The organism is Micromonospora sp. PRAS1 (assembly GCF_059553435.1).
The window spans coordinates 56,864-229,423 of record NZ_JCANNB010000006.1; the positions used below are offsets into that span (position 1 = coordinate 56,864).

General features: G+C 71.5%; 142 protein-coding genes, 2 tRNA genes and 5 pseudogenes (1 of these 149 running past the window's edge). 92 read left to right on the plus strand and 57 right to left on the minus strand.

The window, feature by feature from the left end:
* Positions 1-247, minus strand: the start of a protein-coding gene (locus AC507J_RS07930; protein WP_496288416.1) for a hypothetical protein. The gene continues 722 nt to the left of window position 1, outside the view; the window shows 247 of its 969 coding nt (coding positions 1-247); its start codon is at positions 245-247; the stop codon falls past the left edge of the window.
* A 287-nt stretch (positions 248-534) separates the two neighbouring features.
* Between AC507J_RS07930 and AC507J_RS07935 the strand changes: the two genes are divergently transcribed.
* Together AC507J_RS07935 and AC507J_RS07940 are read left to right on the plus strand one after the other, a co-directional pair.
* Positions 535-1,800 (plus strand): aspartate kinase, encoded by a 1,266-nt coding sequence (locus tag AC507J_RS07935; protein WP_496288417.1) that lies wholly within the window; start codon positions 535-537, stop codon positions 1,798-1,800.
* Positions 1,801-1,805: 5 nt separating this feature from the next.
* Positions 1,806-2,861, plus strand: coding sequence for an aspartate-semialdehyde dehydrogenase (locus tag AC507J_RS07940; RefSeq protein ID WP_496288418.1), 1,056 nt, complete (start codon positions 1,806-1,808; stop codon positions 2,859-2,861).
* Here the strand turns inward: AC507J_RS07940 and AC507J_RS07945 are convergent.
* Positions 2,858-4,276, minus strand: a complete 1,419-nt coding sequence (locus AC507J_RS07945; protein WP_496288419.1) for a sensor domain-containing diguanylate cyclase — start codon at positions 4,274-4,276, stop codon at positions 2,858-2,860. The genes AC507J_RS07940 and AC507J_RS07945 overlap by 4 nt on opposite strands.
* 170 nt (positions 4,277-4,446) lie before the next feature.
* Between AC507J_RS07945 and AC507J_RS07950 the strand changes: the two genes are divergently transcribed.
* The 3 genes from AC507J_RS07950 to AC507J_RS07960 all read left to right on the plus strand — a co-directional run bounded on the left by AC507J_RS07950 (position 4,447) and on the right by AC507J_RS07960 (position 6,300).
* Positions 4,447-5,226, plus strand: coding sequence for a phosphodiesterase (locus AC507J_RS07950; protein ID WP_496288420.1), 780 nt, complete (start codon positions 4,447-4,449; stop codon positions 5,224-5,226).
* 271 nt (positions 5,227-5,497) lie between these two features.
* Positions 5,498-5,953 (plus strand): lamin tail domain-containing protein, encoded by a 456-nt coding sequence (locus AC507J_RS07955; protein ID WP_496288421.1) that lies wholly within the window; start codon positions 5,498-5,500, stop codon positions 5,951-5,953.
* A 116-nt stretch (positions 5,954-6,069) separates the two neighbouring features.
* Complete coding sequence (locus AC507J_RS07960; protein ID WP_496288422.1) at positions 6,070-6,300, plus strand: hypothetical protein; 231 nt, start codon at positions 6,070-6,072, stop codon at positions 6,298-6,300.
* Positions 6,301-6,309: 9 nt separating this feature from the next.
* Here the strand turns inward: AC507J_RS07960 and AC507J_RS07965 are convergent, their stop codons facing one another.
* From AC507J_RS07965 to AC507J_RS07980, 4 genes are all read right to left on the minus strand, one after another.
* Positions 6,310-6,642 carry a hypothetical protein gene (locus AC507J_RS07965; protein ID WP_496288423.1) on the minus strand — a complete coding sequence of 111 codons (333 nt, stop codon included), beginning with the start codon at positions 6,640-6,642 and terminating at the stop codon, positions 6,310-6,312.
* A gap of 212 nt (positions 6,643-6,854) precedes the next feature.
* Positions 6,855-7,280 (minus strand): hypothetical protein, encoded by a 426-nt coding sequence (locus AC507J_RS07970; protein ID WP_496288424.1) that lies wholly within the window; start codon positions 7,278-7,280, stop codon positions 6,855-6,857.
* 254 nt (positions 7,281-7,534) lie between these two features.
* A tRNA-Pro gene (locus AC507J_RS07975) sits at positions 7,535-7,611 on the minus strand.
* Positions 7,612-7,683: 72 nt separating this feature from the next.
* Complete coding sequence (locus AC507J_RS07980; RefSeq protein WP_496288425.1) at positions 7,684-8,577, minus strand: metallophosphoesterase; 894 nt, start codon at positions 8,575-8,577, stop codon at positions 7,684-7,686.
* Positions 8,578-8,602: 25 nt separating this feature from the next.
* Between AC507J_RS07980 and AC507J_RS07985 the strand changes: the two genes are divergently transcribed.
* On the plus strand, positions 8,603-9,058 hold the full coding sequence (locus AC507J_RS07985) for a GatB/YqeY domain-containing protein (RefSeq protein ID WP_496288426.1): 456 nt from the start codon (positions 8,603-8,605) through the stop codon (positions 9,056-9,058).
* An 86-nt stretch (positions 9,059-9,144) separates the two neighbouring features.
* Here the strand turns inward: AC507J_RS07985 and AC507J_RS07990 are convergent, their stop codons facing one another.
* On the minus strand, positions 9,145-11,595 hold the full coding sequence (locus tag AC507J_RS07990; RefSeq protein WP_496288427.1) for a penicillin-binding protein: 2,451 nt from the start codon (positions 11,593-11,595) through the stop codon (positions 9,145-9,147).
* Positions 11,596-12,000: 405 nt separating this feature from the next.
* Here AC507J_RS07990 and AC507J_RS07995 point away from each other — a divergent pair, with 405 nt between their 5' ends.
* Positions 12,001-12,324 carry a WhiB family transcriptional regulator gene (locus AC507J_RS07995; protein WP_496288428.1) on the plus strand — a complete coding sequence of 108 codons (324 nt, stop codon included), beginning with the start codon at positions 12,001-12,003 and terminating at the stop codon, positions 12,322-12,324.
* A gap of 11 nt (positions 12,325-12,335) precedes the next feature.
* Here the strand turns inward: AC507J_RS07995 and bagB are convergent, their stop codons facing one another.
* The 3 genes from bagB to AC507J_RS08010 are packed head-to-tail and all read right to left on the minus strand — an operon-like array spanning position 12,336 to position 15,120.
* A complete protein-coding gene (bagB, locus tag AC507J_RS08000; protein WP_496288429.1) occupies positions 12,336-13,487 on the minus strand; it encodes an ATPase BagB in 1,152 nt (383 codons plus the stop codon).
* Positions 13,488-13,540: 53 nt separating this feature from the next.
* Positions 13,541-14,518: an ATPase BagA gene (gene bagA, locus AC507J_RS08005; RefSeq protein ID WP_496288430.1), complete on the minus strand. Its 978-nt coding sequence runs from the start codon at positions 14,516-14,518 to the stop codon at positions 13,541-13,543.
* Positions 14,519-14,544: 26 nt separating this feature from the next.
* Positions 14,545-15,120, minus strand: coding sequence for an Rv0361 family membrane protein (locus AC507J_RS08010; RefSeq protein ID WP_496288431.1), 576 nt, complete (start codon positions 15,118-15,120; stop codon positions 14,545-14,547).
* A 325-nt stretch (positions 15,121-15,445) separates the two neighbouring features.
* Between AC507J_RS08010 and AC507J_RS08015 the strand changes: the two genes are divergently transcribed.
* From AC507J_RS08015 to AC507J_RS08050, 8 genes and pseudogenes are all read left to right on the plus strand, one after another.
* Complete coding sequence (locus AC507J_RS08015; protein ID WP_496288432.1) at positions 15,446-15,904, plus strand: hypothetical protein; 459 nt, start codon at positions 15,446-15,448, stop codon at positions 15,902-15,904.
* Between the two features lie 36 nt (positions 15,905-15,940).
* Entirely contained in the window at positions 15,941-16,096 is a 156-nt protein-coding gene (gene sp36 / locus AC507J_RS08020) for a Sp36 family protein (protein ID WP_091080361.1), read from the plus strand.
* 34 nt (positions 16,097-16,130) lie between these two features.
* Complete coding sequence (locus AC507J_RS08025) at positions 16,131-16,592, plus strand: RidA family protein (protein WP_496288433.1); 462 nt, start codon at positions 16,131-16,133, stop codon at positions 16,590-16,592.
* Positions 16,593-16,704: 112 nt separating this feature from the next.
* Positions 16,705-17,127 (plus strand): annotated as a pseudogene (locus AC507J_RS08030) (MBL fold metallo-hydrolase); the annotation flags it as partial.
* Between the two features lie 96 nt (positions 17,128-17,223).
* Positions 17,224-17,601: pseudogene (locus AC507J_RS08035) on the plus strand (MBL fold metallo-hydrolase); the annotation flags it as partial.
* Complete coding sequence (locus tag AC507J_RS08040) at positions 17,598-21,194, plus strand: adenylate/guanylate cyclase domain-containing protein (protein WP_496288434.1); 3,597 nt, start codon at positions 17,598-17,600, stop codon at positions 21,192-21,194. The pseudogene AC507J_RS08035 and the gene AC507J_RS08040, both read left to right, overlap by 4 nt.
* 149 nt (positions 21,195-21,343) lie before the next feature.
* Positions 21,344-21,859 (plus strand): hypothetical protein, encoded by a 516-nt coding sequence (locus AC507J_RS08045; RefSeq protein WP_496288435.1) that lies wholly within the window; start codon positions 21,344-21,346, stop codon positions 21,857-21,859.
* A 31-nt stretch (positions 21,860-21,890) separates the two neighbouring features.
* Positions 21,891-23,354: a serine/threonine-protein kinase gene (locus tag AC507J_RS08050; protein WP_496288436.1), complete on the plus strand. Its 1,464-nt coding sequence runs from the start codon at positions 21,891-21,893 to the stop codon at positions 23,352-23,354.
* A 27-nt stretch (positions 23,355-23,381) separates the two neighbouring features.
* Here the strand turns inward: AC507J_RS08050 and AC507J_RS08055 are convergent, their stop codons facing one another.
* The gene (locus tag AC507J_RS08055; RefSeq protein ID WP_496288437.1) at positions 23,382-23,714 is read right to left on the minus strand and encodes a hypothetical protein; all 333 of its coding nucleotides are present in this window, start codon (positions 23,712-23,714) and stop codon (positions 23,382-23,384) included.
* A gap of 221 nt (positions 23,715-23,935) precedes the next feature.
* Between AC507J_RS08055 and AC507J_RS08060 the strand changes: the two genes are divergently transcribed.
* On the plus strand, positions 23,936-25,726 hold the full coding sequence (locus tag AC507J_RS08060) for an alpha/beta hydrolase (protein WP_496288438.1): 1,791 nt from the start codon (positions 23,936-23,938) through the stop codon (positions 25,724-25,726).
* Positions 25,727-25,803: 77 nt separating this feature from the next.
* On the opposite strand, the gene AC507J_RS08065 is transcribed toward AC507J_RS08060, so the two are convergent.
* The 8 genes from AC507J_RS08065 to AC507J_RS08100 form a co-directional block, all read right to left on the minus strand.
* On the minus strand, positions 25,804-26,967 hold the full coding sequence (locus AC507J_RS08065) for an acyl-CoA dehydrogenase family protein (protein ID WP_496288439.1): 1,164 nt from the start codon (positions 26,965-26,967) through the stop codon (positions 25,804-25,806).
* Complete coding sequence (locus AC507J_RS08070) at positions 26,964-28,946, minus strand: acetyl/propionyl/methylcrotonyl-CoA carboxylase subunit alpha (RefSeq protein ID WP_496288440.1); 1,983 nt, start codon at positions 28,944-28,946, stop codon at positions 26,964-26,966. Before AC507J_RS08070 ends, AC507J_RS08065 begins: the two co-directional genes overlap by 4 nt.
* A 7-nt stretch (positions 28,947-28,953) precedes the next feature.
* A complete protein-coding gene (locus AC507J_RS08075) occupies positions 28,954-30,555 on the minus strand; it encodes an acyl-CoA carboxylase subunit beta (RefSeq protein WP_496288441.1) in 1,602 nt (533 codons plus the stop codon).
* Positions 30,552-32,261: an acyclic terpene utilization AtuA family protein gene (locus tag AC507J_RS08080; RefSeq protein ID WP_496288442.1), complete on the minus strand. Its 1,710-nt coding sequence runs from the start codon at positions 32,259-32,261 to the stop codon at positions 30,552-30,554. The genes AC507J_RS08075 and AC507J_RS08080 overlap by 4 nt, the downstream gene beginning before the upstream one ends.
* A complete protein-coding gene (locus AC507J_RS08085) occupies positions 32,258-33,052 on the minus strand; it encodes a TIGR03084 family metal-binding protein (RefSeq protein WP_496288443.1) in 795 nt (264 codons plus the stop codon). The genes AC507J_RS08080 and AC507J_RS08085 overlap by 4 nt, the downstream gene beginning before the upstream one ends.
* Positions 33,053-33,084: 32 nt before the next feature.
* A complete protein-coding gene (locus AC507J_RS08090; protein ID WP_496288444.1) occupies positions 33,085-33,720 on the minus strand; it encodes a TetR/AcrR family transcriptional regulator in 636 nt (211 codons plus the stop codon).
* A 111-nt stretch (positions 33,721-33,831) separates the two neighbouring features.
* Positions 33,832-34,575 carry a metallophosphoesterase family protein gene (locus AC507J_RS08095; RefSeq protein WP_496288445.1) on the minus strand — a complete coding sequence of 248 codons (744 nt, stop codon included), beginning with the start codon at positions 34,573-34,575 and terminating at the stop codon, positions 33,832-33,834.
* Between the two features lie 157 nt (positions 34,576-34,732).
* Positions 34,733-35,410 (minus strand): Crp/Fnr family transcriptional regulator, encoded by a 678-nt coding sequence (locus AC507J_RS08100; protein WP_013736306.1) that lies wholly within the window; start codon positions 35,408-35,410, stop codon positions 34,733-34,735.
* A gap of 292 nt (positions 35,411-35,702) precedes the next feature.
* Between AC507J_RS08100 and AC507J_RS08105 the strand changes: the two genes are divergently transcribed.
* The 6 genes from AC507J_RS08105 (at position 35,703) to AC507J_RS08130 (ending at position 41,078) form a co-directional block, all read left to right on the plus strand.
* On the plus strand, positions 35,703-36,359 hold the full coding sequence (locus AC507J_RS08105) for an adenosylcobinamide amidohydrolase (protein ID WP_496288446.1): 657 nt from the start codon (positions 35,703-35,705) through the stop codon (positions 36,357-36,359).
* A 58-nt stretch (positions 36,360-36,417) separates the two neighbouring features.
* Positions 36,418-37,566 carry a CapA family protein gene (locus AC507J_RS08110; RefSeq protein ID WP_496288447.1) on the plus strand — a complete coding sequence of 383 codons (1,149 nt, stop codon included), beginning with the start codon at positions 36,418-36,420 and terminating at the stop codon, positions 37,564-37,566.
* Between the two features lie 148 nt (positions 37,567-37,714).
* Complete coding sequence (gene nth, locus AC507J_RS08115) at positions 37,715-38,494, plus strand: endonuclease III (RefSeq protein ID WP_496288448.1); 780 nt, start codon at positions 37,715-37,717, stop codon at positions 38,492-38,494.
* Positions 38,491-39,105: a TlpA family protein disulfide reductase gene (locus AC507J_RS08120; RefSeq protein ID WP_496288449.1), complete on the plus strand. Its 615-nt coding sequence runs from the start codon at positions 38,491-38,493 to the stop codon at positions 39,103-39,105. The genes nth and AC507J_RS08120 overlap by 4 nt, the downstream gene beginning before the upstream one ends.
* A gap of 11 nt (positions 39,106-39,116) precedes the next feature.
* Positions 39,117-39,836, plus strand: coding sequence for an NUDIX hydrolase (locus tag AC507J_RS08125; RefSeq protein ID WP_496288543.1), 720 nt, complete (start codon positions 39,117-39,119; stop codon positions 39,834-39,836).
* Between the two features lie 63 nt (positions 39,837-39,899).
* Positions 39,900-41,078, plus strand: coding sequence for a MarP family serine protease (locus AC507J_RS08130; RefSeq protein WP_496288450.1), 1,179 nt, complete (start codon positions 39,900-39,902; stop codon positions 41,076-41,078).
* 21 nt (positions 41,079-41,099) lie between these two features.
* Here AC507J_RS08130 and AC507J_RS08135 read toward each other — a convergent pair whose 3' ends face one another.
* The 3 genes from AC507J_RS08135 to eccCa all read right to left on the minus strand — a co-directional run bounded on the left by AC507J_RS08135 (position 41,100) and on the right by eccCa (position 47,326).
* Positions 41,100-41,828 carry a phosphatase PAP2 family protein gene (locus AC507J_RS08135; protein WP_496288544.1) on the minus strand — a complete coding sequence of 243 codons (729 nt, stop codon included), beginning with the start codon at positions 41,826-41,828 and terminating at the stop codon, positions 41,100-41,102.
* A gap of 148 nt (positions 41,829-41,976) precedes the next feature.
* Complete coding sequence (mycP, locus tag AC507J_RS08140; protein WP_496288451.1) at positions 41,977-43,302, minus strand: type VII secretion-associated serine protease mycosin; 1,326 nt, start codon at positions 43,300-43,302, stop codon at positions 41,977-41,979.
* 73 nt (positions 43,303-43,375) lie between these two features.
* Complete coding sequence (gene eccCa, locus AC507J_RS08145) at positions 43,376-47,326, minus strand: type VII secretion protein EccCa (RefSeq protein WP_496288452.1); 3,951 nt, start codon at positions 47,324-47,326, stop codon at positions 43,376-43,378.
* Between the two features lie 100 nt (positions 47,327-47,426).
* Between eccCa and eccD the strand changes: the two genes are divergently transcribed.
* Complete coding sequence (gene eccD / locus AC507J_RS08150) at positions 47,427-48,827, plus strand: type VII secretion integral membrane protein EccD (RefSeq protein ID WP_496288453.1); 1,401 nt, start codon at positions 47,427-47,429, stop codon at positions 48,825-48,827.
* 29 nt (positions 48,828-48,856) lie between these two features.
* Here the strand turns inward: eccD and AC507J_RS08155 are convergent, their stop codons facing one another.
* A complete protein-coding gene (locus AC507J_RS08155; protein WP_496288454.1) occupies positions 48,857-49,363 on the minus strand; it encodes an inorganic diphosphatase in 507 nt (168 codons plus the stop codon).
* 155 nt (positions 49,364-49,518) lie between these two features.
* On the opposite strand from AC507J_RS08155, the gene dacB reads away from it, so the two are divergent.
* The 3 genes from dacB (at position 49,519) to tilS (ending at position 53,538) form a co-directional block, all read left to right on the plus strand.
* Positions 49,519-51,255, plus strand: coding sequence for a D-alanyl-D-alanine carboxypeptidase/D-alanyl-D-alanine endopeptidase (dacB, locus tag AC507J_RS08160; RefSeq protein ID WP_496288455.1), 1,737 nt, complete (start codon positions 49,519-49,521; stop codon positions 51,253-51,255).
* Positions 51,256-51,406: 151 nt separating this feature from the next.
* Positions 51,407-52,474: a zinc-dependent metalloprotease gene (locus tag AC507J_RS08165; RefSeq protein ID WP_496288456.1), complete on the plus strand. Its 1,068-nt coding sequence runs from the start codon at positions 51,407-51,409 to the stop codon at positions 52,472-52,474.
* Between the two features lie 8 nt (positions 52,475-52,482).
* Positions 52,483-53,538 (plus strand): tRNA lysidine(34) synthetase TilS, encoded by a 1,056-nt coding sequence (tilS, locus tag AC507J_RS08170; protein WP_496288457.1) that lies wholly within the window; start codon positions 52,483-52,485, stop codon positions 53,536-53,538.
* Here the strand turns inward: tilS and AC507J_RS08175 are convergent.
* Entirely contained in the window at positions 53,499-54,461 is a 963-nt protein-coding gene (locus tag AC507J_RS08175) for a GlxA family transcriptional regulator (protein WP_496288458.1), read from the minus strand. The two genes, tilS and AC507J_RS08175, sit on opposite strands and share 40 nt — an antisense overlap.
* A gap of 139 nt (positions 54,462-54,600) precedes the next feature.
* Between AC507J_RS08175 and AC507J_RS08180 the strand changes: the two genes are divergently transcribed.
* The 4 genes from AC507J_RS08180 (at position 54,601) to folE (ending at position 58,465) form a co-directional block, all read left to right on the plus strand.
* On the plus strand, positions 54,601-54,750 hold the full coding sequence (locus tag AC507J_RS08180) for a hypothetical protein (protein WP_496288553.1): 150 nt from the start codon (positions 54,601-54,603) through the stop codon (positions 54,748-54,750).
* A gap of 99 nt (positions 54,751-54,849) precedes the next feature.
* The gene (gene hpt / locus AC507J_RS08185; RefSeq protein WP_341717964.1) at positions 54,850-55,425 is read left to right on the plus strand and encodes a hypoxanthine phosphoribosyltransferase; all 576 of its coding nucleotides are present in this window, start codon (positions 54,850-54,852) and stop codon (positions 55,423-55,425) included.
* Between the two features lie 323 nt (positions 55,426-55,748).
* Positions 55,749-57,764 carry an ATP-dependent zinc metalloprotease FtsH gene (gene ftsH, locus AC507J_RS08190; protein WP_496288459.1) on the plus strand — a complete coding sequence of 672 codons (2,016 nt, stop codon included), beginning with the start codon at positions 55,749-55,751 and terminating at the stop codon, positions 57,762-57,764.
* Between the two features lie 83 nt (positions 57,765-57,847).
* Complete coding sequence (gene folE, locus AC507J_RS08195; RefSeq protein ID WP_496288545.1) at positions 57,848-58,465, plus strand: GTP cyclohydrolase I FolE; 618 nt, start codon at positions 57,848-57,850, stop codon at positions 58,463-58,465.
* Positions 58,466-58,493: 28 nt separating this feature from the next.
* On the opposite strand, the gene AC507J_RS08200 is transcribed toward folE, so the two are convergent.
* Together AC507J_RS08200 and AC507J_RS08205 are read right to left on the minus strand one after the other, a co-directional pair.
* A complete protein-coding gene (locus tag AC507J_RS08200) occupies positions 58,494-59,216 on the minus strand; it encodes a hypothetical protein (RefSeq protein ID WP_496288460.1) in 723 nt (240 codons plus the stop codon).
* Positions 59,213-61,774, minus strand: a complete 2,562-nt coding sequence (locus tag AC507J_RS08205) for an FtsK/SpoIIIE domain-containing protein (RefSeq protein WP_496288461.1) — start codon at positions 61,772-61,774, stop codon at positions 59,213-59,215. The genes AC507J_RS08200 and AC507J_RS08205 overlap by 4 nt, the downstream gene beginning before the upstream one ends.
* A 198-nt stretch (positions 61,775-61,972) precedes the next feature.
* Between AC507J_RS08205 and AC507J_RS08210 the strand changes: the two genes are divergently transcribed.
* The gene (locus AC507J_RS08210; protein ID WP_496288546.1) at positions 61,973-62,539 is read left to right on the plus strand and encodes a hypothetical protein; all 567 of its coding nucleotides are present in this window, start codon (positions 61,973-61,975) and stop codon (positions 62,537-62,539) included.
* 3 nt (positions 62,540-62,542) lie between these two features.
* Here AC507J_RS08210 and AC507J_RS08215 read toward each other — a convergent pair whose 3' ends face one another.
* The 7 genes from AC507J_RS08215 to AC507J_RS08245 form a co-directional block, all read right to left on the minus strand.
* Positions 62,543-63,139, minus strand: a complete 597-nt coding sequence (locus AC507J_RS08215; protein WP_496288547.1) for a hypothetical protein — start codon at positions 63,137-63,139, stop codon at positions 62,543-62,545.
* Positions 63,140-63,152: 13 nt separating this feature from the next.
* Entirely contained in the window at positions 63,153-64,325 is a 1,173-nt protein-coding gene (locus AC507J_RS08220; RefSeq protein ID WP_496288462.1) for a M23 family metallopeptidase, read from the minus strand.
* Positions 64,322-64,879: a hypothetical protein gene (locus tag AC507J_RS08225; RefSeq protein ID WP_496288463.1), complete on the minus strand. Its 558-nt coding sequence runs from the start codon at positions 64,877-64,879 to the stop codon at positions 64,322-64,324. Before AC507J_RS08225 ends, AC507J_RS08220 begins: the two co-directional genes overlap by 4 nt.
* Complete coding sequence (locus AC507J_RS08230; RefSeq protein WP_496288464.1) at positions 64,876-66,813, minus strand: MFS transporter; 1,938 nt, start codon at positions 66,811-66,813, stop codon at positions 64,876-64,878. Before AC507J_RS08230 ends, AC507J_RS08225 begins: the two co-directional genes overlap by 4 nt.
* Before the next feature lies 1 nt (position 66,814).
* The gene (locus AC507J_RS08235) at positions 66,815-70,072 is read right to left on the minus strand and encodes an ATP-binding protein (protein WP_496288465.1); all 3,258 of its coding nucleotides are present in this window, start codon (positions 70,070-70,072) and stop codon (positions 66,815-66,817) included.
* A gap of 97 nt (positions 70,073-70,169) precedes the next feature.
* Entirely contained in the window at positions 70,170-70,532 is a 363-nt protein-coding gene (locus tag AC507J_RS08240; protein ID WP_131301716.1) for a hypothetical protein, read from the minus strand.
* 14 nt (positions 70,533-70,546) lie between these two features.
* The gene (locus AC507J_RS08245) at positions 70,547-70,864 is read right to left on the minus strand and encodes a hypothetical protein (RefSeq protein ID WP_111241848.1); all 318 of its coding nucleotides are present in this window, start codon (positions 70,862-70,864) and stop codon (positions 70,547-70,549) included.
* 343 nt (positions 70,865-71,207) lie between these two features.
* Between AC507J_RS08245 and folP the strand changes: the two genes are divergently transcribed.
* The 7 genes from folP (at position 71,208) to AC507J_RS08280 (ending at position 76,033) form a co-directional block, all read left to right on the plus strand.
* Positions 71,208-72,209, plus strand: a complete 1,002-nt coding sequence (folP, locus tag AC507J_RS08250; protein WP_496288466.1) for a dihydropteroate synthase — start codon at positions 71,208-71,210, stop codon at positions 72,207-72,209.
* The gene (gene folB, locus AC507J_RS08255) at positions 72,206-72,571 is read left to right on the plus strand and encodes a dihydroneopterin aldolase (protein ID WP_496288467.1); all 366 of its coding nucleotides are present in this window, start codon (positions 72,206-72,208) and stop codon (positions 72,569-72,571) included. Before folP ends, folB begins: the two co-directional genes overlap by 4 nt.
* A complete protein-coding gene (folK, locus tag AC507J_RS08260; RefSeq protein ID WP_496288468.1) occupies positions 72,568-73,095 on the plus strand; it encodes a 2-amino-4-hydroxy-6-hydroxymethyldihydropteridine diphosphokinase in 528 nt (175 codons plus the stop codon). Before folB ends, folK begins: the two co-directional genes overlap by 4 nt.
* A 29-nt stretch (positions 73,096-73,124) precedes the next feature.
* Positions 73,125-73,610: a DUF3180 domain-containing protein gene (locus AC507J_RS08265; RefSeq protein WP_496288548.1), complete on the plus strand. Its 486-nt coding sequence runs from the start codon at positions 73,125-73,127 to the stop codon at positions 73,608-73,610.
* 213 nt (positions 73,611-73,823) lie between these two features.
* Positions 73,824-75,044 carry an ABC transporter permease gene (locus AC507J_RS08270; RefSeq protein ID WP_496288469.1) on the plus strand — a complete coding sequence of 407 codons (1,221 nt, stop codon included), beginning with the start codon at positions 73,824-73,826 and terminating at the stop codon, positions 75,042-75,044.
* Between the two features lie 92 nt (positions 75,045-75,136).
* On the plus strand, positions 75,137-75,442 hold the full coding sequence (locus AC507J_RS08275; protein WP_341717950.1) for a hypothetical protein: 306 nt from the start codon (positions 75,137-75,139) through the stop codon (positions 75,440-75,442).
* A 99-nt stretch (positions 75,443-75,541) separates the two neighbouring features.
* On the plus strand, positions 75,542-76,033 hold the full coding sequence (locus tag AC507J_RS08280) for a hypothetical protein (protein ID WP_496288470.1): 492 nt from the start codon (positions 75,542-75,544) through the stop codon (positions 76,031-76,033).
* A 142-nt stretch (positions 76,034-76,175) separates the two neighbouring features.
* Here AC507J_RS08280 and AC507J_RS08285 read toward each other — a convergent pair whose 3' ends face one another.
* Positions 76,176-77,171 carry an ABC transporter ATP-binding protein gene (locus tag AC507J_RS08285; protein WP_496288471.1) on the minus strand — a complete coding sequence of 332 codons (996 nt, stop codon included), beginning with the start codon at positions 77,169-77,171 and terminating at the stop codon, positions 76,176-76,178.
* A gap of 2 nt (positions 77,172-77,173) precedes the next feature.
* On the opposite strand from AC507J_RS08285, the gene AC507J_RS08290 reads away from it, so the two are divergent.
* From AC507J_RS08290 to AC507J_RS08305, 4 genes are all read left to right on the plus strand, one after another.
* A complete protein-coding gene (locus AC507J_RS08290) occupies positions 77,174-77,860 on the plus strand; it encodes an ABC transporter permease (protein WP_496288472.1) in 687 nt (228 codons plus the stop codon).
* 91 nt (positions 77,861-77,951) lie between these two features.
* Positions 77,952-78,674: an ABC transporter permease gene (locus AC507J_RS08295; protein ID WP_496288473.1), complete on the plus strand. Its 723-nt coding sequence runs from the start codon at positions 77,952-77,954 to the stop codon at positions 78,672-78,674.
* A gap of 190 nt (positions 78,675-78,864) precedes the next feature.
* On the plus strand, positions 78,865-79,866 hold the full coding sequence (locus AC507J_RS08300; protein WP_496288474.1) for a glycine betaine ABC transporter substrate-binding protein: 1,002 nt from the start codon (positions 78,865-78,867) through the stop codon (positions 79,864-79,866).
* A 156-nt stretch (positions 79,867-80,022) separates the two neighbouring features.
* The gene (locus AC507J_RS08305) at positions 80,023-81,984 is read left to right on the plus strand and encodes a hypothetical protein (RefSeq protein ID WP_496288475.1); all 1,962 of its coding nucleotides are present in this window, start codon (positions 80,023-80,025) and stop codon (positions 81,982-81,984) included.
* Between the two features lie 40 nt (positions 81,985-82,024).
* Here the strand turns inward: AC507J_RS08305 and AC507J_RS08310 are convergent, their stop codons facing one another.
* Both AC507J_RS08310 and AC507J_RS08315 read right to left on the minus strand, forming a co-directional pair.
* On the minus strand, positions 82,025-83,206 hold the full coding sequence (locus AC507J_RS08310; RefSeq protein WP_496288476.1) for an NADH-quinone oxidoreductase subunit D: 1,182 nt from the start codon (positions 83,204-83,206) through the stop codon (positions 82,025-82,027).
* 88 nt (positions 83,207-83,294) lie between these two features.
* A complete protein-coding gene (locus tag AC507J_RS08315; protein ID WP_496288477.1) occupies positions 83,295-84,353 on the minus strand; it encodes an SAM-dependent methyltransferase in 1,059 nt (352 codons plus the stop codon).
* Between the two features lie 110 nt (positions 84,354-84,463).
* Between AC507J_RS08315 and AC507J_RS08320 the strand changes: the two genes are divergently transcribed.
* The 7 genes from AC507J_RS08320 to AC507J_RS08350 all read left to right on the plus strand — a co-directional run bounded on the left by AC507J_RS08320 (position 84,464) and on the right by AC507J_RS08350 (position 91,299).
* Positions 84,464-85,426, plus strand: a complete 963-nt coding sequence (locus AC507J_RS08320) for a Rossmann-like and DUF2520 domain-containing protein (RefSeq protein WP_496288478.1) — start codon at positions 84,464-84,466, stop codon at positions 85,424-85,426.
* On the plus strand, positions 85,423-86,310 hold the full coding sequence (panC, locus tag AC507J_RS08325) for a pantoate--beta-alanine ligase (protein WP_496288479.1): 888 nt from the start codon (positions 85,423-85,425) through the stop codon (positions 86,308-86,310). Before AC507J_RS08320 ends, panC begins: the two co-directional genes overlap by 4 nt.
* A 34-nt stretch (positions 86,311-86,344) precedes the next feature.
* Positions 86,345-86,764 (plus strand): aspartate 1-decarboxylase, encoded by a 420-nt coding sequence (gene panD / locus AC507J_RS08330; RefSeq protein WP_496288480.1) that lies wholly within the window; start codon positions 86,345-86,347, stop codon positions 86,762-86,764.
* Positions 86,765-86,922: 158 nt separating this feature from the next.
* Positions 86,923-87,828: a septum formation family protein gene (locus AC507J_RS08335; RefSeq protein ID WP_496288481.1), complete on the plus strand. Its 906-nt coding sequence runs from the start codon at positions 86,923-86,925 to the stop codon at positions 87,826-87,828.
* An 86-nt stretch (positions 87,829-87,914) separates the two neighbouring features.
* Positions 87,915-89,609 (plus strand): L-aspartate oxidase, encoded by a 1,695-nt coding sequence (locus AC507J_RS08340; protein ID WP_496288482.1) that lies wholly within the window; start codon positions 87,915-87,917, stop codon positions 89,607-89,609.
* Complete coding sequence (gene nadC, locus AC507J_RS08345) at positions 89,606-90,523, plus strand: carboxylating nicotinate-nucleotide diphosphorylase (protein WP_496288483.1); 918 nt, start codon at positions 89,606-89,608, stop codon at positions 90,521-90,523. The genes AC507J_RS08340 and nadC overlap by 4 nt, the downstream gene beginning before the upstream one ends.
* A gap of 17 nt (positions 90,524-90,540) precedes the next feature.
* Complete coding sequence (locus AC507J_RS08350) at positions 90,541-91,299, plus strand: type III pantothenate kinase (RefSeq protein ID WP_309222398.1); 759 nt, start codon at positions 90,541-90,543, stop codon at positions 91,297-91,299.
* Positions 91,300-91,434: 135 nt separating this feature from the next.
* On the opposite strand, the gene AC507J_RS08355 is transcribed toward AC507J_RS08350, so the two are convergent.
* Complete coding sequence (locus AC507J_RS08355) at positions 91,435-92,220, minus strand: class I SAM-dependent methyltransferase (RefSeq protein WP_496288484.1); 786 nt, start codon at positions 92,218-92,220, stop codon at positions 91,435-91,437.
* A 91-nt stretch (positions 92,221-92,311) separates the two neighbouring features.
* Here AC507J_RS08355 and lysS point away from each other — a divergent pair, with 91 nt between their 5' ends.
* From lysS to AC507J_RS08370, 3 genes are all read left to right on the plus strand, one after another.
* A complete protein-coding gene (gene lysS / locus AC507J_RS08360) occupies positions 92,312-93,820 on the plus strand; it encodes a lysine--tRNA ligase (RefSeq protein ID WP_496288485.1) in 1,509 nt (502 codons plus the stop codon).
* Positions 93,821-93,934: 114 nt separating this feature from the next.
* Positions 93,935-94,285, plus strand: coding sequence for a histone-like nucleoid-structuring protein Lsr2 (locus tag AC507J_RS08365; RefSeq protein WP_496288486.1), 351 nt, complete (start codon positions 93,935-93,937; stop codon positions 94,283-94,285).
* A 476-nt stretch (positions 94,286-94,761) separates the two neighbouring features.
* Positions 94,762-97,305, plus strand: a complete 2,544-nt coding sequence (locus tag AC507J_RS08370) for an ATP-dependent Clp protease ATP-binding subunit (protein WP_496288549.1) — start codon at positions 94,762-94,764, stop codon at positions 97,303-97,305.
* 101 nt (positions 97,306-97,406) lie between these two features.
* Here the strand turns inward: AC507J_RS08370 and AC507J_RS08375 are convergent, their stop codons facing one another.
* Positions 97,407-98,309 (minus strand): HhH-GPD family protein, encoded by a 903-nt coding sequence (locus tag AC507J_RS08375; RefSeq protein ID WP_496288487.1) that lies wholly within the window; start codon positions 98,307-98,309, stop codon positions 97,407-97,409.
* Between the two features lie 96 nt (positions 98,310-98,405).
* Here AC507J_RS08375 and AC507J_RS08380 point away from each other — a divergent pair, with 96 nt between their 5' ends.
* The 3 genes from AC507J_RS08380 to AC507J_RS08390 all read left to right on the plus strand — a co-directional run bounded on the left by AC507J_RS08380 (position 98,406) and on the right by AC507J_RS08390 (position 100,454).
* Positions 98,406-98,918, plus strand: a complete 513-nt coding sequence (locus AC507J_RS08380; protein WP_496288488.1) for a glycine cleavage system transcriptional repressor — start codon at positions 98,406-98,408, stop codon at positions 98,916-98,918.
* 23 nt (positions 98,919-98,941) lie between these two features.
* Complete coding sequence (locus tag AC507J_RS08385) at positions 98,942-99,508, plus strand: peptide deformylase (RefSeq protein WP_496288550.1); 567 nt, start codon at positions 98,942-98,944, stop codon at positions 99,506-99,508.
* Between the two features lie 157 nt (positions 99,509-99,665).
* Positions 99,666-100,454 (plus strand): hypothetical protein, encoded by a 789-nt coding sequence (locus AC507J_RS08390; protein WP_496288489.1) that lies wholly within the window; start codon positions 99,666-99,668, stop codon positions 100,452-100,454.
* Positions 100,455-100,464: 10 nt separating this feature from the next.
* On the opposite strand, the gene disA is transcribed toward AC507J_RS08390, so the two are convergent.
* From disA to AC507J_RS08410, 4 genes are all read right to left on the minus strand, one after another.
* A complete protein-coding gene (disA, locus tag AC507J_RS08395) occupies positions 100,465-101,643 on the minus strand; it encodes a DNA integrity scanning diadenylate cyclase DisA (protein ID WP_496288490.1) in 1,179 nt (392 codons plus the stop codon).
* Positions 101,644-101,760: 117 nt separating this feature from the next.
* A complete protein-coding gene (radA, locus tag AC507J_RS08400) occupies positions 101,761-103,212 on the minus strand; it encodes a DNA repair protein RadA (protein ID WP_496288491.1) in 1,452 nt (483 codons plus the stop codon).
* 92 nt (positions 103,213-103,304) lie between these two features.
* Positions 103,305-104,024: a hypothetical protein gene (locus tag AC507J_RS08405; protein WP_496288492.1), complete on the minus strand. Its 720-nt coding sequence runs from the start codon at positions 104,022-104,024 to the stop codon at positions 103,305-103,307.
* A gap of 139 nt (positions 104,025-104,163) precedes the next feature.
* Positions 104,164-105,051 carry a UbiA family prenyltransferase gene (locus AC507J_RS08410; protein ID WP_496288493.1) on the minus strand — a complete coding sequence of 296 codons (888 nt, stop codon included), beginning with the start codon at positions 105,049-105,051 and terminating at the stop codon, positions 104,164-104,166.
* Here AC507J_RS08410 and AC507J_RS08415 point away from each other — a divergent pair.
* Genes AC507J_RS08415 through AC507J_RS08430 form a run of 4 tightly spaced genes read left to right on the plus strand, consistent with a single transcriptional unit; the run spans position 105,050 to position 108,756 of the window.
* On the plus strand, positions 105,050-105,787 hold the full coding sequence (locus AC507J_RS08415) for a methyltransferase domain-containing protein (RefSeq protein ID WP_496288494.1): 738 nt from the start codon (positions 105,050-105,052) through the stop codon (positions 105,785-105,787). The two genes, AC507J_RS08410 and AC507J_RS08415, sit on opposite strands and share 2 nt — an antisense overlap.
* 43 nt (positions 105,788-105,830) lie before the next feature.
* The gene (locus tag AC507J_RS08420) at positions 105,831-107,021 is read left to right on the plus strand and encodes an acyl-CoA dehydrogenase family protein (RefSeq protein WP_496288495.1); all 1,191 of its coding nucleotides are present in this window, start codon (positions 105,831-105,833) and stop codon (positions 107,019-107,021) included.
* Positions 107,022-107,055: 34 nt separating this feature from the next.
* A complete protein-coding gene (locus tag AC507J_RS08425; RefSeq protein WP_496288496.1) occupies positions 107,056-108,105 on the plus strand; it encodes a type III polyketide synthase in 1,050 nt (349 codons plus the stop codon).
* Between the two features lie 27 nt (positions 108,106-108,132).
* On the plus strand, positions 108,133-108,756 hold the full coding sequence (locus AC507J_RS08430; protein ID WP_496288497.1) for a hypothetical protein: 624 nt from the start codon (positions 108,133-108,135) through the stop codon (positions 108,754-108,756).
* Positions 108,757-108,762: 6 nt separating this feature from the next.
* Here the strand turns inward: AC507J_RS08430 and AC507J_RS08435 are convergent, their stop codons facing one another.
* Positions 108,763-109,437, minus strand: a complete 675-nt coding sequence (locus tag AC507J_RS08435; RefSeq protein ID WP_496288498.1) for a hypothetical protein — start codon at positions 109,435-109,437, stop codon at positions 108,763-108,765.
* Between the two features lie 338 nt (positions 109,438-109,775).
* Here AC507J_RS08435 and AC507J_RS08440 point away from each other — a divergent pair, with 338 nt between their 5' ends.
* The 4 genes and pseudogenes from AC507J_RS08440 to AC507J_RS08455 form a co-directional block, all read left to right on the plus strand.
* Positions 109,776-110,261, plus strand: coding sequence for a CarD family transcriptional regulator (locus AC507J_RS08440; protein ID WP_007073334.1), 486 nt, complete (start codon positions 109,776-109,778; stop codon positions 110,259-110,261).
* A 56-nt stretch (positions 110,262-110,317) separates the two neighbouring features.
* On the plus strand, positions 110,318-111,013 hold the full coding sequence (gene ispD, locus AC507J_RS08445) for a 2-C-methyl-D-erythritol 4-phosphate cytidylyltransferase (protein ID WP_496288499.1): 696 nt from the start codon (positions 110,318-110,320) through the stop codon (positions 111,011-111,013).
* A gap of 16 nt (positions 111,014-111,029) precedes the next feature.
* Positions 111,030-111,512 (plus strand): 2-C-methyl-D-erythritol 2,4-cyclodiphosphate synthase, encoded by a 483-nt coding sequence (gene ispF / locus AC507J_RS08450; RefSeq protein ID WP_496288500.1) that lies wholly within the window; start codon positions 111,030-111,032, stop codon positions 111,510-111,512.
* 9 nt (positions 111,513-111,521) lie between these two features.
* Positions 111,522-112,154 (plus strand): annotated as a pseudogene (locus AC507J_RS08455) (tetratricopeptide repeat protein); the annotation flags it as partial.
* A gap of 1,000 nt (positions 112,155-113,154) precedes the next feature.
* On the opposite strand, the gene AC507J_RS08460 reads toward AC507J_RS08455, so the two are convergent.
* Positions 113,155-114,318, minus strand: coding sequence for a homogentisate 1,2-dioxygenase (locus AC507J_RS08460; RefSeq protein WP_496288501.1), 1,164 nt, complete (start codon positions 114,316-114,318; stop codon positions 113,155-113,157).
* An 84-nt stretch (positions 114,319-114,402) separates the two neighbouring features.
* Here AC507J_RS08460 and AC507J_RS08465 point away from each other — a divergent pair, with 84 nt between their 5' ends.
* The 5 genes from AC507J_RS08465 (at position 114,403) to AC507J_RS08485 (ending at position 118,801) form a co-directional block, all read left to right on the plus strand.
* Positions 114,403-115,293: a hypothetical protein gene (locus tag AC507J_RS08465; RefSeq protein ID WP_496288502.1), complete on the plus strand. Its 891-nt coding sequence runs from the start codon at positions 114,403-114,405 to the stop codon at positions 115,291-115,293.
* The gene (gene fahA, locus AC507J_RS08470; protein ID WP_496288503.1) at positions 115,290-116,486 is read left to right on the plus strand and encodes a fumarylacetoacetase; all 1,197 of its coding nucleotides are present in this window, start codon (positions 115,290-115,292) and stop codon (positions 116,484-116,486) included. The genes AC507J_RS08465 and fahA overlap by 4 nt, the downstream gene beginning before the upstream one ends.
* 175 nt (positions 116,487-116,661) lie before the next feature.
* Positions 116,662-116,871 carry a DUF397 domain-containing protein gene (locus AC507J_RS08475; RefSeq protein ID WP_496288504.1) on the plus strand — a complete coding sequence of 70 codons (210 nt, stop codon included), beginning with the start codon at positions 116,662-116,664 and terminating at the stop codon, positions 116,869-116,871.
* 89 nt (positions 116,872-116,960) lie between these two features.
* Positions 116,961-117,425: an SRPBCC family protein gene (locus AC507J_RS08480; protein ID WP_496288505.1), complete on the plus strand. Its 465-nt coding sequence runs from the start codon at positions 116,961-116,963 to the stop codon at positions 117,423-117,425.
* A gap of 125 nt (positions 117,426-117,550) precedes the next feature.
* The gene (locus AC507J_RS08485) at positions 117,551-118,801 is read left to right on the plus strand and encodes an outer membrane protein assembly factor BamB family protein (RefSeq protein WP_496288506.1); all 1,251 of its coding nucleotides are present in this window, start codon (positions 117,551-117,553) and stop codon (positions 118,799-118,801) included.
* 31 nt (positions 118,802-118,832) lie between these two features.
* On the opposite strand, the gene hisC is transcribed toward AC507J_RS08485, so the two are convergent.
* From hisC to hppD, 3 genes are all read right to left on the minus strand, one after another.
* Entirely contained in the window at positions 118,833-119,936 is a 1,104-nt protein-coding gene (gene hisC, locus AC507J_RS08490) for a histidinol-phosphate transaminase (RefSeq protein WP_496288507.1), read from the minus strand.
* Positions 119,933-120,841: an RDD family protein gene (locus AC507J_RS08495; protein WP_496288508.1), complete on the minus strand. Its 909-nt coding sequence runs from the start codon at positions 120,839-120,841 to the stop codon at positions 119,933-119,935. The genes hisC and AC507J_RS08495 overlap by 4 nt, the downstream gene beginning before the upstream one ends.
* A 201-nt stretch (positions 120,842-121,042) precedes the next feature.
* Positions 121,043-122,248, minus strand: a complete 1,206-nt coding sequence (gene hppD, locus AC507J_RS08500; protein WP_496288509.1) for a 4-hydroxyphenylpyruvate dioxygenase — start codon at positions 122,246-122,248, stop codon at positions 121,043-121,045.
* A 137-nt stretch (positions 122,249-122,385) separates the two neighbouring features.
* Between hppD and AC507J_RS08505 the strand changes: the two genes are divergently transcribed.
* Complete coding sequence (locus AC507J_RS08505) at positions 122,386-122,889, plus strand: Lrp/AsnC family transcriptional regulator (RefSeq protein WP_496288510.1); 504 nt, start codon at positions 122,386-122,388, stop codon at positions 122,887-122,889.
* 98 nt (positions 122,890-122,987) lie between these two features.
* On the opposite strand, the gene AC507J_RS08510 is transcribed toward AC507J_RS08505, so the two are convergent.
* Complete coding sequence (locus AC507J_RS08510; protein WP_496288511.1) at positions 122,988-123,977, minus strand: ArsR/SmtB family transcription factor; 990 nt, start codon at positions 123,975-123,977, stop codon at positions 122,988-122,990.
* A gap of 66 nt (positions 123,978-124,043) precedes the next feature.
* Here AC507J_RS08510 and AC507J_RS08515 point away from each other — a divergent pair, with 66 nt between their 5' ends.
* From AC507J_RS08515 to AC507J_RS08530, 4 genes are all read left to right on the plus strand, one after another.
* Complete coding sequence (locus tag AC507J_RS08515; protein ID WP_496288512.1) at positions 124,044-125,309, plus strand: MFS transporter; 1,266 nt, start codon at positions 124,044-124,046, stop codon at positions 125,307-125,309.
* Between the two features lie 69 nt (positions 125,310-125,378).
* Positions 125,379-126,827, plus strand: coding sequence for an outer membrane protein assembly factor BamB family protein (locus tag AC507J_RS08520; protein WP_496288513.1), 1,449 nt, complete (start codon positions 125,379-125,381; stop codon positions 126,825-126,827).
* 77 nt (positions 126,828-126,904) lie between these two features.
* Entirely contained in the window at positions 126,905-128,575 is a 1,671-nt protein-coding gene (locus tag AC507J_RS08525) for a fumarate hydratase (protein WP_496288514.1), read from the plus strand.
* Between the two features lie 471 nt (positions 128,576-129,046).
* Positions 129,047-129,715, plus strand: a complete 669-nt coding sequence (locus tag AC507J_RS08530) for an Abi family protein (protein ID WP_496288515.1) — start codon at positions 129,047-129,049, stop codon at positions 129,713-129,715.
* A 181-nt stretch (positions 129,716-129,896) separates the two neighbouring features.
* On the opposite strand, the gene AC507J_RS08535 is transcribed toward AC507J_RS08530, so the two are convergent.
* On the minus strand, positions 129,897-130,079 hold the full coding sequence (locus AC507J_RS08535) for a hypothetical protein (protein ID WP_496288516.1): 183 nt from the start codon (positions 130,077-130,079) through the stop codon (positions 129,897-129,899).
* A 132-nt stretch (positions 130,080-130,211) separates the two neighbouring features.
* On the opposite strand from AC507J_RS08535, the gene AC507J_RS08540 reads away from it, so the two are divergent.
* The 6 genes and pseudogenes from AC507J_RS08540 (at position 130,212) to AC507J_RS08565 (ending at position 139,242) form a co-directional block, all read left to right on the plus strand.
* Complete coding sequence (locus AC507J_RS08540) at positions 130,212-130,454, plus strand: hypothetical protein (RefSeq protein WP_496288517.1); 243 nt, start codon at positions 130,212-130,214, stop codon at positions 130,452-130,454.
* A 365-nt stretch (positions 130,455-130,819) separates the two neighbouring features.
* Positions 130,820-133,804 (plus strand): AfsR/SARP family transcriptional regulator, encoded by a 2,985-nt coding sequence (locus AC507J_RS08545; RefSeq protein ID WP_496288518.1) that lies wholly within the window; start codon positions 130,820-130,822, stop codon positions 133,802-133,804.
* Between the two features lie 5 nt (positions 133,805-133,809).
* On the plus strand, positions 133,810-136,788 hold the full coding sequence (locus AC507J_RS08550; protein ID WP_496288519.1) for an AfsR/SARP family transcriptional regulator: 2,979 nt from the start codon (positions 133,810-133,812) through the stop codon (positions 136,786-136,788).
* 45 nt (positions 136,789-136,833) lie between these two features.
* Positions 136,834-138,243, plus strand: a complete 1,410-nt coding sequence (locus AC507J_RS08555) for a class II fumarate hydratase (protein ID WP_496288520.1) — start codon at positions 136,834-136,836, stop codon at positions 138,241-138,243.
* A 312-nt stretch (positions 138,244-138,555) separates the two neighbouring features.
* Positions 138,556-139,060, plus strand: a pseudogene (locus tag AC507J_RS08560) (DUF5753 domain-containing protein); the annotation flags it as partial.
* The gene (locus AC507J_RS08565) at positions 139,051-139,242 is read left to right on the plus strand and encodes a DUF397 domain-containing protein (protein ID WP_496288521.1); all 192 of its coding nucleotides are present in this window, start codon (positions 139,051-139,053) and stop codon (positions 139,240-139,242) included. The pseudogene AC507J_RS08560 and the gene AC507J_RS08565, both read left to right, overlap by 10 nt.
* Before the next feature lie 140 nt (positions 139,243-139,382).
* Here AC507J_RS08565 and AC507J_RS08570 read toward each other — a convergent pair whose 3' ends face one another.
* Positions 139,383-139,931, minus strand: a complete 549-nt coding sequence (locus tag AC507J_RS08570; RefSeq protein WP_496288522.1) for a CGNR zinc finger domain-containing protein — start codon at positions 139,929-139,931, stop codon at positions 139,383-139,385.
* A gap of 85 nt (positions 139,932-140,016) precedes the next feature.
* On the opposite strand from AC507J_RS08570, the gene AC507J_RS08575 reads away from it, so the two are divergent.
* Both AC507J_RS08575 and AC507J_RS08580 read left to right on the plus strand, forming a co-directional pair.
* Positions 140,017-140,976, plus strand: coding sequence for an EamA family transporter (locus AC507J_RS08575; RefSeq protein ID WP_496288523.1), 960 nt, complete (start codon positions 140,017-140,019; stop codon positions 140,974-140,976).
* A 137-nt stretch (positions 140,977-141,113) separates the two neighbouring features.
* Positions 141,114-142,805 (plus strand): S8 family serine peptidase, encoded by a 1,692-nt coding sequence (locus AC507J_RS08580; protein WP_496288524.1) that lies wholly within the window; start codon positions 141,114-141,116, stop codon positions 142,803-142,805.
* A 142-nt stretch (positions 142,806-142,947) separates the two neighbouring features.
* On the opposite strand, the gene AC507J_RS08585 is transcribed toward AC507J_RS08580, so the two are convergent.
* Positions 142,948-143,850, minus strand: a complete 903-nt coding sequence (locus AC507J_RS08585; protein ID WP_496288525.1) for a hypothetical protein — start codon at positions 143,848-143,850, stop codon at positions 142,948-142,950.
* A 221-nt stretch (positions 143,851-144,071) separates the two neighbouring features.
* Entirely contained in the window at positions 144,072-144,725 is a 654-nt protein-coding gene (locus AC507J_RS08590) for an IclR family transcriptional regulator (protein WP_496288551.1), read from the minus strand.
* A 177-nt stretch (positions 144,726-144,902) separates the two neighbouring features.
* On the opposite strand from AC507J_RS08590, the gene cysS reads away from it, so the two are divergent.
* Positions 144,903-146,318, plus strand: coding sequence for a cysteine--tRNA ligase (gene cysS, locus AC507J_RS08595; protein WP_496288526.1), 1,416 nt, complete (start codon positions 144,903-144,905; stop codon positions 146,316-146,318).
* Positions 146,318-147,442 carry a 23S rRNA (guanosine(2251)-2'-O)-methyltransferase RlmB gene (rlmB, locus tag AC507J_RS08600; RefSeq protein ID WP_496288527.1) on the plus strand — a complete coding sequence of 375 codons (1,125 nt, stop codon included), beginning with the start codon at positions 146,318-146,320 and terminating at the stop codon, positions 147,440-147,442. Before cysS ends, rlmB begins: the two co-directional genes overlap by 1 nt.
* Before the next feature lie 100 nt (positions 147,443-147,542).
* Here the strand turns inward: rlmB and AC507J_RS08605 are convergent, their stop codons facing one another.
* Positions 147,543-148,634 (minus strand): ABC transporter ATP-binding protein, encoded by a 1,092-nt coding sequence (locus tag AC507J_RS08605; RefSeq protein ID WP_496288528.1) that lies wholly within the window; start codon positions 148,632-148,634, stop codon positions 147,543-147,545.
* 323 nt (positions 148,635-148,957) lie between these two features.
* Between AC507J_RS08605 and AC507J_RS08610 the strand changes: the two genes are divergently transcribed.
* Positions 148,958-149,034: transfer RNA gene (locus tag AC507J_RS08610), tRNA-Thr, on the plus strand.
* Positions 149,035-149,169: 135 nt separating this feature from the next.
* Positions 149,170-149,928, plus strand: a complete 759-nt coding sequence (locus AC507J_RS08615) for an enoyl-CoA hydratase/isomerase family protein (RefSeq protein ID WP_496288529.1) — start codon at positions 149,170-149,172, stop codon at positions 149,926-149,928.
* Between the two features lie 63 nt (positions 149,929-149,991).
* Here AC507J_RS08615 and AC507J_RS08620 read toward each other — a convergent pair whose 3' ends face one another.
* The gene (locus AC507J_RS08620; RefSeq protein ID WP_496288530.1) at positions 149,992-150,555 is read right to left on the minus strand and encodes a peroxiredoxin-like family protein; all 564 of its coding nucleotides are present in this window, start codon (positions 150,553-150,555) and stop codon (positions 149,992-149,994) included.
* A 59-nt stretch (positions 150,556-150,614) separates the two neighbouring features.
* Here AC507J_RS08620 and AC507J_RS08625 point away from each other — a divergent pair, with 59 nt between their 5' ends.
* Entirely contained in the window at positions 150,615-151,238 is a 624-nt protein-coding gene (locus AC507J_RS08625; RefSeq protein ID WP_496288531.1) for a TetR/AcrR family transcriptional regulator, read from the plus strand.
* A 182-nt stretch (positions 151,239-151,420) separates the two neighbouring features.
* On the opposite strand, the gene AC507J_RS08630 is transcribed toward AC507J_RS08625, so the two are convergent.
* Positions 151,421-152,947, minus strand: a complete 1,527-nt coding sequence (locus AC507J_RS08630) for an FAD-dependent oxidoreductase (protein WP_496288532.1) — start codon at positions 152,945-152,947, stop codon at positions 151,421-151,423.
* Positions 152,948-153,060: 113 nt separating this feature from the next.
* Between AC507J_RS08630 and AC507J_RS08635 the strand changes: the two genes are divergently transcribed.
* The gene (locus AC507J_RS08635; RefSeq protein WP_496288533.1) at positions 153,061-155,862 is read left to right on the plus strand and encodes an FtsX-like permease family protein; all 2,802 of its coding nucleotides are present in this window, start codon (positions 153,061-153,063) and stop codon (positions 155,860-155,862) included.
* Between the two features lie 52 nt (positions 155,863-155,914).
* Here AC507J_RS08635 and AC507J_RS08640 read toward each other — a convergent pair whose 3' ends face one another.
* On the minus strand, positions 155,915-156,400 hold the full coding sequence (locus AC507J_RS08640; protein WP_496288534.1) for an MSMEG_6728 family protein: 486 nt from the start codon (positions 156,398-156,400) through the stop codon (positions 155,915-155,917).
* A 99-nt stretch (positions 156,401-156,499) separates the two neighbouring features.
* Between AC507J_RS08640 and AC507J_RS08645 the strand changes: the two genes are divergently transcribed.
* The 4 genes from AC507J_RS08645 (at position 156,500) to AC507J_RS08660 (ending at position 169,666) form a co-directional block, all read left to right on the plus strand.
* On the plus strand, positions 156,500-158,269 hold the full coding sequence (locus AC507J_RS08645) for a potassium channel family protein (RefSeq protein ID WP_496288535.1): 1,770 nt from the start codon (positions 156,500-156,502) through the stop codon (positions 158,267-158,269).
* 284 nt (positions 158,270-158,553) lie between these two features.
* Positions 158,554-162,123 (plus strand): LamG domain-containing protein, encoded by a 3,570-nt coding sequence (locus AC507J_RS08650; RefSeq protein ID WP_496288536.1) that lies wholly within the window; start codon positions 158,554-158,556, stop codon positions 162,121-162,123.
* A 120-nt stretch (positions 162,124-162,243) separates the two neighbouring features.
* Positions 162,244-169,212: a polymorphic toxin-type HINT domain-containing protein gene (locus AC507J_RS08655; protein ID WP_496288552.1), complete on the plus strand. Its 6,969-nt coding sequence runs from the start codon at positions 162,244-162,246 to the stop codon at positions 169,210-169,212.
* A 7-nt stretch (positions 169,213-169,219) separates the two neighbouring features.
* On the plus strand, positions 169,220-169,666 hold the full coding sequence (locus AC507J_RS08660) for a hypothetical protein (protein WP_496288537.1): 447 nt from the start codon (positions 169,220-169,222) through the stop codon (positions 169,664-169,666).
* A 439-nt stretch (positions 169,667-170,105) separates the two neighbouring features.
* Here the strand turns inward: AC507J_RS08660 and AC507J_RS08665 are convergent.
* Positions 170,106-170,408: pseudogene (locus AC507J_RS08665) on the minus strand (GntR family transcriptional regulator); the annotation flags it as partial.
* On the opposite strand from AC507J_RS08665, the gene AC507J_RS08670 reads away from it, so the two are divergent.
* Complete coding sequence (locus AC507J_RS08670; RefSeq protein WP_496288538.1) at positions 170,377-171,540, plus strand: helix-turn-helix domain-containing protein; 1,164 nt, start codon at positions 170,377-170,379, stop codon at positions 171,538-171,540. The pseudogene AC507J_RS08665 and the gene AC507J_RS08670 sit on opposite strands and share 32 nt — an antisense overlap.
* Positions 171,541-172,560 lie beyond the last annotated feature (1,020 nt).

The window sequence follows — 172,560 nt, forward strand, 5'->3', positions numbered from 1 at the left end:
GGGCCGCGTCCATCCCCACCGGCCGGGGCGCGGTGCTCGGGGGCGGCGGCGGTTCGGCGGGCGGATCGGCGGAGCAGCCGGCGAAGAACACGGGCAGCGCCAGCACGAACGGAGCGGGCAGGGCACGCGCGAGCCGGGTGGGCAGCGCACGGGCCTGCGCGGCACGGGCGCGCGGGGTGGGTAGGGCGCGCGCCGGCACGGGGGTGAGCGGGACGGGCCGGTGCCGGGCGGGACGGTGGTCGTACACCCGGCCATTCTCGGCGTTGTGGACCGCTTGAGGACACCTCTCGCCGAACGCCGACGTTTCCGGCGTGTCGCGGGCCACCTCCTGCGGTCGCGCGGGCCGGATCGTGGGATCACCTGACCCGGCGGTCAGACCGGCCCGATACCCTGAGGGCGTCCGACCCGCGCCGCCGGCCCCGGTGTCGGCGGCGTCGACACGCTCAGCGTGAGTGTCGGTGGCGTCGACACGCTCAGCCTGAGTGCCGGCGGCGTCGGCACGCTCACAGGGCAACCGGGAGGGAGTGCGCCGTCGTGGCACTCGTGGTGCAGAAGTACGGCGGATCCTCCGTCGCCAACGCGGAGCGGATCAAGCGGGTGGCCGAACGGATCGTCGCGGCCCGCAAGGCCGGCGACGACGTGGTCGTCGTGGTCTCCGCGATGGGCGACACCACCGATGAGCTGCTCGACCTGGCCAACCAGGTGAGTCCGCTGCCCCCCGGCCGGGAACTGGACATGCTGCTCACCGCCGGGGAGCGGATCTCCATGGCACTGCTCGCCATGGCGATTCACAACCTGGGCTACGAGGCCCGGTCCTTCACCGGTTCGCAGGCGGGTGTGATCACCACCTCGGTGCACGGCCGGGCGCGGATCCTCGACGTCACCCCGGGACGGCTCAAGGGGGCGCTGGACGAGGGCGCCGTGGTCATCGTGGCCGGGTTCCAGGGTGTCTCGCAGGACACCAAGGACGTCACCACGCTGGGCCGGGGTGGATCGGACACCACCGCCGTGGCGTTGGCCGCCGCGCTCCGGGCTGACGTGTGCGAGATCTACACCGACGTGGACGGCGTCTTCACCGCGGACCCGCGCATCGTGCCCAACGCCCGGCACATCAAGCAGATCACCTACGAGGAGATGCTGGAGCTGGCCGCCTGCGGTGCGAAGGTGCTGCACCTGCGCAGCGTGGAGTACGCCCGCCGGGCGGGGCTGCCGATCCACGTCCGTTCGTCATACTCGACAAACACCGGCACCATGGTCACCGGATCGATGGAGGAGCTTCCTGTGGAGCAGGCACTGATCACCGGAGTGGCTCACGACCGCAGCGAGGCCAAGATCACGATTGTCGGGGTGCCCGACGAGCCGGGCGCTGCGGCCAGCATCTTCGACACCGTCGCCGGTGCCGAGATCAACATCGACATGATCGTGCAGAACGTCTCCACCGAGGGCACCGGCCGCACGGACATCTCCTTCACCCTGCCGAAGGCCGACGGCCCCACCGCGATGAGCGCGCTCAGCAAGATCCAGGAATCGGTCAACTTCAAGGGCCTGCTCTACGACGACCACGTCGGCAAGGTCTCGCTCATCGGTGCCGGGATGCGGTCGCACCCGGGGGTGGCCGCTGGTTTCTTCGCGGCGCTGGGCCAGGCCGGCGTGAACATCGAAATGATCTCCACCTCGGAGATCCGGGTCTCCGTGGTCTGCCGGGACTCCGACCTCGACGCGGCGGTCCGCGCCATCCACGAGGCGTTCGACCTCGGCGGTGACACCGAAGTCGTGGTGTACGCGGGGACGGGGCGGTAGCGTCCGTGGCCAGGCTGCCCACCCTGGCCGTGGTCGGGGCGACGGGCGCCGTCGGGGCGGTGATGTGTGCGCTGCTCACCGGGCGTCGCAACGTCTGGGGCGAGATCCGCCTGCTGGCCTCGGAGCGGTCGGTCGGGCGAAAGGTGCGGTGCCGGGGCGAGGAGTTGACCGTCCAGGCGCTCTCCGAGGAGGCGCTCGACGGGGTGGACGTCGCGATGTTCGACGTACCGGACGAGGTCGCCCTGCGCTGGGCGCCGATAGCGGTACGCCGGGGCGCGATCGTGGTGGACAACTCCGGCGCCTTCCGGATGGACCGGGACGTACCGCTTGTGGTGCCGGAGATCAATCCCGAGCAGGTGGGTGACCGGCCACGCGGCATCGTCGCCAGCGCGAACTGCACCACCCTTGCGATGATCATTGCGGTCGCGCCGCTGCACTACGAGTACGGGCTGCGTGAGCTGGTGCTCGCCTCGTACCAGGCGGTTTCCGGAGCGGGCCAGGCCGGCGCGGACACCCTGCACAACCAGCTGACCAAGGTGGCCGGCGACCGGACGCTCGGTTCGCGTACCGGCGACGTGCGGCAGGCGGTCGGTGACGAACTCGGCCCGTTCCCCGCCCCGCTGGCGCTCAACGTGGTGCCGTGGGCCGGCTCGCTTACCGACGATGGCTGGTCGTCCGAGGAGATGAAGCTGCGCGACGAGTCGCGCAAGATCCTTGGGATGCCCGACCTCAAGGTCTCCGCCACCTGCGTACGGGTGCCGGTGTTGACCGGCCACTCGGTCGCGGTGCACGCCGTCTTCGCCACCGAGATCGACGTCGACGGGGCCCGCGCGGTGCTCCGCAACGCTCCCGGGGTGATCGTGGTGGACGATCCGGCGGCCGGAGAGTTCCCGATGCCCATCGACGCGGTCGGTACCGATCCGTCCTGGGTCGGCCGGATCCGCCGCGCCCTCGACGACCCTCGCGCGCTGGACTTCTTCGTCACCGGCGACAACCTCCGCAAGGGCGCAGCCCTCAACATCGCCCAGATCGCCGAACTCCTCGCCAAGGACCTCAGTTAGGCGGCGGAGAGGTGGACGCCGTCGCGACCCTGGCGTTTGACCGCGTAGAGAGCCTGGTCGGCGCGGCGTAGGGTCAGCTCGGGCGACTCGCCGGGGCGGGGGAGGGCGACGCCGACGCTTATCGTACGGCCGATCCGGCGGGCCGCCGCAGTGAGCCGCTCGGCGACCCGGACGGCCTCCTCGGGCCGGCTCACCTCGATCACCGCGACGAACTCGTCACCACCGATCCGGTACAACTCGTCCCCCTGGCGCAGCGCACCCTCCAGGGCCCGGGCCAGACCGACAAGCACCCGGTCACCCGCCTGGTGGCCGTACGTGTCGTTGACGCTCTTGAAGCCGTCCACGTCGATCGCCAGCAGCGCGGTGCGTCCGGGGGTGGCGTGCGCGATCCGCTGCCCGAACGGGCCGGTGTGCCGCAACCCGGTGAGCGGGTCGGAGCTGGCCTGTTCGCGTAGCCGGTCCAGGGTGCGCAGCCGGTCCAGGCAACTCCACGCCTGACCGGCGAGCAACTCCATCAGGTTGACCGTGGCCGGATCCGGCCGCCGCAGCCGTTCGTCGGCGACCAGCAGCACCGCGCCACCGTCGGCCGGCCCGACCGGGACCGCCACAAGCGTGCGTACGCCGGCCCGGACCAGGGGCTCGTGTTCGACGGTGGGCGGGTGACCGGCCTCCCCGACCGTGTAGCCGGCACCGTACCGATGGACCCGCTCGACGATCCGGCGCAGCGCGGTCGGCCCCGCCTCGGTCAACTCGGCGCGGATCCGGGCCTCCAACTCGCCGGGCGCCACCGGCGGGGCGGCGAGCCGGGGACCGCTGCGACCGCAGAGCACCAGGACGGCCGCAGCGAGGGTCGACACGTCCCGGGCCGCCCGGATCGCGGCGGAGAGCAGCTCCCGTTCGGTGCTGGCGGCGGTCATCGCCGTGGCGTGCCGCAGCAGCTTCTCGCTGCGGCTCTCCGCCGGGCCGCCGAGGGCCATGATCCGGGCGCCGAGCCGAGCGGCGACCCGTTCGGCCGTGGTCCGCCACCACGCGAGGTCGGCGGGGGCGATCCATTGCAGATCGAGTACGCCGACCGGCCGGCCCGCCGGGTCCAGCACCGGTACGCACACCTCGGCGATGACGTCGGGGCGTACCGGGATGTGGTCGGGGTCGGCGCTGACGTCCGGGACGACGGCCGACCTGCCGCCGCTGTGCACCCGGCCGACGATCCCGGCGTCCGGTGCCACGGTGGCGAAGACCTGCCAGGACCCGGTGGCGGCGACGCAGCGGAGCCGATCGTTTACATGCAGCAGGACGGCGATGGTGGCGGGCGTGAACTGGGCGAGGGCGTCGACCGCCGTCTGGCACGCCTCGGCGACGGTCGACGCCAGGGGCAGGCGGGCCGTGACGTCACGGATGACTCGCTGATGATCCACTCGCACGTCGTTCCAGGTCGGAGGTGGTCCCGGCCGATGCCGGGTCGCCGATCAAGCGTACTCAGCGGCAGGGGCGGCGACCTTCGTACACATGTGCTATCCACAGGTTGTGGATGCCGCCCGGCCGGCTACCGGTCTAGCGTGGAGATCCCTGGTCGACTGGAGGCCCGATGCTCATCGCCCACCTCAGCGATCCGCACCTGATCACCGGCCTGCTCGGGGCCGAGCCGGCCGCCGGGCTGCACCGCGCGCTCGGCCGGGTGCTCGCGCTCAACCCCCGGCCGGACTGCGTGGTGATCACCGGTGATCTGGCCGACCACGGTCGACCCGACGAGTACGCAGTGCTGCGGGAACTGCTCGGCCGGTTCCCGCTGCCGGTGCACCTGACCACAGGCAACCATGACGATCGGGAGTCACTGCTGGACGCCTTCGGCGGCACGCCGTGGCTGGGTGGCGGCTTCTCGGCGTACTACCAGGTCGACCATGCCGGGGCGACCGTGATGGTGCTCGACTCGCTGGTGCCCGGCACGAACGGCGGGCGGCTCGGCGACGAACAACTCGACTGGCTCGATGGGGCACTCACCGCCCGACCCGAGGTGCCGGCCATCGTCTGCCTGCACCACCCGCCGATCGAGGTCGGCATCCCGGCCGCCGACGTGATCCGGCTCGCCGACGGTGACGCGCTCGCCGAGGTGATCCGCCGGCACCCCCACGTGGTACGCGTGGCCGCCGGGCACCTGCACCGACCGGTGACCGCCGCCTTCGCCGGCACGGTGCTCACCGTCGCGCCGAGCACCCTGCGGCAGGCCACATTGACCATGAGCGGCGACGAGCGGATCGGTTGGGTCACCGAGCCCACCGCGCTGCTGCTGCACCGGGTGACCGGCGACGGATGTGTCACGCACACCGTGCAGGTCAGCCATGCCGCTGGCCCGACCTGCGGCTTCTGACCCGAACCACTCGTCCACAATGGGCACCGGAACGCGTGGCCGAGGCGGACCTTCGGTCAGTCGCTGCCGGACCGGGGTCGGGCCGAGGCATCCGGATTGGTCGCTGGCTCGGGGCCGGCCGGCCGCTGTTGGCCGGCCGCCCGGCCGTAATCGGTGACATGGCGCCCAGGCGTGTTCACGTACCCGCAGCATGCCGTTAACCTCGCTCCGTCACGCGTCGGCGTGACCGAGACGCGCCGAAATCACGGCGCCTTCAGTGGGGGTAACACGCATGACGAGAAGGCTCATCGGGATCGTGGCTGCGCTCACCATGGCGGTGGGCGGTTCGCTGGCGGTGGCCGCTCCGGCGCAGGCCGCCACCCCGGCCATCGAGATCACGAAGGTCTACTACGACTCGCCGGGTCGGGACGACTGGTCGAAGGCCAGCCTCAACGCCGAGTACGTGAAGCTGACCAACCGGCGGGCACGCACCATCAACCTGAAGAACTGGACGCTGCGCGACAAGGCCAACCACGTCTACACGTTCACCGGGAACTTCAAGCTCGCCAAGGGCAAGAGCGTGGTGATCCGTACCGGCAAGGGCACCAACACCGCCCGCACCCGCTACTGGGGCTCGGGCAACTACATCTGGAACAACACCGGGGACACCGCCTACCTGCGCAACGCCAGCGGCAAGCTGATCGACAAGTGCTCCTGGAAGAAGGGCAAGGGCTACACCACCTGCTGACGGTGCAAGGAGGTGTAGGAGCTGTAAGGAAGGGGCCCTTGTTAACGGATTTTGCATAGGAAGGGCCCCCTCTTAACGAGGGGGCCCGCCTTTCGCGCCCGGCCTAGGCTGGCGCCATGCGACGACCCCGGCTCAGGACAGTACTGATCGGCCTCGGGGTACTCGTCTGGCTCGTGGCCGGCATCGGCCTCTGGTCCGGCTGGCCGGACAAGACGGTGTCAGCAATCATGATCGGTGCCGGCTTCCTGCTGTACGGCCCCGGCATCGTCAGCGCGTGGCGCGAGCGGCGGTCGAAGCCGCCGGAGCCGGCGGAACGGGTGCTGCGGCACTATCCCAGCTGGTGGTGACCCGTCGGTTCAGCCCTCGATCGGCGGGCGGTCGCTGTTGAGGTGGAACGCGCGCTCCTCGGCCTCCTGCCGGGCCGCGATGAAGTCGCGCTGCCAGTCCTGAGCGCCGTCCGGGATGCGCGCGACCACGTGCTCATTGTGAATCCGGCCGTCCGCGTCGGTCAGAGCGACCGCGACGACTGTGTGCCCGCGCCCCGGAATGGCGTAGTGGCGTACCGCCCAGCGGGCGGACGACTCAAGAGTGTGGCGGCGGCGTCGGGCTCCGGCCGTCACCACCATGGCGACCAGCAGGACGGCGGCCAGCACGACGACGAAGACGGCCAGAACCGCGATGATCCGCACTCGCCCCAGGCTACCGGGCATCGGGCCAGCCTGCACCGTGCGGAGACGTCGAAGGGCAGCCCAGAACGCACTGTCACACCTCATCGGGGTGGCCGGATCCGAACCGACGACCACTTCGTCCCGAACTGGCGGCAGGCCGGCCCGGTCGGGTGTCATGCGAGGTCATCCGGCCTGGTGGCGCTCGTTCCGGTCGGTTGCTGTACTCCACCGCTTTACTTCTTCCAGCGCCGGAAGCGCACCCGCGCCGAGGACCGCAACACCTGCCCGAGCTGCACCGCCGCACCCGCCACCAACACCGGTTCACCGGCAGCGGCAGCCATCGCCCGATCGGCAGCCAGCCAGGCCAGATCGGTCTCGCCCAGCTTCACCAACAACGCCGCCGTCAACCGGTACGCCTCCACCACTGCGGCCCGGCCCGCCGCCGGGTCCCGGGCGCAGCCGCGCTGCAGGCCGCCCAGCAGGCTCGGCAGCAGCTCGACCACCTGCGGATAGCGAGCATGCTGAAGGACAGTCCAGGCGTACGCGACGTGCCGGGCCATTCGGTCGGCCGGCAGCACCGGCGCTGGCCGGTCACGCCCGATGTCGTACGCCGACAAGGCTGCCCGGATCCGCGTTACGTCCTCGTCCCGCTGGCTCACGCTTCCTCGTGACAGCCCAGGTGCAGTAGTCCGCAGCCTGCAAGGCGAAGTCGCTCGCAAGCGGCCCGACCCGTGAGGTCGTCCACGACAAGTGGATCAAGCTGCATCAGCGGGCCACGGGCGGGCCGGGTTGCCACCCGGCCGGGTGCCGACCCTGGGTGGCGCTAAAGCGCCTGGGGGAGAGCCTGCGGTAACGGCCGGTGCTGTACTAAGCACTAGAGGGCACACCCGTCGATAGGGTGTGCCCTCTTACCTGGTCGGGGTGGCCGGATTCGAACCGACGACCTCTTCGTCCCGAACGAAGCGCGCTACCAAGCTGCGCCACACCCCGAGGCGTGCCGACAAATAGTAGCCCACCCGTCCGGAGGGTCAAACTCGGTACCCCCGGCAAAGCCGATCAAGGTCAGCGCGGGATCAGGGTGAGCAGGCTGGCCTCGGGCGGGCAGGCGAAGCGGACCGGGGCGGTCGGGTGGGTGCCGAGGCCGGCGGAGACGTGCAGCCAGGAGTCCGAGCCGGGCCAGCGGTGCAGGCCCTTCGCCATCGATCTGGGCAGGCCGCAGTTGGTCACCAGCGCCCCGAACCCCGGTACGCAGACCTGGCCGCCGTGGGTGTGGCCGGCGAGCAGCAGCCCGAAGCCGTCGGCGGCCATCTCGTCGAGCAGCGCCGGCTCGGGCGAGTGGGTCAGGGCGATGGAGAGGTCCGCCGTGGTGTCGACCGGGCCGGCCACCGAGGGGTAGTCGTCCCGTTCGATGTGCGGGTCGTCGACCCCGACCATGTCGATCGCCCGGCCGCCCGCCTTCACCTGGCTGCGTCGGTTGTTCAGGTCCGTCCAGCCGGCCCCGGTGAGCACTTCACGCAGGTCTTCGTAGGGCAGCTCGACGCCCTCGTGGTACTCCCGGTCGGGCAGGAAGTAGGTGAACGGATTCTTCCAGACCGGGCCGGTGTAGTCGTTCGAGCCGAAGACGAAGGCGCCCGGGTAGTCGAGCAGGGGTTGCAGCGCGCGGAGCACGCCCGGCACCGCCCCCGGGTGGGCCATGTTGTCCCCGGTCACCACGACCAGGTCGGGGTCGAGGGCGGCCAGCGACGCCACCCACTGCTGCTTGCGTACCTGGTTGGGGGTCATGTGCAGGTCGGAGATGTGCAGCACGCGCAGCGGCTCGGTGCCGGTCGGCAGCACCGGGACATCGAAGCGGCGGAGGGTGAACATGTTGCGCTCGACGAGTGACGCGTACGCCAGCGCGGCGGCGCCCGTCGCGACGGTCGCGGTCGCGAGCCGGAATAGTGTGCGCTTTCCCATGCCGATCAGGGTAGTTTGACCGACCATGAGCACGCTGAAGGACCGTCTCACCGCCGACATGCGCGCCGCCCTGAAGGCCCGCGACGAGCTGACCACCTCCACGCTGCGGATGGCGCTGGCCGCCGTGGGGAACGCGGAGGTGTCCGGCAAGGCCAAGCGGGCGCTCAGCGACGACGAGGTGTTGGCCGTGCTGACCAAGGAGGCCAAGAAGCGCCGGGAGGCGGCGACCGCCTTCGCCGACGCGGGCCGCGCCGAGCAGGCCGCCAAGGAGACCGCCGAGGGTGAGGTGCTGGAGCGCTACCTGCCGAAGCAGCTCTCCGACGCCGAGCTGACCGAGCTGGTGGCGGGGGCACTCGCCGCGGGCGGGTTCACCGGCAAGGCGCAGATGGGCCCGGCGATGAAGGCGGCCCAGGCCGCGGTGGCCGGCCGGGCCGAGGGGGGCCGGGTCGCCACGGAGGTACGCAGACAGCTCGGCCTGTGACGTGAACCGTCAGTTCTGAGAGGTCGACAACGAACGGGCGGGCACCCACCGAGGGTGCCCGCCCGTTCGCGGAGTTGCTTGTCGGCTCAGTCGTTCCGGTCGTTTCCGGGTCGACCGGGCGCGTTGGGTGGGCCGTTCCCTGGCCCGCCGTTTCCGTTGCCGCCGTTGTTGCCGCCTCCGCCGCCGGAGCTGACCTGGATGGTCACGATGCCACCCTTGATGGTGCGACCGCTCGGGCTGGTGCCGGCGGCGGTGCCGGCCGGGCACTCCGAGGCGATCTGACTGCCGGAGACGATCGGTTGGAAGCCGGCACCGGAGAGGCGCTGCTTGGCCTGTTCGACGCTTATGCATCGGACGCCTGGGATGCTGCGCTGGTCACCCTCGGAGATCTTCTTGCCGGGCGGGTCGAAGTTCTCCCCCTTCTTGCCCTTCATGGCGTCGCGCAGCGTCTCGAAGACCGGCGGGTTGATGCCGTCCGCAGGCTTGTGCTTCATCTTGACGTTGGTCTGCGGCCAGTCCGGGTCGGCCATGATGCCGGCCACCGCGTACTGCTTGGTCATCGCGACCAGGGAGGCGGTCTTCTCGCCGTCGGTGGTGCCGGACTTGCCGGCGATCGGCTTGCCCACGATGCCGCGCCCCTCGGCGGCCGTACGGCTGCTGCCGCAACTGCCGCCGGAGGGGTTGTCGCCGACCGGGCAGCGGGCCGCGTCGACGGCCGCCCGGGCCACGTCCGTGCTGAATCGCTTCTCGCAGCGCGGGTTGGCCACGTCCAGCTTGTTGCCGTCCAGGTCGCGGATCTCCTGCACCGGGATCGGCTCGCAGTACTTGCCGTCCGCAGCCAGGGTGGCGTAGGAGTTGGCCAGCTCCAGCGGGGTGGTCTGCGACACGCCCAGGGTGAACGCGCCCCACTGGTGCGCGGACGCCTTGTCGTTGGCGATGTTGGCGTCCTCGCTCTCCCGGAACTGGATGCCCAGGCGCTTGGCCACGTCGACCACGTTCTCCGCGCCGACCTGCTGCTGAAGCGGTACGAAGTACGTGTTGGTCGAGGACGAGAAGGCGCTGCGCATGTCCTTCACGCCGCCCGGCTTCTTGTCCGAGTTGGTCGGGCAGTAGAAGTGCGTGCCCGGGCAGGCGGCGTCGCTGCTGGGGCTGATGATGTATTCGGACTTGAACTGCTGCGGCGCGTTGATGTTGTAGCTGAGCGGAATGCCCTTCTCCAACGCGGCCACGATGGTGTAGATCTTGAACACCGAGCCGGCCTGGTAGCCGGTGATCCCGTCACCGCCGGTGAGTAGGGGATTCACCGTGTTCGGGTAGTTGCCGAGCCGGCCCCGGTCCCGCTGCTTCGGATCGCTGTGCGGCTTGTTCTTCGGGTTCTCCGGGTTGTCGAGCTTGAAGTTGCGGTTGACCGACAGCGCGCGCACCCGACCGGTGCCGGGTTCCACCACCGCGACCATCACGGCTTCCTTGGAGTTGACCGACTTGGCCTTGCGGACCGCCTTGTCAGCGCCCTCCTGTGCCTGCTTGTCCAGCGTGGTGACGATCGTGTAGCCGCCGCTCTTGAGTCGCCGCTCCCGGTCGTAGGAGGTCGAGCCGAACGTCTCCTGCGACATCCACCAGCGGTAGAAGTAGTCGCAGAAGAAGCCCCAGGAGTTCTTGTTGGTGGCCACGCAGCCGTTCGGCGTCCGCTTGTCCCGGACCTTCAGCTTCACGGCCTTGGCCGCCTCGGCCTCCTCATTGCTGATCGCGCCGATCTTGGCCATGTTGTCGATGACGTAGTCACGTCGGGCGACCGCCTGCGGGTAGCCGCTCTCGGTGGTCGGGTCGAACGAGCTGGGCGCCTTGACCAGGCCGGCCAGCATGGCGGCCTCGTCGATCGTCAGGTCCTTGGGCTTCTTGTTGAAGTAGACCTGGCTGGCGGCGTAGACGCCGTACGCGCCGTTGCCGAAGGCGGCGAGGTTGAGGTAGGCCTCCAGGATCTCGTCCTTGGACATCTCCTTGTCCACCTGGAGCGCGTACCGCATCTCGCGCAGTTTCCGGGCGCTGGTGTCCTCGGTCGCGGCGATCACGTCGGCCGGGTGGGTGGCCGAGTACGCGATGCTCATCCGGACGAACTGCATGGTCAGCGTCGAGGCGCCCTGCCGGTCGTTGGTCGCCGAGCTGTTGTTGACGAAGGCCCGGGCGACACCGTTGAGGTCGACCCCGTTGTGCTCGTAGAACTGGTGGTCCTCGGCGGCGATGATGGCCTTCTGCATGTGCGGCGAGATGTCCGCGAGCTTGACCTCACGCCGGTTCTCGTCGTACATCGTGGCCAGTGGTGTCTTGGCGTCCTTCGCCAGCAGATAACTGATCTGGGGAGCGCGGGCCATCGTCAGTTCCTTCGGCAACGCGCCGAAGGTATCCGCTCCGGCCTTCGCGGCCAGGCCCGACATCGCCACTGCGGGGAAGGCCGCAGCGGCGACCACCACGCCAGCCAACAGCCCACAGATGAGTAGCGATGCGGCGTTGGTCAGGACGTTGTGGTCACGTTTCCGCATCCAGGTCACCTCGTCAGGGTACGCGAACAGATAACGAGGGGCGCTGCGGCGTCTTTTCCCCATTTCCTGCGCGCGCCGTCCTCGTTGTGCTAGACGCGTGGCACCGGTGTCCGGTTGCGTGAATCCGGGCCGAGTTTCCTCCCCGGGAGGCCCGGCCCGCAGCGTTTTCTCGGACTCCGGTGGGGTAAGCGGCGGTCCCAGGCCCGAGAGGTCGGGAGTGTCCGAAATGATGGATTTAGCCGACAACGTTGCGTAATCGGGCGACTACAGAGCATGATGGAGGCGGCGACAGCGCCACATGTCGTCCGTGCTGCCTTGGGGTAAGGCGCGCGCGGACGTCGGGGGGAGAAACAGCCGGCTGGCCCGCGACGGCGTCGGTAGTGCAGCAAGGGGGGACGTGTACAGATGGGCATGATCACTGACTGGCCGTCACTGGCGGCGTGTCAGAACGGGGACCCGGACGCGTTGTTCGTACAGGGCGCCGAACAGAACGTGGCGAAACGGATCTGCCGGAGCTGCCCAGTTCGATACGAGTGCCTGGCCGACGCGCTGGACAACCGAATCGAGTTCGGCGTGTGGGGTGGCATGACCGAACGTGAACGACGGGCGCTGCTCCGTCGTCACCCGCAGGTCACCAGCTGGCGCAAGATGTTCGAGGCGGCGATGAAGAAGAACGCCAAGGAAAAGTCCGGTAAGGACCGGATCCTGGCCGCCACCACCAGCTCGTGACGCCGGTGCACTCAGGAGCGGCTGATCGCCGCGCCGATCGTCCGTAGCCCGTCGACGTCGTGCACGTCGGCGGGCTGCGCCGTCACCGAGACCGTCGGCACCTGCGGGAACGTCTCGGTGAACCGCGCCGCCACCTGCCGCTCGCGTACCGCCTGCTCGGCCAGGGTGGCGTGGGCCCGCAGCACCTCGACGGTGCCCTCGTGACCACCGGCCGTGGCCAGCCGGTCGGCAGCGGCCCGGCTCTCCGCCGCGCCCAACTCGGGCACCGCCGGGCGGTGCACCCGGTTGAGCACCAGACCGGCGAGCGGCATCCGCTCCTCGCGCAATCGGCCGGCGAAGTAGGCGGCCTCCCGGACCGCGTCCGGCTCCGGCGCCGCGACCAGCAGGAACGCCGTCTCGCGCGCCTGAAGGATGCGGTACGTCTGCTCCGCGCGCTGCCGGAACCCGCCGAACATCGAGTCGAGCGCGGCCACGAAGCCGGACAGGTCGGTGAGCAGTTGGGTGCCGATCACCTTCTGCACGACCCGGGAGAACATCCCGAAGGAGGCGGTGACCAGGCTGAACATGCTGCGTCCACCGGTCCTCGCCGGGGCGAGCAACATGCGCAGCATCCGGCCGTCGAGGAAGCGCGACAGTCGGGCCGGCGCGTCGAGGAAGTCCAGCGCGGAGCGCGACGGTGGAGTGTCCACCACGATGAGGTCCCACTCGCCCCGGGCGTGCAACTGGCCGAGCTTCTCCATGGCCATGTATTCCTGCGTGCCGGAGAAGGTGGAACTCATCGCCTGGTAGAAGGGGTTCGCGAAGATCTCCGCCGCCTTCGCCGGGTCGGTGTGCGCGAGCACCACGTCGTCGAAGGTGCGCTTCATGTCGAGCATCATGGCGTGCAACTCGCCGCCGCTGGACTCGACGTCGATGCCCTTGACCTGCCGGGGGGTGTTGTCCAGCTCGGTCAAGCCGAGTGACTGGGCCAACCGCCGGGCCGGGTCGATGGTGAGTACCACCGTGCGGCGACCGTGCTGCTCCGCCGCGCGCAGCGCGAGCGCGGCGGCGGTGGTCGTCTTGCCCACCCCACCGGCCCCGCAGCAGACCACGATCCGGACGCCCGGATCGGCCAGGATCTGGTCGACGTCCAGCGGCGGCGCGGCGTTGTCGGAAGGCACCAATCGAGCGTATCGGGCCGGCCGGGACCGCGTGTCAGGCTGCGGCCAGGTGTGAGTCAATCGCCGCCGACGAGGGCCCTGGCGAGGACGTCCAGGCCGGCACGGTCCACCCCGTCGGGCAGCAACGGCAGCTCGACCAGGGGCACGCCCAGCTCCACCAGGTCGGCCCGGAGCGAATCCTCCAGCTCCCGGCGGATCGCCTGGTCGCGTGCCTCGTCGTGCAGCCCGGAGACGATCCGCTTGTCGACCGGGAGGCCGGCGGCGCGTAGCCCACGCGCCAGCTCCGCCTCGGTGACCGGACGCCCCGACGGCAGCGGCGGCCGGCTGCCGTTGATGATCACTCGTCCCATTCCGAAGCCCAACGAGGTCAGCTCGGAGATCGCGTCGATGGTCTCCTGCACCGGCATCTCCTCGAGCAGGGTCACCACGTGCACCGCGGTCATCGGCGAGCGCAGCAGGGCCGAGACGCCCTCGCTCTGGGTCTTGATCGGGCCGACCTTGGCCAGCCGGGCGGTCTCGGCGGTCACATTCAGGAACCGGCCGATGCGACCGGTGGGTGGGGCGTCCAACACCACCGCGTCGTAGACCCGCCGCTGGTCCGCCGTGCGGGTGGTGGCCTCCTTGACCTTGCCGGTGAGCAGCACGTCGCGCAGGCCCGGCGCGATGGTGGTGGCGAAGTCGATCGCACCGAGCTTCCGCAACGCCCGACCGGCCGCCCCGAGCTTGTAGAACATGTCCAGGTATTCCAGCAGCGCCTCCTCGGCGTCCACGGCCAGCGCCCACACCTCACCCCCGGCGGGTGCGTCGGCCAGGTGCCGTTCGGCGTACGGCAGCGGCTCGGTGCCGAAGAGCTGGGCGATGCCCTGACGCCCTTCCACCTCGACCAGCAGTGTGCGCCGCCCACCCGCGGCCAGTCCCAGGGCCAGGGCCGCCGCCACGCTGGTCTTGCCCGTGCCGCCCTTGCCGGTCACCACGTGCAGGCGGGCGGGCCAATCGGTGCCGGCCCGATCGGCCGGGCGCTGCGCTGCTCCCACCCGTCGAGCGTATCCATCCGACGGGTTCAGGAGACCTCGCAGACCCACCAGCCGGAGCGGCGGATCACTGTGAAGCGCAGATCCTGGTCAGCGATCTTCTCGTCGGCGGTGGTCACCGTCACCGTGGTGGTCACCGTGGCCCGGTCACCCGTCTCGTTGTCCACGGTCGGGGTGTCCCAGCGGAACCGGGGGTTCTGGTGGGTCGACACGTACGTCTCGATCTCGGTGATCTTGGTCCGGATCTGGGCCTGGTCGCGGGCGGCGCTGCAGACCATCCTGGCGGCCTTGGCCGAGTCCCGCTCCTGATACACGGCGGTGAGGAAGTCGTCGACCGCCACCGACGGATCCGGCGCGCCCTCGCCGGACTCGGCGTTGCGCAGGGTCAGGAAGGCGGCCACACCGCCACCGGCGCAGAGCAGCAGCACCACCGCCAGGGTGAGGGAGGCCGTCAGGGGGCCGCGCCGCCGGGGCGGGCCCGGGTTCGACTGGTACGGGGGATAACCGGGCGTGGACGGGCCCTGGTCGCCCGGGCCGATGGACGCACCGGGTTGAGCCGGAGGGATGGTGGGGCCGGTCGGGCCGCCGGCGGGTGGCTGGGTCATTGCGTCCCCCGGGGTACGGCGTCACCCCGCGATGGCGGTGAGCGTGGGATCGGGTCGGCCGGGCCGGGCGCCCGTCCAGACCGGAAGGGTAGCGGTCCGGCGGCCCGGTGCCGAGAGGTCGGTGTCTCGCGGGCGGGCGACGCGATCGGATTCCCGCTGCTCGGGTGTCGCAAATGCGACCGAAGGCCGCCGGGCGTGCGCGTCGGTGTTGATGGATCGATACGCCGGTCCTACCGTCGCTCCGGCACGCCCCGACACAGCCGCGAGCAGCGGGTCTGCACCGTCGGGCGGCGCCGTGACCAGGTACGACGCCCGGAGGCAGTGCATGCGCGACACGAACAACACCCCCCGAACGCAGTTTCCGCCGGGGTCCGGAGGGGGCGGCTGGACGGCCGGTGAACGCTCCTCCGGTCGGCCGCCCGTCAACGAGCGTTGGTACCGGCGGCCGGTGCCGCCGGTCGCCTCGGCAGAGCCGACCGCCGGCCGGGACGACGAGAACCCGGGGTACGTCATCCACCTGCCGATCCGGGTGACCGACCTGGCTGCGGCCACCGCCCTGGCCGGCCGGGTGGCCACCTCGCTCAACTTCCTGCCCGAGCTGGACGCCGGTGAGACCGAGGTGTCGACCGCCGACGACCAGAACAACAGGCACCGGGTCTTCTGCGATCTGCTGCTGCCCGACCGCACCCGGTGCCCCCAGCCGTACGACCACCGGGGCCCCTGCGGGGAGCTGTCGACCGCGCCGGAGCAGCGTCCGGCGCCTCGACCGGGCGGCGGACCGTAGGCTGTGCCCGAAGTGTCCATGCCACGAGGGAGCCCGATGCAGAAGTGGGAATACGCCACCGTTCCGCTGCTGGTCCACGCGACCAAGCAGATCCTCGACAACTGGGGTGAGGACGGCTGGGAACTCGTCTCCGTCGTACCGGGGCCGAACCCGGAACAGCTCGTCGCCTACCTGAAGCGGCCGAAGTCATGAGCGAGCGAGCCGGAGTGCTGGACGGAGTGCCGGCATGAGCAACGGCCCGCACGCCAAGTTGGCGGAACTCGGGTTGGAGCTGCCGGAGGTGGTGCCGCCGGTGGCGAGCTACGTGCCGGCGGTGCAGTCCGGACAGCACGTGTACGTCTCGGGGCAGCTGCCGATGGCCGAGGGCAAGCTGCTCGCCACCGGCAAGGTCGGTGCCGGCGTCTCCGCCGAGCAGGCCAAGCAGCTCGCCCAGCGGTGCGCCCTCAACGCGCTCGCCGCGGTCGACTCGCTTGTCGGCCTGGAGAACGTCGTCAAGATCGTGAAGCTGACCGGATTCGTTGCCAGCGCGCCCGGCTTCATCGGCCAGCCCGCCATCATCAACGGTGCCTCCGATCTCTTCGGTGCCGTCTTCGGTGAAGCGGGCCGCCACGCTCGCAGCGCCGTCGGCGTCGCCGAACTCCCCCTCGACGCCCCCGTCGAGATCGAGGTCATCGTCGAGGTCTCCTGACCCTCCGCGATCTTGCAGTTTCCGTCCGGACGAACGCCCCTAACCAGGGCGAATCGGGGACCGGAACTGCAAGATCGCGGGACCCGGTCCGTGGGGTCGTACGATCGCAGCCATGGGAGGGCATGTGACGGGGGCGGTGACCGCCCTCGCCAGCGAACTGCCGGAGTGGGTGACGTTGCTGCGGGCGCCCAACCCCGGGCCGATGACGCTGGAGGGCACGAACACCTGGCTGCTGCGGGCCGCGCCCGGCGAGCCGGCCGTGGTGGTCGATCCGGGGCCGGCGGACGAGACGCACTTGGCGGCGATCGCCGCACAGGGGCCGGTCGGCCTGGTGTTGATCACGCACGGGCACCCGGACCACACCGAATCCTCAGCGCGCCTGAGTGAGCTGCTCGGTGGGGTACCCGTCCGGGCCGCCGACCCCGCACACAGCATCGGCGGCCCGCCGCTTGCCGATGCCGGGATCGACGGGCACGGTCTGCGGATCCGGGTCGTGCCGACCCCCGGGCACACGGCCGACTCGGTCTGCTTCCTCGTGGCGCCCGCCGACGTGGCGCCTGCCGACGTGGCGCCTGCCGACGTGGCGCCTGCCGACGTGGCGCCTGCCGACGTGGCGCCTGCCGACCGGTGGGTGGTGCTGACCGGCGACACCATCCTGGGCCGCGGCACCACCGTGGTCGCCCACCCGGACGGCCACCTCGGCGACTACCTGGCCAGCCTGGAGCTGCTCTCGGCGTACCGGGGGATTCCGGCCCTGCCGGGGCACGGCCCGGCGCTTGCCGACTGCGGTGCCGCCGCCGACTTCTACCTCGCCCACCGCCGCGCCCGGCTCGACCAGGTCCGGGCGGCACTCGACGCCGGTGCGCGGACCGCCACCGAGGTGGTCGCGACGGTCTACGCCGACGTGGACCGCTCGCTGTGGTGGGCGGCGGAATGGTCCGTGCGCGCCCAGCTGGAATACCTGGGCCGGGAATCCGGTGCTGACGACGCGGGGTTGGACCGGCCGTGACCTGCCCGGTGTGCGGAACCGTAGCGGTACCCGGCGCCCGGTTCTGCCACAACTGCGGCGCCGCGCTGCCCGCCGCCGCGACCCTGCCCGCCGCCGAGCGGCGGGTGGTCACCGTGCTCTTCGGCGACCTCTCCGATTTCACCTCCTGGTCGGAGGATCTCGACCCGGAGCGGGTCGGCGCGGTCACCGACCGGGTGCTGGCGGCCCTCGCCGGTGCGGTCAAGACCTTCGGCGGGCACGTCGACAAGCTGACCGGTGACGGGATCATGGCGGTCTTCGGCGCGCCGGTGGCGCACGAGGACGACGCCGAGCGCGCGGTGCGGGCGGCGCTGTCCATGCAGCGGGCCGTCCGTCGGGTACTCGACGACGAGCGCGGCGGTGGCGCGCCGCTCGGCCTGCGGGTCGGGTTGAACACCGGGGACGTGATCGCCGGCATCCAGGCCGCCATCGAGTACACGGTCATCGGCGACACCGTGAACACGGCCGCCCGGCTGGCCGACGCCGCGGCCGTCGGCGCGGTCTACGCCGGGGCCCGAACCGCCGCGGCCACCCGGCATGTGGCGAGCTGGCGAGCGCTGCGCCCGCTGCGGCTCAAGGGCAAGCGCGAGCCGGTCGAGGCGTACGAACTGCTGGGCCTGCTGGACGCGCCGGGCACCCGGTCGGGTCTCGGTGACGAGGCGCCCTTCGTCGGCCGGGAGACCGAGATCGGCCGGATCGCCGGTCGGCTGGCCGAGGTGATCGACCGGAACGAACCCCGGGTGCTGCTGATGACCGCCGAGGCGGGCATCGGCAAGTCCCGGTTCGCCGCCGAGGTGGAGCGACTCGCCGCCGGTTACGACGTGGGCGCGGGCCGGTACGCGGCGCACACCGGCGCCCGGGTGCTCTCGGTACGCTGCGCCGCGTTCGGCGAGCGCCGCCGGCTGGCTCCCCTCGCCGACCTGGTACGCGCCGCCACGGGCCTGCCCAACGACGCGGCCACCGCGGTTACCCGCCCGGCCGTCGAGGAACGGCTGCGCCGGCTCGGGCAGCGGCTCAGCCGGGTGCGCGGCGAGCCCGCCCCGATCGCCGTCGACCAGTTGCTGGCCCTGCTCGGGTACGCCGAGCTGCCCGCCGGCAGCCCCACCGACCAGGGCGAGTGGAGCAGCGCCCAGCCGGCCACCGACGTGGACGCCGTGCCGAACGCGGTGGCCGACCTGCTCAGCGCGCTCGCCGAGGAGGCGCCGCTGGTGATTGTGGTGGACGATCTGCACGACGCCACCGCCGAGACCATCCGGGCCCTGGAGGTGACGCTCTCCCGGCTCAGCGGGCCGGTGCTGGTGCTGCTGCTCGGCCGGCCGGAGCTGGTCCGGACCGCAGGCACCCTGACCCGGGTCGCGGACGCCGAGGTGCAGCCGTTGCCGCCGCTGCGGGGTGCCGACGCGGCTCGGCTGCTGACCAGCTATCTGGGCGGCGGGCGGCTACCCCAGGCCGACACCGACCGGCTGCTGGCGACCGCCCAGGGCAACCCGTTCTACCTGGCCGAGCTGGTCACCCTGCTGATGGAGCGCGGCGCGCTTACCGCCGGGGTGGGCAACGGCTGGCGGCTGGCACCCGGCTCGCTGGGCAGCCGGCTGCTCTCCCGGGACCTCGCGGCGGTGCTCGCCGCCCGGATCGACGCCCTGCCCGCCGAGGCGCGTGCGGTGCTGCGGGACGCGGCGGTGGTCGGTGACTCGGTGCCCGACGGCGCGCTGGAGGCGCTGCGGGAGCAGCGCGCCGGGCGGGATGGCCGGCCGGCTGCGGTGGCCGCGGTCGAGCTGGACCGGGCGGTCGAGGAACTCCTGCAACGCCGCATGCTGCACCGCACCCGCTCCGGGTACGCGTTCGCGACGCCACTGATGCGCGAGGCCGTGTACGCCGGGATCAGCAAGGCGGAGCTGGCCGAACGGCACGCCGCGCTGGCCCGCTGGGCGGCACGGGAGGACTCCGGCATCCCGGTGACCGGGGCGGGTGGTGTCCCGACCGGATCGGGCGGGTTCACCGAGGCGACTCGGGACGACTTCGTCGCCGAACACGCCGAACGGGCCAGCGCGCTGGCCGATGCGGTCACGCTGCGCCCGGACGCACCGGCCCGGGCGGTGGCGCCGCTGGGCGTGGCCGCGCTCGGCCGGGCGACCCGGCGAGCGCTACAGGCGGGCGAGCCGGCGCTCGCCGTCGAGCACGCCGAACGCGCCGCCGAGTTGGCCGGCGTCGACGGCGTACCGGCCGCGGACCGGGTGCTGCACGCCAGGGCGCTGCTCCAGGTGGGTCGGGCCGCCGACGCGCTCGCCTACGCCGAGAAGATCGCCGCGAACGCCGGTGACCAGGCGGACATCCGGGCCAGCGCGCTACTGCTGGCCGGGCAGGCCCAGCAGGCGATGGGCGACCTGCGGCGGGCGGAAGCCTCCTGGCGGGAGGCGTTGCAGGTGGCCACCGACGCCGACCTGCCCACACTGCGGGCCTCGGCGATGCGCCGGCTGGGCATGGCTGACTTCCTCGCCGGGCGGCTCGGGCAGGCGAGCAGTCGGCTGGCCGCCGCGTACCAGGTCAGCCTGGCGGTGCAGGACCGCCGGGGGCAGGCGTGGTCGTTGCAGAACCTGGCCTGGGTGACCACCACCCGGGGCGACTTCGCCGGTACGGACGCGGTGCTCGGCCGGGCGGCCCGGCTCTTCGCCGAGTTGAAGGACCCCTACGGGCGGGCCTGGCTGCGGGGCACCACCGCGTTCGCCCGGCTGCTCGCCGGTCGGCTGCGGGAGGCGCGCCGGTTGGCCCGGATCTTCCTGCCCTTCGGCGAGCGGGTCGGTGAGGCCTGGGCGGTGGGCACCCTGCGTGCGGTCGAGGCGTACGCCAACGCCGAGTTGGGTGAGCTGGCCGACGCCGACCGGGAGGCACGCCGGGCGTATCGCGAGTTCGCCGCCGGCTCGGACGACTGGGGGCAGGGCTTCGCGCTTGTGGTCCGGGGAGTGGTGGCCCGTGGGCTGGGCGAGCCGGAGCACGCCGCCGACCTGCTCACCGACGCCCTGTCGTACGCCCGCCGGACCGCCCATCCGCTGCTCACCGGGATGGCCGGCACGCTGCGCGGGTTCGTGGCGCTGGACATGGGCGACGTCGAGGCCGCCGAGCGGGACGCCCGGACGGTGCTGACCAGTGTGGAGCCGCACAATCCGCAGGCACCGGCGCAGGTGGCGCCCCGGGTGCTCCTGGCCACGGCCCGGCTGGCGGTCGGCGACTCCGGTACCGCGGTCGGCCTGCTCGCTCCGGTCGCCACCGCTGCGGCGACCACCCCCTCGTTGCTCTTCTCCCGCCGGCAGTCGATGGCGCGCTACGCCTCGGCCCTGCTCGCGCACGGGCAGCTTGAGCAGGCGCTGGACTGGGCCCGCCGGGCGGTGCACCTGCCGGCCGAGGACGTCCGCAGTCAGGTGATCGCGGCCAGCGTGCTCGCCGAGGCACTGGCCGCCGGTGGCCGGTCGGCAGAGGCGACGGCCTGCGCGAACGAGGCCGTGCGCCTGGCGTACGGCACCGAGCAGCGCAGCGAGCGGGCCGCCGCCGAGGCGTTGCGGATCCGTCTGCTGAGCTGATCCGTGCCACCGCTGGCCGAGCCCGGCGGCGGCCCGGCAGCGTAGGACTGTCGGTTTCGGTGATGTGCCCTGTCGGAGATGGCCGCTAGCGTGCACATTGCACGCGGCGGTCACTTTCGATTGTCGTGCCGTCAAGGGGGAGGGCTCAGATGAGGCTGCCGCGTTCGGTCGCCGGTTGGACGATCGCGGTGTTCGGCGGGTTGGCGCTGCTGATGGGCGCGGTAGGGCTGCTCTGGCCCGAAGCGTTGCTCGGGATGCTCGGTTTCGAGATCCCGGAGACCCGCGCGCCGGGCGACTACACCGGCACCTTTGTCACGGCGTCCTCGATGGCCTCGTTCAACATGGGCGTCTACTACCTGCTCGCCACCGCCACCGAGTGGCGGGCCTTCTACCGCTTCACAGTGGTCTTCCGGCTTGTCACGTTCACCGTCTTCAGCCTCGCGGTGTTGGCCGACGTGGCACCCGGCCGGTTCTTCGGCGTGGCGCTCTGGGAGGGCCTTGGCGCGCTGGCCACCGCGGCCGCGCTCTGGTGGGACGCCCGCCGCGCGGGGCCGGCCGGTGCTGTCGCGGCGGGTGGGACCGATGCGGGGAACACGCCGGTGTCGGACGGCCGGCGCGGGACCGGGACGCCGGGTGTGGGGCCGGCCGCCGATGCGGTTCGCTGAGCAGCCCGCCCGGTTGGGTATTTTCGATACCGTGACCGACACTCCGCCCGGCGCTCTGCCGACGCCCATTGTGCCCGGTCTGACTGATTTGCAGGTCTTTGCCCGTGGGGGGTACGCGACCGTCTACTCGGCCATCCAGATCTCGGTGGGCCGGGAGGTGGCGGTCAAGGTGGAGAACCGCACCCTGGCCAGCGAGCGGGATCAGGCGCGGTTCCTGCGCGAGGCGCGTGCCGCCGGCCGGATGTCCTCCCACCCGCACGTGGTCGACCTCTTCGACGTCGGAGTCACAATCGATCAGCACCCCTATTTGATCATGGAGTTGTGCGACGGCTCGTACGCCGAACGGATGCGGAACTCTCCGCTGGACGCCGTCGAGGCGCGCGATCTCGGGGTGAAGATCGCGGATGCGATCGCCCACTCGCACGGCGCCGGGGTGCTGCACCGCGACGTGAAGCCGGCCAACATCCTCTACTCGCACTTCAACTCGGCGGTGCTTGCCGACTTCGGGCTGGCCGTGGTCGCCGAGATGCGGGACGCCTCGGTTGCCCTGGAGGTACTCACTCCGGCGTACGCGCCACCCGAGATGTTCAGCCACAGCCCGCCCTCGCCCGCCGTCGACGTCTACGCGCTCTGCGCCACGCTCTACGCGGTCATGCACGGGCGCCCGCCGCGCTGGCAGGCCGAACGCAATCCCAGCCTGGTCACCGTGCTCGAAATGTTCCATCAGCCGATACCCAGCCTGCCCGGCATTCCGGATGAGCTGATCGACGTACTCCGCGCCGGCATGGCCAACGATCCGGGGGAGCGGCCCTCCGCCGAGGAACTGCGCGACCTGCTCGCCGGCCTGTCGTTGGAGGAGCCGGCGAACGGTCCGGTCATCCCCGCCGGCAGCAGCACCCTGGCTGGTCGGTCCGGCGCCGCCCAGGTGCCCGCCCGGGGTGGATCCGACGGCTCGACCGATCGCCGCCGCCGGCGGCGCTGGTTCCTCGGCGCGGCCGGGGTGGTCGCGCTGGCCGCCTCGGCGGGCGTCGGCGCCTGGGCCGCCGGAGGCCCCCCGTCGCCGCAGTCCACCCTGCCGGTTCGCCCGCCGGCAAGTAACGCGTTGCGTCCGGGCTGCGCCAGCCTGCCCGAGGCGCTGCCCTCAGGTGCCGGGTGCGCGACGGAGCTGGAGTGCTTCGGGCCGGTGCAGGTGCGCGGCCAGCGGGCCGAGGCCAGCCGGGTGTCGTGCGACTCGCGGCACACCTGGGAGAGCTACGCGCAGGGCAAGCTGCCGGCCGGGCTCTTCGGCGCCGACCACGACGAGATCGTCGCCGATCCGGCCGTGCGGCAGATCTGCAACGAGGAGACCTTCCGGCTGGTCAGCGGGGTCGAACCGGCATCCGGGTGGAACCTCGAGGTGCTGCCGCCCGCAAACGGGAAGGTCGACCCCACCTTCCGTTGCCTGGCCGGACGAGGTCTGGACGGCCTCGCCTCGCCCACTCTCACCGGCGGCTGACCGGTGCCGACCGCGTCAGCGGCGTGGTCATCCCCCGCGGTCGTCGCGGTAGCGCTCCCGTAGCGCGCGCACCGTCTCGCGGTCGCCGAGTGTCTCCAATGTGTCCGCGTCGATGCCGGGCGGCTCGGCGCTTGCGGATCCGGCCGCCTGATCCGGGTCCGGTGGGATTTCGGCGTCCCGCTGCCGGGCGGCGGCCGCCGCCACTGCGGCGACCGTGCCGCACAGGACGCAGAGCAGGGCCATGGCGACTCCCAGGAGATCCTGCCGGCGTCCGGCGACCAGCGACGCCAGCAGCCAGATCGCCGCCACCAACGCGACGACCGCCACCACGCGTGCGTTGAGCCCGGGAAACCGTCTCACTCGTCCAGAATGTCGGCGATCGCCGATCTGTCAACCGCGGTCGCCAGCTACCGCCGTAACAGGTGACGACATCGAGCCAGAGAGTGACGAGGTGATTACGCGTCCGGGCGAAGTGCCGGGAAAGCCGGATTTGTGGTGCCGGATTCATTGCCGCATGTCCCTAGAGTGTCAATGGTCGGGCTCGACTCGACGTGTCCCGTAACCCAGCGGAAGGCGTTCACATGCCACCACCAATCCGGACAGTGGCCGCAGCCGGGCTCGCCGGCGTACTCCTCGTCGGGGCGGCGGTCGCCCCCGCCGTCGCGGCACCGACAAGGAGCGCCGGCACGAGCGCCACGGACCGCACCAGCGCCGTCGAGCGGCTGCGCGTCGACCGCGTGCCAACGCCCGAGCTGGACTGGTACCGGTGCTACGACTACGCCGAGTGCGCCACCGTCGACCTGCCGCTCGACTACGACCGGCCGCACGGGGCGACGACCGAGGTCGCCGTGCTGCGGGTCAAGGCGCGCGACCAGAAGCGCCGGATCGGCAGCCTCTTCATCAACCCGGGTGGCCCGGGCGGATCGGGCACCAGCGTCGCCCTCGCCGCGCCCCTCTTCCTCGGTGACGAGGTGCTCGACCGGTTCGACGTGATCGGGGTCGATCCGCGCGGCGTCGCGGCCAGCGAACAGGTCAGGTGCTTCAAGTCGGTGAAGGAGCAGACCCGTGCGTTGGCGGGGATGAGCGTCCGCTTCCCATACGGCAAGGACGAGGAGAAGGCGTACGTCGCCTCGGCGATCACGGTCGGCCAGGCCTGCTCGACCACCGGACGGCCGCTCACCGGCGCGATGTCGACCGCCGAGGTCGCCCGCGACATGGACGTGCTGCGCCGGGCGGTCGGCGACAAGAAGCTGAGCTACCTCGGCTTCAGCTACGGCAGCGTCCTCGGGCAGTACTACGCCAACATGTTCCCCGACCGGGTGCGCGCGGTGGCTATCGACGGGGTGCTGGACGCGACGGCGTGGTTCGGCGGCGGCAGGTCCGCCAACGTCGACCAGGAGACGCGGATGCGCAGCGCGAAGGGCGCGTACCAGGCGCTGCACGAGATCCTGCGGCGGTGTGAGCGCGTCGACGTCGAACGCTGTCCGCTGGCCTCCGGCGACCCGGCCGCCAAGTTCGAGTTGGCGACGAAGCGGCTGAAGGCCGAACCGCTGGTGGTCGACGACCCGGACCTGGGTCGGTTCACCGTCACCTACGCCGACTTCATCGCGTTCGTTCTCGACGGGCTGTACGGCCCGTACGGCTACTACGACGTCACGTCCCTCACCGCCGAGGTGCTGGAGCTGACCGACCCGTCGGCGACGAAGGTGGCCCGCGAACGGGCCCGGGCCGGGCTGGCCCAGCGGTTCGCCCAGGCCCACGGCTACGACTTCCCGTACGACAACACCGTCGACATCATCCTCGGCGTGGACTGCACCGACGCCAACCATCCGAAGAACGTCGGATCGTGGGCGGCGCGGGCAGCCCGGGCCGACCAGCGTGACCCGTACTTCGGCCGGGCTTGGACATGGCTCAGCGCGGCCTGCGCGCGGGACAGCTGGACGGTGCGCGACGAGGACCGCTACACCGGCCCGTTCAACCGGCGGACCGCCAGCCCGGTGCTGGTGGTCGGCAACTACTGGGACCCGGCGACCAGCTACCACGGGGCGGTCTCCACCTCGAAGCTGCTGCCGAACAGCCGGCTGCTGCGCAGCGACAGTTGGGGACACACCGCGTACGGGACGTCGGCCTGCGTGACCGGGGCGGTCGACGCGTACCTGATCCGGCTGGCGCTGCCGAAGAAGAACACGGTCTGCAAGGGCGACATCCAGCCCTTCGAGGGCCTGCCGGAGGAGCCGGAGACGGCGACCCGGCGGGCGGAGACCTCGAAGAGCGAGCTGGCCGCCCAGGGCGCGCCGCGCCGCGGTGAGCCCAAGCAGCTGCCACCGGTGGTCGCGCCGCTGCCGGCCGGTGGAGCCCTGACGGCCCGCTGAGGTTCGGCGGAACAAACACCGGGGTACGGCGGGCGATCGGGTCGCCCGCCGTACCCCGGCCCCTGTCGAAAAGGCAGCTAGTACGACTTTTCCTGGCCGAGTACGTGTTGGGCGACGAAGTTGAGGATCATCTCGCGGCTGACCGGGGCGATCCGGCCGGCGCGTACCGCGCCGAGTAGCGTCGCCACGCCGTACTCGGTGGTCATGCCGGCGCCGCCGAGCGCCTGGACGGCCGTGTCCACCGCCAGTGCCGCCGCTTCACCGGCGGCGTACTTGGCCATGTTGCCGGCGACCCCGGCCTCCAGATCGCGGCCGGCGTCGTAGAGCGCGGCGGCCTTCTGAATCATCAGCCGGGCCAGTTCGACCTGTACGGAGGCGTGCGCGAGGGGGTGCGACACGCCCTGATGCGAGCCGATCGTGCGGCCACCCCACACCTTCCGGGTCGCCGTGTACTCGCTGGCCCGCTCGATGGCGTACCGGCCGGTGCCGGCACCCATCGCGGCCACCGTGATCCGCTCCGGATTCAGCCCGGCGAAGAGCGCCGGCAGGCCGGCGTCCAGCGACTCACCGACCAGCGCGTCGGCGGGCAGGCGTACGTCGTCGAGGTAGAGCAGGAACTGGTGCTCCGGGGAGACGATCTCCATGTCCAGCTTGGACCGGGTCAGCCCGGCGGCGTCGGTCGGCACGATGAAGAGGGTCGGCTTGAGTTTGCCGCTCGACGCGTCCTCGGTGCGGGCCACCACGAGCACGTGCTGAGCCTCGTCCACGCCGGAGATGTAGCACTTGCGGCCGGAGAGCAGCCAGTCGTCGCCGTCCCGGCGGGCCACCGTGCCAAGCCGGTGGAAGTTGGACCCGGCCTCCGGCTCGGTGATCGCGAAGACGATCTTCTGGGAGCCGTCGGCCAGGCCCGGCAGGTGGCGCTTGCGCTGTTCCTCGGTGCCGTGCCGGTTGATGACGGTGGCCGCGATGGCGGGGGAGACCACGAGCAGCAGCAGCGGGCAGCCGGCCGCAGCCAGCTCCTCGCAGACGAGGGCCAGCTCGGTGATGCCGCCGCCACCTCCGCCGTACTCGGCGGGGATGTTGACGCCCAGGTAGCCGAGCCGGCCGGCCTCGTGCCACAGCTCGGTGGTGTGCTCGCCGGCCCTCGCCTTCTCGACGAAGTAGCGGTGGCCGTACCGCCGGCCCAGCGCCCGCACGGCCTCGCGCAGTTGGTCCTGCTCCGGGGTCAGGTCGAAGTTCATGCCGGTACCTCCTGGGAAGGGTTGACCACGGCCAGCACCGCACCCGTGTCGACCTGCCCACCGGGGGGTACGGGCAGCTCGGTGACCACACCGTCGGTGGGTGCGAGCACGGGGTGTTCGAGCTTCATCGCTTCCACGGTCAGCAGCAGATCACCGGCGGCGACCCGCTGGCCGACCTCGACGTGCACCCGGGTCACCGCGCCGGGCAGCGGGGCGAGCAGCGACCCGGCGGCCAGCTCCGCGGTGGGCAGCGGAAGCCGGGGCAGCTCGGTCAGCTCCGCCGCCCCGTCCGGGCCGTCCACGAAGACCGCCGACCCGCTCCGGTGTACGCGGAACGCCCGCCGGACCCCGTCGATGTCGAGCACGACCCGCGCCGGGGTGGCCTCGACCAGCGTGACCTCCGGGGGCGGCTCGGCACCCGGCGAGATGGACCACTCGGCGAGCCGGCCGGCGCGGTCCAGCCGGTAGCGGACCTCGATCTCCGCGCCGTCGCCGCTCGCGAAGCGGGTGACCTGCGGAAACGCCGGCACGTTGCGCCAGCCGGAGGGCAGCCCGGCCAGCACCGGTGCGGCGGCCCGGCGGGCGGCGGCGCAGCCCAGCGCCGCCGCCAGCGCGACGAGCGGGACCTGCCCGGCCGGCAGCAGCGGGGCGAAGAGGTCGGGGTGCCGGTCCAGGAAGCCGGTGTCCACCTCCCCGGCGGCGAACTCGGGGCTGCGCAGGATCCGGACCAGCAGGTCACGATTGGTGGTCACCCCGTGCAGCTCGGCCCGGGCCAGCGCACCCGCAAGCGCCCGGGCGGCCGACGCGCGGGTGGGTGCCCAGGCGATCAGCTTCGCGAGCATCGAGTCGTAGTGGACGCCCACCACCGACCCGGCGACCACCCCGGAGTCGAGCCGCAGGCCCCTGGTCGGGGCGAACTCACCTGCCACGCCGGGGAACGCGAACCGGTGCAGGGTGCCGGTGGCCGGGCGGTACCCCTGGGCCGGGTCCTCGGCGCAGAGGCGTACCTCGATCGCGTGGCCCTCGGCCGGCGGGGTCGCCGCCAGCGGCAAGGGCTCGCCCTCGGCGACGAGCAGTTGCAGCCCGACCAGGTCCAGGCCGGTGGTCGCCTCGGTGACCGGATGCTCGACCTGGAGTCGGGTGTTCATCTCCAGGAAGTAGAGATCGCCCTCCGGGGCGAGCAGGAACTCCACAGTGCCCGCGCCGACATAGTCGACCGCCCGGCCGGCGGCCACCGCCGCCTCGTGCAACCGCTGCCGCACCTGCCCCGGCAGGATGCCGGGCGCCTCCTCGACGATCTTCTGGTGCCGGCGCTGGATCGAGCAGTCCCGGGCACCGAGGGCGAGCACCGTACCGTGGGTGTCGCCGAGGATCTGCACCTCGACGTGGCGGCCCCGCTCGACGTACCGCTCGATGAAGATCGTGCCGTCGCCGAACGCCGACGCCGCCTCGCGGCGCGCGCCGGCCACGGCCTCGGCGAGTTCGCTGGCGTCGCGGACCACGCGCATGCCCCGCCCGCCACCACCGGCGGCGGCCTTGACCAGCGCCGGGAAATCGGTGACCTGGTCGGCGTCGGTCCAGGTCGGCAGCATCGGCACGCCGGCCTCGGCGAGCAGCGCCTTGGCCGCCAGCTTGTCGCCCATCGCGGCGATCACCTTCGCCGGTGGCCCGACCCAGGTCAGCCCGGCGTCGGTGACCGCCGTGGCGAACTCGGCGCTCTCGGCGAGGAAGCCGTAGCCGGGGTGCACGGCGTCCGCGCCGGCCCGCCGCGCCGCGGCCAGGAGCAGATCGATCCGGAGGTACGTCTCGGCGGGCGTGTTCCCGGGCAGCCGGACCGCATGGTCGGCCTCGGCGACGAAGGGCGCACCGGCGTCCGCGTCGGAGTACACGGCGACCGTCTGCACGCCCAGCGCCCGGCAGGAGGCGAAGACCCGGCGGGCGATCTCTCCCCGGTTGGCCACCAGAAGTCTTGTGATCATGAGGGCCTCACATCCGGAAGACGCCGAAGCCGTCGGCGCCGCGCACCGGGGCGTTGTGCACGGCTGACAGGCAGAGGCCGAGGACGGTACGGGTGTCCCGGGGGTCGATCACCCCGTCGTCGTAGAGGCGTCCGGAGAGGAAGAGCGCGCCGGACTGGGACTCGATCTGCTGCTCGACCATCATCCGCATGGCGGTGTCGGAATCCTCGTCGAACTCCTGGCCCCGGGCGGCGGCGGCCTGCCGGGCCACGATCGAGAGCACCCCGGCCAGCTGCGCCGGACCCATCACCGCCGACTTGGCGTTCGGCCAGGTGAAGAGGAACCGTGGCTCGTACGCCCGCCCGCACATGCCATAGTTGCCCGCGCCGTACGAGGCACCGAGGTTGACCGTCAGGTGCGGCACCTTCGAGTTCGACACCGCATTGATCATCAGGGCGCCGTGCTTGATGATTCCGCGCTGCTCGTAGGAGGTGCCGACCATGTAGCCGGTGGTGTTCTGGAGGAAGACCAGCGGGGTGTCGGCGGCGTTGGCGAGCTGGATGAACTGGGCCGCCTTCTGCGCCTCCTCGCTGAACAGCACGCCCCGGGCGTTGGCGAGCACGCCGACCGGGTAGCCGTGCAGCTCGCCCCAGCCGGTGACCAGCGCGCCGCCGTAGGCCGGTTTGAACTCGTCGAACTCGCTGCCGTCGAGCATTCGGGCGAGCACCTCACGCGGGTCGAACGGCACCCTGAGGTCGCCGCTGACGATGCCGAGCAACTCCTCCGGGTCGTACCTCGGTGGCCTAGCAAGCGCCGTGCGGGGCGGCGGGCCGTGCTTGCGCCAGTTCAGCCGGCGCACGCACTGCCGGGCCAGCCGGATGCCGTCGCGCTCGTCGGCGGCGAGGAAATCGGCGAGGCCACTTGTGGTGGCGTGCATGGCCGCGCCGCCGAGCGACTCGTCGTCGGCGTCCTCGCCGGTGGCCATCTTCACCAGCGGCGGCCCGGCCAGGTAGACCTGCGAACGTTCCCGGATCATGATGGTGAAGTCCGACATGCCGGGCACGTAGGCGCCACCGGCGGTGGCGTTGCCGAAAACCACGCTGACCGTGGGGATCTTCTCGGCCGAGAGCCGGGTCAGGTCGCGGAACACCCGGCCACCCGGGATGAATATCTCCGCCTGGGTGGGCAGGTCCGCGCCGGCCGACTCGACCAGGTTCACCATCGGCAGCCGGTTGGCCAGGGCGATCTCGCCGGCCCGCCGGGTCTTCGCCAGCGACCACGGGTTCACCGCGCCGCCGCGTACCGTCGGATCGTTGGCGACGACCAGGCACTCGACGCCCTCGACCACGCCGATCCCGGTCACCACGCTGGCCCCGACCGGAAAGTCCGTGCCGTACGCGGCCACCGGCGACAGCTCCAGGAACGGGCTGTCCGGGTCGAGCAGCAGCTCGATGCGTTCCCGGGGGAGCAGCTTGCCGCGCTTGTGGTGACGGGCCACGTACTTCTCCCCGCCGCCCGCGCGGGCCCGGTCGAGCGCGGCCGCCAACTCCGCGAGGCGTTCCAGCAGCGCCTCCCGGTTCGCCAGGTACTCCGGCGAGGCGGTGTCCACCTTGCTCCCCAGTGCGCTCACCGCTGCACACCCTCCTCCGCTGGCAGGTCGACCATCCGGGCGCGGAGCAGCTCGCCGAGGGCCTTGGCCTGCGGATCGAATCGGGTGGAGGCGGCCACCCCCGGTCCGAGCAGCCCTTCGATCACGAAGTTGACCGCCCGCAGGTTCGGCAACTCGTAGCGCCGCACGGTCAGCGGGGCGGTCTCCGGCAACAGCTCGGTCAGCCGATCCACGGTGAGCCACTCGCGCAGCCACGGCCAGGCCGCGTCGGTACGCGCCCAGACGCCGAGGTTCGCGTCGCCACCCTTGTCGCCCGACCGGGCCCCCACCACCTCGCCCAGCACCCCCCGCCGACTTGCGGGAAAGGAAGGGACCCTTGTTAACGCCGGGTGTAGTAAAGGGGCCCCCTCCAAACACCTCACCGGTGGTGGGGCGATCGGCACGCGGGAGCCGTCCGGCAGAACCGCGACGTGCGCGACGTCGCCCTGCGGCACGGTGTCGGCGGTGAAGACGCCGTACGGCGTCGCATCGCCGGGCGGCGTGGTGAGCGTGCAGCCCGGATAGGAGGCCAACGCCAGCTCCACCGCCGCCGCCGAGAACGCCCGCCCGGCCCGCGCCCGGTCGCCGTCGCGCAGGTGTACGTGCAGCAGCGCGCTTGCCGTCTCGGTGTCGGCGGCGTCCGGATGGTCGGTACGCGCCAGCGTGAACTCCAGCCCGTCCGGGCCGACCGACTCGGTCAGCTGCGCCCGGACCAGCGCGGCCTTGGCCGGGATGTCCAGCCCGCAGAGCACGAACGTCATCGAGTTGCGGAAACCGCCGAGGTTGTTGATGCCGACCTTCAGCGTCTCCGGTGGGGGCGTACCCCGGACGCCCGAGACCCGGACCCGGTCCGGCCCCTCCTGGGCGAGTGTCACCGTGTCCAACCGGGTCACCACGTCCGGCCCGAGGTACGCCGGCCCGCCCACCTCGTACAGCAGCTGGGCGGTGACCGTCTCGACGGTGACCGCGCCGCCGGTGCCCGGGTGCTTGGTGAGCACCGACGAGCCGTCCGGGTACAGCTCGGCGATCGGGAAACCGGGCCGGTGCCCGCCGTCGGGCAGCTCGGTGAAGAAGCTGAAGTTGCCGCCGGTCACCTGCGCGCCGCACTCGATCAGGTGTCCGGCGACGGTCGCCCCGGCCAGCGCGTCCAGGTCGTCACGTCCCCAGCCGAAGTGGGCGACGGCCGGGCCGACGACAAGCGAGGCGTCGGTGACCCGGCCGGTCACCACGACGTCGGCCCCGGCGTCGAGGCAGGCGGCGATGCCGAACGCGCCGAGGTACGCGTTGGCGGTGAGCGCGTCCGGCCTGGCGAGGGCGTCACCCTCGACGTACCCGACCCGCACGTCGAGCCCGAGCCGGTCGGCGAGTGACCGGACGGCGGCGGCCAGGCCGGCGGGGTTGAGGCCACCGGCGTTGGTGACGATCCGTACCCCCCGGTCCAGCGCGGCGCCGAGGGTGCCCTCCAGTTGCCGGAGGAAGGTCTTCGCGTACCCGAGGTCGGGATCGCGCATCCGGTCCCGGCCCAGGATGAGCATGGTCAGCTCGGCCAGGTAGTCGCCGGTCAACACGTCCAGCTCGCCGCCGTCGAGCATCTCCTGCCAGGCGGAGAAGCGGTCGCCGTAGAAGCCGGAGGCGTTGCCCACCCGCAGCCGTCTGCTGGTGTCGGCTCTCCGGCTCGGCCCGGTCATGCCGGTACCCCGCGTTCCGGGGCTCGGCCGTCGCCGGGCGGGCCGGCGAATGCCTGCGCCACATCCAGCCACTCGTCGGCGACCGGCCCGGTGGCGACCAGGGCCAGGTCGGCGCGGTGCCGGCGTTGCGTCACCAGCAGGCAGAAGTCGAGCGCCGGGCCGCTGACCAGGTCGGCCGCGTCCGGCGGGCCGAAGGCCCAGGTCCCGTCGCCGGTCGGTGCGGACAGCTCGACCCGGACCGGTGTCGTCGGCATCGGGCGGCCGTGGGCGGCGAAGCCGTGCCCGAGCGTACGGAAACCCAGGTACGCGATGTGTCGCAGCCGGGCCGTGGCCTGCCGGGTCACGCCGAGCGTGTCGGCCACGTCCCCGCCGTGCGCCCAGGTCTCCATGATCCGTGCGGTCACCATTGAGGCCGGTGACATCCGGGTGCCGTACCAGGGCAGCTTCTCCCCGGCCGGGGTGGCGGCGAGGGCCGCCGCGAGCGCCGACCGGCCGGTGCGCCAGCGGTCCAGCAACTCGGCCGGCGGGGCGAGGAACTCCTCCGCGCCCGCGTCGACCAGGCGGGACGGGTCCGGTGCGGAGGTGACCGTGGCGTAGAACGCCTCGGCGTCGGTCGCGGCGAGGTGAGCCACGTGGTCGGTCCAGGCCAGGTGGGCGATCTGATGGGCGATCGTCCACCCCGCCGCCGGGGTGGGCCGGCGCCACTCCTCCGCCGGCAGCGCCGCGACCAGCGCGTCGAGTTGGTCGGACTCGGCGTGCAGATCTGTGAGCAGGGCGGGCAGGTCGACCATGATTGCCTCCAGGCGGGTGGAGCGGTCAGGGCTCAGTGCCGATCGCTCCGGTCCGGCTCGTCGGCGGGTGTACGCAGGGCAGCGAGCTGGTGTTTCCAGGTGTGCAGCAGGGCGGCCCGGCGGGCCGAGTCGTCGCTTAGCAGGTTGGCCACGCCGAGCCCACGGAGCAGGTCGAGGGTTGCCTGCACCGCCTCGCGTACGCCGGGTCGCCGCTCGTCCACGCCGAGCAGGTCGATGGTCAGCCGGTACATCTCGCGGCCGATCCGGGCTTCGAGGGGCAGCAGGGCGGTGCGTAGCTCGGCGTCGGTGCGGGCGGCCACCCAGAGTTCGAGAGCGGCGACGAAGAGCGGCCCGGTGAAGGCGGCGGCGAGCAGGTCCACCACCCGGTCCAGTCGGTCGGGGCCGGTCGGCAGGGCCTCGGCCTCGACGCGCAGCTCCGCTGCCCGGCGCTCGGTGAGGTGCGCGACGGCGGCGGTGACCAGGGCGTTCTTGGTGGGGTAGTGGTGCAGTTGGGCACCCCGGGACACGCCGGCCCGGGTCGCCACGACCGTGGTGGTGGTGCCGGACCAGCCGTGCTCGACCAGGCACTCCACTGTCGCCTCCAGCAGCCGGGCCTGGGTGGCGCGGCTGCGTTCCTGTTGCGGGACGCGGGTCGATGCGGTCGGCACGGGCCCAGCCTGCCGCCCGCAAAACAAACAGTCAAGCCTGACTTTTTCTGACACCTCGGGGGCCCGGCGCGGCGAACCCAGGGCGGTGGGGTCGCCGGCCGGGGCGCGGGGTCAGCGACCGTCGCGGGGGCCGAAAGCGACAAGGGCGTCCACATCGCTGTTGCGGGACCGCAGGTACTCGTCGGCGAAGGCGGCGGCATCCGGGTAACCCGACGCGGCAGCCACCCGGGCACAGGCCGCGTCGATGTCGTACGCCGTCCGGCGCAGTTGGACGCCGGGGCCGAGCAGCGCCCACCAGGCACCCGCGCCGCCGTACGGCATGCCGACGCTGCCCGGGTTCACCACCAGCCGGCGATCGACCAGCCGGGTGAACGGCATGTGGGTGTGCCCGCAGACCACGGTGCCCACCTCGGCCGGTAGGCCGGCGAAGACCTCGGCCCAGCGGTCCAGCCGCGAGTCGACCAGCACGACCTCCTCGTCGTCCCGGGGCGTCGCGTGGCAGAACAGCACCTCGCCGAGACCGGCCACGGACAGCGTCACCGTACGCGGCAGCGCGGCCAGCCGCTCGACCTGGTCGGGCCGCAGCTGCCCGGCTGCCCAGTTCGACACGTCGATCGGGGACGGGCGGCCGGCCCGGGCCTCGACCAGCTCACGGTCGGCGTTGCCCCGGACCCAACGGGCCCGGTCACCGAGCGAGGCGAGCAGGTCCAGCACCTCGACCGGTTGCGGTCCGGCGGCGAGATCGCCGGTGAGCACGATCAGGTCGGCGGCGGCCACGTCCGGCTCGGCCAGAACGGCCTCCAGCGCCGGCAGCACGCCGTGAATGTCGGAGAGTACGGCGACGCGTTCGAGCATCACCCCAGCGTCCCGGCCGCCGGAGCACCGATCCAGCGTTTCTGCGCCAGGCAGACGGGCGGCACCCGCCCGAGGCGTGGCCACCGCCGCCGCGCTGCCGTCACCCGCACGCTCGACCGTGGTCCGGTCGTTGTGCGGGTGCGGGTGCGGGTGCGGGTCAGACCCGCGCGCGGCGGGCCAGGCGCTCCGGGTCGAGGATGATGATGCTCTTGCCGTCCAGCCGGAGCCAGCCGCGCGAGGCGAAGTCCGCGAGGGCCTTGTTGACCGTCTCGCGGGAGGCACCGACCAGCTGGGCGATCTCCTCCTGGGTCAGGTCGTGCGTCACCCGCAGCACGCCGCCGTCCCGGGTGCCGAAGCGGCCAGCCATCTGGAGCAGGTTCTTCGCGACCCGGCCGGGAACGTCGGTGAAGATCAGGTCGGCCAGCGCGTCGTTGGTCCGGCGCAGCCGGCGGGCGAGCACCCGCAACAGCTGCTCGGCGATCTCGGGCCGGTTGTTCAGCCACGGCCGCAGGGCCTGCTTGCGCAGTCGGGCCAGGCGGCTGTCGGTGACCGCGGTGGCGGTCGCCGTACGGGGGCCCGGGTCGAAGAGCGACAGCTCGCCGACCATGTCGGAAGGACCCATCACCGCAATCAGGTTCTGCCGGCCGTCCGCCGCTCGGCGGCCTACCTTGATCTTGCCGGACAGCAGGATGTAGAGGCTGTCGCCGGGCTCGCCTTCGTTGAATACGACCTCGCCCTTGCGGACCTCGATCGTCTCCATCTCCTTGGCGAGCGCCTCGGCTGCCTCCGGGTCGACTCCCTGGAAGATCCCGCTGCGGGCCAGTACCTCGTCCATCGCGCACCTCCGGTTACGCGTGCCGTCCGTCGGCGGGGTCTGCCGTCCGCTGATCCGTCGCGCGCCGACCAGTCTAGGCGCACGTGAGCAGGAATCGGAGGTGCACCCCGGGAATCTTGATCGTTGGACGTAACGTGTCCGTCGAGATCAACCGGTAACATCCCGCGCCGTCCCGATCCGCCCCGTCCGCCCTGGTAGGGGCATCCCCCGGGCCCTCGGGTCGGACACCGCCCCCGGTCGCCGGGGCGAGGGCAGCGCCGCCCGTCCTCGTCGGCGGCCATAGGGTGACCCCGTGCTGAGCGACCCCCTGTTGACCGAGCGCCACGAGGACGGGCGGGACATTCCGGTGCTCGTCTGGCGTGCCGGGCGTGCGCTGCGGGCGGTCAGTACGGCGCCGCTGGGCGGTGGGCTGGGCGTACGCCGCTGGGTGCTGAACGCGACAGTGCCGATGTCGTACGACCGGGACGACCCCGCCGAGCACCTGGCCGGCATGGCCCGCCGGCTCGGCCTCGACGGGCCCGGGGTGGGCCTGCTGACCGGGGTGGACGTCGGCGAGTTGGTGGCGCGGGCGGACGGCGGCGTGCGGGTCTGGGCCACCGTCGGGTTGGGCATCCCGGTGCCTGCGGCGGCCCCGGCCCAGGCGGTGCCGCAGCGGGTCGGCACGGTAAACATCGTGGCGTACGTCCCGGCCCGGTTGGGCGACGCGGCGCTTGTCAACGCCGTGGCGACGGCCACCGAGGCCAAGGCCCAGGCGATCGCGGAACTGGGTCTGCCCGGCACCGGCACCCCGACCGACGCGGTCACCGTGCTCTGCCCGCCGGACGGGCCGGTCTGCGACTACGGCGGTCCGCGCTCCACCTGGGGAGCGCCGCTCGCCCGGGCGGTGCACGCCGCGGTGCTCGCGGTCGGGACCGACACCGTCCCATGGTCGGATCGGCTGCCGGGCTGAACCTCCCCACCCGATCGGCCCTCGTGGCGGCGTTATCCGCCCGGTAGGGTCGCCCACGATGTACGCTGCCGTCCCTTCCCCGCCTAGATCCCGCCGGCCCGCCGTGGCCGCAGCTGGCGCGCTGCTCGTCGCGCTCCTGCTGGTCGGCTGCGCCGACACCGCCGAGCAGCCGATCTGGCAGCCCGGTGCGGGTGGGGGTGGCACCGCCGGACCGGTCGAGTCGAGCGCACCGGCACCCAAGCCGATCTCGCTCTCCGCCACCGGCGACATCGTGATGGCCATGGCGCCCAACCGGATGCCGCCGAACGACGGCAGGGGTTTCTTCGACTCGGTCAAGAAGGCGCTCGCCGCCGACCTGGTGATGGGCAACCTCGAAGAGCCGTTGACGGTGGACACCGGCACCGGCAAGTGCGGTGCCAACTCGACCCGCTGCTTCCAGTTCCGGGCCCCGCCGGAGTACGCCAAGCATCTGGCCGACGCCGGGTTCGACCTGCTCAACCAGGCGAACAACCACGGCAACGACTTCGGGCCGAAGGGGTACGAGAACACCCAGAAGGCCCTGGAGGAGCACGGTCTGGAGCACACCGGGGCGCCTGACCAGATCACCGTGGTCGACGTCAAGGGCGTCCAGGTGGCGGTCGCGGGCTTCTCCTCGTACGCCTGGTCGAACAGCCTGATCGACATCCCGGCCGCGAAGAAGGTGATCGCCAAGGCCGCCACCATGGCCGACATCGTGGTGGTGCAGGTGCACATGGGCGCCGAGGGGGCGGAGATGACCCGGGTCCGGCCGGGCACCGAGATGTTCCTCGGCGAGAACCGGGGCGACCCGATCAAGTTCTCCCGGGCGATGATCGACTCCGGGGCCGACCTGGTGGTCGGCCACGGCCCGCACGTGCTGCGCGGCATGGAGTTCTACAAGGGCCGACTGATCGCGTACAGCCTTGGCAACTTCGCCGGTGGCGGCAACTCGCTGAGCAACACCGGCCGGCTCGGCTGGGGCGGGGTGCTCAAGGTCAAACTCAACCCGGACGGCAGTTGGGCGAGCGGCTCCTTCGCCTCCACCTACATGAACGACGCCCGCAAGCCGACCATCGATCCCGACGACCGCGGCCTCGGGCTGCTCCGGGAGTTGACCAAGCTCGACTTTCCGGAGTCCGGCGCGCAGTTCGACGACTCCGGAAAGATCAGCCCGCCGGACGCCGACTGACGCCGACCGGGCCGACTGACGCGGGCCGGTCGCCGGGCCGACTGACGCCGACCGGGTCGCCGGGCCGGCGGAAGCGGACCGGGCCGACTGACGCCGACCGGCCGGCGGGCCGGCGGAAGAGTCGGGGCGACGACGTAGGCTGGCCGTCGTGACCAGAAGTGCCACCGAGACCGACCTCGGGCGGACCCGGCGGGCGCGGCGGATCGGCCGCGTGCTCGCCGAGACCCACCCCGACGCACACTGTGAGCTGAACCACTCCGGCCCGCTGGAGCTGGCCGTCGCCACCATCCTCTCGGCGCAGTGCACGGACAAGAAGGTCAACGAGGTCACGCCCAAGCTCTTCGCCCGCTATCCGACGGCGGCCGACTACGCGGGCGCGGACCGGGCCGAGCTGGAGGAGCTGATCCGGCCCACCGGCTTCTACCGCAACAAGACCAGCTCGCTGATCCAGCTCGGTCAGGCGCTCGTCGAGCGGTACGACGGTCGGGTGCCCGGCCGGCTGGTCGACCTGGTGACGCTGCCCGGGATCGGCCGCAAGACCGCCAACGTCATCCTCGGCAACGCCTTCGACGTGCCCGGCATCACCGTCGACACCCACTTCCAGCGGCTGGTGCAGCGCTGGCGGCTGACCACCGAGACGGATCCGGTCAAGATCGAGCACGCGATCGGGGCGATGTTCCCCAGACGCGACTGGACCATGCTGTCGCACCGGATCATCTTCCACGGCCGCCGGGTCTGCCATGCCCGCAAGCCCGCCTGCGGCGCGTGCACCCTGGCGAAGCTCTGCCCGTCGTACGGCACCGGGCCGATCGAGCCAGCCGCCGCGGCGAAGCTGCTCAAGGGCCCCCGCGCCCGCGACCTCGCATCCGCCGCCGGGGTGGACCCCGAACTCGTACCCGGACAGGCGGTCCGGGCGGAGGCACCATGATCCGCCGCCTCGCCCTGCTCTCCGTGTCGCTGGTACTGCTGGTCACCACCGGCTGCACCGCCGAGCCCGAGCCCGGTCCGCCCAGCCCGCAGGACGCGGCAGCCAGCCGGCCGTCGCCGTTCGAGGAGTGCACCGCCCTCACCGAAGGGCCGACCGCCACCGGTGCGTCCGGCGCTGCCGCTGGCGGTGACCTGCTGCCCGAGTTGACCCTCCCGTGCTTCACCGGCGGTGCTCCGATCGCCCTGCGGGAGGTAGCCGGTCCCGCTGTGATCAACATCTGGGCCTCCTGGTGTCCGCCCTGCCGCGAGGAACTGCCCGCCTTCCAGCGGCTCAGTCAGCGCAGCGAGGGGCAACTGCAGGTCATCGGAGTGAACACCCGGGACAGCCGCGAGGCCGCGCAGGCCATCGGCGAGGACTTCGGCGTACGGTTCCCGACGCTGTTCGACCAGGGGGAGGCGTTGCAGCGGGCGCTGCGTCGCAACGGGTTCCCGCTCACCATGTTCGTGGACGCGGACCGGCGGATCCGGCACATCGACACCTCGGGCGCGCTCGACGACGCCCGGCTCGCCGAACTCGTCCGGCAGCACCTCGGCATCACGGTGCCGGCGTGAGCGGTGCCGGCATGAGCCACGGCCGGGCGGCGAACGGCGGGCAGCGGCAGCCGCCGGCCTGGATGGTGCCGCTGCTGACCCGGCTCGGCACCGCGCGTCGCGAGGACTTCACTCAACTGCGCACCCCCGACCAGGGCGGCCGGGAGAGCGCCGTGCTGGTGCTGCTCGGTGAGCAGGCCGACACCGGCCCGGACGTACTGGTGCTCCAGCGTGCCGCGACGCTGCGCAACCACGCGGGCCAGCCGGCCTTCCCCGGCGGGGCCGCCGACCCGGAGGACGCCGACGCCGCCGCGACCGCGCTGCGCGAGGCGAACGAGGAGGTCGGCCTCGACCCGGCCAGCGTCACCCTGCTTACCGAGCTGCCGAGGCTGTGGATCCCGGTAAGCGACTTCGTGGTGACCCCCGTGATGGCGTGGTGGCACGCGCCACATCCGGTGCATCCCCGCCAACTGGCCGAGGTGGCGCACGTGGCTCGGCTACCGATCGCCGAACTGGTCGACCCGGAGAACCGGATGCAGGTACGACACCCAAGTGGCTGGGTCGGTCCCGCGTTCTCCGTACGCGGAATGCTGGTCTGGGGCTTCACCGCCGGAGTGCTGGCAGCGTTGCTGGACATGGGCGGCTGGAGCCGACCGTGGCCGCACGCACGAGTGCTCGACCTGCCGCCGGTCGCGGCGTCGCCGGCCCCGTCGGCCGGCACCGACGAGGTCGACGAGAGCGCGATCCGCTGATCCGACGGTCACCTTCCGCAAGCGGTCGTCATCCCGCGAGCAACCGGCCCGTACGCTTATCCCGTGTCGGCCGTGGATCTCGTTCTGCTGTTACTCATGCTCGTCTTCGCGATCAGCGGATACCGGCAGGGGTTCGTCATCGGGGTGCTCTCGTTCTCCGGGTTCTTCCTGGGCGCCCTGATCGGCCTCCAAATCGGGCCGATGTTCGCTCAGCAGTTCGTGGAGAGCGGCACCCGGGTGCTGATCTCACTGGTCGCCATCTTCGGCCTGGCCGTGGTCGGTCAGGCGCTCGCCGGTTGGCTCGGTTCCCACCTGCGCCGCACCATCGCCAGCGACGTGGGCCGGCGGATCGACGACGTCGGCGGCGCATTCGTCTCGCTCTTCGCGGTGCTCCTGGTCGCCTGGCTGGTCGCGGTACCGCTCGGCTCCTCGTCGTTGCCCTGGCTCGCCGCGTCGGTGAAGAACAGCGCGCTGCTGCGGACGGTGGACGCCGTCATGCCCGACCAGGCCCAGCAGCTGTCCCGAGCGCTGCGCAACACCGTCGACACAAACGGCTTCCCGGACGTCTTCGACGGTCTGCGACGTACCCAGGCCCGGCAGGTCGAGCCGCCCGACCCGGCCCTCGCCGGCTCCGAGGTGGTGGCCAACGGCAGGCAGTCGGTGGTGAAGGTGCTCGGCTCCGCGCCGAGCTGCTCCCGGCGGATCGAGGGCTCCGGCTTCGTGTACGCCGACGATCGGGTGATGACCAACGCGCACGTGGTCGCCGGCACCCGGTCGGTGGCGGTGGAACTGCGTGGCGACCGCTACGACGGTGAGGTCGTCGTCTACGACCCGGACCGGGACCTGGCCGTGCTCTACGTTCCCGGGCTACCCGGTCCGTCGATGCGGTTCGCCGCCGGCAACGCGGGCAGCGGCGCGGACGCCATCGTGCTCGGCTTCCCGCTCGACGGCCCGTACAACGCGCAGTCGGCCCGGATCCGGGACGTCGACCGGATCCCCGGCCCGAACATCTACTCGTCGGGGAACGTCACCCGGGAGATCTATACGATCCGGGCGTTGGTGCGTAGCGGCAACTCGGGCGGGCCGTTGGTCTCCTCAAACGGCCTGGTGCTCGGGGTGATCTTCGCGGCGGCGGCCGAAGACCCGAACACCGGCTTCGCGGTGACCGCCGCCGAGGCCCGTCCGGTGGCGTTGGAAGGGGCGCAGCGAACCCGCGGCGTGGGCACCGGCGACTGCACCTGACGCCGCACCGCGCGTCGGACCTCAGCCCTGCGGGGCGGGCGTCGGACCTGAGCCCTGCGGGGCGGGCACCGGACCTGAGCCCTGCGGGGCGGGTCCGCGACGCTCCCGTCCCGTCCGGGGCTGCCGGAAGAAGAGGGCGACAGCGGTGGCGACCACCGCCGTCCCGAGCAGCCAACCGGCAAGTACGTCACTGGTCCAGTGGACGCCGAGAGCGATCCGGCTGAACCCGGTGACCAGGGCGATCAGCAGTGCGCCCCCGAACACCGCCACCCGGGTCACCGGCCGGAGCGCAGCGAGTCGCCCGCCGGTCGGGGACAGGAACACCACCAGGAGCACGCCGGCGGCGAGCGCCGCGTTCAACGCGTGACCCGAAGGAAAGGCGAGCCCGGGTGCCTCCGCCACCGGGTCGGGCAGCGCCGGTCGTGAGCGGCCGACGAGCAGTTTGAGCAGCGGCCCGAGCAGACCACCGACGACCATCGTCGCGGTGACCCAGCCGGCGAGCCGCCGGGTGCCCCGGACGGCCAGCACGATCACCAGGATCAGGGCCGCGATCCGCAACGGCATCGGCGCGAAGGCGTCGGTCCAGAAATTCATCGCCCGGGTCCAGACCGGATGGTCGTGGGCGAAGTCGTTCAACCGCTCGGCCACCGCCACGTCCAGCCGGCGCAGTGGCGGCCAGTCGCCCAGTACCAGCGCGGCGAGCAGCGTGAACAGCGCGAGCGGCAGCAGCCCGACGGCGGGACGGGCCAACCAGGGCCCCCAGCGCCCCGACGATGGCGTCGCCCCGCCCCGGCGATCATGCCCGGCAGGGGCACGCTCAGTGCTCTTCACGCCGATCGTCGTACCCCAGGATTGGGCATCCGGCACCCGGGATCACCGAATTCGTCCGGCCGGCGCGTCAGCGGTGGGACTGCCGGAACCGGCGGACCATCAGCGCGGCACCGGTGAGCAGCGCAACGAAGATCGCCGAGCCGATCCAGAGCCGCTCCGTGCCGGCGTCGTCCGGCGTCCCGGCGGCCCGCGCCCGCCAGCGGGTCTCCTGATGCGGCCCGCTCAGGCCGAGCTGTTCGGCATCCGGGTCGTTCACCTGCGACAGGCTGGGCGCGGGACCGAATCCGCTCACCCCCGGCGAGTCGTTGTCGTCGAGCGGATTGTGGTGGACCAGCGGTACGTCGGCGGTGAGCGCCGCGATCGGGTCGACCAGGCCGTAGCCGAACCGGTCGTCCCGGCCGGTGGGACCGATGTCCTTGGCGGTGGCCAGCAGCCGGTTGACCACGTCCCCGGCGGACATCTGCGGATACCGGGACCGGATCAGGGCCGCGGTCGCGGCGACCAGCGGCGCGGCGAAGCTGGTGCCCTGCACCCGCCAGTAGCCGGACGGGGGGCGGGCGCCGACGAGACCGCTGGCCGGAGCGGTGAGGATGGTGGCCCGACCGGTGATCGCGCCGCTCCACAGGTTGTTGCTGTTGCGTTCCAGGCCGGAGACCGCGATCACGCCCGGCTCCCGGGCCGGGTACCAGACCTTCGCGTCCGGCGAGGTGGCGAGGTTGCCGGTGCAGGCGACCACCACCACGTCCCGGGCGAAGGCGTAGTCGATGGCAGCGGCCAGGGCGGGACTGTCACCACTGCCGCCGAGGGACAGGTTGATCACGCGCGCCCCGTTGTCGACCGCCCACCGTACGCCCTTGGCCACGATCAGGGCGTCGTCGTAGCGGTTCTCCTCGTCGAGGACCCGTACCGGCAGGATCCGGGCGTCCGGCGCCAGCCCGACCACGCCCTGCCGATCGTCGTTGCGCCCGGCGATCAGGCCGGCCACCGTGGTGCCGTGGCCGACGGGATCCGGCTCGGCCGCACCGCCCGGGGAGACCAGGTCGAGCCCGGGCAGCACCCGGCCGGCCAGGTCAGGATGGCGGCCGTCCACCCCGGAGTCGATGACGGCGACCGTCACGCCGCGTCCGGTCGACGTCCGCCAGGCGATCTCCGCGCCGAGTTTGTCGAGTTGCCACTGTTCGTCGCGGATCTGGTCGGCGCGTTCGGTGACGTCGCCGGGCGCGTACGCCACCGGCACGCCGGACGCGGGGAAGGTGACCGGCACGGCGGTGGCGGGTACGACCGCGACAGCGGCCGACAGCCCGGTGGCCGTCACCGCGAGCAGCACCCGGTGGGCGAACCGTCGGGGCCCGGACGGGCCGCCGTGCCGCATCCTGGTCACATTCTCAGCCATTCGTCGCAGGACACATGACGATCGGAGATTACCGGTTCCGTCCCGGTTTCAGGGACGTTCCGTGGACTCCGCGTCACTGTGGCGGCAGGTGGGCCAGCTGGACCAGGCGTACGCCCTCGCGTCGGGTGAGGAGTCGCCCGCGTCCGGGCGGCAGTGGACCGGGCCGCACCGCGCCGAGCAGCGCACCCTCCTCCGGGCTGCCCGACATCACCAGGCCCGAGGTGGACAGTTCGCGTAACCGCTGCACGACCGGCTCGTACTGGGCCCGACCGGCACCGCCGGCACGGCGCACCAGCACCAGGTGCAACCCGATGTCGCGGGCCTGCGGCAGATGCTCCTCCAGCGCCCGCAGCGGGTTGGCCGGCCCGCTGGCGACCAGGTCGTAGTCGTCGACCAGGACGAACAGCTCCGGCCCGGACCACCACGACCGGTCGCGCAACTGCGCCGGGCTGACCTCCTGGCCCGGGATCCGGCCCTGCATGTAGCCAGCGGCCGACTCGACCAGTTCGGCGGTGTGCGCGGCGGCGGTGCCGTAGCCGATCAGGTGCGGCGTCTCGATGGCACCGAGCAGGCTGCGCCGGTAGTCCACCAGGATCACCCGAGCCTGCTCCGGGGTGAACCGGGTGATGATCGAGGTGGCCAGGGCGCGCAGGAACGACGACTTGCCGCACTCGGCGTCGCCGTAGACCACGAAGTGCGGCTCGGTGGCGAAGTCGAGAACGACCGGGCGCAGGTCCGCCTCGGCGATACCGACCGGAATCCGCAGCCCGGTGGTGGCGTCGAGGTCGAGATCGGCGTACGGCAGCACGGCTGGAAGCCGCCGTACCCGTGGGGCGACCGGCCCGGACCATGCCTCGCTGGCCCGCCGTACCAGTCCGGCCGGGTCCGCCCCGGTGGTGCGCGGCAGCGCGGTGAGGAAGTGCAGGCTCTCGGCGGTTATGCCGCGCCCCGGCCGCTGCTCCGGTACGTCGACCGCGGCCCGTCGGGCGACCAGCGAGTCGGACGGGTCACCGAGGCGCAGTTCCAGCCGGGAACCGAAGAGGTCCCGGATGGCCGGGCGGAAGTCCAGCCAGCGCACCGCGCTCGCCACCACGTGCAGCCCGTACGACAGGCCACGGGTGGCGAGGTCGGTGATCAGCGGTTCGAGATCGTCGTACTCCCCGCGCAGGGTGGCCCACCCGTCGACGACGAGGAACACGTCACCGAACAGGTCGTCGCCGGGCTCACCGGCACGGGCCTGAGCGGCCCGACGACGACGCCAGGCGGCGATCGACTCCACTCCGGCCTCGGCGAAGGTGCGTTCCCGTTCGGCAAGCAGAGTGGCCATCTCACCCACGGTGCGCCGTACACCGGTGGGATCGGACCGTCCGGTGACCCCGCCGACCTGGGGCAGGTCGCGCAGCGCGGCCAGCCCGCCGCCGCCGAAGTCGAGACAGTAGACCTGCACCTCGGTCGGGGTGTGGGTGAGCGCCAGCGCGCAGATCAGCGTGCGGAGCGCGGTGGACTTGCCGCTCTGCGTGCCGCCGACGACCGCGACGTGGCCCGCCGCGCCGTCCAGCGCCAGCCAGAGCACGTCGCGGCGCTGCTCGTACGGCTTGTCGACGATGGCCACCGGCACCTGCAACGCCCCGTGCAATTCGGGGTTTCCGAAGGTCAGCCCGCGGGCCGGGGCCACCACGAGCGGCCCGACCAACTCGTCAAGCGTGGGTGCGCCGTCCAGCGGGGGCAGCCACACCTGGTGGGCCGGTGGCCCCTGCCCGGCGAGCCGGCCGACCATCAGGTCCAGCAGGTTCTGCTGGCCGGTTTCCTCGTCCTGCTCGGCCACGGGCGCGGGTGGTGGTTTCGGGACGGGCGTGAAATGGGTGGAGAAGGTGAGCAGCCGCGGTCGGCCGGGGCCGGCCGCGCCGGCCCCCGCGCCGCGCCGACGCACCGGGCCGGAGACGTAGGCGGTCTTGAACCGCAGCAGCGGCTCGGTGCCGAAGCGCAGGTAGCCGTGCCCCGGCGAGCGGGGCAACTGGTGGGCGTCCGGCACCCCGAGCACCGTCCGGGACTCCAGCGCGGAGAAGGTCCGCAACCCGATCCGGTACGACAGGTGGGTGTCCAGCCCGCGCAGCCGGCCCTCCTCCAACCGCTGCGAGGCCAGCAGCAGGTGTACGCCGAGCGACCGGCCCAACCGGCCGATCTGCACGAACAGGTCGATGAAGTCGGGCTTGGCCGACAGCAGCTCCGAGAACTCGTCGCAGATCAGCAGCAGTGACGGCAGCGGCGCCAGCGGGCTGCCCGCCGCCCGGGCCCGCTCGTAGTCGCGCAGGCTGGCGAAGTTGCCGGCCCGACGCAGCAGTTCCTGCCGGCGGACCAGCTCGCCGTTGATCGCGTCGACCATGCGGTCGACCAGGGGCAGCGCGTCGGCCAGGTTGGTGATCACCGCGGCGGTGTGCGGCAGCCGGTCGAAGGAGGCGAACGTCGCCCCGCCCTTGAAGTCGATCAGCACGAAGTTGAGCTGCTCCGAGGCGTGGCTGGCGGCCAGCCCGAGCACGAGCGTACGCAGCAGCTCGGACTTGCCGGAGCCGGTGGCGCCGATCAGCAGGCCGTGTGGGCCCATGCCGTCCTGGGCCGACTCCTTGAGATCCAGCTCGACCGCGCCGCCGTCCACACCGACGCCGATGGGTACCCGCAGTCGCTCGCGTGCCGACCGGGGGACCCAGCCCTGCTCGGCGGTGAAGTTCTCCGGGTCGCCGATGCCGAGCAGTTCCGGCAGGCCCGGCTCGGTGCCGGGGGCCGCGTCCGCGCTGCGGGTGGCGGCGGCCAGGCGCAACGGTGCCAGCCGCCGGGCCACCGCCTCGGCCTCGGTGACCTCAAGCGTGTCGGCGGTGCCCACCTCTGCGGGGCCCTCCGCCGAGTGTGAACGCAGCCGGCCGCCGCGCAGCTCCAGCAGGAGCGCGAAGCGGTCGAGCAGCCGGGGTGGCGGGGTGCCCAGATCGATCAGGGTGACCGCGTCGATGCCGCCGTCCCCGGCCAGTTCGGTGGCGCCGGTCAGGTCGCCGCCGTCCAGGACGATCACCAGGTGCGGCCCGTCGGTGGCGGGCCCGGCCGGGCTGAACCGCGACCGGCTGGCGAGCACCTCGTCGAGCAGGCGTTCCAGCTCCACCGCCGAACTGGTCACCAGCCGCACCGGGCCGAGCGCGTCGACGCGGGTCGGATGCTGGGCGTGCGGCAGCCACTTGACCCACTCCCAGGCGCTGCGCCGTTCCGGCCCGGCGCAGACGGCGACGAGCAGCTCGTCCGGGGCGTGGAAGACCGCGAGCTGGGTGAGCATCGCGCGGACCAGCGCCTGGGCGTCCGGCGAACCGGTCGGAGCGCTCGACGTGCCGCGGACGAAGATCCGCGCGAAGCTGCGCAGCGAGACGGCCACCGGCAGGTCGGGCACCACGGAGTACGCGTCGAGGAAGCGGCGCAGCGCGCCGGCCGTCATCGGTTCCAGCTCCTCCAGCGGGCGGGTGACCGGCGGGACCAGCGGGGTGGCCAGGGTCTGCGGTCCGACCGCGACCCGGACCACCGCGAAGTCCGGGTCGGCCGGACGCCGCTCCCAGACCCGGTGGCTGTCCACCGTCGACCAGAGCAGCGCCGGATCCGGATGCCGGTAGAAGAGGCCGGCCCGCTGCCGGGTCGCGGTCTGCCGGACCTGGCGGCGCAGCGTCGTGAGGTGCCGCAGGTACTCCCGGCGGGCCGCCATCATCTCGGATTTCTTCGGGCTGCCCGAGGCGCTGCCCCAGCTGGTCACCAGCATGGCCAGTGAGGAGAGGCCGAACATGCCCCCGACGACGTATGAGTAGGCGCCGCCGCCCCGGCCGAACATCATCGCCATCGCGACCGTGCCGCCGAGCATCGGCAGCACCATAAGCATCTGGTGCCAGCGTCCGCCGGTGCCGGTTGGGATCTCGGGCGGCGCCTCGACCGGCAGTTCACCTGCGGGAATCTGCGGTGCGGGACGCCGCGGTGGCCGCCGGATGACGACAGTGGACACTCGACCTCCTGACCGCGCTCGGTAACCCGAACCTGGCTCATCGTAGGTAAAGTCCTCTCGTCCGCGCAGCCGTCACCCCGCTCGATATGGAGATCGATCGATGAAAATCGGGCTGGCCCGGGTCACGGTCAATGCCCCGCAGCGGCGGGTGGACGTGGCCCTGCCGGAGCAGGTTCCGCTCGTCGAACTGCTGCCCGAGGTGCTGCGCCACGTCGGCGTCGGGCTCGCCGACGATGGTGAACGGCACGGCGGCTGGGTGCTGCGGCGCTCCGACGGCAGCGTGCTGGTGACCGCGCAGACCCTGCTGGCCCAGGGCGTCCGCGACGGCGAGGTGCTGCACCTGGTGCCGGCCCGCGCCGAATGGCCCGAACTGGAGTACGACGACGTGGTGGAGGCGATCGTCGACGGCGCGCGCCGGCGTGGCGGCGCCTGGTCGCCTGACGCCACCCGGGCCGCTGCGCTGGGCGGTGCCGCCGTCCCGCTCGCCGTCGGCCTGCTCGCCCTGCTCGTGCCGGGGCCGGGCCTGGCGGCCGGCTGGCTGGCCGCGACCGGCGCGGCGGTGCTGCTGGTGCTGGCCGGCACGGTGCTGTCCCGGGCCCAGGGCGACGGCCCGGCCGGGGCGACGGTCGGCGGTTACGCCCTGCCGTACGCGGCCACGGCCGGTGCGCTCGCCGTCAGCTCGGGTGACCCGGTCGGACCGCTCGCCCCACTGCGCTGGATCGGCGCCGCCGAGCTGCTGGCCGGTTCAGCGGCGCTGCTGCTGATCTCGGTAGTCGGGTTGCTCGGGGTGGCGACCCGACTACGGATCTTCGTGGCCGGGGCGGCGGTGGGTGCGGTCGGCGTCCCGGCCGCGCTCGGCGCCCTGCTGCTCGGTTCGGCCGGCACGGCGGCCGTGCTGCTCTGCGTGCTGCCCTTCGCGATCGGGGCGATCCCGCTGCTGGCCATCCGGCTGGGCAAGGTGCCACTGCCGCCGATCACCCTGCCCACCGGCGCACCGGACGACCCGGATCGGGCCCGCGACCTGCCGGACCGGGGACGGGTGTACGCGGCGGTGGCCCGCACCGAGGAGATGCTGACCGGGATGCTCATCGCACACGGGGTGCTGGCCGTGATCGCGGCGGTGGTGCTGACGGTCACCGGTGGCACCGCCAGCCGGCTGCTCGTCGCGGTCTCCGCCGCGGTGCTGCTGCTGCGGGCCCGGCTCTTCGCGGCGGTACGGCACCGGGTGCCCCTGGTCCTCGCCGGCTCGGTCGGGTACGCGGTCCTCGGCGCGGTACTCGCCGCGCGGAGCGGCCCGACCGGTCAGCTCGTCCTGACCGTCGGCGGGCTGCTGGTCGCCCTGGTGGTGGTGGCCAGCGGCAGCACGTACGCCCGCCGGCCGGTCTCCCCGTACCTGGGCCGGCTCGCCGACCTAACCGACACCGCCCTTGTGGTTTCCGTGGTGCCGATCGCCTGTGCGGTGCTCGGCCTCTACGAACGGGCCCAGGGTCTGCTCGGTTGAGCGGCCCTCGGGCCCGTCGAGACGTCAGGTCAGTGGCTGGATCCGTCGCGCTCCGCGGCCTCCCGGGCCCGCCGGTACGACGCCTGGATCTCGGCCTCGGCCTCGGTACGCCCGACCCAGGTCGCGCCCTCGACCGACTTGCCCGGCTCCAGGTCCTTGTACACCTCGAAGAAGTGCTGGATCTCCAGCCGATCGAACTCGCCGAGGTGGTGGATGTCGCGCAGGTGCTCCTGCCGAGGGTCCTCGTACGGCACGCAGAGGACCTTGTCGTCGCCGCCCTTCTCGTCCGTCATCCGGAACATGCCGATGGTGCGGCACCGGATCAGGCAACCCGGGAAGGTCGGCTCGGGTACCAGTACCAGGGCGTCCAGCGGGTCGCCGTCCTCACCCAGCGTGCCCTCGATGAAGCCGTAGTCCGCCGGGTACTGGGTGGAGGTGAAGAGCGTGCGGTCCAGCCGGATCCGGCCGGTCACGTGGTCCACCTCGTACTTGTTGCGGTGACCCTTCGGGATCTCAACCGTGACGTCGAAATCCATCTGCACGCTCCCTCGTTCGCCCACGCTGGCTTGATGCCGAACCGGCGGCCGAGCCCCCGGGCAGGCGAATGCTCACCCACCGACACCGGCCGCCGCATAGTCTTCGGACCGAAGTAGTGTCACCCAGGCCGGTTCCAGACGGGGAGGAGGGGGTCGTGGGGAGGGAAGACTCACACTACCGTCCCGGCGGTGCCGGCGAGGGCGGCACCGGCCAGCCACCCGCGAAGCCGGCGACCGGACGGGTGCCGGTACCGGATGCGCAGGCCCTCCGGCCGCAATCCCCGGTCCCGCCCGCCCCGCCACCTGCCGGCCGGCCCGCCTTTCCCGCCGCGGGCGCGACGCATCCGATGGGGCCAGCCGCACCTACCGGCGCTGCGGGGGAGACCTCGGCTACCGGCACGGCCCCGGCCTCCGGGCCGAAACCGCCCGCCGATCCGGTCGCGCCGCCCTCCCGGTCCGCGGCGCGTCGGCGGCTGCCGCTGGTGCTTGCCGCCGTGCTGGTGCTCGTCCTGGTCACGGTCGGGCTGGTGGTGGTGCGTCCCGGGCCGGTAGGGCGCTGGCTGGGCGACGGCGCCGCCGGGACCGCGGCCACCGAGCCGCCCGACCCCTCACCGGTCGCGGTGCTGGCCACCGCCGACATCGGTGCACCGATGCCCACTTCAGCGGGGCTGCGAGCCGTGCTCGAACCACTTGTCGACGACGCCGCCCTCGGCGATCGGGTGAACCTGGCGGTGGCCGACGCGCTGACCGGGCAGTCGCTCTTCGACCAGGGCGGTGGCGAGGGCACCGTGCCGGCCTCGGTGACCAAGTTGCTTACCGCGGTGACCGCGCTGACCGCCCGTGGTCCCGGCTACCGGATCCCGACCCGGGCGGTGGCCGGCCCGGAACCGGGCGAGGTGGTGATCGTCGGCGCCGGCGACCCGACCCTGGCCGCCGACGCCAAGGGCTTCTACCCGGGGGCCGCCAGCCTGGCAGAGCTCGCCGAGCAGGTGCGCACGGCGTTGGGCGGCACGGCGCCGACCCGGGTGCTCGTCGACTCGTCGCTCTACCCGGGCCCGGTGCACGGGCCGGGCTGGGACGACGACATTCCCACCGGTGGCTACGGTGCCGCGATCACCGCGTTGATGGTCGACGGCGCGCGCAAGGACCCCAAGGCCGGCCAGGGTTGGGCCGAGCGGGTCCCCCAGCCGGAACTCGCCGCTGGCCGGGCCTTCGCCCGCCTGCTCGGCGTACCGGAGGAGACCGTGCGGCAGGGCAGCGCTCCGGCGGCACCGACCGAGACGACCGGTACGCCGGCCGGGAGCGTCGAGCCCGGCGCGGAACTGGGCGTGGTGCAGTCCCCACCCCTGATCCGGCTGGTCGACATCATGATCAGCGAGAGCGACAACGTTGTCGCCGAGGCACTGGCCCGGCAGGTCGCGCTGGCCCGGGAGCGGCCCGCCTCGTTCGCCGGTGCCGCCGAGGCCATGACCGACGTGCTCGCTGAACTGGGCCTGCCGACCGACGGCACCAGGCTCGCCGACGGTAGCGGCCTGTCCCGCACGAACCTGGTCAGTCCGACGCTGCTGACCGAGTTGCTGGCGCTCGCGGCCAGCCCGGACCGGCCCGAACTCGGCGGTGTCTTCAGCGGGCTTCCGGTCGGCGGCTGGTCCGGCACGCTGCGCGACCGCTACGGCTCGACACCGGGCACGGCCGCCGGCGCCGGGGTGGTCCGCGCCAAGACGGGCACGTTGACCAGGGTGCACGCCATCGCCGGGGTGGTCACCACGGCCGAAGGTCGGCTGCTCACCTTTGCCGTGCTCACCGATCAGGTTCCGCCGGACGGGATGGAGCCCGCCCGGGCGGCGCTCGACCGGATCGCGGCGGCCCTCGCCAGCTGCGGCTGCCACTGAACGGCGGCTGCGGCTGCCACTGAACGGTGGCCCTCGCCAGCTGCGGCTGCCACTGAGCGAGGCGGGGAAACCCTCCTTCCGGGCCCGCCGACCTCTCCGGGCCGGCCGGCGAGCCCGGATGGGGTGTCGCCGCGCGGGTACCGTGGGTCGCATGGCGCAGTTCGTGGACTGGGATCTGGCCGTCGCGACCGCGGGGGCTCTGGGTAAGTCGGGCCCCCGGGTGTCGTACCCGGAGGCCACCGAGGTGGTCGCGGACCTGCGCCGGCTGACCGACGAGGCAGCCGGGCACGTGGCCGAGTACACCGGGTTGACCGCACAGGTGACGCACCCGCCGGTGCGGGTGGTCGACCGGCGGGACTGGGCGGCGACAAACATCGCCGGCCTGCGTGAGGTGATCACGCCGCTGGTCGGCCGGCTCACCAGCGAGAAGCAGCCCGGCGCGTTGGCCGAGGCGGTCGGCTCCCGGGTCACCGGGGTGCAGGCGGGCACCGTGCTGGCGTACCTGTCGGGACGGGTACTCGGCCAGTACGAGGTCTTCTCCACCGACCCGGGGCAGTTGCTGCTCGTCGCGCCGAACATCGTCGAGGTGGAGCGCAAGCTGGGCGCCGATCCGCGCGACTTCCGGCTCTGGGTCTGCCTGCACGAGGTGACCCACCGGACGCAGTTCACCGCCGTGCCGTGGATGCGGGCGTACTTCCTCGGTGAGGTGCAGGCGTTCGTGGACGCCGGGCAGGGCAGCGAACATCTGCTGGATCGGCTGCGCCGGGGCGTGGGCACCCTCGCCGACGTGGTCCGCAACCCGCAGAGCCGGTCCAGCGTCCTGGACATCGTGCAGACGCCCGGTCAGCGGGCGGTGCTCGACCGGCTGACCGCGCTGATGACCCTGCTGGAGGGGCACGCCGAGTTCGTGATGGACGGCGTCGGCCCGCAGGTGATCCCGAGCGTGGAGCGGATCCGGGCCGGGTTCAACCGGCGTCGGGAGGCCGGCAACCCGGTGGAGAAGGCGGTCCGCCGGCTGATCGGCATCGACGTGAAGATGCGGCAGTACGCGGAGGGCCGCAAGTTCGTGCACGCGGTGGTCGACCGGGTCGGTATGGCCGGTTTCAACCGGGTCTTCGAATCGCCGTTGACCCTGCCCCGGCTCTCCGAACTGAGTGAGCCGGACGCCTGGGTGGCGCGGGTGCACGGACCGGTCGGCCCGGTGCCGGCCGGCGGCTGAGTACGGCGATGGCCCAGCTAGCCCCGCCGGTCGCCGCGATCCGGCTCGCGGTCCGTCGGGCGTTGGCCGAGCTGCCGGCGTACGGGCCGGTGCTGGTGGCCTGCTCCGGCGGGGCCGACTCGCTCGCCCTGGCCGCGGCCACCGCGTTCGTGGCACCCCGGGCGGGCCGGGGCGCCGGCCTGGTCACCGTCGACCACGGGCTCCAGACCGGGTCCGCCAAGCGGGCCGAGGCGGTGGCGCGGTGGGCGGAACAGGCCGGTCTCGCGCCGGTGGAGGTGATCCGGGTCGACGTCACCGGTCGGCCGGGCGGCCCCGAGGCGGCGGCCCGCGAGGCCCGCTACCAGGCGCTGGTCGAGGTGGCCGGTCGGCACAATGCGGCGGCGCTGCTCACCGGGCACACCCGGGACGACCAGGCCGAGACCGTGCTGCTCGCGTTGGCCCGAGGTGCCGGCCCGCGCGGGCTGGCCGGCATGCCGGCCAGCCGGGAGTTGGACGGGGTGCCGCTGCTCCGACCGCTGCTGGAGATCGACCGCGCGCAGACCCGGGCGGCGTGCCGGGCGCTCGGCCTGACGCCCTGGGAGGACCCGCACAACCACGACCCCGCGTACGCCCGGTCCCGGGTCCGGTCCGATGTGCTGCCCGCGCTGGTCCGGGCGCTCGGGCCGGGGGTGCTTGACAACCTCGCCCGCACCGCCCGGCTGGTCGCGGCGGACAACCTCGTCCTGGACGATCTGGCCACGGCGGCGTTGACCGAGGCCCGGCATCCCGAGGGTGGCCTGGCGGTCAAGGTCCTCGCCGACCTGGCTCCCGCGGTCCGCGCCCGGGTGCTGCGGGCCTGGGCCCACGAGTTGGGCGCACCGCCGGCCGCGCTCTCCCATCGGCACGTCAACGCGCTCGACACGCTGGTCACCGCCTGGCGCGGCCAGGGGGCGGCGTACCTACCCGGCGGGTTGCGGGTGCTCCGCAGCGCCGGCCGGCTGCTGGCGGCGGCGCCGGATCAACCGGTCGGTACGCGGTCGCCGGATCAACCGGTCGGTACGCGGTCGCGGAACGTACGCCGGTAGGCGTGCGGCGTGGCGCCGACCCGGCGGGTGAAGTGGTGGCGTAGGGCTGCGGCATCGCCGAAACCCGAGCGGTCGGCCACCGCTTCCACGGTCAACCCGGTCTCCTCGAGCAGCCGGCGGGCGAGCAGCACCCGCTGGTTGGTCAACCAGTCGTGCGGGGTGGTGCCGGTCTCCGCGCGGAAGCGGCGGGCGAACGTGCGGGGTGCCATGCCGGCCCGGTGGGCCAGCTCGTCGACCGTGATCGGCTGCTCCAGCCGTCCCATCAACCACTCCAGGACCGGCTCCAGGGTGGGTGCCTCCGGCATCTTGGCCATCGGCGCCTCGACGTACTGGGCCTGCCCGCCGTCGCGGTGCGGCGGCACCACCATCCGCCGGGCCAGCCGGATGGCGGTGGCCGAGCCGTGCTCCTGGCGGACCAGGTACAGGCAGGCGTCGATGCCGGCGGCGGTGCCGGCGCTGGTGAGCAGCCGGCCGTCCTGGACGTAGAGCGAGTTGCAGCGGACCTTGGCCGCCGGGTGTCGGCGTTGCAACTCGTCGACGTGCCGCCAGTGGGTGGTGCACTCCCGGCCGTCCAGCAGACCCGCCTCGCCCAGCAGGTACGCGCCGGAGCAGACGCTGAACAGGTGGGCCCCCCGGTCGGCGGCGCGGCGCAACGCGTCACGCACCTCGGGCGGCGCGGTGCTGGCCTGGTCATGCGCGGGAACGGCGACCAGATCCGCCTCGTCGAGCGGGCCGAGGTCGGCGTTTGGCACCAGGTGGAAACCGGCGGAGGTGCGCACCTGAGCGCGCTGCGGACCGCACACGTCGAAGCGATAGCCGGGCAGCCCGTCGGCCGTGCGGTCAGTGCCGAACACCTCGGCGAGCACGCCCAACTCGAACGGGGCGACCCCATCCAGGACGAGCACGGCGACCGATCGGAGCATGTGACCAGGGTAACCGTAGGGGTGGCAGGAAATCCATCATGGATGGCATCTCTGCCACTTTTCGGCGGTTGGCGAGGCGCGCAGACTGATGTTGTCCGGTGCGCACCGGCGGCGACAAACCACCAGTAACCATCTGAAAGTGAGCGCCGCCATGGGATTCCTGTTCCTGCTGTTCTTTCTCCTGCTCCTCGCCGTCGCCTCGGCCGCCGGCCTGACCGCCGACAGTCGCGACTCGGCCGACTGGAAGCCGTCCGACGGCGGTCGCCGCTGGCGATCCCGCCTCAGCTGAGGTGATTAGCGCGCTTCGCCGGAAAAATCCGGGCCGGGGTCGCCCGAAAAGGGGCGGCCCCGCCGACGGGTCACCCGGGGCGTACGGCAGGCTAGGGTCATGGCTGACGGCTCCTGGTACGACGCCGACATCGACCACGTGATCATTTCCGAGGCGCAGATCCGCGAGAAGATCGCGGAACTGGCCAAGCAGGTCTCCGCGGACTATGCGCACGTCACAGACGGGCTGCTGCTTGTCTGTGTGCTCAAGGGGGCGGTCATGTTCATGGCCGACTTCGCCCGGGCGCTCGGTCGACAGGGGCCGCCGGCCGAGTTGGACTTCATGGCCATCTCCTCGTACGGGCAGGGCACCACCTCGTCCGGCGTGGTGCGCATCCTCAAGGACCTCGACCGGGACATCGCCGGTCGGCACGTGGTGGTCGTGGAGGACATCGTCGACTCCGGCCTCACCCTCTCCTGGCTGCTCCGTTACCTGGAGTCCCGGTCGGCGGCGAGCGTCGAGGTGGTCGCGCTGTTCCGCAAGCCGGACGCGGTGAAGGTGCACGTACCGGTCAAGTACGTCGGCTTCGACATCCCGACCGAGTTCGTCGTCGGCTACGGCCTCGACTTCGGCGAGCGCTACCGCGAGCTGCCCTACGTCGGCGTGCTCAAGCCGGAGGTCTACGCCCGGTCCTGAGCTGGCCCGGGGCCGGTCGCCGGCCTCGGTCGGCGTTCAGCCAGCTCTCAGCTGGCCGGGCTACCGTGTACCCCGGTGGTGGGGAGGTCCGCTCCTGGCCACGCCGGTCGAATCCCGGTTCGCCGTACGCGTAACTGCTGGGCTCGCCAGCTCACATCCGTTCCACACGGTGTACCGTCGAATGACCGTGGTGCGGCAGCTTCGCGCCTCGGGGTCAGGGCCGGCCCGCGCGGCGGCTCCGGCAGCCGCCCCGGCGGCGACACCCAACAGTCGGTCAGGACGTCGATCAGGAGGATGCGGGCGTCTCGGCGCTCGACAACAGCATGGAACGTACGCGTTTCTTCCGCCGACCGGTGTTCTGGGTCATCCTGGTCATCCTCGGCGCAGTCGTGCTCAGCCAGTTGTTCACCAGTGGCCCCAGCTACCACCGGGTGGACACGTCAGTCGCGCTCGACCAGCTCAACAAGGGTGGCATCGAGAAGGTCGTCTTCCAGGACAAGGAACAGACGATCCAGCTCGAACTCGCCGAGGAGGCTGAGTTCGGCAAGACCACCACCAAGCTGATCGAGGCCCAGTTCCCGTACGAGGTCGGCAACGAGGTCTGGAACCAGGTCCTCGACGCCAAGGCGAACAACCGGGTGACCGGGCCGGCCGACACCGAGGTGTCGTCCGACAGCATCTGGGTCAGCCTGCTGGTCAACCTGCTCCCCATCGTCCTGCTCGTGCTGCTGCTGCTGTTCTTCATGTCGCAGATGCAGGGTGGCGGCTCCCGGGTGCTCAACTTCGGCAAGTCCAAGGCGAAGATGATCACCAAGGACACCCCGAAGACCACCTTCGCGGACGTCGCCGGCTCCGAGGAGGCGGTCGAGGAGCTGCACGAGATCAAGGACTTCCTCCAGAACCCGGCCAAGTACCAGGCGCTCGGTGCCAAGATCCCGAAGGGCGTGCTGCTCTTCGGCCCGCCCGGTACCGGTAAGACCCTGCTCGCCCGGGCGGTCGCCGGTGAGGCCGGGGTGCCGTTCTACTCGATCTCCGGTTCGGACTTCGTGGAGATGTTCGTCGGTGTCGGTGCCAGCCGGGTCCGTGACCTGTTCGAGCAGGCCAAGGCGAACGCGCCCGCCATCGTCTTCGTCGACGAGATCGACGCCGTCGGCCGGCACCGGGGCGCCGGCATGGGCGGTGGCCACGACGAGCGCGAGCAGACCCTGAACCAGCTGCTCGTCGAGATGGACGGCTTCGACGTGAAGGGCGGCGTCATCCTGATCGCCGCCACCAACCGGCCCGACATCCTCGACCCGGCGCTGCTTCGGCCGGGCCGCTTCGACCGGCAGATTCCGGTCGACGCCCCCGACATGGAGGGCCGCAAGGCCATCCTCCGGGTGCACGCCAAGGGCAAGCCCTTCACCCCCGACGTCGACCTCGACTCGGTGGCGAAGCGGACGCCGGGCTTCAGCGGCGCCGACCTGGCCAACGTGATCAACGAGGCGGCTCTGCTGACCGCCCGGAAGGATCAGCGGGCCATCAGCAACGACTCGCTGGAGGAGTCGATCGACCGGGTGATCGCCGGACCGCAGCGCCGGACCCGGGTGATGAGCGACCAGGAGAAGAAGATCACCGCGTACCACGAGGGTGGACACGCGCTGGTCGCCTGGGCGCTGCCGCACGCCGCGCCGGTACACAAGGTGACGATCCTGTCGCGGGGACGCTCGCTGGGCCACACCCTGGTGCTGCCCACCGAGGACAAGTACACCCAGACCCGCGCGGAGATGGTCGACACCCTGGCGTACGCGCTGGGCGGGCGGGCCGCCGAGGAACTCGTCTTCCACGAGCCCACCACCGGTGCCGGCAACGACATCGAGAAGGCCACCGCACTGGCCCGCGCGATGATCACGCAGTACGGGATGAGCTCCAAGCTCGGCGCGATCAAGTACGGCACCAGCGGCGACGAGCCCTTCCTCGGCCGCAACATGGGCCACGAGCGGGACTACTCCGACGCGGTCGCCGCCGAGATCGACGGCGAGATGCGCGCGCTCATCGAACTGGCCCACGACGAGGCCTGGGAGATCCTGGTCGAGTACCGGGACGTCCTGGACAACATCGTGCTCGAGCTGATGGAGAAGGAGACCCTCTCCACCGCCGACATGGCCCGGATCTGCGCTCGCGTGGTGAAGCGCCCGCCAATGGCCCCGTACAACGGCTTCGGCAAGCGCCAGCCCTCCACCGAGCCGCCGGTGCTCACCCCGGCCGAGAAGGAGGCGCTGAAGGTGCAGGCCGAGGCGGACGGCGCCCAGGCCACCGTCGGCGGGGCGAGCTCGAACAACTCGGACGGCCCGCACTGAGCACCGACGACCCGGCGGCCAGTCCCCCCGACCGGGGGCTGGCCGCCGCCTCCGCCACCGAGCCCGACGACAACCTCGACTACATCGCCGCCCGGCTGATCAACGGCAGGCTGGCCGGACGACCGGTCGAGGACACCATGGACCTCGGCCGGATCGAGAAGGCGGTCCGCGAGATCCTGATCGCGGTCGGCGAGGACCCGGACCGCGACGGTCTCCAGCAGACCCCGGCCCGGGTGGCCCGGGCGTACGCCGAACTCTTCGCCGGCCTGCGGGTCGACCCGGCCACCGTGCTCACCACCACCTTCGAGGCCAATCACGAGGAACTCGTACTCGTCCGGGACATCGACGTGATGAGCCTCTGCGAGCACCATCTCCTTCCGTTCCGGGGCAGCGCCCACATCGGCTACATCCCCGGCCCAGACGGTCGGATCACCGGCCTGTCCAAGCTGGCCCGGCTGGTCGAGGTCTATGCCCGGCGCCCGCAGGTGCAGGAGCGACTCACCGCTCAGGTCGCCGACCTGCTGATGGAGCGGCTCGCCCCGCGCGGCGTGGTGGTCGTCCTGGAGTGCGAACACATGTGCATGGCCATGCGTGGCATCCAGAAGTCGGGCGCAAAGACGATCACCTCGGCGGTCCGGGGCACCCTGCAACGGGACGCCAAGTCCCGCGCCGAGGCGATGGCTCTGATCATCCCCCGCTAGGCCACCGGGGTGCGCGCGTGGCGGGCGCTCACGGAGCGAGCAGAGCCAGGACGATCCCGGCGGTGGCCACCAGCGCCGGGATCAGACACGCCAGCGCGCCGAACCGCGGAGTACGGTCCACCCGGTCGCCGGGCCGGGCCGGGAAGAGCCGCCCGACCGCGAGCCAACCCGCGCCGAACGCGACCGCCGGTGCCGGCAGCCCCACCACAAGCGCCACAACCATGATCGGGCTGGTGCCGGCGAACAGGTACACCAACAGCAGGAGCAGCGGAACGATCAGCCCCAACGGGCCGTACACCAGCAGGTTGCGCGCCCGCGGCGACCAGTGGGCCACCCGGGTCAGCCCGCGCGCGGCGAGGCTGTCGTCGGCCCCCTGCGCCCACCGCCGGGCATCACGCAGCGCCGCCAGCGCCGCCGACGGGCCACCCGACATCGACCTGGTCGCCTCGGTCAGCTCCGGTGGTGTCGGTGCCAGCGAGATCGGCGGTACGCCCAACTCCCGCAGCCGGGTCTCCTGTGACGCCAACCGGGTGCGTACGGCCGTCAACTCCTCCCGGGCCGCCTGGACCGTACGGGCCTGCTCGCTGGCGGCGGTCGCCGCGTCCCGGCGTATCCCGTCGAGCTGACGCGCGGCGGCCAGATACTCGGACCACGCGGCCGCCACCGGATTCTCGGCTTGCAGCGGTGACCCATCGCCACTCCGCTGCCGGACCGGCTCGGTGGCGACGGTTCGCGGCTGGCCTCGCGTCATGCCGGTCCCCCCTCCTCGCCGTCCGGTACGCGGTACGGCACCAGCACGATGCCGCGTTCGTCCGGACCGTCCCAGAGCACCACCCGGTCGGGGCGCGGCCGCCACTCCACCGTCCGGCCGAAGACCGGTGTGAGCTGGGCACCCGGTACACCCGCCACCGCCACGGCGGTCAGCTTGTCGACGGTCTCCTCCGGCCCCACCAGAGCGGCGAACGACGGCACCGTACGCCACCAGCCGAGCAGGTGCTGCCCGGCCGGCGGCCCGTCGTGCAACAGCGTCCGCAGCCGCGACGGCGGCAACTGCTCCGGCGACGCCACGTCCAGCCCGAACACCACCAGATAGGCCGGCTCACCGGTCTCCAGCGCGGCGAACATCGTGGCCAGCTCGACCGTCTCGACCGGATGCCGCTCGGCCAACTCCACCACCAGGTCGTCGGCGAACGACCGCGCCTCGGCATCTGGCGCGGCGACGATGAACCGCGCGCTGCCCGGCGGATGGTGGGCCGCCGTGCTTCGAGCGGCCATCGCCAACAGTCGGGCTCCCTCCGGTCGCGGACCGAGGACGGCGAGGTTTCGCCCGGCGGCCGGTCCGAGCGGCACGGCCACGGTGCTCCGCGCGACGTCCACCGCGCGCCCCAGCAACGCGGCCGGGGCCAACGACTGCCCGGCCAGGGCCGCGCGATAGCGCGGATCGTTGCCCAGCAGCGGACGGGCATAGCCGGCAAAGACCACCGGCGGCCTGCACTCCTCCGTGCGCGCCGCCCAGAGCCGATGCCGCAACTGCTCGACGGTCTCCGGCGCGTCCTGCGGATCGGGGAACCGGACCATCCGCTCGTGTCCCCGGATCGCACCCCGGGGACCCCCGAGCCCGCCCGCGGTGTTCACCACCGCGCTGCCCACCGGTAGGCCCGCTGCGGCATCGTTTGTCGGCTCCAGCACCGCCCCGCCACCCGGCAGCGCGACCCGCACCGGGAACTGGCCGAGCAGTGAGTCCCGGTGCCCGCCGTCCGCGCGGGCACCCAGCCCCAGGTCACCGTCGCCGGCCAGGACCAGATGCACACCGTACGCCCGGCCGGTGCGGGCCAGTGCGTCCAGCCGGGCGGCGGCGTCAGCGGCGAGTCGATCCCGATCGGCGAAGAGCAGCGGCACACTGTCCACCACGCAGACGATCCGGGGTAACGGACGATGTGCCCGCAGCTCGGCGAAGCGTTGCCCACCGGCGCGGGCGGACGCCTCCGTGCGTCGGCGGACCTCGGCCACCAGCTGATCGAACAGGTCGAGTACGTACTCCCGGTCGGCTGCCATCGCCGCTGCCCGGACCTGCGGGATCCAGGAACGGTCCCGCTCGGTCTGCAGGAATTCCGCGAAGGACTCACCCGCGCCGAGATCGACCAGATACAGCGACAGTTCCTCCGGGCCGTACCGGGCGGCGAGGCCGAGCAACGCCGTGGTCAGGAAGGTGGAGCGACAGGCCGACGACCGGCCGTTGACCAGCCAATGTGGGGTCAGCTCGGTGAAGCCGAGCGACACCGGGCGGCCACCGGCGTCGCCGATCGTGGTGCTCAGCCCGTCGCTCGCGTCCGCCTGCCACAGCTCCTCCTCGACCGGTGGCAGCAGGTCGGCAAGGGACAACCGGCTGCCGGCCTCGACCTGCGCCGCGATCCGCCGGCAGACGACGTCGACCAGCTCGGCCGGTGGATCCGGCTCGGGAAACACCGGCGAGTTCAACCCGCCACCGGCACCCGGGGTGGTGAAGGGAGCGCCGGGCGGATCGCCCAGCAGGGCGTACGCCGTACGCATCGCCATGGTCGTGGTCCTGGGCAGCGGAGTCCGGCCGGCCGGCGGCCAGCCCGCGACGACCAGGTGCAGCCCGGCGGCTGGCCCCTGCTCGGCGAGCGTCTCGAGCCGCGCCAGGTCGGCCGGCTCGGTCCCGTCCGGCAACGCGGCGACAACCAGCAGCAACATCCGGTCCTGCCGGCGGGGACCGAGCGAAGCCGCCGCCATCCATCGCTCCGCCTCGGCCAGCACGGTCCGCAGTCCATCCGGATCGGTGGCCGGTGGGGACAGCACCCCGGTGTCGCCGAGCGCCGCGAACGGTGCCAGGGCCGTACCGGTCACGTCCACCACCCGGACCAACAGCGCTCCGGCCGGGGTCGCTGCCAACAGCCGCAGCAGCACGCCCCGGAGCAGCCCGACCACCCGTGGGTCGTGCGCGTCGGCGTCCACCGTCAGATGGCCGGTGCCGAGCAGGGGTACCAGCGCGGGGAAGCGCGCGTCGTCCAGCGGCGCGGCGGTGCCGACCCGGACGAAGGGCGGCGGTCCTTCCCCTGCGGGGGCCGTAGGTTCGACGTCCTCCAGGGCGGTACCGGCCCAGCCGGGCGCAAGGACGGTAGCCGCGGCGGACAGCCGTTCGGCCAGCGCGTACTGGCGACGCTGGTCGGCGGGTGCGGGGCGTACGTCGTCGAGGACCCCGGCCGCTGCCGTCACCGTCGCGGCGGCCCGGCGGTGCAACGCGGCGGCACGCAGCGTCCGTGCCTTCGGACCGCCCACCGTGTCCACCTCCTCCGCCCGAGGTCGGCACCCACTCGCCGGGCAGAGACGACGGTATCCCAGCGAAGGCCCGACCCCCGGGATGCAGGGCGGCGATGCGTCGATGTTGTCGTGGATCTCACCGATCGGCAGGGATCGGTCACGATCTGCCAAATCTGGGGCATTGGGTCCATGGCGTCCAGCCGATAGCCTCAGGGGGTGGAATCAGTGCCGCCCCCCGCCGGTTCCCAGGTGTCCCGCGTACCGGCGCAACGGACCCCGCCGGAGGAACTGGCCCCGCCCGCGGTCGCACCAGCACCGCAGCGGCCCCGCCGACGGCTCCGGATCGTGTTGGCCGTGGTCGCCGGGACGGTTGCGGCGTTGTGTCTGGGCGGCGCAGTGGCCGGTTACCTCGTCTACGACCGAGTAACCACCCCCGACCGCAGCGCGCCCGACGTGGTGGTGGACAACTACTTGCGCGCGTTCTTCGTAGATCGCAACGATGTCCGAGCGAACCTATTCGTCTGCGAAGGAAAGCCTGATCTCGTTGCAGTGCATGCGCTGCGAGAGGAGATTGTGCGCCGCGAGTCTGACTTCGGTGTCGTGGTGCGAGTCAGTTGGGGGCCGCTCACCGAATTTGAGACGCCGCAGGGGCAGTCGGTCCAAACTACCCTCACAATTTCAAGCTCCGCCGATGGCGAGTCACGAAGTAGTAGACGCGAAGACTGGGTTTTCGATGTAAGTGATGATGCTGATGGATGGCGAGTGTGTGATGGGCGGATGGTGCCAAGCTGATGTCTACTCGAGCCACAGGAGATGAACCGGTACCTCCAGAGTGGTCGGTGACTGGCCGCGCCAGGCCCAGCGGTACCACTCCATCTCGGGCGTGACCCGTACGCAGATGTCGCCCTCCGCACCCGAGTAGGTCTCGGTCACCGCGCGCAGATCACGGTGCTCGACGGACCCGACCATGTGCACCACCCGTCGACCGACGACCGAGTCGGCCTCGAAGACCGGAGTCGGAGGTCGATGTGCCGGGGCGTCGAGCGATACGAGTCGGATGCCGCCCCCGTCCGCCGTCGTGGTGGTCCGTGGAGCCACCGTCTCCACCCAGACCCGCTCGACCGGCACCAGCGGTGCGAAGACCTCCACCTGATCGGACTCGGCGCGGTACCACTCGTGCTCTGGGATGACCGGCACGTACGTGCGGCTGTTCTGCACCACCCGCTCGTCGGCCCGTAGGTCGGTCCGCCAGCCGAGGCCGGGCAGCCCGACCAGCACCCGTTGCCCGCGCAGCTCGACCCGCCCTGCGGCCGGCAGTACCTCGATCGGGCGAGGTGGCTGAGGTGCCCAGTCCGGCTGATCGGCGAACGGGTCGGGGAACGGCTCGGTCATGACGGCGCTGGGCTCACCCGGCACCCTTCAACGGTGCGCCCTTCGACCGCATGAACGGCACCGGGTCGATCGCGCTCCGGCTGCTGCGGTCGCCGTCGGTGTGCACCTCGAAGTGCAGGTGCGGGCCGGAGGAGTTGCCGCTACTGCCCACCTCACCGATCACCTCACCAGCCTGAAGGGTGTCCCCGACGGCGACCCTGGGACGACTCACCATGTGACAGTAGCGGGTGACGATGCCCTGGGCATGCAGGACGTCGACGAACCAGCCGCAGCCGCCCTTGCCCGGCCAGCCGTCCACGTTGCAACTGTGCCGGCCGCGCCGGTCGGGATCGCAGCGGGAGACCAGGACCCGGCCGGTCGCCGCGACCCGGATGAGCGTGCCTTTGGGGGCGGCGATGTCGACCCCGTTGTGTGCCGGACGGCTGGCGGTCCGGAAGCCGGATCCGACGCCACCAGGGATCGGCGCGGTCCAGCCGGAGGCAGCGATCTCGCCCGAGGCAGCGGCGTCGCAGACCTCCTCTCCGCCGATCAGAACGGTCCGGGCCGCGCCGCCGGCGAGCGCGTCAACGATGCGGGCGGCCAACTCCTCGTGTTTGGCGTAGGCGTCGGGAAAGGCGCTGACCTGGACCCGCTGGGCGGCCACGGTCAGCGGCAGCTTCTGCCAACCGGGCAGGTCGACCAGCTTCTCGTAGAACTTGCGAGAGGTGTATTCGGGGTTCATTCGCTGGGCGACGGAGCCCCAGGACGGGCGTTGCTGGAACAGGCCGACCGAGTCGTGGTCCGCACCGACGCCCTCGTGGGGAATGTTCAGTGACTCGGGGACCGTACGGTTGGCGAGATTCAGCAGCCGCGACTCCTGCATGGCGGTCGCCACGGCGATCACCCATCCGCGTGGTGGCACCTTCATCTCCTGGCCGGCCACGATGATCCTTGCGGCGTTGCGGAGTTGGCGTTCGCCGTACCCCGCGAATCTGGGCATCTTGCCGGTTACGTCGACCTCGAAGTCGTCGGTGCACTCGATGCTTGCCGGGGTCAATTGCTGCTCCGCCGCGTTGCCGCCCAGCTCGGTGAGGAAGAAGGCGCTGGTGCCGCCGGTGCAGCACAGGAACGCCAGCGCTGCCGTGAGCGCGGCGGCGAGCGCGCCGACCCGGATCGGCCTGCGGCGGGGGCCGCTCTGGTCACTCATCCTTGCTCCCAGTCCACCGCATCAACCAGCCACCGCCCGTCTGGCGCCACGAGCTCGAGGCGGAGCTGTCCGGTGTCGAGCGGGACCAGCGCCTCCACGAAGGTCTCACTCCGGGGCTGTACCGTCACCTCATCCGTCACCGCACCGGCCGGCACCCTGGTCGGGTCCGTGCCGGCGAGTTTGTCGGCCAGGGCGGCGGTCGAGAGGGGCCGCAGTTCCTGGTGCCAGCCTTCGGCGGTCAGCCCGGGCCGGCCGAGCCAGGCCGCCACGAAACGCTCGGCTACCTGGGCTGGCGCGGCTTCGCCAGGGCTCGTGACCGGGGACGGTGTGGTGGTTGTGGAGATCGCGCCGTCATCGCCCGTGCTCGGATGCACCGTGGTGATCGGCTCCGTCGGCCGGTTGCTCAACCCGACCGCGGGGTCACCGGGTCCGGCGACCAGCCGGGCCGCCCCGACCACGCCGAGCACCAGGACGGCGATGCCGAGGGCCAGCCCCAACCGGGACCGCAACACCCGGGTAAGCAGGAACTCGATGGTGCGCCGCACGACGGTCACCGGGCCTCGGAGCGGATCCGGGGTGCCGGCCTTTCAGGTGCCCGCTCCGCCGAACCCGGCCGGTAGACGACGAATGACGGGTTCTCGTCCGGGACGTCCGGCTCGGTCCAGGCGGCGGGCTGTCGGCGGCGCGGGCGGGGCGCGGCGGGGCGGGTCTCGGAGCGACGCTCCTCCGTCTTGTCGGGGGCTTCACCCGCCTCCCGACCATCCGGCCGCTTGGCGACCGCGGGCGCACCGCTCGGAACCGGGTCCGGGCGGGCCTCCGGGCGCATCTTCGGCTGCTCGACGACGACCGTCCGGCGCCGCCCAGTGCCCGGTTCCGTGGTGCCGCCGGGTTCGGCGACGTCGAGCCGGGCCGCGGTGCGCATGTCGCGGAAGAAGCGCCGATGCCAGGATCCGGCCGAGGTGACCGCCTCACTGCTGTCCTTGCCGCCGAGCTGCGTGATCCGCCGGTAGGGGCGCAGCAGCAGCCAGCCGACCACGCCGCACAACCAGACCAGCACGACCTGCAGCCAGCCGGGCAGGGTGGGCGTGCTCATGATGAGGTCCACCGCGAAGAGATAGATGGCCGCCCCGGTGCCGAAGATCGCGATGTTGAAGAGTGCGGCCACCACGGCGTTGCCGAGCCGGCGTAGGCCGGCACTGGCCGGGCGGAGCAGACCGATGGTACCCAGGATCGGTGCGGCGATCACCGCCCACCGGAAGATCAGGAAGCCCAGCAGCACGAGTAGGGAGGCGGTCAGGTCGAACATCGCGAACAGCAGCGCGGCGAGCACCGCGATGAAGCCTGCGCCTACCCGGTCCATGTCCCGGACACCCTGCAGGTACTCGTAGGCTTCCGGGTCCTCCCGCTCGATCTGCGCCGCGACCGTCATCCACTGCTGCTTCTTGGCGTTGATGGTGGCTTCCCGAGTCTGGGGATTGGCGCGGACCTTCTCCGCCTCTTCCCAGGAGAGCGCCTTCGCGTCGTAGAGGGCGGCACCGTACTTGCGGGCGGTTTCGCTGTCGGCGGAGCCGAGCACGCCGCGCAGCCAGTTGCGGTAGAGCATCGACTCGGTGGCCGTGTCACTCGCCCGCACCGCCGGGGGTCGGTTGTCCTTGCAAGCTGCGGGATTTGGATCATCACATTTGTCTGGGGGAGTGTTTTTCATGGTTGGCCCGACGGCGTTGTGTACGACGCCGAGCGTGGAGACGAGAGCACCGTCGGCGAGGTTGGCGGACTTGACCGGCCAGGCGGCCAGCGCGGTGACCGCGACCATCACCACAAGCGCCCAGCCCGCCGTGGTCATCGCGGTGCTCATGTCGGACTGGCGGGAACGCCAGAGTAGGTAGAGGCCGACGACGCAGAGGGTGACGATGCCGAAGACGCTGAACACCTTCTGGTAGATCGCCTTGGTGGCCTGGTCCACAAGCGGATCCGCCCACCCCCACATCGTGCCCGGCTCCCAGGCACGCTCCCGCAGGGCGTTCGAGGCACCGATGATCGCCGTAGCGATCATGAACTCGCCGTTGGCGATGGTGTTTGTGAACTTGTAGTCCGGATGCAGCAGGGTGGTCGCGCAGCCTGTTTCGATCTTGTACGTGCTGTAGCTGTAGCCGGCGTAGCCGTAGTCGCTGTAGTAACCCTTCGGCCCGGGCAGCTTGGAGGCCTCCGGCCGGGACGCGAACCATCCGGCGATACCGGAGTCCGGTGCGGTTGGCGTGGGAGGATTCAGGCAGGTCGCCTCGGACTCCGCCACCTGCTGAAGTTTGGCGACGCAGGCGCGGAAGTCGACCTGCCATTCCTGGGTCGTGCAGAGGTCGGTGGGGGCCTGGTACGCGACCGGGGCGGCGTACGCCGGTGTGCTGGTGAGCCCGGGCCAACCGATCGTGGCCACGGCGAGTACGCCGAGTGCCAGGAGGAGCGCCGTGATCCGTACCCGGGCCCTCGCCATGTCAAGCCTCCATGTCAGGCAGCACGGTCGGCAACACCCCGGCAGCGGCGGCGATGGCGGCGGGAGTGGTGTCGAGATGATCGAGCAGACCGTCCACGTAGGAGACGTCGACGCGTACCTTCTGGACCCGACCGTCGACGTCGCGCATGACGAACTCACGGAAGCCGAGCCGGTGGGCGGAGGTCGCATCGGCGGTGGAGAGCGAGGCGAGGGTCGCCTCGTACCCGTCGTCCACCGGAACGCGCAGCAGCCGGAGCGCCTCGGAGGCGATCTCCGCGTCCTCGGCGATCCGGCCGACGAAAACGGTGGAGACGAGGTTCTGTACGTCGAGGCCGAGGATGTCCCGGGGGTTCTGCGAGGCGACCAGCGCGGCGAGGTTCCACTTCCGGGAGTCGCGGGCGAGCCGGACCAGGAAGGAGCGTCCGGAGCGCCACCCCTCCATGAAGTGCGCCTCGTCCAGGCCGACCAGCTTCCGGGAGGACATCGAGCCGCCGTAGCAGCGGCGTACCGCCAGTCGGTGCGCGGTGTGCAGCATCGGCAGGGCCAGCGACTCCTCTGCCGACCAGTATTCGCGCTCGATCTTCAGATCGGGCAGTCGGAGACCGGCCATGGTGATCACGGTGAGCGCCGCGTCGGGGCCGAGCAGCCCCTCCGGCGGACGGCCGAAGAAGAGCATGGCCAGCGGCATCTCGGCGGTGTCCAGCAGCAGGTTGGCCAGTTCCCGGCCGGCGTCGTCGTCGAGTTGCCCGAGGCAGCTGACGACGTCGTCCAGGGTGGAGGTTTCCTCGGCGGGTACCTGTCGTACCGCGTGCCGGAACAGGGTGGCGGTCGACGCCTCGCGGGCGACCTGGGGCGGCACCAGCATCATGCAGATGTCCTGCACCAGCATCCGGCGTTCGGCGCGGGCGTTGGAGACCGCGATCTCGAACTCGCGGTCGCCGGGGGGACCCGCCACGAACTCGCTCCGCAGCGGCGTCGGGATCAACGAGTACGGTGCCAGCGTGCCGTGTTCGGAACCGGTCAGGTTCAACACGCGGGAGTAGGGACGCAGCTCCGGCATCGCGCAGAGCCGGGCCAGCGGGCCGGACGGGTCGAGCAGGGTCACCTGCACGCCGCGTCGGGCGGCGAGGTATCCGAGGGCGCCGAGCAGGGTCGACTTGCCACCACCCGGTTCGGCCACGAAGACCGCGAGGCCGGAGCGTTCGCGAACCTCCATCGGGAAGTGCAGGTCGAGGAAGACCGGCCGGCGGCAGGTGCCGGCGGTGCGTCCGATCAGGTCGCCGCGCCGGTCACCCACCGTGGAGGCGGCCTGCGGCAGCGCCGCCGCCAGCAGGTGAACCGGCATCCGCCGGACGTAGCCGGTGTTGGCGATCGGCTCACCAGGGATGAATTCCCGGGCCAGCCAGTCCTGGTTCTTCGGGTGTTGCAGCGAGATGCGCAGCTCGCGGGAGTAGAGCTGGATCAGTCGGCGGGCCCGCTCCAGGCACTCTTCCCGGGTCCGCCCACCCACCGCCAGTCGATGCCAGCCGTGGGCGCGGGCGGAGTCGACCGGCAGGCCGGTGGTCATCTCGTCACCGATGACCAGCGCCCGCTTGGCCAACCGCTCCAGCTCCGGTGGCGCGTCGATGCCGTGTTCGGCGTAGTCGAGCTGCTGCGACCGGATCATTCGCAGCCGGTGTTCGAGGTTGCGGAAGGAGTCACCGGAGCCCAGGATGTCGACCCGGGTGGAGAGTTCCATCGGCCAGGGCAGCCGCTCGTGGAAGTGCAGCCAGGGCTCGTGGCGTTCGGGTATCTCCAGCGGCTCCATCCGGCCCACGGCGAGGACCGCCACGTGTCGTTCCTCGCCGGTCATCCGGTTGACCAGCTTGACCGTCGAACCGTAGGGGGTGCGGTAGCGCTCCACCTGCTCGGTGAGGGCAAGCAGGTCACCGCGTTCCCAGCGCCCGTTGGTGATGGGCGAAAGCGCGCCGGGGGGCGCCATGCAGAGCGCCACCGACCGGTAGAGCAGCCACTCCAACTCCTGCGCGGTGACCCGCCGCCCGCGCATGCCGAACGCACCCAGCACCTCGTCGAACTGCTCGACGGTGCGGCCGAGCTTTCGTCGCTCGCCCTCGGCGACGCCGCGGCCGAAGGTGCGTAGCAGCCGTTCGGTGAGCGAGTCGCCGAGTGAGCGGCGGGCGAAGGTCACGCCGAGGTAGGTCTGGCCCTCGGCGTGGTTCACCGAGAGCAGGTGCCGCTGCGCGGCCACGAGGTGGTCGGCCCAGCCGGTCGTGCCCGCCACGTCCGGCAGCGGCGCGGCGGTGTTCGCGTCGATGGTGCGGGCCCACTCGTCGGCCGGGAAGGGGCGGGTGGTGCGGCGCAGGTGCAACCGGAACCCCGCCAGGCCGGCGTACTGCTCGGAGATCGCCGAGAGCAGCGCCTCGCGTTCCGCGTCCGGTCGGAAGGCCCAGCGCACCTCGGGCAGCCAGTACCAGGCGGTCACGGTGTTGGGGGTGAAGGTCAGGTGACCGGCGATCTCGGTTATCGCCAGCTCGACCGCCGGGTCACGATCCCCGAATTTGATCTTCGGGGGCCGGACCCGGGCGGGCTTGATCGGCCGATCGCGGCGGTCGACCGAACGCTGCCGGGGTGGCGTGACGGCGCGGGTGGCGGGCGGGGCCTGCTCCGGTGCCCGGGGCGGGGGAGCGATCGCGGGGGCCGGTTCCTCGGCGGGCGGTCGAGCGGCCGGGCGCCGCTCTGCCGCCGGCGCGGGCCCCGGTGACGGGAGGGTGGTACGGGAGGAGGGCGTGCTGCCCGGGTCGGCGGCGGGCGCGGTGGCGTCGTCGACCGCTCGGCTGGTTGCCGCGGTCGACGGGGGACCGGGCTGGGCGGGCACCGCCGGCGGTGCCGGCCGGCGGGTCGGCGGTGCCGGTACGGCGGGGGCCGCCTGCTGCGGCAGGGCGCGTGTCGGAGCGCCGTTGGGCCGGTGGGCGGCGCCCGGGCGGGCGTACGCACCACCGAACAGATCCAGGAAGGGCGAGTCGATGTCGGCGCCGTCGTGGGCGGCCGGTGTGGACTCGGCCGCTGCCGATCGGCGCGCTGCCGGGCGGGGCGCCTGGAAGACGCCGACGCTGCCGTGCCCCGGGGTGTTTGCCAGGGCCGGATCCAGGGAGGCGTCGTCGATCTCGCCGGATTGCGGGTAGTCGAATGAACGCGCACGGTTACCGTGCGCCGCGGCCGGGTGCCCGGCCGGGGATCCCGGCGTGGAGGAGCGGCTCATGAGATCGCCCTGCCCGGATTGGCAGACCTTGTCGAGCGATCGCGTTTCCCGGGGTTGCCCGGCAACCCAACGAGCGGACCGTACGGCGTGCAGCCGGTCATGCCAGTTCCTCCCGGATCCTGATCCCGCTGCCGACCAGGCGCGGGTCGCGCTGCTCGGCGGCCGGCTCCCGGGTGCGTCGCCAGTCGGTCAGCGCGGTACGGATCACCATGCGCGCCGGCCGATCCGGGTCGACGTACCGGAAGACGAACGAGGTGGTCACGATGGCGAGGGCGATCTCCCACGCGGGGAAGAGCTCGACCTGCAACGTGAACAACCAGTGGATGAACATGTAGAGGGGAACGAGCAGGATGAAGAGCCCGTACTGGGCGTACGGCAGGTGGACCGGAAGGGTGTAGCCGGGCGGCCCGAGGTAGACCAGGCGGGCCCGGTAGATGTCGTCATCGGTGCGCAGCCGCATCTCGTGAACCGCGCCTACTGGAAGATCAGGTTGATCAGGAAGTCGCCGATGAAGAAGAGGGTGGCGGCTCCGGCGATGAAGGCCAGTCCGACGATCGCGATGGCGGAGCTGGTCAACACCTTGGAAATCTCGCCCCGGCTGGCGCGGCCGATGAAGATGACACCCAGGACGGCCAGTAGGATCGGAGCGATCTTGCTGGCGAAGAAGGTGACGACGCCCTCGGTGTTGATCCCCTTCGGCTCCTCGGCGGCGAGCGGGATCGACGACGCCACAGTGGAGAGCAGGTGGAGGGCGTTGGTGGACGCCGTTTCCATCAGCTCGATGGCGATCACTGGAACCTCCCCAAGTCGCGGCCGGCGACGCCGCGGTGGTGCAGTAGGCAAGCCTTACGGGATCGATGCTCAACCTGTGCAGCGGTCAAGACCGTGTGTGTTTCGCTCGCCACGGAAAGTGGCGATTTTTGGGCGAATTCTCCCGCTTCGGCCCTCCCTAGCCGCGTCGTCATCTCGATGCCGGGCAATTCCACAGCGTACGGGCCGCCCCCCTTTGCGACAAGCCGCGAAGAGGCTGCCCGATGCGGCCCGGACGACCGATCGTACACCTGTTCCAATTCGCATGTCAGGGCTGCGGACCCGGGCCGTTCGACGCGGCCGTTGAGGCCGGTACCGTCTAGTCGTGACCGAGCTGGTACGGGCCCCGGCCCCGGTGGTGATGGGCGTCCTGAACGTCACGCCCGATTCGTTCTCCGACGGCGGACGCTACGCCGACGTCGATGCCGCCGTCGCACACGGCGTCCGCCTGCGTGCCGAGGGGGCCGGGTTGGTGGATGTGGGTGGAGAGTCGACCCGCCCCGGTGCCGACCGGGTGGACGCCGAGGCGGAGAGCGCCCGGGTGCTGCCGGTCATCCGGGCGCTGACCGGAGCCGGCGTACCGGTAAGTATCGACACCACTCGCGCCCGGGTCGCCGAGGCCGCCCTCGCGGCCGGCGCGGTGGTGGTCAACGACGTTTCCGGCGGCCTGGCCGATCCGGACATGGCCCGGGTCGTCCGCGACGCCGGCTGTCCCTGGGTGCTGATGCACTGGCGGGGCCACTCCCGGCGGATGAGCGAGCTGGCCAGCTACCGGGACGTGGTCGCCGAGGTGCGCGCTGAACTCGACCAGCGGGTGGCGGCGGCGCTCGCCGCCGGGGTGGCCGCGGACCGGATCGTGCTCGATCCGGGGCTCGGTTTCGCCAAGACGGCGGCACACAACTGGCAGCTCAGTGCCCGGCTGCCCGAGTTGCTGGAGTTGGGCTACCCACTGCTGTTCGGAGCGAGCCGCAAGTCCTACCTCGGTCTGCTGCTGGCCGGACCCGACGGCACGCCGCGACCCACCGCCGACCGCGAGGCGGCCACCATCGCCACCAGCCTGCTCGCGGTCGCCGCCGGTGCCTGGGGGGTGCGCGTGCACGACGTGCGCGCGACCGTCGACGCGCTCGCCGTCTGGCAGGCCACCGGCCGGCCGAAGCTGGCCTGGCCGCCCGCCACCGCACCGCCCGCCGAGAGCACGACGCCGCCCGTCGGGACCAGCGCACCGCCCGCCGAGAGCACGACGCCGCCCGTCGGGACCACCGCACCGCCCGCCGGAAACGCATCCGGCCCCGCCGATCATGACGCAGACCCGGGAGTACGCCGATGACCGACCGGATCGAGCTGACCGGCCTGCGGGCGTACGGCCGGCACGGGGTGTACGACTTCGAACGCGCCCGAGGGCAGGAGTTCGTCGTGGACGCCGTGCTGGAGTTGGATCTCGGCTCCGCTGCCCGCTCCGACGACGTGGCCGACACCGTGCACTACGGCGAGCTGGCCGACCGCCTGGTCGCGGTGGTCACCGGCGAGCCGGTCAACCTGATCGAGACCCTGGCCGACCGGCTGATCGAGGTCTGTCTGGCCGATCCCCGGGTCAGTGGCGCGACGGTCACCGTGCACAAGCCCGAGGCGCCGGTACCGCACGCCTTCACCGACGTCGCCGTCACGATGCGCCGGACGCGGACCCGATGACCCGCGCCGTGCTCTCCCTCGGCAGCAATCTCGGTGACCGGCTCGGTCACCTGCGTACCGCCCTGGCCACGTTCGGCGAGCACGTGCTGGTGGTCTCCGGCGTGTACGAGACCCCACCGTGGGGCGACACCGAGCAGCCGGCGTACCTGAACGCGGTGCTGCTGGCCGTGGACCCGGCGGCCGGGCCGTACGACTGGTTGGCGCGGGCCCGGGCGGCGGAGCACGCCGCGGGCCGGGTCCGGGATCCGGCGCGGCGGTTCGGGCCCCGCAGCCTCGACGTCGATGTCGTGGCGGTGTGGACCGACGACGACCGGCCGGTGCTCAGCGACGACCCGGAGTTGACCCTGCCGCATCCGCGGGCGCAGCTGCGGGCCTTCGTGCTCCGGCCGTGGATCGACATCCAGCCCTACGGCCAGCTGCCGGGACACGGGCGGCTGACCGACCTGCTGACCTCCGGGCCGGCTGCGGCCGAGGTCGCGGAACTGCGCCCCCGACCGGATCTGACGTTAGAGTCGGGAGCATGACGCAGTCCCCACCTCCCGACGGGCCGCGGATGGGACCGACCCGCATCTCGACCCTGGTGGTGACCGCCCTGGCCGCCGCGGCGGCCGCCTGGTTGCTGATCAGCAGTCTCTACTACAACCGACTGCCCCCGCTGCCGTGGCTTCCGGTGGTCACCCTGGCCGGTCTCGCGGTGTTGGAGGCGTACGCGGCGATCAACACGCGGGGACGGATCGACCGTCGGCCCGGTCGGGAGCCGGTGAACCCGCTGATGGTCGCCCGGTTCGTGGTCCTCGCCAAGGCGTCCGCCCTGGTCGGGGCGATCTTCGCCGGCTTCTACGCCGGGCTGACCGGCTGGTTGTTGGTGCAGACCACGCGGGCGGCCGGCGAGGACCGGCCCGCCGCCGTCGCCGGCCTGCTGGCCTCGGCCGCCCTGGTCGCCGCCGCGCTCTGGCTGGAGCGGTCGTGCCGGGTCCCGGAACGCCCGGAGGACGAGCACGAGCCCGACGACCGGGAAACCCGTCCGGGACGGCGGTAGAGAAACCGGCTCTGGCGATCGTCGGGCTCCGGGACGGGTCCGCCGCGCCGCCGGATCGGCGTCCGCCTGCGCTGCCGGCACTCCGACACCTGCTCGACAGGGGTTACGCCCGGCTGGGCGCGCGGGTACGGTGCCTGCGACCGGAAGGCAACGGCCGCCGCCGGTCCGCCCGCGCGTCGGTGCAGTCCGGGCGGCCGCTGGGAGGCAGGAAGCATGGGGTACGACGAACCGGGCTGGAGCGGGTCGCCGGAGCCGACCTCCGGGGTCCCCGCCGACGAGGTGGAGACGGTCGTCGTCGACGATCCCCAGAGCGGTGAGCCGGGCCGGGACCGGTTCGGCGTCCACGTTGTCTGGGAGACCCTCCTGCTGCTCGGCTTCAGCGCCCTGGTGTACCTGCTCTGGCAGGAGAACCCGGCGGCGGTGCGGGGCAGTGGCCTCCGCACCCTCATCCTCGCCGTGGTCGGTCTCGGCCTGCTGATGATGGCCGCCGGGTTGAGTCTGCGTACCGCCGCGGTGAATCTCGCGGTCGGACCGGTGGCTGTCGCGGCCGGGCTGCACTTCGCCGAGCAGGGCGACCGGGGTCTGGTCGTCGCCGTCGGCCACGCCGTCGTGGTGGCCGCCCTCGGCGGGCTGCTGCTGGGCCTGGTCGTCGTGGTGCTGCACGTGCCGGGCTGGGCGGCCAGCCTGGGCGGCGCGGCCGGCGTCATCGTCTACGTCGAGCAGCGGTCCGCGCCGGTGCTGGTGCAGGGCGACTACGATCCGCGCGGCATGGCCGGCCAACTCTTCGTCGGGTTCGCCGCGATCGCGGTCATCGGAGGGCTGCTTGGGGCGATGGGCCCGATCCGCCGGCTGGTCGGTCGGTTCCGCCCGGTCGTCGACCCGGCGCGGCGGCGCGGAGTGGCGGCCGCCGTCGTCACCACCGGCGGGTACGTCTTCTCCACCGTGCTGGCGATGCTCGCCGGTGCGCTCGTCGCCGCGTCCGACGGTGCGGTGACCCCGACCGCCGGGCTGGACTGGACGGTGCTGGCGGTGGGCGCGACGCTGCTCGCCGGCACCAGCGCCTTCGGCCTGCGGGGCGGTGTGTTCGGCACGCTCCTGACGGCCGGCGCGATCGGCCTGTTCTTCGCGTACGCGCAGCAGCGCGGCTGGACGGTGAGCCGCTGGACGGTCGGCGGCCTGGCACTGGCCGGGGGGCTGGTGGTGACCCGGCTGGTCGAGCGGTACGGCCGACCGGCGTCGGGACCGAACGTACGCCCCGCACCGCCCCCGGCTGGCGACCCGTCGACCTCCGGCGGTTGGACCCTGCCACGGTCGGCGCCGGTCGGCGACTGGCCGCCCGTCCTGCCGACCCAGACGACCGGGGGCGCGGCCGATCCGTGGGGCACCCGTCGGTGGGAGACCGGCTCGCGGAACTGGGACACCGAGGAACGGTGAGCCGCCGCTCAGAGAGCCCGGCAACAGGACTGGCGGTCTCTCCTGGTGCGTCTCGGCGAGCCGGATGTGATCTCGGCGGTTAGGCTCGGCGCATGACCGACACATCATCGATCTCCGGCGGCCGGTCGTTCGAGGAACTGGACGTCCTCTCCACGGAGGAACTGCGCGAGCAGGCGTTCGCGCTGGCCCGGGAGCGCCGTGACGTGGGGTTCTTCTGGTCGGTGCTGCGGCACCTGCCGAACGCGGACGAGGCCGCGGCGCTGGACGGCGCGCCGAACTCGGTCGGGCCGACGGTCGACGAGGCGGTCGCGCTGTGGCGCGAGATGACCGGTCACGGCTACGAGGAGTCCGCCCCGCTGCTGCGCGCCGCCTTCATCGACTACCTGATGAAGCACTGACCGGTCGCCACCCGGCCCGGCACGTGGCGGAGCCCGGCGTAGCACCATAAATCACGCGCCGCGTTTGCCCATGTCGATTCGCTGGGAACTAGCGGGGCCATGGCTCTCACCAATCGTTACAAGTCCGCACCGGGTGCCGGCACGCTCGCCGCACTCATCCTGGTCCTGGTCTTCGGCAGCCCGTGGTACGCCGACTGGGCCAGAGACAACACCGATCCGGACAGCGCTGGCGGGTGGTTCCTGAGACTGCTCGCCTGGCCGGCGTGGCGATTCGACTCCTCCGACTCGATCCAGGAGATCTTCGCCGCGGATCTGAAGGCGATCCTCGTGGTCGCCCTGACCTTCCTCTTCCTCTACCTCCTTCCGGGCTCCCAACTCGCCCGCGCCCGGGGCACGCTCAGCCAGTTCTTCGCCGGCTGGGCGGCGTACGTCTTCGCGGGGGCCTTCGCGGCCCTGCTCACCGCGTTGATCCGGACCAACCCGTCGCTGCTCGGTGCATTCCAGGCCGCCGGTGACGGTGCGGAGTACGGGCTCTTCGTCGGCTGGATCGTCGGCATCGCGACCCTGGGTGGCTACCGGGGACGCCGCTGACGTCGCGGCCGGGCGCGTCGTCAGGGCCGCCGGTGCCGTTCGTCCGCTTCGCGGCCGGGTCCGTCCCCACGGCGGACCCGGCCCTGCTCCGGCCCGTGCCCGCCCCCGGCGGATCCCCGCACAGGTCCACCGTCCCGGCGGTTCAGCCGGTCGATTCCGCCAGCGCCAGGATGCGTTCCCGGCGCAGCAACCCGACCGGCCGATCCTCCTCGGTGACCACGGCGTGTCCACTGGGCGAGGTGAGCAGCACGGCCAACGCGTCGTACGCCGAGCCGCCCAGCGCCACCGCCGGCAACTCCGCGCCGCCGTCGGCGGGCAGCGGTTCGAGCACCTCCCGGGTGACCGGGGTGACCACGAGCCGGCGGATGCCCCGGTCGGCGCCGACGAACTCGCGGGCGAACGGGGTGGCGGGGGCACCGAGCAGGACGGCCGGAGTGTCGTACTGTTCCAGCTGGCCGCCCTCGGAGAGCACCGCGATCCGGTCGCCGAGCCGGACGGCCTCGTCCAGGTCGTGGGTGACCAGGACGATCGTCTTGCGCACCTCGGCCTGGAGTCGCAGGAACTCCTCCTGCAGCCGGGTCCGCACGATCGGGTCGACGGCGGAGAACGGCTCGTCCATCAACAGCACCACCGGGTCGGCCGCGAGCGCCCGGGCCACCCCCACCCGCTGCCGCTGGCCGCCGGAGAGTTCGTGCGGATAGCGGCGGCCGAACTGTCCCGGATCGAGGCCGACCAGTTCCAGCAGTTCCCCGACGCGCTGCCGGGCCCGGTCCCGGGACCAGCCGAGCAGGCGGGGCACCGTGGCGACGTTCGCGGCCACCGTCTGGTGCGGGAAGAGCCCGACGTTCTGGATCACATAGCCGATCTGCCGCCGCAGTCGGACCGGATCGACGCGGGTGACGTCGGAGTCCCCGAGCAGGATCCGGCCGCTGGTCGGCTCGATCAGCCGGTTCACCATCCGCAGTACCGTCGACTTGCCGCAGCCCGACGGCCCGATCAGCACGACCAGCTCGCCCGCCTCGACGTGCAGGCTGAGGTCGCGGACCGCCTCCGTGCCGTCCGGATAACGCTTGCCGATGCCGTCGAGGGTGATCGACGCCGCGCGCTGACCGTCGCCGGTGACCCGGGTACCGTCCACGTATGTCCTTCCGCCTGAGCTACCGGGCCGACCCGGGTAACCCGTGGTTCTCCTGGCAGTACCTGCGGGACAACTCTGACACGGTGACCGCGGCGCTGCGTGACCACACCACGCTGACCCTACGGGCGGTGTTGATCGCCGCGTTGATCGCCGTCCCGCTGGCCGTGGTGGCGTACTGGTTCCGGCCGCTCACGGGGCCGATTCTCGCACTCACCGGGGTGCTCTACACGGTCCCCTCCCTGGCCCTGTTCGCGTTCATCGCGCCCTATCTGGGCATCGGCGTCGCGACTGTGCTCAGCGTGGTGGTGCTGTACGCGCTGCTGGTGATCGTCCGGAACACCGTCGCCGGGCTCAACCAGGTGCCCACGGAGGTGCGTGAGGCGGCCGAGGGGATGGGGTACGGGCGCTGGGGCCGGCTGCTCCGGGTGGAACTGCCGCTGGCGCTGCCCGGCATCCTCACCGGCCTGCGGTTGGCCACGGTCTCGACGGTGGCGCTGGTCACGGTTGGCGTGGTGATCGGGCGCGGCGGTCTCGGGCAGATCATCTTCGCCGGCTTCCAGAACAACTTCTACAAGTCGCAGATCATGACCGGGACACTGCTCTGCGTCCTGCTGGCCCTGGTGCTCGACCTGCTCCTGATCGGCGTGGGTCGACTGCTCACCCCGTGGCTGCGCGGGCGGACCGGATGAGCGGCCGGGCCGGCTCCGCGCACGGCACCGGCGGCCAGCCCGGCCCCGGTGCGGGTGGCGGTCAGCGCGGCGCTACCGGCCGGAGGCCACGATGAATCCCGTAACGCAGGCGGTGCGCTGGCTCAACGATCCGCTGAACTGGACGAACCCGGGCGGCATCCTGGACCGGCTCGGCGAACACGTGAGCATCTCGGCCGCCGCGGTGCTGCTCGGCTGCCTGGTGGCCTGGCCGCTCGGCCTCTGGCTGGGGCACGCCGGACGCGGCGGCGGGCTGGTCGTGCTCGTCTCCAACGTCACCCTGGCGGTGCCGACGCTGGCCCTGCTGACCATCCTTCCGTTGACCTTTCTCGGCTTCGGCCGCCCGGCCGTGGTGGTCGCGCTTGCGGTGTTCGCGGTGCCACCGCTGCTGGCCAACGCGTACACCGGGGTCCGGCAGGTGGACCCGCAGACCCGGGAGGCGGCCCGGGGCATGGGCATGACCGGGACGCAGGTGCTGCGCCGGGTCGAGTTGCCGCTCGCGGTGCCGTACCTGGCCGCAGGCTTCCGTACCGCCGCGGTCCAGGTGGTCGCCACGGCGGCGCTGGCGACCTTCGTCAACGGCGGCGGCCTCGGCGAGATCATCCGGCTGGGCTTCGGCCTGAGCATCGCCGTCGGTGGTGGCCAGATCCTCGCCGGCGGGCTGCTGGTCGCCGGGCTCGCGCTCAGCGTGGAGTTGATCTTCGCGTTCGTCGAGCGGCTGGTCACCCCCGGCCCGCTCCGCCGGGCCAGGCGTGGTGCCGGCCGCCGCGCCGCAGACGCGGTCACCGGTTCCTGATCCGGCCGCACCGACCGGCCGTCGGACCGATCAGCCGGATGGTGACGGTCCGGTGACGAAGGTCGCCAGAACTTGTCGGTGGCGGACGTCAGGATGTTGGGTGGAGGTGCGGGCGGCCGAAAAGTGACATCGCCCGTCGGACACGCGGCCGGCCCCGGAGGGGTCGCGCCGGGACACGGAAGGCGGGCATATGCGCGCAGGTAGAAGACTGTCCATCGCGGTCGTCGGTGCCGTCGCGGCAGCCGGCGTGCTGGCCGGGTGCGGGGAGGCCGGCTCCTCCGGCACCGAGGCGCCGCAGCAGGCCGCGTCGGGTGCGGGGTGCGCCCCGGTGGCAGGCCAGCAGTTGATCGCGCTCGAAGACGACAAGGCGCTCCAGAACGCCGACAACGTCATCCCCGCGGTGCACAGCAAGGCGGCCACGCCGCAGCTCATCGCGGCCCTCGACAAGGTCTCCGCCGTGCTCGACACCCCGAAACTCGTACTGCTCAACAAGGCGGTCGACGAGGACCGGAAGAGTGCCCAGGCAGCGGCGCAGGAGTTCGCCACCGCCAACGGGCTCACCGATGGGGTCGAGCGCGGGCCGGGTGGGCGGCTCACCGTCGGAGCGGGGAACTTCACCGAGAGCGAGATCATCGCCGAGCTTTACAAGATCCAACTGACCGCCGCCGGTTACCAGGTAACCGTCCAGCAGATCGGCAACCGGGAGCTCTACGAGCCGGCGCTGGAGAAGGGCGAGATCCAGGTCGTCCCGGAGTACGCGGCCACCCTCGCCGAGTTCCTCAACGGCAAGGTGAACAGCGGCGGCGAGCCGGTCTCCTCACCTGACGTGGACGCCACCGTCACCGCCCTGCGGAGCCTCGGTGAGAAGGCGGGCCTGGCCTTCGGCGCGCCGGCCGCCGCGCAGAGCCAGAACGCCTTCGCCGTGACCAAGGAGTTCTCCGAGCAGTACGGCGTGCGTACGCTCTCCGAACTGGCGGAGAAGTGCTCGGGCACGGCCACGGTGCTGGGCGGGCCGCCGGAGTGCCAGGAGCGTCCGTTCTGCAAGCCGGGTCTGGAGCAGACCTACGGGCTCCAGGTCGGCTCGTTCTCCTCGCTCGACCAGGGCGGTCCGCTGACCAAGACCGGCCTGCGCAACGGCACGATCAGCGTCGGTCTGGTCTTCTCCACCGACGCGGCCTACGCACAGAGCTGAGTACCGCTCCGGCGCCCGGCGCCCTCGGCCGAACTGGCCGGGGGCGCCAGTGCGTCGCAGGTCGGAGCGCCTGCTCCGAAAAGCCGCCAAACTCTCTTCCATCACCTGCCGCAGGAGCGTTCCCAGCCAACGCAACTCTCGGTAGGCTGCGGACCCATGCCCGCCCCGGTTCCCACCGACCCGCGCAGCAAGCGACTACTCACCGCGCTCTTCTGGGGCGGTGTGGCGCTGGCCCCGGTGGCGGCGCTGATCCTGCTGGTCGCCGACGGTAACGGCCCGCTGCGGTTCGCCGCGGTGCTGGCGATCATGGCCGTGGTGCTGATCGGGCTCTCCATTGCGCTGCGTACCGAGGGCGGTGCCGGCGACGCCGAGGAGTTGCGGGAAGAACTTGACGAGCTGCGGCGAGAACTACGCGGTGAGATCGTCGCCGCCGCCCAGCGTGGCAACCAGGCACTCGACGAGACCCAACGGGTCCAGGAGGTGCTGGCCGGGCTGCGCCGTCGGGTCGACGCCGTCGGCACCGGCCCGATCGCCGGCGGGGAGTCGCCCGGTGCGGCCCGGGCCCGGGTGGCGCCGCCGGAGCCGGAGACGCCGACGCGCCACGCCGAGCGGCCCGCCGCGCCGGCCGGGGTGTACGGTGCCGCGCCGGCCGGGGTGCACGGTGCCGCACCGGCCGGGGTGCACGGCACCGGCCCGGCCGATGGATATGACGACGAGCAACCGGGCAGCGCCTACGCGGCGGATCGTCCCGTCCCGGGTCACGTCGCCGACCGGCAACGGGACGGTCACGCTGCGGGTCACGTCGCTGACCGGCCGGTAAGCGGTTCCGCCGGGGTCTACGGCGCGGCCAGCCGCCCGGAGTACGACAACCGTGCCGCCGACCCGGCAGCGCGCCCGCTCGGCATGGTCCGGCACACCGAAACCGTGCACGTGACCACCCGACAGACCATCGTGGACGGCGGGGTGGGCGACTCCGGTGCCCGGTACGGCGGGTACGCCGCGCCGTGGTCCGCGTCGGAGGAGCGTCCACGGGGTGGCCACGGCGCGGAGCGCGACGACCGGCCCAGGCCCGAGGCGGAGGAACGCTTCCGCCGGGACGACGGCCGGTCCTGGTCCGGCGGTGCCCGGGAGGAGGACCGGTCCCGGCCGGACGCCGGTGACGAGCGTTCCTGGTCCGGCCCGCGCGAGGAGTGGTCCACCCCCGGAAACGAGCACTCCGCCTACCGGGCCGATCCCTCCGGACACCGGGCCGATCCCTCGGGACACCGGGCCGATCCCTCCGGACACCGGGAGGATCGTGACTGGGGAGCGCCGCGCGACGAGTCCGGTTGGAACGACGGTGGACAGCAGTGGGACGCGCCCGTCGAGCCGGCACCGCCCGGCCGGCGGCAGCGCGCGGACGACACCGGCGAGTACTGGTCGCAGCTGCGGGCCGGTGACCGGTGGGCCGCGGTACAAGACGACGACCGGGGGCGCGAGCTTCGGGTGGGTGAACGCCGCGCCGAGGTGCACGCCGACCACACCGGCACCGAGTACCGGGTCGCGGACCGCTGGGCCAGCGTGCGCCGTGACGAGCCGCGCCGTGACGAGCCGCGCCGTGACGAGCCGCGCCGTGACGAGCCGCGCCGTGACGAGCCGCGCCGTGACGATGCTCGGCGTGGCGCTGATGGCGACGATGGGTGGGGCGAAGGCTGGGACGAGCCGGAGAGCCGTCCGGCGCTGCCTGCCGGTGGGGTGCCGGTGCCCCAGGAGTGGCGACCGCCCCGCCAACCCGGCTACCAGCCGGAGCCGGCGCGCGGCTACCAACCCGAACCGGCACGTGGTCACCAGCCCGATCCGGCGCGCGGGTATCAACCCGAGCCGCCACGCGGTCACCAGCCCGATCCGGCGCGCGGATATCAACCCGAGCCCAGGCGCGGCTACCAACCCGAACCGGCGTACGGATACCAGCCCGAGCCGGCCCGGGGGTACCCGCCGGAGCCGCCGGCTGGCGGGTACCCGCCCGAGGCGGCGCGGGGTCCGCGTCCGGAACCCGAGCCGTACGGCCGCCGGCACCACGCCGAGGAGCCGGGTTACGGCCACCCGGTCCACGAGGGCAGCCCGAACCGTTGGCGCTGACCCCCGAGGCGGGGCCAGCGGGCGACCTCGGCCGGGCGGGTCACTTGTCGATGTCGCCCACCACGAAGAACATCGAGCCGAGAATGGCGATCAGGTCCGGTACCAGGCAGCCGGGCAGCAGGGTGGCAAGTGCCTGCACGTTCGCGTACGACGCGGTCCGCAGCTTGAGCCGCCACGGCGTCTTCTCGCCCCGGGACACCAGGTAGTAGCCGTTGATGCCGAGCGGATTCTCCGTCCAGGCATAGGTGTGTCCCTCGGGTGCCTTGAGCACCTTCGGCAGCCGGGTGTTGATCGGCCCGGTTAGCCGGTCGACCCGGTCCAGACACTGCGCGGCGAGGTCGAGTGAGGCGTACACCTGGTCGAGCAGCACCTCGAAGCGGGCGTGACAGTCGCCTGTGGTGCGGGTGACCACCGGCACGTCGAGCTGGTCGTAGGCCAGGTACGGCTCGTCGCGACGCAGGTCCAGATCCAGCCCGGAGGCCCGGGCGACCGGGCCGGAGGCGCCGAACGCGGCGGCGTCGGCGGCGGAGAGCACCCCGACGCCGACCGTACGGGCCAGGAAGATCTCGTTGCGCCGGATCAGATTGTCCAGGTCGGGCATCCGGCGGCGTACCTCGTCGATGGCGACTCGGGCCCGGCCGGTCCACCCGGACGGGACCTCTTCCTTCAGCCCGCCGACCCGGTTGAACATGTAGTGGATCCGCCCGCCGGAGACCTCCTCCATCACCGCCTGGAGCGTCTCCCGCTCCCGGAAGGCGTAGAACATCGGCGTGATGGCACCGATCTCCAGCGGGTACGAGCCGAGGAACATCAGGTGGTTGAGCACCCGGTTCAGCTCGGCCAGGGCCATTCGCAGCCAGGTCGCCCGCTCCGGCACCTCCATGCCCATCAGCCGTTCCACGGCGAGCACGACGCCCAACTCGTTGGCGAACGCGGAGAGCCAGTCGTGCCGGTTGGCCAGCACGATGATCTGCCGGTAGTCGCGTACCTCGAACAGCTTCTCCGCGCCCCGGTGCATGTACCCGACGATCGGTTCGGCGGCGATCACCCGCTCGCCGTCCAGGACGAGCTTGAGCCGCAGCACGCCGTGCGTGGAGGGATGCTGCGGACCGATGTTGAGCACCATGTCCGTGCCGAGCTGCTCGCCACCGGTGCCCGCCACCAGCCCGGCACCGGTGCCGACGGTCAACTCGCGCAGGTCGCCCGTGGTCATGCCCGTCATCGTGCCATGGACCCCGGCCGCCGTGCGGACGCGGCGGCGCGCAGCCGGCCTGGCGGGTTCGGCGGTCGACCTGAACCAGACGGCCGCCTCACCGCCGCGGCTGACCGCCCGACGCGGACCGGTCGGGCAGCAGCCGGTCCACCGGCAGATCGACCGGCTGCCAGAGCCACAGGTGCCCGCCGAGGCCGGCCGGGTCGGTCAGCTCGGCCGCCGCCGACGCCTCGGCGAGCGCCCGCACGTACCCGGCCGGGTCCCGGGCGGCCAGGGCCAGCGGTGGTCGTCCGCCGTCAACCCCGAGCGCCCGCAACCCGGCCCGCTGCGATTCCAGGACGTACGCACACCGGGCGACCCGCTCGCCGGCAACGGCGACCGAGTCCATGGCGACGTGGGCGGTCACGTCGCACGATCCGTCCGGCACCGGCGGCACCTGCCGCCCGCCCCGGTATCCGGCCAGCGTCCCGCCGAGGGGACGATCCGCTAGCAGATGTCCGTAGTCCACGGCCAACGCCAGTCCCCGGTCGACGTGGCCCACCGCTGCGGCCCACGCCGCGTCCCGGGGCCGCCCGATCTCCACCCGATGATCGGCGGGACCGGGCCACCAGGTGGTGAGCCAGTCGGCGTCCTCCCGGCCGACCGGGGCGCCCACCGTCTCGGCTCCGGTGGTGGGGTCGACCTCCAGGTAGTGCCAGCCGTCCTCGTCGTACCTGGCGATGTCCAGCGGGACGTTGTCGAGCCATTCGGTGGCGATCAGCAGGCCGGTGATGCCGGTCGGAATCTCGGCCGCCCAGGTGAACTGCTCGGGGAGATCGTCGGGGCGGGGAGCGAGTTCGACGGCGGTGAACCGTACCCGCTCGGCGAGCGGAGCGGGCAAGCCTGACCCTTCGGAGCGGGCGGGCTGCCCGGAAACCCTCGCGGAAAGCGCGCGAAGCAACTCGCCCCGCCCCGCCCCCACATCGACCACGTCGAACCGCGCCGGAAAATCGAGGACGGAATCGAGCTGGTGGATCAACCGGAGCAGAGCCGAAGCGAAGACCGGTGACGCGTGCACGCTGGTGCGGAAATGGGCCGCGGGTCCGCTCCCGGAGACGAAGAACCCCGCAGGTCCGTAGAGCGCCCGCTGCATCGCGGTGCGCCAGGGCATCGACATCGGGGAACTCCTCGGAGCCGGTGAACGATTTCACACATCCTTGTTTCGGATCCGTGTCAGCGACGCATACTTGCCTCGACCGGTACCCATCTAGAGGACTGGATCGTGACATGAGCGCACCGCTGCGCACCCACCCGGCCGCCCGTGGGCGGCCCGCGACCGTGCCGATCGGCCCGGTCGTCACCCGTGCCGTACTCACCGTCGGCGTCATCGGTGCCGGGCGGGTCGGTGCCACCCTGGGCGCCGCGTTGGCCGCCGCCGGCCACCGGGTGGTCGCCGCCAGCGGACTCTCCGGGGCGTCCCGGGCCCGGCTGGCGTTGCTCCTGCCCGACGTCGCCCGCCGGCCGGCCGAGTCGGTGGCGCGGGTCGCCACCGACCTGCTGCTGATCGCCGTACCGGATGACGCGCTCGCCGGGGTGGTCAGCGGCCTGGCCGCCGACGGCGTGCTGCGCCCAGGCCAGGTGGTCGCGCACACCTCCGGCGCGCACGGCCTGGCGGTGCTGGCCCCGGCCGCTGCGGCCGGCGCGCGCCCACTGGCGCTGCACCCGGCGATGACCTTCACCGGTACGCCCGACGACCTCGGCCGGCTGCCCGGAATCTCGTACGGCGTGACGGCACCGGCGGAACTGCGTCCGTTGGCCGCCCGGCTGGTGGCGGATCTCGGCGGGGTGCCGGAGTGGATCGGCGAGGCTGACCGCACGCTCTACCACGCGGCGTTGGCGCACGGCGCCAATCACCTGGTGACCCTGGTGAACGACGCGGCCGACCGGCTGCGCGAGGCCGGGGTGGGGCAGCCGGAGAAGGTGCTTGCCCCGCTGCTGCGGGCCGCCCTGGAGAACGCGCTGCGCCTCGGTGACGACGCGCTGACCGGCCCGGTCTCCCGGGGCGACGCGGGCACCGTCGAGCGGCACCTGGCGCGACTCGCCGCCACCGCCCCCGAGTCGGTGGCTGCCTACCTGGCGCTGGCCCGGCGCACCGCCGACCGGGCGGTGGCTGCCGGCCGGCTGCGTCCGATGGACGCCGAGCCGCTGCTCGATCTCCTGTACGCCGACCACACGGAGGTGGCCGCGTGACCGCGCCAGAAGCACTAGGCCCACGGCCGGCGACCGGGCCGGAGCTGGTGCACACCCGAGCCGAGCTGGCCCGGGCCCGGGCGGAACTCACCGGGACGGTGGCTGTGGTGATGACCATGGGTGCCCTGCACGAGGGGCACGAGGAGCTGCTGCGGGCCGCCCATGAGCGTGCCGACCACGTGATCGTCACGATTTTCGTGAACCCGCTCCAGTTCGGGCCGAACGAGGACTTCGACCGCTATCCGCGTACCCTCGATGTCGATCTTGAGGTGTGTCGGCGGGCCGGCGCGGACCTGGTCTTCGCCCCCTCGGTGGCCGACATGTACCCCGACGGCGAACCGACCGTACGGATCGACCCGGGGCCGCTCGGCGCGGACCTGGAGGGGCTGAGCCGGCCGGGCTTCTTCCACGGCGTGCTGACCGTGGTGCTGAAGCTGCTCCAGTTGACCCGGCCGGACCTGACCTTCTTCGGCGAGAAGGACTACCAGCAGCTGACCCTGGTCCGGCGGATGTGCCGGGACCTGGACGTGCCGGTCGAGGTGGTCGGGGTACCCACCGTCCGGGAGCCCGACGGGCTGGCCCGGTCCAGCCGCAACCGCTACCTCTCCGAAGCCGAGCGGCAGGCGGCGCTGCGCCTGTCGCGGGCGCTGCGCGCCGGTGTCGAAGCCGCCGAGGCGGGCCGGGACGCCGGGGCGGTGCTGACCGCCGCGCATGCCTGCTTCGGTGCCGGCGAGCCCGGCGCCAAACTCGACTACCTGGTCCTCACCGATCCCGACCTGGCACCGGGGCCGGTCCGTGGCCCGGCCCGGCTGCTCGTCGCCGCCTGGGTGGGCGGTACCAGGCTGATCGACAACGCCCCGGTCCGGCTCGAACCGGCCCACTGACCTTCCGAGTCCCGTACGCGCGAAAGGCGTCCCGATGTACCGCACCATGCTCAAGTCCAAGATCCACCGAGCCACGGTGACCCAGGCGGACCTGCACTACGTGGGCTCGGTGACCGTCGACGAGGATCTGCTCGACGCCGCCGACCTGCTGCCGGGGGAGCAGGTGGCGATCGTGGACATCACAAACGGAGCACGGCTGGAGACGTACGTGATCCCGGGGCGGCGGGGCAGCGGAGTGATCGGCATCAACGGTGCCGCCGCGCACCTGGTGCACCCCGGCGACCTGGTCATCCTGATCTCGTACGGGCAGTTGGACGACGCCGAGGCCCGCAGCTACCGCCCCCGGGTGGTGCACGTGGACGCCGACAACAGGGTCGTCGAGCTGGGCGCCGACCCGTCGACCGCCGCTCCCGGCACCGCCGGAACCCCCCGCCCCAACCCCCTCTCGGTGTAAGGAAGGGCCCCCTTTTAACGCCTCGTGCATAGGAAGGGCCCCTTTCTAACACTTGCCACCCGCGAGCGCCGCCGATTCCCGTCTGTCACCGGAAGGTCATTTCTGGTTACCCTGAAGGTGCCGTCGGGAGACGGTCGCTGGCTGGGGGAGGCGGCGTCATGCAGCGTGCGACGAGAAGCGTGCTCGCGGCCCTCGCCGTGGGAGCGCTGCTCGCCGGGTGTGCCGGGTCCGGCGGGCTCGACGGCGACCTGGTCGACGACTGGGCGGCCCTGCCGCCGCCCGGCCCGTTCACCCCGGCCGCCGAGGTGTGTCACGAGGCGGACTTCGCCGCAGCGGTCTCCGTCACGGCGTACGCACCGGTCGACTGTGCCGCACCGCACCGGGTGGAGACCGTGCACGTCGGTTCCTTCGCCGGCGAGCCGGGCGAGCCGGGCGAGCCGCCCACCAGCGCGTCGACCGAGATGCGTACGGCGTTCTCCGATTGCGACAAGCGGGCCAGCGGCTATGTCGGCGACAGTTGGCAGGCCGGGCGGCTCCGCCTGGCGGTGGCGGTGCCGTCCGGGCCGGGCTGGGCAGCCGGGTCGCGGTGGTACCGCTGCGACCTGATGGAACTCACCACTGCCGACGTGGGGGCCGAGGTCGTGGTGCGTAGCGGCTCCCTGCGCGACGCCCTCCGCCCGCCCTCGGCGCTGCGGCTGGGTTGTCATCAGGCGAGCACCGACCGGAACCGGGTGGTGCAGGCCCTGGTCCCGGTGGACTGCGCCAAGCGGCACGACGCCGAGTTCGCCGGGGTGTGGCGGGCCCCCGACCGGCGCTACCCGACGCGCGGCACCGACTGGGCCCCGTTCTATGCCGGCTGCCGCTCGGTCCTCGCCCGCTTCGCCGGCGTACCGGACGACAACGCCCTGGCCTTCCGCAGCGACGTGGTGGTCCGACCGCCCAGTGCCGGCCGGTGGCGTGCCGGCGATCGGGGCGTCCGCTGCTATCTGTGGCTCAACGACCGGGCCGTGACCGGGTCGCTGAAGAACGCCGGGACGGCCGGCCTGCCGGTCCGGACGAAGTAGCGGCGAACCCCCGTTCCAGGCCGGGGCACCCGAGCCGAGATGGCCCCGGCCGCCCGAGCCGAGATCCCTTCGGGTTGACTGTGGGCATGGAGTCACCGACCAGCGGACTGCCGGCAGTGCCGAACCTGCTGGCCGCCCCGGCACCCGGCTGGGTGGAGAGCACCGATGTGATCGTGGTCGGCTCGGGGGTTGCCGGGCTGACCGCCGCGCTGCACCTGCGCGAGGCCGGACTGCACGTCACCGTGGTCACCAAGGTCAACATCGATGACGGCTCGACCCGGTGGGCGCAGGGCGGCGTCGCTGCGGTGCTCGACCCGGCGGACACCCCGGAGATGCACGCCTCCGACACCGAGATCGCCGGGGTCGGCCTCTGCGACCCGGCGGCGGTACGCGTCCTGGTGGCGGAGGGTCCCACCCGGCTGCGGGAGCTGATGCGCCTCGGTGCGGAGTTCGACCGCAACTCCGACGGTTCGTTGATGCTCACTCGGGAGGGTGGGCACCGGGCCGATCGCATCGTGCACGCCGGTGGGGACGCGACCGGGGCGGAGATCCAGCGGGCCCTGCACGAGGCGGTCCGCCGCGATCCATGGATCCGCCTGGTCGAGCACGCGTTGGTGCTGGATCTGCTCCGCGCTCCCGGCGACGGCCCCGATGGGCTCGGCCCGGCGTGCGGCGTCACCCTGCACGTCCTCGGTGAGGGCAGCGAGGACGGGGTCGGCGCGCTGCTGGCCCGGGCGGTGGTGCTGGCCACCGGCGGGATGGGCCAGATCTTCGCGGCGACCACCAATCCCGCGGTCTCCACCGGCGACGGCGTCGCACTGGCCATGCGGGCCGGAGCGGCCGTCACCGACGTGGAGTTCGTGCAGTTCCATCCGACCGCGTTGATCGTGCCGGAATCCGCCCGGGTGCCGGGTGCCGGGCACGCCCAGCAACCGCTTGTCTCGGAGGCGCTGCGGGGCGAGGGTGCGCATCTGGTGGACGCCGACGGCAAGCGGTTCATGCTCGGCCAGCACGAGCTGGCCGAGCTGGCACCGCGGGACGTGGTGGCCAAGGGCATCCACCGGGTACTGCTGGCCACCGGTGCCGACCACGTCTACCTCGATGCCCGCCACCTCGGCGGCGACTTCCTGGCTCGGCGCTTCCCCACAATCGTCGCCTCGTGCCTGGCCATCGGGGTCGACCCGGACACCGACCTGATCCCGGTCGCGCCGGCCGCGCACTACGCCTCCGGCGGGGTCCGCACCGACCTGCACGGCCGGACGTCCATCCCCGGCCTGTACGCCTGTGGTGAGGTCGCCTGCACCGGTGTCCACGGTGCGAACCGGCTGGCCAGCAATTCGCTGCTGGAAGGGCTGGTCTTCTCCCGGCGGATCGCCGACGACATCGCGTCCGGTCTGCCCGAGCAGGCCCGCCCGGCGGACACCGGGGCGTGGCGTGGGAGCGCCGGTTGGGTGGTGCCGGCCGCAGCCGTGCCGGCCCTGCAGCGGGCGATGACCCGGGGCGCCGGGGTGCTCCGCTCCGCCGTGACGCTCGGCGCGACCGCGGCCGAACTGGTCGAACTTGGCGCCGGGCGGGGCACTCCCCGCACCGCCGACTGGGAGGCCACCAACCTGCTCACGGTGGCGACGGCGCTGGTCACCGCCGCGTACGTCCGGCGGGAGACCCGGGGCTGCCACTGGCGGGAGGACTTCCCCACCGCCGACGAACGGTGGCGCGGCCACCTGGTTGGCGCGATCGGGACACAGGGCCGGTTGAGCACATGGTGGGAGGAGGCCCGATGAGCGAGGGAAGTGTCGGCCTGACGGCGGTTCGGCAGCGGGAGCTGCGTGAGGTCGGGCTCGATCCGGAGCAGGTGCGCCGCATCATCGAGAACGCCCTGGTCGAGGATCTCGGACCGGAGTTGCTCGACGTCACAAGCGTGGCGACCATCCCGGCGGGGCAGACCGACGCCGCCGACGTGGTGGCCCGGGCCGACGGTGTGGTGGCCGGGTTGGCCGTCGCCGCGGCCGTCTTCGAACTGACCGCCCGGTTGACCGGTACGGATCGTACGGTCGAGGTGTCGTTGTCGGCCCGCGACGGCGCGCGGGTGGCCCGGGGCGACGTGCTGGCCACGGTGACCGGCCCAACCCGGGCGCTGCTCACCGCCGAGCGGACCGCGCTCAACCTGCTCTGCCGGATGTCCGGGGTGGCCACCCACACCCGCGCCTGGGCGGACGCCTTGGCCGGTGGCAAGGCGATGGTCCTCGACACCCGCAAGACCACCCCGGGCCTACGGGCCCTGGAGAAGTACGCGGTCCGGGCGGGCGGCGGCACGAACAAGCGGATGGGTCTGCACGACGTCGCCATGATCAAGGACAACCACAAGTTCGCCGCGGGCGGTGTCGCCGCCGCCTACCGGCGGGTCCGGGAGGCGTTCCCGGACGTTCCGGTGCAGGTGGAGGTGGACACCCTCGCCGAGGCGGTGGAGGCGGTCGAGGCCGGCGCGAAGTTCCTGCTGCTGGACAACATGCCCCCGGCGGTGCTCACCGAGGTGGTGGCCGCGGTCGGCGACCGGGCCGAGTTGGAGGCGACCGGCGGGCTGACCCTGGCCGACGCCGCGGCGGTGGGCGCGACCGGCGTCGACTTCCTCTCCGTCGGGGCGCTTACCCACTCCTCGCCGATCCTGGACATCGCCCTGGACCTGCGTACGGAGTGAACCCGTAGGCTTCGGGCGTGCTGCTCTGCATCGACATCGGGAACACCAACACCGTGCTGGCGACCTTTGACGGCGACAAGCTGGTGCACTCCTGGCGGATCAAGACTGACGCCCGATCGACCGCCGACGAGCTTGGCCTGATGTTTCGTGGGCTGCTCGCCGGGGACGCCGTCGAGATCACCGGCGTCGCGGCCTGCTCGACAGTGCCGGCCGCGCTGCGTTCGCTGCGGACCATGCTGACCCGCTACTACGGAGAGCTGCCGAGCGTCATCGTGGAGCCCGGGGTACGCACCGGGGTGCAGTTGGCCATCGACAACCCGAAGGAGGTCGGTGCCGACCGGGTGGTGAACACGTTGGCCGCGTACACCCTCTACGGCGGGCCGTCGATCGTTGTCGACTTCGGCACCACCACCAACTTCGACGTGATCAGCGGCCGGGGCGAGTTCCTCGGTGGGGCGTTCGCGCCGGGCATCGAGATCTCCTTCGACGCGCTCGCCGCCCGCGCTGCCCAGCTGCGCAAGGTCGAGGCGACCCGGCCCCGCTCGGTGATCGGCAAGAACACCGTCGAGTGCCTCCAGGCCGGGCTCTACTTCGGCTTCGCCGGTCAGGTGGATCGGATCGTCGAGCGGATGGCGGCCGAGATGGGGGAGTTGAAGGCGGTGATCGCCACCGGCGGGTTGGCGTCGCTGGTACTCAACGAGTGCCGGACGATCACCCACCACGAGCCGATGATCACGCTGATCGGCCTGCGCATGGTCTACGAGCGGAACCTCTGACGCGGGCCTGCCCCGCCCCCGTCGATCTTGCACTTGCCGTCGCCACTATGCCTATTTTGTCCCAGTTCGACCCGACCAAGAGTGCAAGATCGCGGAGTGGCGCGAGCGGTCCAGCGTGCTGGTGCGTTGGTCCGTTCAGGTGCGTTGGGCGCGGGCTACCAGGGTGCGGTACGGGAGGGCGAGGGTGTCCCGACCGGTCAGGTCGGGGTGGGTGTCGAGGAGATGCTGGACTTTTCGATCGATGTCGGCCTGCCGTTCGCCGGTGGCGGTCAGGTAGTGGGAGCGGGTGCGGACCAGGCCCAGCAGGTCGGCGCGGGTCAGCGTGGTGGTGTGGGGGAACTCGGCCCACTCAGGCGGGGAGAAGGACGTCCCGAAGTCGGCGACGCTTTGCCGTAGGTGATCGAAGTTGTCTCCGAACTCGGCGATCCGACCCAGTTCGGAGACCCAGGCGACCCGATCGTCGCGTAGGTTCCAGATCGGGGCGAAAACGCCGCCGGGGCGCAGTACTCGGGCGATCTCCGGGTGGGCCGCTGACCGATCGAACCAGTGGTACGCCTGCCCGACGAGGACCGCGTCGGCGTACCCGTCGGGCAGCGGCATCGCCTCGGCGCTGCCGGCCAGCGCGGGTACGCCGGTGGTGACCGTGGCCAGGTGGGCCCGCATGCCAGGATCGGGTTCGACGGCCGTGACCTGGTGGCCCCTCAGGGCGAGCAGAGCGCGGGTGAGGATGCCGGTGCCGGCCGCGAGGTCGATCACCCGGGCCGCTGGGTCGGGTCGATGGGCGGGCTGCTCGGATGCCTGGACGTGCGGGTCGAGACCGGCGAGTGCCCAGCGGAGGGCGGCCTCCGGGTAGCGCGGCCGGAATCGGTCGTAATCGGAGGCCGCCGCACCGAAGGAGAGGGCCGCAGTGGGGTCGGTCATGCCGGGCAGAGTATCCGGTAACGGTCGCTCGGGGGCTTGAGTACGCTCGGGGCCTGACCCCGCCCGAATTCTCCCATCGAGGAAGCGTGCCGTGACCCAGCAGAGCCCCGTGCCAGTCGATCCCGCCGACGATCTTCCGGAGCAGATGAAGGTCCGCCGGGAGAAGCGGGAGCGGATGCTTGCCGACGGCGTGCAGCCGTACCCGGTCGGCTACCCGCGTACCAGCACGTTGGCGCAGGTGCGGTCGCGCTACGCCGACCTGCCCACCGACACCGCGACCGGCGATCACGTCGCGGTCACCGGCCGGGTGATCTTCGTCCGGAACACCGGCAAGCTCTGCTTCGCCACCCTGCGCGACGGCGACGGCACCGAGATTCAGGCGATGCTCTCGCTGGATCGCGTCGGTGCGGAGCGGCTGGAGGACTGGAAGCGCCTGGTCGACCTGGGTGACCTGGTGGGGATCACCGGTGAGGTGATCACCAGCCGCCGGGGTGAGCTGTCGGTGCTGGCCGAGCAGTGGGCCGTCACCGCAAAGGCGCTGCGTCCCCTGCCGGTGGCGCACAAGCCGCTGAGCGAGGAGGCTCGGGTCCGGCAGCGCTATGTCGACCTGATCGTGCGCCCGCAGGCGCGGCAGATGGTCCGTACCCGGGCCGCGGCGGTGCGCAGCCTGCGCGATTCACTGCACGGGCAGGGTTTCACCGAGGTGGAGACCCCGATGCTCCAGTTGCTGCACGGTGGTGCGGCGGCTCGGCCTTTCGTGACCCACAGCAATGCACTCGACACCGATCTGTATCTGCGAATCGCGCCGGAACTGTTTCTCAAGCGCGCTGTGGTCGGTGGGATCGAGCGGGTCTTCGAGATCAACCGCAACTTCCGTAATGAGGGGATCGACTCTTCGCACTCGCCCGAGTTCGCGATGCTGGAGGTGTACCAGGCGTACGGCGACTACGACACCATGGCCGAGTTGACCCGGAATCTCGTCCAGCAGGCGGCGCTCGCGGTCAGTGGCTCGACGGTGGTGACCCACGCCGACGGTCGCGAGTTCGATCTGGGCGGTGAGTGGCGCTCGGTGAGCCTGTTCGGGGTGCTTTCCGAGGCGCTCGGTGAGGAGGTCACGGTCCGCACCGACCGGGCCCGCCTGGTCGAGTACGCGGACAAGGTGGGCGTGTCCGTCGATCCCAAGTGGGGGGCGGGCAAGCTGGCCGAGGAGTTGTTCGAGGAGTTGGTCGTGCCGGGCCTGCAGGCACCCACGTTCGTGCGGGACTACCCGGAGGAGACCAGCCCACTTACCCGCGGGCATCGGAACGAGCCGGGTCTGGCCGAGAAGTGGGACCTTTACGTGCTCGGGTTCGAGCTGGCCACCGCGTACTCGGAGCTGGTCGACCCGGTGGTGCAGCGGGAACGGTTGGTCGCCCAGGCGCAGTTGGGCGCCCGCGGCGACGACGAGGCGATGCAGCTGGACGAGGACTTTCTCCGGGCGATGGAGTACGGAATGCCACCGACCGGTGGCATGGGAATGGGAATCGATCGACTCCTGATGGCGCTGACCGGCCTGGGAATTCGGGAAACCATCCTCTTCCCGTTGGTGCGCCCTGAGTAGTCAGTAGGAAACTTACCGGCTCGTTACCGCATCCTATTGACGCGGCAAGCATCGTACGGGTTATTCTGCTCTTGCAGTTGGCAGTAGTAGCCCTGCTCGAAAGGAATGTGGGACGTGGCCAAGCAGATTATTCACAAGCTGGTCGATGACCTGGACGGCGGGGACGCGGACGAGACCGTCAAGTTCGCGCTCGATGGCGTCCAGTACGAGATCGACCTGTCGAGTTCGAACGCCGAGAAATTGCGTGACGTATTCGCCCAGTACGTCGCCCACGGGACCAAGGTCGGTCGGGGTGGCGTGGTCGTCGGTGGCCGGGCGGCGCGCGGTCGAGGCGGCGCGACCGCCGACCGGGAGCAGAACAAGGCCATCCGGGCCTGGGCGCGCAAGGCGGGCAAGGACATCTCCGACCGGGGTCGGATCCCGCAGGAAATCGTCGACGAGTACCACGCCAAGGCCGGTCACTGACTCGGCTCTGCGCCAGCAACGATGCCGGCCCGGGGACGTCCCCGGGCCGGCATCGCCGTCTTCGGGGCGGATGTGCCGCTTTGTCCCATGCCTGGTCGCAGTCGGGACTATCTGCCGTGGGTCGGGCGTTGTCCACAGCCGGTGGATGAGTTGTCCACAACCTGTGGATGGCGTCGAAGGGGACGCCGTCCGCCCGCTGGGAGCGCTCCGTGCGGTCTCCCGGCGGTCTGCGGTTGCCGACCGAATTTCGCTCTGCGCGTACAGCAGCCACGCCCGGAACAGCCGTTGAGCGTGGAGGGTTGTGCAAAACGACGCGTACCGGGCCTCCGGCACAGACACACGAGGTCAGCCGAGTCGGTTCGCGGCGATAGAGTAATAAGGCGCGGACGCCCGTCCCGGGCGCTCGCGTATCCGGCCCCGCCGAGAGTCTTGACCACCAAGATCGAGTGCGCACGGCACGTGAGGAGCACGAGGGCATGTTCGAGCGGTTCACCGACCGAGCGCGACGGGTTGTCGTCCTGGCCCAGGAAGAGGCCCGGATGCTCAACCACAACTACATCGGTACGGAACACATCCTGTTGGGCCTGATCCACGAGGGTGAGGGCGTCGCGGCCAAGGCCCTGGAGAGCCTCGGGATCTCGCTGGAGGGCGTCCGCCAGCAGGTGGAGGAGATCATCGGCCAGGGCCAGCAGGCGCCGAGCGGGCACATCCCGTTCACGCCGCGGGCCAAGAAGGTGCTGGAGCTGTCGCTGCGCGAGGCGCTTCAGCTCGGCCACAACTACATCGGCACGGAGCACATCCTGCTCGGTCTGATCCGCGAGGGTGAGGGCGTCGCCGCCCAGGTGCTGGTCAAACTCGGCGCCGACCTCAACCGGGTCCGCCAGCAGGTGATCCAGCTGCTCTCCGGCTACCAGGGCAAGGAGCCGGCCGCGGCGGGCACCGCGCCGGGCGAGGCCGCGCCGTCGACCAGCCTGGTGCTGGACCAGTTCGGCCGGAACCTGACCCAGGCGGCCCGCGAGGGCAAGCTCGACCCGGTGATCGGGCGCGAGAAGGAGATCGAGCGGGTGATGCAGGTGCTCTCCCGCCGGACGAAGAACAACCCGGTCCTGATCGGTGAGCCCGGTGTCGGTAAGACCGCCGTGGTGGAGGGGCTGTCCCAGAAGATCATCAAGGGCGAGGTGCCCGAGACGCTCAAGGACAAGCAGCTCTACACGCTCGATCTGGGCGCGCTGGTGGCCGGCTCCCGCTACCGCGGTGACTTCGAGGAGCGCCTGAAGAAGGTGCTCAAGGAGATCCGCACCCGGGGCGACATCATCCTGTTCATCGACGAGATCCACACGCTGGTGGGCGCGGGCGCCGCCGAGGGCGCGATCGACGCGGCGAGCATCCTCAAGCCGATGCTGGCCCGTGGCGAGCTGCAGACCATCGGCGCGACCACCCTCGACGAATACCGCAAGCACCTGGAGAAGGACGCCGCGCTGGAGCGCCGCTTCCAGCCGATCCAGGTGGGTGAGCCGTCGCTGGCCCACACCATCGAGATCCTCAAGGGCCTGCGGGACCGCTACGAGGCGCACCACCGGGTGAGCATCACCGACGCCGCGCTGGTGGCGGCGGCGACGCTTGCCGACCGGTACATCTCCGACCGGTTCCTGCCGGACAAGGCGATCGACCTGATCGACGAGGCCGGCGCCCGGATGCGGATCCGCCGGATGACCGCGCCGCCAGACCTGCGCGACTTCGACGAGCGCATCGCCCAGGTGCGCCGCGACAAGGAGTCCGCGATCGACGCGCAGGACTTCGAGCGCGCCGCCCAGCTGCGTGACAAGGAGAAGCAGCTCCTTGGCCAGAAGGCGCAGCGGGAGAAGGAGTGGAAGGCCGGTGACCTGGACGTCGTCAGCGAGGTCGACGACGAGCAGATCGCCGAGGTGCTGGGCAACTGGACGGGCATCCCGGTCTACAAGCTGACCGAGGAGGAGACCTCGCGCCTGCTGCGCATGGAGGACGAGCTGCACAAGCGCGTCATCGGCCAGGAGGATGCGGTCAAGGCGGTCTCGAAGGCGATCCGGCGTACGCGGGCCGGCCTGAAGGACCCGAAGCGCCCCTCCGGCTCGTTCATCTTCGCCGGCCCGTCGGGTGTGGGTAAGACCGAGCTGTCCAAGGCGCTCGCCGAGTTCCTGTTCGGCAGCGAGGACGCCCTCATCCAGCTGGACATGTCCGAGTTCCACGACCGGTACACGGTGTCCCGCCTGGTCGGTGCCCCGCCCGGATACGTCGGCTACGACGAGGGCGGCCAGCTGACCGAGAAGGTGCGCCGTCGGCCGTTCTCGGTGGTCCTCTTCGACGAGATCGAGAAGGCCCACCCGGACGTGTTCAACACGCTGCTCCAGATCCTGGAGGACGGGCGGCTCACCGACGGCCAGGGCCGGATCGTGGACTTCAAGAACACGGTCATCATCCTGACCACCAACCTCGGTACCCGGGACGTGGCCAAGGCGGTCTCGATCGGCTTCCAGGCGTCGGAGGACTCCGAGTCCAACTACGAGCGGATGAAGCAGAAGGTCAACGACGAGCTGAAGCAGCACTTCCGGCCCGAGTTCCTGAACCGGATCGACGACACCATCGTCTTCCACCAGCTGCGCCAGAACGAGATCCTGTCGATCGTCGACATCATGATCTCCCGCATCGAGACCCAGCTGCGCAACAAGGACATGGGCCTGGAGCTGACCGACAACGCCAAGAAGTACCTGGCGACCAAGGGCTTCGACCCGGTGCTGGGCGCGCGGCCGCTGCGCCGCACGATCCAGCGCGACATCGAGGACAACCTCTCCGAGCGGATCCTCTTCAACGAGCTGACCCCGGGTCAGATCGTCGTGGTGGACTGCGAGGGCGACCCGAACAACATCGACAAGTCCAAGCTCGTCTTCCGGGGCTCCGACCGGCCGGTCGAGGTGCCGGACGCGGTCCCGGCCGAGCTCGGCGGCAGCACGGCCGCCGCGTCCGCGGACGAACAGGCAAGCTGATTCACACCTCGGCGGCCCGGTGGCATCTGCCACCGGGCCGCCGTCGTCTGCGCCGGCGAAGCACTCCACCGAGCAGGTAGGCGGTCAGCGGGGCCGGCGGGTCAGTTGATCAGTGGGGCCGGCGGTCCGTCGCCGATCAGGCGGAACGACGTCTCGCCGACCGGCTCGACCAGTCCGTCGGTGACCAGACCGGCCAACGCCCGGGCCCGCTGCACGTCGTCCGTCCAGACCTGGTCCAGCCGCTGCTGCGGCACCGGCCCGGTCGCCTCCCGCAGCAGTCCGAGCAGCAGCCCGCGTACCTGGCGATCGGTGCCCGCGTAACGCTGCGGCCGGCGGGTGGGACCGGCCGGGGCCACCTGCCCCGAGGCCCGCCAGGCGCAGGTCGTCTCGACCGGGCATGCGCCGCAGCGCGGGGCACGGGCGGTGCAGATCACCGCGCCCAGTTCCATGATGGCGGCGCTGGCGAGCGCGGCGGCGGCCGGCTCGACGGGCAGGAGTTCCTCGGTGGCGACCAGATCGGCGGGCCGGGTCGCCGGCCCGGCGTCCGGTTCGCCGGCCACCGCTCGACAGACCACCCGGCGTACGTTGGTGTCGACAACGGGATGCCGCTGGCCGTACGCGAAGGCCGCCACCGCCCGCGCGGTGTAGGTGCCGACGCCCGGCAGGGCGAGCAACTGCTCCAACCGGTCCGGCACGGTCCCGCCGTGCCGTTGGACGATGGCGACCGCGCACTCCCGCAGCCGTACCGCCCGACGCGGATAACCGAGCCGTCCCCACATCCGGATCGCCTCGGCCGGACTCTCCTCGGCCAGTGCGGCCGGCGTCGGCCAGCGCTCCAGCCACGCCTGCCAGGCGGGTACCACCCGGGCCACCGGAGTCTGCTGGAGCATGACCTCGCTGACCAGGATCGCCCACGCGCTCACGCCGGGCCGGCGCCACGGCAGGTCCCGGGCGTGCTGCTCGTACCACCGGCTCACTCGTCCGGCGAATGTCGGTTCTGTCATCGCGCCGCCGATGATGTCACGCGCCACGGTCCCGTTGCGTGGACGGTACGGTCGGGCCGTCGTCGTCGGCCTACGTGGATCAGGGAGAATGCCCGGATGAACGAGCTTGCGATCACCGTCATCGGCCGGGACCGGCCCGGCATCGTGGCCGACGTCGCCGAGGTGCTCGCCCGGCTCGGAGCCAACCTCACCGACAGCACGATGACCCGGCTACGGGGGCACTTCGCGATGACCCTGATCTGCGTCGGGCCGGCCGCCGCCGAGGTCGAGGCCGCGTTGGCCCCGCTCGCAGCCGACAGCCAACTGGTGGCGACGGTACGCGGCGTGACGCATGACGGCGAGACGGCACCGGCCGGCGAGCCGTACGTGATGGCGGTGCACGGCGCGGACCGGATGGGCATCGTGGCGGCGATGACGCGGGTGTTGACGGATGCCGGCGGCAACGTCACCGACCTGAGCACCCGGCTGGCCGGCTCGCTCTACGTGGTGGTCGCCGAGGTCGACCTGCCGCCCGGTGCGGCCACTCCGCTCGCCGGCCGGCTGGCCGAGGCCGCTGCCGAGTTGGGCGTCGAGGTCACTCTCCGGCCGGCCGAACCGGATCTGCTGTGACCGGGCACCGGGACGGGTCTGACCTGACCCAGCAGACGGAGACGTACGCGGGCCTCGGCGACTGGACGCCGGAGACGGTGGGTGCCGGTCGGGTGCTGCCGGTGGTCTCCGCCCCGGAGGCGGTGCTCAGCCGAGCCGGTGTGGAGGTCGACCCGACCGCCGCTGAGACCGTGCAACTGGCGGCCGACCTGATCGCCACGATGCGGGTGTCACCCGGCTGCGTCGGCCTGGCCGCCCCCCAGGTGGGCGTCGGCGCGCAGGTGTTCGCGGTGAACGTGTCCGGGCACGCCAAGGCGGTGACCGTGCACGGCACGTTCGCGCTCTGCAACGCCCGCGTGGTCGAGGCGACCCGGTGGAAGACGGGCCGGGAGGGGTGCATGTCGGTGCCGGACCTGACCGGTGACGTCAAGCGCGCGAGTCGACTGGTGGTCGAGGGGGCGCTGCCCGGCAGCGGCGAGACCGTACGCCTGGTGACGGATGGTTTCGAGGCACGTGCCTTGCAACACGAGATCGACCACTGCACCGGCCTGCTCTTCCTGGACCGGGTGGCCGGTGCGCACGCGATCTACCAGCGCAAGGTCTATCTCTGAACCGACCGTACCGACACCCTAGGTAACTGTCCGGGCGGACGTCGGTGTGGGGGGCGGCGCGGACTGTCGAGAATGGAGGATCTACTCCGATGGGTCCTGGACGCTCCGGCGCGTCGCTACCGTCCGTCGCACCCACCGCCGCTACCGTGGGGGCATCATGCGTCTGACGGTCGGCCCCCTGCCTCCTGCCGTGTACTGGCGGCGTCGCGCCGTTGTACTCGGCGCGGTCCTGCTCTTCCTGGTCGTTCTGGTCTACTCGTGCAACGGGCCGCGTAGCGGCAACGACGCGACCGGCGACGGCCAGCCCGATCCGGGCGTGTCGTCGGGCACCCCGGAGCCCTCCGGTTCGGTGCTGACCCCGCAGACCGGTTCGCCCCCGTCGGGTGACGCCGGTGCCGGCCCGGACGGCGGAGCCAGCCCTGGCGGCGGGACCGGTCCGGACGGCGGGACTGGTCCGGACGGCGGAGCCGGGCCGGCCACACCGTCGGCGGGGACGACCACCGAGCCGAACCTCGGCAACGACGCACCGGCGCGGCCGGTGGCCGACGACGGTGCCTGCACGGACGCCGAACTCTCGGTGACCGCCGTGGCCCTGCCCGCCCAGGTCGTCCGTGGTGCCGCCGTCGACCTGCACCTGAAGATCCGCAACCGGTCCGAGCGGACGTGCAGCCGGGACGTCGGCGCGACCGCGCAGGAGCTGTACATCAAGTCCGGTGCCGAGGTGATCTGGTCATCGGACACCTGCGGCACCGCCGCCGGCTCGGACGTGCAGTCGTTCACCTCCGGGTTCGAACGCTCCTACCGGGTGGGTTGGAACGGCAAGGACAGCAGCCGGTGCGTCGACGGACTGGCGAACGGGCCCACGCCACCCGCCGGCACGTACGAGGTCTTCGCCCGGGTGGGCACCAAGCGGAGCCAGCCGGTGAAGCTCGTGCTCACCGACTGAGCAGGCCGGGTCAGACGTACCGTTCGAGGATTGACGCCTCGGCGAGCCGGGACAGCCCCTCGCGTACGCCCCGGGCCCGCGCGTCGCCGACGCCCTCGACCGTCTGCAGGTCCTCCACGGTGGCGCCGAGCAGGCGCTGGAGGCTGCCGAAGTGCATCACCAGCCGGTCCACCACGGACACCGGTAGCCGGGGCACCTTGGCCAGCAGCCGGAACCCGCGCGGACTCACCGCCGCGTCCAGGGCGTCCGAGGCGGCCGGGTAGCCGATCGCCTTGGCCACCGAGACCAGGTCGATCAGCTCGGTGGCGCTGAGCAGGTCCAGCTCGACCAGGGCCTCGTCCAGGGTGCGCGACTTGCGCCCGCTGGGCAGGTAGTCCCGGATGACCAGGGTGCGGTCGGCGTCCACACCGGCCATCAGCTCGTCCAGTTGCAGGGCGAGCAGCCGACCGTCGGTGCCCAGCTCGACCACGTAGCCGGCGATCTCGTCGGCGATCCGGCGGACCATCTCCAGCCGCTGCACCACGGCCACCGCGTCGCGTACGGTGACCAGATCCTCGATCTCCAGTGCGGAGAGCGTGCCGGAGACCTCGTCCAGCCGGAGCTTGTAGCGTTCCAGGGTGGCCAGCGCCTGGTTGGCCCGGGACAGGATGGCGGCCGAGTCGTCAAGCACGTGCCGCTGGCCGTTGACGTAGAGGCTGATGATCCGCATCGACTGGCTGACCGAGATCACCGGGTAGCCGGTCTGCCGGGCGACCCGCTCCGCGGTGCGGTGCCGGGTGCCGGACTCCTCGGTCGGGATGGTGGGGTCGGGCATGAGGTGCACCGCTGCCCGGACGATCCGGGTGCCGTCGCTGGAGAGCACCACCGCGCCGTCCATCTTGCACAGCTCGCGGATCCGGGTCGAGGAGAACTCGACGTCCAGCGGGAAACCTCCGGTGCACAGCCCTTCCACGACCTTGTCGTAACCGAGGACGATCAGCGCACCCGTCCGGCCGCGCAGGATCCGCTCCAGGCCGTCGCGCAGCGCGGTGCCGGGTGCCATCAGAGCCAGGTTGGCGCGCAGCGGGTCGCCGGCGCTGCCGCCGCCGGTCACGCTGATGCTGATCGGACGGGCGGGCGAGCCCACGGCACCGGTGCGGGCGTGGGGTGTCGCGCCGGCAGGCTTGGTGGTATCGCGATCGACTGGCACGGGCACAGTCTACGGACTGCCCTGCGTTGGGTGCTGTCGCGGTTACTGTGATGTGTCACGATGCCACCCCTCGACCAGTCTCGGGTGGATCACCCGAGAGATGGCTTTTCTTCCCGTTCACTCCGCTGACGCCCGGGCCACGGCCTGCAACGCCGAACGGACGTCGTTGACCTCGATCACCCGAAGTTGCTCGGGACCGGCGCCGGTGCTCGCCGGGCCACAACCGGGTGGCACCAGAGCCAGCCGGAAGCCGAGCCGGGCCGCCTCGGAGAGCCGGCGGGGCACCGCACCCACCCGGCGTACCTCGCCGGTCAGGCCGACCTCGCCGATCGCCACCAGGTTGGGCGCGATCGCCAGGTTCAGGCCGCCGGAGGCGACGGCGAGGGCGACCGCGAGGTCGGCGGCCGGCTCCACCACCCGGATGCCGCCGACGGTGGCCGCGAAGACCTCCCGGTCGTGCAGGGTGAGCCGTTCGGTCCGGCGCTGAAGCACCGCCAGCACCATCGCCAACCGGGCCGAGTCCAGCCCGGAGACCGTACGCCGGGGCGAGCCGGCCACCGTCGCGCCGATCAGTGCCTGCACCTCGGTCACAAGTGCCCGGCGCCCCTCCATCGCCACCGTCACGCAGGTGCCCGGCACCGGCTCCGAGTAGCGGGTCAGGAAGAGCCCGGACGGGTCGGCGAGGCTGCTGATGCCTCCCTCGTGCATCTCGAAGCAGCCCACCTCGTCGGCGGCGCCGAACCGGTTCTTGACCCCGCGCACCATCCGCAACGAGGAATGCTTGTCGCCCTCGAAGTGCAGCACCACGTCGACCAGGTGCTCCAGCACCCGGGGACCGGCCACCTGGCCGTCCTTGGTGACGTGGCCGACCAGCACGGTGGCGATCCCGCGCTCCTTGGCCACCGCGACGAGCGCGGCGGTGACCGCCCGGACCTGGGTCACCCCGCCCGGCACCCCCTCGGTGCCGGTGGTGGAGATGGTCTGCACCGAGTCGAGCACCAGCAGGCCGGGCTTGACCGCGTCGAGGTGGCCGAGCACCGCCGCTAGGTCGCTCTCGGCGGCCAGGTAGAGCTGGTCGTGCAGGGTGCCCATCCGCTCGGCGCGTAGCCGCACCTGGCTGACCGACTCCTCGCCGCTGACCACAAGCGAAGGGCTGCCCGCACCGGCGGCCCACTGCTGGGCGACGTCGAGCAGCAGGGTGGACTTGCCCACCCCCGGCTCACCGGCGAGCAGGACGACCGCCCCGGGCACCAGCCCGCCGCCGAGCACCCGGTCCAGCTCGCTGACCCCGGTGGGTCGGGCTCGGGCCGGTGCCGCGCTGATGGTGGCGATCGGCCGGGCCGGCTCGGCCGGCATCCGGGAACTCACCACCCGGCCGGAGATGGTAGGGCCGGTGAGGGTGCACTCGACCACCGAACCCCACTCGCCGCACTCGGGGCAGCGCCCCACCCACTTCGGGGGTTGGTGGCCGCAGGCGTCGCATTCGTACGCGGGCCGGGGCTCGCGGGCGGCGGCCTTGCCACGCCCGCCGCCGGTGCCCCGGGCCGAGGTCGATCGGGAGATGCTCACCCGATGGACGCTAACCCCCGGGTACGACGACGGCGCCGCCGGCCTGGTTCACCAGGCCGGCGGCGCCGTCGAAAGACCGTGGAAGACCCGGCTCAGTGGCCGCCTTCGCCCTCGTACTCCGTGTGCCGCTCGATGATCGGCGACGGCGGCGGGGCCGGGGAGAGCGGTACGGCGATCGGTGCCGGGCTGGTGATGGTGTCGCCACCGCCGAAGTCGAAGCTCAGCGTGAGGTTCTGTCCCGGGAGCAGGGCCGAGTTCAGCCCGACGAGTTGGAGCACCCGCTCGCCCTGGGCGTTCAGTTGCACGTAGCTCAGCGGCGGGATCTCGATCCGGGCCGGCCCGGCGGCCGGGGACTCGGTCGGGGTGGCCTCGGGCGACGGCGACCCCTCGGGCGAGGGCGACTCGCCTGCGTCGGGCGTGCCCTCCGGCGACGGCGAAGCGGTCGGCGTGGCGGATCCGGTGGGCGACGGGCTGGTCGCGGCGCTGACCGTGGTGATCACCACCTCGCGGGCGTCCGGCGAGCTGACGGTGACCGTGACCGGGTCGCGTGAGTCGTTGTAGAAGAGGGCGTTGAGCACCGCGTTGTCGCCGGCCTGGTAACCCTCGACACCGGGGTAGGCGACCAGTACGCCCCGCACGCCGTACGTGCCCGCCTCGGCCTGGAGGTCGATGCCCTGGATCGACGGCACCTTGTTGGCCGTCTCGGAGATCTGGCCGGCGCCGCACCCGGACAGCAGCAACAGCGCGGCTGCCGTCGCGATCCCGGGCAGCAGCACGGCAGCCCGCCGGGAACCCCTGATCGAGCGCGTCACGTCGGTCCTCCTCGTCACGATCACGCCCGGCTACGCCGCCGGACCCGCTGGCCATACCCGCGCAGACCGGGCTCCAGGGTAGTTGGCGCTGATCGTGGCCCGCACGCCGACCCTGTGCGGCTACCCGACGGGGTTGGGCTCAGACCAGTCGACCGCTCGCCACCAGCAGCACGACATCGATCAGGGCCACCAGCATCGCCGCTCGGAACACGGTCACCGGTCGGCTGCCCGCCCGGTCGGCTCGCCGGCCGGACCGCCAGGCCAGCGACAAGATCACGACGGCGGCTCCGGCCGCCGCCAGCCCGATGCCCGACGGCGGGCCCGGTGGCCCGAGCACCAACGTGGCAGTGGCCGCGATCAGCAGGCCGGTCGCGGCGAGCCGGCTGCCGGTCGGCCCCAGCCGGTGTGGCAGCCCGTGCACCCCGGTCCGCGCGTCGTCGGCGAAGTCGGGCAGCACGTTTGCGAAGTGTGCGCCCGCGCCGAGCATGGCGGCGGCGGCGACCAGCCAGGCCGGTGGCAGCGGCGCGCCGGGCAGTGCCGACACCACGAAGGCGGGCAGCGCACCGAAGGAGATCGCGTACGGCAGTACCGAGATCGGCGTCGACTTGAGTGGCCAGTCGTAGAGCAGCGCCGAGAGCAGACCGACGACCGCCCAGAGCGCGGCTATCGGATTCGTGGTCAGGGCGAACGTCACGGTGGCACCGGCGGCCAGCACCGCCGCCACCGCCACGGTGCGCCGGCCGACTGTGCCGGCGGCCACCGGCTTGTCGGTACGCCCCACCAGGGCGTCCCGGTCGGCGTCGAGCAGATCGTTGGTCCACCCGACCGTGAACTGGCTGGCCGCCACGGTGAGCGCCACCACGGTGATGCCGCCGCCCCGGTGCCCGACGCCGGCCGCGAGTAGGGCGGCCACCACGGTGACGGCCGCGGTCGGCTCCGGATGGCTTGCCCTGACCAGCCCTAACACCGTGGACGACATAACGGAAGTCTGGTCGTTACCGGGGAGTCGTGCCACGCTCGGAGCCATGCGTGACGCCGGTCTCCACCTGCCTCGCAACGATCCGCGCCAGTACGACGAGCTGGCCGGCGAATGGTGGCGGCCGGACGGTGCGTTCGCCATGCTGCACTGGCTGGCCGAGGCGCGGGCGGCCATGGTGCCCCCGGCGAAGCGGCCCGGCGCACTCCTGGTCGACCTCGGCTGCGGTGCCGGACTGCTCGCTCCGCACCTGGCCGGCAAGGGTTACCGGCACGTGGGGGTGGACCTGACCCGGTCGGCGCTGGCCCAGGCCGCCGCGCACGGCGTCACGGTGGTCAACGGCGACGCCACGGCGGTACCGCTGACCGACGGCTGCGCCGACGTGGTGGCCGCCGGTGAGCTGCTGGAACACGTTCCGGACTGGCGTGCCGCGGTGGCCGAGGCGTGCCGGTTGCTGCGCCCCGGCGGTCTGTTGGTGTTGGACACCCTCAACGACACCGCACTGAGCCGGCTGGTCGCCGTCCGGATCGCCGAGCGGCTACCCACCGTGCCACGGGGCATCCATGATCCACGGTTGTTCGTGGACGACCGGGAACTGGTGGCCGAATGCGGCCGGCACGGGGTGGCGCTGCGGGTGCGGGGCGTCCGACCCGGCGTACCGGGGCTGCTGCGCTGGCTGCTCCGCCAGGCCCGGGGTGGGCGGACGCCCGTCGGCCGGACGCCGCGCATCGTGCCGACGCGGTCGAGGGCCGTGCTCTACCAGGGCCGGGGGGTACGCGGCGGATAGTGGATCCCGCTGGGGGTATGGAGATGGCGACGAGGGGATTCGGATGAGCGAGCAGGACGGCCGGATCGTGAACCGGCCTGGGCCGGAGGTCGCCCGCAGGTTGGCGCCCCGGCTGGCGGCCCGGGCCACCGAGCATGACCGGGACGGCTCGTTCCCGGCCGACGACTTCACCGACCTGCGCGACGCCGGGCTGTTCGGGCTGATGGTCCCCGCCGAGTTGGGTGGTGCTGGCGCCACCTTCGCCGAGTACGCGGCCGTCGCCACCGAGCTGGCCCGGGGCAACGGCGCCACCGCGCTGGTGTTCAACATGCACGCCTCGGTCACCGGCGCGCTCGGCGCGGTCACCGAGGAACTGGCCGAGGCGCTCGGCGTACCGGACGAGGCGCTGGCCGCCCGCGACCGGTTGCTGCGGGCGGCGGCGGAGGGGGCGTGGTACGCCGTCGCGATGAGCGAGCGCGGTGCCGGCGCCCGGCTCTCCCAACTCGCCACGGTCTACCAGCCGGTCGAGGGCGGCTGGCGGATCAAGGGCAGCAAGACCTTCTGCTCCGGCGCCGGCCACGCCGACGGATACCTGGTGGCCGCCCGTAGCGCCGACGACCCGTCGGTGGTCTCGCAGTTCCTGGTCCCGGCGGGCGAGGGCCTCACCGTCGAGCCGACCTGGGACTCGCTCGGCATGCGCGCCACCGCCTCGCACGACCTGCACCTGGACGTGACGGTGCCGGCCGATCGGCTGCTCGGTGGCGTGGAGGGGCTGGCCCTGGTGGTCGCCCAGCTCATGCCGCACTGGCTGGTGGCGAGCTACGCCGCCGTCTACGTCGGAGTCGCCCGGGCCTCGATCGACGCGGCGGCGGAGCACCTGAACGCGCGCAACCTCGCCGCGCTGCCGGCGGTCCGCGCCCGGCTCGGCCGGGCCGACGCCGCAGCGGCGGCGGCGCAGCTGACGGTGGCCGAGGCGGCCCGCCGGGTGGACGAGGCTCCGGGTGACCCGGAGACCAACCGATGGGTGTGGCGGGCCAAGCTGCTGGCCGGCACCACCGCTGCGGAGGTGGCCGCGTCCATGCTGGAGGCGGCGGGCACCTCCGCCACCCGGCGCGGTCACCCGCTGGAGCGCCTCTACCGGGACGCCCGATGCGGGTCGCTGCACCCGGCCACCTCCGACGTCTGCGCCGACTGGCTCGGGATCGCCGCGCTCGGCGGTGACCCGGACCGCGACGGAGCGGCCCCTCGTTGGTGACCGTGAGAAGTCCGAGCGAGAGGAAGGTGGGACCGTGTCCGTACCGGTGATCGCGGGCGTGGGCGCGGCTCTACCGCCCGCCGCCGACCAGAAGGAACTCTGGGAGAAGTTCTTCTCCCGGCACTACTCCGGCACCACCCGGAGCCTCGCTCAGCGGATCTTCGCGAACTCGGGGGTCACCCGGCGGCAGTCGGCGGTCAACCCGTTGCTCGAGGACGTCTCCGACTGGCCGACCGAACGGCGGATGCGTCGTTACCAGGTCGAGGCGTTGCCGTTGGGCAAGGAGGCCGTGGGCCGGGCACTCACCGCCGCAGGCCTGGCCGCCGGTGACATCGGGCTCTTCGTGGTCTGCTCCTGCACCGGGTACGCGACGCCCGGGTTGGACATCCTGCTCGCCCGGGACCTGGGCATGGCCCCGTCGACGCAGCGGATGTTCGTCGGCCACATGGGCTGCTACGCGGCCCTGCCTGGGCTGGGCGCGGTCGGTGACTTCGTCACGGCGCGGGGGCGTCCGGCGTTGCTGCTCTGCGCGGAGCTGACCAGCCTGCACCTCCAGCCTTCCTCGGCGCGGGTGGACACCCAGCAGATCGTCTCCCACGCGCTCTTCTCGGACGCCGCGGTCGCCGCCGTGGTCGTTCCGGGCGGTCGGGGGTACGCGCTGCGCGAGGTCACGTCCGTGACCGACACCTCCACCGCCGATCACATGACCTGGGACGTGACCGACACCGGTTTCCGGATGGGACTGTCGCCGAAGGTGCCACAGGTGTTGTCGACGCACGTCCAGGGCCTGGTCGACGACCTGCTGGCCCGGCACGGCACCGACGTGTCCGGGGTGGACGGCTGGGCGGTGCATCCGGGCGGCCCGCGCATCCTCAACGTGGTGGAACGTGAACTTGGCCTGGCGCCGACGGCGCTGGCCGCGTCGAGGCAGACCCTGGACGAGCACGGGAACTGCTCATCCCCGACGGTGTTGCTGATCCTCGACCGGCTCATCCGGGCCGCGCCGGCGGCCCGTCGAGTGGTGATGTTGGCCTTCGGGCCGGGGCTGACCCTCTACGCGGCGCTGCTGGAACGGCAGCCGTGACCCTCCGGCCGCTATACGCTTGATGTTATGGACGTCGATGGCTCCGACCGGCTGCGAAGCGCCCTGCTCGCCGCCGTCGGCGTGGCGGCACTGCTCCTCGCGGGCTGGTGGTGGCGGGCCGGATCCCCGGCCGATCCACCGCCGGGAACCTGGGTGGTGACCGGGATCGGGCCGGACGGATCGTCGCGGCTCGCCGGGGTGTGGCGGGTGGACCCGGCCACGGGTGACGTGGTCGCGGTGGCCCCGAGGGGGGACGCCGATCGGCAGGAGGAGGCGGCGGGCGCGGAGTTGCGGTTGGACGGGGACGCCGGCGCTGGCGTCGGCTCGGGCTACGGCTATCCGGGTGGGCGCAGCGAAGGCGACCGGAACACGCTGTGGGCGGAGCGTACGACCCTGCACCCGGGGGAGGCGCTGCTCCGGCAGGCGCCGCTCGCGCGCGGTGAGTCGCGGCTGCTGCGTTTCAGTTGCACCGGGCCGGGCGAGTTGCTGGTGATTGCCGCCGGTGCCCGGGCCGCGGATCCGATGACCGTCGGCTGCGACGGGGCGGTGGCGACAGTGGAGATCACCGGAACCGGTGGGCCGGCCGGGGTGTCCTTCTCACCGGCCGGGGCGGCTCCGGTGGAGTTGGTGGCTCGGCTGACCCGGGGGTGAGCACCCTCAGCCGGCCAGCCGGATCAGTTCGGCGTGGTAGTCGGAGACCGAGCCCACCTCGGATACCACCAGGACGACCCGGCCGGTGCGATCGGCGAGCAGAGCGGTGACGCGCTCCGGACTGGCTGGCACGTGCAGGAACGCGCGCAGCCCGCCGGTCGGGTCGGCTAGGGCGCGGACCTCGGTGCCGGCCGGTGCTGGGCGCGGGGTGGCGGTGGCGACGGTGATCACGTTGACCCCCTCGGGTGCGGCGAGTGCGGTCTCGGTGACCAGGTCCGGGCAGGGGCAGTCCTCCATGAGCAGCACCACCGCCGGCAGTAGTCCGCGTAGCGGCACCGGGGACTGCCCGGCGTCGACCAGATCGAGGGCGGGTAGCGCGCGACCGGTCAGCTGCGCCGGTGTCGGTTCGGGGCGGTCGGCGACCGGCCCCGGGGAGCGACCGGAGCGGGGCCAGGTGGCGGTGAGCAGGCCGGCGGCGGTGGTGACCACCGCGATCAGCAACACCAGCACGGGTACGCCGGGCGGCCGCCAGCGGCGGGGGCGGGCGGCGCGGCGGCGCAGTTCGCGACGGACCAACTCGGCCTCGTCGGCCAGCGCGGAGGCGTCGTCCGGTACGACCACCCGGCCCCATTCGGGAGGCAGGTCCGGTAGCCCGGGACCGTCGGCGTCAGCCTTGCCCATCACGACCCCCTGGAACCTCGCGGGCGCGGAGAGGCCCGCTCCTCCAGCGTCCCGCACCTCGCCCGGTACCGCTACCGCTGCCCACACTCGGGTACGGCGAGATACCATGGAATGGGTGCGTGGCCCCTGATCGCCCAGCTGATCTCGACTTCTCCGTCGGCCGTGCCAGCGGGTCATCCCGAGGTTACGGAGAGTGTTCGAACCATCGACTTGGCCGGCTGTCAAGCCGAAGAAATACCTCTCACAGGGCCCCTGAGCTGCGCCAACGGTCAGGACAGTGGTGAGACATCGGTGCCTGAGCGTGTTACCCTAGACACAGCGAAAGGGGTTTCGAACCTATGGTTTTCAGTGTCGGCGAGACCGTTGTTTACCCCCACCACGGGGCCGCACTCATCGAGGCAATCGAGACTCGGGTCATAAAGGGCGAGCCCAAGCAGTACCTCGTCCTGAGGGTCGCGCAGGGTGACCTGACGGTCCGGGTGCCAGCCGAGAACGCCGAGATCGTGGGTGTGCGCGAGGTGGTTGGTGAAGAGGGCCTGGGCAAGGTCTTCGACGTTCTCCGGGCTCCGCACACCGAGGAGCCGACCAACTGGTCGCGGCGTTACAAGGCAAATCTGGAGAAGCTGGCCTCCGGCAACCCGCTGAAGGTGGCCGAGGTCGTCCGCGACCTGTGGCGCCGGGAGCGGGAGCGGGGGCTTTCCGCGGGCGAGAAGCGCATGCTCGCCAAGGCCCGCGACATTCTCGTCGGCGAGGTGGCGCTGGCGGAGAAGAGCACCAAGGACGAGGCGGAGACGCTGCTCGACAAGGTGCTCACCGAGGCCTAGTCCGCAGAGCATCGTCGTACCCACTTCGTAGCGAAGAAACCATCGAGGACCGCGACGTGACCGCGCAGCTCAATCCGCGCGGTGACGTCGCGGTCCTCGTGCCTGCGGCCGGTGCCGGGGTACGCCTCGGTCCCGGCCGGCCGAAGGCCCTGCGCCTGCTGGCCGGGGAGCCGCTCCTGGTGCACACGCTCCGCCGGCTGGCCGCCGCCGAATCGGTGCACACCATCGTGGTGGCGGCACCGGTCGGGGAGGTTTCCGCCGTGCATCACCTGCTTGCGCCGATCGCCCCGGTCATCGTGGTGCCCGGTGGCGCGGACCGGCAGGACTCGGTCGCTGCGGCGCTCGCCGCCGTGCCGGCGGGACCCGACATCGTGTTGGTGCACGACGCGGCCCGCGCGCTCACCCCGCCGGAGCTGGTGGAGTCGGTGGCCGCCGCGGTCCGGGCGGGGCACGACGCGGTGATTCCCGTGCTGCCGGTCGTCGACACGATCAAGGAGGTCGACGCGGGCGGCACGGTGCTCGGCACGGTCGACCGTGCCGCCCTGCGGGCCGTGCAGACCCCGCAGGGCTTTCGCCGATCGGTGCTCGCCGCCGCGCACGCCGCCGCCGGCTCCGCGCTCACCGACGACGCCGGGCTGGTGGAGAAGCAGGGCGTACCGGTCTTCTGCGTACCCGGCTCGGAGCACGCCCTGAAGATCACCCGGCCCTTCGACCTGGCCCTGGCCGAGCACCTGCTGGTGACCGGTCGATGACGCGTACCCTCGGTTCATGATCGTTCCTCGGGTGGCCATCGGCACGGACGTGCACGCCTTCGAGACCGGGCGGCCGTGCTGGGTGGCCGGGCTGCACTGGCCGGGCCAGGACGGTCTGGCCGGGCACTCCGACGCCGACGTGGCCGCCCATGCCGCCTGCAACGCGCTGCTCTCCGCCGCCGGTCTCGGTGACCTCGGCGCCAACTTCGGGGTCGACCAACCCGAGTGGTCCGGGGCGAGCGGTCAGGCGCTGCTGACCGAGTCCGCGCGCCGGGTGCGCGCCGCCGGTTTCACAATCGGCAACGTGTCGGTACAGGTCGTCGGCGTACGGCCCAAGATCGGCCCGCGGCGCGAGGAGGCCCAGCGGGTGCTCTCCGCGGCGGTCGGCGCGCCGGTCACCCTCTCCGCCGCCACAACGGACGGCCTGGGCTTCACCGGTCGCGGTGAGGGGCTCGCCGGGATCGCGGTGGCCCTGGTGTACGAGCAGCCGAGCGCCTAGGCTCGCGCGATGCCCGCCGACGTCCCCGCTGACTCCTCCGCCGACGGCTACCTCCAGCGCGCCACGCTCCTCGCCGAGCTGGGGCGCTACGACGAGGCGGCAACCGAACTCGGTTTCGCCCTAGCCCTCGATCCGTCCGCCGTCGACACGCTGATCATGCTCGCCCGGGTGCACCTGGCGGCCGGGCGACCCGCCGAGGCGCTGGCCGCGGCCGAGTCCGCCGTCGCCGCCGGGCCGGGGCGGGTACCCCCGCTCGTCGTCCGTGGCCTGGCCCTGGGCGACCTCGAACGGTACGCCGAGGCCGCCCGGACCGCCGACGAGATCCTGGCGTTGGGACCTCAGGACGCGTACGCCCAGCGCAGCGCGGCGGCGATCCTGGCCGGCTCGCGTAACGGGCAGCCGGCACTGAACGCGGCCTGGCACGGGGTGGAGTTGGCTCCCGAGGAGCCGCAGGCGCACCTGGTGCTCGGCCTGGTCGCGGCCAACATGCGGATGTTCGACCTGGCTGAGCGGGCATACCGGGAGGCGCTGCGGCTGGACCCGCGCCTGGCCGAGGCGACCGAGGACGTCGGGGTGCTGCGGCTGGAGCAACGCCGGTGGAGCGCGACGCTTGAGCAACTGGCGGAAGCGGCGGTGGCGAGCATGCCGTCGGCCGACCCGAGCAACCGCGACACGACGCGGAACGAACCGCCCCGCCCGGACGGTCCCCCGGAGGACCCGAGCCGACCGGAGGCGGACCGGCGCCCGCTCGACGAACCCCGACCGGATTCGCCCTGGCCCGGCTCCTCGCAGGGCGGCGTGCCCGGGTCGGGTGTGTCCCGGGATGACGGGTCGGGGTCGGGTGTGTCCCGGGATGGTGTGTCCGGGCCGGGTGGCGCTGGCTCGGAGCCGCCGGCCTGGCCGGCCGGGGACCGACCTGCCGACGGGCATCTGACCGGATCCGAGAGGAGCGCGGATCGGGAGTCTCCAAGTGCGGCCGGTCCGTACGGCGTCGGTGGGACCGGCGCTGGGCCGTTCGGGGCGGGTGGGACTGGTGCCGGCCCGTTCGGGGCGGGTGGAACCGGTGCCGGGCCGTTCGGGGCGGGTGGAACCGGTGCCGGCCCGTTCGACCCCGGGCACCCCGGTATGGGGCCGGTGACGGATCGGGCCGTCCCGGCCGCACTGCGGCAGTTGGTGGTCTGGGGTACCGGCTGGTCGGTGGTGTCGGCGGTGCTGGTGGCCTGCACGGCTGCCACCGGTCCCGGCTTCTCCCGTTTCATCGCCCTGCTGGCTGCACTCGGCGGCGGGATCGTGGTCTGGCGGCAGGCGTCGCGGCTGCCCGGCCTGACCCGGACGGTCCTGCCGGTGCTGCGGCGTACCGACCGCACGCTCGCCCTGGCCGTCTACGCCGCCTGCGCGGCACCCGCGCTGGTCCTGCTCTACGCCCTCTTCGGCACCCCGTGGCCGCTGATCCTGGCAATCGGAGTCGGCATCGCCGCCCAGCTCGCGATCATCTCCCGCCCAGTGGCCTGAGCCCCGACCGAAGACCGCCTCCTACCCCCAGGCACCGCCCTGGCGTGCCCGCTCGGGCCGCGTGCCCGCTCGGGCTGTGTTAAAAGGGGGCCCTTCCTCTACCGCAGGCGTTAATAGGGGGCCCTTCCTTTCACCGGCGGGCCCAGGTCCAGGCGTAGGCGGCGTCCTCGCAGTCCGGGGCGGCGTCGCAGAGGTCGAGCGGGCGGAAGGTGTCGACCATGACCGCAAGCTCGTCGAAGAAGTCCACGCCGATGGAGCGTTCCGCCGCGCCGGGCTGTGGGCCGTGCGTGAAGCCGGAGGGGTGCAGCGAGATGGAACCCTGCTCGATGCCGGAACCCCGCCGGGCCTCGTAGTTGCCTCCGGTGTAGAAGAGCATCTCGTCGGAGTCGACGTTGTGGTGGTGGTACGGCACCGGGATGGCGTCCGGGTGGTAGTCGACCTTGCGCGGCACGAACGAGCAGATCACGAAGTTCGGGCCCTGGAACGTCTGATGCACCGGCGGCGGCTGGTGGATCCGTCCGGTGATCGGCTCGAAGTCGTGGATGGAGAAGGCCCACGGGTAGAGGTGGCCGTCCCAGCCGACCACGTCGAACGGGTGGTTGGCGTAGACGTGGCGGGTCCAGCCGCGTCGGTGGCGGACCAGCACCTCGACGTCGGTGCCGTCGACCAGTAGCGGGGTGTCCGGTCCCCGGACGTCGCGCTCGCAGTAGGGCGAGTGCTCCAGGAACTGGCCGCGTACCGAGAGGTAGCGCTTGGGCGGGCCGATGTGCCCGGACGCCTCGATGGCGAGCAGCCGGGTCGGCGAGTCGCCGGTGGGCACCAGGCGGTGCACGGTCGAGGTGGGGATGATCACGTAGTCGCCGGCCACCGCGTCCAGCACGCCGAAGGTCGACTCGACCCGCAGCGAGCCGGCCTCGACGTAGAGACACTGGTCGCCGGTGGCGTCCCGGAACAGTGGGGAGGGCCGGTCGGCGAGCACGTACGCGATCCGTACGTCGTCGTTGGCGAGCAGGTACCGCCGGCCGAGGATGGGGTCGGCCCCGGTGCCGTCGAGCTTGTGGGTACGCAGGTGCCGGGGCTTGAGCGGCAGGTTGGGCACCCGGGTCACGGCGGGCGGGGTGAACTCCTCGGCGGCGACGATGGCGGTCGGGGCGTACCGGTGGTAGAGCAGGGACGAGTCGGAGGAGAAGCCCTCCTGGCCCATCAGCTCCTCGGTGTAGAGGCTGCCGTCGGGCTGCCGGAACTGGGTGTGACGCTTGCGTGGCACCTCGCCGACGCTGCGGTAGTACGGCATGTCGCCTCCCGTCACCGACCTTGTGGCGTCCGATTATCGGACGCGGTTGTCCGCTTATCACAGCGTCCCGTACATTCTTGTCTCGTGTCAACGCAGCTGCCCGCACTCGTCGCCGGCCTGGTCGACGACGCCGCCGTCTTTCCGCCGGGCAGCGCCTCCGTGCCCGACGCCGTGCTCGCCCACCGGCAACACCGGACCGCCTGGTACGCCGACCTCGTCGGCCCGCTGCTGCTGCCCGCCACGGCGGTCACCGCGGGTGAACTGGACGGTCTGGTCGATCCCGCCGAGGGATTCGCCATCGGGCTGATCGGCGACACCGGTCTCGACCAGTTGCCCTTCGTGCTCTCCTTCCTGCCCCCGCTCGGGGTGACCGTCCGGCAGATCGAGGCGCCGGTGGCCAAGCGCGGCGAGGACCCCCAGCCGGGCCTGACCGAGCTGGTCAAGCTCACCCAGCGGCTGGAGAGCGTGCCGGTGTACGCGGAGATCCCGCTCACCTTCGGGCTGACGGGCGCGCTGGACGCCCTCGCCGAGGCACGGGCCCGCGGGCTGCCGATCGCCGCCAAGTTCCGCACCGGCGGCCTGGCCGCCGAGCTCTTTCCCAGCCCGGCCGACCTGGCCGCCGTGATCAGGGCCTGCCGGGACCGGGCGGTGCCGTTCAAGCTCACCGCCGGGCTGCACCACGCGGTGCGGCACGTCGACCCGGAGACAGGCTTCACCCACCACGGCTTCGGCAACGTGCTCGCCGCGACGCTTGCCGCCGCCGAGGGGGCCGGGGTGGAGACCATCGCGGAACTGCTCACCGTCCGCGACGAGCGACCGTTGGTGCAGTGGACCGACGGTCGTCGGAACGCGGCGCGCCCGCTCTGGGTGGGTTTCGGCTCGTGCAGCATTGCGGAACCACTCGCCGACCTGATCCGGCTGGGCCTGGTGTACGGGGACGACGACCACCTCACGAACGGGAGCGAGAGAGCATGAGCTGGGTGACGGGTGTGGCGGGTTCGGGCTACGGCGTGCAGCACCTGCCGTACGGGGTGTTCCGCACCGGCTCCGCCGAGCCACGGATCGGCGTACGCATCGGGGATCTCGTCCTCGACCTGGCCGGTGCGGAGGCCGCCGACCTGGTGCTGGCGGGCGGCGCGCTGGGCCGACCGACGCTCAACGCGTTTCTGGCGCTGGGCCGCCCGCAGTGGACGGCGGTACGGCAGCGGATCACCGAGCTGCTCACCGATCCGGCCCACCGGGCGGCCGTGGAACCGCTGCTGGTGCCGTTGTCCGAGGTGCGGATGGAGCTGCCCTTCGAGGTCGCCGACTACGTCGACTTCTACTCCTCGGAACAGCACGCCTCGAACGTGGGGCAGATCTTCCGGCCCGGCCAGCCGCCGCTGCTGCCCAACTGGAAGCACCTGCCGATCGGCTACCACGGCCGGGCCGGCACGGTGGTGGTCTCCGGCACCCCGGTGGTACGCCCGCAGGGGCAGCGCCCCGGCCGCGAGGGGCCGACCTTCGGCCCTTCGGCGCGGCTCGACATCGAGGCCGAGGTCGGCTTCGTGGTCGGCGTACCCAGTCCGCTCGGCCGCCGGGTCGCCGCCGCCGACTTCACCGACCACGTCTTCGGCGTCGTACTGGTGAACGACTGGTCGGCCCGGGACATCCAGGCCTGGGAGTACCAACCGCTCGGGCCCTTCCTGGGCAAGTCGTTCGCCACCTCGGTGGCCGCCTGGGTGACCCCGCTGGACGCGCTCCGGCACGCCTTCGTACCCGCGCCCGAGCAGGACCCGCCGGTCGCCGACTACCTGCGCGACGAACCCCACCTCGGGCTGGACCTGCGACTGACGGTGAGCTGGAACGGCGAGCCGGTCAGCCAGCCCCCGTTCGCCGGGATGTACTGGACGCCGGCCCAGCAGCTGGCCCACCTGACCGTCAACGGTGCCTCGCTGCGCACCGGTGACCTGTACGCCTCCGGCACGGTCTCCGGCTCCCGGCGCGACCAGGTCGGCTCGTTCCTGGAACTCACCTGGGGTGGTGCCGAGCCGGTCACCGTGGCCGGAGCGGAACGCACCTTCCTCGCCGACGGTGACACGGTGACGATCACCGCCACCGCCCCCGGACCGGAGGGCAGCGTCATCGAGTTGGGCGAGGTGACGGGCACGGTGCAGCCGGCCCGCTGACCCCTTTCCGACAGGTGGCCGCTATCGCACCGGCTGTGCGATGACACTGCGTCACCGACATCGTTGATCGCCTCGGAATTCCGTCGCCACGCCGCGCCGGGCCGACCGGCGCCCCCCGTTTCCGGTCGGCCCGGTCCCGGTCTGGCGACACGTCGAAGCCGAGGGAGATGACACGATGCACGATTTCGTGGGCGCGATCTGGCGTACCAGCAGTCGCTCCAATGACCAGGGTCTCTGCGTGGAGGTGGCCGACAACCTGGCCCGAGCCCACGGCGTGGTGGGCATCCGCGACTCCAAGGACCAGACCGGCCCGGTGCTGATGATCAGCCCGCCGGGCTGGAGCGCGTTCGTCGACGCCATCAGGACGGACCGCTTCACGCACTGAGGGAGAGGGGTCTCCGGGTGGTGGAATATCCGTCCCGGGGACCCCGGACCGCACTGACCGGGCGTACCGTCGACGTCACGGGAGGTGGCATGTCGACGGTTGCGGTCCACAGACTCGTTCCGGCGCCCACGGCCGACCTGTGGCGCCTGCTCACCGACCTGCCTCGGCGTTTCCCGCCCGACGTGCCGGTCGAGGTGCTGACCCCGGGGCGGTTCGGGCCGGGCACCGCCTGGCGCGAGACGCGAATCCGGCCGGACGGCAGCCCGCTGGCCGAGGAGTTCGTCGTGCTGGCGGCCGAGCCACCCCGGCGGCTGGTACTCGGCTCGCCCGGCAACGGTGTCGACTACCGGATCACCTGGACGCTGCGGGAGGTACGCCGTCGCCGCCGCCGGTACGCGGCGGTGCGCGTGACGGTGCAGGCCCGGCCCGCCGCGCGGGCCGGTCGGGCGGTCGCGTTGCTGTTCGGCGGCCTGGCCGCCGGTGCCGCCGAGAAGGTGCTGCGGCAGGACATCGCCGCCCTGGCCGCCGCCGCCGATCGCCACCGGGCCACCTGAGCCGAGCGCCCCGGGCCGGTGCCGGCCGCTGGACGGGCCCGCCCCGGGCCGGTGCCGACCGCTGGACGGGCCCGCCCCGGGCCGGTGCCGACCGCTGGGTAGGGTGCCGGGCGGGGAGGTGCGGCATGAGGTTGGCGACGGGCGGGCGGCGGATCGTGGCGGTGGTGGCGGCGGTGGGCGTCGTCGCGGCGACCGCGATCATCGCGTACCGCGTGCTGGCCCCGGCCGAGGTCGTCACCACCGCCCGGGCCGCCTACCCGGCGCTGCCCACCCCCGAGGCCGGCGTGGTGGGCCGGCTGCCGGTCACCCCGTTGATCGTCGACGGTCGGCTGCGGGTGTACGCCGCCCAGCGACAGGTCTACGCCGACCAGCCGGCCGACGAACGGAACCGGCGCACCCCGTACTGGTCCTACCGGCGCTGGCCGGCCACGCTGGACGCGGTGGTGACCAGCGGGACGACCGTGGTGAGTCGATGGTCGGACGGGCAGTTGGTGGCGCTCGACGCGCGTACCGGGCAGGTCGCGTGGCGGGCCGACGGGCCGGAGCCGGACCGGGAGCGGGCGGCCCGACGCACCGGTACGACCACCGTCTGGCAGCCGCGCGGGCTCTCGGTGGCCCGCAGCGGCGACGGCCGCGACGTGGTGGTGACTTCCGGGGCGGATCAGGTCGGGGCGGTCGACCTGGCCGCTGGTACGCAGCTGTGGCGAGCCGAGGTGGATGCGGGCTGTCGGGAACCTGTCGGCCCCAGCGCGAGCGGCCAGTTGCTGACCGTGGACGACTGCGCCGGCCCGCCAGCGGTGGAGTTCCGCGACCTGGCCACCGGTGCGGTCACCGCCCGCTGGCGCCCGCCGGACGCCGGTGCCGACCTGACCGCCACGCTCTTCGGCTGCGCCTCCGACGGTGCCGGCTGCGCCGCGCTGCGCACCGCCGGACCGGGGGACGCGACCGCGCGGAGCTGGCTGCTCGGCACCGGTGACCCGGTCCCGGTGCCGGCGCTGGCCGCGACCGGTACCGAACTGGTCGGCGAGACGGCGGTGACCATGACGGACGGGGTGCTTGTCGGCCGCTCGGTCCCGGCCGGCGCCGAGCGCTGGCGGGTAACCGTGGGACCGGGCCGCCTCATCGCCGTCCAGACCGGGCGGGTGCACCTGCTGACCGAGGAGAACGAACTGGTCACGGTGGATCCGGCGACCGGAGGGCAACTGTCCCGGTTCGTGCTCAACGTCGGCTCCGACGGCACGGGATGGGCGCCGGGCCTGGCGTACGCGGCCGACGGGTACGTGGTGGTGGAGCGGCTGCGTCGCCCCGTCGATGCCGACGGGGACGAGCAGCGCTACTACTTCACGTCCGAGCCGTTGATCATCGCCGCGACCTGATCCGGTCAGTCGCCCGACCGGTCGGAACGGATCAGGCCAGGGCGGACTCGGCCGCCGCGAGAAAGGCGTCGTTCTCGGCCGGGGTGCCGATGGTGACCCGGACCCCGTCGCCGGGGAACGGCCGGACGATAACCCCGCGCGACTCGCACGCCTTGCCGAACTCGACCGCCCGGTCGCCGAGCGGTAGCCAGACGAAGTTGGCCTGGCTGGTCGGCACGTCCGGCACCAGCTTGCGCAGCGTCTCGGTGACCCGGTCCCGCTCGGTCACCACCAGGTCGCAGCGCCGCCGTACCTCGTCGGCCTGGGCGAGCGCGGCCAGCGCCCCCGCCTGCGCGGCCAGGCTGGTGGAGAAGGGGGTGACGACCTTGCGGATCGCCGCAGCCACCTCCGGCTGGGCGACCAGGAAGCCGATCCGCAGGCCGGCCAGACCCCACGCCTTGGAGAGGGTGCGCAGCACGGCCACGTTGGGTCGGTCGGCGTAGTCGAGCCCGTCGGGCACCTCGGGGTCGGTGACGAACTCCCGGTACGCCTCGTCGATCACCACGAGCACGTCGTCCGGTACCGCGTCGAGGAAACGGTCCAGCTCGGCCCGGCGTACCGCGGTGCCGGTGGGGTTGTTGGGGTTGCAGACCAGGATCATCCGGGTCTGGTCGGTCACCGCCGCCGCCATCGCCGCGAGGTCGTGCCCGTGCCCGGCGTCGTTGGGCACCCGCACGCTTGTCGCGCCGCTTGTCGCCGCGATGATCGGGTACGCCTCGAACGAGCGCCACGAGTAGAGCACCTCGTCGCCGGGCAGGCAGGTCGCCCGGACCAGGTGCTCGGCCAGCGCCACCGAGCCGCAACCGGTGGCGATCCGGTCCGGGTCCACCTCGTACCGCTCGGCCAACGCCTGTCGGAGCGCCACCACGCCCATGTCCGGGTAGCGGTGCACCCCGGCGACCGCCTCGGCGACGGCCTCGACCACACCGGGCAGTGGGCCGTACGGGACCTCGTTGCTGGCCAACTTGATCGCCTCGGGCAGGCCCAGCTCACGGGCGAGGTCGGCCGGGCTGCGGCCGGGCACGTAGTTGGGCAGCGCGTCCAGGTCGGCGCGGGTCAGCCGCGGTGTGGGCCGGTGGCGTCCGGTGTCGGTCATGGGGTGTCTCCCGGGGGATTGGCGCGGTCGGCGGAGGTGCGGGGAACCTTCACCACCACGGTCTGCGCGCGCTTGTCGTGCAGCGCCTGCCGAAGTGGGTGGTCGAAGAGGGGGGAGAGCGCGTCGATCAGCTGGAGCAGCAGGCCGAGGCCGCAGCAGTACCAGAGCAGGGTGGGCAGGCCGAGGGTGTTCCACCGGCGGAGCGCCCGGCCGAAGCCGAGCGGCGCGTCCGCCTCGACGGGCAGCACCTTGATGCCGGCCACCCGCTTGCCGAAGGTCTGCCCGTTGGCGGCCATCGCCGGCACCTCGTACGCAAGCCAGAGCGAGGTGGCGATCAGCAGGATCACCACGACCAGCGAGCCGGCCTGTTCACCTGCGGCGGGAAGCGGTTCGGTCGTCCGGTCCTGGGTCTGTATCCGCCGCCAGAACTCGTCGACGACGGGGGAGAGTTCCGCGAGGTAGCGCCAGAAGAACCAGCCGTTCACAAGCGCGTTGAGCGCGAAGACGATGCCGAAGTCGATCAGTCGGGCGGTCAGCCGGGCACCGAACGAGGCCAGCGGCAGCCCATGGGGCCGGATCTCCGGCGGGCGGCCGGGCCAGGTCGGCGGGTACACCCAGCCCGGTGGTGCTCCCGGGGCACCGGGCTGCCCCGGCGGCAGGCCCTGCGGCCAGCCGGCCGGCGGGGGCGTCCCGGCGTGCCGGTCGGCCGACGCGCCGGTGGGTGCCGGTGTCGCCGGGGTGGCCGGGGTGGCTGGCTCCGGTTCGGGCTCGGGCTCGGGCTCGGGTGGGCCCGCAGGCGGGGTGGCATCGACCGGGATGGGTGCGCCGATCCAACCCTCGCCGTCCCAGTACCTCCGGGTCTGCGGATCGGCGGGGTCGACGTACCAACCGGGTGCCACGCTCACGTCGGGGCCTTGCTGTGCTCGCTCACCTCGACACCTTAACGACGACCGTTCCGACGAACGCGGCCCGGCGGCACCACAGCCAGGGCGTGCGCTGCTCCGGGGCCGGTGGACCGGTGCGCGACCCGACGCCGTCGGTGGCGGGTGGCGGCCCACCGACCGGCGGCATCGGGTACGACGGAGACCGGGTCACGCTCGACAGTCCTACAGGTTGCCGCGCTTCTCCTGCTCGCGCTCGATCGCCTCGAAGAGGGCCTTGAAGTTGCCCTTGCCGAAACCGAGCGAGCCGTGCCGCTCGATCAGCTCGAAGAAGACGGTCGGGCGGTCCTGCACCGGCTTGGTGAAAATCTGGAGCAGGTAGCCGTCCTCGTCCCGGTCGACCAGGATCTTGCGGGCCTTCAGCTCCTCGATCGGTACGCGTACCTCGCCGATGCGGGCGCGCAGCTCCGGGTCGTCGTAGTACGAGTCCGGGGTGTCCAGGAAGTCGACACCGGCGGCCCGCATCGCGTCCACGCTGGCCAGGATGTCGTTGGTGGCCACCGCGATGTGCTGGGCGCCCGGGCCCTGGTAGAACTCCAGGTACTCGTCGATCTGCGACTTCTTGCGGGCGATCGCCGGCTCGTTGAGCGGGAACTTCACCTTGCGGGTGCCGTTCGCGACGACCTTGCTCATCAGCGCCGAGTAGTCGGTGGCGATGTCGTCGCCGACGAACTCCGCCATGTTGGTGAAGCCCATGACCCGCTTGTAGAACTCGACCCACTCGTCCATCCGGCCCAGCTCCACGTTGCCGACGACGTGGTCGACCGCCTGGAAGAAGCGCTTCGGCTGGATGCCAGCGTCGATCATCGGCTGCCGGTCCACGATCGGCTTGCGGGCGACGAAGCCGGGCAGGAACGGGCCGGTGTAGCGGGACCGGTCGACAAGGGTGTGCCGGGTGTCGCCGTACGCGGCGATGGCCGCCATCCGGACGGTGCCGTGCTCGTCGCTCACGTCGTGCGGCTCCAGCAGGCCGGTCGCGCCCTGCGCGGTGGCGTGCGCGTACGCGGCGTCCACGTCCGGCACCTCCAGCGCGATGTCGGAGACCCCGTCGCTGTGCTTCGCCACCTGCTCGCTGCCCTCGGCGTGGGGGCGGACCGCGCCGGTCAGCACGAACCGGGCCGAGCCGCTGGTCAGCACGTACTGGGCGTGGTCGCGGTAGCCCTGCTCCGGACCCCGGTACGCCACACAGGTCATGCCGAACGCGGTGGAGTAGTAGTGCGCCGCCTGCTTGGCGTTGCCCACCAGGAAGTGCACGTGGTCGAGGCCCTTGACCGGGAACGGGTCGCGGGCGATGTCGTGGTCGACGGCGCCGACGAGGGCGTCGACGTCGACCTCCTCGGTCGACTGGGGTCGGTCGATCGCCTGGGTCATGGTGGCCTCCCTTGCGTACCGGCCGGCCTCGGGGGCCGACGCTGTGCTCTTCCCCGGACTATCACCGTGCGCCGGTTAACTAGGCAACTGTCATCGATTTGGCTGGTCAGGTTGTGCAGGAAGTAGGGTGATGAGCCATGAACGCTGGTCAAGGTGTACAGCTCGATGCGCTGGATGTCTCCCTGATCGAGCTGCTCACCGAGGAACCCCGGATCGGCGTGCTGGAGTGCTCCCGCCGGCTCGGCGTGGCCCGGGGCACCGTCCAGGCGCGGCTGGACAAGCTGGTCGACCGGGGTGTGATCGGCGGTTTCGGGCCGACTGTCGCGCCGACGGCGATCGGCTTCTCGGTGACCAGCTTCGTCACCCTGGAGATCAGCCAGCGGCACGGGCACGATCCGGTCACCCGCCACCTGGCGGGGATCCCGGAGGTGCTTGAGGCGCACACGATCACCGGTTCCAGCGACCTGCTCTGCCGGATCGTGGCCCGCTCCAACGCCGACCTGCAACGGGTGATCGACCAGATCGTGGCGTACGAGGGGATCCGCCGCGCCTCCACCATCATCGCCCTCGCCGAGCAGATCCCCTACCGCGTCCTGCCCCTCCTCCGCTCCGCCCTGGCTGAAGGAAGGGCCCCTTATTAACGCCTTGTGCATAGGAAGGGCCCCTTATTAACGCCGGCAGCCTGACGCCGGCAGCCTGACGCCGGCAGCCTGACGCCGGCAGCCTGACGTCGGCGGCGTCAGTCGGCGGCGAGGGCGTCGCCGAGCGGGGTGCGCCGGTAGCGGACGGCCCGGCCGGAACGGACCCGGCTGACCAGGCCCGCGTCCCGCAGCACCGAGAGGTGGTCGCCGACCCCGCCCAGGCTCAGCCCGAGCTGGGCGACGAGTTGACTGGTGGTGGCGGGCAGGGCGAGCGCCCGCAGCACCGCCGCCCGGGAGCGCCCGACCAGCCGGTCCAGCGCGTCGGCGGGACGGGCGGGATCGGGCGGGCCGAGCAGCTCGGCCACCCCGGAGGCCGGGTAGACGATCGCGTACGGCCAGGGGCGTTCGACGTAGGTGATCAGCGTGCCGAACACGGTGGGTACGAAGAGCAGGCCCCGGCCGGCCAGCGCGTGTTCCTCCGGATAGTTGTCGGCGACCTCGATGACGCCGACGTCACCGCCGGGTGCCCAGCGCAGTCGAGGGTCCAGGTCCGCCACCGCCGCGCCCCAGCCGTAGGCGAGCAGTCGGCCGGCCCGGTGCACCAGGTCCCGCTCCAGCACCGCGCGCAGCCGGGGCCAGTCGGGCTGGACCAACGTCGTCCAGGCCGCCTCGATGGCATCCGCGAGTACGTCGACCACGTCCGGTGACTCGTAGATCCGGAGGGCGTACGCCGGTGGCGTGGCCCGGGGACCGGCGAGGTTGCGGGCCAGTTCGTCGCGGGCCTGGGCGAGCGGGGTGGCCCGGACCACCGCCAGCTCGTCGGCGAAGTCCCGCGCGGTGCCGTCCGGCGGAGGCTGGATGAAGTCGGCGTTGTAGCCGCCCCGGCGCAGCAGGGCCAGCAGCGCACCCACCGCCGGCAGCTCCCGCCGCAGCCGGTCGTACGCCGGGCGCTGCCGGGCCACCCACGGCGCGAGGCCGAGGGCGGTTCGCTGCCCCGCCATCAGTCTCAGCGCGGAGACCGCCTCGCCGAGCGGCGAGATCGCGTACCGGCTCGCCGCCACGTCGGCCGGGGTGATCCTGATGCGCACGTCGAGACCTTTCGCTTGACGGCGAAAGGATAGACCGCGCCACGGCGGCCCGTCACGCTGACCAGCGTGAACAGCAGCAGTACGACGGCGGTCCCGAGGAGATTGGACCGGCCGGCCACCTTCCGGGACGTCTTCGCCGTCGCCGAGTTCCGGGTGGTCTTCGCCAGCTTCGGCGTCTTCATGATCGGCGAGACGGTGAAGATGCTCGCCCTCTCCGTGCTGGTCTACGAACGCACCGGCTCCGGCCTGCTGGCCGCCCTGGCGTACGTCACCGGGTTCCTGCCGCACGCGCTGGGCGGGATGTTCCTGCTGGCGCTGGCCGACCGGTGGCCGGCGCGCGGGCTGATCGTCGGCTACGACCTGCTGCGGCTGGCCATGGTCGCGGTACTCGCCACCGGGTTGCTGCCCCCCTCGGCGATGCTCGGCCTGGTCGCGGTGGTGGCGTTCTTCGGCCCGGTCAGCACCGCGGCCCGGAACGCGCTACTGCCGGAACTGCTGCGCGGCGACGCGTACGTGCTGGGCCGTTCGCTGTTCAACGTGGCGGCCGGGGGTACCCAGGTGGCCGGGTTCGCCCTCGGTGGCCTGCTGCTCGGCCTGGTCGGCCCGTACGGTGCGCTCTGGCTGACCGCAGTGACCTGCGGTCTCTCCGCGCTGATGGTGCGGGTCGGCCTGGCCCGCCGTCCCGCCCGGTCGCGCTCGATCCCGGTGCCGGACGGTCCGGTCCGGGCCGGCGCGGTCCGCGAGACGATGCGGGTCAACCGACAGCTCTTCGCCGACCGCCGGGTCCGGGGACTGCTGCTCGCCCAGTGGCTGCCCGGCTCGCTGCTGGTCGGCGCGGAGGGCGTCGCCGTGCCGTACGCGGCCGACCTGGGACCGGGCGCGAGTGCCGGCGTACTGCTGATGGCCGGCGCGGGCGGGATGCTGGTCGGCGACCTGCTGGTGGGACGTTTCGTGGCACCGGCCCGGCGCGAACGGTGGACGCCCTGGCTCGCGCTGCTGCTCGGCGTGCCGATGCTGGCGTTCCTGGCCACCCCGGCGCTGGTGCCGGCCGCGGCCCTGTTCGCGGTGGCCACCGCCGGGTTCGCCTATCAGCTCGGGCTGGCCCGGCGGTTCCTCGACGCGGTCCCCGAGGCCCGCCGGGGGCAGGCGTTCGGGCTGCTCAGCACCGGAATGATGGCGGCACAGGGGTTGGCGGCGGCGGGTGCCGGCGTGCTGAGTGAGCTGCTCGCGCCGGGCGTGGTGATGGCCGTCGCCGGTGCCGCGTCGGTCGTCGCCACCCTGATCCTGTGGCCGGTCCTCGCCCCCGTGGGCACCCGTGGAAGACGTCGATAGGGGGCCCTTCCGAGCACGACACGCGGTGCGGTGCGAGCGGTGGAGGGCGCGGGTGGCTACCGTGTTCCGGTGGCGAAGGGGAGCGGCCTCGGCGTACGTGGCGGGCTGCTGCTCGGCCTGATCATCGTGGTGGTGCTCGCCGCGACCGGAGTGTGGAACCCGTTTCCGGGAATGTGGGAATGGGTCAACCGGCGCCAGCCGATCTCCGAGCCGGACGTGGTCTGGCAGGAACGGATCGGGGGCACCCCGCGCAGCGTCACGATCGCCGGCGAGACCGTGGTGGTCGAGCAGCGCACCCGGGTCGAGGCGCGCAGCCTGACCACCGGCAGCCAGCTGTGGGAGCGTAAGGCCGACTGGACGGCGGTGGCCGGCGGCGGTGCCGAGGCCGTGGTCGTCGTGGGCCGGCTGCTGGTCAAGGGGTACGAGGTGCTCGACCCGACGACCGGGGCTACCCGGCGGCGGGACGACGACGCGGTGGCGGTCTGGACCTACCGGAACCTGTTGCTCGACGCGCGGTGCGTCGAGGCGACGGACTGCACCCTGAGCGCCTGGGAGCCACGCGGGACCGCTCCGCTGTGGACCGCCTTCCTGCCCGGGGTCAGCAGCGGCCTGCTCGCCGACAACCCGAACCTGCTCGACACCCGTCGGCTCACCGCCGCCCGCATCCACGACGAGGTGGCCGGGCCGGAAGCGGTGCCACCGCTGCTCGGCTTCCCCGTCGACGGCCGGGTGCACGTGGTCGACACCGCCACCGGCCGGGTGCTGCAGAACGTCGAGCCAGGGCGGGACGAGCGGCTGGCGGTGATCGGGGGACGCCTGCTGCATATCGTCGCCCGGTCCCAGGACGGCAGCTGCTACTTCGCCATCTCCGGCCGGGAACCGGCCAGCGGGCAGGAGACGTGGCAGCGCGCCGGACTCAACCTGCGTACCGCCGACAGCGCCGGGTGCGTGCAGCGGGAGGACCCGTACGGCGCCCGCAACGTGCTGGTCGGGGTGTCGCCCGACGGCCGGGAGGCGATTCTCGACGGGTACGACGGGCGGCTGCTGCTGGTCGCCGAGAACTCCGAACGGGTGCTCGCGGTCGACGACCGGTACGCGGTGGTGCGTACCGGCGATCGTGGCGCGGTCTCGACCCGCGAACTCGGCTCCGGCCGGGTGCGGTGGAACCGGCCGGCCGGTGCGAAGGCGGGCGCTGCCCTGACCCCGTACGCGGCCGTCCTCGCAGACGAGAAGCCCAACCGGCTGGTGGCGCTCGACCCACGTACCGGCCGGGAGTTGGCGGTGCTGCGCACCTCGGCGAACGCGCTCGCGGTCGGTCCGGGCGGCATGGTGATCGGGGAGGGACGCGAGATCGGGTACGTCCGGTTCGGCGCGGGCGACCCGCGGCGCGACGGTGCTGACCCGCGCGACGGCACCGGCCCGGCACCCGGGCCCGCCAACCCCGGCGACGGCCCGCAACCGCAGGAGAGCTGCGGCCCGAAGAACGAGCTCTGCGCGGCCCCCGACAACGGCAAGTGACCGTCCACCGGGACGGATGAGCGCACCCCACCCGGCGGGTGGGAGCGGTCGACCCATCTGCCCTAGGCTTTCTCGACATGAGTAGTGCCGCCGCCGAATTCTCGTACGCGCCCCTGCTGCCGACCGGTCCCGACCAGACGGAGTACCGCCTGGTCACCGACGAGGGTGTCGACGTCGTCAACGGTCCGGGTGGTCGGCGGTTCCTCACCGTGGAGCCGGCCGCGTTGACCGCGTTGACCGCCGAGGCGATGCACGACATCGCGCACTTCCTGCGCCCTGCGCACCTGGCCCAGCTGCGTTCGATCATCGACGACCCGGCGGCCTCGCCGAACGACCGGTTCGTCGCGCTGGACCTGCTGCGCAACGCCAACATCGCCGCTGGCGGAGTGCTGCCGATGTGCCAGGACACCGGCACCGCGATCGTGATGGGCAAGCGTGGCCGGCATGTGCTCACCGACGGCACGGACGCCGAGGCGATCTCCCGTGGCGTGTGGCAGGCGTACACCCGGCTCAACCTGCGCTACTCCCAGCTTGCTCCGCTGACCATGTGGGAGGAGCGGAACACCGGCAGCAACCTGCCCGCCCAGGTGGAGCTCTACGCCGAGGACCCGGACGGGCATCCGGACGCGTACAAGTTCCTCTTCATGGCCAAGGGCGGCGGCTCGGCCAACAAGTCCTACCTCTACCAGGAGACCAAGGCGCTGCTGAACCCGACGCGGATGATGCAGTTCCTGGAGGAGAAGCTGCGGCTGATCGGCACCTCGGCCTGCCCGCCGTACCACCTGGCCGTGGTGATCGGTGGCACCAGCGCCGAGTACGCCCTGAAGACCGCCAAGTACGCCTCGGCGAAGTATCTCGACGCGCTGCCCACCTCCGGCTCGATGACCGCCCACGGCTTCCGGGATCTGGAGTTGGAGGCCGAGGTGCTGGAGCTGACCCGCAACTTCGGCATCGGCGCACAGTTCGGCGGGCGCTACTTCTGCCACGACGTCCGGGTGGTGCGGCTGCCCCGGCACGGCGCCTCCTGCCCGGTGGCGATCGCGGTGTCGTGTTCGGCGGACCGGCAGGCGGTCGCCAAGATCACCCCGTCGGGGGTGTGGCTGGAGCGACTCGAAACCGACCCGGCCCGCTACCTGCCCGAGGTCACCGACGCGCAGCTGGACACCTCCGAGGTGGTCCGCGTCGACCTGAACCGCCCGATGGACGAGATCCGCGCCGAACTCTCCAAGTACCCGGTCAAGACCCGGCTCTCGCTCACCGGCCCGCTTGTGGTCGCCCGGGACATCGCCCACGCCAAGATCGCCGAGCGGCTGGACGCCGGCGAGCCGATGCCGCAGTACCTGCGCGACCACGCGGTCTACTACGCCGGCCCGGCGAAGACCCCGGAGGGCTACGCCTCCGGCTCGTTCGGCCCGACCACCGCCGGCCGGATGGACGCGTACGTGGAGAAGTTCCAGGCTGCCGGCGGGTCGATGGTGATGCTGGCCAAGGGCAACCGGTCCGCGCAGGTGACCCGCTCCTGCGATCAGCACGGTGGCTTCTATCTCGGCTCGATCGGTGGCCCTGCCGCCCGGCTCGCCCAGGACTGCATCCGGCACGTGGAGGTCCTGGAATACGCGGAACTCGGCATGGAGGCGGTCTGGAAGATCGAGGTGGCGGACTTCCCGGCCTTCATCGTCGTCGACGACAAGGGCAACGACTTCTTCGCCGAGGTGACCAAGCCGGTCCTCACCATCGGCCGCCACTGAGAAAATAAATTCTTATCTTGCTTGGCAGGGTTTGGAGTTGCATAGATTCCGCTGAGGCCCAATCCTTCATTTCGGAACTAGGAGGTTGGGGCATGCCGCAGTTGGAAGTAGACGATGCGACCGATCGGTACCTGCCTTTCGCAGCGGGCGTCACTGGCATGACGAAGGGGGCAGGTGTTTGCTCGTCTCGTGGAGCAAGCGCAAGCGGCTGCCCTTCCGAACCCCCAGCCAGGCCGCACGGGAGATCGTCCAGCAGCGTAATCCAGGTGTGAGTCCGCACCGTAACGGCTGGAGCTTCTTCATCGTGGCTGCAACTGGTGCCCCGTTGCAGAGCCTCCGGCACCGGCCGGTCTGACTGGCGCGGAGCAGCAGCTCCCTGATAGAGCAATGCCCCGGGTTGCTTGCAAGCAGAGGCAACGTCCGGGGCGTACGCATGCACTCTACCTCGGAATGACGAGAAGGGCGACTGTGATGGCCGACATCGTGGCGCTGGAGAGGGCTCTCTCGGCAGGTCGGCTTGAGCCGTACGTCAAGGCAGCCGGAGGCGGCCTCGCCGAGGGAATCCAACTCTACGAGTGGAATACGGCTGTGTCCGCTGCCTTCTTCGAGGTGCTGGGGCACTTCGAGGTAGCACTGCGCAACGCGCTTCATGAACAACTCAGGGCGATGGGCGGACGGGAAGACTGGTGGTTGGCGTCGCGATTCAACTTCACCTCTCCTGCTAACGACATGATCGCTAAGGCATCTGCTGAGATGGGACGCAGAGGTGCCAGCGGCAGCCCGGGGCACGTTGTGGCAGCCTTGCCGTTTGGCTTCTGGGTCGCGCTGCTGAGCGCCGGTGGCGACTGCAACTACGAGATGTCGCTGTGGCGGCCGGGCCTCCGCCGAGCCTTTCCTGGATACAGCGGAACCAGAGTGAGACTGCACCCCCGCTTGAACACTCTTCGATTGCTCCGGAACCGGATCGCCCACCACGAACCGATTTACCGGCGGCACCTGGCGGCTGATCACGACACCGTGCTTGAGGTGGTGGCGTGGATCGTCCCCGGATTTTCCAATTGGATGCGGGAGCGGAGCCGGGTACCCAATCTTCTCGACCAGCGCCCGTTTTCTGCCCAGCCACCCGCCGACTGGCCCTAGCTTAGGCTGCGGTTCAACTTCCCGGCCTTCATCGTGGTCGACGACAAGGGCAACGACTTCTTCGCCGAGGTGACCAAGCCGGTCCTCACCATCGGCCGCCACTGACCGCTCCGGCCACCTGAGTGACGGCAGCGCGACGATGCGAGTCCTCGGCATGTTGCCGAGGACTCGCCTGCCAGGTTCAGTAGGGCGTCTCGTATTCGTACAACGCCGTTACACCCTCTCCCTGGTCAAGATCGGAAAGGGTCAGTCGCTTCACGGGGACCATGACGTGCTGACCGGTGGAACCACTGCCAGCATCAAGCCACACCTCGACCATCTCCGTCTTCGGTAGCTGACGCGGGCCGATCGCCAGGATCGTCACGACGTCTGCCTCCCGCTCGACTCTGTGGGATGGACTCTGGCCAGCACGGCGGCCGGCTCCCGGCGGAACAACTCGGGGCTGCGGTGCCACTTGGACAGCAGACGTTCGGCGCTGGCCTGCTGGAATGGCCAAGTGGCGGACCTGGAGGCAGCGGTACGGAAGTTGCGCGCGGCGCAAGCCGGGGTGCCCCGTGCCGAGGAGCGGGCCGCCCGCATTGTGGCCGAGGCCCGGGCGAAGGCGGACCAGGCGCGCGCCGCGTTGGCCGAGGCGATCCGGGCCGCTGACCGGGACGGCGTGCGTCAGGTGGACATCGTGGCGGCAACCGGCTACAGCCGAGAGCGGGTCCGCCAGATTATCCGGGACGGGGAATCCTGACGCTTTCCGGCCGAGGGCACCGAGAGCCCCGGTACGTAGTCAGGGAAGTCTGACACCAGGCAGCGCGAGACCCGGCCCACCCACCGTCCGGAAGGCTGCCGGGTCCACTTCCACAGAGCTACTGCTCCTGGCGATGAAAGAGTATCTGGTCGGGTTGCCTGCCAGCGGAAACGGCCGGTCGACATCGGTGCGCCCGCCGTTGGCGGGCGCACCGCCCCCGTCGATCGCAGCATCCTGCGACCGAGGACAGTCTCCGGCCTTCTACTGTCGATCCACTCTCAGATCGCTATCAGCTCGATGGGACTATCGGTGACCGCCGAGCTACGCTGCTGGAAGTTGCCACCATCGCCGGGGCGGGGGAGCGGATGCGGTTTCAGATCCTGGGGCCACTGCGCGTCGGTGGGGGCGAAGCCACCATCACCGCAGGTCGGGACCGGGTCGTCCTCGCAGTCCTGCTGCTCCGGACAAACCGCATTGTGCCGGTCGACGAGCTGGTCGACGCCATCTGGGAAGAGCATCCGCCGGTCACCGCCCGCGCTCAGTTGCAGACCTGCGTGTCGCGGTTGCGACAGCGCTTCGCCGGCCTCGGGCTGCCGCCGGAGACAATCGTCACCGACCCCGTCGGGTACGGCGTCCGCACGGCTTCCGGCGAACTGGACACCGAGGTCTTCGCCCGTAACGTCGACGCGGCCCGGGCCGCGCTCGCCAGCGGACAGCTGATCGACGCGCGCCGGCAGTTCCGGGCCGCGCTGCAATTGTCCCGTGGGCCGGCGCTGAGCGGGATTCCCAACCAGAGCGTGCGGCGGCGGGCCCAGGCGCTTGACGAGCAGGTCCTCGCGGTGTTCGAGGAGTGCGTGGACGTCGAGCTGCGGCTCGGCCACGCGGCGGCGCTGCTCGACGAGTTGAGCGAGCAACTGGAGCAACACCCGTTGCGGGAGCGGCTGCGCGGCCAACTCATGCTGGCGCTCTCCGCGGTCGACCGGCAGGCGGACGCGCTCGTGCTGTATCGGGAAGGTCGCCGCCGGTACGCCGAGGAACTCGGCATCGAGCCCGGTGCCGGGTTGCAGGAGCTGCACCAGCGGGTGCTCGCCGGTGATCTCGCTGTCGCCAGCTCGACCCGCCGCGACACCGCCCCGGTACGCGGGCTGCCCCGGTCGATCAGCGACTTCACCGGACGTTCCGAAACGGTCGCCCGGCTGGTCAAGGAGATCGAGGAGGGGGAGACCCGGCTCCATCTGATCGACGGGATGGCCGGCAGCGGCAAGACCACGCTGGCCGTACACGTGGCCACCCAGCTGGCTGACCAGTACCCGGACGCTCAGCTCTTCATCGATCTGCACGGGCACAGCGAGCGGGCGCCGCTGAGCCCGGCCGCCGCGCTGGCCACCCTGCTGCGGCAGCTCGGGGTCCCGGCCGAGCGCATCCCGGTCGACCTGGACGACCGGGTGGCCCGTTGGCGTACCGAACTTGCCGACCGGCGGGTCCTGGTGCTGCTGGACAATGCCGCCACCGCCGCGCAGGTGACGCCACTGCTGCCCAGCGGCGCCGGCTGCCTGACCCTGATCACCAGCCGGCGCCGGCTGGTGGGTCTGGACGAGGGCCGTCCCTCCTCGTTGCCCGTGCTCGCCCCGGACGAGGCGATCGAGCTGCTCGACCGGGTGGCCGGGGGTGAACGCGTGGCGGCGGAGCCGGCGGCGGCCGCCGAGGTGGTACGCCGCTGCGGCTATCTCCCGCTCGCGATCCGGCTGGCCGGCGCCCGACTGGTGCACCGTCCTCGGTGGCGGATCGCTGATCTGGCCGAACGGCTCGGCGGAAGCCGGGACACCCTGGCCGAGCTGGCCGCCGGGCAACGCTCCGTCGGGGACGCCTTCGCCCTGTCGTACGCGCAGGTGTCGCCGGCCGCGCAGCGCACCTTCCGGCTGCTCGGGCTGCATCCGGACGTACGCTTCGACAACACGGTCGCCGCCGCCCTGGCCGACCTGCCGCTGCCCGAGGCACAACACCTGTTGGACGAACTGGTCGACGCCCATCTGGCTGACGAACCGGAACCCGGCCGGTACCGGTTGCACGATCTGGTCCGTGAGTACGCCCGCACGCTCTGCACCGAACCGGCCCACGCGTCGGAACGGCACGCCGCGCTCCACCGGCTGCTCGACCACCACCTGCATGTGCTCGCGACGATCAGCCGGCAGGTGGAGCCGCCGATCAGCCGACGTACCCTCACCCTGCCCGATCCACCGCGTCCCGATCTGGTGGCGGCCTGCGTCGATCGCGGGGTGGCCTGGTTCGACGAGCAGCGCTCGACATTTGTGGCGCTGGTCAGATCGGCGGAGCAGGACTTCCCCCGGCACTGCTGGCAGCTGGCCCGGGCCTGCTGGCGGTTGCTCTTCAACGGTGGGCACCTCGACGAGTTGATCGAGACACACACCGCCGGCCTGCGGGCGGCCGAGGCGCTCGGCGACGAGTCCGCGACCGCGGTGCTGCTCAACTACCTCGCCTCCGCCGAGTTCCGGCTGGCCCGTTTCGGGCAGGCGATCCGGCTGCTGGAGCGGGTGGTCGAGCTGTGCCGGCGCAACGATGTCAGCGACCTGCTGCCGATCGCGCTGTGGAACCTCGGCATCGCCAGCTCCAACAGCGGTGATCCACGCCGCGCCGCGGACTACTTCCGGAAGGCGGCACCGTTGCTGCGCGGCGCCGACCAGCGGACCGAGCAGGCCGCGCTGCTGACCAACCTGACGTTCGCACTGATCTCCTGGGGCCGGTACGACGAGGCGCTGCGGGCCAGCCGCAACCACCTGATGCTGGCCCGGGTCCTCGGCGACCGCCGGCAGCTGGCGAACGCCGTGGAGCACACGGGCATTACCCGGCATCGAATGGGATACACCGGGCCGGCGCGGCGGCTGCTGCGGGCGGCGCTGACCCTTCAGCGCGAGGTCGACAACCGGTTCAACGAGGGCGAGGTGCTCAACGAACTCGGCGTGATGGAGCGCGAGGCCGGGCGGCCGGAGGAGGCGGCGGCGTTGCACCGGCAGGCGCTGATCCTGATCAGCGAGGTCGGTGACCTGGTCGGCCAGTGCGCGTCCCGTAATCTGCTGGCCCGCGCCATCCTCGACCAGGGCGACGTACGCAGCGCCCAGGACCTGTTCGGTCGGGTGCTGCTCGACGCCACCAGAATTGAGCACCGGTACGAGCAGGCACGCGCGCTGGACGGCATCGCCCGCTGCGTCAGGCACAGCGACCCGGGCGCGGCCAGATCCCGCTGGGTCCGGGCGCTGTCACTGCTGAGTCAGGTCGAGTCGCCCGATGCTGCCGAGGTGCAGCGGCAGCTGGACGAGCTGCCGCCGACGTGATCCGGATGCGCTTCGGGATTCTGGGGCCGCTACAGGTCGCGGGCGGTCAGGGCACGCTGACCGCCGGGCGGGAACGCATCGTCCTGGCCGTGCTGCTGCTCCGGGCCGGTCGGATCGTACCGGTGGACGAGCTGGTCGACGCGGTCTGGGAGATCCGGCCGCCCGCCACCGCCCGGGCCCAGCTCCAGACCTGCGTCTCCCGACTGCGGCAGCGCTTCGCGGCGCTGGGTATTCCGCCGGAGACGATAGTCACCGATCCGATCGGCTACGGGGTGTTGACGCGCAGCGGCGAACTCGACGCCGAGGTGTTCGGCAGCAAGGTGAGCGCGGCGCGGTCGTCGCTGGCCGCTGGCCGGCTCGTCGAAGCCCGCCAGCACTTCCGGGCGGCGCTGGCCCTCTGGCGCGGCCCGGCCCTCGACGGCATCACCAGCCCCAGCGTCCGGTCGCGCGCCCATGACCTGGACGAACGGCGACTCGACACGCTTGAGGAATGCGTGGATGTCGAGCTGCGGCTCGGCCTGGCGGCCGAGCTGATCGGCGAGCTGACCGAGGCGGTGGAGCGCCAGCCCCTGCGGGAGCGGCTACGTGAGCAGCTCATGCTCGCCCTGGCGAGTGTCGGCCGGCACGCCTATGCGCTCGCCGTCTACCAGCAGGGCCGCCGGTGGTTCGCCCAGGAACTGGGCATCGAGCCGGGTGCCGCATTGCAGGAGCTGCACCAGCGGTTGCTCGCCGGTGATCTGGCCGTCGCTGGGCCAGGGCCGCGGTCGAGGCCGCCGGTTCGGGCACTGCCCCGGGTGATCAGCGACTTCACCGGACGGCAGGAGACGATCGCGCGGCTGGTCAAGGAGATCGAGGAGGACCAGGCCAGCGTCCAGCTCATCGACGGGATGGCGGGTAGCGGCAAGACCACCCTCGCGGTTTACCTCGCGACCCGCCTGAGCGACCAGTACCCCGACGGCCAGCTCTTCATCGACCTGCACGGGCACAGCGCGCGTACCCCGTTGACCACGGCTGCGGCAGTGGCGGCCCTGCTCCGGCAGCTCGGCGTCCCACCGGAGCGGATCCCGGTGGACCTGGACGACCGGCTCGCGATGTGGCGCACCGAGTTGACCGCGCGACGGATCCTGGTGCTGCTCGACAACGCCGGCGACGCCGAACAGGTCATCCCGCTGCTGCCCACCGGTGCCGGGTGTCTCACCCTGATCACCAGCCGACGCCGGCTGGTGAGCCTCGACGGAGGGCACCCGTCCTCACTGCCGGTGCTGGACCCGGCGGAGGCCGTCGAGCTACTCGCCCGGGTGGCCGGGGAGGCGCGGGTCATGGTCGATCCGGCGGCGGCGGACGAGGTGGTACGCCGGTGCGGCTACCTTCCCCTGGCGATCCGGCTGGCCGGCGCGCGGCTGGCGCACCGGCCCCGGTGGCGGATCACGGACCTCCTCGAACGCCTGCGCGACGCCAGTGACCCGCTGGCCGAGCTGGCGGCCGAGCAGCGCTCCGTCGGCGATGCCTTCGCCCTGTCGTACGCGCAGGTGACACCGGCGGCGCAGCGGATGTTCCAGCTGCTCGGCCTGCATCCCGGTGTCCGTTTCGACAACACGGTCGCCGCCGCGCTTACCGAACTGCCGTTGACCGAGACCCAGGACGTGCTCGACGAACTTGTCGACGCACATCTGGTCGAGGAGCCGGAGCCGGGCCGGTACCGGCTGCACGACCTGGTCCGGGAGTACGCTCGCAGGCTGCTCGCGGAGTTGACCGACCCGGCCGAGCGCGACGCGGCGCTGGCGCAGCTGCTCGACCATCATCTGGCCACGGCCGTGCAGATCGCGCGCGGCTTCGAGTCGACCGGGAACCGACGGAACTTCACTCCACCGGCCCCGCGCCGTCCCGATCTCAGCGCCGTTGCCGCCCGGCAGGGGCTGGCCTGGTTCGACGAGTACCGGGTGGCGTTGATCGCGCTGTCCCGGTGGGCGGAGCGCGCCGTGCCCGAGCGCTGCTGGCAGCTGGCGCGAGCGTGCTGGTGGCCGTTCTTCAACGGTGGGCAGCTCGACGAGGTGATCGAGATGCACAGCGCCGGGCTGCGGGCGGCCACGTCGCTCGGTGACGAGCCGGCGAGGGCCCTGATGCTTAACTATCTCGCCTCGGCCTACTTCCGGTTGGCCCGATTGTCGGAAGCCATCCGGCTCATGGAGCAGGCGGTCGAGCTGTGCCGGCGGCAGGGACTCGCCGGCCCACAGGCGAGCTTCCTGTGGAACCTCGGCGGCGCGTACCTCGTCAACGGCGACTATCAACGAAGTCTGGAGTTGTTCAACGAGGCCGCCCAACTGCTGCGCTCGCCCGACCGGTACGCCGAGACGTTCGTGCTGTTCAACAACACGGCCTTTCTGCTGCTCGTCTGGGGGCGCTACGACCAGGCACTCGTCACCAGCCGTAAGCACCTGATGATGAGCCGTGAGCTGGCTGATCGCCGGCAGCTGGCGAACGCGCTGGGCCATCTCGGTGCGGTCCGCTTCCGGATGGGGGATGTGCTGCCCGCCCGGCGGTTGCTGCGGGCAGCGCTGCGCCTGCACCGGGCGGTCGGCAACGCCGTGTACGAGGGCGAGGTACTCAACGAACTGGGCATGATGGAGCGGGAGGCGGGGCGGCCGGTGGAAGCTGCGGCGTTGCACCGCGAGGCCCTGATCGTGCTGACCGAGGCAGGCGATCGGGTCGGGCAGTGCAGCTCGCGCAACCTGCTGGCACGCGCGTTGCTGGCACAGGGCGACGGCGCCAGCGCGCTGGATCTGCACCGTCGGGTACTGGTCGACACCATGAAGATCAACCATCGCTACGAGCAGGCCCGCGCGCAGGACGGGATGGCCCGCTGTCTGCGTCCTACCGATCCGGCGGCGGCCCGCATCCACTGGACTCGGGCGCTGGCGCTGTTCGAGCAACTCGACGTGCCCGAGCAGCACGAGGTGCGTCGGCTGCTCGCCGAGCTGTCCTGAGCTGGCTGCCGCGATCATCTGCACGTCGGGCCGGGGCGCGGCAGGATGGTACGCGTGACGACTCCAGAGGCGACGGGCTACCGGATCGAACGCGACTCGATGGGCGAGGTGGAGGTGCCGGCCGAGGCGCTGTGGCGGGCACAGACGCAGCGGGCGGTGCAGAACTTCCCCATCTCGGGGCGGGGGATCGAGCCCGCCCAGATCCGGGCGCTGGCGCAGATCAAGGGTGCGGCGGCCGAGGTCAACGGCGACCTGGAGGTGATCGACCCGAACGTGGCGGCGGCCATCGCGGCGGCTGCCGCGCACGTCGCCGACGGCGGGTACGACGACCAGTTTCCGGTCGACGTTTTCCAGACCGGCTCCGGCACCTCGTCCAACATGAACACAAACGAGGTGATCGCCAGCCTGGCCAGCCGGGAGCTGGGCCGGGAGGTGCACCCCAACGACGACGTCAACGCCTCGCAGTCAAGCAACGACGTCTTCCCCTCCTCGATCCACCTGGCCGCCACCGAGGCGGTCGCCCGCGACCTGCTGCCGGCGCTGGATCACCTGGCGGGTGCGCTTGAGGCGAAGGCCGGCGAGTTCGAGACGGTGGTCAAGGCCGGGCGTACCCACCTGATGGACGCCACGCCGGTGACCATGGGGCAGGAGTTCGGTGGGTACGCCGCCCAGGTCCGCTACGGCATCGAACGGGTCGAGGGGGTGCTGCCCCGGCTGGCCGAGCTGCCGTTGGGCGGTACGGCGGTCGGCACCGGCATCAACACCCCGCTCGGGTTCGCCGCCCGGGTGATCGACAAGCTCCGTGCCACCACCGGGCTGCCGGTGACCGAGGCGCGCAACCATTTCGAGGCGCAGGGCGCGCGCGACGCACTTGTGGAAGCGTCGGGGCAGCTGCGTACCGTCGCGGTCGGGCTATACAAGATCGCCAATGACATCCGTTGGATGGGCTCGGGCCCTCGGGCCGGCCTGCGCGAGCTGCGCATCCCCGACCTCCAGCCGGGCTCGTCGATCATGCCGGGGAAGGTCAATCCGGTGGTCTGCGAGGCCGTCCGGCAGGTCTGTGCGCAGGTCGTCGGCAACGACGCGACGGTGGCCTTCGCCGGCTCGCAGGGCGACTTCGAGCTGAACGTGATGCTTCCGGTGATGGCCCGCAACATCCTGGAGTCGATCCGGCTGCTGGCCGCGTCCAGCCGCCTGCTCGCCGACCGCTGCGTGGTCGGCCTGGTCGCCGACGCCGAGGTCTGCCTGTCGTACGCCGAAGGCTCGCCGTCGATCGTCACGCCCCTCAACCGCTACCTCGGGTACGACGAGGCCGCCTCGATCGCCAAGGAGGCGCTGGCCAAGCAGATCTCCATGAAGGAGGTGGTGATCGCCCGTGGACACCTCGACTCCGGCAAACTAAGCGAGACCCAACTGGAGGAGGCGCTCGACCTGCTCCGCATGACCCACCCCTGACTGGCTGCGCTGTCCGGGCACCCAGGCGAGGAAGCGCGCGAAGAGGGCGGCCGGGCCGGCGCGCTCGGCCCGGTCACCGGAGTGCGATCGGCTCGATCGGCACGGGCGTGTGCCGGTCCGGGCAGGTACGCCAACGCAAACCGCAGGAGCAGTACGCCCGAAGTCCATGCCAGATCCGGCGATGCCGGGGTGCCAGCGGGATCGGCCGCTGGTTGCGAAACGTTCGGAACATACTGTGGAACCAGGTCTGCCGGGCGGCTCGGGACATGGCGCAGCCTCCTGTCGAGCTGAGTCGTTTGCGTCATCACCCCCGAGCCGCTGCGAGTGCCAGGTCTGCTCCAGACCGAGCCCTACGCCCGCGCGATCTTCGAGGCTGATGATTCGCTCAGCCCTGTCGAGCGCGAGGAACGCCTGGCCGACCGTATGGCCAGCCAGGCCGTCCTATGTCAGGAACACCCCCCGCGCGCAGTGATCGTGCTCGACGAGTCCGCGCTGCGGCGACGGGTCGGCGGTCGAAAGGTGATGCTCGACCAGACGCAACACCTGATCAGATTCGCCACCGACCATCCCTCGGTCCGCCTGCACGTGGTACCGCTGTCCGCCGAGGAGTACCCCGGCCTCACGGCCCGTTCATCCTTGCCGGGTTCCGTGATGGGACTGATGTGGCATATCTCGGCGGTCAGATCGGTGGCCGAGAGCTGGATCAGACATCGGATCTGTCGATGCTGCAACGGGTCTGGGAGGCTACCTCGGCGCGACGTTGCCGCCGCAGGAGTCGACGGAACTGCTGAAGGAGATCGCGGAGTCATGGACCTGACCGGTGCGCAATGGCGCAAGAGCAGCCGTAGCGGTTCCAGCGACCAGTGTGTTGAGGTGGCGACGAATTTTCCTGAACTGGTGGGAGTGCGGGACAGTAAGGATCCAGGTGGGCCGGTGTTGACCTTCGAGTCGTACGCCTGGAGGTCCTTCGTCGCGGCGGCGCGCTGTCGTGAGCATTGATCGTTGACGTTCTGGCTATCTTCTTCTCGGGTGTTGAGCCGTTCCTGCGTCAACGATCATCGTTGCGTTCCATGAACGAGCGTGACGTTGGTCGCGGTGCCCGGTGGGTGAGTTTGATCTTGGGGTGGTGCCCTGCGGGATCAGGGGCGGATGGCGGCGGCCTTGCGGGCGCGGTAGGCGCTGACCGCGGCCCGGTTGCCGCAGCCGGCGTCGCAGAATCGGCGGGAACGGTTCTTCGACAGGTCGACGAGTACGTTGTCGCAGTCCGGGTGCTCGCAGGTGCGCAGCCGGCGTAGCTCACCGCTGCGGACCACGTCCGCGATCGCCATTGCCGCCTCGACCGCCATCCGGGTGGCCAGCGGGGCGTCTCGGGGTACGGCGTGCAGGTGGTACGGCTCGTCGTCGTGCGTGATGAGCTGAGGCAGGGCGCGGTGCTCACGGAGCAACCCGTTGACGATCGAGACGATCTCGTTGACGTCGGCGTACCAGATCCGGCGTAGCCGGGGGCGCAGTGCGCGTACCGTCCGCAGTTCGGCCTCGGTGTGCTCGTGCCGGCCGCTGTAGGCGTGGGCGGTGAAGAAGGCGTCCAGGGCGGCCACGTCCGGCAGCCCTTCGCCGTCCTGGCCGCCGGTGTTGACAAGCGCGGCGGCGGCTGTCAACGAACATTCCGTGTCATGGGCGAAAAGCAACTTGACCCCTGTCGCAACCCCGCTCTAGCGTCATCGGTGTAACCCTACTTTGCCCATGGCGGCCAGCTTTGCCAAGGAGAGCCCGATGCGCCAACCCCCCGCCGCAGGTGTCGGCCTCACCCTGGCGCTGATCTCCGCGGTGACCTTCGCCACCTCGGGCACCTTCGCCCGCTCACTGATCAACGCCGGCTGGTCGGCCGAGGCGGTGGTCGTCGCCCGGGTCGGCATCGCCGCCCTGGTGTTGGCCATACCTGCGCTGCTCATCCTGCGCGGACGCTGGCCGGTACTGCGCCGCAACCTCGCCTCGATCGGGGTCTTCGGGGTGCTCGGGGTCGCGCTCGCCCAGGTGTGCTTCTTCAACGCCGTGCGCTACCTGCCGGTGGGCGTGGCGCTGCTGCTGGAGTACCTCGGCATCATCCTGGTCGTCGGCTGGACCTGGTTGGTGCAGGGGCAGCGTCCCCGCCGGCTGACCGTGGCCGGCTCGGTGGCGGCCCTGGTCGGCCTGGTCTTCGTGCTCGACCTGACCGGTGCCGGCCGGCTCGACCCGGTCGGCGTGCTCTGGGGGTTGGGCGCCGGGGTGGGACTCGCCGGCTACTTCGTACTCGCCGGCCGGATCGATTCCGCACTGCCGTCGGTCGTGATGGCCAGCGGCGGGATGGCCGTCGGTGCCGGCGCACTGCTGCTGCTCGGGCTGGCCGGAGCGCTGCCGCTGCGCGCCACCTTCGGCGCGGTGGACTTCGCCGGGCAGCGCACCAGCTGGCTGGTTCCGATCGCCGGTCTCGCCCTGGTGGCGGCGGTGGTCGCGTACCTGGCCGGGGTCGCCGCGACCCGCATCCTGGGTGCCCGGCTCGCCTCCTTCGTCGGGCTGACCGAGGTGATGTTCGCGGTGCTGATCGCCTGGCTGGTGCTGGGCGAGCTGCCGACCATCGTCCAACTGCTCGGCGGGGCGCTTATCGTCGCCGGGGTCGCCCTGGTCCGCCTCGACGAGCTGCGTACCTCCGTCGAGCCGGCGCCAACCCAGGCCGGGGAGCCGGCCCTGACGTGACACTTTGGCCGGCCCGTCGCCCGGGCAGATCTTTCCGGCGTACCGGATCTACCGGAAGGTATCCGGCGACGGGCTGGCGGAACGGCAAGTGTTGATGTCTGATGACGCCACATACCTCAACGAGAGGATTCGATGTGGTGAGCAAGCGCTTCACCGCCGGTGTGGTCGCGACCGCGGCGGCACTGGCCCTCACGGTGACCGGTCTGAGCGTGCCGGCCAGCGCCGAGCCGGCGGCCGTCCGGACCTTCACCGTGGTCGCCGAGGACGGGTACGCCGCCGAGGCGGCGATCGCCGCCATCCGGTCGGCCGGCGGGACCGTGGTGTCCCGGACCGACGAGGTCGGCGTGTACCAGGTGACCAGTGACCGCGCCGACTTCCAGGCCCGGGTGGCAGCCGCCACGGCCCTGATCGGCGCCGCCGAGCAGAAGGCGATCGGTCGCAAGCCCAGGATGGACCGGGTCGAGCAGGAACACCTGCTGGCCGCCGGGGTCGCCAAGGGCGTCGGCAAGAAGCCCGGCAAGAAGCCGGCCAAGCTGGATCCGCTTGACGACAAGCTCTGGGGCCTGGAGATGATCCGCGCCCCCCAGGCGCGCAAGGTGGAGGCCGGCGACCGTCGGGTCACCGTCGGCGTACTCGACACGGGCGTCGACGCGAGCCACCCTGACATCGCCCCGAACTTCAACTGGCGGCTCTCGCGGAACTTCGCGCCGGACATTCCCGAGATCGACGGGCCGTGCGAGGTGTCGAGCTGCCTCGACCCGGCCGGTACCGACGACGGCGGGCACGGCACGCACGTGGCCGGCACCATCGGCGCCGCCGCCAACGGATTCGGCCTTTCCGGGGTGGCTCCGGACGTCTCTCTGGTCAACCTCAAGGGCGGGCAGGACTCGGGTTACTTCTTCCTGAACCCGGTGGTCAACGCCCTGCTGCACGCCGGCAGATCCGGCCTGGACGTGGTGAACATGTCCTTCTACGTCGACCCGTGGCTCTACAACTGCACCGCGAATCCGGCCGACTCGCCCGAGGCGCAGGCGGCGCAGCGCGCCACCATCCGGGCCATGAAGCGGGCCCTGACCTTCGCCCACAACAAGGGCGTCACCCTGGTCGGTGCGCTCGGCAACAACCACGAGGACCTGGGCGACCCGCGTACCGACGTCTCCAGCCCGAACTACGGTGACGTCGCGCCGTACCCCCGGGAGATCGACAACAACAGCTGTTGGAACCTGCCCACCGAGGGACCGCACGTGATCAGCGTCGCCGCCGTCGGCCCGTCCGGTAAGAAGGCCGACTACTCCAATTACGGCACCGAGCAGACCGCCGTGGCCGCGCCCGGCGGCTGGTTCCGGGACGGCTTCGGCACCGACACGTTCCGCACCGACGCCAACATGATCCTCTCCACGTACCCGAAGAAGGTGCTCCAGGAGGAGGGCACTGTCGACGAGGACGGCAACATCGTGCCGGGCGCCGAGACCTTCGTGTTCAAGGAGTGCAGGGCCAACGGTGCGTGCGCCTACTTCACGTACCTCCAGGGCACCTCGATGGCGGCCCCGCACGCCTCGGGCGTGGCCGCGCTCATCGTCAGCCGGTACGGCAAGGCGCAGCGTGGCGGCGGTTTCGGGCTGGCACCGGAGCTGGTCGAGCAGCAGCTCTACCGGACGGCGGCCGAGCGCGCCTGCCCGCAGCCACGGCTGGTCAGCTACGCCAACGAGGGCCGGCCGGCCGAGTTCGACGCCTACTGCGCCGGCTCGACCAACTTCAACGGCTTCTACGGCCACGGCATCATCGACGCCCACGCGGCGGTGACCACCCCCCTGAAGTCCCACCGGTAGTCCCGAGGACGTGTCAGCGGCCCGGCCGGTCCTGTCCTGCCGGGCCGCCGGCCGTCGTGCCGAGTCAGTGCGGCGGCGACTGACTGTGCTTGCTCGCCCCCCCGGATATGCCGAGCAGCCGCAGGTCGTGGCCGTGTCGACATCACCGGCGCCAGCCCCGGTCGTGTAGGGCTGATCGAACTTCGCGGACGATCGCCGGGAAATCCCGGTGGAGTCGGCGACTGGTCACGTGTAGGACAAGCCAGCCGGCCCCGACGAGTCCGTTGAGCCGCTGCCGGTCTCGGTGCAACTGCTCATGACCCGAGTGCCAGTGCCCGTCGTATTCCACCGCGACACGGAACTCCGGCCAGGCGAGGTCGGGATGCAGGACCATGCCGCAGGACACGTGCACCGGATGCTGGACCACAGGGCGCGGCAGCCCGGCCAGCACCAGCCGGAGGCGCAGCTGCGACTCGGCCGGCGACTGGGCTGCCGGTTCGGCCAGATCGAACAGCCAACGGGCCCGGCGTATGCCAGGGCGCTTGTCGCTCACGGCGGCGATCTCGGCGAGCGCCGAACGGGTAGTGAGATTCCGACCGAGGAGTGCGTCGATTATGCCAATCGCGTGGGTCGGCTCCAGCCAGACCGCGCTCTCCCAGGCCGCCCGGGTCGGACCGGTGCGGGGTGGACTGCCCCGGCGGGAAAGCCTGACGAATTCGTCCCGGCCCATCGTGTGCACCTGCAAGCCACGCTGGCTACGCAGTCCAGCCGAGGTTGTTGTCAGGACATGGACGGGTTCGGTGAAACCGGCGGCATGCTCGACACCATGCAGGTACGCCGCCGACGGGCCGGCGATGGCCGCATCAGACGGCAGTTGAAGTGCCACGGCCCGACAGAGCAACTCGTGATCGCGGTCGAGTCGAGCGTCGGCGTAGATGTCCCGCCGAAGTCGAACCCAGGCCGAGTTACGGAGCTGATGGGCGGTGAGCAGGCCCCGGCGAACGGCGTCCGAGCCGCGGAAGACCTGCCACGCCAGGGCATCCGGTCGGTGTGCTTGAACTGGCATGAAAAAAGCTTCGGGGCGACGCACCCGCTCCGTCCGTCCTTGTGGACAACTCCGGTCGTCCGCTGACCCTCCCCTGTGGATAACGCTCACACCCGCCGGCTGATGTGCTACGCCGGGCACGGGTTGCGGTGACTCGGGTGATCGATCGAGCTTTAACGCGCGAGATGCCGCAACTCGGGGTGCCGTAGCGCCCGGCGGACCGGTTGGCGCCCGTCTCCGGGTCAGGTCAGGGCGGTGGCGATGGCGGTGGCGGCGGCCAGCACCTGGGCGCCGACTGTCTCGGTGTTCAGCGGGGCGAGGGCGACCACGCCTACGCTCGCCTCCAGGCCGGGTACGCCGAGGACCGGTGCCGCGACCCCGTACGCGCCGGGTTGCAACTCGCCGACGGTGCTGACCGGGCCGGCGGCGCCCGTCCGGCCGGCCAGGATGGCCTGGCCCGCCGCGCCGCGGTCCAGCGGGTGCCGGGCCCCGGTCCGGTACGCCACGTGAAACGACGTCCAGCTCGGCTCGACCACCGCCAGCGCGACTCCTTCGCCGCCCTCGACCACGGTGAGGTGGGCGGTGGCCCCTGCCTGTTCGGCGAGTCGCCGCAGTGCGGGTAGCGCCCCCTCGGCCAGCAGCGGCTGGGCGCGCCGCGCCAGTTGCAGCACACCCGCGCCGAGACGCAGCCGGCCGGCGCTGTCGCGGCGCAGCATGCCGTGCCCGGCCAACGGCGTTACCAGCCGGTATACGGCGGCCCGCCCGATGCCCAGCCGGTGCGCCGCCTCGGTGACGGTGAGCCCATTCGGCGCGTCCGCGACCAGATGCAACAGCCGCAGGCCACGGTCCAACGTCTGTGCCGTCTCGCCACCGGCCGTCGCGGGTGACCCCGGCACACCACGGCCAGCGGCGGATGCCGCCGTCGCAGCGCCGCGCGGGGCGGACGACCCCGGCTCACCACGGGGAGCGGCGGGGTCCGGGTCGGCGCCGGCTGCCGGTTGGGAATTCACGACCAGCAGCGTACGACCCGGCTCCGGCGGACCGGGAAAACCACGGACGGCTACCCTTGTACGGTGACGCTACGCCTGTATGACACCGCCACCCGATCGGTGCGGGACTTCGTCCCGCGGGAAGCCGGCAAGGTGGGGGTCTACCTGTGTGGTCTCACCCTTCAGGCACCGCCGCACATCGGTCATCTTCGCTCCGGCGTCAACTATGACGTGCTGCGCCGCTGGTTGCTGGCCGCCGGCTACGAGGTCACCTTCATCCGCAACCTCACCGACATCGACGACAAGATCCTCGTCAAGGCACAGGAGCAGGATCAACCGTTCTGGTCGATTGCGTACGGTAACGAGCTGAAGCTCGCCGCGGCGTACCGGGCGTTGAACGTGCTGCCGCCCACCTACGAGCCGCGGGCCACCGGGCACATCCCCGAGATGCACGCACTGATCGAGCGGTTGATCGAGCGGGGCCATGCCTACCCGGCCACCGACGACTCCGGCGACGTGTACTTCGACGTGGGGTCGTGGCCGTCCTACGGTGCGCTCTCCAACCAGTCGCCGGACGACATGCAGTCCGCGTGCGACGCCCCGGAGCGCGGCAAGCGGGACCCGCGTGACTTCGCGCTCTGGAAGGGCGCCAAACCGGACGAGCCGGCGGACGCCTACTGGCCGTCGCCGTGGGGGCGGGGCCGTCCGGGCTGGCACATCGAGTGCTCGGCGATGTGCTGGCGTTACCTCGGCGCCGAGTTCGATATCCACGGCGGCGGGCTCGACCTGACCTTCCCGCACCACGAGAACGAGCTGGCCCAGTCCCAGGCCGCCGACCTGCCCTTCGCCCGCTACTGGGTGCACCACGGCCTGCTCGGCATCGGCGGGACCAAGATGGGCAAGTCGCTGGGGAACACCCTCGACCTGGCCTACGTCGCCTCGCTCGGGGTACGCCCGGTCGAGCTGCGCTACTACTACGTCGCCGCGCACTACCGCTCCCGGATCGACTACTCCGAGGAGGCGCTGCGCGAGGCGGCCGTCGCGTACCGGCGGATCGAGGGTTTCGTGCAGCGCGCCGCCGAGCGGGTGGGCGCCGGTCAGCTCGGTGAGCTGCCGGCCGGGTTCGCCGCGGCGATGGACGACGACCTGAACACCTCGGCCGCGCTGGCCGTCCTGCACGAGGTGCTGCGCGACGGCAACAACGCGTTGGCCGGCGGCGACGATGTGACCGTACGCACGGCGCTCGGCAGTGTGCGCGCGATGCTGGATATCCTCGGCGTCGACCCCCTCGACCCGGCGTGGACCGGTGGGGCCGGGGCGTGTGACCTCCGTGGTGTGGTGGACTCCCTGGTCGCCCTGGCCCTGGAACAGCGTGCGCAGGCCCGGGTCCGCAAGGACTGGGCCGCCGCCGACGCGCTACGGGATCAGCTCAAGCGGGCCGGCGTGGTGGTCGAGGACACCCCACAGGGCCCGCGCTGGACAATTGGAGAGCATGACTGATGGCCGGCAATTCGCAACGCCGTGGCCGGCGTACCACGTCCAAGGCCAGTGCCCCGAAGGGGTCCGGCGGTAAGAACCGGGACTCCCTCGCCGGGCGTGGTCGGACCCTGCCCGCCGACGAACGGCCCTGGCACAAGGGCTACTCCGGCACCGAGAAGCTGCCCCAGCGCACCGCCTGGAAGCAGGAGAAGGAGCGTCGGGCGGCGGCCGAGGAGGGACGGGCCCCGAAGATCGGCAAGCCGGGCAGCAAGGACACCACCTGGGGCAAGGGCGGCGGCCGGGGCACCACCGCGACGGCCAAGCCGGCCCGGGGCCGGCAGCCCGCCGGGCGCGGCGGACCCCGGGTCGCACCGGGGCGCAAGTCCAACCCGGCGAAGGACACACCGGAGCTGCTGGTCGGCCGTAACCCGGTGCTGGAGGCGCTGCGCGCCCAGGTGCCGGCGACCGCGCTCTACACCGCTCAGGGCATCGACGTCGACGACCGGGTGAAGGAGACCATCCGGACCGCGGCCGACCGGGGCATCGCGATCCTGGAGGTCAGCCGCGCCGAGCTGGACCGGATGACCGGGGGCGTGCTGCACCAGGGCGTCGGTCTCCAGGTGCCGCCGTTCGCGTACGAGCCGTTCGAGGATCTGGTCGCCGCCGCGCTGGAACAGCCGGCGCCGCTGCTGGTGGCGTTGGACGGGGTCACCGATCCGCGCAATCTCGGCGCGGTGATCCGGTCGGCCGCCGCGTTCGGCGCGCAGGGGGTCTTCGTACCGGAGCGGCGGGCCGCCGGGATCACCGCGACCGCCTGGCGGACCAGTGCCGGCGCGGCGGCCCGGATCCCGGTGGCCCAGGTCACCAACCTGACCCGGTCGTTGAAGGCCTGTCGGGACGCCGGCTTCATGCTTGTCGGCCTGGACGCCGACGGCGACACCGACCTGTACAACCTGGAGGCCGCGGTCGGCCCGCTGGTCGTGGTGGTCGGCTCGGAGGGGCGGGGACTCTCCCGGCTGGTCGGGCAGACCTGCGACCTGACCGTCAGCATCCCGATGGTCTCCGAGGTGGAGTCGCTGAACGCGAGCGTGGCCGCTGCGGTCACCCTCGCCGAGGTGGCCCGCCGCCGGGCCGCCGAGGGCTGAACCGCCGGGCCGGCACAGGCCGCGACCTGAAAGAACGACCCGAAAGAACGACACGAAAGAGGGGGCGGCCCGGCGGGCCGCCCCCTCTTTCGTTGTTACGTCAGATCCGCTGGCCGGTGGCGGAGTGGAAGACGTGGCTCCGGCCGGTACGCGGCTTCACGAAGACCGTGTCGCCCATGTTCGGCATGTGCCGCCGGTCGGTACGCACGACGAACCGCTCGGAGGCGCCGTCCAGCGCGGCGTGGCCGTAGACGTTGGCGTCCGAGCCGAGGTCCTCGACCAGCTCGACGACGAGCGGCATGCCGCCCTCGCTCGCGCCGACGATGTCGCAGTCCTCCGGACGGAAGCCGACGGTCACCTTGCCGTCGCCGCCCTCGGCGTTGGCCGCCTCGGTCTGCTCGCGGGTCAGCGGGACGTAGAGCTCGGCGAAGGCCGCGCCCTGCTCGGTGAGCGGGACGGTCTTGATGTTCATGGCGGGCGAGCCCATGAAGCCGGCGACGAAGACGTTGGCCGGGGTGTCGTAGAGCGCCCGCGGAGTGTCCACCTGCTGGAGCACGCCGTCGAGCATGACCGCCACCCGGTGGCCCATGGTCATGGCCTCGACCTGGTCGTGGGTCACGTAGACGGTGGTGACGCCGAGCTTGGCCTGCAACGAGGCGATCTGGGTACGGGTCTGCACCCGGAGCTTGGCGTCGAGGTTCGACAGCGGCTCGTCCATCAGGAAGACCTGGGGCTCCCGGACGATGGCCCGGCCCATCGCGACCCGCTGGCGCTGACCGCCGGAGAGCGCCTTGGGCTTGCGGCTGAGGAACTCCTCCAGCTGGAGCAGCGCCGCCGCTTCCTTGACCCGCCGGTCGATCTCGGACTTCGAGGTCTTGCGCAGCTTGAGCGCGAACGCCATGTTCTCGTACACGCTCATGTGCGGGTACAGGGCGTAGTTCTGGAAGACCATCGCGATGTCGCGGGACTTCGGCGGAAGGTGGGTGACGTCGCGGTCGTCGATGTAGATCGCGCCGTCGTCGACGTCCTCCAGGCCGGCGAGCATCCGCAGGCTGGTGGACTTACCACAACCGGAGGGGCCGACCAGGACGAGGAACTCGCCGTCGCCGATCTGAAGGTCGAGCTGGTTGACGGCGGGGCGTTCGGTGCCCGGGTAGATCCGGGACGCCTTCGCGTAAGTGACCGTAGCCATGAGGGGAGACGCTTCCTTTCACCGGCAGGAACGTGCCGGACGATCCGAGTGAAGGAGCGACCGGCGCGAAGGGGCCCGCACCGGCGCCACGACCGCCAGGGGACCAGCCCATGTCGTCCGTGTCACTGCACGGTAAACGGCTTTTGCCGCGCTGCCAAGATGCGGGATCGTTGACGGGATCAGAAGCACTCGCATACCGGTCACTCGGGCACGGTCGAGCACGAATCGACGCTCGCAGGTCAGGATGTTGACGTTTCCCGTGCTCGGGACCCCTGCCGAGCGGGAAAAGCGGACGTCGGTCGCTATGCTGACCACGGCACAGCGCCCCTGTAGCTCAGCTGGCCAGAGCACCCGCCTTGTAAGCGGGATGTCGCCGGTTCGATCCCGGCCGGGGGCTCCATCCGTAACACGCACGGCACACCGGGCGGACGTCGGCGAGACGAGGTCACCGCCCGCCGGGCCGGTCGGGCAGGCTAACCTCGCGGCCAACGCCGGTACGAGGTGGTGAGGCCGGCCGGTCGGAGGGACGGGGACGGTGGCGGACGCCGAGCTGACGGTCGAGGTAACGGGGCCGGTAGCCACCGTGGTGATCCGTAACCCGGACCGGCGCAACGCCCTCACCCCGGCCATGTGGCGGCAGCTGCCGGTGCTGCTCGACGGCCTGGAGGCCGATCCGGCGGTACGCGTGCTGGTGCTCACCGGTGCCGAGGGGACCTTCTGCGCCGGTGCCGACCTGGGTGGCCTGGACGAGCTGCTCACCGGTGACCTCGGCATCGCAGTCGCGGCCGAGGAACGGCTGGCCGCCTTCGCCAAGCCGACCGTGGCCGAGATCCGGGGTGCCTGTGTCGGTGGCGGCTGCCAGCTCGCCGTCGCCTGCGACCTGCGGATCGCCGCCGAGGACGCGAGGTTCGGCGTACCGCCGGCCCGGCTCGGCCTGGTCTATCCGGCACCCACCACCCGCCGGCTGGCCCGGTTGGTCGGGCCGGCGGCGGCCAAGCATCTGCTCTTCACCGGCGACCTGGTGGATGCCGAGCGTGCGCTGCGGATCGGCCTGGTCGACGAGGTGCTGCCCGACGCCGGGCTGGCTGCCCGGATCGCCGGGCTCACCCGCACGATCGCGGACCGTTCGCAGCTAAGCGTCGCCGCCGCGAAGGAGATCGTCGACGAGCGCGCGGACGATGACCGGATCGCCTGGTGGATCGGGCAGATGCGGGACAGTGGCGAGGCCCGGGAGGGCGTCGCCGCGTTCCACGAACGCCGCCCGCCGCGCTTCGTCTGGGCCCGCCCGGAGTAGGTCCTGCCACGGGAGCACCCCCGAGCGCGCTCCCGTGCCAGGCGTCAGCGGCGGTCGGTCGCCCTACTGCCGGTCGCTCCTGGCCAGCGCCAGCAGGGTGTCGACCGGCCATTGGTCGTAGGCGTGCTCGCCGTGGTGGGCGGCGACGATGCGCCCGTCCGGGGCGATCAGGAAGTCGGCGGGCAGGCCGAGTCGCCCGGCGTGCGGCGTGCTGGCGGGCAGCTTCTCCCGACCGCGCAGCACGTGCCACACGCCGGTCAGCACCGCGCGGAGGATCGGCAGCCAGGCCCGGGGGTCCAGCAGCGCCCGGCGTCCCGACTCGACCCCGAACTCCCGGTAGAGCCGCTTGTCCGGGTCGGCGACCACGGCGACCGGCAGCTCCGCGACGTGCTCGCGCAACTCGTCGGCGGGCGAATGGAAAAGCACCACCTCCCGTACGCCCGCCGCCTCGATCTCGGCGTGTCGGCGTACCACCGAGCGCAGGTGCAGGTTGCACACCGGGCAGCCGGCGAACCGGCGGAACTGGAGGTGGACCAGCCGGTGCGGGTCGGGTAACTCGACAGGTCCGGCGTTTACGGAGGTGAGCGTCCGGGTGCTCACGATCGGTTGGGTACGAGGGGTACGCATCGGCTCTCCTTGTAGGCTTACAACGTATACCTACGAGAGTGCAGTAGGGTGTCAAGGCCATGCCACGGCCCCGCTCGCTGACCCCCGACCAGATCGCCTCGGCGGCGTTGACCGTGATCGACCGCGACGGGCTCTCCGGGTTCACCATGCGGGCGGTCGCCACCGAGCTGTCGATGAGCGCGATGGCCCTCTACCGGTACGTCGACGATCGCGGCGAGCTGGAACGGCTGGTCGTGGAGCGGGTGCTCGACGGGATCGACAGCCGACCGCCCGATCCGGGGCTGCCCTGGGCCGACCGCGTCACCGTCATGGTGCGCCGGATGCGCGCCGCTGTCGCCGCCCACCCGGCGATCGCGGCCCTGGTGCCCGTGCACCGGCACCGCTCCCGTGCCGTGCTGCGCTGGACGGAGACGGTGCTCGGGTTGCTGACCGAGGCCGGGCTGACCGGTGCGCACCGGGTGGTTGCCCTGCGCGGGCTGCTCAGCTACCTGCTCGGCGCGATCCAGCTGGAACATCTGGGTCCGCTCGCCGGGCCCGGCACCGAGGTGCTGGCCGAGCTGCCGCCGGAGGCGTTCCCGCACCTCGCCGAGACGGCCCGCACCGCGCGTCAGGTCGGCCCGGACGCCGAGTTCGACGGCGGCCTGGCCCTGCTCCTGCGCGGTCTGACCAACCCGCCCCGCTGACCAGTCGCTTACACTGCGCCGGGCATCCTGGCGCCGCGCCGGGCATCCTGGCACCGCGCCGGCAGGCGGCGTCCGCGCCGGCAGGCGGCGTCCGCGCCGGCAGGCGGCGTCCGCGCCGGCAGGCGGCGTCCGCGCCGGCAGGCGGCGTCAGTGCCAGCCGGGTGCGTCGACCTCAGCTCGGGTCAGCGGCGGGCGAGCAGGCCGCGCGGCCGGACCGAGCGCAGCGGCTCGGTGGCGGTACCCGCCGAGCGCAGGATGTGGTTGGCCGCGAGGATGCCGGTGGCCGCCGCCCGTTCCATCAGGGCGCTGGGAAAGTCGGTGCGGATCCCGTCGCCGGCCAGGTAGAGCCCGTCCGCCCCGGTGCGTACGCCCGGCCGTCCGGCGTGGCTGCCGGGGGTGAAGGCGGGGGCCTTCGCCTCCACCCGGGCGCGTAGCTCGCGTACGCGCAGCCGGCCCGCCTCCGGCCAGAGCCCGATCAGCTCGGCGCGCATCCGTTCGGCCAGCTCCGTCGCAGGCACGCCCGGCTCACAGGCGTACGCGTGCAGTTCGACGATCGAGCCGCCGGTGCGTTCCGCCCAGCGCCGCGACTCGTGCTCCAGCCGGTGGTACAACGTCACCGAGTCCAGCGTCGCCTGGCGGGACACCCCGCTGAAGATCGCGCGCCCCGGGTCGACGTCCCCGTCGCACCAGTAGCGGGCCACCGCGTACGGCGGCCCGGGTCGCCCGTACCCGGGCATCGCCGCCACCAGTTCCGGCGCGGCGTCGGCCAGCCCGGGTGAGGCCGCGACCAGCGCGGCGAGCGCCGGTGGGTCGACCGCGAGCACGACGTGCCCGGCCCGGTATGCCCGCTCGGCGGTCGTCACCCGCCAGCCGGCCGGCTCCCGGTGCAGCCCGGTCGCCGGGGCACCGGTGACCACCCGGCCGCCGTGCCGCTCGACGTGCCGGGTCAGCGGCGCCCAGATGGCGGTGGCGTAGTCCTCGTCGGGGCAGTCGAAGGCCAGCCCTTCCGGGTTGCCGAGCAGGTAGAAGTGGAACTGGGCGATCATCTCGGCGGCCGACATCTCCGCCTCGTGGTTGAAGAACGAGTGGGAGAAGACCTCGAAGAGCATCGCCCGGGCCCGGTCCGGCAGCCGCAGCGAGGTGAGCAGCTCATCGGCGGTGGCGTGGTCGAACTCGGCGTAGGTGCGTACCGGATGGTAGGCCAGCAGTGGCAGGGCGGCGTCCCGGTCCATGCCGCGCAGGTCGCGCAGCCGGACGCTGGGGCTGCGGGCCAGCAGGGTGAGCAGGTTCGCCGGTGGGGCGGGGGGCAGCCGCCCGAACTCCTCGGTCGGCCATTCGGCGCTGAGCACCGGATAGCCCGGCACGGGGCGCAGGAAGCGCAGCGCCGGATCGACCCGACGCAGGATGTTCCGCCAGTTGTAGTACTGCCGGAAGAACGCGTGGAAACCGTGCTCGTTGAGCTGGCTGCTGCCGTCCGCGAGCGGCTCCGGCCAGGCGCCCAGCCGGCCGCCCAGGGTGGACGCGGCCTCCAGCACGGTCACCTCGACACCCCGTTCGGCGAGGACCACGGCCGCGGAGATGCCCGCGATCCCGCCACCGACGACCACGGCGGTGACCGGGCGCGGCACGCGGCCAGCGCCACCTCCGCCCGGAGCCACCCGGTGCGGGCGTACGCCGATGAGCCGGCCGACCACCTGCGACAGCGCCACCCGTACCTCCCGGCCTCGAACTTCCCCAGTCTGCACCCCCGTGCCGCCGCTCGGGCTATTGCATTGTCACAATGCATGAAGCAGAGTTGGTGTCCGCGTGATGGGGAGGCACCTTGTTCAGCTTCATCTGGCGACAGCTTCGTGGTCGTCCTGGCCGTTCGGTGGCGCTACTGGTAGGCGTGCTGATGGCGACCACCGGCTTCGTCGTGCTCACCGGGACCACCACCGCCTCCCGGCTACAGGTGATCGGCGAGGTGGAGCAGAACACCGGGGCGGCGTACGACATCCTGGTCCGCCCGGAGGGAGCCCGCACCGCGCTGGAGGCGGAACGCCGGCTGGTCCGTCCCAACTACCTGTCCGGCCTCTTCGGCGGCATCACCACCGGACAGTACGACCAGGTGCGGGCGATGTCGGGAGTGGAGGTCGCCGCGCCGATCGCGATGCTCGGCTACTCGACGTCCGCCGTCCCGACCGCGTTCGATCTGACCGACGCGGTCGACCGCAGCCTCGACCGGCAGGTGATCCGGCTCGATCCGACCTACCTGGCGGAGCGGGGCCTCTCCACCGCACCGGGAAAACCCCACTACGTGTACGTCACCACCCGGCCACTGATCTTCCCGGTGCTGGCGGACGGCTTCGACTTCACCGCGATGCGCTACTCGAACGGCCGGTCCTACAACGTCGAGAGCTGCGGCCCGGTCCCCCTTGAGGTGCTGCCCACGGGCCGGGCGGAGCCGGTGTGCGACCCGAGGTGGCACCCGGACGAGGAGTTCGACACGCGCACCGAGCGCGAGGCGTGGGGGGTCGACGCGGCAAGGCTGCTGCCGGACGGCCGCTTCGAGTACGGCTCCGCCTGGGTTCCACCGCAGACCAGCGACCGGCTCGTCACCACCCTGTCGCTCACCGTGCCGTACCTGCTCGCCGCCGTCGATCCGGACGCCGAGGACCGCCTGGTCGGACTCGCCGACGCCGTCGTGGACGGCCGGCCGCTCACCGCAGACGACACGCCCAGCGACAGCGCGAACGACGCCTCCCGGCACTTTCCGGTATTGACCACCAACCGGCCCTTCGTCGACGGCGCCCTCCGCGCTGGTTACACGCGGCTCGCCGCACCACCACGGGTCACCGGCATCCCGCCCGGGCGGCTGGTGCGGCTGCTGGCCGAGGTTCCCGCCGTGCCCGTCGGCGACGACCAGCAGGACCTCGGGGCGAGCCATCGGGCCCGGGTGGACAGGGGAGTCGGTGCGACGGCGTGCTGTCACGGCCAGCTCCAGGTGGTGGTGCAGCCCGGCCAGACGGCATACGACCAGCTGGCCGACGGCACGCTCCGCGCCCACACGGCCGCCCCCGACCTGGGTGTCTACGGCGGCAAGGAGGAATACAACTACGTACCGCTGCCCTGGCTCTCCCACGACGTCGCCTTCCGGCCGCTGACCAGCCTGCCGCTGTCCCGCGACAGCTCCGGGCCGACCCGGCAGTGGAGCGCGGTGGGCGTCTTTGACCCGGACCGGCTGGCGGGGTTCGGCGAGCTGTCCCGGGTGCCGCTGGAGACGTACGAGCCGCCCCTGGCCGAGGGTGCCGACCAGCGCAGCCGGGCGGCGCTCGGTGACCAGTCGCTGTTGCCCAGCGGCAACCCGGCCGGCTATCTCTCCGCTCCGCCACTGCTGTTGACCAACCTGGCCAGCGTGGCGCAGTTGCTGGCCGGGGCGGACAGCCCGCAGGCGGCGGCGCCGATCAGTGCGATCCGGGTCCGGGTCGCCGATGTCGACGGCTACAGCGAACGGTCGGCCGAACGGGTCCGGCTGGTCGCCGAGCAGATCGCCAGGCAGACCGGCCTGGACGTGGACATCACGCTCGGCTCGTCGCCGGCTCCGCAGACCGTCGAGGTGGCTGGTGGTTCGTTCGGTCGGCCGCTGCTACGGCTGACGGAGAACTGGTCCGCGCTCGGTGTCGCCTCGGTGATCGTCGAGGCGGTCGACCGCAAGAGCCTGCTGCTCTTCCTGCTGGTGCTGGTGGTCTGCGCGCTCTTCCTCGGCAACGCGGTGTCGGCCGCAGTGCGGGACCGGCGCACCGAACTGGCCGTGCTGGTCTGCCTCGGCTGGTCGGCGCGCCGGATCACGCTGCTCATCCTGGGGGAGGTGGCGGCGCTCGGGCTGGCGGCCGGAGCGCTCGGCATCGCGCTCGCGCTGCCCATCTCCACCGCCCTCGGCATCGGCATCGGCTGGCAGCGGGCCCTGCTCGCCGTACCGGTGGCGTTGCTGCTCACGCTCGCGGCTGGCCTGCTACCCGCGCTACAGGCCAGCCGCGCCCATCCCGCCGCCGCACTCCGGCCGCCGGTGGCGGCGGTCCGCTGGGTACGACGACCGCGTACCGTGCTCGGCCTGGCCCTGGTCAACCTGGCCCGCAGGCCCGGTCGCACCCTGCTCGCGGCGAGTGCCCTGGCCATCGGGGTGGCTGCGCTGACCCTGGTGGCCGCCACGGCATACGCCTTCCGGGGCGCGATCGTCGGCAACCTGCTCGGCGACACCGTCTCGCTAAGTGTCCGTGGGCCGGACGCCGTCGCCGCGACGGCCACCATGCTGCTCGGCGCCGCCGCCGTCGCCGACGTGCTGTACCTGAATATCCGCGAGCGCGCCCGGGAACTGGCGACCCTGCGGGCCGTCGGCTGGGCGGACACGGCGCTCGGCCGACTGGTCGCGTACGAGGGACTGCTGCTGGGGTTGCTCGGCGCGGGTACGGGCGCTGCACTGGGCCTGGCCGGAGCTGCCTGGCTGGTCGGCACGGTGCCCCGGACGCTTCTGCTGGTCGCGACCGTGGTCGCGACGTCCGGCGCGGTGGCCGCCTGCCTCGCCGCGTTGATCCCGGCGCACCTCCAGCGGCGGTTGCCAACCGCAAGGCTGCTGGCCGAGGAGTAGCCGGTGATCGGCGGGTGGTGTTGAGCAGGGGCCGTTTCCGGCGCACCAGGCGCTAAAGAGGTGCCCTTCCTTGCATCCGGTCGGAGGGGGGCCAGACGTATTCCAGGTCGTCGGGGACGTCGGGGCCGAAGATCGGACGGTAGTGGTCGGGGTCCTTGCGCAGCAGCGACGAACGGTGGCTCAGGTGCAGGTCCTCACGGCCGAGCCAGGGCGGCAGCTCACTCGCCACGGCCAGCTCCTGCTGGGACCGGACCTGCTCGATGCCGCGGGCGGCGGCGAGGTCGGCGGTCAGGGTGGCGGCGCAGGTGTCGGCGCGGCCGGTCGCGCACCAGACGGCGCAAATGTCCAGGCCGTAGCGGGTCAGGGCCTCCTCGTACCCGGTCCACATCTTCACCGCCGGGTGGTTCCGCCAGCCGTACCTGGGCCAGGTCAGGGCGCGGAGCACCTGGATCGCCTCGACCCGCTGCTTGCCCAACCGCCGCTGGTCGAGGGCCCGGGCGCTGGCCAGGAAGTCCGGGTACGGCAGGAACGTCTGCATGCCGGTGCCGTACCCGTCACCGGCGCGGACATGCCGAAGCGGCTAACCATGATCGTTAGCGGGCTGCGGGGGATGTGATCCGATGATTACCATGCGGGCATGGCGGAGCCGCTGCTCGATCGGGCCCTGCGGGCCAGCCGCCGGTTGCGATCCAACGGTGAGCGGGCGCACTACGTCATCTGCGGGCAGGATCCGCTCGCCTACTGGGTGGTGCGGGCGCTGCGCGCCGGCGAGACGCAGGCCGGGCGGCTGCGGATCACGCTGATCGTGCCCGAGCGTCGGCGTTCTCCCGGGCCCGACGGTCGTGACCTGCCCGGCGTCGAGGTGATTCGGGCGGACCGGCTGGACGAGGTGGCCTTCCGCCGGGCCGGGCTGGAAGGCGCGGCAGGGCTGGCCCTGCTGCACCAGGACGACGTGGGAAACATGCACGCCGCCCTCTGCGCCCAGGAGGTCGAGCCGCGGCTGCGCCTGGTGGTGCGGATGTTCAACACCGGCCTGGCAAACGGGGTCCGGCAGATCTTCCCCGACTCGTCGGTCCTCTCGGACACCTCGATGGCCGCACCGGCCTTCGTGGCCGCCGCGCTCGGCGAGGTGGCGCCCACCCACTTCCGGCACGGCGGACGCACCCTCTATCTGGCCCGCCGGGAAGACGTACGCCCGAGCGAGATCGTCTGTGGGGTGGCCGACACCCGCGACTCCCAGCAGGATCTGGTGCTGCCGGCGAACGATCGGGACGCCGACGTGGTGCTCGCCGAGGCGGCGGGCCGGCCGGCCGGCGCCGAGTTGGCTGCCCGTCGGTTGGCCCGCGCCCGGCGTCGACGTCGACCGGTGGCGCTGCTGCTGCGCGCGATCCGCAGCTTCGCCACCCGCAAGATCGGCATCGCGGTGATCCTGCTGCTCGCCGTGGTCGGCGCGCTGGGCGGGCTGTACGCCTACACGGCCCACGTCAATCTGGCCGACGCGGTGTACCTGACCCTGGTCACCACCCTCACCGGGCAGGATCCGGACACCGACAAGGGCGGCGCCGAACAGGTCATGCAGGTGCTGCTCAACCTCGCCGGGCTGGCGTTGATCCCGTTGATCACGGCGGTGGTGGTCGACGGCGTGGTAAACGCCCGACTGGCCCTGCACACCGGCCGGATCCTGCCCGAGCGCTCCGGGCACGTGGTGCTGGTGGGGCTGGGCAACATCGGCACCCGGGTGATGGCCCAGCTCAACGACTTCGGCATCGAGGTGGTGGCGATCGACAAGAACCGGGACGCCCGGGGTGCCGGGCTGGCCCGGCGGCTGGGCGTGCCGCTTGTGGTCGGAGACGCGGCACAGGAGGAGACGTTGCGCGCCGCCTCGGTCGCCACCTGCCAGGCGCTGGTCGTGGTCTCCACCGACGACGGGGCCAATCTGCGGGCGGCGCTCAACGGTCGGACCATCAACGACGAACTGCGGGTGGTGCTGCGGCTCTTCGATGGTGACTTCGCCGAGCGGGTGCAGCGGGCCTTCGGCATCGGCACCTCGCGCAGCGTCTCCTATCTGGCCGCGCCGTCGTTCGCCGCCGCGCTGCTGGACCGGGCGGTGATCGCCACCATTCCGGTCGGCCGGCACGCTCTGTTGGTCACCGAGGTTGCGGTGGCTGCCGGTTCGGTTCTGGAGGGTCGTCCGCTCGGCGCGGTCAGTCGGACGGGCAGCGTGCGTCTGCTCGCGTACGCCCGGCCCGGACAGCGCCTCGACTGGTCGCCCGACCCGCGCATGGTGATCGTGGCGGGTGACCGACTGACCGTGGTGGCCCGCCGCGCCGGCCTGAACGCCCTCCTGCGCGAGACCGCCCCACCCCCGCCCGACCCTGATCCGGTGCTGCCCACACCCCGCAGCTGAACCAACCGCGCGTCGGTCAGTGGCGACAGAGCTTGGGGACGGGTGTGCCCCAGATCACACATAGAAAGTCATCAAATCGTTTCTCATCACTTTGAGTGATTCATCGACGTCCAACTCGCTCCGAATCGACCAAGCTCGATCATTGACTGTGGGTGGCTGCGTCGTCACCTTCGGAGTGGGGTAACTCAACTGAGGCCGCAGCCCTACTGTCTCTGCCACTGCTTGCTCTCAGTCGGGGGGTGCGTGTCGTGGGCGTTCGGTGGCAGCGTGGGTTATCCGCTGGGATGACGGCTGTGGTGGCTGTCGGGGTAATCGGTGTGCCAGCACCTGAGCCGGTGGCTGCGGCGGCACCGGAGTGTCCAGGGATCGCCAGCACGGAGGTCGAGGCGAGTGCGCTGGCGATCTCGTGCGGGCAGCCGGTGGTGGTGGACGACTCACGAACAGAGTTCGCCGAGGTGACCGCGCTGCCGGACGGACGGAGGCAGTTCACGTCGGCGGTGGTGCCGCAGCGCACCCGCAAGGCCGGAAGATGGGCGGACATCGACCTCGATCTGGCCCGAAACGAGGACGGACGATGGCGCCCTGCGGTGTCGGTCGCGGATGTGGCGTTCTCGGACGGTGGCAGCGGACCACTGGTGACGTTGACCCGGGCCGGGCGGACGGTCACGTTGTCGTGGCCAGGGGCGTTGCCGGCACCGACGCTGTCGGAGGACTCACTGACCTACCCGAACGTGTTGTCCGATGTGGACCTGGTGGTGCGAGCCACGAGGACAGGCTTCACTCACGCATTGGTGGTCAAGACGCCGGCGGCGACACGGCTTCCCGAAGTGCGCGCACCGCGGTTCCGGCTCGGTGGCGATACCCAGGTCGTGCTGGGGCCGGACGGCGGCCTGCGGGCGCTCGCGGGTACGGCCGTCGTTGCCTCGGCGGAACCGGCCGTGATGTGGGACTCCCGGGTCGAGACGACGGCTGGGGTCTCGGTGCGCGGGTTGTCGACGACGAATCAGCAGTCGACGGCGACGGCGGCGGGGGATGCGGCACGGATCGGAAAGGTTGAAGTCGAGGTGTCCGGGGATGATCTGGTGCTACGCCCGGATGTGACGCTCCTGGATGACCCCGATGTGGTGTTCCCGTTGTTCGTGGATCCGGCGTGGTCGGCTTTCAAGACCAAATGGGCGTATGCGACAAACAACGGATCGTCCAACTCGGACAGAAGTGTGGCGCGAGTGGGGTTGAACCCGGACACCGGTGCGCTGTACCGGTCGTACTTCGAGTTCCCGATGACGGCCAACGGGGTGTCGCTCAAGGGCAAGCAGATCCACATCGAATCGGCATACGTGCAGATGAAACTGGACCATTCCTGGTCGTGTACTCCGACGGTGGCGTCGATGTACCTGACGCCTGCGATCAATGCGACACCAAAAGCCGGTTGGTCGGCAATGAGCTTGAGGAAGTTCCTCAAGGCAGAGAGCGGAAACGCGAACGAGGCGGGTGGGTGTTCGTCGATCCAACCGGACATGATCATGAATTTCGACGGGTTAGCCGTCAGGGATCAGATGCAGGCTGCGGCGGCCGGGAGCTGGCCTTCGTTTCCGGTGGGCTTCACCGCGCGAGCCTCCGATGGGTCGGGGGAATCGACTCAGAGCCGGTGGAAGAAGTTTCACCCCAACGATGCCAAGCTGTTCGTGGACTACGACACCAAGCCGGGCGCTCCGCACAGCTTGCAGGTCTCCGGCGTGGCGTGCGGCTCCGGGGTGCTGTCGATCGGCACGCTGAGCCCCCAGTTCGCTGCGAAGTTCCCCGACGCCGACAAAGATGACTCGTTGACCGGCACCTTCGAATGGATCGAAGTGCCGGCCGGGGGCATGGGCGCGGTCACCGACACCTCCCCGAGCCGGAAAAGCCCGCCACCGGCGAGGACGGGAATCACCCCGAACAGTCGTGCGGAGACGTCCGCCGTGACGATCACGAAGGGCCCCACCTACGCGTTCCGGGCCCGGGGAAAGGACAAGTCCCCCTACTCGATCACCGGCCCTTGGTCGGCGTGGTGCCGGTTCGTTCCGGACACCACCGTGCCGCCTGCGCCCACGATTACTCCGGGTTCGCCCGGCGGCCCGGGTAAGACCATGACCTTCACGTTCAGCACCACCACCACGGACGTGGCGAAGTTCCGCTACGGCTGGTCCAGTCCGCCGACGACTGAGATCACCGCCAGTGGTACCACGACGAAGACAGCCACGGTGACCGTCACCGTGCCACGTTTCGGCGAGAACACCCTCTGGGTCCGCGGCATCGACGCCACCGGCAACCTCGGCAATATCGGCTCCGCTTCCTTCACCGCACCTCGTCCCGCACCAGCCATCGCCAAGTGGGGGCTGGAGCAGTATCCCGGCGTCAACCAGACCGCTGCGCTCGCCGACCAACAGCCGACTCTGGGCGGCCGGACCGACCTGACCGCGGCCAACGTCACCTGGACCGACGACGTCCGCATGATCGGCGGTAAGGCCCCCAGTCTCAACGGCACCTCCTCGGTGTTGACCACGCCGGGAAGTGTCGTCAACACCGCCAACTCCTTCAGCGTCGCCGCCTGGGTCCGGCTCGGCTCACTGCCGACGACCACCGACATGGTCATCGCGTCCCAGGCGGGAGCCAGCACCGACGGCTTCCATCTGGGCACTCGGTTGGTGGGCTCACCGGCCACGCCGAGGTGGTCGTTCCTGATGAAGGACACCGACGATCAGTCGAGCACCACCCGCGCGGCGTACACCGGCGCTGCCCTGACCTCGGCCGATGTGGGGCGGTGGACGCACATCGCCGGAGTGTTCGACAAAACCGCCGGCACGGTGCGGCTCTACGTCAACGGTGAACTGGCTGTCGAGGTCGACCGGAGCGCGACGCCGTGGAACGCGACCGGCACGTTCGCGGTGGGGCGGGGGTGGCACGAAGGCGCGGCGAGCAACTGGGCCCGCGGGCACGTCGCCGACGTTCAGGTGTACGACCGGGTGCTCGTACCGAATGACTTCACCGGGCAGTTGGCGCAGGATCCGACGTCCGGCGGGTTCGACGAGCCGGGGATGCTGACTCCGGTACAGGTGGGCAACTGGGACTTCGAGGCCGCGACCTCCTGCTACCTGCCGAACCTGAAGGACACCTGCCAGGCTCCGGACACGGTGACGGACTGGGGCCGTTGGCTGGCATTGACCAAGGGCTCCGCCGTGGGCGCCGGCTATTCCACTGACGGCTCGGGGCTGTGGCTCGATTATGAGTACTTCCCGGAGGAGGGCTACACCGAGGGCACTGCGGAGTACGCGCGGAGTGCGGTGAAGTCGGGCACCACTCCGCCGAACGCTGACGGCCTGGAGTTCACCCAGTGGCAGGACACGGCGGTCTTGCGCACCGATCAGTCCTTCACGATATCGGCCTGGGTGATGCTCGACCGGCTCGACGGCATGCGAACCGCGGTCTCCCAGCGGGGCGTGCATGAGAGCGCTGCCTGGCTCAAGTTCAGTTCCAGCGTAGGTAAGTGGCAGTTCCTCGTCAGCGATGAAGATGTCACCACTACGTCCACGGCCTACGTCACGTCGACATCGCTTGCCGAGGAGGGCGTGTGGACTCACCTCGTGGGCGTGTACGACGCCGAACGGAACCAGATTCGCCTGTACGTCAACGGTGAACTCGAAGGGGTCACGGAGGACATCGCCTTCATTCCGATGGCGTCGACCGGCCCTCTGCTGGTGGGGCGAACTCTGTGGCGGGATCAGCTGATGGATCAGTGGACCGGTGGCATCGACGACGTCGCGCTATTCCAGGGCGCGATGACCGACGCGTCGGTATCCCTGCTCTACAACTCGTAGCTCTCCATACCTGTACCCCGATACTCCGTGCGGCTGTCCTTACCGGGAGAAAGCATGATATCTGCACAATCTGCCCACGTTTTGCGGCAGCCACGACGGAATCCTCATCGCGCTGGCCGCCTGCGCCGGTGGATCGCCGGCCTGACGGTCGTCCCCGTGGCAGCGTCGCTGCTGGTCGGCGTGCCGGCCGAGGCCGCTGTCCCGAGGGCGGAGCCGGCGCGGCCGCTAGTGGAGAAGCTCGATTCGCACGGTGGCCCAGTGTCGGGTCGGGCGTGGGCGCAGAAGCTGATGCAGGAGACACCGGTGCCGAAGCCGGCGTGGCCGGCGGCGAGTAGCGCCCGGGTGAGGATCGATTCGTCGAGCGGGGCTGGCCGGGGAGTCAGGGCGGGTGCTCTGCCGGTCTGGGTCGCCCGCGGCGGCGGTACGGCCGATGCGCGCGTCACCAGCGTGGACGTGCAGGTGTTGGATCGGGAATCGGTGCCGGCCAGATGGCGTGACGGCCTGATGCTGAAAGTCTCGACGCCGGTCGGGGTCGCTGCCGGCAAGGCAAAAGTGTCGGTGGACTACAGTTCGTTCCGGCACGCGGTGGGTGGGTCCTGGGCGTCGCGGCTGCGGCTGTGGCAGGTCCCGGAATGCGCGTTGTCCACGCCCGATGCACCGGATTGCCGAGCGGTGCCACTTCCCACCACGAATGACCTCGGTGCGGGAGTGGCCACCGCCGAGGTGACCGCCATCCCCACCGCGACCTCATCCGCGGAGCGGGCACGCCTGTCGGGTGAGACGACATCCCAGCCCAGCGGTTCCTTCCTCGCCTTGGCGGCGGCGGGCTCGGGCGCGGACGGTGACTTCACCGCCACCAGCCTGGCACCGTCGTCGACCTGGTCGTCGGGCGGGTCCTCCGGTGACTTCTCGTGGAACTATCCGCTGCGTACGCCGCCGGCGACTGGCCCGGAGCCATCGGTCGCGCTGGCGTACTCGTCGGCAGCCGTGGATGGCCGATCCGAGGTGACGAACAACCAGCCGTCGTGGATCGGTGAGGGTTTCGACTACTCGCCGGGGTTCATCGAGCGGCGGTATGTGCCGTGTGCGGAGGACCGGAAGAAGGGCGGCGCGAACAACACCAGGGACACCGGTGACCTGTGTTGGCGGTCGGAAAACGCGATGATGAACCTGAACGGTCGCGGCACCGAGTTGGTGTTCGAGGACGGCAAGGGTTGGCATGCCCGCTCGGAGGACGGTTCGAAGATCGAGCAGCTGACCGGCGCGTCGGGCAACGGTGACGACAACGGTGAGCACTGGAAGGTAACCACCACCGACGGTACGCAGTACTACTTCGGTCTGCATTCGCTGCCCGGGCACACGGAGAAGACCAACTCGACCTTGGCGGTGCCGGTGTTCGGCAACCACGCCAAGGAGCCGTGCAACGCGACGCTTTTCGTCAACTCCGACTGCAAGCAGGCGTGGCGATGGAATCTCGACTACGTCGTCGATGTGCGTGGCAACACGATGTCGCTGTGGTACGGCAAGGACACCAACAAGTACGGCCGTAACGACACCGCCTCCGATGCCGTGACCTACGACCGGGATGGCTATCTGGCCAGGATCGACTACGGCACCTACGACCGCACGCAGGCGGTACACGGGGTGACCGAGCGCAGCATCACCCCGTACGCGAAGGTGGTGTTCGATACCGATTTCCGGTGTTTCTCGAACTGCGGCACCGAAACGAACCCGGTCAAAGCGTCGTGGAAGGACACTCCCTGGGACCAGGAGTGCAAGGGGTCGTCGTGTGCGCAGCAGTTTTCGCCGACGTTCTGGACGACGAAGCGGCTGAAGAAGGTCACCACGTGGGTGTGGGACACCACGAAGACCACTCCGGAGTGGCAGGACGTGGAGTCGTGGACCTTTTCGCACACGTTCGCGGCGACGGCGGATTCCACGCACACCGGGCTGTGGCTGAACAGAATCGATCACGCGGGGCACGTCGGCGGCGACATCAACCTGCCGCCGGTGACGTTCGAGGCGGTGTCGCTGCCGAACCGGGTGTTGACCGCGCACGGCACGGCCAACAACTGGTTGCGGATGTCCAGCATCGTGACCGAGACCGGATCCCGGATCAAGGTGGACTACGCGGAACCGGAGTGCACCGAGGCGATGGTGAGAGGGCTCGACCCGCATACGAACACCAAGCGGTGCTACCCGGTGCGGGTGCCTGACCCGGCTGATCCCACGGGACAGGAGCTGGTCACGGAATGGTGGCACAAGCACCGGGTGGAGCACGTGGTCGAGGACGACGTGCAGTTGACCAGCGGACACCAGTCACTGTCGAAGCACACCTGGTACACCTACGTGGGCGCACCGGCGTGGCACTACGCCGACGATGACGGCCTCACCAGGCCGGAGCGCAAGACGTGGTCGCAGTGGCGTGGCTACCGGGAGGTGGAGACCCGGGTTGGTGACGACTCGGCGACGCAGACGCTCGCGGTGACCACGTTCATGCGGGGCATGCACGGCGACAAGGCCAGCCCGAGCGGAGGTACCCGCAGCGTGACGGTGCCGGCCACGCTGGGCAACGAAACGGTCTACGACGAGGACCAGTTCGCTGGCCAGGTGCGGGAGCAGGTGGTCTACAACGGCGTGAAGACCAAGCCGGTGTCGAAGACGGTGAACGTGCCATGGCGGTCCAACAAGACCGCGAGCCGGACGATCAACGGTGACATCGTCGAAGCCCGGTTCGTCGACACACAGACCACCTACACGGCGACCGCCCTCGGCGTCGACGGCAGCCGGGGCTGGCGTATCTCGCGGGGCACCAAGAAGCTGGACCACACGTACGGCACGGTCGACTGGTCGCAGGATGACGGCGATACGGCTGTCGCCGGTGACGAGAAGTGTGTCACCTACCGCTACAACCGCAACACCGCCAAGAACCTCACCACCACGGTTAAGCAGACGACCACTACCGCGCTGGCCTGCGGCACCAATCCGACCTCCGTCGATGACGTCATTTCCGACGCACGGACCTATTACGACGGGGCCAGCAGCGTCGACACCGCGCCGACGTTCGGGTTGGTGACCAAGAGCGAGCAGCTCAAGGACTGGGCCCCCAGCACCGGCACGGTGTGGCAGGTGGTGTCACAGGGCAGCTATGACTCCGCCGGTCGGCCGGTTAGCGCGACCGACATCAAGGGCAACGTCACCAAGACCGCCTATACGCCGACGGTGGGGGGCCCGGTCACGAAGGTGACCACGACGGGCCCTGCGCCGTTCAGCTGGACCTCGTCCGTGGAAACCAACCCCTACTGGGGCTCGACCGTCAAGGCCACTGATCCCAACAACAGGATCATCTCGGACGTCGAGTACGACGCACTCGGCCGCGTCAGCAAGGTGTGGGGGCTGGGCTGGACCAAGGCGGCCAACCCGAACACCCCATCCACGCAGTACACCTACACCTTCGCCGCGAGCCGCAACGCCTATCCGTTCGTCAGGACGCAGGCGCTGAACGCGAACGGCAATTACGTCAGCTCATACGAGATCCTCGACGGGTTGTTGCGCCCCCGGCAGACCCAGCGCCCGGCGGTGGACGGCACTGGAAACCGGGTGGTCACCGACACGATCTACGACAGTCTCGGCCGCGCCGCGACCGCCTATGGGGCACACGCCGAGCCCGGGGCACCTTCCGGCACGTTGTGGTGGGAGCCGGAATGGTCTCTCCCCGCCGTCTCCAAGACGGTGTTCGACCGGGCGTCTCGCCCCACGAACGCGATCTTCCTCGCCGGGGACGGAGAAACGAACCTGGTGGAGAAGTGGCGTACCGTCACCGACCACGAGGGCGACCTGACCAAGGTCACCCCACCGAAGGGCGGCACCCCGACCACGACGGTGACCGACAGCGAGAGCCGCGTCGTGGGGCTGCGCCAGCACACCACCACAGCTGGTGTCGATGGGGCTTACCAGGAGACCCAGTACGTCTACAACCGCAAGGGCCAGTTGGTCAGGACCGTCGACCCGGCGGGAAACCGTTGGGTTAATGAGTACGACGTCAAGGGTCGCCTGTGGCGTACGACCGACCCCGACAAGGGGGCGACGACCAGCACCTTCAACGACGAGAATGACCTGGTCAAGACCACCGACTCTCGCGGTGAGGTGCTCTGGTACGGCTACGACGAATTGGGTCGGAAGAAGGAACTGCGGGACGACTCGGCCACCGGAGCGCTGCGCGCCGAGTGGAAGTACGACACTCTCTACTCCGGGCAGAGCGGCTTCAAGGGCCAGCTCACTCAGGCGATCCGCTACGAACCGGCCGGCAGCACCAACGCCTACCGGTGGCAGGTGCGCAGCTTCGACGGCCGCTACCAGCCCAAGGGTGTCAACTACGTCATCCCCACCAACGAGACCGGCCTCAGCGGCACCTACATCTACGCCTACGGTCATTCGGCGGCGACCGGTGCCCCGACGTCGATCTCCTACCCGGCCGGTGGTGGGCTGGGCACCGAGCAGGTCACCACCGAATACGACGACATCACCGGAATGCCCGTCCGGCTGGACACCAGCCTCACCGGAGCAGCCGGCACGATGGCCACCGCCAGCTACACCGCCTACGGCGAACGCAACGGCTCGATCTACAAGATGCCCGGCGGCGTGTGGACTCAGGACACCGTCTACCGCGACGAAGCCACCCGCCGCATCGACCGCACCACCGTGCAGCGGGAAACCACCGTCGGCACCGTCTCCGACCGCAACTACACCTACGACGACAGCGGCAACATCACTTCGATCGAGGAGAAGCCGCAGGTCGGCCAGGCCGAAACCCAGTGCTTCCGGCAGGATCCGCTGGGCCGGCTCACCACGGCGTGGACCCCGAAGAGCGGAGTGGACTGCCAGACCGATCCCAGCGTGGCCAACCTGGGAGGTCCGGCGCCGTACTGGCACGACTGGACTTTCAATACCACCAACTCCCGCCTGACCGAGACCAGCCACACCGCCGGCGGCGACACCACCCGCACCTATGCGGTGCCGACCGGCGGCCAGGACGTGGTACGCCCACACGCCGTCACCTCGATGACCACCGAATCACCCGGCCAGAGCAACGTCGTCAACACCTACGCCTACGACGGCGCCGGGAACACCATCTGTCGGCCGACCGGCACCGCCGCGAACAACTGTGGCACCGGCACCAACAGTCAGACCCTGGGCTGGGACGCCGAGGGCAAGCTGGCCACCGTCTCAGCTGGCGGCCAGACCATCGAGACCAACATCTACGACCCGAACGGCACCAGGATCATCCGTCGGGACAGCGGTGGCACGACTCTCTACCTGCCCGGGCAGGAGATCCGCCGGGAAGGCAGCGTCAACACCGGCACCCGCTACTACAGCTTCGCCGGCAACGTCTGCGCATCCCGCACGGGCGGCTCGGCGAGCACGGACCTGACCTGGCTCTTCAACGATCATCAGGGCACCCAGCAGGTCGCGGTGAACGCCGGCACGCAGGCGGTTTCGATCCGCCGTCAAACTCCGTACGGTGCGCCGCGCGGCGCGAACCCGGTCTGGGTGAACAACAAGGGCTTCGTCGGTGGGGACATCGACCCCACCGGCCTGACCAACGTCGGTGCCCGACAGTACGACCAGACGCTGGGCCGGTTCATCTCGGTCGACCCGGTCCTGGTCGCAGACAGTCCCGCTCAGTACAACGGGTATCAGTACGGCGGTAACAACCCGATCGACAATGCCGATCCGACCGGCATGTACTTCACGGAGAACAACGAGGACACCGGGGACCGCGCCCGCGTCACCACCACTTCCTCCGGGAAGAACGAAATCAAGATCATCAAGAAGTACGTTCCCCCAGCTTGTGGATCCAGCTGTCAGCAGCAGCGCGAGGCGTTCCGGCAGGCCAGCAACGAACGCGCCGAAAAAGAACGAAAGCAGCGGGAGTGCCAGTCCAGCTTCTGGTGCCGTAACGCCGGGGCAGTGGGCGCGGTGGCCGGTGTCGCCGCCGGTGTCATCGTCGGCGGAGCCTGCACCGCCGGCAGCTTCGGTGTGGGTGCCGTCGGGTGCGCAGCGATCGGCGGGTTCGTCGGCGGCTATGTCGCCTCATTGACCACCAACAGCCTGGACGCCGATGAGGAAAGCTTCTTGCAACTCGCTGGCGAAGCCGTCCTCGGTGGGGCCGTCGGCGGTGTGCTGGGCGCAGGTGGTGCGGCTCTCCTGCCAGCCCTCGGTGCAGGGGCCTTCGGCCTTGCCAGTGGGGCAGGGCTGCGCACGTCCGTGGGTATGGCAGGTGCCGGAGCGCGATCGGCAGCCCGTGGTGGTGCTGGGGGTGCCTGTGGCTTCCACAGCTTCAGCGGTGACACCGAAGTCCTGATGGCGGACGGCAGCAAGAAGCCGATCGAGGATGTCGAGATCGGCGACGTTGTCCTGGCCACCGACCCCGAGACGGGGGAGGAAGGCGCCCGTGAGGTGACCCACCTGTGGATCCACGAGGACCAGCTCGTCGATCTGAAGATGAGTGGCGGGGAAATCACCACCACTGAGGACCACCCGTTCTGGAACGTGACCGACCAGCAGTGGCAGGACAGTCAGGATCTCGACCCTGGCGACCTGCTGCACACGGCCAACGGGGCGACCCTCACCGTTACGGGAGTCGACTGGAACACCGTCCAGCAGGGCACCGCCTACAACCTCACCGTCGCAGACATCCACACGTACTATGTACTCGCAGGTGAAACCCCGGTTCTGGTCCACAACAGCAACGGCTGTCTCCCAGCCCTCCGGAATTGGTCAAGCCAGCGGTTCCAGTTCGGAAATGAGACCTTCCTCCTTGACAAGAAAGGTATGGAGCACATCCTCACTCGCCACCACCCGGATTACTGGGATGGCTCCGTCAAGGCGCAGCAAACTTTCTTTAATCGTGGGATGTCGGTTGACGATGTTCAGGGTGCCATTCGAGGCGTAATGCAGCAGAACAGGGGCACCTTGATTCAGAACGGCACTACCGGCATGTATCAAGTCCGCGGAGCGGTCAACGGCACAGAGTATGTTCTTGGTGTAAACAATGGTCGCGTTGGCCAGTTCTACCCAGTGAAGTAGGCGCAATATGATCACCATTCGGACCTTCCTGCGGTCCAAGGACGGCGCGTTTCAGCAGGTAGAAGCCTGTGAAACGCCGCCTGGCGACCCCGACTACATCGAAGGGGCAGTCGAGCTAAGCATCGATGGCGTTGATATTCTAGGAAAGTCCGAATGGGACTATGTGGATCAGCTTTGGGCCTATATAGCCAACATGATTTATGCGCTTAGAACCCAGGACGAGGTAAGTATGTATTTCCCGGATCAGCCAATTCAGCTGACCTTCGAGCGAAAGGGAAATAGAATTCTGGTTTCTAGCAAAGCTGGTGAGACTACGAGGCGAGCAAGTGCGGACGAGTCTGAGCTGTTCGCAGCCATAGGAACCGCTGGGAGGGAGTTCTTTGAGAAGATGAGCGACCTTGCCCGCTCGAATTCGGCCGGCTATCAGATCGCGCTTGCAAAGCTTCGCGGGTAGATTCACCGGCGTGGCCGGTCAACTGCGCTCCGTATCGGTGCCAATCTGTTGTGTCCTGATGGGCGCGGTTGCTCGCGTGGGTTGCTGTCACGGTTGCTGTCAGACACCCACCCTTCATGCACATGCATGAATGGACTTCGTCTGACTGACAGTGCCTCCGTGATCGGTGGCTCGGCGCGTAGCGCCGTGGCGTCGATCGCCGGAAGCGCTGCGTTGCTTGACCTGCGATGCGATCGTCACGGCCTGGCCCTGATGGACATGCTCGTCGTGACGGTCTCGGTCAACGACTGCCGGGTCGGTCGGTCTGCTGCGTGGGCGCGTGCGCGCGGGCCGGAACGGCTGTAGCGCGTGCGCGCGCGGCCCGGCCGACAGGCCGGGCCGTCTTGATTAGGTGAAGCAATTCTTAGCCCAGTCGCTCCGTCGGTGGCGGGCTGCTGGGCTACGCCTTCGGGTTGCGGCGTGCCTTCTTCGGTGCCGGCGGCTCGGCGGGCTCGGGCGCTCCGCTGCCGGCGGCTCGTCCGAGGTTGGCTTCGTAGGCGGCGAGGTCGTCGGCGAGGTCGGTGTGTGCTTGTTGGAGGGTGGCGAGTTCTTCGGTGGCTTGCCAGGCGGCGGTGTCCTTGTTCATGAACGCGTCGACGATCTTGCCGCTGATGCGGTCGCGCTCCAGCAGGTAGAGGGCGAGGCGCCGGTTCAGTGCCGGGTTGTCGTCGATGACCGGCGTCTGGGTCGTCGCGGCGATGGGCGGGAAACTGCGGGCCGCCCGCGAGGCCGCCGGGCACAGCCTCGCCGGCATGGCCGCGCTCACCCACTTCAGCAAGCCCTACCTCGGCCTCGTCGAAACCGGCCGCCGCCCCGCCACCCCCGACGTCGTCGAACGCTACGAACACGCCCTCGGCCACCCCATCGGCACCCCAGCAGACCCGGTCCGCCTCACCCACGAATGGCTCATCGGCGACCAACCCGCCGCCCAGCACATGAGAGCCGGTCGTCGTATCGGCACCGGGCTCATCAAGACGCTGGAATCCCGGGTGATCGAACTACGCCGCCTGGACGACACCGTCGGCAGCCGCACCCTGCTCCCCGTCATCCGCACCGAACTCGAACAGGCCGCATACCTCGCCCGCACCGCCTCCTACACCGACGCCTCCGGCAAACGGCTGTACACCATGATCGGTGAACTGGCCCAACTCGCCGGCTGGGTCGCCAGCGACGCCGGCCGCTACCCCGACGCCCAACGGCTCTACCTGTCCGGCGTCACCGCCGCCGAATCGGCAGGAGACAGGGCGCTGGGCGCGCAACTGCTGTCCAGCCTCGCCTACCAGGTCACCAACGTCGGTAAACGTGAAGACGTGCTGCTCATCGCCCGCTCCGCCGTCACCGGCGCCCCCGATGCCAGTCCGCTCGTCCGGGCGCTGCTGCTGGAACGTCTCGCCTGGGCCGCCGCCCGGCTCCGCGACACCGACACCACCCGCCGCGCTCTCGACGCCGTCGACGACGCGTACAACCAGCGCTCCGACGGAATCGCCGAGCCCGAATGGGTGTACTGGCTCAACCGCGCCGAGATTGACGTCATGGCCGCCCGCTGCCTCATCGAACTCGGCACCCCAGCCGCCGCCGAACCCCTGCTCACCCGAGCACTCGCCGCATACAACCACGACCACGCCCGCGAAGTCGCCCTCTACCAAACCTGGCTCGCTGAAGGCCACGCCAGAGCAGGCGACCTCGACGCCGCCCGTGAGGTCCTCGCCCGCATCGACACCACCGCCATCGACGCGGGCTCTTCCCGCCTCCAACGACGCGTCACCGCCGTCGACCGCTTCATCGACCGCCGCGCACAGAAGAGGCCTGCCACCAGCCGGCAACCGACCGAGTAGACGCCCGACCGACGTCACGTCCCGCGCACTCAGCTCGGCGTGCGCCCGCGTTGCTGTCACGGCTGCGGTCAAAATCGCCGCCAATCGATGAGCTATCGGCGGGTGGTTGAGCGAAAGCCCAGCTCCCTGCCAAGATCGACGCCATGGCATCGCCACGCCCACCGTAACAGGGCCACACGTACTATGTGCTCGCCGGCACAACGCCGGTCCTCGTACACAACTGTGGGGACGCCGCAAAACACAGCGTGGATAACTTGGCCGACTCTCTGGGAGATGACTTTTTCTTTCATTACACGGATGAGGCCGGACACGCCACCATCATGGGAGGTGGGGTGGTGAAGGCTAACTCGAAGGGCGTTAGCTACTTTAGGCAGGACATGGTGAAGTCCGGCGATGCCAACAATGTTCTGTTTGCAGGCAACCCACGGTATGCGGGTCGCGGTTCCCACGTAATTGGATTCCGTATCTCTCCCCGATAGGCTCGGGCCAGGTGTTCAGCCGAACGAGCTGGTGCATCAGGGCTCATTCAGGTTCACGCCAGATGGCGTCATTTATCACGGACCGAACCCCTTCGGTTAGGAGCGACAGTGCTGCAAGTTGACGACTACCAGGAACTCCTTGCTCTCAACCGGGCTCTAATGGAGGTTCGGTACCTCGCGCACAATGTAGACGATGCCACACGGGGAAGCTCCTTCCTTAGTGACTTGCATGAGCGCGTTATCAAGGAAATAAAGGTAAGTTTGAGGGCCTCGGGGCGAGATGGGGAAGTTGCGCATTGGGAGAATTGGGAGGATTTCGCGAGCCGAAAAACTGAGCCTCCGCTAATAGTGGAGTATCTGGTGCGGGACTGGGCGCGACTGCCGTCTCTCGAAGTCAAGCGGGAGGTCGTGATAAATCAGATCCGCCCATTCAAGTTCAACGCAGAGGATGTTCAGCGTATGGTGCAGGAGCTTGACCGGCGGGCGTCGGAAGGGGCATCCGAATAGAGTCGAGAGTCCCTACGTGCGCGTCACGACCCTT

Excerpts from the sequence above, each read along its gene's own strand:
- AC507J_RS07950 (WP_496288420.1), top strand. The coding sequence starts at position 4,447 with ATGCTCATCGCCCACCTCAGCGATCCGCACCTGATCACCGGCCTGCTC.
- AC507J_RS07955 (WP_496288421.1), top strand. The coding sequence starts at position 5,498 with ATGACGAGAAGGCTCATCGGGATCGTGGCTGCGCTCACCATGGCGGTG.
- AC507J_RS07960 (WP_496288422.1), top strand. The coding sequence starts at position 6,070 with ATGCGACGACCCCGGCTCAGGACAGTACTGATCGGCCTCGGGGTACTC.
- AC507J_RS07980 (WP_496288425.1), bottom strand. The coding sequence starts at position 8,577 with ATGGGAAAGCGCACACTATTCCGGCTCGCGACCGCGACCGTCGCGACG.
- AC507J_RS07985 (WP_496288426.1), top strand. The coding sequence starts at position 8,603 with ATGAGCACGCTGAAGGACCGTCTCACCGCCGACATGCGCGCCGCCCTG.
- AC507J_RS07990 (WP_496288427.1), bottom strand. The coding sequence starts at position 11,595 with ATGCGGAAACGTGACCACAACGTCCTGACCAACGCCGCATCGCTACTC.
- AC507J_RS07995 (WP_496288428.1), top strand. The coding sequence starts at position 12,001 with ATGGGCATGATCACTGACTGGCCGTCACTGGCGGCGTGTCAGAACGGG.
- AC507J_RS08010 (WP_496288431.1), bottom strand. The coding sequence starts at position 15,120 with ATGACCCAGCCACCCGCCGGCGGCCCGACCGGCCCCACCATCCCTCCG.
- AC507J_RS08015 (WP_496288432.1), top strand. The coding sequence starts at position 15,446 with ATGCGCGACACGAACAACACCCCCCGAACGCAGTTTCCGCCGGGGTCC.
- sp36 (WP_091080361.1), top strand. The coding sequence starts at position 15,941 with ATGCAGAAGTGGGAATACGCCACCGTTCCGCTGCTGGTCCACGCGACC.
- AC507J_RS08025 (WP_496288433.1), top strand. The coding sequence starts at position 16,131 with ATGAGCAACGGCCCGCACGCCAAGTTGGCGGAACTCGGGTTGGAGCTG.
- AC507J_RS08045 (WP_496288435.1), top strand. The coding sequence starts at position 21,344 with ATGAGGCTGCCGCGTTCGGTCGCCGGTTGGACGATCGCGGTGTTCGGC.
- AC507J_RS08060 (WP_496288438.1), top strand. The coding sequence starts at position 23,936 with ATGCCACCACCAATCCGGACAGTGGCCGCAGCCGGGCTCGCCGGCGTA.
- AC507J_RS08065 (WP_496288439.1), bottom strand. The coding sequence starts at position 26,967 with ATGAACTTCGACCTGACCCCGGAGCAGGACCAACTGCGCGAGGCCGTG.
- AC507J_RS08070 (WP_496288440.1), bottom strand. The coding sequence starts at position 28,946 with ATGATCACAAGACTTCTGGTGGCCAACCGGGGAGAGATCGCCCGCCGG.
- AC507J_RS08080 (WP_496288442.1), bottom strand. The coding sequence starts at position 32,261 with ATGACCGGGCCGAGCCGGAGAGCCGACACCAGCAGACGGCTGCGGGTG.
- AC507J_RS08085 (WP_496288443.1), bottom strand. The coding sequence starts at position 33,052 with ATGGTCGACCTGCCCGCCCTGCTCACAGATCTGCACGCCGAGTCCGAC.
- AC507J_RS08095 (WP_496288445.1), bottom strand. The coding sequence starts at position 34,575 with ATGCTCGAACGCGTCGCCGTACTCTCCGACATTCACGGCGTGCTGCCG.
- AC507J_RS08100 (WP_013736306.1), bottom strand. The coding sequence starts at position 35,410 with ATGGACGAGGTACTGGCCCGCAGCGGGATCTTCCAGGGAGTCGACCCG.
- AC507J_RS08110 (WP_496288447.1), top strand. The coding sequence starts at position 36,418 with ATGTACGCTGCCGTCCCTTCCCCGCCTAGATCCCGCCGGCCCGCCGTG.
- AC507J_RS08120 (WP_496288449.1), top strand. The coding sequence starts at position 38,491 with ATGATCCGCCGCCTCGCCCTGCTCTCCGTGTCGCTGGTACTGCTGGTC.
- AC507J_RS08125 (WP_496288543.1), top strand. The coding sequence starts at position 39,117 with ATGAGCCACGGCCGGGCGGCGAACGGCGGGCAGCGGCAGCCGCCGGCC.
- mycP (WP_496288451.1), bottom strand. The coding sequence starts at position 43,302 with ATGGCTGAGAATGTGACCAGGATGCGGCACGGCGGCCCGTCCGGGCCC.
- eccD (WP_496288453.1), top strand. The coding sequence starts at position 47,427 with ATGAAAATCGGGCTGGCCCGGGTCACGGTCAATGCCCCGCAGCGGCGG.
- AC507J_RS08155 (WP_496288454.1), bottom strand. The coding sequence starts at position 49,363 with ATGGATTTCGACGTCACGGTTGAGATCCCGAAGGGTCACCGCAACAAG.
- AC507J_RS08165 (WP_496288456.1), top strand. The coding sequence starts at position 51,407 with ATGGCGCAGTTCGTGGACTGGGATCTGGCCGTCGCGACCGCGGGGGCT.
- tilS (WP_496288457.1), top strand. The coding sequence starts at position 52,483 with ATGGCCCAGCTAGCCCCGCCGGTCGCCGCGATCCGGCTCGCGGTCCGT.
- AC507J_RS08175 (WP_496288458.1), bottom strand. The coding sequence starts at position 54,461 with ATGCTCCGATCGGTCGCCGTGCTCGTCCTGGATGGGGTCGCCCCGTTC.
- hpt (WP_341717964.1), top strand. The coding sequence starts at position 54,850 with ATGGCTGACGGCTCCTGGTACGACGCCGACATCGACCACGTGATCATT.
- ftsH (WP_496288459.1), top strand. The coding sequence starts at position 55,749 with ATGGAACGTACGCGTTTCTTCCGCCGACCGGTGTTCTGGGTCATCCTG.
- AC507J_RS08200 (WP_496288460.1), bottom strand. The coding sequence starts at position 59,216 with ATGACGCGAGGCCAGCCGCGAACCGTCGCCACCGAGCCGGTCCGGCAG.
- AC507J_RS08215 (WP_496288547.1), bottom strand. The coding sequence starts at position 63,139 with ATGACCGAGCCGTTCCCCGACCCGTTCGCCGATCAGCCGGACTGGGCA.
- AC507J_RS08220 (WP_496288462.1), bottom strand. The coding sequence starts at position 64,325 with ATGAGTGACCAGAGCGGCCCCCGCCGCAGGCCGATCCGGGTCGGCGCG.
- AC507J_RS08230 (WP_496288464.1), bottom strand. The coding sequence starts at position 66,813 with ATGGCGAGGGCCCGGGTACGGATCACGGCGCTCCTCCTGGCACTCGGC.
- AC507J_RS08235 (WP_496288465.1), bottom strand. The coding sequence starts at position 70,072 with ATGAGCCGCTCCTCCACGCCGGGATCCCCGGCCGGGCACCCGGCCGCG.
- AC507J_RS08240 (WP_131301716.1), bottom strand. The coding sequence starts at position 70,532 with ATGCGGCTGCGCACCGATGACGACATCTACCGGGCCCGCCTGGTCTAC.
- folB (WP_496288467.1), top strand. The coding sequence starts at position 72,206 with ATGACCGACCGGATCGAGCTGACCGGCCTGCGGGCGTACGGCCGGCAC.
- folK (WP_496288468.1), top strand. The coding sequence starts at position 72,568 with ATGACCCGCGCCGTGCTCTCCCTCGGCAGCAATCTCGGTGACCGGCTC.
- AC507J_RS08265 (WP_496288548.1), top strand. The coding sequence starts at position 73,125 with ATGGGACCGACCCGCATCTCGACCCTGGTGGTGACCGCCCTGGCCGCC.
- AC507J_RS08270 (WP_496288469.1), top strand. The coding sequence starts at position 73,824 with ATGGGGTACGACGAACCGGGCTGGAGCGGGTCGCCGGAGCCGACCTCC.
- AC507J_RS08275 (WP_341717950.1), top strand. The coding sequence starts at position 75,137 with ATGACCGACACATCATCGATCTCCGGCGGCCGGTCGTTCGAGGAACTG.
- AC507J_RS08280 (WP_496288470.1), top strand. The coding sequence starts at position 75,542 with ATGGCTCTCACCAATCGTTACAAGTCCGCACCGGGTGCCGGCACGCTC.
- AC507J_RS08290 (WP_496288472.1), top strand. The coding sequence starts at position 77,174 with ATGTCCTTCCGCCTGAGCTACCGGGCCGACCCGGGTAACCCGTGGTTC.
- AC507J_RS08295 (WP_496288473.1), top strand. The coding sequence starts at position 77,952 with ATGAATCCCGTAACGCAGGCGGTGCGCTGGCTCAACGATCCGCTGAAC.
- AC507J_RS08300 (WP_496288474.1), top strand. The coding sequence starts at position 78,865 with ATGCGCGCAGGTAGAAGACTGTCCATCGCGGTCGTCGGTGCCGTCGCG.
- AC507J_RS08305 (WP_496288475.1), top strand. The coding sequence starts at position 80,023 with ATGCCCGCCCCGGTTCCCACCGACCCGCGCAGCAAGCGACTACTCACC.
- AC507J_RS08310 (WP_496288476.1), bottom strand. The coding sequence starts at position 83,206 with ATGACGGGCATGACCACGGGCGACCTGCGCGAGTTGACCGTCGGCACC.
- AC507J_RS08315 (WP_496288477.1), bottom strand. The coding sequence starts at position 84,353 with ATGTCGATGCCCTGGCGCACCGCGATGCAGCGGGCGCTCTACGGACCT.
- AC507J_RS08320 (WP_496288478.1), top strand. The coding sequence starts at position 84,464 with ATGAGCGCACCGCTGCGCACCCACCCGGCCGCCCGTGGGCGGCCCGCG.
- panD (WP_496288480.1), top strand. The coding sequence starts at position 86,345 with ATGTACCGCACCATGCTCAAGTCCAAGATCCACCGAGCCACGGTGACC.
- AC507J_RS08335 (WP_496288481.1), top strand. The coding sequence starts at position 86,923 with ATGCAGCGTGCGACGAGAAGCGTGCTCGCGGCCCTCGCCGTGGGAGCG.
- AC507J_RS08340 (WP_496288482.1), top strand. The coding sequence starts at position 87,915 with ATGGAGTCACCGACCAGCGGACTGCCGGCAGTGCCGAACCTGCTGGCC.
- nadC (WP_496288483.1), top strand. The coding sequence starts at position 89,606 with ATGAGCGAGGGAAGTGTCGGCCTGACGGCGGTTCGGCAGCGGGAGCTG.
- AC507J_RS08355 (WP_496288484.1), bottom strand. The coding sequence starts at position 92,220 with ATGACCGACCCCACTGCGGCCCTCTCCTTCGGTGCGGCGGCCTCCGAT.
- AC507J_RS08370 (WP_496288549.1), top strand. The coding sequence starts at position 94,762 with ATGTTCGAGCGGTTCACCGACCGAGCGCGACGGGTTGTCGTCCTGGCC.
- AC507J_RS08375 (WP_496288487.1), bottom strand. The coding sequence starts at position 98,309 with ATGACAGAACCGACATTCGCCGGACGAGTGAGCCGGTGGTACGAGCAG.
- AC507J_RS08380 (WP_496288488.1), top strand. The coding sequence starts at position 98,406 with ATGAACGAGCTTGCGATCACCGTCATCGGCCGGGACCGGCCCGGCATC.
- AC507J_RS08390 (WP_496288489.1), top strand. The coding sequence starts at position 99,666 with ATGCGTCTGACGGTCGGCCCCCTGCCTCCTGCCGTGTACTGGCGGCGT.
- AC507J_RS08415 (WP_496288494.1), top strand. The coding sequence starts at position 105,050 with ATGCGTGACGCCGGTCTCCACCTGCCTCGCAACGATCCGCGCCAGTAC.
- AC507J_RS08410 (WP_496288493.1), bottom strand. The coding sequence starts at position 105,051 with ATGGCTCCGAGCGTGGCACGACTCCCCGGTAACGACCAGACTTCCGTT.
- AC507J_RS08420 (WP_496288495.1), top strand. The coding sequence starts at position 105,831 with ATGAGCGAGCAGGACGGCCGGATCGTGAACCGGCCTGGGCCGGAGGTC.
- AC507J_RS08430 (WP_496288497.1), top strand. The coding sequence starts at position 108,133 with ATGGACGTCGATGGCTCCGACCGGCTGCGAAGCGCCCTGCTCGCCGCC.
- AC507J_RS08435 (WP_496288498.1), bottom strand. The coding sequence starts at position 109,437 with ATGGGCAAGGCTGACGCCGACGGTCCCGGGCTACCGGACCTGCCTCCC.
- AC507J_RS08440 (WP_007073334.1), top strand. The coding sequence starts at position 109,776 with ATGGTTTTCAGTGTCGGCGAGACCGTTGTTTACCCCCACCACGGGGCC.
- ispF (WP_496288500.1), top strand. The coding sequence starts at position 111,030 with ATGATCGTTCCTCGGGTGGCCATCGGCACGGACGTGCACGCCTTCGAG.
- AC507J_RS08460 (WP_496288501.1), bottom strand. The coding sequence starts at position 114,318 with ATGCCGTACTACCGCAGCGTCGGCGAGGTGCCACGCAAGCGTCACACC.
- fahA (WP_496288503.1), top strand. The coding sequence starts at position 115,290 with ATGAGCTGGGTGACGGGTGTGGCGGGTTCGGGCTACGGCGTGCAGCAC.
- AC507J_RS08475 (WP_496288504.1), top strand. The coding sequence starts at position 116,662 with ATGCACGATTTCGTGGGCGCGATCTGGCGTACCAGCAGTCGCTCCAAT.
- AC507J_RS08480 (WP_496288505.1), top strand. The coding sequence starts at position 116,961 with ATGTCGACGGTTGCGGTCCACAGACTCGTTCCGGCGCCCACGGCCGAC.
- AC507J_RS08485 (WP_496288506.1), top strand. The coding sequence starts at position 117,551 with ATGAGGTTGGCGACGGGCGGGCGGCGGATCGTGGCGGTGGTGGCGGCG.
- hisC (WP_496288507.1), bottom strand. The coding sequence starts at position 119,936 with ATGACCGACACCGGACGCCACCGGCCCACACCGCGGCTGACCCGCGCC.
- hppD (WP_496288509.1), bottom strand. The coding sequence starts at position 122,248 with ATGACCCAGGCGATCGACCGACCCCAGTCGACCGAGGAGGTCGACGTC.
- AC507J_RS08505 (WP_496288510.1), top strand. The coding sequence starts at position 122,386 with ATGAACGCTGGTCAAGGTGTACAGCTCGATGCGCTGGATGTCTCCCTG.
- AC507J_RS08525 (WP_496288514.1), top strand. The coding sequence starts at position 126,905 with ATGAGTAGTGCCGCCGCCGAATTCTCGTACGCGCCCCTGCTGCCGACC.
- AC507J_RS08530 (WP_496288515.1), top strand. The coding sequence starts at position 129,047 with ATGGCCGACATCGTGGCGCTGGAGAGGGCTCTCTCGGCAGGTCGGCTT.
- AC507J_RS08545 (WP_496288518.1), top strand. The coding sequence starts at position 130,820 with ATGCGGTTTCAGATCCTGGGGCCACTGCGCGTCGGTGGGGGCGAAGCC.
- AC507J_RS08550 (WP_496288519.1), top strand. The coding sequence starts at position 133,810 with ATGCGCTTCGGGATTCTGGGGCCGCTACAGGTCGCGGGCGGTCAGGGC.
- AC507J_RS08555 (WP_496288520.1), top strand. The coding sequence starts at position 136,834 with ATGGTACGCGTGACGACTCCAGAGGCGACGGGCTACCGGATCGAACGC.
- AC507J_RS08565 (WP_496288521.1), top strand. The coding sequence starts at position 139,051 with ATGGACCTGACCGGTGCGCAATGGCGCAAGAGCAGCCGTAGCGGTTCC.
- AC507J_RS08575 (WP_496288523.1), top strand. The coding sequence starts at position 140,017 with ATGCGCCAACCCCCCGCCGCAGGTGTCGGCCTCACCCTGGCGCTGATC.
- AC507J_RS08585 (WP_496288525.1), bottom strand. The coding sequence starts at position 143,850 with ATGCCAGTTCAAGCACACCGACCGGATGCCCTGGCGTGGCAGGTCTTC.
- rlmB (WP_496288527.1), top strand. The coding sequence starts at position 146,318 with ATGGCCGGCAATTCGCAACGCCGTGGCCGGCGTACCACGTCCAAGGCC.
- AC507J_RS08605 (WP_496288528.1), bottom strand. The coding sequence starts at position 148,634 with ATGGCTACGGTCACTTACGCGAAGGCGTCCCGGATCTACCCGGGCACC.
- AC507J_RS08620 (WP_496288530.1), bottom strand. The coding sequence starts at position 150,555 with ATGCGTACCCCTCGTACCCAACCGATCGTGAGCACCCGGACGCTCACC.
- AC507J_RS08625 (WP_496288531.1), top strand. The coding sequence starts at position 150,615 with ATGCCACGGCCCCGCTCGCTGACCCCCGACCAGATCGCCTCGGCGGCG.
- AC507J_RS08640 (WP_496288534.1), bottom strand. The coding sequence starts at position 156,400 with ATGCAGACGTTCCTGCCGTACCCGGACTTCCTGGCCAGCGCCCGGGCC.
- AC507J_RS08645 (WP_496288535.1), top strand. The coding sequence starts at position 156,500 with ATGGCGGAGCCGCTGCTCGATCGGGCCCTGCGGGCCAGCCGCCGGTTG.
- AC507J_RS08650 (WP_496288536.1), top strand. The coding sequence starts at position 158,554 with ATGACGGCTGTGGTGGCTGTCGGGGTAATCGGTGTGCCAGCACCTGAG.
- AC507J_RS08660 (WP_496288537.1), top strand. The coding sequence starts at position 169,220 with ATGATCACCATTCGGACCTTCCTGCGGTCCAAGGACGGCGCGTTTCAG.
- AC507J_RS08670 (WP_496288538.1), top strand. The coding sequence starts at position 170,377 with ATGACCGGCGTCTGGGTCGTCGCGGCGATGGGCGGGAAACTGCGGGCC.